Below are 225053 nucleotides of genomic sequence, written 5' to 3'. Positions count from 1 at the left end.
TCTGGTCTGGCGCTGCAACCTGGTCACGGTCACGGACCTGGGGCTTTCCGGCACGATGCGCGACTATTCCGCCGGACACATCACCAGCGAGGCCGCGCTGCCGCTCCTGCGCGACCTCCAGGACCACCTGGGCGACGAGACCTTCACCTTCCACCCGGGTGTACAGTACCGCCATCTGCTCGTGCAGAAAGGCGGGGCCTTGGAGGACGAGGCCACGCTCGCCATCCGGCCGCCTCACGACATCACGGACAAGCCGGTCAAGCCGGACCTGATGACCTTCTCACATTCCCCGCGCCTCTGGGATCTCCTGCATGGAGCCGCCGAACGGCTGGCCCACAAGAACAACACAACCAAGGCCAACTCCATCTGGCCCTGGGGCCAGGGACGACCGCTGCATCTGCCCGGCTTCCGCCAGGCCTTCGGGCTCTCGGGCGCGGTCATCTCGGCGGTGGACCTGGTCCGGGGCCTGGGCCGTGCCGCCGGCATGGAGGTCATCGAAGTTCCCGGGGCCACAGGTCTGCTGGACACGAACTATCAGGGCAAGGTGGACGCGGCGCTCAAGTTTCTGGAGACCGGGGATTTCGTCTTCGTGCATCTGGAGGGGCCGGACGAGTGCGGCCACGCGGGCAACGCCGCCGACAAGACCGAGGCCATCGCCCGTTTCGACGCACGCATCGTGGGCCCGCTGCGCCAGGCCCTGGGCGACGACGCGGCCTGGCTCATCGCCTGCGACCACTACACGCCGATCCAGGAACGGACCCATACCTCCGACCCGGTGCCCTTCCTTTTCCTGGCCCCGGGCATCACGGGCCAGAGCGCGGCAGCCTTCGACGAAAACACCGCCGACGCAGCCGGACTCGTTCTGGAGCAGGGGCACACGCTGTTGAACTGGTGCCTGGAACGAATAAAACGATGAACAAAAACAGCGGCTTCCCAAGCGCCGACTCCTGGCTGGCGCATCGTGTGTCCTACGGCGAGACCGACGCCATGGGCGTGGTCTACTACGCGGAATATTTTCACTTCTTCGAACGTTCGCGCAGCCTGTTCATCCGCGACCGGGGCATGAGCTACGCCGAGGTGGAGGAACGCGGCATCTATCTGCCTGTACGCGAAGCCTCCTGCCGCTACCGGACTCCGGCCCGTTTCGACGACGAACTATGGGTCCGTTGCGGAGTGAGCGAATGGCGGCGGGCTTCGATGCTTTTCGCCTACGAGGTCTACACGGCGGATCGCTCGGGAATCATCGCCACGGGCATGACCGAACACGCCTGCGTCAACGCGGAAGGTCGCCCGGTGCGTGTGCCGGACTGGCTCAAGGGGCTGTTCAGCTAATCTTTCCCGCTCCTGCGGTTCACGGCCCAGATTCCCCAGGCCATCACGGCCGCGGCGATCCCGCCGAGAATTCCCGCCGGGACGATGAATCCATATTCGTAGAGGCCCATGGCCGCGAGCGTAAGCAACATCATGATCACGGCCTGAAGCAGGCACCCATATCGCATTGTCATTCCCTCACGCCGCCATGTCAGGACGCTTTCTTCTCATCCTGGGGTGACGGCTTTGTTTCAATTTTTTCAGTCTCTTCTCCTGCCGTACGGAAGGCACGGATGGCCTTGCCCATGCTCGCGCCGATCTCAGGCAGCTTGTTGGAGCCAAAGACCAAAACGGCGATGACCAGAATGACCAGCAATTCCGTGGAACCAACTCCGAACATGGCGACCTCCGCCCGCTGGGCAAGCTCTTTCAACTGAACAGCATACCCTATTCAATGGGAAAAGAACCTCTCCACAACATTACGATTTGTTCATGCCGATTTTTAGTGTGGGCGCTCACGTCTTGCGACCTCCGCCCAGCTCGGTTAGCCATGTCCCCGTCAATGAGTTCCAAGGAATACGCATATGCGCATCGACGTTCACACCCACGCCTTCCACCCCAAGATCGCCCAGAAAGTTCTGGACCAGCTCTCGGACCACTATGGCATCACGCCAGTGGGCGACGGCACCGTGGACGACCTTCTGGCCCGCGCGGCCCACGCCGACCTGGAAAAGGTCATGCTGCACACGGCCGCCACGGACCCCTCGCAAGTGGTCCCGGCCAACAACTGGGCCATCGAGCTGACCCGCAAGCATCCCGAAGTGGTGGCCTTCGGCTCCCTGCACCCGGACTACCAGGACAACGAGCGCGAGATCGAACGCCTGACCAAGGCGGGCATCACGGGTCTCAAGTTTCACCCCGACTTTCAAGGATTCTTTCTGGACTCCCCGGCCTTCTATCAGCTCATGGAAATGGTTCCGAAGCGCTTCACGCTCATGATTCACGTGGGCGACGACCTGCCTCCGGAAAAGAACCCTTCCTGCCCCATGAAGCTGGCGGCCCTGCTGCGAGCCTTCCCCGGACGCAGGGTCATCGCCGCTCACATGGGCGGCTATCTGCACTGGAAGTGGGCCCTGGAACACCTCGTGGGTCGGGACGTCTTCATGGACACCTCCAGCACCATGGCCTTCATCCCGGATGAGACGCTCCGGGCCATCTGGAACGGCCACCCCCGCGAACGCATCCTCTTCGGCTCGGACTATCCACTCTTCGACCCCGGGGCCGAAATGCACATGCTCCAACGCCGCCTAGCGCTCACCGACGAGGCCCTGGACTCGCTGCTCCTGAACGGAGCCGCCCTCCTGCCCTGATCCTCCGTTCGCCGTTCACCGGCCCATTCGTCCACTGACCGGATTTTTGCGGCATCGCCGCGAACGCCGGGCTACATCTGCGCGACATTTTCTTTCATGCAACCACGCCACCAAGGAGGCATGGCATGGCCAAGAAGTCCCTGTGCGCCTGGCAGGAGCTGGCTCTCGGAGCGGCCGTTCTGGAGCCGGGCAGCGCCGCCGGGCTGAAGACCGGCGACTGGCGCACCCTCATCCCGCGTCTGGACGAGGAGAAGTGCATCAAGTGCGGCATGTGCGAACTCTACTGTCCGGAGTTCTGCATCAGCGAGCGCGACGACGGCTTCTTCCGGCCGGACTATGACTACTGCAAGGGCTGCGGCATCTGCGCCAACGAGTGCCCCAAAGAGGCCATCGCCATGGTCATGGAGGAGAAGTGATGCTCAAGAAGCGCGTCGGCATCGAAGTCTCCCTGGCCGTGGCCGAGGCCGTGAAACTGGCCCGAGCCCAGGTCGTCTCGGCCTACCCCATCACCCCCCAGACCCACATCGTGGAGGAACTGTCCACCTACGTGGCCAACGGCGAGCTGGACGCGGAGTTCATCCCCGTGGAATCCGAGCACTCGGCCATGAGCGCGGCCGTGGGAGCCTCGGCCGCCGGGGCCCGCGTGTACACGGCAACCTCCTCCCAGGGCCTGGCCCTGATGCACGAAATCCTGTTCATCGCCTCGGCCCAGCGGCTGCCCATCGTCATGACCGTGGCCAACCGCTCCCTGTCCGGGCCCATCTCCATCTGGAACGACCACTCGGACATCATGTCCGAACGCGACATCGGCTGGGTCCAGCTCTTCGTCGAGGACGGCCAGGAGGCTACCGAGCTGACCATCGCGGCCTTCAAGATCGCCGAGGATCATCGCGTGCTCCTGCCCGTGGCCGTGAACATGGACGGTTTCATCCTCACCCACATGATCGAGCCCGTGGTCTTCCCGGAGCAGGCCGCGGTGGACGCCTTCCTGCCGCCCTACTCCCCGGCCATGCGCCTCGACCCGGCCAAGCCCGTGACCATGGGCCCGGTGGGCGTGCCCGAGGTCTATATGGAGGCCAAGAAGCAGTGCGAACAGGCCCTGCTGGACTCCAAGGCCGTGGTCAAGGAAGTGCTCGGCGAGGTGAACACGGCCTTCGGCCGCAAGTACGACCTCGTGGAGACCAACGGCAGGAAGAAGGCCAAGACCCTCTTCGTGACCATGGGGTCGCTCGGCGAGAGCGTCTGGAGCGCCGTGGACGGACTCAACGAGGACGGCGAGGACGTGGGCCAGGTGCGCATCCGCCTCTGGCGGCCGTTCCCGATGAAGGAGTTCAAGAAGGCCTGCAAGGGGGCCAAGCGACTCATCGTCATCGACCGGGCCATGAGCCCCGGCTCCATATGCGGCCCGGTGGCCCAGGAGCTGAAGAACATCTACTACGGCGACAAGGACGCGCCCGAGATCGTCGACGTGGTCGCCGGGCTGGGCGGACGGGACGTGCCCGTGGCCGATTTCCGCGAAATGTACCGGCTGGCAAAGAAGGGCAAGCTGGACAAGACCTACACGCTCTGGGGGGTGGACAGCAATGCTGACTGACATCGCCATCGACTACGAGAAGATCACGGCCAAGAATCTGCCCAAGGAGTGCATGATCTCCTCCGGCCACCGCGCCTGCCAGGGCTGCGGGGAGATCCTGGCCATGGGCATGGTGACCAAGGCCGCGGGCAGGGACATCGTGGTGGCCAACGCCACGGGCTGCATGGAGATCGTCACCTCGCCCTATCCCCAGACCGCCTGGAAGCTGCCCTGGATGCACGTGGCCTTTGAGAACACGGCCGCCGTGGGCTCGGGCATCGAGGCCGGACTCAAGGTTCTGCACCGCCAGGGCAAGATCAAGAAGAAGCCGCACGTGATCTGTTTCGCGGGTGACGGAGCCACGGCCGACATCGGCCTCCAGGCCCTGTCCGGAGCCCTGGAGCGCGGTCACGACATGCTCTACGTCTGCCTCGACAACGAAGCCTACATGAACACGGGCATCCAGCGCTCCAGCTCCACGCCCTGGGGCGCCACGACCACCACCTCTCCGGCCGGACGCCAAAGCAAGGGCCAGCACACCCAAAAGAAAAACCTGCCGCTCATCGCGGCGGCCCACGGCATCCCTTACGTGGCCACGGCTTCCCCGGCCTTCCACCTGGACCTGATGAACAAGGTCCGCAAGGCCCTGGCCGTGGACGGCCCGGCCTACCTGCACGTCTACGCCCCCTGCCCCACGGGCTGGGGACTGGCCGGGGCCAAGTCCGTGGAAATCGCCCGGCTGGCCGTGAACACCAAGGTCTTCCCGCTCTATGAGGTTATCGGCGGCCGCTTCGTCATCAGCCGCAAGCCCGCCAAGCCCCTGCCCGTGCTGGACTACCTCAAGCCGCAGCGCCGCTTCCGCCACCTGGGCGAAAACGACGTGGCCGCCATCCAGCGAAGCGTGGACGCGGCCTGGGATTATCTGGAGAGGTTGGCGAAAGCCACGGGAAAAGACGAAGAATAGGACAAAAAGCGAGGGGGATCTTTCTGAAGAAAGGTTCCCCTCGCGCTCCCCTCCAAAGACTTTCAGCAGAAAGACATCAAGAATCCGTCACTCCGGCCATGAACAGGCCGATCTTGTCCACCTTGTCCTTGTCCGTAACCGGGAAGGTCTCCACGATCCGGCCCCGGTACATCACCGCCACCCGGTCGGCCAATTGCAGGGCCTCGTTCAGGTCGCCGGTGACGAGCAGGATTCCGGCCATGTCCCGGGCGTCCAGGAGCCTGCGCCAGACCTCCTCGGTGGCCGCCACGTCCAGGCCCTGGGTGGGCTGCTCGGCCACGATGAGCTTGGGCTCGCGGTAGAGTTCGCGGGCCAGCACGGCCTTCTGGAGATTGCCGCCCGAGAGCTGCCAGGCCAGCACGCGCACCCGGCCGGGCTTGATGTTGAACTTGCGTACCAGCTCGCGGGTGTCGGCCACGGCTCGGGCCTTCTGCAGCAGAGGACCGGCCTTGAAACCCTTGCGGGTGGTGAGCAGCATGTTGTCCACGAGGTTCTTGTTGGGCATGGTGGCCAGGCCCAGCCGGTCCTCGGGGATGTAGGACAGGGTGTGCTTCCAGTCCGGGTCGGCGTAGTACTCGCGCCAGGGCTTGTCCAGGATGAAGACCGTGTCGCGCGGCGGCTGGATCAACCCGCAGACCGCCTCCACCAGGGCCTTCTGGCCGTTTCCGGCCACGCCCACCACGGCCAGCACCTCGCCGCGCCGCAGGTCCAGCGACACCCCCGAGAGCCCCAGGCCGGTGAGGTTCCTCACCTCCAGCACGGTCTCGCGGAGTTCGGCGGCCTCGTGGTCCACTTCCAGAAGCACGTCCTTGCCGACCATGATCCGGGCCAGGTCGGCCTTGGAGCCGATCTCCTCGGGCGTCAGCTCGGCCTCCACCCTCCCGGCCCGCAGGATGGCGATCTCGTCGGCGATGGCCAGGACCTCTTCCAGCTTGTGGCTGATGAAGACCACGGCCTTGCCCTGGCTGGTCATGGACCAGAGGGCCTCGAAGAGCCGGAAGGTCTCCTCCGGCGTGAGCACGGCCGTGGGCTCGTCGAAGATGAGCACCCGGCTCTCGCGGGCCAGGAGCTTGAGAATCTCCACCCGCTGCTTCTCGCCCATGGACAGGTCGCCCACACGCGCGGCCGGGTCGATGTCCAGGTGGTACCGGGCGGCCAGTTCGGCCACACGGCGTTCCATGTCCCGGGGACGGATGAAGAACCCTTTCTCCTGCCCCAGGAGCACGTTCTCGGTCACGGTCATGGCGTTCACCAGCATGAAGTTCTGGTAGACCATGCCGATGCCCGCCTCGATGGCCTCGCGGGCCGAAGTGAAGCGGACCTCGCGGCCGTCCACCTCGATGCGCCCGCCGTCCGGGGCCAGACGCCCGGCCAGCATGCTCATGAGCGTGCTCTTGCCCGCGCCGTTCTCGCCCAGCAGGGCCTTGATGCGCCCGGGGCGGATTTCCAGGGTGATGGCGTCGTTGGCCGTGATCTTGCCGAAGCGCTTGGTCAGCCCGCGCAGGGCCACCACGGGTTCGGCGTCCGGCAGGGCCAGACGGGGAGGGCGGGCGGGCAGTTGGTCCACGTCAGCCCTCCGGCTCGATGTTCACGCCCAGGGCAGCCGGGGCGTCTGTGCCCTGGCCGCGCCAGGCGGAAAGAACCAGCACGATCACGGTCAGGGCATAGGGCAGCATGAGCAGGAGCGACGAGGGCAAATTGGTGCCCGTGGCCTGGAGCCGCAGTTGGAAGGCCATGACCCCGCCGAAGAGATAGGCCCCGACCACCGCCCGGCCCGGCCTCCAGAAGGCGAAGATGACCAGAGCCACGGCGATCCAGCCGCGCCCGGCGGAAAGCCCGTTGGTCCAGAGATGGGTGTAGGCCAGGGAAAGATAGGCCCCGCCCAGGCCCACCAGGAAGCCGCCGCCCACCGCCGCCAGATAGCGCAGGCGCAGGGGCTTGAGCCCGGCGGCGGCCGCCGCCGCGGGCATCTCCCCGGTGGCGGTGACGGCCAGACCCAGGCTCGTGCGGCGCATGACGAACCAGAACAGGAGCGGCAGGACATAGGACAGATAGACCAGGGCGTCCTGGCGGAAAAGGATCGGCCCCAGGCCGGGCAGGTCGCCCAGGACCGGCACGGCGAACTTGGAGAAACCGGGGGCGGCCAAACCGATGTAGGGCGTGCCGAAGAAATGCGTGAGCCCCAGGCCCAGAATGGTCAGGGCCAGCCCGGAAACGACCTGATTGCCGAGAAAGCCGACGCAGACCACGCCGTGCAGCGTGGCCAGGGCGGCTCCGGCCAATCCCCCGGCCAGAAAACCCAGCCAGGGCGAACCGGTGAAGGAGGACGTGAGGAAGGCCGCCAAGGCGGCCACGCTCATCATTCCCTCCACGCCCAGGTTGAGCACCCCGCCCTTCTCGGAAAGCATCTCGCCCAGGGTGGCGAAAAGCACCGGCGTGCCCGACTGCACGGCCGCGGCCAACAGCGCGACGACGATCTCCAGCTCCACGGCCTACTCCCCGCGCCGCCATTCCAGGCGGTAGGTCTGAAAGAACTGCCCGGCCAGGACCGTGAGCAGGATGAGCCCCTCCATGATCGAACCGTAGGCCGCCGGAATCTGCATTTCCAACTGGAGATTCTCCACGCCCACGCGCAGCAGGGCCAGTAGGAAGGAGGCCAGGGCGATGGGCAGAGGCTCCAGGCGCGCCAGCCAAGCCACCACGATGGCCGTGTAGCCGTAGCCGGTCATGATGCTCGGCTGGAGCCGCCCGAGGGAGGCCGAGGTCTCCACGCACCCGGCCAAACCGGCCAGGGCCCCGGACGCGATCATGACGAAGGCCACCAGAAAGCCGTAGCGCAACCCCGCGTAGCGGGCCACGCGCGCGCCCTCGCCGCCGGCCTTGAGCTCGTAGCCCAGGATCGTGAAGCGGAAGAAGGCCCAGAACCCCACCCCGGCCACGGCGCAGACGGCCAGCCCCCAGTGCAGGCGTGTGCCGCCGATGGGCCCGAGAATGGCGTTGGGACCGAACTCCGGAGTCATGGGGAAGCCGAAGCTGGAGGGATCCTTCCAGACCCCGAAGACCAGGTAGTCCAGGAGCAGGATGGCGATGTAGTTCAGCATGAGCGTGGTGATGATCTCGTTCACCTTGAAGCGCAGCTTGAGCCAGGCCGGGATGAAGGCCCAGAAGCCGCCGGCGGCCAGGGCCGCCAGGAACATGAAGGACAGAAGCAATATCTTGGGCAGGCCGGGAAAGGTCAGGGCCGCCCAGGTGGCGGCGATGGCTCCCAGGGCGAACTGGCCTTCGGCGCCGATGTTCCAGACCTGCATGCGGAAGGCCACGGCCACGCCCAGGGAGCAGAGGAAGATGGGCACGGCCTTGCGCAGTGCGTCCTCCAGGGCGAAGAGATGGCCGAAGGTTCCCTGCCAGAGCACCTGCGCGCCCAGAAGCGGCGACTTGCCCTGGGCGGCCAGCATGAGAATGGCCGCCGCGAGGGAAAAGGCGAGGGCGCCCAGGACGATCACCAGGGCGCCCCCTTTCCAGGGCTCGTCTCGCTTGATGACGCGCAACGCGGCCATTGGTCCCCTACTCGGTGGTGCCGACGATGCCTTCAACGAACCAGGTCATGCCCAGCAGGTCGGCGTCGGGGGCCTTCTGGCCGGCCGCGATGCGCTCCTTGCCGGACTGGTCCTTGATCGGACCGACGAAGATATCGTCCTTGCCCGCCTTGAGTTCGGCGCGCTTGGCCTCGACCTTGGCCTTGACGTCCTCGGGAACCGCCGCGCCGTAGGGAGCGATGTCCACGACACCCTTGTCCATGCCTTCCCAGATGGCCTGGCCACCCTTCCAGACGCCGTTGCGCACCTCTTCCACGGTCTTCACGTAGAACGGGGCCCAGTTCCAGACGGCCGAGGTCAGATTGGCCTTGGGCGCGAAACTGCTCATGTCGGAGTTGTAGCCGATGCAGTATGCACCGCGCTGCTGGGCGGCCTCCTGCGGAGCCGGAGAGTCCTGATGCTGGGTCAGGACGTCCGCGCCCACGTCCAGCAGGCTCACGGCGGCGTCCTTCTCCAGGGCCGGGTCATACCAGGTCTTGGTCCAGACCACGCGGACCTGGGCCTGAGGGTTCACGGAACGCGCACCCAGGGTGAAGGCGTTGATGCCCCGGATGACCTCGGGAATCGGGAAAGCGGCCACATAGCCGATGATGTTCTTCTTGGTCATCAGGCCCGCGATCATGCCGGTCAGATACCGGGCCTGATACATGCGGCCGAAGTAGTTGCTCATGTTCGGGGCGGTCTTGAAGCCCGAGCAGTGCATGATCTTGACGTTCGAAAACTCCTTGGCCACCTTCAGGCTCGGGTCCATGAAGCCGAAGCTGGTGGAGAAGATCAGGTCGAAGTCCTTGCGGGCCATGTTGGTGATGACGCGCTCGGAGTCGGCGCCCTCGGCCACGGACTCCACGTAGGAGGCTTCCACGCCGGGCAGGGCGGCCACGGCCTTGTAGCCCATGTGGTGGGCGTAGGAGTAACCGGCGTCGCCGACGGGCGAGACGTAAACGAAGCCGATCTTGAGTTTCTTCTCGGCCGCCGGGGCCGGAGCCGCCTTGGTCTCGGCCGCGGGTTGGGCGGACTGCGCGGCGGGCTTCTGCTCGGGCTTCTGGTCGCAGGCGGCCAGACCGAAAATAAAAACGGCGGCCAGACAAAGGGCCAACATCCTGCACATGCGCTGCATCATCTTCCTCCAGATTCTCCATTGGTTGCGGCGGCGGGCGCTGCGCCCTGGACGCCGGTGGCGGCCTGTCGGGCCGGATCAGACGCCTTTCTTGACGATGGGTTGGACGAACTGGGATTCCGCGTCCCAGGGAAACAAAATCCAGGTATCCTGACTGACCTCGGTGATGAAGGTGTCCACCAGGGGACGGCCCTCGGGCTTGGCGTAGACCGTGGCGAAGTGGGCCTTGGGCAGCATCTCCCGGACGAGGCGCGCGGTGCGGCCGGTGTCCACCAGATCATCCACCAGAAGCCACCCCGAGCCGTCGCCGCGCACTTCCTTGAGCACGGTGGCTCCGCCCTGCCGTTGCCAATCATAGCTGGAGACGCAGACCGTGTCGATGAGCCGGATGTCCAGTTCACGGGCGATGATGGCCGCCGGAACCAAACCGCCCCGGGTCACCGCGTGAATCCCCTCGAAGGGCCCCTTGTCCATGAGCCGCCAGCACAGGGCCCGACAGTCCCGGTGCAGCTGCTCCCAGGAGATGGGGTACATCTTGCTGTAGCGATCCGAGAACGACACGGACAACTCCTTGAAAAGTCAGAAAAAAGAATAGGCGCATCCGCTGCGCCAGAAGTCCTTTACCCCAGGTCCGGGAATCCTTCAACCGGTCTGAGCTCCGCTCACCATGCCAATAGCCAGGGGCAGGCCGTGGCGCAGCACCAGGGGTCCGATCACGGCCAGCGCCAGGGCAAAGAGCAGACCAGGAGACGCCAACTCTCCGGAAACACTTGCAGCGGACAGGGCGCGGCCCACATTGGCCAGGAGCAGGATCTCCGGCGTCAGGCCCAGAAAGGTGGCCCCCAGAAAGGCGACGGGTCGCAACCGCGTGAAGGCCACGGCCACGTTGGTGAGAAAAAACGGCGCGGAGCCGGTGAGACGCAGACTGAAGAGGTACCACGCCCCCTTGCGCTCCACGCCGTAGTTGACGCGCCGCAATCCCGGGCCGAAACGCCCCCTGGCCCAGGCCGCCAGAGAACCGCGTGCCAGGGCCCGAACCGCCGCCGCACCAAGGGTCGCGCCGCAGACCGTCGCGAGGCCGCCCCAGAAAACACCGCAGGCGGCACCCGCCGCCACGGCCGCCAGGAGCCTGCCCGGGCCGGGAAGCATGGCGAGCAGCGCGGAAAAACACAGGACGCCGCCCCAAAGGAATGCGGGATGCTCCGCACCGAACAATGCCAACTGGTTCCGAATCGTCTGTATTCGTTCCAGACAGGCGAGGCCCCAAGGGCTCAGGGCGAAGAAGGCCGCCAGGGCCATGACGGCCAGAAGCGTCAATATCAGACGGTTCAGGGGAGACGAGAGCATCATGCCTCCAGGCCGGTCGCGCGTTCCAGCGCACGCTGCCCAAAGAGGGCCGCTCCGTAAAGACCGCTGTTCTCGTTGGCGTTGAGCCGCACGGGCAGGCTGCGCAGCAACTCGGCGTGCGCCGGCGAATTGATGAATTCCGCGCGGAAATGGTCGTTGTCCACCACTGTCGGATTCTTGGCCGCCAGCCCGCCGGAGACATACAGGCCGCCCGTGGCCAGCACGGTCAGGGCGTAGTTGCGGCAGGCCCGGGCGTAGAAGCGCGCGAACCAGACCAGCGTGGGCGAATCCGGCCCCAGTTCGGCGGCCACTTGGGCCGGGGCCAGATCACGGCCGGTATGGAAACGATGCAGCAGGGACAGACCAGAGCCCGTGACCACAAGGTCGCCGTAAGCGTAGGGCCTGCCCGTCTCCTTGCGCAGAAACTCCTCGTAAGCGCCCTCCTCCGGCCCCACGAAGGCGAAAGACGCGTGGCCGCCCTCCGAGGGCACGGCCGTGAAGCCCCGATCCAGCGGCAGCAGTGCGCAGTGCCCCAGCCCCGTGCCCGCGCCGATGACGGCCACGGCTCCCCGGGGATCGGCGGTCCCGGGATGGATCACCCGGGCCTCGGCCACGGCCGGAGTGCGGCAAGCATAAGCCTGGGCCAGGAAATCGTTGAGCAGCAGACAGGGCGTCGGGTCGGACCAGTCGCGCTCCAGGTCGATGTCCCAGGAAATGTTCGGCGGGCGACAGCTGCGACCGCGCACCGGCCCAGCCACGGCCAAAACGGCCGCGTCGAAGTCCTCCGGCCCCGCGCCGATTCCGGCCCAGACCCGCGCCAGGAGCGAGGTGAAGTCCGCGGCCCCGGCGCTGGGCAGCGTCAGGCCGCCCTCCCGCTCAAGTGGTCCGGGACCGGCCCGGAACACGGCGAACCGACTGTTGGTTCCGCCGATGTCGGCGGCGAGAATCCGCATGTCGCGCGCCTCCCTGAAGTATTCGTCCCTGATAGCACGGATGCGGAAGAAAAAAAAAGGAGCCCTGCGGCCCCTTCTCGTTTTCAAGCCACGGCATCTCAGGAAACGTCGGCCAACAGGCTGCCCTCTTCCTTGGCGATCTTCTGGCGGGCATACTTGCGGGTGATGCCGCGCAGAGCCTGAATCTGCTCGGCGCGCAGGCCGGGGGTCAGCAGCGCGCTCAGGCGGCGTTCCAATTTGTAGGGGTTCTGCTCACGGGACATGGCCGCCACGCCTTCCAGGACCATCTCCTGATTCAGGAGCTGGGCCCGGGTCTGTTGATGAATGTTTTCCGCCAGGGGCGCGAAGACGAGGTTGCCCAGGATCACGCCGTAGAGCGTGGAGATGAAGGCCACCGGGATGTTCTGGAGGATCACGGCGGTGTCGTTGATGCCCATGATCATGCCGATGATGCCGATGACGCTGCCCGCCAGGCCGAAGGCCGGGGCCAGCCGGGCCAGGGTCAGGAAGACCCGTTCGCTCTGCTGGCGGCGCAAGGCGAAGAAACGCATCTCCGCGCCGAGGAGATCGCGCATCTCCTCCTCCTTGTAGTTGTCCACCAGGCACTGCACGGCTCCGGCCAGGAAGGTGTCGCGGGACAGCTCCTCCAGGCGCTCCAGGGAGAGCATGCCGTCCACCCGGCAGCGCACGGAGAGGTCGAGCAGGGTCCGGGCCACCTCGTCCGGGGTGGCGGGCCGCGAACGATAGGCGTTGCGGGCCACGGCCCAGGCGTTGCGGATGGTCTCGAAGGGATAGGCGATGAGCAGCGAGGCACCCAGGCCGGAGATGACCACCAGGAGGGCGGCCAGATTCCAATACCCCGCCAGTCCCGAGGGAGTCAGTGCGAAACTGGTCACGAAGAGGATGAGGCAGACGATCAATCCCAGGATGTTCTTGCGGTTCATGCGTTCATTCCTCGTGGTTCACCTGTCGGCGAGCAGAAGAATCTCCACCCGCCGGTTGCGCTCTGGGCCGCCGGGCAGGCCGGACGGCGATTCGGGACGGTAGGCCCCATGGCCGCTGACCAGCAGCCGCCTGGGGTCCAGACCCTGGGTGTCGAGAAGATGGCGGGCCACGTTGGCTGCTCGACGGGCCGAAAGATCGAAGCCGTCGGCCGTGGCGGCCTCGCTCTCGTCCACGTAGCCCAGGACGTGGATCAATCCGCCGTGGGTACGCAGGATTCCGGCCACCTCGTCCAGGTAGGCCAGGGAACGGGGCTGCAACGCGGCGTGGCCGGGCTCGAAGAAAACATCGCCGCGCAGGGTCACGCGGATATGGCCGCCTGGCTCGCGCACCACGCTCACGCCCAGATGGTCCGAGCGGTAGAGCACCTCGCGGCCGTCGGTCACGCGCAGGAACAGGGTGCGGTCCTCCAGGCGGTCCAGGAGCCGCTCGGACATGCCGCCCATCGGATCCACAGCCTGCGAGGGATTGGGCCGGAAAAGCACAGTCACGTTCTTGTGTGTGCTGGCGTAGACGAAGAGCACCACGAAGAGGACGCAAAGCGTCATCATCAGGTCGGACCAGGGCACGGCCCAGTCCGTCAGCCCTCCGCCCGGCTGCTCGTCCCCGGAACCGCCCAGGCCATAATGGGCCAGGACGGAATCGTCTTTCTGAGGCATGAAACCGCCTTCCTTTTCCCGAAATCAAGCAAGTTCCCTGCCAAGTGCGAACATCATAAAGCCTTGGAATAAAAGGAATACCAATCTACTCCAACCGCCAAGAATTTGTCGCCGATTTGGGGCGGTCGTTTCCAGGACGAAGGGGGAGCGCCGGATGTTACCGCCCAGGCCACAACCCCGGCACGTTGACGCGGCCAGGCAAAGCGGGCAAGGACGGGCCATGCCGACACAATCCATCCACCCCGACCAGGGCGCGTTCCGCTCGGTCCTGCCGCTGGTGCTGGCCTCCGGGTCGCCCCGCCGCCGGGAACTGCTGGCTTCCCTGGGCATCGACTTTCTCATCGACTCCGGCAACGGCGACGAACCCCGCCCCGAGCCGGGCGAGTCCCCCGAGGCCTATGCCGTGCGCGCCTCCACGGCCAAGGCCCGGCAGGTGGCGAACCGCCATCCCAAGGCCGTGATCCTGGCCGCCGACACCATCGTGGTCCTGGACGGGGACATCCTGGGCAAGCCCGTGGACGACGCCGACGCCCTGGCCATGCTCACCCGGCTCTCGGGCCGTACGCACCAGGTGGTCACGGGCTGCTGCCTGCTCACCCCGGACGGCGGGGAGGAACGCTTCGCCGTGAGTTCGGACGTGACCATGCGCCGTTCCAGCCGGGAGGAACTGCTGGCCTACGCGGCCACGGGCGAGCCCCGCGACAAGGCCGGGGCCTACGCCATCCAGGGTCTGGGCGGCTTCCTGGTGCGCCGGGTGGAAGGATCCTATACCAACGTGGTGGGTCTGCCACTATCCCGAGTGCTGGAGCGGCTGCTCGTCGACGGGGTGCTCGCGCCCGCCATAGCGTCCACAACGAAAAACAGTTGAGGCTCACGGCCAAGGAAGCGGACCGGCATGTCGAAACATGATCCCATCCTCGCGATCTGGTCGCACACCGCCCGGGAAGCGCATTCCTTCCTGGTCATGCCGGACGGCTGCCGCGACTTCATCCTCCGCTGCCGTCCCGGAACCCGGCCGAGCCTGTATCTCTCCCCGCTCATGGCCACGCCGGAGCAGGTCTCCGTCATCCCGGGGGAACGCTTCATGGGCGTCAGGCTCCAACCGGGCGCGCGGATCAACCAAACCACCGTGCGCGCGTTGCGCCGCCCCGACTCCCCGGACGCGCTGGCCGATTTCGCACGGAAGGCGGCCTGCATTCCAACGGATGTAGCGGAAGCCCTCTCCTGTTTGGCGCTGGCGAAGTCGCCCGCGTCGGCGGCGCGCAACCTGGGCGTGAGCCTGCGGACCTTGCAGCGCCATACCCTCAAGGCCACGGGGCAATCGCCCGACTTCTGGCGTCGTTTGGCCCGCGCCAGAAAGGCCGCGCAAGCCATCCTCTTCGGCGTGTCCCTGATGAGAACCGCGCACGCCTGCCTGTTCGCGGATCAGGCCCACATGACGCGCGAGTTGCGGCGCTGGTTCTCCATGACGCCGGGCGAGCTTGCGGCCGGGCGGAACGACAGGAGCCATTCCGCCTGGAGCATCCGCGACATCGGCTATGACGCGCCCGCCACCGGGGAACAAATCTCGATCAGGTAGCCGTCGCCATCCAGCACGTAGGCCGTGGTCTGGCCCCACGGCTCCTCGCGAACCTCCTGCATGACCCTGGCCCCGGCCGAACGCGCCTTTTCCAGGGACGCGGCCACGTCCTCCACCTCGAAGGCGATCTCGAACACCGGCGCGGTTGGGTCCGGCCTGCCCGGCGCCTTTCCGAGCCGGGTCATGAGGCGTCGCGAGGAAAAGGACAGGGTTGTGGCGCCCGTGTCCAGTTCCGCGTAATCGCCGGACTCGTGGACCATCCGACGGACGAGCCCGAAGGCCCGCTCGAAGAAGGCAATGCTCGCGGCCACATCATCGACGTACAGGATCGCATACTTGAAGCGCACGGCGAACCTCCAGTGCCATAGGTTTTCCAGCATCAATGGCATTTCTCCCGGATTTTAGTCTTGAACTATCGCGACACTCTTGCATACCATACCGCCATGAACGTGACCGTGACCACGGCCCAGCCCGACGAATTCCAGGAAATCACCGATCTCTGGGAGGCGTCCGTCCGGGCGACGCATCATTTCATCAGCGAGGACGACATCGGCTTCTTCAAACCGCTCGTCCGGGACACGTATCTGGCGGCCGTGGAACTCCGCTGCGCCAGAAACGGGGCGGGCGACATCCTCGGATTCGTCGGCGTCGCGGAGGCGAAGATCGAAATGCTCTTCGTCTCTCCGACGCATTTCGGCCAGGGAATCGGTACGCGGTTGCTGCGCCAGGCGATCGACAGCCTGGGGGCGACGCTGGTGGACGTCAACGAGCAGAACCCCCGGGGCATCGGCTTCTACGAACATCACGGCTTCGAAAGGATCGGCCGCTCTCCCCTGGACGGAACGGGCAGGCCGTACCCCCTGCTGCACATGCGGTTGCGCTCCGGCGCGGAGACACCAGCATGAGGCGAATCATATTGAGACGTCGCATGTGCCGCATGGTGGCGTTCATTCCCCTGCTGGCGGTCCTGCTCCTCGCCCTGCCCGCCCGGGCCGGGGTGATCGTGGACAGCGACCTCACCCCCGAACAGGCCATTGAGGCGAATCAGCCACCGGATACCCCACGGGACGTCCTGCGGCAGCTCACCGTGGTGCCGGTCCAGTATTACGGCTTCGACGACATGCCGCACCAGGGGCAGGTGGTGGTCCACAAAGCCCTGGCCGAGGACATCCGCCGCGTCTTCGAGGTCATCCTGGCGACCAGCTTCCCGATCGAAAGCATCCTGCCCATCGCCCATCCGCTCATCCAGGCCAAAGGGCCCTATGGCCTGTCGTCCGACACGAACAACACCTCAGCCTACGTCTGGCGGCCCATCACGGGCGGCGGAGCCGTCTCCCTGCACGCCCTCGGTCTGGCCATCGACATCAATTCCCGATTGAACCCCTACCGCAAGGGCGACCTGATTCTCCCGCCCGGAGCGGTCTACGATCCTGCCAAGCCGGGAACCCTCACCCCGGACTGCCCGGTGGTGCTGGAATTCAAGCGCCTCGGCTGGGAATGGGGCGGCGACTGGGCGGCCAAGGGCAAGGTCGACTTCATGCACTTCCAGAAGATTCCCGCCGAACTGGCGCCTTGGGCCAAGGGCTACGGGCGATAGCAACCACTTTCAGCTCTCGTCGCGCTGGGCGACGTGCCCCCCTGTGTTCCAGCCGCCAACCGCCTCACGCCGCCCTTTGGATATTTCGACGAATCGGATTATGTTCGGGGCGAATCCGATGTCGAAGCACGCACCCGCGCGGACGCGGGAAAAGGAGACGGTCATGGAGGACGACACTCGCCGCTTTGGGGACATCCAACCCATCTTGCGCGGACTGCGGGACAGCCCAGCGATCCTCGCGGAATTCGTCCGGGAGATTCCCGAGGACATGCTGCACCGCAAGCGCGGCGAAGGGTTCTGGTCCATCGCCGAACACGTGATCCACCTGGCCGCCGTCCAGCCCATGCTCGCCGAACGCCTACGCCGCATCCTGACCGAGGACATGCCGGAGTTCGTCCCCTTCATCCCCAAGGACGAGGACGAGAGGCAAAAGCCTTCGACGCCCAACATGGAAGAGGCCCTGGCGGACTTCAAGGCCGGACGGGAACGCATCGTCGAAATCCTGAACGCGGCCATGCCCGAGGACTGGGAACGCCCGGCCGCGCACCCAGAGTACGACCGCTACGGCCTGCACATCCTGGCCCGGCACATCCTCATGCATGACCACTGGCACATGTTCCGCATGGAGGAACTGTGGCTGACGCGGGACGCCTACCTGACCCGCCTCGAAGGCTGACACCGGGCAGAGACGGCGCGTCCGGCTTGAACCTCGGGTCGCGTTGCCTTATTATAAAACAATACGAGGGTTTTCCGACCGGGCACGCCCCGGCGGAGCGTTCTTCATCCCAGCCACAGGAGGTCCGCATGGCCAAGACGAACCGGGAGAATCAGAAGGCCAAGGTCATCGAGGTGCTGAACAAGGCCCGCGCCATGGAGCTGCACGCCATCAGCCAGTACATGATCCAACACTACAACCTGGACGACATGGACTACGGCGAACTGGCGGCCAACATGAAACGCATCGCCATCGACGAGATGCGCCACGCGGAGCAGTTCGCCGAGCGCATCAAGGAGCTGGGCGGTGAGCCCGTGGCTCAGAACCCGGCCAAAGTGGTCAAGGGCCAGGACGTGCGCAAGATCTACCCCTTCGACTCCGGCCTGGAGGACGAGACCATCGCCGACTACAACGCCTTCCTGGAGGTCTGCCGGGCCAATGGCGACAACATCAGCGTGAAGCTCTTCGAGGCCATCATCGACGAGGAGCAGGCCCACTACAACTACTTCGACAACACAGCCGGGCACATCAAGAACCTGGGAGACGTGTTCCTCTCCAAGATCGCCGGAACCTCCGCCTCCACCGGCCCATCCACCAAGGGCTTCATCGCCAACCAGGGCGGCGGAGCCGGCGTCTGATGCCCCGGCGTCAGCCGCTTTCCAAGGCGGTTCGCATGGGGTTCGCGGCGTGAGCCCCATCGACCGTCTGGCCCTGGGACTGGCCACCCTCGGCCCGCTGGGGCGTCTGCCCAAGGCTCCGGGCACATGGGGTTCGGCCGCCGCCGTCCTGGCCGCGCCCTGGCTCTTCCTACCCTTGCCCCTGGCAGGACGATTTCTGCTCTTGGCCTTGGTTCTGGGGCTCGGAATCTGGGCCTCGACACGGGCGGAAGCCATTCTGGAACGTACCGACCCGGGCTGCGTGGTGGTCGATGAACTCTTGGGGCAGTGGGCAGCCCTGCTGCCGCTCACGACGCCGGCGCCCCTGCCTCTGCTTCTGGGCTTCGCCCTCTTCCGACTTCTGGACATTCTCAAGCCCTGGCCCATCCGGGCCGTGGAACGAAGCCTGCCTGGCGGACTTGGGATCATGACCGACGACCTCCTGGCGGGCCTGATCGCCGGAGCACTGCTCGCCTTGACGTTGCCGATTCTCCCCTGAGCATGAAAAAAGGAGGCCACGCCCACAATGGCGCGGCCTCCTTGAATCGACAGGTCCGTTGCCTAGTAGGCGGCGCGGAACTCGTCGCGGCGGTTCTGGGCCCAGGCGGTTTCGTTCTCGCCCTTCACCAGGGGCCGCTCCTCGCCGAAGCTCACGATGGACAGGCGTTCCGGGGACACGCCCAGAAGAACCAGGAATTCGTAAGCGGCGCGGGCGCGACGCTCACCCAGGGCCAGGTTGTACTCTTCGGTGCCGCGATCGTCGCAATGTCCTTCGATGACCAGACGCACGCCGGAGGTGGACTTCATCACGTCGGCCTTCTGCTGCAGGATGCCCCGGGCTTCCTGATTCAGCTCATAGGAGTCGAAGCCGAACTGGATGCGCTGGCCCAGCTCGGACATGGCCTTCTCGCGCTGGCGGGCCAGACGCTGCTCCTCGGTGAGGCCGTCCTCGCCGTAGCCGGAACCCTTGCCGCTGGCCCAGTCATGGTCGCGCACCGCGGCGTCGGAACCCGTGGCGCCCGGAGGCATGGAGGAGGCCCGCTTCTTGGAACAGCCGGACGCGGCTCCGAGGGCCAGCACCAGGCACAGAATCACCAGAACCCAACCCTTCGTCTTCATTTCCTTTCTCTCCATATTCTCGGCATGATCGCCGGTTTTCAAAACCCTTGATGCCCCTTGATGCCCCGGCCCCGGCTATTCCCCGCCGGCGGCCGTATTCCAGGCAGGCGACGTGGCGTCTCCCGGTCCGGTGGGGACCAGGATGGGCTCATCGCCGTGCCGGGTGGTCAGGTAGATGCGGTACTGCCCGTTGCGATTGGAACTGAAGGCCACATAGTAGCCTTCCGGGCCGAAGGCCGGATCCTCGTCATTGCCCGGGCCGAAACTGATCTGGCGTTCCTGGCCGGTAGCCAGCTCGATGATGAAGATGCGGTGCCCGTTCGGCGTCTGCCGGGCGAAAACCACATAGCGGCTGTCCGGGCTCAAGGTGGGCGAGGTATTGTAGCCGCCCACGAAGGTCACCCGCTTGACCTCGCCGGTGTCGCGGTTGAGCACGAATATCTGCGGCCCGCCGAACCGGCCGGAGGTGAAGGCCATATTCCGACCTGTGGAGTCGAAAGCGGGCGAAACGTCGATGAAACCGCTGGAAGCGATGGTTCCCTTGGGCCGGAATCCCTTGTCCAGCATGTAGATGTCCGCGCTGCCGGTCTTGTTCAACGTCACGGCTATGTCGCCCTCGGGGGTGAAGGCCGGGGAGATGACCGTGTTGCCCAGGCCCTCGCGATACAGCCGGGCCTCGCCGGTCCTGCGATCCCAGACGCCAAGGGAGTGGCGTTCCTGATTCAGATGGGTGAAGACGATCTGATTGCCGTCCTTGGACCAGTCCGGTCCCAGGTTGAAGCCGCCCAGGCTGGTGATCTGGGTCAGGGCGCGGCCCTGGGGCAGAACGGTGAAGAGTTCCTTGGCCTCGCCGACGCGGCGCACGAAGGCGATGGGCGAGGTGAAGAAGCCCTTCTTGCCGGTAAGCGCCTCCATGAGCAAGGAACAGAAGCGGTCGGCCACGTCCGGCAACGCCGCGTCCGTGAGGTCGTCATAGGCCTTGCCCACCACGCGGCGGCCGCTGAATGTCTCGTAGACCCTGGCCTCCAGGCGATTGCCGTCCCAGCCCGTGGTCATGGTCAAGTCGATGCGGGCCAGTTGCAGGGGCCGGAAGTTGATGTCCTCGGCCGTGACGCCCTTGCTGGGGTCGCCGCCGGGCACCGCCGAGGCGGGCATGAGATTGAGAAAAGGCATGAACCGAAGGTCGGTCCGCACCAGTTCCTCGAAGTTCTTGGCCATGCCCGGCACGGCGGCGGCGCTCAGACCGCGCGGCGGAAGCATGACCAGATTCACCTTGCGCTGGCCGGGGCCGTGAATGTCCACGGTCAGGCCCTGGGCCGAGGCGTTCCCGGCCAGGAGCGCGACGAAGAGCAAGGCGAAGAGGACGGTCTTGATTTTCATGGCTGGGATGTCCCCCTAGCGGTTCAGTTCCTGAAGGTTGAAGTTGATCCGAAGCGTGCCCACCGCCTCCGAGGGGGGAGCCGGCAGCTCCTTGGTCTCCCGCACGGCCTTCACGGCCGAGTCGTCGAAATCAGATCGGGTAGAGGGTGTCAATACACGCACGTCGGCGATCTGCCCGTTGGCGTCGATGCGCACCTCGACCACCGCCACCAGATTGGAGTCGTTGCCGAACACCGGGTAGCGCCAATTCTTCTTGATCGCCTGCTCCACGATGGAGGCGTAGACCTGCAACAGGCCCGAACTGCCGGACCCACCGCCGCCACCGCCTCCTCCGCCGCCCGTGGAGTAGATGCTCCCCCCCACGGATTTGCGCAGGGCGGCCAACTCGTCCTTCAAAGCAGACTTGGCCTGCTGCTGGGGCGAGGGCTGAGCCGGGCCGCCGGACGACGACTTGTCCTTGCTCTGGCTGGCCTCCTTCCTCGCGTCCTGCAACGCGCTCTGCAGGATGTCCTTGTTCGATGGCTCGGGCTTGGCCGGTTCGGTCTTGCGCGGCTCGGGTTTCTTGCTTTCAGCCTTGGTCTCGCTGATGGGCTTCGCCTCGGGCTTGGGCTCGGGCTTGGCCGGTTTCGGCGGTTCCGGGGTCTTCACCGGCTCCGGCTTGGCCGGTTCCGGCTTGGGTTGCGGCTTCGGCGGCTCCGGCTTCACCGGTTCCGGTTTGGCCGGTTCCGGCTTGGGCTGCGGCTTTGGAGGCTCCGGCACGGCGGCGGCCTGTTCGGGCTTGGCCTGGGACTCCGGATTCATGGTCGGCGCGGCCGGACTCGGAGCCTGGGCCGGAATGGCCGGGCCGGGAGCCACGGGGCCCGGGGGCGGGCCGGGGGCGATGTTCACCAGATCCACAGTGTAGGCGGGGACTTCAAGATCCACCCGAACCCCGCCGAAATTCTGCCAGAGCAAGGCCATGGCGACCATGCCCACATGCAGGAGGATGGAAAAAAAGAAACTGGTCTTCTGCCGCACGGTACGCACCGCACCCTGGTTACAGCCCGTCGCCGGAAGGACCGGCGAACACGCCTTCCTAGCTCTGTTTGGCGGCCGGATTCGCCGGCGCGCTCTTTTCGGGATCGGCCACGATGCCGAGCTTGTCGATGCCGGCGGCCTTGATTTCGCCCATGACCTGAACCACCACGCCGTAGGCAACTTCCTTGTCGGCGCGCATGAAGAGCTGCTTGTGCTGGGTGATGACCAACCTCTTCAGGTGATCCTGAAGCTGCGGCAGTTCGACCTTGAATTCATCCAGAAATATCTCGCCGTTCTTCTTCACCGTGAGAACCAGGTGGTCGCTGTCCTTGGGCAGGGCCTTCACGGCCTTGGTCTGCGGCAGGTCCACGTCCAATCCCTGGGTCATCATCGGGGCGGTGACCATGAATATGATGAGCAGAACCAACATGACGTCCACGAAGGGCGTCACATTGATCTCGGCCATGAATCCGCCTCGGTTGAGCGACATTCCCATGATGGTCTCCGCCCCAGGGGGCTAGTCGTTGTCCCGGCGCTGTCCACGCGCGGACACCCAGGACACCTCGCGCTCGACGCGGTTCAGGAAGGCTCCCGCGAAGTTGACCATCTCGGTCTCCACCACGGCGAGCATTCCCAGAAAGAAGTTGTAGGCGATGCTGGCCGGGATGGCGACGCCCAGGCCGATGGCCGTGGCCACCAGGGCCTCGGAAATGCCCGGGGCCACCGTGGCCAACGCCGCGCTCTGTGCCTGGCCGAGGGAGTGGAAGGAGTGCATGATGCCCCAGACCGTGCCGAAGAGACCGATGAACGGCGCGGAACTGGCGCTGGTGGCCAGGATGGAGATGGAGCTGGACAGGCGCTTCATCTCCGCGCTCACAGCCTGACGCAGAATGCGGCGCAGGGTGTCCTTGACCAGGTAGCGCTTGCGCTCACGGTCGATCTCGGCGGTCTCCAGCTTGCGGAACTCGCGCACGGCCATGCTGCCGATGATCGCCAGGGGCGACTGCGGATCGCGGCTCACCGCGTGCAGCCCGGCCGAGAGATCCTCGGCCTGGAGAAAGGCCTCGTAGCCCTCCACCACTTGGCGCTTGGCCTTGTTGATGAGCAGAATCTTGAAGATGATGATGGACCAGCACCAGATGGACATGCTCACAAGGAAGAGCAGGACGAGCTTGACCATAAGCGTCGCCTGCATGAGCATGGAAAAGATGCCGCTTTCCGGGAGAAGCTCCATAGCCTCACGTCCTTTCTAGAAGATGTTCCCCAACCGGAGGATCGCCCCCGGGTTCGCCCCAAAAAAACAGCCGCGTCTCAAGCCCGCAGCATCTTCTGAACCAGGGCCAGGGCGTTCGCCTCGGCCTGTTCGCGTTCCTCGTCCGTGAGCCCCGCCCCAAGGGCCACCTTGCGCCGCAAATCCCGGGACACGAGATCACCCGGCTCGTGGGCGTCATTGTTGATGACCAACTTGGCCCCGCATTGCCGGGCCAGGGCCGCCACGCGTCCATTGGTCAGGCTGTGCCCCTTGCGCGTGGTGATCTCCAGGGCCACCCCGCGTTCGGCGGCCAGCCGCGCCTCGGCCTCGGTGAGCATGCCGGGATGCGCCAGGACGTCGCAGCCCGCCTCGATGGCCGCCAGGTTCGTTCCGGGAGCCACCGGCTCCACCACCGTCTCGCCGTGGACCACAACCAAGTCCGCGCCCAGTTCCCGGGCCCGGGCCACGTGATCCGCGATGAGCGCGGGCGGGACATGGGTCAGCTCCACCCCGGCGAAGAGGTTGATCTCGAAGAAGGCCGAGGACCGAGCCACAAAACGGCGCAGGTTCTCCAGAATATGGAGAATATTGCTCTCGTCGGCGTGATCCGTGAAGCAGAGGGCGCGATATCCGGCCACGGCGGCCCGCCGGGCCAATTCGGCCGGGATGAGAACCCCGTCGCTGAAAACGGTATGGGTGTGCAGATCAATCATCACGCCGCTCGTCACATCTTGTATTTGTTGCCGTTCTCCGAGAGCTTCTCCAGCTCCTCGGTCCACTTGTCGGCGTCCTCACTCTTGAGCACGGCCTCGTATGCACCGGGCGTCATGGTCCCGGCCTGTTCGAGAACCTTCTCGTGCACGAACAGCGGAACCTCGGCCCGCAGCGCCAAGGCCATGGCGTCGGAGGGCCTGCTGTCCATCCGCAGCGTCTCCTCGCCCTTGCGGATGACGATCTCGGCGAAAAATGTTCCCTCCTCCACCGAGGTCACCTCCACGCAGGACACCTGACCGCCGAGACCGCGCAGAACGTTCAGCAGCAGATCGTGGGTCATGGGACGGGGGAAGGCCACCTTGTTCAAGGCCACGGAAATGGCCATGGCCTCCATGGCGCCAATCCAGATGGGCAGGATGCGCTCCCCGTCCACGGCCTTGAGGATCAAAACCGGGGCCTGGCTTTTTTCGTCCAGGGCCAGTCCGAAGACTTCCACCCTCACCATGGAGCGCCCGCCTTCTCCCCGATCAGGGAGTGCTTCTTGGCTTCCACGAGACGCACCGAAATCATCTTTCCGCTCAGGTCCGCCTCGCCGCCGTGGGCCACGTTGACCGTGCGCCCGGCCGGATCACGGCCGCGCCAGAAGGGCTCCCCGCCGTCCTGTTTCCGGCTCGGGCCCTCGATCAAGACCACCGTCTCGCTTCCCACGCATTTTTCTAGACAATCTTTAGTAAGCGTATTTTGCAAATTCTGCAAGTGGTCCAACCGGGCCGAGGCGACCTCCTCGGACACCTTGGGCTCCATGCGCGCGGCGGCCACTCCCGGGCGGTCACTATATTTGAAGGAGAAGCTGCTCTCGAAGCCCACCAGGCCCATCATCTCCAAGGTCCGGCCGAAATCCTCGTCCGTCTCCCCTGGGAAACCCACGATGAGGTCCGTCGTCAGGGCCAGACCGGGCCTGGCCGCGCGCAATTGCTCCACCAGATCCAGGTACCGTGCCCGATCGTAGCGCCGTCCCATGCGCCGAAGCACCGCGTCGGACCCCGACTGCAGCGGCAAATGCAGGCTCGGGCAGAGGTTCTCCAACTCACCGAAGGCCCGGATGACGTCCGGGTCCAGATCCTTGGGATGGGAGGTGGTGAAACGCAGCCGCTCCAGGCCGGGGATGGCGGCCACCCGACGCAGCAGTTCCGCGAAGGAGACGCCCTCGCCGCCGGAATCCAGGCCGAAGCTGTTCACGTTCTGGCCGAGCAGGGTGATCTCGCGCGCGCCGCGTTCCACCAGGGTCCGGCACTCCTCGAGCACGGCCCCGGGCCGCCGGGACCTCTGGCGGCCTCGCACGTAGGGCACGATGCAGTAGGCGCAAAAGTTGTCGCAGCCCTGCATGATGTTCACGAAGGCCTGGGCCGGACCCATCACGCCCGGACGGGGTTCGGGCTCCGCGCGCTCGCTGAAATGGGGCAGGAAATCCAGCAGGGCCAGTCGGGTCTCCGGCTCGGCGGCCAAGCGCTCCAGGGCATCCGGGGCGAGTGCAACGGCGTCCGTGCCGACGACCAAGCGAACAAAGGGAAAGCGTTCGAAGAAACCGGCACCGATCTGCTGGGCCACGCAGCCGCCCACGGCCGCGAAGACCCCGGGGTCGCGGCGCAGATGCCTCTCCAGCCTGCCAAGTACGCTGTAGACCTTCTGTTCGGGCTTCTCGCGCACACTGCACGTGTTCAGGATGAAAACCCGGGCCGCTTCATCGTCGGCCTGCTCCCAGCCCCTGCTCTCCAGGGCCCGGGCCAGCCAATCCGAGTCGTTGGCGTTCATCTGGCAGCCGAATGTGATGATGTGAAATTTCATGAAATCAGGAGTCCCCAAAGGGCCTTCGCGGCCCGGCGCGCTTCGACGGACCCCGCTCTACCACTTTGCGTGGAAATGACAACGGGAAAAAACGGGGGGTCCGCCGCTGGTATTGAACATAGGCATCTCCAAAGGCCCGCACAAGTCGTCGTTCCTCGAAAACCGAGCCGAGCAGAAAATAGCCCCCGGCGAAAAGGGAAAAGAGGAGATGTTCCAAGCTCATGCCCGGTTCGGCGAAAAGGACCAGGAAACCCGCGAGGTACATGGGATGGCGGCAGAGCGCATAGGGACCGCTCACAGTCAGCCGCGTGGGCCGCTCACCCGACTCGTCCGGCGGCGGGCCGTGGAGGAAGAAATCGTGGACTTGGCGCAATCCCAGAAATTCGCGGCCGTCGATGACCAGGAAGGTCCAGACCAGCAGACCCAGGCCCAGGGCCTGGAGCAGACGCCCCGCCCAGGACCAGGGCGGCGACAGGACATAGACCGGTTCGGGCAGGCGGGGAGCCAGCAGGGCGGCCGAGGCGAAGGTCGCCAGGGCAAGAAGGTTGAAGCCCAGACGGTAGAAGGCGAAACCGCGTCCCAGCAGCCGCCGGAACCAAGCCTTGGCGGCCGGAGTCATGAGCAGGCTGTGCAGCGCGGCCCAGGCGATCCAGAGCGCCAGCAGGCCCAGCGCCCCCTTCACCGGCCCTCCTCCAGCCAGCGGTCCAAAAAGGCCACCGCCCGCGCCAGGGTTTCCTCCTTGGCCAGATCGGTGTTGTCGATGCGGCACTCGGCCGCGGGGTCGGCCTCGAAGGGCACGTCCACGCCGATGACCTGCCCCAGGCCGGGAGTCTGGACGCCCGTGCGCCGCCGCTCCAAAGCCTTGGCGTAAAGCCCGGCCATGACCTGCCCCTGAGGTCTGCCAGCCTCGCGGCGCATGGCCGCGTCCAGGCCGCATTGCAGATGGATTTCCGCGAAACGGGGAATCCGAGCGCGGGCCAGGTCGCGCACGGCCTTGCGGTGGGCCGTGGCGTCCAGTATCACGCCCCGGCCGCGCGCCGCGGCATCGGCGGCCTCGTCGACCAGGAGTTCATAGGCCCGGCGGCGCTCGTTCTCGTCATAGCGTGGCTTGGGAAACCACTCCTTGCGCCGTTCGTCCATGGACAACCGGGCCACGTCCAGGCCGCGCGCGGCCAGACGGGATTCCAGGCCACGCGCCAGGGCGCTCTTGCCCGAGCCCGGCAGCCCCGTGATCCACACCGCCCAGCCGTCCATGCTCACTCCATGTAGCGGTTCACATGCTCCCAGTCGAAAACCTCGTCCTCCAGGACGTTCAGCAGAAAGCGCAGCAGACCGCGCCGCACCGCCGGGGGATGGTTCGGGTACCACTCCGGCGAGGCCACCACCAGCCCTCGGAAGACGAAGAACGGAGCCATCACTTCCAGGGCCTCGTGGTCGTTGGTCAGGCTCAGGTACTCCTCGAAGTAGACCCGGTAGAGCCGTTCGAAGGCGCCGGACAGCCGGGGCTCGTTGTAGAGGCCGAAGAGCAGATAGTTCATGGCCATGGTGCAGACGTCCCCGGCGGGCTCGCCCCACTCTCCCCGGCTGCGGTCCAGAACCCGGAAGCCGCCCGCGTCGTCCACCAACACGTTCCAGGGATGGAAGTCGCCATGCACCGCGCGGAGTCGATGGGAATAGCGTTTCAGCTTCCAGCGCCAGTCTATGACGCGCTTTTCCATGTCCAAGAAGCGCTGCTCCGGGAAATCCGGATAGGGGTGGGGAAAGGCCTCGTCGATGAGGCCCATGATGCATTCGTCCGAGCCGATGAGGTTGCGCACCGCGCGGTAATAGAGATCGGGGTCGTCCTTCCCGGCCGCGTGAATGCGCGCCAGCCAACGGGCGAACTCCCGGGCCAGGGCTTCGTCCGAGGGACGAAAATCGCCGCCCCGGATGCGTTCCAAATCCTTGAAGTAGTCGTGGCCCTCGAGCTTCTCGTTGAGGATGAAGAACTCGACCGGCTCATGCAGGGGCGTCAGGCCGCCCCGGGCGTCCACGTAGCCCACGCCGAGGGGCTTGACGTGGCGTTCCAGGGCGGCCGATGTTTCATACTGGAAGAGGAGGATCGCGGCGCGATCCCAGTAGAACTGGTGGCCATACTTGTCCCCGCGCATGGTCGAGAGCACGGTCTCGCGTTCCCGCCCTCCGGCCCGGAAGCGCACCAGGAGGGGCTTGCCGTAGCCCAGGGCCTTCATGCCCTGCTCCTCCGGGCGACCGATACGGCCCACATGCAGCAGGACGGCGTCGGAGCCGAAGGCTTCCTTGAGATAAGCCTCCAGGGCCGCCGTCGCGAGATCGGTCATGACGCCTCCTTTCCGGCCGGAGGCCGGCGCGCCTCAGGACAGGGAGCCGAATATCCCCTGATAGCGGGCGCGGAACTCCTCGAAGGTGAAGGTATGCTCCTGGGTGCCCTTGCGCTCCACGGCATAGGCCGCGCAGACCGAACCCAGCCGGGCCGCCTCGGGCACGTCCTTGCCCAGGGCCAAGCCCTTGAGCAGCCCGGCGCGAAACGCGTCGCCCGCTCCCGTGGGGTCCAGGGCCGCGTCCACCGGCGCTGCGGGCACTCGGGTCTCGGCGCCGCCTCCAGCCACCAGGGAGCCCTGCTCGCCCAGAGTGGTGACCAGAAACACGGTGCGCTCTTTCAGCTCCTCGCGCTTCTGCCCCGTGGCCTTCATGACCATTTCCAGTTCGTAGTCATTGGTCACGAGCATGAACGAGCCGGTGATGGCCTCGAGCATGTCCGGCCCGGACAGGGCCGGGATCTGCTGGCCCGGGTCGAAGATATAGGGAATGCCCAGCTTGCGGAGAGCCCGGGGATACTCAATCATGTCCGTGACGTTGGTGGGAGAGATGATCGCCAGGGTATCCGACGGATTGCAGCCGGAGAAATCGAAGTTCGAGGGGTGCTTCATGGCCCCGGGGTTGAAGCCGGTGATCTGGTTGTCCGAAAGGTCGGTGGTGATGTAGGCTCCGGCGGTGTGCTCGTCCTCGATGCGCCGGATGCCCTCCCGGGACAGCCCGAGTTTCGCGAGCCAGGCGTCATACGGCCCAAAGTCCTTGCCGGCGCAGCCCACGATGACAGGCTTCTCACCCAGCAGCGCCAGGCTGTAGGCGATGTTCCCGGCGGTGCCGCCGAACTTCTCCTCCACTCCGTTGACCAGGAAGCAGACATTCAGAATGTGGATCTTGTCCGGCAGGATGTGCTCGGAAAAACGCCCGGGGAAGGGCATGATGCGGTCGAATGCCAGGGAGCCGCAGACCAGTATGCGCATGGGTCCTCCATCGTGCATGCGTTCCGGCGGCCGCGGAAAGGGCCCCGGTCCATGAATCGGTCCTATCCGGCGGACGGAGACGTCTCGTCCGCGATCCAACGCAGAAAATCAGGGTTGCCGCCCAGGATGGGCAGGGCCACCACGCAGGGAACCTCGTAGGAATGCAGGGCCTTGATCGCCTCCGTGAGAGGGTCGAGCAAGGAGTCGCGGGTCTTGGCCACGAGCACGGTCTCGTCGCCGCGCTCCAGCTTGCCCTTCCACCAATACAGGGAGCGCATACCGGGCAGGATGTTCACGCAGGCGCAGAGCCTGCGCTCCACCAAGGCAGCGCCGATGGCCTCGGCCTGCTCCGGGCTCTCACAGGTGACGTAGACGAATATCTCGGCCATGCTAGTTGCAGAAGGTCGCCTTGTCCGGCTTGAGGCCGCCGAGGTACTCGGCCACCAGATCCTGCTGCCCGGCGTCCAGGGACGCCCCGTGCCCGCGCATGCGGGCCACGATTCCGGACCATGCGGCCGAATCCAGCCGCCCCAGACGGTCGCAGACCCTGGACATGGAATGGCAGTTGGAACACGTATTGTTCACCAGATCCTTGGCCTCGTCCGCGGCCATGCCGAAGGAGGCCAGAACCAACCCGGCATAGAGGGCGATCACCAAACAGATCAGACGTTTCATCTCATTCCTCCGGAAAAAGCGCCGCGCGCTGAAGCCAAGATACAATCTTCGCGCTCCATTGCAACGGAAAAGTGCCTCGTCGAGCCTTGAGCCCCGGGCCGTGAGATGCTACCACCCCGGCATGCCGAAAAACGAACGCCCCGAACGCGCCGCCGCAGTCCTCAAGCGTCTGCGCCTGCGCTATCCCCATCCCGAGCCCGCCCTGGACCACACCGGCCCGTGGGAACTCCTGACGGCCACCGTGCTGGCGGCTCAATGCACGGACGCGCGCGTGAACAAGGTCACGCCGGAACTCTTCCGCCGTTGGCCCGGCCCGGCGGAACTGTCCCGCGCCGGGCAGGACGAGATCGAGGATGTGATCCGCTCCACGGGTTTTTTCCGCAACAAGGCCAAGAACCTCAAGGCCGCCGCAACGCTCATCATGGAGCGCTTCGGCGGCGAGGTGCCCCGGAGCATGGCCGAGCTGACCACCCTGCCCGGGGTAGCCCGCAAGACCGCCAACATCGTGCTCTCCAACTCCTTCGGCATGCATGAGGGCATCGCCGTGGACACCCACGTGACGCGTCTGGCCTTCCGCCTGGGGTTCACCGAGAGCGACAACCCGCTGGTCATCGAGAAGGATCTCATGCCGCTCTTCCCGCGCGAGGCCTGGGGCGACGTGAACCACTTCCTGGTCTACTACGGCCGCGAGGTCTGCCAGGCCCGCAAGCCGCACTGCGCGGACTGCATCCTGGCCGACATCTGCCCGAAGAACGGAGTCTCCCGATGACCCGCCCCGGCGAATTCACCATCCTGGCGCGCGACGGCCAAGCCCGGCGGGCCTCCCTGGTCACGGCCCACGGGGTGGTCCAGACCCCGGCCTTCATGCCCGTGGGCACCGTGGGCTCGGTCAAGAGCGTCTGCCCCCGCGACCTCAAGGAAGCCGGGACGCAGATTCTGCTCGGCAACACCTACCACCTCTACCTGCGGCCCGGGGACGAGTTGGTGGCCCGGCGCGGCGGCCTGCATGAATTCATGGGCTGGGACGGCCCCATCCTCACCGATTCCGGCGGCTTCCAGGTCTTCAGCCTCCAGGACATCCGGCGCATCAGCGAAGAGGGCGTGGAGTTCCGTTCGCATATCGACGGCTCCAAGCATTTCTTCTCCCCGGAAAAGGTCGTCTCCATCCAGAGGAATCTGGGTTCGGACATCATGATGGTCCTGGACGAATGCGTGGCCTTCGGCGCGGACCGCGAGTACACGGCCCGATCCCTGGAGCTGACCACGCGCTGGGCCCGACGCTGCCGCGAGGCCTACCCCAAGGGTTCCGGCGACCAGCTGCTCTTCGGCATCACCCAGGGCGGCTTCCATCTGGACTTGCGCGAAAGGAGCCTGGCCCAACTGGCCGAGATCCCCTTCGACGGCTTCGCCATAGGCGGTCTCTCGGTGGGCGAGTCCACGGCCGAAATGTACTCCATCCTGCGCCACATCGCGCCCATGCTGCCCGCCGACAAGCCGCGCTACCTCATGGGCGTGGGCACCCCCATGGACATCCTCACCGGCATCGAAGCCGGAGTGGACATGTTCGATTGCGTCCTGCCCACGCGCAACGCCCGCAACGGCACGCTCTTCACCTCTCTCGGCAAGGTGAACATCAAGCGCGCGGAATACCGCGAGGACGACGGTCCCCTGGACCCGGCCTGCCGCTGCTACGCCTGCACCCATTTCTCGCGGGCCTATCTGCGCCACCTCTACGTCTCCCGCGAACTGCTCTCCTACCGCCTGAACACCATCCACAACCTGACCTTCTTCCTGGATCTCGCGACCCAGGCCAGGCAGGCCGTGGAACAGGGGCGCTTGGCCGAACTCAAGGCCCGTTACGAGGCGGTCTACCCCGCCGGACGAGAGTGAACATGCGGCTGCTGAAGGGAATCCTGCTCGTGCTGGGGGGACTGGCCCTGTTCGTCACCCTGCTGGCGGCCGCCGTTTTTCCCTTCCTGGGACGTCTGATGGAATCCGGCGACGCGCCCAAGGCGGCGGACGCCATCGTGCTCCTGGGCGGCAACCCGGTACGCGCCATCTATGGGGCGGAACTCTACAAGCAGGGATTCTCCCCGGCGCTCTATGTGAGCCGGGTGGAATTTCTCCCGCACAAGGATCTGCCCGCCCTCGGCCTGCGCTTCACCCGCGAGGAGGACTATGTCCAGCAGGCCCTGGCCCTCAAGGGCGTACCCCGGGAGGCGGTGCATTTGTACGGCAACGGCGTGGTGAGCACGGTGGAGGAGGCCGAGGCCCTGCGCGGCGCGCTGCCCTCTCCCCCGCGCACGCTGCTCCTGGTGACCGGCCCCTTCCACTGCCGCCGGGCCAAGCTGGTCTTTTCCCGCATCTTTCCCGAAAGTGAAATCCTGGCCTGCCCCGACCCGCGCGAGGCTTTGGCCGAACGCTGGTGGAAGGACCGGCGCTCGGCCCTGCTCGTGCTTTTGGAGACGGCCAAGACCGCCCATTATCTCCTGGGGGGGGCCTTCCGCTCCAGCGATCCCCCGGGACGTCCGGGGCGCTGACCAATCGGATCAAGCCTCGGGAACGGATTCGGCGGAGGCGTCCGCGCCGCTCCCGGGATCAAGCCGGGTCGAATATTCCGACAGGGTGAGGTTGGCCGGGCTGTCCTGGGCCGCGTGGCGCAGGGCGTCGAAGGTTTCGTCCACGAAACGGAAGCGCCCGCCCGTCAGATCGAAGCGTTCCTGGAAGGGGACGCGACCCGCCATGGCGTCCAGGATCTCGAAGACGCGGATGCGCTCGGGATTGAGGGCCAGGGCCACTTCGGCCCGACTGTTCTCCCCGCCGAGGACGATGAGCCCGGCGGCGACCAGACGCGCGCAGAGATCCCCCACCAGTTCCACCGGCACGGCCAAGCGGCGGGCCAACTCACCCATGGCGGCCGGGGCCTCGCCGTCGAGAAAGCGCCGGGTGGCGACGAGCATGAGCAACAGGGCCACCTTCTGCCGTTCCTCCAGGCTGGCCCGGCCCAGGAACCGCCGGGTGGTGAAGGTGTTCAGGTTCTGCTGCGCGTGGGCCATTTCCGCCCCGAGCAGGACGATGACCCAGCTGATGTAGAGCCAGATCAGGAGCAGCGGCAACTGGGCGAAACTGCCGTAAATGGCGTTGTACTTGGTCACGCCGATCTGCCAGTTGATGTAGCCCCACTGGGCGGACTGCCAAAGCACGCCGGCGACGAAGCCCCCGACGGCCGCGGCGGAGAGGCGAACGGGGGTGTTGGGGATGAAGGCGTAGGCGAAGGTGAAGGCCAGTGAGATGAGCAGGACGGGCACGATCTGGAGCACGAGGCCTTCCAGCCCGCCGATGACCGAGACGGAAAGCAGTTCCCGGACAATGTCGCTCTTGCGCAGGCTGACGGTCAGGCTGGCCGAGACCAGAATGATCAACGGGCAGACCAGGATAACGGAGAAGAAGTCCGTGAACTTGCGCCAGGGCGTACGCCCCCGACGCACCCCCCAGATGGTGTTGAAGGCCTTCTCCACCGTGCCGACCATGGAGAAGACCGTGGCCAGGAGGGTGGCCACGCCGAGCCAGCCCAGGGTACGCACGTTGGTGTTGGCGATGTAGCTCAGAATCTTCTCCACCACCTCGGCGCGGTCGCCGGTGATGCGCAGGAGCAGCCCCCGGACGAATTCCGTGTTCTGCATGCCGAAGCCCTTGGAAATGGCGAAAGCCACGGCCAGGAACGGCACAATGGACAGGATCGTCGTGAAGGTCAGGGCCGAGGCCCGGATCAGACACTGGTTCTCGAAGAACCCGCTGGCCACGAGATAGCTCCAGCGCGAAACCGCGTTGAGCGCCCGTCCGAAGACTCCCTCGCCCGAGCCTCCCCCGGCTCCAACCCAGATATCCCGGTTGAAATGCCGCTTCAGGTTGGCCTGGACTTTGTCCAGCCCCGTTCCCGCCGAGTCTTCGGTCATGGTCCGCTCCTTGCGGCGACTCTACACCGACGCAGACGCGCGATGCAACTGTGCTTCAGAAGACAAGATCCTTGAGCAGCTTGAGAGACTTGGCGGGAACTCCGAGAAGATCCTGCACGGTGTTGTTCAGGAGCTTCACCGGCGGCAAGGCGAAGCTCGGGTCATAGAGGTCGCCGTAGACCCGGATGGGCACGTTCGGCGTGGCAACCAGGGTGGCGTTGATCGTCATCTCGATGGTTTCCTCGGCCAGACTGAACTGCCCCTTGCCCGTGGCCGAGACCAGCGATCCCCGCATGGCGAAGTCGTTGGTGGAGAAGACTCCCTGGTGGACCTTGAAGGAGGCTTCAAGGCTGTTGAAACTGGTGCGGGCGGCGCTGTCCGACGCGGTTCCCAGGCCGAAAAGCCGGTAGGATCCTTCGCCCATCTCAAGCTTCACGGAACCTCCCAGGGTACGCAGCAAGTCCGTGTCCGTGGCGCCGAAGGCGGTCAAACCCAAGGAAAGGTTCGTGGCCCCGCGCAGGTATTCCTTTTCAATGGCGTCTTGCAGAAAGGGGCCGCTCTGAAACTCCCGGGCTTCCAAATTCAGGGAAGCGGCCAGAGACTTCGGGTCGGCCTTGAGGGTCACCCCCCCATCCAGACGCCCGCCGTAAAATGCCCCGCTCAGCGGCTTGAGCCGCAGGTCGCCTCCGGCGGCCTTGAGGCCCAGCTTCACGTTCTTGAGCGTGATGTTGTAGGCCTTGAAGCTCTTGAACGCGGCCTCGCCTTCGGCGTTCACCGCCCGCAGGACATCCAACGGCAGAGGATCGGGATGCGCCCTGGCCTTGCCGGGAGTTCCGCCCCCGCCCCCCCCGGCGGGGTCGCCCTTCGCCCGCGGCGGCAAATAGCGATCCAGGTCCAGGGCTCCGGCCTGTACGGCGAACGTGACTCGCGGGGTATTGAAATTCGTCACCGCCACCCGCCCGGTGAGCGGCGTGTCGTCCATGCTCAGGTTCATGTCGGAGCAAGCCACGCCATTGGCCGTAAGCGTGAAGCCCGTGGTTCCGGTGAGTTCGTCCAGAACACCGGGGTCGGCGGTGCGTGGCTGCGGCAGATGGAACAGCTTGAGCACCCGACGCATGTTGAATTGACGGAACTCGGCCGTGCCGCTGAGGGAGTATCCGTCGCTGAAAATCTTCGTCCCGGTCAGATCGGCGGACAGGCCGAGGCCCATGCCTTGGGCCTTCAGGCTCCGTACGGCCAATGTTTCGGCGGCGCTGTCCAGGTCCGTCTGGCCGGACAGATCGACACGGACCTCCTCCCCCCGGCCGAACACGCTGGCCAGGGTCATCTTCGTCGCCGCGCCGCGCAACCGCACTCCGCCGGACTTGGGTAGAAGCACCACCCCCTGGACCTGAACCCCGGCCGTCAGACGGGGGGAGGCGCGCACCACGCGCAGACTCATATCGGTGTTGGCGGCCAAGCCATCCCCCGGCGCGGGCTGAGGCGTCGGGCCGAGGCGCACCATGGCGTCGGCGGTGCTGAAGTCGTATTTTTCCACCGGGCCCTTGCCCGCCAGGCTCAACATGCCGGCCTGGGCCGACAACGTGGCCTCGGCCTTGAGCGCCGCCATGATTTCCCGTTCCGTGGGCAGCCGCGACAGGTCCGACAGGGGTAGCTCGAGATTCGCCGTGACCGTTCCCTTGCCGCTCAAACGCCAGGAGCGGGGCTCGGGCAGGTACGGCACACGGCTCAGATCGATGTCCGCGCCGCGGAGGGTCGCGCCAAGCAGCAGATCGGAGACGCCGGAATTTTTCCGGGACTGGGCCGTAAGCGCCGCGGACACGGTCCCGCCCAGCATCTTGGCCGTCTTCAGTTCGGAACTCAGCCGACCATCGCCGGAGGCGAACTCCAGCCGGCAATCGACGGCCTGGATTCCTTGGGCGCGGAACGCCCCAAGGGCCAGACGGCCCTGGACGTGATGCTTCAGGAGCAGCAAAAACGGCGCGCCCGCCGAGGTTGCCGTCTCCGTCTTGTCGGTCTGGACGCCCTTGCGCTCCCCACCCTTCTCCTCCCAGAGTCCACTGTAGCGTTCCAGATCCAAGGTGTTGGCGTTCAGATCAAAGTCGTAGCGGGGATGGGCGAAACCCTTCTGGGTCAACGAACCCGTCACGCGGGTGTCGTCCAGAGCCAGGACCATGTCCGTGAGGGCCAGGGACGTGGCGTCACCCTTGATCTCGGCGCTGAACGAGGCGTTCTTCAGCGTGTCGCCGCGCCTGAGCTTCAGGTCCGGGAAATTGCGCTCCATGAAGGCGCGGGGGTTGAAAGGCTTGATCTCGAAGTGCCCCACCAAGGTGGGAGCGGCATACAAATCCTTTCCCGTGACGTTTCCGGCCAGTTGCAGGCCCAAGGTCTTCATCCGAAAATCGTGCAGGGAAAGACTGCCCAGACGGTAGTCGAAGTCCAGGTCGGCCAGCAGAACCGCCCTGGCCCCCTTGGGCAGCGGCCCACCCGCCACGTCCAGCTGCAAGACGGCTTCCTGGAACAAGGCTCCGCTTTCAGCCTCGAAGTCGGTGTTCATCTTGCCCGACAGTTGGGCGCGGGCGTCCAGGCCCATGCCCTCCCAGTCGAGGTCGGCCAGCAGGCTGAAGGCCACGGGCTGTCCCAGGGTGAAGGCTCCCGTGCGCAGACTCAGGCCGTTGAGAACCACGGCCTCGCCGCTCTCGCGATCCTCGAAGCGCACGGTGGCATCGGAAACCGCCAAACCACGCACCACGAAGGCGGGCAAGGAGGACAAGACCGAAGGTGTGCCCGAGGACGTCGCGGCGGAATCCTCAGCAACAGAGGCCCCCCCCCAGTCTTCCCAGTTTCCCCGGCCGCCGGGCAGACGCACGAGGTTCACGGCGACCCCGTCCAGCATCACGGTGCTCAGGTCCAACCTCCGCTCCCAGAGAGGGCGCAAACCGAGACCCACGACCAGTCTGTCGGCCGTGGCGAAGGGCACGTCTCCGAAATCCTCCGGACTGCCCAGACTGATGCGCTTGGCTTCCACCCCGAGCACGGGAAAGACCGTCACGCGCAAATCCCCGCCCAGAAGGACCGGGCGGCCGGTAAGCGCCCGCAGTTCGGCGGCGAGGCGTTCACGGAAGGCGGGGGAATCCAGATGTCGGGAAAGGAGGAAAAGCCCCCCCCCGGTCAAAACGCCGAGAAAGAGAAGACTCGCGATCAGGATGCGCAGGCCGCGCAGAAACATGGTCATGAAAACGCTCCGGTGGGCCGCCGGACCTCCATGTCAGCAGGAACCCGGGGTCTCATCCCTGGCCCCGGGAAAACCATAGACAGCGATGCCCGCCCGGTCGGCTTCGGCCAAGGCGGCCTCGCGGTCGAAAAACAGGCTCTTGCCCGCCTCCACGACGAGGCAGCTCGCGCCCCCCTGAGCCATGATCCTCAGGGTGTCCGGGCCGATGCTCGGCAGATCCACGCGGTCTTCCTGACCGGGTTTGAAGACCTTGGCCACCACGCAACCGGGTCCGCCCAGGGCGCAACCCCGGCGTACGGTTTCGTCCGTGCCCTCCAGCGCCTCAACGGCGCTGACGATGCCCTCGCGCACCACCACGCATTGGCCGATGTCCAACCGCCCCAACGCACGGGCCACCTCAATGGCGAAGCGCGCATCCGACATCTCCCGTTCATCCGGGGCGCGACGGGAAAGGACTCCTTCAGGAGTGAGCAGGTCGGGCAGAAAAACGTGGGCCGGAACCACGGTCATGCCCTCGGTCTCGAATTCACCGGCCAGGGCCCGCAGCAACGCGTCATCGCCCTTGTCCTTGCGCCTGAACACGAGCTTCAGAGCGCGCATGTCCAGATGACGGATGTCCATGGCCTTGGGCTTGTTGATGGTCCCGGCCATGATCACGCGACGTACGCCGTGCTGTTTGAAGAAATCGATGAGTTTGCCGAGCTGGCCGAGTTTCATCTCGCGAAACTCGTCGGCCAGCCCGGCGACGTCCATGTTGGAATGCCCGGTGAATCCGACCGCCACCAGGGGATGCCCGGCGGCCTTGACGCCCTGGGCCACGAGCAGAGGGTATTGACGGCCGCCGGCAATGAGGCCGATGACTGCCGGGGTCTCGGTCATGGTCCCTCCGCGATCGGTTATTCTCCGTTGCCGTTCTTGCTGGCCGACGCCGGGGCGACGCCGTTCTTGCTTTCCCGTATGAAGGCCACCAGCCGGGCGACCTCGGGGATATCGGGCAGTTCGGCTTCCACGCGCGCCAGGGCGTCCTCCTTGCCGAGACCGGAACGGAAGATGATCCGATAGGCCTTCTTCAGCTCCTGGCAGGCTTCGGCCGTGAACCCGTGGCGTTTGAGGCCGATGAGATTGGGCCCGAAAAGCTTACCACGCACACCGTGGGCCAACATGTAGGGCGGGATGTCCAGGTTGTAGCCGCTCGCGCCGCCGAGGAAGGCGTACTCGCCGATCTTGATCCATTGCTGGACAGCGGCCATGCCGCTGACCACGACGCAGTCGCCCACCTCCACGTGACCCGCCAAGTTCACGGAGTTGGCCAGGATGACCTTGTTGCCCACCACGCAGTCATGCGCGATGTGGGCATACGCCATAAGCAGGCAGTTGGATCCCAGAATGGTCTTGCCGCGGCCCTGAGCCGTACCGCGGTGGATGGTCACGCTCTCGCGGATGATGTTGTTGTCGCCGATCTCCACCAGGGTGTCTTCACCGCGAAATCCCAGATGTTGGGGCTCACCACCGATGCAGGCGTTGGAATGGATATGGTTGCCCGACCCCATGCTCACGAACCGCTTGATGTGTACGAAGGGCTCAATGCGGCAGTTCTCGCCGATGACCACGTCCGCGTCGACGACGACATACGGGCCGATGACCGTGCCCTCGCCCACCTTGGCGGACTTGTCGATGATCGCCGTGGGATGGATGTTCCTGGCCACTAAAAATTCTCCTTGTTGACCATGGCCGCGGAAAACTCTCCCGCAGCCGCCGTCTCCCCGCCCACCTTGGCTACGGCCGACATCTTCCAGAGGTTCATCTTCCGCCGGAAGTCGCTCACATGCAGGAACAGTTGGTCCCCAGGAACCACCGGGCGGCGGAATTTCACTTTGTCGGCGCTGGCGAAGAGAAAAAGTTTCCCGTTCAGATCCAGGTCGGGGTGAGACATCACGAAAAGCCCACCGGCCTGGGCCAGGGCTTCCAGGATGAGCACCCCGGGCATCACCGGCAGGCCGGGAAAATGTCCCTGGAAAAAAGGCTCATTCACGGTCACGTTCTTGTAGGCCGTGATGGTGTTGGCCTGATAATCCACCTCCGTAACCCGGTCCACCAACAGAAACGGATAACGGTGGGGCAGCATGCTCAGTATGCGCTGGATGTCGATCACACCGGCTTTGTCAGCCATCCTGGCCTCCTTCCCGGGCCGTCTTGAGCGACTTGATCTCCTTCTCCAGCCGACGCACCCGGTGCAGCAGTTCTGGGAGTTTCGGCAAAGCCAGTCCGGCGCGGAGATATGTGTTGTATTCCATCTGAGGAGAGCCGCCGACGGCGGCCTTGGCCGGGACGTCGCGGCCCACGCCGACCTGGGGAGCCAGCATGGCGCCGTCGCCGATGCTCAGGTTGTCGGCGACACCCGCCTGGCCGCCCATGACCACTCCGGCGCCCACGGTGGTGCTGCCGGCGATGCCTACTTGGCTGACGAGCAGGCAGCACGGGCCGATCTGCACGTTGTGGGCGATCTGAACCAGATTGTCGATCTTGGTGCCGCGACCGATGCGCGTGGCGTCAAGGGCGGCGCGGTCCACGGCCGAGTTGGCCCCGATCTCCACGTCGTCCTCGATCTCCACACGGCCGATCTGTGGCACCTTCACATGTCCGGCCGGCCCCTGCACGTAGCCATAGCCGTCCGCGCCGATGGACGTGCCGGGGTGGATGACGACGTTGCTGCCAAGCCGGGTGCCCGCCATGAGCACCACGTTGGGATACAGGGTGCTGCCCTCTCCAACACGGCAGTCCTCGCCGACATAACAGCCGGGAAAAACGGTCGCTCCGGCGCCGATTTCAGCCCTTGGACCGATGAAGGCGAAGGGATAGACCGTGGCGGACTCATGAATCACCGCCTCGGGATGCACATAAGCCAGTTCATGCCGACCGCGCATGGAACCCTGGGGACGGGCGAAAAGCATGACCACCCGAGCCCAATCCAGACGCACGTGGGCGCTGACCAGCGCTGATTCCACGCGCGGGCCGTGCTTCTCGTCGAGAAGCACGGCCCCGGCGTGGGTATTCTCCAGCAGATGCGCGTACTTCGGACTGGCCAAAAAGGCGATTTCGTCGGGACCGGCCTTCTCCAGGGTGTTCACACCCCGAATGGTCTTGTCCGGCCCGCGTGACTCGATGCCCAGTCGTTCGGCCAGTTCCTTCAACTGAAACGGCATGATGCTACTTGCCGCCCTTGGCCTTCCAGTTGGTGTTCAATTCCTGGATCACGGCCGCGTCCATGTCGATGGACGACTCGGAGTAGAGAACCATGAGGTCGTTCTTCTCAAGCACCAGAGTGAACTCATTCTTCTTGGCGTAATTTTGGATCACTTCATTGAGCATCTTCCAGACGGGGTCCAGGGCCTGGGCCTCGGCGGCCTTGATCTTCTGCTCGTAGCCGGCCTGGGTGTCCTGGAAGTCACGCACGCGGCGCTTGAACTGAAGATCCTTTTCCTGCTTGGCCTCCATGGACAGGACCATGCCCTGCTTCTGGAGATCCTCGCGCATCTTCTCGATGTCCTTCTTCTGGCGCTCCAGATCGGCGCGCATGCTTTCGGACTGGGCCTTGAGCTTTGCCAGGGCGGCGGCGCCCGGCTCGGACTTCTTGAGCACCGCACCGCGATCCACGACGCCCACCTTGAGCGGCCCGGCGAAGGCCGGAACCTGAAGCGCGAAGACGAGGAAAAGCATCGCCGCGAGAATCTTTTTCATCTGTGTTCTCCTTCAATGGATTGGGACCGGACAGATTGGGACGAACTCCGCTCCCCGGCGAAAGTCGTCCCGTGAAACCCGAACGCCTCTACACCGAATCCACGCACAAGGCAAAGGGCGCTTCCGGACGCTTCCGGCCTAGAACTGCTGCCCCATGCTGAATTCAAACTTGTGGTGCGAGCTTTCGTACAGGTCGTCGATACCGTAGCCGTACTCGAACCGCAGCGGTCCGAAAGGCGAAATCCAGCGAATGCCCCCGCCCACGCTCTTGTACAGGCCGAGGGGCGGCATTTCGCCGTGGACCAGGGTGGGAGTGCTCAAATAGGAATCCCCTTCCTTCCAGGAACCACCGGCGTCGAAAAACGTCACGCCATAGATGCCCATGTCCTTATTCAAAGGATGGATGAGTTCCAGGTTCGTGTACAGACTCTTGTTGCCGCCCATGCGCTCACCATCCGAATCCTGGGGGGATATCTTCCGGTAGGAATAGCCGCGCACGTTGTCCATGCCGCCCAGGTAGTAACGTTCGACCACCGGGATTTCCTCACCGTTGAAGTTCTCGCCCACGAAGCCGATGTTGAACTTCCCGTGGAAGACGAGATCCCCGAACAGAGTCTGGTAATAGCTGTTTTCAAAACCCGTTTTGATGAATTCGTCGGTGCCGCCGAGCACGCCGCCGCCGTTCTCCAGCAGGATCGTGGTCACGTTGCCCCGGGTGGGGTTGTACAGGCGGTCCGTGGTGTCCCGGATTATGGAACCGTTGATGACGCTGGCCACATGGGAACCGGCAGACTTCCTCACGTCACGGGCGGCGTTGTCCTTGACATCCGTGATGTCGTAGAAGTCCAGGCGGTAGTTGACGTAGGCCGTCGTGTATTCGCCCAGGGGATGACTCACGCCGCCGGTGCCGCCAACGGTGTTTTGGTCGAAGTCCACGAAATCGCTCTCCACCGCGTAGGCCTTGGCCATTCCGGCCCAGAGCGAGTCGTTGATCCTGGGATTGAGGAAACTCAAAGTGTAGTTGGTGGTCTTCTTGCTCACGTAACCGGAGAAGTTGGCCGCGTACCCCTTGCCGAAAAGGTTGTTCTCACCGACATTGCCGCCGAAAAACACACCATCGTAGGACGAATACCCGACGCCGCCGCCGATCTTGCCCGTGGGCTTGTCCGTGACCTTGACCTTGAGGTCCATCTCGTCGGGGTCGCCCGTGGGCACGGGCTCGATATCCACGTCGCTGAAGTAGTTCAGCTTGTTCAAACGCTCCGTGGAGCGCTGCAACTTCTCGCCGCTGAACTGATCGCCATCCGCCAGACGCATCTCGCGCAGCACGACGTTGTCCCGGGTCTTGGTGTTGCCCTCGAGCACCACGCGCCGGATATGAACCTTCTGGTGTTTGGAGATGACATAGATAACGTCCACGACCTTGTCCTCGGGATGCACGTTGGTGCGCACATCCACCTCGGCATAGGCGTAGCCGTAATTGTTGTAGTACGCACCGAGGTGTTTGATGTCCTCGCGCACCACGGAACGGTTGAAATACTGGTGGTCCACGCCCAGTTCGTCGGCCTTGGTCACATCGGCAAGGGTCGTGGGATCGGTGATGAGATCGCCTTCGAAGGTGATCTCGCCGGTCTTGAACCGCGGCCCCTCCTCCACGCGGAAGACCACCTCGATGCGGTCCTCCTTGATCTCCACCTCGGGTTTGCCGACCCGGGCCTCAATGAAGCCGTGATCGCCGTAGTAGCTCATGATGTATGAGGCGTCGCGCTCCAGCATGTCCTCCTTGAGCACGCCGCTCTTGGTGAACCAGGAGAGAAGACCTTTTTCCTTGACGGCCAGCCCATTCTTGATGTCGTCGGCGTCCAGGCTCTTGCAGCCCTCGATGCGGATGTTCTCGACGTAGAGCTTCTTGCCCTCTTCCACGACGAAATTCAGGCGCGCCTGTCCATCGCCGGATGTCTCGACCTGATGCGAGATCTTGGCGTTGTAATAGCCGTCCTTGCGGTACATCTCGCGGATCACGTTGATGTCGTCCGCCAGGACTTTCGGGTTGAGGACCGCACCCTTCTTGGTTGAAATGGCCGAGGTGATGTCATCCGCGTCGAATTTTTCCGAACCGGTGACGCCGATGGCCTGGATGCGGGGGCGCTCCTTGACCGCGACGACGATCTTCTTGCCGCCGGGCACGTCCGCCACTTTGATGCGCACGTCGTCAAAGTAGCCGAGATCATAAATGGTCTTCAGGTCGCGGTTCACTGCCTTGGGGTCGTAAGTCTCGCCCTTGCGCATGGTCAGGCGCATGAGGATCACGTCCTTGTCCAGAACCTTGGTGCCCTCCACGTCGATCTCGGCGATGGTGTCGCCGGAAAGGACGAGGTGGGAGACGTTCTGAACCACGCCGTCCAGGGCCGGAAGCAGATTGATGAGTCCCTGTTTGACCACGGTGACGGGCATCACGGGAGATTGGGCCCCGGCGTCCACGAGCTTGGCGTCCACGGAAAGTGATTCGCCCACCTGGGAGAAGCTGCCGTAGATGGCGTGTGTCGCCCCCATGGCGCGGGCCACCTCGCGGGCCTTGGCCGCGTCCATGACGCCAAGGCGGGCGGCGGCGGCCCGGGTTTCGGCGGAGTCGGTCAAGGCGTAACCGGCGGCCTTGAAGCGGTCGGAGAGGAGATCCGGCAGGCTCTGCTTGAGGTAGGCGAGATCCTCGCCCGTGTTCACCTCGAAGGGCAGGACCGCGATCTTCACGCCGGATTTTTCAGGCGCCGCCGAAACGCTGCCGGGAGCGAAGACGAGAGCGGCGAGGAGGAGAAGTGGAAGCAGGCCGAGAAGGGCTTTCCTAGTGCGCATAGAGTTCTCCCGAACGTAGCTCCAGGCGGCGTCCCATGACGCTGGCCAAATCGACATTATGCGTAACGACCACAAAAGTCATGCCCAAATCCCGATTCAGGGAAACCAGCAGATCGCCCACGGCCTGCCCCGTCTTTTCGTCCAGGTTGCCGGTGGGCTCGTCGGCCAGCACGACCTTGGGCTTGAGCAGGATGGCCCGGGCGATGGCCGCCCGCTGGCGCTCACCGCCGGACAGCGTGGTCACCCGATGTTCCATGCGATGTTCCATCCCGACCTGCCCCAGAGCCTCGCGGGCCAGTCGCAAGGAGGCCTCGCGCCCCAGGCCGCCGATGATTCCGGGCATGGCCACGTTCTCCAGGGTCGAAAACTCGGCCAAAAGGTGATGGAACTGGAAAACGAAACCGATGTCCCGGTTCCTCAACACCGAACGCTTCTGGACCGAGAGCCCCTTCAGGGATTGTCCGGCGAAGCGGACGTCTCCGTGCGTCGGCGTATCCAGGGTGCCCATGATGTGCAGGAGCGTGGTCTTGCCCGACCCCGAGGCTCCGATGATGGCCACGGATTCGCCGGCCTCGATGCGCAGATCGATCTTGCCCAGCACCCGCAGGCGCTCGGTGGGGCCGTCGTATTCCTTGCCGACCCCGGTGAGGAGATATAGCGGCTCGCTATTCATAACGCAAGGCGTCGCTCGGGTTGAGCGCCGCGGCACGCCGGGCCGGATACAGGGTGGACAGGAAGCAGAGGGCCAGAGCCGCCAGACCGATGAGCGTCATGTCCAGAGCCTCCAGGCGCACCGGGAGGTAATCCACGGGATAGACGTCGCTCGGCAGCTTGATGAACTGGTATTTTTTGAGCAGCAGGCTGGTGGGCACACCCAGGGCATAGCCCAGGATCGTCCCGATGACGCCGATGAAGGTGCCCTGGAGCATGAAGATTCGGCTGATGCTGGACGGTTCGGCGCCAAGGGACATGAGTATGGCTATGTCCTTGGTCTTCTGCATGACGAGCATGACCAGGGTGTTCACGATGCTGAACGAGCCCACCAGCACGATCATGGCCAGGATGATGAACATGGCCGTCTTTTCCAGCTTGAGGGCCGCGAAGAGGTTGGCGTTCATCTCCTGCCAGTGGCGCACGTAGACCGGGAAACCGCTCAGGCGCTGGCGCAGGGACTGACTGACCTGTTCGGCGCGATCCACGTCCTTGATCCGCACCTCCAGGCCGGAGACGAAGCCCGGCTTGTAGCCCAGAAGATCGCGGGCCGCCTCCACGGTGACGTACCCCAGGGAGGAGTCGTATTCGTACATGCCGGTGCGGAAGGTGCCTTGGACGATGAAATTGCGGATCTTGGGCTGGAAGCCGGCCGCTGTATGGCGCCCGGAGGGCGAGAGCAGACTCACCTGCATGCCCGGGGAGAGCGACAGGCGCTTGGCCAGCTCGTTGCCGATGATGATGCCGGGCCGTCCGTCGGGGTCGTCGTCGGACAGTGCGGAGAGACTGCCGTCGAGCATGTCCTTGGACAGGCTCAGCACGCTCTCGGCAGTGCGCGGGTCGATGCCGCGCAGGACCATCCCCTTGACACCCTCCGGGCTGGAAAGCATGACCTCGGAATAGATGAAGGGGGTCACGCCCATCACCTCCGGCGTCTGGGAGGCGGCCGTCTCCACAGCTTCGGCGTCGCGGACTCCACCCGCCAGGGAACTGATGATCACATGGGCGTTCACGCCCAGAATCTTGTCCCGCAAGTCCTTGGAAAAGCCGTTCATCACTCCGATGACCACGATGAGCGCGGCCACGCCCAGGGCCACGCCGCAGACCGCGCAGATCGAGATGATCGAAATGAACGACTGCTTGCGCAGGGCGAAGAGGTAGCGCAGGGCGATGAACGCTTCGAAGCGGCCGCCGCGCATCAGGCTCCGACCTCGGGCCTCAGGAGCGGAAAGAGAATGACCTCGCGAATGGAAGGGCTGTCCGTGAGCAGCATGACCAAGCGGTCGATGCCCACGCCCTCGCCCGCGGCCGGAGGCATGCCGTACTCCAGGGCGCGGACGTAGTCCTCGTCCATGAAGTGGGCCTCCTCATCTCCGGCGGCCTTCTCACGCACCTGCTCCTCGAAGCGCAATCTCTGGTCCACCGGATCGTTCAGCTCCGAGAAGGCGTTGGCCATCTCGCGACCGGCGATGAACATCTCGAAGCGATCCGTGAGATCGGGGTTGTCTTCGTTGCGTCGAGACAGGGGCGAGATGTCCGTGGGGTAATGATAGATGAAGTGCGGCTGAATGAGCTTGGGCTCGACGAAGAGGTCGAAGAGCTTGGCCTGGAGCTTGCCGAGCTTCTCGCCCTTGATGACCTTCTCGCCGCTCTTGCGCACCAGCGCCGCGCACTGATCGTAATCGGTGTATATCTCCGGGGATACGCCGCCGATGGTCTGCAGCGAATCATGGAATGTCACGCGTTTCCAGGCCCCGGGCGTGAGGTCGATGTCCTGCCCCTGGTAGGGCACCACGGAACTGCCCGTGGCTTCGCGGGCCACGTGGGCGAACATGTCCTCGGTGAGGTCCATGAGATCGCGGTAGTCGGCATAGGCCCAGTAGAACTCGAGCATGGTGAACTCGGGGTTGTGCTGGGTGGAGATGCCCTCGTTGCGGAAGTTTCTGTTGATCTCGTACACACGCTCGAACCCGCCCACCAGAAGACGTTTGAGATACAACTCCGGAGCGATGCGCATGTAAAGCTTCATGTCCAGGGCGTTGTGGTGGGTCTCGAAGGGCTTGGCCGTGGCGCCGCCCGGGATGGGCTGCATCATGGGCGTTTCGACTTCCATGAAGCCTTTGGCGTCCAGGTAGTTGCGCAGGGCGCGGACGATCAGGGTGCGCCGCCGGAAGATCTCCGACGTGCGCGGGGTCACGATGAGGTCCACGTAACGTTGGCGGTAGCGGGTCTCCACGTCCTTGAGGCCATGGTACTTCTCGGGCAGGGGGCGCATGGACTTGGACACCAGCCGCACGTCCTTGGCCCGCACGGTCAGTTCGCCGGTCTTGGTGCGGAAGAGGTCACCGATCACGCCCACGATGTCGCCGATGTCGACCTTCTTGAAGCGCTGGTAGTTCTCCGCGCCCATGTCGTCTCGGGCGGCGTACACCTGCATGCGGCCGGTGGGATCCTTGAGATGAAAGAAGGTCACCTTGCCGAAGGAGCGCAGGGAGACCACGCGTCCGGCCAGGGCGTATTCCCGCCCCAAGGCGGCGAGGGCCGCCTCGTCGAGGTCGTTGCAGTTTTCAAGGATATGGGAGAGGTCCGTATCCTTGCGGAAATCATTGGGGTAAAGCGGCGCGTTCTCATCCAGAACCGCGCAGGCCTTCTCCACCCGCGTCTTGAGGACTTCGTTCAACTCGTCCCGGGCCGCCAGGGCCTGAAGCATGGGCATGAATCGCGCCACATGGGGCGATTTGGTGGCGAGTTTGATCTTCTTTTTTTGTGCGTCGTCGGACAAGTTGCGAATCTCCGTCGCATGCAAAGTCTAGAAAAAAACAAGAGTGCCTGGAGTCGTGGTTTGAACTATGCCAAATACCGTGCGTCGTCAAGAAATACCTCCCCCGGGCCTGGGCTTAGAGCCGCGCGGCCCTGCGAAGTTTCGCAAAAAGCGCTTGACCATCTCCGGGGGATTGATTAAAGGGTTCCTCTCGTTGCGACGAGGTTTGTTCCCCGGTAGCTCAATCGGCAGAGCGGGTGGCTGTTAACCACTAGGTTCGCGGTTCAAGTCCGTGCCGGGGAGCCAGACAGCAAAACCGTACTTCGAGACGGTTCTTCTTTAAGAGAAAGCCCTGGGCATGCACTGCCTGGGGCTTTCGTCTTTTCTGCAAGCATCTTGCCATGTTGCGCCAGTAGGCTCTCCTTCAACAGGATTCTCCATCCAAGGTCGATGCGCTCGAGATGCAATTGCAACCTTCGATGATCGATTCCGAAATCCCCGCTTTCTCCCCCCTGATTCTCCAATTCTCCGTTTAGCCCGGCGAGTTGTTTAACAACCCCGCCGCCATTGGCACCCAAACCGACGTTTTTCACGCCCAGCCGGTATGTATGGGGTGAAGGCCGGAAACACTCCGGTCGGAACCATCAGACAGCGCCAGCGGCCGGAAGCCGGAGCACGTTGTGGATGTCGTCCGTATCGCCCTGCTCCAGGGTGATCAGCGATCCCGACGCGCCTCAGGGCCGTTCGCGCACTCGGTCGGCATCCACATCCTTTCGCCGCAGGCCAAGGAGAATCAGATGCCGGACGCAACCTCCCCTACCTTTCCCGCCGAGGACGCCATTTCAGAGATCGCAACGTTGCTTGCGAGGGGCTATCAACGCCTCCTGCGTGAAGAAGCCTCTCAACTCATTAAAACAAATGATGAATCTTCCGCAGATGGACTTGCTATTCAGCCGGAACAGAGCGTTCATGCTCCTGGCGGCCAGAGGCACGCCCCTCCCTCCGCCGCAGGAGAATCCAAGCAAGGAGAGGACACATGAACCCAGAGACGTACAAGGAGGTCCAAAGCCTCGAGCGAATGACCGTGGGCGAGTTGAAGGAGAAGTACCTCGATGTCTTCGGCGAGGAGACCCGCTCCAACAACAAGCCCTTCCTGAAAAAGCGCATCGCCTGGCGCATTCAGGCTCTGGCCGAGGGTAACCTGTCGGAACGGGCTCGCAAGCGGGCCAAGGAGCTGGCCCGGGACGCTGACCTCAGAATGCGCGCCCCGCGCGATCCGGTGAAGCCCGGCTCGGCCGAGGCCCGAGCGCGATCTGTCAAAAGCCGCTTGTCTTCAGCCCATGATCCCAGAGTGCCCCTCCCCGGCGTGCTCCTTCACAGGGAATACAAAGGGCGGGACATCGTGGTCCGGGTGCTGGACGATGGTTTCGAGTTCGAGGATCGCCGGTACAAGTCGCTCACGGCCATTGCCCGTGAGGTGACCGGCGGCAAATGGAACGGCTTCGTCTTTTTCGGTCTGAACAAGGCCTCCACGAACAAAAACAAAGGGCGCAAATGACCACTTCCGCCAAAATAGACTCTGGTGCAATCCGCTGCGCCATTTATACCCGCAAGTCCACCGATGAGGGATTGGAGCAGGAGTTCAACACCCTGGACGCCCAGCGGGAATCGGCCGAGGCCTATATCGCCAGCCAACGCCACGAGGGCTGGACATGCCTGCCGGATCGATACGATGACGGCGGCTTCTCCGGCGGCAATCTGGAGCGCCCCGCGCTCAAGCGCCTCATGGCGGACATCGAGGCCGGCGGCATCGATTGCGTCGTGGTCTACAAAGTGGACCGCCTCAGCCGCTCCCTGCTCGACTTCTCGCGCCTCATGGAGATCTTTGATCGCCACGGCGTGAGTTTCGTCTCGGTCACCCAGCAGTTCAACACCACCCACTCCATGGGCCGGCTGACCCTGAACATCCTGCTCTCCTTCGCCCAGTTCGAACGCGAGATCATCGCCGAGCGGACCAAAGACAAGATGTGGGCCGCGCGCAGAAAAGGCAAATGGGTCGGCGGCATGCCTGTCCTGGGTTACGACGTGGCCGAGGGCGGCGGCCGGCTGGAGGTCAACGAGGACGAAGCCGCACGAGTCAGGGCGATCTTCCAGCTCTACCTGGAACTGGAGTCGCTACTCCCCTCGGCACAGGAGCTTGAGCGCCGAGGCTGGAACAACAAGCGTTGGGTGACCCGCAAGGGCAAGGAGCGTGGCGGGAAGCCGTTCAACAAGAGCACGCTCTTCCGACTGCTGACCAATCCCATCTACACGGGCAAGGTGGTGTTCCAGGGGACCACCTACGAAGGCGAGCACGAAGCCATCGTGGACATGGAGACTTGGAAGAGGGTCCAGGCAATTCTGCGGCGCAATCGCCTCAACGGCGGCACCCTCGTCCGCAACAAGTACGGCGCGCTGCTCAAGGGGCTGATCTTCTGCACGCCCTGCGGAACAGGGATGACGCACTCCTGCGCCAATAAAAAGAACGGCAAGAGTTACCGATATTACGTCTGCCAGACTGCCCAGCAGCGAGGGTGGGCGAAATGCCCCACGAAATCCGTCAACGCCTACGACATTGAAAACGCGGTGGTGCAGCACATCAAGGGGTTGGGCACCAACCCGGCGGTCCTGTCGACCACACTCACCAAGGCCACGGAACAAGCCGAAGTCCGCCTGCATGAGCTGGAGATGGAGCGGAAAGCAGCGGAGCGGGAACTCAAACGGCTCCATGCCCAGGTCCGAAAACTCCTGGGCGGTAAATTACCGGCCGGGGCCTCGGAAATCGCGACCGACCGCCTGGCGGATTTGCAGGAGCGGATTCGCACCACCGAGCAGCGCATGACGGCCATCCAGGAGGAGATCATCGTGCTGGGCAAGACGACCGTCAAAGAGAACGATCTGACGCAGGCATTGGCGGATTTTGACGAGGTGTGGAACTCGCTGTCCTCCAAGGAGCAGGCGAAGATCATCCATATTCTCGTCGAACGAGTGGGGTTCGACGGCCGTGACCAGTCGGTGACGGTGACTTTCAGAAGCGAGGGTCTCAAGCAACTGTGCCAGAGAACAGCCGCCTGAACGAAGAGGAGGATTATTTCGAATGGATGAAACGAAGCTTGAAGTGCGCTTCACACTGGCCTCCAGGCGGGCTCCGCACGGCTCGCGCCAGGGAGCGGGCCAACAGCAGGATCAACAAACCTCACCTGGGCTGGTTCCTCGGGTCGCTCGACTGCTGGCCCTGGCCATGCGCTTCCAGGACATGGTCGACCGGGGCGAGGTACGCGATTTCGCCGACCTGGCCCGACTCGGGTACGTGACCCGCGCCCGGATCACCCAGATCATGGACCTCACCCTTCTGGCTCCCGATATTCAGGAGGAGATCCTGTTCCTGCCTCCGACGACCGCAGGTCGCGATCCCATCAAGGAAAAGGATGTCCGAGCCATCGCCGCTATTCCACACTGGCATCGGCAGCGGAAGGTCTGGAGCACTGTTCGCGAATCAGCGTCACTTCCTCTGTCCTGAAAAGGGCAAAACCCTTTCTTGTCCTCAGCTGCTCTTGTATTTGAAAGACGTTTTGGGCTATGAATGGGCCGTAGACATTCTGCCTACGAACGGCCAATGCAGTCTTCATGCAACAGCATTCTTTCCCGCTCGGCCATCGAGATCAGACCTGGAGGGCAGATCAATGGCGACACTCAACTTCAAGCGGTTCTCACATGTCAACGATCTGAAAGCCATTCATCACGACTCGCTGGTCAGATTCCTGGCTCCGCACGCGGCATACCTCGGTGCAAAAGGATTTGCTCTTCCATCGGAAGGCTCGTCCGACGGCTTCGACTACGAGGCGTTGACGAGTCTTTTTCTTTCCACTGACGACATGCCCCAGGACCTCGTCGAGGCGCTGTATCAAGTCAACGAGATGGCGACACACGAGGGAATGCAGGATATTCTGGAACGCTGCGAGGATGCGGGTGTAGACCTTGTCCTTGGAGAAGAACCAGCACCCACGGATGTTGCCGTACAAGCCTGGCTCCAGGCTCCAGAGATATTCGAAAGAGCGCACAACGAATATCAGCTGGACAGGCCTCGCAGTTTCGAAAGCTTCTTCAATCCCGACAGTAAAAGCGTTCCTGCAATTAAAGTCCCATCCGCCGTCACGCTGAAAGGCATGGAGGCCGCGCTTACAGAATGGTTTGACAGAAAAAAGTGCGGCAAAACAGTCACGATCCATCCTTTTGAACGCGATGACGGCCTCTGGTTCCTCATTCGACGGGGAGAGCCAATCAAGCGCCAAGGGGCCGTGCTCGACGGCAAATCGGGTAGCGTCGTCTACCGCCCGGAAAAACATGATGTGCTGGTATATACACCGGCCCTGGCGGAGCTTCGCATCAGTCCCGTGACCAAAAAGGAGCGCGAGCTCTATCTGGGTGTATTCGGCAAGCATCTGTTCGAGGATGACGAGTTCTTTTCCGAGCGCGGCAAGTACACCTTGGAACCCCTTCGCCGAGACGGTGAGGACTCCCTGGTCTGCTCCGACATCGAAGGGCTGGACGATATCGTGCTCCAGGAAGTACGCATCAAATGGGGTGGGCAACACAAGGAATTCGAAACCCGGCGTGCCGAGGATCTCTTCGCCGCCTATGAGGCCAGGGAAAAGGAGTTGCCGAGACACGCTCCGCTTGTTCTGGCCAAATTCAGAGTCACCTTCGCCAATACGAAAAAGACGAGGGTATTGGTCATCTATCCGCCCAACAAGATCAACATCAAGCGCCACGACGACAGCACCGTGCTGGACGCCTGGATGGCCAAACGTGGCTTCATCCTGAACCAGACATCCGAGGAGGACGTCGAGAACGATGTCAGCGTGGCGTGCTCTTGAGGATATTCCCGGCCTCGCCTTGGCCGCGATGGACTGGCGGCGAAGTTCCGCACTGATTCTGGCCGCTCTCGGCCGCTATCTCCGCCCCACCAACGATTTAGCCGGGTCCCTTGACTGCCCCGTTACACCCGGCGGCCTGCACAGGGTAGTGCGCCACGGCCCTGGAGACATCGTCGGGGAGTGCAGACACTGCCCTACCGAAAAGCTCTCCAAAGCCGACATCGTTATCCAACGCCTCGATGTACAATCCCTGTGCAAGGACATCGCGACGGCGCTCGGTCTTTCGCCCGGCTTTGAATCCCAGGCTCTCGGCCACTACTTCATCGGCGAACTCGTCCCTAATCCTGGTACACGGCATGGTGTTTACCTCTGCTGCCGGGGCGATCCGGAGTGGAGTAGCCCCTGTTTGGACCGGACACCCTGGCAGCGATAGGAGATAGGTCTAGCCCTATGTCCAGACCTAGTGCTAACGGGGAAGCAGTGGTGGAGGTGCTGACCACGGTCCACCGTCGACGGTGGACCGTGGCGGAGAAACTGGAGCTGGTCCAGGAGTCGCTGCATCCGGGCATGAACGTCTCGTACGTGGCCCGCAAGCACGGCATCTCGCCGAGTCTGCTGTTTCGGTGGAGAAAGCTCATGAGCGATGGGGGAAAAGCCGCAGTGCAGGCCGATGACCAAGTCGTCGGGGCTGCCGAGTTGCGGTTGCTCAAGAAGCGTGTCCGCGAATTGGAGCGCATGCTTGGCAGGAAGACCATGGAGGTGGAAATCCTCAAGGAGGCGTTGGAGATCGCGCGTGAAAAAAAACTGCTCTCGCGCACGCCGTTGCCCTGGGAGGACGGTTTCCGATGAAACGCGTGGCCGAGGCTCTGAGCGTTTCCCGCTCCAGACTTGCCGAGCGGGTGAAGGAGCCGCCCCGTGAACGGCCTGCGCGCTACTCCAAGGCCGAGGACGAGCGGTTGCTGCCGCTGATCCGGGACATCGTGGATCACCGCCTGACTTACGGCTATCGCCGGGTCTGCGCCCTGTTGAACAGGCAGCTCCGGCAAGATGGGCGCCCGGGCGTGAATCACAAACGCGTTTACCGGATCATGCGCCTTCATGGCCTGCTGTTGGCCAGGCACAAAGGCTACAGGCCGGAGCGCAGCCATGACGGCAAGGTCGTCACGCTCAAAAGCAACCTTCGCTGGAGTTCCGATGCCTTTGAAATCCACTGCGACAACGGCGACACCGTGCGCGTGGTCTTCGTCATCGACACCTGCGACCGCGAGGCCCTGGGCTACTTGGCGACGACAGGAGGCATCACCAGCCGCATGGTGCAGGACTTGATGCTGGAATGCGTGGAGAGGCGGTTTGGGACGCCGCGGACCGCTCACCCGGTGGAGTGGCTCTCGGACAACGGCTCCTGCTACACGGCCAAAGATACGATGAAGTTCGCAGCCATGTTGGGGCTGCGCTCGCGCTTCACGCCGGTCCGCAGCCCGGAAAGCAACGGCATGGCCGAGGCGTTTGTGAAGACCTTCAAGCGGGACTATGTCCGTATTCATGAACGTCCCGATGCGGAGGCGGTTTTGAACCAGCTCCACGCCTGGTTCGAGGACTACAACGAGAGGCACCCCCACAAGGGGCTGCGGATGAAATCCCCCAGGGAATTCATCCGCTCGTCTGCAACCGCAGGGGGTCCGGTTTAGCGGGGGCAACTCCACGGAGCAACTCGAAAGCGCCGCACTCCATCTGACAAGCACCGGCAAGCGTGGTTTCATTCTCTTGACCCCGACCAATCGCTATTGGACAGCGAGGCTACGGAGCTCCATCGAGACGGCCACATCGTACCTCATGTCCCTTGAAGAGGTGGTTGACCTTGCAGACAAGGGATTCTCGGCGTCAGCTGGCTGGCGCTCCTTTCTCGACACCCGTATTCCCAGGACCACCACCAAAGCGCCTCCCACGACATTCCCCACGCCGCATGGGGCCAAATGGAACGAGTTGACCATTCGGTTCCTCACCGGTGACACGGCATCTGTCACCATCAGAGATGCCAGACTGCGGGTGAGTTATGCGGACATGGGCATGGCCAGGAGCGACAACGCCAATCGCAGTGTCCAGTGGGAGATGCTGGAGAAGTTCGCCGAAGGAAATGGATATTATGAATCTGGATTCCAGTCTCGCAAGGAAAGTGAGAAGCAGCAGGTTTCGCGGCTTAGGCAGGCTCTGAAAGCCTATTTCCAGATCGACGGCGAGCCCATTGTTCGAGACGGTCAGGGCTGGAAGACGGCCTTTCTCATCCGGCCCGAGGGGTGGGAGGAGCCTCCTGAAGAAAATTGGTAGCAACGGCTCCTTGATCTGATCCTCCTGAACAATCACGCACAAGCAGGATGATGCCCTGATTTGTCCGGAGCTACGGCGAGTCGCAGGCCCACGGCCTTCAGCACTGCCGTCAAGGTCTTCAGCGTCGGATTCCCCGTTGGGGACAAGGCCCGGTAGAGACTCTCCCTCTTGATGCCGGCCTCTCGGGCCACCTCGGCCATGCCGAAGGCTTCGGAGACATGCCGGAGCGCAATGAGGAGCACCGCCGGCTCATCGGTGTCTTCCATGGCGGCCTGGAGATATTCCGCAGCAAAGGCGGGATCGGCGCGGAGTTCGCGCACCAGCGCCTCGTCATGGCTGACGCTTGCACGGTTGGTGTTGCTCTTCATGATCGCGACCTCCTTTTGTAATCCTTCAAGCACATCACTGCCCTTTCGATATCGGCCTCCTGGGTCCGCTTGTCGCCGCCGCAAAGGAGCAGAACTATCCTCTTACCCACCTTCCCAAAATACACTCGATACCCTGGGCCATAATCAACGCGCAACTCCGACACTCCGTCCCGGACCGCCTTGCAGTCTCCAAAATTCCCAACAGCCAAACGATCTATCCTGGCAACGATTCGTGCACGAGCCCGGATGTCCTTCAGTCCCGCCAGCCATTCGGTGATGATCTCAGAGCCATTCTCATTCCGGTACCGACGGACTTCGTTCATGGGCAATATGTAACTTTTAAGTCACACCCAGTCAAGACACGTGACGTGTCACGCCCGTGTTTTCTGGCAAAACAAACTTTCTTCACCAATTAAGCATTTGAATTAACATCATGTTTTCAGTTCCAGCCAAACTTTTTTCCGTGTCCCTGTGACATGTCGCGGGAAGGGGATAAGGCTCGGCCATTGATCCCTGAACGCCTGAAGGCATCGCCGGGCCCCGTCTTCAGGCGCAGCTCCGAAAGGAGACGCGACATGAACGCATCCTCCCTCTCCCCGGCCCGGCGACAGCTTCTGCTTCGCCTCCAGTCCATCAACTTCGGCCGTATCGAAGACCTCCGCCTCCAGAACGGCGAGCCGCTGCTCGAAACGGCCACCACCGTGCGCGAGATCAAGTTCGGCGGGGACAATGCTCCGCGCCCCGAGGCCGATCTCTCGGACTTCCAGCTCAAGGCCCAGATCATCGAGCTTTTTTCCCATTTTGACCGCATCCGCGACGGTGTGGTGCGTCTGCTCGAGGTCAAGCACGGCCTGCCCTTCAAAATGAATGTGGAAGACGCCGCCTAGCTGAGGCGGTCCAACAACACACCAGACAATCGACTGGCCGCGAAGCGGAGGTCGTTGTGGGTGTCGCCGATCCGGCGATCTCGCAACACCTCCGCATTTTCATGCGGACCGGTCCGGTCGACATCCACAGCGCTCCTCCTCGGCCTCGAGGAGAGCACAATGTCCCAGAACCGTTACCACGGCATCGACGAATACACAGTCCGTTTGATCACCTTCAAAGCCAAGCAACTGACCGCCCACCCCGGCTTCTCCGATGCGGACCGTGAGGACCTGGAGCAGGAGCTGCTCCTCGACCTGCTGCGCCGTCAGCCCAAATACGATCCCGCCCGGGCTCAAAACAACACCTTCGTCGCAAGGGTCGTGGAGCACCGCGCGGCCACCCTCATCGAAGAGCGCAAGGCCGGCCTGCGCGATTACCGGCTTCAGGAGTTCTCCCTGAACGATCTCATCGAGGATGAAGACGGCGTGCGCTGCGAACGCTCGGAAACCTTTGACCAGGACGACTACCTGCTGCGCACGGGGCGACAGAGCCGTTCATCCGATGAACTGCGGGACCTGGGCATCGACGTGCGTTCGGTCGTGGATCAGTTGCCTCCTAAGCTGAGTGACCTGTGCCAGAGGCTGATGCGCGACTCCATCACCGACGTCTCGCGCGAAACCGGCATCCCGAGATCGACCCTGTACGGCATCATCGACAAGGTCCGCGTCGCATTCAAGGACGCTGGGCTGGAAGACTACCTCTAGAGCCGACGTTTCCGGCTTCACGCCGGTACGTATCCCATAGGGCCGGATGCCGCTCCGGTGTTCGGCCCTCTTCTAGTGAACTTCCACTCACCGGAGGGAATGTCATGCTCAAATTCCATTTCGCCGAGCATGTGGACATGGCCGGCGTCGAAGACACTTTGTTTCTTGCCGCACTCGCCGCCGAGAGTATCCATGGCAGGACGGGGATTCGTCTCGATGCCTGCTTCCAGCTCAAGGGACGGGTCTGCGCCATCGAGGACGACAAGGCCGTGGGGCGGACCATCGCCCAGGTCTTCACCGGATTCCTGGCCAGGGAATTTGGCGAAGATGCTTTCAACGTCGTTCGCCTCGCAGCCGGGAACATAATCTTCGAGGCGGCCTGATGAGCGGCGGACGTGGAACCGACCTTGACTTTAAGCGCATCAACGAGGCGGCCCTGGCCAATCCGGGCTTTCTGCAAGGTAGGTTGCCTCAGGCCAAACGCCAAGGCAGGGAACTGGTAGCCGGCGACATCCATGGCAACCCTGGAAAGTCGTTCAGCTGCAACACCGAGACCGGGGTCTGGTCCGATTTTGCGACCGGCGAGAGCGGCGGTGACATCATCTCCCTGGTCGCGGCCCAAGAAGAACTCGGCCAGGCCAAGGCCGCCCGGATGATCGCCGAGGAGATCGGGCTTGCACCTGTCACGCTAAAGCCCAAGCGTAAGGACCTGCCGGAGACGCCTGTCCGGCCCGAAAATCTCGTCGCCACCTTTCGCTACGAGGATGAGGCAGGCCGGTTTCTGTTTGCCGTGGACCGCTACGAGACCCCGGGTTGCCGCAAGGCCATCCGCCAGTGGCATCTGGACGCGACCGGTAAACGCATCAACTCCGTCAAGGGCGTGCGGTTGGTGCCGTTTCGCCTTCCTGAAATGCTGCGGGCCGAGACCGTTTTCATCGTCGAGGGCGAGCAGAAGGCCCTGGAGCTCGCCGGCTGGGGGCTGGCCGCCACCTGCAACCCCATGGGCGCGGGCAAGTGGCGCGAGGAGTACAATCCGTACTTCCAGGGCAAGCAGGTGGTCATCCTGCCGGACAACGACACGCCAGGGCGCAATCACGCCCGCAGGGTGGCCAAGGCACTGTTGCCCGTGGCCGCCTCGGTCAAGATCGTGGAACTGCCCGGCCTGCCGCCCAAGGGCGACATCGTGGACTGGAAGAAGGCCGGCCACGGCCGCGAGGAACTGCTCCGTCTGGTCGAAGCCGTAGCAGCGCTCGATCCGGCAAAGCCGGATGAATCGAACGACGCCTGTCCAGCCACCCCATATCCTGCCACAGAAGACGCCATCGCGCTCCTCTTCGCCAGGGAGCACAAGGACGATCTGCGCTACTGCCACGAGACCGGAGCGTGGTTCGTCTGGACCGGCAGTCACTGGCGGGTGGAAAAGACCAGGCTGGCCTTTGCCTGGGCGAGAAAGCTCTGCCGGATGGCCGCCGCAGGCATGGACAACACGAAGGTCGCGGCCACGCTGTCCAAGGCCGCCACGGCCGGTGCGGTGGAGCGGTTCGCCCAGACCGACCGAGCCTTCGCCGTGACCAGCGAGATATGGGACGCCGACCTCCTTCTGCTGGGCACTCCGGATGGCGTGGTGGATCTGCGCACAGGGACCTTGCGTCCGGCTCGCCGCGAGGATTACATCACCAAGCTTGCCGCCGTGGCTCCGGCGCGTTCTTCCGACGCCCCGCTCTGGCGGCGGTTTCTGGATGAGGCGACCCAAGGGGATGCCATGTTGCAGCGCTTCATGCAGCAAGTGGCCGGCTACGCGTTAACCGGCGACATTTCCGAACACGCCCTGTTCTTCATATACGGCCCTGGCGGCAACGGAAAATCCGTGTTCCTCAACACCCTTACCAACATCCTGGGCGATTACGCCGCCACGGCGGCAATGGACACCTTCACGGCCAGCCAGGGCGACCGCCACCCCACCGACCTGGCCATGCTGCGCGGGGCCAGGCTGGTCAGCGTCTCCGAGACCGAAGAAGGCCGTCCATGGGCCGAGAGCCGCATCAAACAGCTCACCGGCGGCGACAAGATCAGCGCCCGCTTCATGCGTCAGGACTTCTTCACCTACACGCCCCAGTTCAAGCTCCTGATCGTCGGCAATCACAAGCCCGTGCTTCGCAACGTGGACGAGGCAGCCCGCAGACGTTTCAACATCATCCCCTTTGTCCACAAGCCCGCGAGCCCGGACAAGCGCCTGGAGGAAAAGCTGAAGGCCGAGTACCCGGCCATCCTGCGCTGGATGATCGAAGGCTGCCTGGACTGGCGGGAGAACGGTCTCCTGCGGCCGGAAAGCGTGAAGGAGGCCACGGCCGCCTATTTCGACGAGCAGGACCTCTTCGGGCAGTGGATCGAAGAATGCTGCGATGTCGGCCCCAGGCTGGTCTGCAAGACAGCCGAGCTCTTTGAGTCGTGGAAGGGATTTGCCGAGCGCAACGGAGAGCACCCGGGCAGCACAAAGGCATTCAGCGCGAACCTCTGCAAACGGGAGTTCATTCCAGGCAGGACGAAAGCATCACGACATTTCACCGGTATTTGTTTGAAAAAGCGGGAGGAGTGGCAAGATGCCTACGACAGGTAGGGTGACGGGTGACAGATGGTGACGGGAAAAAACCATTAATCGCTCACGCGCGCGTGCGCGCATGCGCATGAGCAGATAACCGGATGACCTGTCACAATCCGTCACCTGTCACCAACTTCTGCGTTACATGTCATTTCCAGGGTCCCGGGGCATTCCAGAAGAGGTCGAAATTCTCATCCGTCATAACCGCTTCTGTCGGTGGGACCAGAAAGGACTCCATATGACCAAGAACGGACCCGAAGTCGTCAGGGCAATCTTCGAGCTTCAGCTTTTTGAGAAAGGCACTCCATTGTGATTGTTTGCTTTTGTCCCGTCTGAGCGTTGTCCGGAATAGATCTGAAGCACTGTCCAATGCAGTCTTTCGCCGAGTGAACGTAGCCACGATTGCCTGCATCAAGACTTTCCCCTGGAAATCGAACATCCTGGAAAGCAGCCATACGTCATAAAAATCCTTCATGCGGCTGTTCAACTGGCTCAGCTTCACCATGGCCTGGAACTTCTCCGCGATGGAACTCTCCATGGAGTACCCAGCCAATTCCGGGGCAGGGAAATCGAGAAGAGTCGGGTAGATGACCTGCTTGCATTCAGGTACGACAATATCGCCAAACCCAATGTCCACCTGGATGGAAACCCGCGCGGTGCCAAGCCGGCCTTGGAGTCGCACCCGAACTCCATCATATTCTGCATCTTCAGTAATTCTCACCGTCCGAACGGAATCAGGGTCGAAGGACATGCCGTCCGCTTCGACAACCGCCTCACAGACATCCTTCATGATGCTTTCAATGGATTGAAGGCTGTTGTCAGTCCTGCCCAAAAAGTCGATGTCCATGGTGGGGCGAACACCTGGCCCACCCCAGGCTCGCAGCATCAGGGCTCCCTTGAGGAAAAATTTGTCCGCGTGGGGTGTCTTGCTCACCCTGTAGATAAACCTCTCAATAGCGTAATGCTGCAGGAGTTCGCCAAACGTTCTGGACGATTCCCTCGCCTTGTTCTGCAAACGATGATGAACGGATGCGGGGATGTTCTTGATTTCTCTCACAGGATCGCCTCGATGTAAGGACGCATGACCTTGGCCACCCGGCAGATGGCCGCATACCGCATCAGATCGTTCACTTTCACTTCTCTTCGTTCCCGATACAGCCTGACCGCCTCGATGGCAGTGTCCATTCCGATCTTGTTCCTGAATTTGAAGCAATCCGCCAGCGTCTTCTCCAGGCAGTAGATGCGGACGTTCATATTGTCGAGGACGTGATTTTCCACTCCCTCCGAGAAGGCCTCGCCGGTGAATCGATACGTTGCGATTGGAGGATGGTCCAGTCGCGGCTCCTCTGCCCCCCTGGGCAGTGCCAGATGAACCTCATGCGGTATCTGGGTTGTGATCCCGTGAAAGGCCAGAGCGGAGATGAGACAAATGACCCCTTGCGGGACTCGCGTAGCTACAACTACCAGATCCGGGTCGCCAAGGGCAGGAGCCTCTGCCAGCCTATACACTCCTCGGCTCACAGGCTCCACAATCCCCGAATCCCTGAGAGCGTACAACGTGCTTGGATGAATCCCTTTGCGCAGGGCTTGCCCCGTGCGAAGCATGCCGCCTTCTCGTTTGAAAACGGCGATGGCCTCGTAGAACCTGCCGCCTCGCGACGTTTCATTTTTTGGCATGATAAAATTACCTACACTTATTCACTTCTGTCGGTATTTTTATCAGAACAGAATTCTAAATCAAGCCCTTTCCGAGCTGATTCAAAAAACAGCCTCCCAACTCCGACGTTTTCCCATTCCCCCCGGTATGTATGCAAGAGAGGGGAAAACCCTCGGAGGATGCCCGGGGCGGGTCGAATCTCTGTGGGTTCGGCCCGTAGACCGGGTGGGCCCCAAGATTTTTACGCGTGCAAAATGACGGGTGGGGGTATGCCGCCAAGACCGCCGAAACCATGCCGCAAGCCGGGCTGCCGCAATCTGGCGACTGACGCCGGAGGGTATTGCCCAGAGCACAAGCACCTCGCGGATGAGGCCCTCGCTCTTCGCCGCAGCGCCCAGGACAAAGTCCGGGGTAACGCGGCCAAACGCGGCTACAGCGCGCACTGGCAGCGGGTCCGGCATCGCAAGCTCAGACGCGACCCGCTCTGCGCCATCTGCACCCGGGGGGCCGAAGTGGTTCACCATCGTGACGGCAATCCCCGCAACAATGCGAGCGGCAACCTCATGAGCCTGTGCCGCGAATGCCACGAGCGCCTGCACGGCAGACTGCGCACCCCACACCCAGGACCGAAACCATGCTGAAGACCGAATCCTGGCCCATCGAGCGGCTTGTTCCCTATGCCCGCAACCCGCGCAAGAACGACGAGCAGGTCGAGCGCATGGTCGCGGCCATCCGGGAGTTCGGCTTCCGCATCCCGGTGGTGGCCAAGTCCGACGGCACCGTGGTGGACGGGCACCTGCGGCTCAAGGCCGCCCGCAAGCTGGGCCTGACGGAAGTTCCCGTTGCATTGGCCGACGAACTGACCGACGCGCAGGTGAAGGCCTTTCGTCTGCTGGCCAACCGCTCCGCCAATTGGGCCGCCTGGGACGAGGACCTCCTGGCCCTGGAACTGGAAGAACTCCAGGCCATGGCCTTTGACGTCAGTCTCACGGGCTTTGACGCCGCCGAGATCGACTCCCTGCTGTCAAAGCCGACCACCGAGGGTCTGACCGATCCCGACGAGGTGCCCGAGACTCCTGCAGAGCCAGTAAGCAAACCGGGTGAGGTCTGGATTCTGGGCCGCCATCGGCTCATGTGCGGCGACAGCACCAGCGCGGACGACGTGGGCAGATTGCTGGCCGGCGTCCGGCCGCACCTCATGGTCACCGACCCGCCCTACGGCGTCGAATACGATCCCGCCTGGCGCAACGAGGCGCTGTCCGGCCAGAAGACCAAGCGCACCGGCATTGTCCTGAACGACGACCGCGCCGACTGGCGCGAGGCCTGGGCGCTCTTCCCCGGCGATGTGGCCTATGTCTGGCACGGGGCGCTGCACGCGGCCACGGTCGCGGAAAGCCTTGTCGTCTGCGGCTTCGGCATCCGCTCCCAGATCATCTGGGCCAAGGAACGTCTGGTTCTCTCCCGGGGGCATTACCACTGGATGCACGAGCCCTGCTGGTACGCGGTCAAGGGCAAGGCCCACTGGAGCGGAGACCGCAAGCAGGTCACGATCTGGAACATCCCGTCCAAGGGCCAGGACGCCGACACCATCCATGGCACCCAGAAGCCCGTCGAGTGCATGAAGCGGCCCATGGAGAACAACTCCAGCCCGGGCCAGGCCGTGTACGAACCTTTCTCCGGCTCCGGCACCACCATCATCGCCGCCGAAATCACCGGCCGCGCCTGTCTGGCCATGGAGCTGAACCCCGCATACGTCGATGTCGCCGTGAAGCGCTGGGAAGACTTCACGGGCGAGAAGGCAGCGCTGGAGGGGGAGGAAGATGGCCGGCCGTAAGCCTCTCCCCACCAAGCTCAAGATGCTCAAGGGCACGGCGCAGAAGTGCCGCGTCAATCCCAACGAGCCAGAGCTTGCCCCGGCGCTGCCTGAGCCGCCCGACTTTCTTGGCGAGACCGCCCGGGAGGAATGGCTCCGCAAGGCTCCGGTGCTCGCCCGCATGGGCGTGCTCACCGAGGGGGACGATGCGGCCCTGGCGGCTTACTGCCAGGCCTTTGAGCGCTTTGTCGAGGCAGAACGCAAGATTCGTCAGTCCGGGCTGCTCATCAAGACCACCGGCGGCAACGTGATCCAGAACCCGCTGGTGGGGGTGGCCAACCGGGCCATGGAGATCATGCACAAATTTCTGACTGAGTTCGGCCTGACGCCATCGAGCCGCACACGGGTCGCGGCGAATCCGGCCGGGAAGGAAAACGCTGAATGGGCGGGGTTCGGGAAAGCATGAGGGGTCGCTTACACCTCAAGATATGCGGCGATATCCCGCAGGTCGGCCAGAATCCGCCCAGCGTCTCCGGCATTGGCCCAGGTGATCTCTTCCGGCGCAACACCAAGGTGATCGTCGAACCGTTCGCCGATCTTGCGCAGCAGCTCTCTGGATTCCTGAATCTTGTTCATGAAGTCGGCAAGGGCTTGTTCCTGGTTGCTCATGGTCCTCTCCTTTCGCTGTTCGCTTGCAGACCACATGTCCATACATCCTGGCATATAGCAAGTCGTTCCAGGTAAATAGATGCCAAAGACCACCCACCCATATGCCACCGCCGCTAACCGCTACGCGCGGGACGTCGTGCGCGGAAAGATCGCGGCCTGCTCGTTCGTGCGGCAGGCCTGCGGGAGGCATCTGGACGATCTGGAACGCTCCAGATCCAAAGACTACCCCTTCCGCTGGGATCGGGAGGCGGCTGAACGCATCTGCCGCTTCGCCTCCAACATGGTGCATGTGAAAGGCCGGGAATGGGCGGGCAAGAAGATCGCCCTCGAACCCTGGCAGTGCTTCATCCTGGCCGTGGCCTTCGGCTGGGTGCGCAAGGCGGACGGACTGCGCCGTTTCCGTGAAATCTACGCTGAGATCCCCAGAAAATCCGGCAAGTCCGTGCTCGGAGCCTGCATTGGTCTGTACATGTTCGCGGCCGACAACGAGCCCGGGGCCGAGGTCTATTCCGGTGCCACCAGCGAGAAGCAGGCCTGGGAGGTCTTCGGTCCGGCCCGTCAGATGTGCCTCAAGAATCCGTCCTTCGTCAGCCACTTCGGCATCCACGTCGGGGCCAAGAACCTGCACATCCTGGACAACGCCAGCAAGTTCGAGCCGGTCATCGGCAAGCCCGGCGACGGGGCCTCGCCCCATTGCGCCATCGTGGACGAATACCACGAACACCAGACGCCCGACCTCTACGACACCATGCTCACCGGCATGGGCGCGCGCTCCCAGCCCATGCTTGCAGTGATCACCACGGCCGGCGTGGACACCTCCGGGCCCTGCTACGCCAAACGCGACGAGGCCGTGAAGGTCCTCGAGGGCACCCTGGAAAACGACCAGCTGTTCGCCATCGTGTTCACCATCGACGAAGACGACGATTGGACCGAGTGGCCGTCCTGGGAAAAGGCCAACCCGAACCTGGGCGTCTCGGTCTACCCCGATTTCCTCCAGGCCCGGCGCAAGGAGGCCCTGCAGATCGCCTCCCGCCAGAACATCCTCAAGTGCAAGCACCTGAACGTCTGGGCCAACGCCGGCTCGGCCTGGATCAACATGGTCAAGTGGAATGCCTGCCGGGCGGACGTCTCCTTGGACGACTTCGCGGGCGAGCCCTGCTGGGTCGGTGTGGACCTGGCCTCCAAGGTGGACCTCACGGCCATGGTGCTGCTCTTCAGGCGCGGGGACGAATTCTATCTCTTCGGCAGGCACTACCTGCCGGAGGAGACGGTCACCCTTCCCGAAAACGCTCACTACCAGCGCTGGGTGGCCGAGGGGCATCTGGTGGCCACGCCCGGCGCGCGCACCGATTACCACTATCTCATGGACGACCTGCTGGCCTACGCCGACCGCTTCTCCATCCGGGAACTGGCCTACGACCCGCGCGAGGCCGAGATGCTTATGCAGGAGATCCGCGAACGGGTGTCCTTTTCCTGCATCGAGATCAACCAGTCTCCGGCGTTCATCTCCGAGCCCATGAAGGAGTTCGAGGCCATCTACCTCTCGGGCAAGCTGCGTCACGACGGCGACCCGCTGCTGGCCTGGCAGGCCGCCAACGTGGTGCTGCGCTCCACCAGGACCAAGGCCTATTATCCGGGCAAGGAACGCGCCGAGAACAAGATCGACGGCATCGTGGCCGCCATCATGGCCCTTTCCCGCGCCATGCTCCACGCGGAAGAGCCGTTTGTCGGCATGGAGGTCTGGGACTGATGGGCGTCATCTCCTGGCTCAAGGGCCGCAAGTCGGCATCGGGGATGGCCCTGGAGGACCTCCTGGCCGACGGCTTCTTCACCCAGCCCGCCAAGAGCGGCGTGGCCGTGACCTGGAAGACGGCCTTGCAGGCGACTACGGCCTTGGCCTGCGCCCGGGTCATCGCCGAAGGGCTGGCCCAGGTGCCGCTCAAAGTCTTTCGCTCACAAGGCGGCGTGCGCACCCCGGCCGACGCCCACCCGCTCTACGGCCTGCTCGGGGACGCGCCCAACGACTGGCAGACCAGCTTCGAGTTCATCGAGCAGGTGGTCATGCATCTGGTGTTCTGCGGCAACGCATTTGTGTTCGTGAATCGGGGGCTGGGCCGCGTTGTGGAGCTGCTCCCCTACGAGCCGCAGCAGGTGACCGTAAAGCGCGACGGCTACGTGATCTCTTACGAGGTGACCACGGACGACGGCCGTCGCATTGGACTTTCCGCCTCCGAGATGTGGCACCTGCGTGGGCCGTCCTGGAACGGCTGGATGGGGCTCGAAGGCGTGCGCCTCGCCCGGGAGGCTATCGGCCTGTCTTTGGCCACCGAGGAACATGGCGCGCGGCTTTTCTCCAACGGAGCCGTGGTCGGCGGCGTCCTGTCCACGGATCAGGTCCTGAACGAGGAGCAGCGCCTGGCCCTGCGCAAGTCCTGGGAGGCAAGGCACGCCGGCGGCGGAAACGCCTTCAAAACCGCCGTGCTCTGGGGCGGCATGAAGTTCACTTCCATGACCGCGCCCAACGATCAGGCCCAGTTCCTGGAGACCCGCAAGTTTCAGGTCGAGGAAATCTGCCGGGCCTTCAGGGTATTGCCCATCATGGTGGGCTACTCGGATAAGACCGCCACCTACGCCAGCGCCGAGCAGATGTTTCTGGCCCACGTTGTCCACACGCTCTCGCCCTGGTGCCGCCGCATCGAAACGAGCATCGCCAAGAATCTGTTCAGCGAGGAGGAGCGCCGCCAGGGGCTCTACGCCAAGTTCATGCTCAACGGCCTCCTACGCGGCGCGGCCAAGGACCGGGCCGAGTTCTACGCCAGGATGTACGGCATCGGAGCCATGAATCCCAACGAGGTGCGCGAGTATGAGGACATGAATCCCTACGAAGGCGGCGAACGCTACCGCGTGCCCCTCAACATGACCGATCCGGCCGAGCCGGATGACGGTGACAACGCGGAGGATACCGCCGATGCAACGCCTCAACTGTAGCCTGAAGGAACTCAAGTTCGCTCCCGGCGGAACCGACGCCGAGCAGATGACCTTTTCCGGATACGGAGCCGTGTTCGGCAACGTGGACGCCTACGGCGACGTGATTCTGCCCGGGGCGTTCACGCAAAGCCTGACCGACGCCAGATCGGGCAAGGCCGCCTGGCCGGTCATGCTCCTGCAGCACGGCGGACTCGGGTTCGGTGCGCAGGACCTGACGCCCATCGGCATCTGGACGGATATCACTGAGGACGAAGTGGGTCTGCGCGTAACCGGCCGGCTGGCAGAGACTCCGCGCGGGCGCGAAGTTCACTCCCTGATGCGCATGAAACCCCGGCCGGCCATCGACGGCTTGTCCATCGGCTACGTGGCCCGGGAGTGGGATTCGGGCGGCAAGCCGGGTGAGCCCCGTCGCAGGCTCAAGCGCATCGAACTCATCGAGATCAGCCCCGTGACCTTTCCGGCCAATGCCAGGGCGCGGGTGGATCAAGTGAAGGGCGTGCCGGACATCCGGCTCGCCGAGAGGGCCCTGCGTGAGGCCGGGTTCTCCAGGACACAGGCCAAGGCCGTTCTGGCCGAAGGATTCAAGGCCCTGCCTCTGCGTGACGCCGAGGATGCCCATAACGGGGGTGCGGATGCGGTCGCCGCTTTGCTGCGGCGAAACATCGCCACCATCAAGACGTCCGCAAGGAGGTAATCCATGGACGAGATCAAACAGCTGCTGGAAGAGCAGCACAAGGCGTTCGAGGAGTTCAAGCAGGCCAACGACGATCGTCTTACGGCCATCGAGAAGAAAGGCTTCGCTCCGGCCGACCTGGAGGAAAAGGTCGCCAGGATCAACGAGGATCTGACCCGGTTGGGCAAAGACCTGGCCGAGGTCGCCAAGAAGGCCAACCGGCCGGGCGCGGGAGTGGACGGCCAGGACCCCATGATCCAGGAGCACAAACAGGCCCTGGGCAAGTACCTGCGCAAGGGCGACGACCGCGAACTGGCCGGAGTCCAGCGCAAGGCCATGGCCACCTACAGCGATCCCGACGGCGGCTATTTCCTCACCGAGGACATGGCCCAGGCCATCGAGCGCACCGTGAGCGCCATGTCCGCGCTCTCCGGCATGGCCCAGACCATCGCGGGCAACGCGGCCGTGTACAAGAAGCCCGTGCGCACCACCGGCGTATCCTACGCCTGGCGCGGCGAGGGTGAAAGTCCGTCGGCCACCTCGACACCCAAGTTCAGCCTGCTGACCTTCGAGGCCCGGGAAGTGGATGCCTTTCCCGAGGTGACCAATGAGAGCCTGGAGGACCTGGGCTTCAACGTCGAGGCTTTCCTCATGGAGGAAGTCGCCCTGGCTTTTGCCGAGGCCGAGGCCGAAGCCTTCCTGACCGGCAACGGCGTCTCCCGCCCGCGCGGATTGCTGACCTATGACGCCGTGGCCAACGATTCCTACGACTGGGGCAAGCTCGGCACCGTGCTCTCCGGCGGCAACGGCGCGTTCGCGTCCAGCAACCCCAGCGACAAACTCATCGACCTGATCCACGCGCTCAAAGCTCAGTACCGAGCGTCCGGGGCCTTTCTCCTGAACGACCTGACGCTGGCAGCCATTCGCAAGTTCAAGGACGGCCAGGGCAACTACCTCTGGCAGCCGGGGCTGCAGGCGGGCGTCGCAGGCATGCTCCTGGGCTATCCGGTGCGCACTGACGACTACATGCCCGACGTGGCTTCCGGGAGCCTGTCCATCGCCTTCGGCGACTTCAAGCGGGCCTACCTGATTTACCGCCGCCGGGGCATGCGCATCATCCGCGACAACATCACCAACAAGGGCTTCACCTCCTTCTGGGTGACCGAGCGCTTCGGCGGCGGCGTCCAGAACTTCGAGGCCGTGAAGCTCATGAAATTCTCCGCGAGCTAAAGGAGGCCCACATGCGCGATCTCTACAGCAACCTCAAGACGACCCAGGTCCTGGCCCCGGCCTTGTACGACGCTGACCAGAACTCCGACCCCGTGGACCTGCAGGGCTTCGACTCCTGCATGCTGCTGGTCAACGTGGGCGCGGCCGGCGTGACGCTATCCGAAACAGACAAGATCGAGCTCGAAGTTGAGGAAGCCGATGACAAGGTGAGCGGCCCCTGGACCGACGTGGACCCGGGCGATCTGGCAAAGTCGGTCACCGGCGCAAACGACGGCTGTTTCGCGGTCATCGACAACGCCGGCGACGACAGCGCGGTCTACGCCACGGCCTATCGCGGCCACAAACGCTACTGCCGCGTGGTAGTGAACTTCATCGGGACCCATGGGACCGGCACGCCCATCGGCGTCACGGCGCTGCTCAGCCACGCCCAAGTGGCCCCGGTGACCGAGTAACTCCGAGTAGTCCAATGGGGCGGGGCTTCGGCTCCGCCCCATTTATAGGTGAGCCCATGCACGGACGTCTACGCCTGATCACGCCTCCGGCCATGGAGCCGGTCAGCTTGGCGGAAGCCAAGCTCCACGCCAGGATCGACCACGATCTCGAGGACGGGCTGCTTGCGACATTCATCGCAGCCGCGCGCCAGCATGGGGAACAGCTGACCGGAAGGCAATTCGTGGAAGCTGCATACGAGCTCTCTCTGGACGGCTTTCCTTGCGACGATGGTCCGATCGAACTGCCCAAGCCTCCGTTGCAGGCCGTGGAGGCCGTCTCCTTTGTGGCTCCGGATGGCATAACGCAGACCATGTCCGCCACGGACTATGTCGTTGATACTTCCGGACTGCTCGGCCGCATCTATCCAGCCGATGGCGCAGCGTGGCCGGCCGCCCGCCGCCGGCGCAACGCCGTGACAATCAGTTTCCGTACCGGCTGGCCCGTCGTCACAGGAAATCCGTCTACGCCGGACGCCATCAAAAGCTGGATGCTCTGTCGTGTCACCGGCCTCTACGAGCAGCGGGAGAGCTTTGCCGGAAGATCCGTCAGCACGCTCCCCGGCGACTTCCTGGACGGCTTGTTGGACCCGTGGCGGGTTGCCGGGGTGGTGTAGATGCCAGCCGCTCCATATCGCCACCGGGTGACCATTCAGGCGGTGACGCTCATCTTCGACGGCATGGGCGGCTGGGAGGAAACCTGGGCTGACTTGGCCACGGTCTGGGCGCGGGTCGAAGCCCTCAAGGGCGAGGAGTACTTCGCCGCCGCCCAAATGCAGAACTCGGTCAGCCACCGCGTCACCATGCGCTACCGCGCCGACCTCACCCCCACCCACCGTCTGGTATTCGAGGGCCGCATCCTCGACATCGAGGCGGTCCTGCCGGACGAACGCAAATCCCGCCTCGTGATCATGTGCACCGAGCAGGTGTAATCTTTCGCTGGCCTGCTTGACTTCCTGCCCCCGCCTGCAAGGCAAAGTCGGCTTCTGCGGTTTGATGTGGCAAAGATGCAGCACAAATCGTTTGACCGATACTGGGCTCTCCTCTAATGTGCCAGACATTCCTCTCATTCTCCGGGGCTGCCCCTGGAACAGCTGCTTTCAAGGCCGGACGGCCCAAAGCGGAGAGCACATGGCATCAGAACAACACCGCTGGCTTTCAGCCGAGGAGATTGCCCAACATCTCGGGGTCAGCATCGACACCATCTACCGCTGGATAGCGGGACGCGGCATGCCCGCACACAAAGTCGGCCGCCTCTGGAAGTTCAAGACGGACGAGGTCGACGAGTGGGTGAAGGCTGGTGGCGCGTCCGCCGACTCGTCCAAGGAAGATGTAGGCAAGGATTCGAAAAAATGAAACACGGGACACAGGCTAAAATCGGAGCGACGCCAGGCCGGAAGGTCTATGCCGTCGACTTGTTCTGCGGGGCGGGTGGACTGACACATGGCCTCGTGAAGGCCGGTGTCGATGTCCGTCTGGGCGTGGACATTGATCCGGCTTGTGAACACCCCTACGTCGCCAACAACAACGCCAGGTTCCTGCTCAAATCGGTGGAGGAGCTGGAAGCCAGCGAGCTGAAGCGCCACTATAGAAAGAACGGGATCAAACTCCTCGCCGGTTGCGCTCCGTGCCAGACTTTTTCCACCTACAACCAGAAGGCAACGGAATCCGACAAACGCTGGTGGCTCCTGCTGCAGTTTTCGAGACTCGTGGACGAACTGTCACCGGATCTTGTGACCATGGAGAACGTTCCGCGACTGATCGAACAGAACGTTTTCGACGAGTTCGTGGCCAACCTCGAAGGCAATGGGTACTCGGTCGCATACCGGGTCGTCAATTGCGCAGAATACGGCGTCCCCCAACAGCGCAACCGTCTGGTGTTGCTGGCGTCCAAGCTCGGGCCGATCTCGCTTCTGACTCCCGAGCAGTTCGGCAAGAGACCGAAAACTGTCAAGGAGGCCATCGGCAACCTGCCTCCTCTAGAGGCCGGAACGAGCCACCCGAAAGACCCTCTGCACCAATGCTCCGCTCTCTCCGAAATCAATATGCGCCGCATAAAGGCATCCAGGCCCGGGGGGACATGGCGTGACTGGCCCAGGGAGTTGGTGGCCGACTGCCACAAGAAATCTTCCGGAAAGACCTACCCCAGCGTCTATGGCCGCATGACCTGGGACGATCCCGCCCCGACGATGACGACCCAATTCTTCGGGTTCGGTAACGGCCGTTTCGGCCACCCGGAGCAAGACAGAGCTATTTCACTCAGAGAAGGCGCGATCTTACAGAGCTTTCCACCAGATTACGAGTTCACTCGACCGGGAGAACAGGTCTGCCAGAAGTCCATCGGCAGGCTTATCGGCAACGCCGTTCCCGTCACCCTCGGAGAGGTCATCGGAGCCAGCTTGCTGTCGCACGTATCGGAAGCGACCAAGAAAGCGTATCAGTCGAGACGGAGGAGCCGGTCACAATGACAACGACAAACGCAAGTTCGGCGAACGGTGTCGTTCGTTTCGGTGCCGTTCCCGAGCCCGGTCAACTCGTCGAGGTCCGACGTCGTCAATGGGTGGTCACCGATGTTTCCAGTGGAGCCTTGTCACCGGCGAGCAACGGTGACCAACACCTCGTCGGCCTGTCATCCCTGGACGAAGATTCCATGGGCGAAGAGATCCAGGTCGTCTGGCAGATGGAGGCCGGAGCCCAGGTCTTGGAAAAGGCGGGCCTGCCGTCGATCACCGGCTGGGACAGCAACGACCGCCTGGAAGCCTTTCTCGACGCCGTTCGCTGGGGAGCAGTCACCAACGCGGATCGCTCTTTTCTGCAATCGCCTTTCCGGAGCGGGATAACCATCGAAGACTACCAGCTCGATCCGTTGGTTCGAGCCGTCGAGATGGCTCGCGTCAATCTCCTCATCGCGGACGATGTCGGCTTGGGTAAAACGATCGAGGCGGGGCTGGTCATCCAGGAGCTGCTCGTCCGTCATCGCGCCAGGACCGTGTTCGTCGTTTGCCCCGCCAGCCTGCAGGTCAAATGGCAGACCGAGATGCAGGAAAAATTCGGCCTCGAGTTTCGGATCGTCGACACCGAGTACGTCAAGCGCCTCCGTCGCGAACGCGGTATCCACGTGAATCCCTGGACGTCCTATCCACGTCTCGTCACCTCGATGGACTGGATGAAGAGCGGCGAGGGTTTCCGGTTGTTGAAGGACGTACTCCCTCCTCACATTACCTATCCGCGAAAATTCGACATTCTGGTCGTCGACGAGGCGCACAACGTCGCACCGGCGTCGGCATCCATGTATGCCCTGGAAAGCCAGAGAACGCGACTGATCCGGTCGCTCGCACCTCACTTCACCCATCGGCTGTTTTTGAGCGCCACACCCCACAACGGATACCAGGAGTCCTTCACCTCGTTGTTGGAGTTGCTGGACGATCAGCGGTTCGCCAGGACGGTGATGCCGGACGAGAAACAACTCCACCGCGTCATGGTTCGCCGACTGAAGAGCGACATCGTCGACGCGAACGGCAAGCCGGTGTTTCCGGTGCGCAAGCTCGAAGGTCTCGAAATCGACTACTCGGAGGAGGAGCGGCAAATCCACGCCTTGCTCGGAGAGTACACGGCCGACCGTTCGAAGAGCGTCAAGGGCACGCGCTTCGAATATGGAACCGATTTCGTTCACATGCTTCTCAAAAAGCGGCTCTTTTCCTCGCCGATGGCTTTCGCGCACACACTTGCAAAACATCGGGAAACGCTCGAACGCGGCAAGCCAAAAGGCGATCGCGACACCATGGACGATCGCATTCTGCGCAAGGCGATCCTGAAAACCGAAGAGGAGTATTCGGACGATTCGCTGGTCGAAGAAGCCCAGCACGAAGCGGTCGAGGTGGTGGGCGAGCTCGCACCACCGTTGTCACGAGAGCAGAGAGACATGCTCGACCGGCTCATCGCATGGTCGGAGAAAGCACGCAACCGCGTCGACTCGAAAGCCAGGGCCATTCTCGACTGGATCGAGAGCCATCTGAAGACCGATGGCCGCTGGAACGGAAAGCGCGTGATTCTGTTCACCGAATACCGGGCCACCCATTCGTGGCTCCATCAGATTCTCACTGCCAACGGCTTCGGCGGCGATCGCTTGATGTACCTTCATGGAAGCATGCTGCCGGACGAGCGCGAGGCCGTCAAAGCCGCGTTCCAGGCGCATCCGGACATCTCGCCGGTCCGCATCCTGCTCGCTACCGACGCGGCCTCGGAAGGTATCGATCTGCAGAACCATTGCAACTACCTCATCCATGTCGAGATTCCATGGAATCCGAATGTCATGGAACAGCGCAATGGTCGTATCGACCGCCACGGGCAGAAGGAAGACGCCGTCTTCATCTGGCATCCGGTGGGGAAAGGCTTCTCCGCGAGAGTCGCCGCCAATGAACGATCAGACTCCGTCAAACCCGGCGATGTCGCGGGCGATCACGAGTATTTGATGCGTGCCGTCCTCAAGATCGACACGATCCGGGAGGATCTCGGCAGCGTCGGGCCGGTCATCGCCCGGCAGATCGAAGAAGCCATGCTCGGGAAGCGCAGCGGCCTGGACACCGCCTCGGCGGAAGCCAAGGCGGCCAAGGCGAGGAAGTTCGTCACGGCGGAGAAGCGTCTTCAGGAGCGCATCGCCCGCCTGCACGAGAGACTCATGGAGGCGAAGAACGATTTCCATCTGTCGCCCGAGCACATTTCGCGTGCGGTCGAGGTCGCTTTGGATCTGGCGGAAAAACCGTCGCTCAAGCCCACCGGATCGCCCCAGGGCGAAAAGGAGAGCGTTTTCGAAGTGCCCGTCCTGCCCGGCTCCTGGGGCAGAGCCACCGTCGGACTGGAACATCCCCATACCGGCGTTCGTCGCCCGATCACCTTCGATCACGATGTCGCCAAAGGTAGAGACGATGTTGTCCTGGCCCATCTCAACCACCGGCTGGTGCAGATGTGTCTGCGCCTGCTTCGCGAGGAGATATGGAAACTCGACGACGTCAAGCGACTTCACCGCGTGGCGGTTCGAACCGTACCCGACAGTGAATTGCGAGTCCCGGCGGTGGCGGTCTGGTCGCGTTTGGTGATCACCGGCGGAGACCACCATCGCCTTCACGAAGAACTGACCCTCGCCGGTGGCGAACTCGAACACAAACGCTTCGCCCGCATCGCCCAGGTCGGCAAACTCGAAGCTCTGGTCGCCCAAGGGTCACCGATCGAACCCGACCAGGCGCTGTTCGATGTCCTGAAGGACAGGTTCGAGCGCCACGAAGACGCTCTCATGGCCGCCGTCGAAGCGAGATCCAGGGACCGCTTGAAGTTTCTCGAGAACACCCTCGACAGGCGCATGAAAAGCGAAATCGCCGACGTCCGAACGGTTCTGGACGAACTTGAGGCCAGCATCCGCAAGGAGCTGAAGTCGGATCGCCAAGGTGGCCAGCTCTATTTGCCCGGGTTTTCGCCCGAGGAGATGGCGCAGGTGAAGAAGGACGTCCATGCCCTCGAAGCCCGATTGGCTCGGATTCCGGAAGAGCGGGAAGAAGAAAAGGCCGCGATCGAAAAACACTACGCCAACCCGGTGGATCGAACGTTCCCGGTGGCCGTCGTGTTCTTGGTGCCCGCCTCTCAATCGAGGATAAAGCAATGAAATGGCAGGAATACCAAGAAGCTGTCGCCGTACTCTATGAACAGTTGGACGGATTCGGGACGGTTCATCGCAACGTCTACTTGCCGGATCTCGTGACGGGACAACGTAGGCAAGTCGATGTAATGATCGAGATGACCGAGCGGGGGCACTCGTTGCGTATGCTCATTGATGCGAAATTCCATTCAACGCCCCTCGACGTCAAGGATATCGAAGAAGTCGCAGCACTTTCACAGGCTGTCGGAGCACACAAAACAATCATCGTAGCGGCGAACGGATTCACTTCTCCGGCCGAGACAAAGGCTCGTTTCATTCAGTGCGATTTGATGACTCTGTCCATGGAAGAGGCTCTGGATCTCATCGTCCCTGACAAGTGGAAAATGTGCCCGGTTTGCAACGCCGACTGCATTGTCCTCGACCAGGACGGTATGACGCAATTCGATGATGGCTCGATTTTCTGGTGGCTGGCCGGGCAATGCCGTGGTTGCAATTGTGGTCGAGTACATTGCCAAGATTGCGGACAAAAAATGTACATAGAAATCGGCAAATCTCTGGTGTGTGGGTGTGGCCATGAATGGCACGCCACCGAAGAAGGAATTGCCATCGAATTTTTCAAGGAAGAGCCCCAATGGTGAGAACTCTATCGAAACACGCCGAATGGCTCTCCCTGATCGAGATATCCGGTCCTTTCCTCACCGTGTCCATGCTGGACAAGGCGTTCCCACAAGGGCTGGAAGCGGTGGAAACACCGCGACGCCAGCGACTCAGGGCCGCCTACGAGGAGTGGCGCGAGGCGGTGGACCAGGAAGACAAGCTGTTGCCGGAATTGCACCAAGAATGGGTTCGCTTGGTGCTGGCGGAACTGCTCGAATACGATCAGGAATCCCTCGTCCACGCGGACGACTGGCCGGGCGAACTCCCGAGCGTTTCGTCGCAGGAACATGTCGGGGAGTTCAAACCCGACTGGATCGTCCACACACCCGAAGACGGAAAGCCGCGCCTGTTTATCGCCGTTCTGCCGCCGGACACCGATCTCGAATCCGTCCAGCGAGGTGATGGCTGGCCCGTTTCCCTCCAGGAGCGCATGAACCTGCTCTGCCGCGCCCATGGAGTGCGCGTGGGGCTATTGACCGATGGCGAACGTTGGATGCTGGTCAACGCGCCGGTAGGTTCCACATCCAGCCAGGCGTCGTGGTATGCCCGTCTCTGGTTCCAGGAGCCGATCACGCTGAAGGCCTTCCAGTCTTTGCTCGGTGTCCGGCGCTGTTTCGGCCCGACGGAAGACACCCTCGAATCGCTTCTGGATGAATCCCTCAGGCATCATGAGGAGGTCACGGACACCCTCGGAGAGCAGGTACGTCGTGCGGTCGAGGTGCTCGTGCAGTGTCTCGACAAGGCCGACGAGGACCGCAACCGGGAACTGCTCCGTGACGTTAAGCCCGCCGAGCTATACGAGGCCGGGCTGACCGTGATGATGCGGCTGGTATTCGTCCTCTGCGCCGAGGAGCGCGGGCTGCTCCTTCTCGGTGATTCGGTCTACGACCGGTGCTACGCCGTTTCCACCCTGCGCGGACAACTGGCAGAAGAAGCCGATCGTCACGGACCGGAGGTGCTCGACCGCCGTCACGACGCCTGGGCCAGGTTGCTCGCGGTCTTCCGGGCCGTCTATGGCGGCATCGAGCATGAAAGCCTGCGGATGCCAGCCTTGGGCGGTTCCCTGTTCGATCCCGACCGTTTTCCGTTCCTTGAGGGCCGGGCCAAGGGCACCGGTTGGCGGGATACCTCGGCCGCGCCGCTGCCCATCGACAACCGCACCGTGCTGCTGCTCCTGAACTCGTTGCAGATTTTGGAGCAGTCCGGTGGTGCACTGCTGCTGTCCTACCGTGCGCTCGATGTCGAACAGATCGGGCATGTCTACGAAGGCCTCCTCGAACACACCGTGGCTCGCGTTCCCCGGGTGACCCTGGGCCTGCAGGGATCACAGAAGGCGAAGAACCCGAACGTGGCTCTCGCGGAACTGGAATCGGCGCGCCTGGACGGCGAAGCGGCGCTCGTCAAATTGGTTCTGGATGTTACAGGGAGGAGCGAATCGGCCATCAGGAACGGCCTTTCCAAGCCTGCCGACGACACGATCTTCGGTCGGGTATTGGGTGTCTGCGGTGGGGACACAGAATTGGCCGAACGTATCCGCCCCTTCACGAACCTGCTCCGCACCGACGCCTGGGACGATCCGATCGTCTATCGCGACAATTCGTTTATGGTCACCCTCGGGGCCGACCGGCGTGAGACCGGCACCCATTACACTCCGAAATCCCTCACCGAGAGCATCGTCACCACCACGCTCGAACCGGTGGTGTACGTCGGTCCGGCCGAGGGCAAGCCTCGCGAGGAATGGACACTCAGGTCGTCGCGGGAGATTCTCGACCTCAAGGTCTGCGACCCGGCCATGGGTTCGGGGGCCTTCCTCGTTCAGGCCTGCCGCTATCTCGGCGAGAAACTGGTCGAGGCCTGGCTCCACGAGGAGGCTGTCGGTAAGGCCATCACCGTCGACGGCGAGGCGCTCGACCAGCTTGGTGCGGAGGAACCCCTGCCGTCCCAGCTCGACGAACGGCTGACCATCGCTCGCCGTCTGGTGGCCGAGCGCTGCCTGTACGGCGTGGACGTCAACCCGCTGGCCGTGGAGCTGGCCAAACTCTCCATCTGGCTGGTGACCCTCGCCAAGGGCAGGCCGTTCGGATTTCTCGATCACAACCTTCGCTCCGGCGACAGTCTGCTGGGTATTCACCGACTGGAACAGCTCACCCGGTTGCGAATGGATACGGAATCCGGCCAACAGTACCAGCTCCGCATCTTCGGTCAGAACGTCGAGGCGGCGGTCAACGAGGCCATCGAACTGCGCAAACGGCTCCGAGCCACCACCATCCGAGACATAAAGGATGTCGAGGCCATGGCCCGGCTGGACCGCGAAGCGCGGCGGAAACTCGAATCCGTCGAACTGATCGCCGACGCAATGATCGGCGAAGCTCTTCGATGCGGCGGCAATACCCGGACTCTCAATGCCGCGCTTGACACACTCGCTGCCATGGCTGGTGATTTCCTGAGCGGTAACGAAAGGATGGGCGAGCAGATCGCTCGTCAGGCGATAGCGAATTTGGCTATTGATTTTCCTGCAGGCTCACTACCTCGAAAACCATTCCATTGGCCTTTGGTATTTCCGGAAGTGTTTAGAAAAGGAGGCTTCGATGGAATGGTTGGGAATCCACCATTCACTGGAGGGCGCTTGGTAGGCCGTCGATTCGGATTGGCTTACCAGGAATATCTAAAATTCATCCGTAACGGAGTTAAAGGATCTCCCGATCTCTGCGCATACTTTTTTCTGCGAGCCTTTTCCTTGCTTGGCTCGAAGGGGTGTTTTGGCCTGTTGGCAACCAAGTCGATCACAGAGACTGGCTCTCGAGTGGTCTGTTTGGATCAGATCATTGGAAAAGGCGGTATCGTCTATTGCGGTTCTTCACGAATGCCTTGGCCGGGCAATGCGGCTGTGGTCGTTTCGATCGCATGGGTTGCTCGCAATGGCTGGCAGGGCCAGAAAATTCTGGACGATAAGACGGTATCGGCCATCAACGGCGCACTGGAAGAGGATTTTCAGATAGAACGCCCGATGAAACTCAAAGCTTTAAAAGGTCAGTTTTCGCAAGGCCAGGACGTCATGGGGCGCGGCTTCGAACTCACGGCCGAAGAGCGGGTGGCAATGCTCGAAGCCGACCCGAAATGTGCGGAGGTGATCTTCCCGTTGTTCAATGGGCAAGACCTCAATACCATGCCCAAGCTTGAGCCTTACCGCTGGGTTATCTATTTCCGAGATTGGCCAGAAGAAAAGGCGCGTCAGTATAGGGCGGCATTCCGTCGAATAGAAGAACTTGTCAAGCCCTATCGAGATTCGCTCACCGGACAAATACATCAGAAATGTTTCTGGAAATTTTGGGATTTGCGCCCAAAGCTTCTTTGCGAAGCGGAAAATCATGCCCATTTTCTAGCATCACCAGTAGTTACAAAGTATGTCTCGTTCAGAAGGGTCCCGTCTCGAAACGTTTTTAATCATAAAACGAAAATCTATTTTTTATACGACTGGTCTGATTTTGCTGTGTTGCAATCCAGCATTCATCAGGAATGGGCATTCTGGACCTGTGCCACTCTTGGGGCGTCAACACTGAGTTATTCGACATCTGCGGCATTAGAGACATGGCCGATGCCTATTCAGGACGGTCGAGAAAAATTATGTGCATACGGCGAAACGTATCATGGAAATCGCGAGAAAATAATGTTGGAGGATACGATCGGCCTTACCCAACTCTACAACCGTTTCCATGATCCGTCAGACGACGATTTTCGAATTGAGCAGATGCGTAGGCTTCATCTTGAGATGGATGTCGCGGTTGCTCATGCTTATGGATGGGGTGACCTCGACCTGGAGCACGGATTCCACGAAGTGCCGTATCTGCCCACGAGCGACCGCATGCGTTTCACCATCAGCGATCGTGTGCGGCTTGAAGTGTTGCGTCGCTTGTCGGAGTTGAATCACCAACGATATGCGGAAGAAGTTGCTCAAAGGCTACATGGCAATGCTGGGGCACGAACCCCGCGACGCGCCGCCCAGACCCAGCCCTCCCTCGACTTCGAGACGGGAACTGTGAATACAAGCCATGGCGAGCCTCCAGCCACGGTAATCCTTGACTTTCTACGTACACACACAGGATGGCACGCCAAGGCTGATGTCCTCGCCACCGCTGGAATCACGGATGGTCAGTGGAACGCGGCAATCGCCGACTTGATTGCTGGAGGCAGTGTCGAACGACAAGGTGTAAGGCGAGGTGCGCGGTATCGAGCCGTGATTGAGGGGGAGAAGCAATCATGACCAGCCTATCCGCCGACCGCCCCAGCACCGATCCAAGAGAGGATCTATTCGGGCACGCGCCGTTTGCGAAGAGCTTGGCCGATAGTATCTGCCATTATCCGAGCAGTGATGGCTTGGTGCTCGCCCTCTACGGGCCGTGGGGCTCGGGCAAATCAACGGTGCTCGGCTATGTAGGCCACTATCTTGAACGCCAACCCCAAGAGAACCGACCTGTCGTCGTTATCTTCAACCCCTGGTGGTTCTCTGGGCAGGAAAATCTTGCCCGAGCATTCCTCGGCCAGCTTCGTGCCGTGTTGCCCAACAAGAGCGAGAAGTACAAGAAGCTGGGTGACCTGCTGGGTGATTTCGCGGAAGGCATCGGAGGCCTGATCGATCTGTCAGGCATGACAGGTGGTGCTGGTGGCAGGCTTGGGAAGCTCATCGGGATGGTGACCAAGCGAAAGCCGAAAGACGTACCTGCCCTCAAGTCCGAGATCAGTAAGATACTGAAGGAGGCCGGAAAGCGCATTTTGATCGTCATCGACGACATCGACCGCCTGACCCCGGAAGAGACGCGCCAGTTGTTCACGGTCATCAAGGCGCTGGCAGATTTCCCGAACGTCGTTTACCTGCTGGCCTTCGACCGTGATGTCGCCGCACAGGCCATCGAACAACAGAGCGGCCTGCCTGGCGAACGCTATCTAGAGAAGATCATTCAGGTGCCGTTCGAGTTGCCGCCGGTCGATCGCGTGGCTTTGCGGGCTGCCCTGTTCAGACGCCTTGATCAGGTGTTGGGTGACGCGTCAGATGGACTGTTCGACCAGTCCTATTGGACGAATGTATTTCACGATGGCATTGATCCACTGATCAAAGTGCCGCGTGATGTCGTTCGCTTCACCAATACGCTGTCGGTAACCTATCCTGCGGTACGCGGAGAGGTCAATCCCGTGGACTTCATCGCACTTGAGGCCATTCGGGTTTTTTTGCCCGATCTGTATGACCTCGTGCGAACGAATCAGGCACGGTTCTCCGGGCATAGTCGTGACGATGTATACGAGGGTGCCCGAAACGCCAGCCAAGCCTTTCATCAACAGTGGGTGAGCGAGATACCCGAAGCGCTACGGGAGAGCACCCGTGCCTTGCTTGAGCGTATCTTTCCGAAAATCGGCCTGGGGTACGGCACTGATTGGTTGGCCGAGTGGCGCAGGAATCTACGCGCCTGCCACCCTGATGTATTCCCGACTTATTTCCGACTCACCGTTCCCCCCGGAACCGTCCGCCGCAGTGACATGACAGCGTGGCTTAGTCTGGCCGGAGTATCTGCAGATTTCGGCAATGTTCTTGTTCGGGCCAAAGATGAAAAACGTCCCGACGGCCTATCGAAGGCGCGGGCGCTACTCGAACGACTGATGGATCATGTCGAAAAAGATATCCCGGATGGGCAGATACCATCGGTTATCCAAGCACTTCTCGACGTCAGTGATGCGTTGATAGATCCCGACGACGAACGTGGAATGTTTGATTTCGGCAATGCTTCTCGGGCGTCACGCCCGGTTTACCACCTCCTGAAGCGCGTGGAAGCAGATCAGCGCGCCGGCATATTGGAGTCAGCCCTCCGATCAGGCAACGCAGTCGCCGTGCAGTTGTGGCTCTTGCAGGCCCTGGACGAGGAGGTCACGAAGACAAAGGATTCTGGTAAGGCCACGTTGTTGACCGTTGACGGGGTCGAACGACTGAAGACAGTCTGGCTGGATCGAGTGCGGACGCTATCAGGTAAGGCGAGTTTCCTGCATCACGCAGAATTACCAAGACTTCTCGCCGCATGGCGACGGTGGGCGAGCGAAGCCGAAGTCCGAACATGGTGTGATCAAACCACGGCGTCCGACGAAGGACTGCTGAGCTTTCTTCCGAGATTTCTTCAGCACACAAGGTCCCAGGCCATGGGTGATTGGGCGGTTCGCTTCCAACCTCGTCTCAACCCAGCTTGGTTGGAAAGCTACATAGATACGGCCGCCTTCGCAGACCGACTTCGCTATTTGCAGCGAAACGATCAGATACCCTCTGACGCTCATGAGGCCGCATCTCAATACCTTCTAGAGTTTGACATGCTTCAGGCGGGAGAAAACCCGGATGGGCTCAATGCATTTGATGATTGATGGAGAGAAGGCATGACTGATAAACTGTCTATCAATACTCATAATTCCTGGCTCATCCGTCTCGGTGACGAAGCTCACAACCGGCGCTTTTCGGTGACCGTCGATCACGGCTCTTCTCTCTTCCGGGGTGTCGAGGAAGGTGACGCCGTGCTGATCGCCGGTGGCGACCCGTTGGCTGCGGTCTCGTTCGCCCGTATCTACCGCATTCGTGCCAAGCTCGACGAAACGACATTCTTCTTCGATGGCGTCCTCCCCGTGAATGGCGGAAAGACCTTGACCGACCTCGCGGTGACCGCACCCGAATCCAAGGCCGCCATGGTGCGACTGGAGTGGCCGGTATTCGAGGCGGCGCTGAAGACGGCTTGCGGCATCGCCTTCGATGCCCTGCCCGTACTGGAAGGCGATTCCGCCGAGGAACAGGACTACGTGCGGGAACTTCTCCAGTTGGCCGTCATCGACGACCTGCTCGGTCCGGCGGACGGGCCGGTCGAGGAGATCGTGGGCATGAGCGTCCGCGATCGCTACCTGGTCGGCAAGCTGGCTCCGATGGACACGGCTCCGGATGCGGCGGAGACGGACACCTTCGGCGAATCGGGACGCCCGGATGCCGAGGAGCGAGACGAGGAAGTCGACACCTCCACCCATCGATCCCTGGTTCCATCGTCCATGGGGTTCACCTTCTGCGTTGACGGCGAACTGGAAAATGTCCAACTGTTCGCCAACTGGGGGCGTTACGAACGGACGCAGAGCGAGCGGGAGAACGAAGAGACGGGCAAATCCCCTCGTTGCTGGAAGCGCATACCCTCGGGCGGCTCCGCCGTGGTCTCCCTGAAGAAGCGGACCATCGAACCGATCCGGATCGACACGGACTGCCCTTCGGTCGTGGTGCAGGGCTCGGTCAGCGCCCCGCTGGAAAACGGCGACAGGCTGGTTACGCTCTTTCTGGTCAACACCCAGACCATGCCCGAACAGAACCAGGATCAGGCCTGGATATTCCAGCCCGAACTGAGCGTGCGGGACATGGAGGGGCGTGCGGTGTTCCGGCGTCGCCCGATCCTGCGGGCCGACGAATTCGACGAGGAGCGTGAAGCACTCGAAATGATCTATCGGGACCGGGTCGAGTTCGCCGTCGGACATGGCATTTCGGTCCACGCGACCGTATCGGAGGAAGATCGCGAGCGGGCCACGGAGGTCAGGACCGCCGTTCTGCCCGAGTACGAGATCCAGGTGACCGAAACGCCCGGTCTCGAACCGGAAGACCGCCCGGCCATGCGTCGGATGATCGAGGACGGCCTGCTCGACATGGAGCGACTCGCCGAGCTCGCCACACCCGAAAAGCGCGACGAACTGGTCGCCGGGCTGAAAGTGTTGACGGACGACTACGCGGAGTGGATCGCCGAAAACCGGAATGCCATCGGCAGCGAGGTCGTGGGATACGACATCCCCGCCACCGAGGCGATGGATCGATGCAATCTGATACTGGAGAGGCTCAGGGAAGGCGTCGATGTCCTCGCGTCGGACGACCGGGCGCTGGCCGCCTTCCGGTTCGCCAACCGGGCCATGGCCTCGCAGCGCATTCACAGCATCTACGCGCTCGCCAAGCGCCGTGGAGACGAGGTGACACTCGACGCGTTGAACGTCCGCAAGAACCGCTCGTGGCGACCTTTCCAGTTGGCGTTCATGCTGCTTTCGATTCCGGCGCTCGCCGACCCGACTCACCGGGACCGCACCCAACCCTTGGAGGCTTTCGCCGACCTGCTCTGGTTCCCCACCGGCGGTGGCAAGACCGAGGCCTATCTCGGTGTCGCGGCCTTCACCATGGGTATTCGGCGATTGCAGGGAGATATGGGCGGTCTCGATGGCGGACGTGGTCTCGCCGTCATCATGCGTTATACCTTGCGCCTGTTGACCCTGCAGCAGTTTCAACGGGCTACTGCCCTGATCTGCGCCATGGAGGTGCTCCGTCGAGGTGAACCGGCGGTCTGGGGCGAGACACCTTTCACCATCGGACTCTGGGTCGGCCAGCGGGTCACTCCGAACACCACCGAAGAGAGCCATGCCGCGATAGAAAAGGAACGGGACGGCAAGTATGGCACGGGCTCGACACCGGCCCAGTTGACCAGTTGTCCGTGGTGCGGCTCCGAGATCGCCCCTGGCCGTGAAATCAGAGTCGACAGGGATCTCGGTCGAACCTTCATCTATTGCGGCGACAAGTACGGCCGCTGCGAATTCAGTCAGGCCAAATCGAAGAATCTGGGACTTCCTGTGCTGGTGGTGGACAACGAAATCTATCGTCATCCGCCCTCGATGTTGATTGCCACCGTGGACAAATTCGCCATGATGGCTTGGCGTGGTCAGGTGCGCACACTCTTCGGCAAGGCGACCAGGGAATGCCCACGCCATGGACTGCTCTGGCCCGAGGCCGATTGCAATGGCAACCACAACGCCAAGGGCAATCTTCCACGTGTGAGCGTCAAGGAGATTACGCCGATCCGCCCGCCTGACCTTATCATTCAGGACGAATTCCATCTCATCAGCGGACCGTTGGGAACCATGGTTGGCCTGTACGAAACCGCCGTGGACGAGCTGTCGACCTGGTCGATCGACGGAAAGACGATCCGCCCCAAGGTCATCGCTTCGACCGCCACCGTTCGTAAGGCCGAGGAACAGGTTAACAACGTCTTTCTCAGGAAGGTTTCGGTGTTTCCGCCCCATGGTCTCGATGTCGAGGACAACTTTTTCTCGGTTCAGCGCTCTGTGGAAGACAAGCCTGGCCGTCTCTACATGGGGATCTGCTCGCCGGGCAGTTCCCGTCCCGCCGTTCTGATCCGTGTCTACGTCGCCCTTCTGACCGCCGCCCAGTCGCTGTTCCAGCGCTTCGGCGCGGCGGCCGACCCTTACATGACCGTGGTCGGATATTTCAATTCTCTGCGCGAGCTGGGTGGTATGCGGCGACTGGCAGAGGACGACGTGCAGACCCGTGCCTATCGCGTCCAGATGAGCGACGTGAAGCGACCGGGGCTGAGCCAGCGTTCGGTACGCATCGTGGACGAGCTGACCTCGCGGGTTTCGAACAAGGAGATTCCCAAGAAGCTCGACCAACTGGAGGTTAAGTTCAAGCCCACCTGGGAAAAGGGCGAGACGCGGGCCATCGACATCGTGCTGGCCACCAACATGCTGTCGGTGGGCGTCGACGTCAACCGCATCGGGTTGATGGTCGTCAACGGCCAACCGAAGAACACGGCGGAATACATTCAGGCCACGAGCCGCGTCGGCCGTTCCTTCCCGGGGCTCGTCTGTACGGTGCTCACCTGGTCGCGGCCTCGCGATCTGTCCCATTACGAAACGTTCGAGCACTATCACGCGACGTTCTACAAGCATGTCGAGGCCCAGTCGGTCACGCCGTTCGCGGCGAGAGCGCTGGACCGTGGCCTGACCGGTGCGATGGTGAGTCTCCTCCGGCTCGAAAACGATTCCATGAACCCGAATCCCGGGGCGCAATCCCTCGACAGTTCCGGCAAGGCGGAAGCCCTGAGAGCACGGAAAGTACTGTCCGAGCGTGCCTGGAAGGTGAAGGACAAGGCGGCGAAAACCATCGCCGACGCCATGACCGCCGATCGGATCGACCGGTGGGTGAAGGAGTCCGTGAAGACCGGGCGCAGGCTGGGTTACGAAACGGTACATGGACAAGGAGACCTCGCCGCCCTCCTGAAAAAGCCCGGAGCGTTGGCATGGGATGAATTCACGGTTCCCATGTCGATGCGCGAAGTGGAACCCGGAGTTCAACTGATCATGGATGCCTCGAAGCACTCTACCGAACCTCCGTCCTGGAAACCGAAGATCAAGAAAGCGAACGGAGGTGACGCATGAGTTCCTATCTCGTCGGGCAAGTACGCCCCAGTCAATTGCTCTGGACCTATGGTCCCGGAGCCCTGATCGACCTGCCGAATCTTTCGGTCTTGACCATGGGTCTTGATCGTTGGAATCCGGACCGATGCCCGCCGATCGATGAGGCACGCCTACTCGCCGCCGTTCGCCGGGTGCTCGGCCCTCAAGTAGAACGGTTGCGGATGCCCCCCTTTCTTAGGGAGGAAAGTGTCGACCCCATGTCCGCCGAAGGCAAGATCGGTGTGCCGGTCCGCCCCTTTCCGCGTTGGTTGAGGTGCGTCAAATGCGGCTTGCTGGCCGAATACGATTCGGGCCTGTTCGACATCAAGGCCAACCCGTACCGCCCGGAGCAGACCCATTTCGTGCATTCGAACTGCGAGAAAGGCAAGAACGCCGACGCGGTTCCCGCCCGTTTTCTGCTCGCGTGCAGGAACGGTCACCTCGACGATTTTCCGTGGCATTGGTTCGTGCATGGCGGCCCCTCCGAGTGCAAAGGGACGCTACGTTTCTTCGAGCGAGGCGCATCCCTGCAGACCGAAAACCTTTGGGTGAAATGCGATACCTGCGACGCGGCACGTTCGCTGGTTCATGCCTTTGGGCGGGAGGCGCAGGAGAATCTCCCCGCCTGTCGAGGACGGCATCCCCACCTCAACAAGTACGAGGAATGTACCGAGGACCCCAGGACCATCCTTCTGGGGGCGACCAACGGATGGTTCCCGATCACGCTGTCCGTTCTCGCGATTCCTCTCGAACGAGACCAGCTCGGGCAATTGGTCCTGGATGGATGGGAGTATTTCTCGGATGCGGAGTCGACCGACGAGATCAAGGTGATAGTGAAGACCCTGGTCAAGAGCGGTAGCCTCCCGGGAATCGACAAATGGGATCATAGGGACATTTGGAAGACCGTCGAAGACCGAAAGGAAGGCCGATCGAGCACAACGGTCATTTCCGAGGGCGACATCAAGGACCCTGAGTGGGACGTCCTGACCTCGGACGATCCTCCGACGGACTGGCCGCATTTCTTGAGCAGCAAGACCGAAACACCGGATGGCTATCGAGACCGTCTGGCCAGGGTGTTGCTACTGGAACGTCTCCGTGAGGTGAACGCCCTGATCGGCTACACCCGGGTGGAGGCTCCGGAGGAATCGACCGATCCGGACGAGCGACCGCCGATGGCCGATCTCAGCCGGAACAAGCCCGATTGGATACCCGCCAGTGAGGTGCATGGTGAGGGGATATTCATCAGGTTCGACGAGAATGCCGTGGCCGAATGGGAAAAGCAAAAAGCCGTTCAGGCCCGAAGCCAAAAGCTGGAGGCGGGTCATCGGGGCTGGCGGAATGCGCGCGGGCTGGACCCCGACGAGGGATATCCGGGCATTAGATACGCCATGCTGCACACGTTCGCTCATCTTCTCATTCGTGAGCTGGCTCTAGAATGTGGCTACAACGCGGCGAGCATCCGGGAACGCATCTACGCCAAGAGCGATGAAGAATCACCCATGGCAGGCGTATTGCTCTACACGGCCGCCGCCGACTCCGATGGGACCCTGGGGGGCCTCGTGGAACTCGGGAAACCCGAAAATCTCGGCAGGCTGATCGAACAGGCTCTCGATCGGGCCACCATCTGTTCATCTGACCCGCTTTGCTCCGAACACAATCCGGGTGTCGACAGATCCCTTCATGCAGCGGCATGTCACGCCTGTACTTTCGTCGCCGAAACATCCTGCGAACGAGGGAACCGCTATCTCGACAGAGCTCTGCTCGTTAGGACATTCGAGGCCGTAGACGTCGCCTTCTTTGCCGGAAACGGAGGCGAGAATGGATGATCTGTTGGCAGTGATCGCCGAACTCGGTTTGGAGTTGCATCCCGACAGAGTCTCCACCGTGGCGGCAAAGATCGAAACGCTCGGATCGGTCGAGCAATTCGCCTTGACCAAGTCGAGCTTCGGTCCCAACGCGGACAAAGAGTTGGTTGGGCGATTGGATCGTGCCTGGAAGAACAGCAAAGACACCGCTCCAAGCGATGTGGCGTCCGCTCTCCGGGGAGCTTCGGCGGCGGCAGTCTTGCGCGAGAATCGCGGAGCTGTGGAGTTGGTATGGACAGGCCCATCTACCGGACAGGTGCCGGTAAGGCATACGGAACAGGTGCTCTGTGAAGTTATCGAAGCTGCGAAAAGACGTCTTTTCCTTGTCAGCTTCGTCGCCTATGAAGTGGATTCGATAATCAGGGCGCTCCGTGGTGCCATTGGTCGCCAGGTTCAGATCGACGTGTTGCTGGAGTCGTCGGACAAGCATGGCGGGCGGGTGACATACGATTCCGTCAAGGCCATGAAAAGCATTCTCCCCTCGATCGACGTTTACGTCTGGTCCTCGGAAACGAAGTCGAAATCGGGTCATTTTTCGGGAGCCGTTCACGCCAAATGCGCCGTGGCGGATGGTGAACTGTCCTTTATCACAAGTGCGAATCTCACCTCCGCCGCGATGGAGCGCAACATGGAACTCGGTGTCCTGGTCAAGGGCGGAGAGCTGCCCTTCGAGCTTCACCGGCATTTGGAAGCGCTGATTTCCACGAAGGTCATCGAAAAAGTGGACGAGGATAATTGCCGGCATGTCGGGTAATGAACTGTGCCTGTCGAGGATGAGCAGCGGTGGATACCGTCGATAAATCGACACGTTCGAGAATCATGTCCAGGGTTGGTCAAAAAGACACTGGTCCGGAGATGAAGCTTCGAAGGTCGCTACACAAAATAGGACTGCGATATCGGCTTCACGACAAGAGATTGCCGGGATCTCCGGATATCGTCTTCCCCAGGTTCAAGGCGGCTTTGTTCGTCCATGGCTGTTTCTGGCACCGCCACGGCTGCAAGGCTACTACGACGCCCGGAACCAACGTGGATTTCTGGCGCAAGAAGTTCGACGAAAACATCGCCAGAGATAGACGGGACATCGAAGCCCTCCAGGATTCGGGGTGGAGGGTGGCGGTGGTCTGGGAGTGTTCGTTAAAAGGCAAAAATGCCGACCCCGATGAGGTTGCGAGGCTTGTGCGCGAATGGTTGCTCACGAGCGAGAAGCACCAGGTAATCCCTAAAGATGCTCAAACCGTAAGTTCTCGGCGCTAAATTTCGCCTTGATTGGCAGATCCGTTTTCACCGTGATCCTGACCGATGACCGAGGCAAAGAGTGGCGTGTTGACCATGCTGAGGAGAGGATGCTGATTCAATCTTAGCGCGGCAGGTCTGTCCGGATCGATGCACGGCTTAGCGACAGTCAACCCACAAGCATGATTGCATATACGGTTCACATCGGGGAGCCAGAACAAACGGCGGGTTGGATGAAATCATCCGGCCCGCTTTTCTTTTCCCCGCTCTCGCCGTCCAATGCTGGATTGTTGGCCTGAAACGCTTTACATTGCCAGGGTGTTTCCCTGAAACAGCCGACCGGCGCGAAGCGCGAAACAGGCGGACCCATGCCCCTCCTCCAATGGAATCAGAGTCTGACCCTCGGCCATGCCGAGATCGACGAGCAGCACCGTCTGCTCGTGGAGGCGATCAACGAGTTGCACGACCGCATCCAGGAAGGCGCAGAGCATCAGGGCCTCCTGGACGCAGTCCAAGGACTCGCGGCATACGCCGACTATCATTTTTCCGATGAGGAGCGGCTCATGCTCCGGCACGGCTTTCCCGAGTTGGAAGATCACCGGCTGGCCCACATGGAGTTCCGGGAACGCATGGACGCCTGCTCCGCCACGATCCACCACTCCGACTCCCACCCGACGGCCGTGGAGATGCTGTCCTTTCTCACGCGCTGGCTCGCCCGGCACATTCAGCGCGACGACAGGGCCTTCATCGACTTCGTGAACCGCCACTGAAACCGAAAATGGACGGCGGCCCCTCTCTGCTCTTCACCCTGACGGCCCTGCTCTCGGGATTCTGCGCGGGCGGCTGGCTGGCCTGGAAGATCAACCAGGCGCACATCGACCGCGCGCCGGGCGACGGCTATCGGGAAAAACTGCGCGCCAGCCGCACACGCCGCCTGATCGGAGCGGCCGGAGCCCTCGCCGTGCTCGGCGTCTCCCTGCTCTTCCCGGTGCAAAGCCTGGTCATCACTTCAGCCTGCATCGGATATGCCCTGACCACGCTGCTGCACCCGCGTCCCAACGGAGAACACCCCGGCCCCGGCCGGGACGGAGGCGCTTGATCTCTCTTCCGATTTTCGTAATAGGTGTTCCTGCGCCACATGGCGCAAGGAAGGAGACGGCATGATCCCGGCTGAAGTGTGGGCCGGACTGGCCCTGTTTTTCGGTGCGATCTGGGTTCTCGTCCGGGTGGTGGACAGCCGGAGGACGGCCGCGAAGGTCAGGGTCACGGCCGACACTGTGCCCACGGCTTACCGCCTGACCAAAACCTTCCTGGGCCTGGTTCCCGCACACTCCGACACCTTGGGAGACGCTGCCCGCCTGCCTCGCTCCAAGGCCGAAATCGGACGCGCGCTGAAGACCATGATCGCCTATCATGCCGCCCGCGGCGAACATGGCCAGGCCGCGCGGCTCAAGGCCGCCTATGTCGCCCTCGCCAGCTTCCAGAACGCCGACCTGGACCCGCGCAAGGCTGAAACCCTGGCCAGCGCCGAACGCCGCCGCTTGAGCCAGGACATCGAGCATTTCCTGGCCAACAGCAGCATCTAATTCCGCCCTGGAATCGGCGCCCGTGTCTCCTCCATGACGATGGAGGTTTCCGGGACATGGCGGGCGGACGACAATTCCTCCATGACCATGACCACGATGAAGGTGGTCAGCACCAACGCCAACAGCATACGCATGAACGCCTCCCCGGGAAAAATTCTCCCGACGGAAGCGACAGCAACATCCGTTCCAGGCTCCCCCCCTAAAGTTTTTAAAAGAAATGCCGATGAACTCGGATAAGGCGTTATCTTCGGCCGCCTCGCGGCAAGGAGGGGAAAGCATGAGCGACTTCGGCATCAGCGGCATCGGCAACAACGCATGGAGCAGCCAGGAATTCGGGGCCCGCACGGTCTCCGGCACCCTGGACGCCATGAACGGTTCCGGCCCCATGAACGCGGCCCCCGTGGATCGTCAGACCTTCGGGGCGGCCGTAGTGAGCAAGACCCTGGATTACATGAACACCGATCGCAGCGGCGCGGGCTCCTTCGGCGCCGACTACGACTTTCAGAAGAGCGTCCTCGGGGCCTGGGCCTCGGGAGCCATTCTGAACAATATCGTCTGAGGGGCGGGCCGGATCAAGATAACGCCGCTTCGCGGCCCCGTCCCGCTTCCCGGCGGGGCGGGGCGCCCCTCCCGCAAAAAAAGTCCCCCCGACGTTCTGCCGGGGGACTTTTCGTCCAGTGACGCTCGCGACCGAGCACTCAGGAATCGCCTCCCAGGGAAAAAATATTCTCCAGATCGTACTGTGAAATGACCCGGTAGGAAATGAGCGTCTCCGAACCGCGGATGCCCTGGACCTTGAGCATGCGCTCGGTGACGATCTGGGCCAGGCCCTCGTTGTCCTTGGCGCGGATGATAGCCACCAGGTCGAACCGACCGCCCACGGAATGCACCTCGCCCACTCCGGGAATCTGGACAAGCTTCTGGGCCACGGCGTTGATGAGGTCGGGCTGAACCGTCAGCAGAACGATGGCGTTGACCATGTCTGAATCCTCCTGTTTTCTCATAGCCTCGATCGCCGCCGGGGTCAAAAGAATCAATCCTGGAAACGCCGCTGGATCGTTACTATCGCATCGAAATTTTTAATAAAAAGATCGTATATGGCCGGATCGAAGTGTTTTCCCCGCCCCATGTTCATGATCCCCAACGCCTCGGCGTTGGTCATGGCATCTTTGTAGGGTCGACGGCTGGTCAAGGCGTCGAAGACGTCGGCCACGGCACAGATGCGCCCATAGAGCGGGATGTCCTCTCCGCTCAGTCCATGGGGATAGCCCGAACCGTCCCACTTCTCATGGTGGCTCTCGGCGATGATCCGGCCGGTCTCCAACAGCTGCGAGGAAGCGGATTCGAGGATGCGCGCACCGATGACGGTATGGGTTTTCATGGCCTCCCACTCCCCGGCATTCAACTTGTCCGGCTTGAGCAGAACGGAATCGGGCACTCCGATCTTGCCGATGTCGTGCATGGGGCTCCCGTGCAGAACCATCTCCACCTCGCTCGGGGGCAGTCCCAGCCGAGAGGCCAGCAAGGCCGAATAACGGCTCATGCGGACAATGTGTTGGCCGGTGTTCTGGTCCTTGAACTCGGCCGCGGCGGCCAGCTTGTGCAGAGTTTCGCGGTGGGCCCGCACGGCGGCCTGCTGGGTGTCGTTGAGGTTCTCCACGGCCAGACGCAGGGCCCGGGTCTGCTCGTCGACCATCTGTTCCAGCCGCGCCTGGTAGACCTTGACCTCGTCGAGGTAGGACTTCAGGCGCAGCAGAGAAGTCATGCGGATGCGCAATTCCGTGGCGTCGATGGGTTTGGAGATGAAATCCGTGCACCCGGCCTCCACCGCGCGGAGCCGGTCCTCCTTGGCCGCCAGGGCCGTGACCATGACCAGGGGAATGTCGGCGTGTCGGGGATCGGCGCGAATGACGCGGACCAATTCGTAACCGTCCATGAACGGCATCATGGCGTCGAGCAGAACAATATCCACACCTTCACGGAGCATCTCCAACGCCGTGAGTCCGGAGTCCGCGACCAGCGGCTCATGACCAAAGGACCGCAACAGACCGGACATGACGTCGCGGTTGACCGCTTCGTCGTCCACCACGAGGATTTTCTTGCGCTGTTCCACTCTTCCTTCCCCAATGGCGCGAGGTGTCGTTTTCCTCTCGACCAGAACCCCTCCGAAGTCAACGATTATCCGATGAACACTCGTTTTCCGACGAACGATCCGAAGAGTCTTTGCCTTTCGGCCGGGCCCGTCCTATACTGCAAATGTTGGAGGATTCGCATGTCCAGACAAACGAAAAAACTGTTCCCCACGGTGACGGTCATCCTGGCTGTGGCTCTGGCGGTCGGAACCTTGCTTCTGCTCCGAGGCGGCGAGGAGCCCGCTCCCTCTTCGGAATCGAGCTTCACCGGCCAAGCCCAGGGCGCTCCGGCCGCCAACGCCACCACGGCGGAAACCCCAGAGGACATTCCCCTTTGGAACAAGTCGGCCCGTCCCCAGGAGGACTCGGTGGTCACCCTGGCCTTCGTGGACGCGTTGACCGATTTCCTGGTCCAGCGCTACCACCCGGCCGAAGGCTCGACGCACAGCGCGTCCACAGCCACCTTCAAGGCCCTCAACCAACACTTCGGCCGGGGTCTCGACGGTCTCGGCCGCCAAAGCCCGGAGGAAGGCGCGGCCCGAGCCGAAATCCTGAATTACGTGCTGGCCTCGGACATGGCCCGCAAGCTCTACGATCTCTATGCCGACTGGTTCCTGGAGGCGCTGATTCTGCGCAGTCTGGAGACCCCCACGGACCTGACTTTGGCCGGCGGCCGGCAGGAACGCCGGGCCCTGACCCGTGACGAGACCGCAGACATGCTCCGTCTCAACGCCCCGCGCATCGAGGCCCTGGCCGGAACCTTCCGGGCCGTGGGCACGCACCCGGAACTGGTCAAGGATCTGGAGCGTTACCTGGACACCTCGCGCAAGGTCGCCGCCGCCAACGACCGCTTTCAGGAAATCGTCTCCAGGGAGACGCCCCCGGAGAAGGAGCTGCGCAAGGCCGGAGACCGGCTCAAGAAGGTCATCGCCGCGCGGGAACAAGTCCGCGCGGACATCATGGACCGGCTGCGCCGGTTTTGTCAGGGCCACTGCGAAGAGGACGGCGAATCGCTCTATGCCGTGCAGTGGTGCGCACGGCGTCTCGCCGGACACCCGGAACGGGTGGCGGTGCTGGCGGCCATGGCCGACGCCCTGGACAACTTGGCGGCGCGGTTTCGCGCCAAGGCCGGGGAATTGGAAGCGGCGGCCCCTTCGGCCTCCTGATTTCCCAGGCCACCGCATTGCATCGGCGGCGGGTGATGGTACAATGACTCCTTATGGCGACATCACCCATCAACAGGAGTCCTTATGTATTTCCAACAGATAGCGACACCCGGCCTAGGCTGTCTGTCCTATGCCGTTGGCTGTCCGGCCGCCAAGGTCATGGCCGTCGTTGATCCCCGCCGCGACGTGCAGGTCTACCTCGACATCGCCCGCGAGGAGGGCATGCGCATCACGCATGTGGTGGACACGCATCTCCACGCCGACCACGTCAGCGGAGCCCATGAACTGGCCTCTCGCACCGGTGCGGAAATCCTCATGGGCGAAGGTTCGCCCGTGTCCTTCGCCTTCCGGCCCCTGCGCCACGGCGACGTGCTCACCTTCGGAGCGGCCAGGCTCACCGTACTCTCCACACCGGGGCACACGCCCCACGCCATCTCCCTGTTGCTGACGGATACCGCGCGCAGCGAGGAGCCCTGGATGCTCCTCTCCGGCGATCTGCTCTTCGTGGGCGACGTCGGGCGGCCGGACCTGGCCGGGGGCGAACTCCTGGAGGAACAAGTGCGCAACCTCTGGCGCAGCCTGCGCGAAACCCTGGGAAACTGCCCGGATCACCTGGAGGTCTTCCCCTCCCACGGCATGGGCTCACTCTGCGGCCGGGGCCTCAGTTCCAAGCCGAGCACGACCCTGGGTTTCGAGCGCCTCGGCAACCCCATGCTCCGACACGAAACCCTGGAATCCTTCCGCGAGGCCCTTCTCGCCAATCTGCCCGTCCGGCCCAAAAGCTTCACCCACATCATCGCCACCAACGCCAAGGGGGCTCCGCTCCTGGACCGCTGCCCAGTGGACCGGGCCATGAGCCCGGACCAGTTCGAGGCCTACATGAAGAGCGGCACCGTGGTCATCGACTGCCGCGACGCGGCGGCCTTCGGCGGCATGCACATCCCCGGTTCGCTGAACATCGGCCTGGAACGGCAACTGGCCAACTGGGTGGGCATGGTGGTGGCCCCGGAGAGCGACATTCTGCTGGTGACCCCGGATGACGCGGCCTACGAGACCATGACCACGGAGTTGCACCGCATCGGCTACGACAACATTTACGGATACCTGTCCGGGAGCATCGGCTCCTGGGTCTATTCCGGACGCCCGGTGGACACGCTGGCGCTGACGCCCGCGCAACGGCTCAAGGCCCGCCTCGACGCCGATGGAGCCCCGCTCGTCCTGGACGTGCGCACTCCCGCCGAGTGGGGCCAGGGGGTCATTCCGGGAGCCCGGCGCGCGCCGCTCTCGGACCTTCTGGAAGGCAGACTGCCCCATCCCGAGGGTGAAGCCGTGATCTACTGCGCCTCGGGCTACCGCTCGAACATCGCGGCCTCCTTTCTGCGCCGGACGGGCGCGGCCGACGTGAGCGTCCTGGCGGGCGGCATGTTGGCCTGGACCCGGGCGGGCTTCCCCGTGGAGTCGTGAGGGACGTGAAGAAAGAAGGGGCGTCAGCGGGACACAGGCACATTCGGCGCGTCGGCTGCACGGCAGAGGAGCGGGGCGGCCGGTTCGGCATCGTCGCGGAAGCAGTGACAAGACGTGCTCAGGGTTCTGTCGCAGCAGACCACGCGTCCGCCTCGGCAACCGCAAACCCCGCCGTTGAAACTGCAGCAGCCGGGACCATCCGCCGCCAGCGACTCCGCAGACGTTTCCGCCGTCCCGGCCACACCCCGTTCCAGGGCCCAGGCAGGGGAAACGGTGGCAAGCACCGCCAACAGCAGCATGACCATGCGCATGATGGACCTCCCGATGTCTTCCCCATAGCAGCAAACACGGCGCGTCGCCAGCGCCCAGCTCGGCGGTCGGCGAGGTCCCCGGCGTGACCGGAGGGCCGGGCATCCCTCCCCCGGCCTTCGCGGGGCGGAGCAAAAACACCTGGGGTTTCGGTCTCTCGGCCGCCCTGCTGGCCCTCGGCCTGCACGCCCTGGCCCTGGCGCTGCTTCTGGCCATGCCCTCGGGACTCGACGAATCCGGAGACGTCCCCACCTATGAGATGGACCTGACGGCTTTCGGCCGGAACACGGATGGTGGTGACGGCGGATACTCGGCAACCACACCCGATCCCGCCAGGCCACCCGTTTCAGGGAAACCCGCCGAAACAGCGTCCCGAACCGCGAAGCCGTTGCAGCCGGAATCCGCACCGCCATCAGTCCCCGAGAAGGGCCAGCTCCCCTCGAAAAACAGCGAATCCGCCTCCGCGCCCAGCACCGCGCCGGACACGTCCCGGTCGACGGAAGGACGAATCCATGGTCATGGCGCGGGCAACGGCCAGGACACCTACGGCCCTGGCCAGGTGGAACGCCCGCCGCGCCTGCTGCGTAGAGTCGACCCGGACTATCCCCAGGCGGCCCGCAGACAGGGAGTCAGCGGCAAGGTGGTGGTGAGGTTTCTCGTCGGGTCCGACGGCCGCGTCCGCGACATCGAAGTGGTCGAAGCCGAGCCTTCGGGATATTTCGAACAGGCGGCCGTCAATGCGGTTTCGCGCTGGGAGTTCAGCCCGGGCATGCTGCGGGGGCGGGCCGTGGCGGTCTGGATGCTCGTGCCCGTCAGTTTCAGCCTGCGTTGAACCGGGCCGGGCCGCATTCCGTTCCGCCGCCTCCGCGCTGGACGAGCCCGCCCGGTTGGGGGTAAAAACCCTTCGAACACCGATGTCGGCGCACTGAGCGCGGCATGACCCCAACGTCCAGGCCCTCGGCCGGACCTTCTGTTCGGAATGACGATGCACAAACGGTTTTCCGCCACGTTCGAAAAGCAGAAAAGCCGGCGGGTTTTTCAACCTGCCGGCTTTTCGTGTTTTCCTGGTGGGTCACCAAGGAATCGAACCTTGAACCTCCGGATTAAGAGTCCGCTGCTCTGCCAATTGAGCTAGTGACCCGAAGCGCCGCACTCACGTGCAACGGGAAAGAGTAACTAGCCGCAGACCGTGTTTTTGTCAACAATCGGGACAGCATTTTTCGCGAAACGGGAACATTTCATGCGCAAAATTTTTATTATCCTGTTTTTGTTGATATTTTTTCAAAACTTTTTGGAGCCAGTCCAAGCGAGCGACCTGCCCTTGTCCACGGACTGGAGCTTCCTGACACCTCCGCGGCAGGACAAGCACCCCGGCGGCGGGGCCCTGGCCGTGCTTCAACTCACGCCTCACAAAGGCTGGTACGTCTATTCCGATCGGGCCTCGGTGGTCGGCCTGCCGACTCGTCTGGCGGTGGAACTGGAGGGCTACGGCCCGCTGCCGGTCTTCTTCCCCCCGGGCACGATGAAACGCGACAAGGCCGACCGCTCAATCCAGGTGGAGACGTATCCGACCCCCACGCCGCTCTTCGTGCCGCTTCCAGCCGAAGCCAAGCCGCCATACCGCCTCAAGGCGTCCCTGAGCCTGCTGCTCTGCTCGGACAATCAGTGTCTCCCGGTGAACCAGGACGTATCCGCCGATTCCGGCGGGGAATCACCGGCTCCCGGCGGAAAGGAAAGCTGGTGGCCGTTGTTCGCCAAGGCCCTGGAGCGAGGCCCGGTGCTCACTCCGCTCCCAGCCTCGACCCCGGCCGAGGGCAGCGCCCGCCAATGGGACTTCTCGCCCAGTTACCTGCAACCCGAACGCGAGGTATCGGCACTGCTTCCGGCGATCCTCTTCGGGCTCCTGGCCGGTTTCCTGCTCAACTTCATGCCCTGCGTCCTGCCCGTGGTCAGCCTCAAGCTCACGGCCCTGCTGCACGGCGCATCCAGAGGCGCACACCTGCCCCGCCAGGAGCAATTCCGGGAGCACAACCTCTTCTTCGCCCTGGGCGTGCTCTGCTACTTCCTCTTCCTGAGCCTGCTCCTGGGCGGCACCGGCCTGGCCTGGGGCCAGATGTTCCAGCGGCCGGGCACGGTCCTGGCCCTGACCGCAATCCTCTTTGCCCTGTCCCTATCCCTTTTCGGCCTCTACACCCTGCCCATCGTGGACATGAAATTCGGCCAGGCCACCCGGCCGAGAACCCAGGCGTTCCTCACCGGCGTCCTGGCCACGCTCCTGGCCACCCCATGCAGCGGGCCCTTCCTGGGCGGCGTCCTGGGCTGGGCCCTGCTCCAGCCGCCGCTGGTCATCAGCACGGTCTTCCTCTCCATCGGCCTGGGCATGGCCGCGCCCTACCTGGTCATGGTGGCGAGTCCCGGACTGGTGCGTATTCTGCCCAAACCCGGCCCCTGGGTCGGACACATCGAGAAGGCCGTGGCCTTCTTCCTCATGGGCACCTGCATCTATCTCCTGAACATCCTGCCGGAGAACCAGATCATCCCAGCCCTGACCCTGCTCTGGTTCACGGTTCCGGCGGCTTGGCTCGTGGGACGGGCCGCCCGGGTTTCCGGCCGTCTCAATGCCCTGATTCTGCGAGGGGTGGCCCTGGCCGTGGTGCTGATTGCCTTCGTCTGGGCCGTTCAGCCCCGCCAGGAAACCGACTGGATCGACTTCGAAGCCGAGAGCTTCGCCGACGACCTGGGCAAGAACACCTTGTTCGTGGAATTCACCGCCGACTGGTGCCCCTCCTGCAAAGTCTTGAACCAGGCCGTACTGACCCCGGACAACCTGGCGTCCTGGCGGGAACGCTACGACCTGACCCTGGTTCGCGTGGACCTGAGCGAAAGCAATCCCGACGGCGAGGCCCTGTTGCGCGCCATCGGCGGCAAGAGCATTCCGGTCCTGGCGGTCTTCCCGGCCCGAAACCCGGACAAGCCCCTGGTTCTGCGCGACTTCTACACCACCCGCGACATCCGCGAGGCCCTGGACGCATCCTTGAGCCGCTGACCTCCCAAACCAGAAGGAGATTCTCATGCCTTTGTTCCAGTTTTTCCTGCCCACGCGCCTGCTCTTCGGCCCCGGCTCCCTTGAGAGCCTGGGCGACACCCCCCACCTGCCCAAGGGCCGCAAGGCGCTCATCGTCACCAGTTCCGGCGGCTCCATGATCCGCCACGGCTTCCTCGGGCGGGTCCAGGCCCTCCTGGCTGCGCGCGGGGTAGCCAGCATGGTCTACGACCGGGTGCGGCCCAATCCCGAATCGGATCAGGTGGACGAGGCGGCGGCCCTGGCCCGCGAGGCAGGGGCGGACTTCATTCTCGGTCTGGGCGGAGGCAGCCCCCTGGACGTGGCCAAAGCGGCGGCGGTCATGGCCCGCAACCCCGGCTCGGTCTGGGACTACGTGCAGGGCGGCAGCGGCGGCGGCAGACAGCCGGAAAACGCCCCCCTGCCCCTGGTCTGCGTGCCGAGCACCGCGGGCACGGGCTCGGAGATGAACTACCGCTCGGTCATCACCCGCACCGGCAGCCCGGAGAAACTGGCCTGGGGCGTGGAGGCCGGGGCCCCGGTCCTGTCCGTGGTGGACCCGGACCTGACCTTGACCATGCCCCCGCGCCTGACCGCGCTCACGGGCATGGACGCCCTGTTCCACGCCGTGGAGGGCTTTCTCTCCCTGCGCCGTCAGCCGCTCACCGACCTGGTCGCCCTGGAGGCCGTGCATCTGGTGGCCAACCACCTGCCCCGGGCCGTGGCCGACGGAAGCGACCGCGAATTCCGCACCGTGCTTTCCTGGGCCTCCTGCTCCGGCGGCATCTGCTTGGCCCTGTCCTCGACCACCATCCTGCACGGCCTGGAGCACGCGCTCTCGGCGCTCAAGCCGGACCTGCCCCACGGCGAGGGTCTGGTCATGCTCGCCCCGGCCTGCCTCCGCCATCTGGCGGCCAAGGCTCCGGAACGCTTCGACGAACTCTCCCTGGCCCTGGGCTGCGGCGAGGATCAGGCCGGTCCCGAAGGCTTCTTGAAGGCCCTGGCCCGGCTCATGGAGGAATCCGGACTCGGCGTTCCGCGACTGGCCGACTGCGGCCTGACCCGCGAGGACATCCCGGCCCTGGCCAAGAACGCCCTGGAGACCAACAGCCGCCTGCTGGCTGCCACCCCCGGCGACATGGGTCAGGAAGACATGGAACGCATCCTGGAAGACGCCCTGTCGGCATAGGAGGCGAAAATGGATCGTCTGGAGGAACTCACCCGCACCCGCAAGAAGGCCCACACTCGTCTGTTGCGGCTCAAGTCCCGGACCTACGCGGCCTTCCTGGAACTGGAGAAGGCCGCCTATTCCGACGGGGCCCTGCCGCGCAAGGCCAAGGAGCTCATCGCCGTGGGCATCTCCGTAGTCATCGACTGCGAGTCGTGCATGCAGTGGCACATCGAACAGGCCGTAGCCCGCGGAGCCACGCGGGAGGAGGTGTTGGAGGCCGTGGAGGTGGGCATGGAGATGGGCGGAGGACCGGCCACGGTCTCGGCCCGCTTCGCCCTGGAAGTCATGGACCGGGCCTTCGGGGAGGAGGATCAATGAGCACCCGCTTCGCCGACACCACGCCGGAGCTGGCGGAACTGATCGCCGGGGCCGACCACGTGGACGTGAAGCGGGTGCGGGCGCGGACGTCGTTGCGCGGCTTCCTGGCCGCCTTCATCTCCTACCACCCACGTTGGCTCGACTGGCTCTATGTCGTTCGCGCCGGGCTCGTGCGCCTGCTCGGCATGCGCCAGGAACACATGGACACGGCTCCGTTGGAGGAGCAGGACGTGGACCTGACGCCCGGCGGGAAACTGCGCTTCTTCACCACCGAGCTGTCCCGCGAGGATCGGCTCTGGGTCGGGATCGCCGAGGACAAGCACCTCGCGGCCAGGGTCGTGGTGGAGCGCCGCTCGGGGGACCACGGCGCGGCCGTCTTCCTGGTCTTCACCGTGGTCCATTACAAGCACTGGACCGGGCCGGTCTATTTCAACCTCATCCGACCCTTCCACCATCTCGTGGTCCTCGGCATGTGCCGGTCGGTGGAGCGGGCCTTCCCCTAAGCGATGCAGAGCATGCGGCAGTCGTCGCCGGTGATGCAGACCCCGCCCGAGGGCGTGACCTCGAAGGTGTTCTCCACCCCGACCATGCCCAGGCCGGGAACGCCGATCTTGGGCTCCAGGGCGAAGACCATGCCCGCCTCGATGGGCCGGTCGAAACCCTTGGCGATGGCCGGATAGCAGTCGATGGCCAAGCCGATGCCGTGCCCGAGGAAAGGCACCTTGTTTTCGTCCAGACCCATGAAGCCCTCGGCGAACCCGGCCTTGGCGGCCCAATCCCGGCAATGCAGCCAGATGTGTTCGGGGGTGTTGCCGGGCCGCAGATTCTCGGCGGCCCAGGCCTGCACGTCCATGGCGAAGGCGTGGGCCGAACGGGCGGCCTCGGGAATCTCGCCCTCCTCCCCGGCCCAGTAGAGCTGGGTCTTGTCCGTGCAGTAGCCCTCCAGGGCGAAGCCGATGTCCAGGGCCAGGGGTTCGCCCCGATTCCAGAGCTTGCCCGCGTAGCCCATGTAGGGCGCGGCCGGATGTTCGCCGCGCACGCCGAGGGGGCCGTTGAACACGCTGGGATAGTTGCCGGAATCCCCGGCCGAGACGTGGCCGAGGAATATCTCCTCGCCGAAGGCGCTCATGCGCATGAGCCCCTGGTGCCCCAAAGTGAAGAAGACCTGCCAAGCCAGATGGGAAATTTCCCGTTCGCTCATGCCCGGCCGAATGACCTCCGGCAGAATGTCGTGCAGGGCCTGATGGTGGCGCTCCCCGGCCAGACGCAGGATGTTCAGTTCCCATTCGGACTTGAGGCTTTGGGCCAAGTTCAAGGCCAGGTCGCCGGAGACGAAACGCCGGTCGGAGAGGCGCGAGGCCAGCATCTGGCCCAACTGCCAGGACAGGCCGGTGGTCTCGGCCGCGATCACCTCGCTGAACGGGCTGCCCGCCTCGGCGGCCAGCGCGGGAAGATCCTTGTAGGATTTGAATGCGGCGATCCGAGTCAGGGCGCTTTCCAGCAACGCCCGCTCCCGGCCCTTGCGCAGCAGGAGCACCGGCTCACCCTCCAGGGGAAGCCAGCAACAGCCCGCGCCCAGGACGCCGGACAGGTAGTAGACGTTGAGGCGCGAAAAGGCCAGGACGCCGCCCGCATCGGGCGCTGTTTCGGCCAGGAAGCGGCGGACCTTGGCCCAACGGGCCTCCAGTTCCGCGCGGGGCACGACGGAGAGTGCTTCGAACATGAGTTGGGTCCTCCTGGGAACGGGCTAGGCAACGGCCCGGGTTTGCGCTACGTACTGGCCTTCGGAGAGAGGTCTCGGAATGCCGATCAGCGATTCAGAGCTAGCCGCCATGCTCCGCGAGGTCAAGACCATCGCGGTGGTGGGCGCCAACGACAGGCCGGGACGGCCGGTGGACCGCGTCGGGCGTTACCTCATCGACGCGGGCTACAGGGTCATCCCGGTGCATCCGGCCCGGAACGCGGTCTGGGGTCTGCCCGCGCGCAAGAGCCTGCTGGACATCGAAGAGCCTGTGGATCTGGTGAACCTGTTCCGCGCGCCCGAGCACTGCCCGGCCCACGCCGCCGAAGTTCTGCGCCTGCCCACCAGGCCCCGCTGTTTCTGGATGCAACTGGGCATCGCGAGCGCCGAGGCCCGCGCCCTGCTCGAACATTCGCTGATCGTGGTGGAGGATCGTTGCCTCATGGTCGAACACGCGCGCCTGCTGGGAAACGCCCATGGCTGACGAAGCCTTCTCCTGCCGTATGTGCGGCCACTGCTGCCGGGGGCAGGGCGGCATTCTCCTGACCGACAAGGATCTGAGCCGCCTGGCGGAGCACTTGGGGCTGAAACCGGCGGAGGTTCTGGAACGCTACACCGAAACCCGGAACGGCAAGGTCGGGATCACATGCGGCCCCGACGGCTTCTGCGTCTTCTACAATGAAGGCTGCGGCGTACACCCCGGCCGCCCCGACGTCTGCCGGGCCTGGCCGTTCTTCCGGGGCAACCTGGTGGACGAGACGAGCTGGCGGCTCATCCAGGACTATTGCCCGGGCGTGAACCCGGATGTGCCCTTTCCCGACTTCGTGAGCCAGGGCCGCCGCTACCTGAAGGAACACGACCTGGAACGCGAGGACCAGGGCAGCGCACCCAACGCCCTGCTCAAGATCGACGACGGTGACGAGTCATGAGCAGCCTGACCCCGGCCCAGTGTTTCCGCATCCTGCAACTGGCCCCCGGGGCCACGCTGGCCGAGGTCAAGACCGCCTTCCGCAAGCTGGCCTTCCAGTTCCACCCGGATCTCAACCCCGCACCGGACGCGGCCGGTCGTTTTCGTGAAATAAACGAAGCCTATGTGCTGCTCAGCCGGACGCTCCAGGAATCGCCCGGAGACGCGACAGGTTTCGGTCCCGAGGCCGAACCCCGCACGGGGCCGGCCCAGGGCGCGCAGGCCTACGAACGCCAACAACGCCGCTCCCATACCGAGACCCGTTCGCGGGCCCGTCGGGACTCAGGAGCCGAGCGTCAGGCCGCATGGTCGCGCAGCTACACCTTCCGCGACGAGGAGGTGCTCCGCGACCTGCTCAAGGACCCCTTCGCCCGCCAGGTCTTCGACGACCTCTACAGCCAGATCCGCAAGGACCGCCCAGGCTATCGCCCACCGAAAGAGTTCCGGCGCAGCAGGCTTCGGCTCAACTGGCGCGACCGGGCGATGGACCTGGATCTGTCCAAGGGCTTCTGGCGCGGCCTGAAGACATGGTTCCGAAGCCAGATGGACGACGAGCGGACCGTGTACTTTCCGCTCCAGCATCTCCTGCCCGGCCGTACGCTGCGACTCTCGGTGCGCCAATTCTCGGGAGAGGACAAGACCGTGGAAGTGACCCTGCCCGCCGACTTCGTGGTGGGTCGCCCCATCCGGCTCAAGGGGCTGGGGCGCAAACTCGGTCCGCTGACGGGCGACCTCTACCTGCGCGTCCTGGCCAAGTGAAGAAGTCGACCGGATTCACTCCGTCCCCCCGCTCCAGACGCAGGAAAACAAGCGCCGCTCCGACTTCCCAGACGAACAGTCCCAGGCAGATCGCAATGACGTCCCAGCCCATGACGGCCTCCTTTTTTTCGCGCATCGTGCGGCGTTGTTCCGGATCATCGAAAACCAGCCGCGAAAATTCCCTCTACCCTTGGTTGAAGCGGCTTTCATGTCTCCGGGAAAACGTTTTCGCGTCTTTTTGGAATCCATCCGCCCGGCTTCGCTCAGGGACGATCTCGACGGGGACGACTTCCCACCCTTGAACTCAAGGACGATTTCTACTACTGGCCGTTTCTGTAAGCGAAGGAGACGCCATGCTCGCCATCCTCAAGTACAAGGCCGGCAACCAGACCAGCGTGCGCAGGGCTCTGGACTCCCTGGGCATCGAAAACACGATCACAGCCGATCCCGCCGAACTGGAGCAAGCCCAGGGGGTCATCTTCCCCGGCGTGGGCGCGGCCGGAACGGCGATGGATGAATTGGTGGGCGAGGGCTTGGACGCGGTCCTCAAGTCGCTCATCTGGCAGGAAAAACCTCTGCTCGGCATTTGCGTGGGCTGTCAGATTCTCCTGGACTACTCGGAGGAGAACGACACCAAGGCCCTCTCCGTGATCCCAGGCGAGTGCCGCCTGTTCAACCCGTCCTGGACCGAGGACGCCGAGGGCCGCATCCCCATCAAGGTACCGCACATGGGCTGGAACTCCGTGCAGTTGCGCGTCGACTGCGAACTGTTCCGGGGCATCGACCCGCGCAGCGAATTCTACTTCGTGCACAGCTATTTTCCGGCTCCCGCCGAGGAATACGTCATCGGCCAGACCGTCTACGGCCGCCCCTTCTGCTCAGTCCACGGACGACGCGGGCTCTGGGCCGTCCAGTTCCACCCCGAAAAAAGCGGCTGGCCCGGGCTCCAACTGCTCTCCAATTTCGCAGACTACTGCCGGGAGGCCGCCGATGCTCAGTAAGAGGATCATCCCCTGCCTGGACGTGCGCGACGGCAAGCTGACCAAGGGCGTCAAATTCCAGGGTAACGTGGACATAGGCGACCCGGTGGAAAGCGCCCGCCACTACTACGAGCAGGGCGCCGACGAGATCGTCTTCTACGACATCACGGCCTCGGCCGAAGGCCGGGGCATCTTCCTGGACGTGGTGGAAAAGGTCGCCTCGCGGATCTTCATCCCCTTCTCCGTGGGCGGCGGCATCAACACCCTGGAGGACATGCGCGCCGTGCTCCTGGCCGGGGCCGAAAAGGTCTCCGTGAACTCCGGCGCGGTGAAGAACCCGGACGTGATCAGCCAGGGCGCGGCGGCCTTCGGTTCCCAGTGCGTGGTGCTGGGCATGGACGTGAAGCGCGTGCCGAAGAGCGAGACCATCCCCTCGGGCTTCGAGGTGGTCATCCACGGCGGGCGCAAACCCACCGGGCTGGACGCTCTGGAATGGGCCCGATCCGGAGAAGCCTTGGGCGCGGGCGAGATCTGCCTGAACTCCATTGATGCCGACGGCACCAAGGAGGGCTACGACCTGGAATTGACCCGGCTCATGGTCCGAAGCGTGGGCATCCCGGTCATCGCCTCCGGCGGCGCGGGCTCGCCCGAGCACATGGCCGACGCCTTCACCCAGGCCGGAGCCTCGGCGGCGCTCATCGCCTCCATCGTGCATTACGGCGAGTACACCATTCCACAGATCAAGCAGCACATCGCAACCAAGGGCGTGAAGATGCGCATGGTCTGGTGATGATCCGAACCTTCGTCACCCTGCTCCTGGTCTTCCTGTTGGCCGCGCCCTTTCCGGCCTCGGCGGCGGGCTTCGACGCCGACCAGACCTTCATGGACTGGGTGGAGAACTACGGCCGGCACCCCGAGCCGGGCCGTCTGGCAGACGGCATCAGCTATTTCGCGGGCTCCGGCCTGTTCAAGGCGCAGCAGCTGCGCCGCCCGCTGGCCTACTTTTTCGGCACGGCCCTGTTCCGATCCTCGTCCCAACAACGCGAACAGGCCGTGACGGCCCTGGAGGCCGACCCCAACCCCACGGCCCGGGTGATCTTCCTGAACGCCGTCTGGTACGCCGGTGTGCCCGAGTCGCGCGCCCTGCTGGCGCGTCTTCGTCCCACCTGGACCGCGCCGCACCTGGCAGCGCTCCTGCAGGGCATGCTGGCCGAGGGCCCCCGCCCGCTGCTGGCAGTCACCTCGCCCCGCGATGAGGAAGAATTGCGACAGACGGCCCAAGACCTGGACTGCCTCTGGATGCGCTATCTGGCCTCGGACGACCCGACCTTCGTGGAGGACATCGTCCGCGCGGCCTGTCTCTCCGTGTCCGCCGACGACGAGGGCGCCAAGCTCCTGGGATTCACCGCGCGCTGGTCCCTGCGCTCCAACCTGAAGGTTCCGCGCGTCCGGGCTCTGCTGGAACAGCGCTTCGCCACCGCCACAGGCGACGAATGGCTCGTGCTGGACGACGTGCTCCACGGACGGCAGACCGGCAACACACCGCCGACGCAATGAAAAAGGCCGCCGCGCCCACATGCGCGACGGCCTTCGACTGCAGCCTTCCGAGCAAGCTATTCGGCCTTGAACTCCCCGCTCTTGCCGCCGGATTTGTAAACCAACCGGCAATCGCCGATGACCATGTCCTTCTGCACCGCCTTGCACATGTCGTAGATGGTGGCGCAAGCCACCTGGGCGGCCAGCAGGGCCTCCATCTCCACCCCGGTCTGGGCCCGAGTGCGGGCCTCGGCCTCCACCTCCACCCTATTCGCCTCGCGGTTCACGCCGAAACGCACGTCCACGAAGCTCAGAGGCAGAGGGTGGCAGAGCGGGATGAGGTCGGCGGTCTTCTTGGCCGCCAGGATGCCCGCCACGCGGGCGGTGTTCAGGGCGTCGCCCTTGGGCAGGGCCCGACGATCCAGAAGATCCAGGGTGGCGGGGGACATGGCCACATGCGCCCGGACGATGGCCACCCGGACGGTTTCGCGCTTGTCCGAAACATCGACCATGCGGGCCGACCCATCGGCGGCGATATGGGTGAAGTCCTCTCCCACTCTACTCTCCCATGACCTTGTCCATGGTCTTCTTGAAAAGCTTTTGGACCTTGTTCACGGCCTTGCCGGACTCGATCTCCGCGAACTCACGCAGGATCTCCTCCTGGCGCTTGTTCAAACGGCTGGGAATGCGCACGCGCACCTCAACCAGCAGATCGCCCTTCTGGGTGCTGCCCACGTGCGGCAGCCCCAGTCCACGCAGGCGGAAGACCTCGCCGTGCTGGGTGCCCTTGGGCACGTCCACGGTCACGGTCTCGTCCAGGGTGGGCACCTCGACCTTGGCCCCGAGCGCCGCCTGGACCATGTCGATCTCGCAGGAAGCCACGAGATTCTGGCCCTGACGGCGCAACGTCTTATCCGGCTCCACGGTGATGACCACGTAGAGGTCGCCGTGGGGGCCGCCGTGGCGGCCGGCCTCGCCCTCGCCGCGCAGGCGCAGTCTGGCCCCGGTGTCCACACCGGCGGGAATGCGCACGTGCAATTGCTTGGTCTCGGTCACTTGGCCGTGTCCCCGGCAGTCCGGGCAATAACGGGTGATGACGCGCCCCTGGCCGTGGCACACCGGACAGGGCACGGAAATGCGGAAGAAGCCCTGGGACTGCTGCACGTGGCCGCTGCCGCCGCACTGGCGGCAGACCTCCGGCGAGGTGCCCGGCTCGGCGCCCGTGCCCTTGCACGTGGAGCAGACCGTGTCCATGGGGATCTCCAGTTCGACCTCCGTTCCCCGGGCCGCCTCGCGGAAGGAAATGGTCAGGTCGTACCGCAGGTCGGACCCGGCGCGAGGGCGGGGCCCGCGGGAGGCCGAGGCGAAGCCGAAGACCTCGCCGAAGATGTCGCTGAAGGCCCCGAAGATGTCCTCGGCGCTGTTGAAGCCGGAGAAGCCGTTGCCCAAGCCCTCGTGGCCGAACTGGTCGAAACGCTTGCGCTTCTCCGGATCGCGCAGGACTTCATAGGCCTCGGCGGCCTCCTTGAACTTGGTTTCCGCCTCCGGGTCATCCTGGTTGCGATCCGGATGGAATTCGAACGCCAGCTTGCGGTAAGCCTTCTTGATCTCGTCCTCGGAGGCGGTTCGGGACACGCCGAGGATTTCGTAGTAGTCCCGCTTGGCCATGGATTATTCCGCCTCGGCCTCGATCATCAGCCCCGCCTCGGGGATGGACGCGCCGGGCAGAACCTTGCCCTCGGCGATCTCGCGCAGCGCGGTGACCACTTCCTTGTTCTTGGTCTCCACCAGGGGTTCGTAGCCCTCGCGGTACTGCTTGACCCGCTTGATGGCCATCTGGACGATGAGGAAGCGGTTGCTGACCTTTTCCAGACAATCTTCGACCGTGATTCTCGCCATGTCGACTCCTTGCGGCGGACTCGAAAGCCCGGCCGTCTTATTTCTTCAAGGGAAAAAGCCCTTGAAGATCCTTGAACAATTGTGCCGAAACCGGATAACAGAGCGGACTTCCCTCGACCCGAAGCCAACAGAGCCCGGGGCTCAGTCCGATGTCCGTGTAAAAACGCAGCAAAACCAGCGAAGCTCCGGACTTGTCCCGGGCTTCACAGGTCATGGCCTCATCCGCCGAAGGCGGCAGGGCGGGCACGGCCGCCGCCTCGAACTTCACATCACTAAGACGCCACAACGCCATGTCAATGCCCCGCAAGGCCTTGCCCGTGGCGGAGTCCATCCAACCGTCCTGGGTCTTCTCCATGTTCAGGAGCTGCCCGCCGAGGACGATGCGGAAAAACTGGACCTTTCCCGTGTCCAGGCTGAGCACCTTGCGGCCCTCAAGATCGAATCCGCTCTTGGCCAGTTGGTCCAGCACATCGCGGTCCAGGGCCACCGGGCCGGGCTGCCAGGAAGACCGGGCCAAAATCATTCCCGGAAGGGGTTCCTGGCCGAAAATCTCCAGAAACTCCGGCACCGCGCCGCCACTCCACAACTCGTACCGAAGCCAGGGTTCTCCGACGGTCCGCGTCCCGTCGGGAAGCAATCGGGCCCGTAGACCGGTAAGATTGTGGATCAGCAGTTTGACCTCGGATTCGGCCACGGGCTTGTCCTTGGCCGCTTCCGGCAGGAGAAAGACGAAGCCTCCGTCCTTGCGGGCGACCTCCCAGTCCGGCCCAGCGGCCCCCAGGGAACGCAGACGGGATATCTTGTCCTCCGGCGCGGAAAAAATCCGGGTGTCGCAGAAGTATTCACTCTGGTGATCCAACTGCCGTTCCCAGGCCTTCGCCAGGAGAAAAACGGTGCCCGGGTTCATGGAGTTGACCGCGTAGAGCCCCTCGCCCGAAGGAACGGCCCGTCCCAGTGACAGCTCTACCACGGAGAGGGCCTGATCCTTGCTCTCCAGGGTCACGGAAATCCGGATGCGCGGCCGATCCAGTCCCAGGGCCGCGTCGTCGCGGCGCTCGGCGGACGGCAGCGCCCGGATGGGCTTGTTCAGGGACAGGAGGTCAAGCAGGGCCGCCACCTTGAATGGATCGGCCTTGGCCTTGGCAGGCAGGGAGGCTTCACCGGGACGGACGTACCAGACCTTGTCCTCGCGCGTCAAAACGTACCGACCAGCGGGCGCGGCGATCGAAATCTCACGCACCGAATCGACGGTCACGCTCGGCCAGACGGGCTCCACCGTTTGGCGGCTCTTGTCCAGGGGAGTCCGGGACAAGAACAAGGCCACGCCGATGGCGGCCACCGCCAGACCAAGGGCCAGGGCAAACCAGCGTTTCAAGAATCCGGCGCCTCCGGATAAGCGTCAGGTTGGCGGTCGGGGACGAAACACCGGCTCCATCCCCCACAGGCAGGCGACCCCCCGCCCGGGCAAAGGCAAGAAACATATACGGCGGAACCTTGCGAGTCAAGACAAGATGCACTATCACTCCCCAAAGGGGCCAAGGCCGCAACAGCCATGTCGAAATTCGGAAAACTCACTTACGCCCAAAAAAAGTGCGTCGCGCTGGTGGGACTATGCATGCAGCGCACGGGCATGCTGCGCCCGGGCGACCGGATCGGCGTGGCCGTATCCGGCGGGGTGGACAGCTTCGTCCTGCTCAAGACCCTGCTCATCCGCCAAGCCATCGTACCCTTTCCTTTCGAAATCATGGCCCTGCACGTGAACCCGGGGTTCTCCCCGGACAGCCACCAGGCCTTGACGGACTGGTGCGCGACGGAAGGCGTGGCTCTGCATGCGGAACTCACGGACTTCGGCCCCCGCGCCCACTCCCCGGAGAACCGCAAGAATTCCCCCTGCTTTTATTGCGCCATGCTGCGCCGCAAACGTCTGTTCCGCCTCTGCCAGGACTACGGCATGACCCACCTGGCCTTCGGGCACAACGCCGACGATCTGGTGGTGACCACCTTCATGAATCTGCTGCAGAACGGCCGATCCGACGGCCTGTCCATCCGCGAGGATTTCTTCGAGGGCCGCCTCCAGGTCGTCCGTCCGGCGCTCCTTGTGGAGAAAGGTTTCATCCGGGCCGCCGCCCGGCAGTGGGGTCTGCCGATCTGGGCCAACGACTGTCCCTCCAACGGCAACACCCGGCGCGACGAGATGCGCACTTGGCTCCAGGAGCTCTGGGCCCATGACAAGGCGTTCCGCGTCAACACCTTCAACGGGCTGACCCGCAAACAGCTCGACTTGACCTCGACCTGACACTCGTTTATAGGGGTCCGAACATGATGCAGATGAGTTGAGGCGGTTTCCCCAACCTGCAACACAAGCCGCGGAAACCTATGCTTTTCAAGAAATACCACATCGTCGTTTTCAAGGACAAACGAGGTAGTTGCAGCAAGCTTCAGCTCCGGGGGTGGACGCTCTTCACCCTCATCCTCATCCTGGCGGGCCTCACCGCCGGGAACGTCTTCCTTCTCCGCTACTATTACAGCCACGAACGCCTTCAGCGCGACCTTGAGCTATCCGAAAGAACCCTCCAGGAGCAGAAAACACAGCTTCTGAGCCTTTCCCAAAAAATCACCAGCCTTCAGAAGAATCTCACTCGAATCCGCGATTTCGACTCCAAGCTCCGGGTCATGATCAACCTGGACCAGGACAACGCCCAGGCCATGACCGCCAAGGGCGGCTCCGTGACCACCGACTTCTCCAAGGGCTATCTCCCGCTGCATCGCCACGAGCTCCTGGCCCGCAAGATGCATGGCTTCCTGGAACAGTTGAACGTGGACGCCAAGCTGGAGGAGGTCCGCCAGCAGGACGTCCTGCTCAAGATCGAATCCAACTCCGGCATCCTGCTCTCCACGCCTTCGGTCTGGCCCACGGACGGCTGGGTCACCTCCAGTTTCGGCAACCGCAAGTCGCCCTTCACCGGTCAGGAAGAATTCCACCGGGGCCTGGACATCTCCGCGGCCCGCGGCACACCGGTCTATGCGCCGGCCTCGGGCCGGGTGGTGGCGGCCGACAAGGACGGCTCCAACGGCCTGACCATGGTGCTGGCCCATTCGCCCAGCTTGACCACCCGCTACGCACACCTTCAGCGGTTCGCCGTAAAGGCGGGAGACGTGGTCAAACGCGGCGACCTGATCGCCTACGTCGGCGACACCGGACGCAGCACCGGCCCGCATCTGCACTACGAGGTGCTCCTGGCGGGGGTACCCCAGAACCCGTTGCACTACATCTTGAACTAGCCTTGTTTTCCCTCCGGCCGCCCGCCCTCCTGGAAGCCCAGCTCTCCCGGAGGGCTTTTTCACGAATACACCGCTCCATCCTTGGCCCATTCCTTGCAAATCCTCGTCCCGAGGAATGGCCATGAATCTCTTCGCCTACGATCCGTCGACCCTGTTGAGCTTTCTGCTCACCCTCTTCCGCATCAGCGTGGTGCTTTTCCTCATGCCCTTTTTCGGAGGCCAGGGACTGCCGAACACGGTCAAGGCGGCCCTGCTCATCGTCCTGACCCTGGCCGTCTGGCCCAGCCTCGCCTTTCCCGGGAACCTCTTCCCCATGGATTACTGGAACCTCGCGGTCATGCTCCTGGGGGAACTTCTGCTGGGCCTGACCCTGGGGCTCGTGATCCGCTTCCTCTTCGCGGCGGTCCAGACCGGAGGGCAGATCATCGGCTTCCAGATGGGCTTCGCCATGGTCAACGTCGTGGACCCCGACACCGGAGTCTCCGAGGCGGTCACCTCGCACTTCCTGTACATGTGCAGCATGCTCGTGTTCCTGGCCCTGGACGGACACCTCTACCTCATCAAGGGCTTGGCCTCCACCTTCCGCATGGTTCCTCCGGGCCAGCTCTTCCTCTCGCCGACGCTGACGCGGCAGATTTTCGACTTCTCCGGCCAGATGTTCTTCCTGGCCGTGAAGATCGCGGCCCCGATCATCGCCTCGCTGTTTCTCGTGGACCTGTCGTTGGCTCTCATCTCCAAGTCCGCTCCCCAAATGCACGTGCTGGTGCTGGGCTTCCCGATCAAGCTGGCCGTCGGGTTCCTTTTTCTGACGCTGCTCTTCCAGATCCTCTCGATGGTCATCACGGACTACGTGCAGGGACTGGACGCCGTGTTCATGAACATGCTCCAGGCCATGCGGCCGCCGTCGCCCTGAGGCCGTCATGGCGCAACAAGATCCGAGCAAGACAGAAAAAGCCACGCCGAAGAGGCGCAGGAAAGTCCGCGATGAGGGCAACGTCCCCAAGGGCGCGGAGATGGGCAAGACCATGACCCTGCTCGCCGGGGTCATCGCCCTGCGCTATCTCGTGGAATTTTATTACAAGGAGCTGTCCTCCATCTTCCGTTGGTTCCTGACGGGCGGCATGTTCCAGGAACTGACCCAGTCGTCCGCCTACGAGCTGTTTCTCTGGAGCATCCAACGGATGGCCCTGCTCATGCTCCCGCTCATGCTCATCCTGGCCTTCGTGGCCTGGCTCACCTTGCGCCTGCAGGTCGGCAAGCTCTGGAGCCCCAAGGTCTTCAAACCGAAATTTGGTAAAATATTTAATATATTCGCCGGTATAAAACGTCTCATGTTCAGTCCCCAAGCCCTGGTCCGCTTCGCCCGCAGCATGCTCCAGGCCGCAGTGGTCGCCATCGCCCCGTACATCGTCATCCGGCAGGAGTTTCCCAACTTCCTGCCGTTGTTCTATGCCGCTCCCGAGGGTCTCGCCGCCTACATCCTGGGCTCGGCCTACAAGATGGTCTGTTACGCCCTGGTTCCGATGATGCTCATCGCCATCGCCGACCTCTGGTACACGCGCTGGAACTACGAAGAACAGATCAAGATGACCAAGAACGAGATCAAGGACGAGCGCCGCCAAGCCGAGGGCGATCCCCAGGTCAAGGCCGAACAACGCCAGAAGATGATGAACATGATGGCCAAGCGCATGCTGGCCGACGTGCCCAAGGCCGACGTGGTGGTGACCAACCCCACGCACATCGCCGTGGCCCTGAGCTACAACGTCATGGAGGCTCCCGCCCCCCGGGTTCTGGCCAAGGGTCTGGATCACTTGGCCGAGAAGATCAAGGAAGTCGCCCGCGAGCACGACATCCCCATCCGCGAGAACAAGCCCTTGGCACAGGCTTTGTATAAGCAGGTGGAAATCGGGGAGATGATCCCCGAGGAGCTGTACCAGGCCGTGGCCGCCCTGCTCGCCCGCCTGGACCGTTTCAAGAAAAGCAAGCGCTGACGGGGGTTCAAAACACCCCGTCGATGACCGGAACCAACGTCGAGGGGTGTCAAAAACATGTCCCAGGCCAACGCCAAAACCGCGATTCTCGACCTCGACTACGGCAAGTTCGCAAAACAGGGCGACGTCCTCTTGGCGGGCGGAGTGGTCACGATCCTCTTCGTGATGCTCGTGCCGCTGCCCACGCCCTTCCTCGATTTCATGCTCAGCGTGAGCATCTCCCTGGGGTTGGTGGTTCTGGTCACGTCCATGTTCATGACCTCGCCCCTGGAGTTCTCCATCTTCCCGTCCCTGCTGCTGGTGACCACCCTGCTCCGTCTGGCCCTGAACGTGGCCTCCACGCGCCTCATCCTGCTCCACGGCGACGAGGGCACCAGCGCGGCGGGTACGGTCATCCAAAGCTTCGGCGAGTTCGTGGTCGGCGGCAACTACGCCATCGGCATCGTCATCTTCTTCATCCTCTTCACCCTGAACAAGGTCGTCATCGTCTCGGGCACCACCCGCATCGCCGAAGTGGCGGCCCGCTTCACCCTGGACGCCATGCCGGGCAAACAGATGGCCATCGAGGCCGACCTCAACGCCGGGCTCATCGACGAAAAGGAAGCCACCAAGCGCCGCCACATGATCCGCAAGGAAGCCGACTTCTACGGAGCCATGGACGGCGCGGGCAAGTTCGTATCCGGAGACGTGAAGGCGACGATGATCATCACCGCCATCAACATCGTCGGCGGCTTCTTCATCGGCGTCCTGCAGAAGGGCATGAATTGGGCCGACGCGGCAGAAACCTACACCCTGCTGACCATCGGCGACGGACTGGTGTCCATCATCCCCTCGCTCATCACCTCCACCGCAGCGGGCATCATCGTCTCCCGCGCGGCGGCCGAAGCCAAGATGGGCGAGGAATTCCTGGGCCAGTTGACCTTCCACCACCGCGCCCTGCGCCTGGTCTCCGGCATGCTCGGCCTTTTCTCCCTGGTGCCCGGCATGCCCTTCCTGCCCTTCATCACGCTGGCCGGGCTGGTCTTCTTCGTGAGCAAGCTTTCGGCGAAGTTCTTCGGCGATACCCAGAAGGAGGAGGCCGACAAGGGACTTCAGTCCAAGACCCTGGACACCCCGGAGGAGGTGCAGACCCTCCTGCCCCTGGACCAGTTGGAGCTGGAGGTGGGTTACGGCCTGATCCCCCTGGTGGACGAGGAACAGAACGGCAACCTCCTGGCCCGCATCCGCTCAATCCGGCGCCAGTTCGCTCTGGACATGGGCGTGATCATCCCCTCCCTGCACCTGCGGGACAACCTCCAGCTCAAGCCCGGAGAATACCGCGTACTGGTCAAGGGCAACCCCATCGCCAGCTCGGAGATCCTCATCGACCACTTCCTGGCCATGGATCCCGGCGACGCCAAACACCGCATCCAGGGCGTGGAGACCGTGGAGCCCGCCTTCAACCTGCCCGCCATCTGGATCCCCGAAGCCCAGAAGGAAGAGGCCATGCTCGCCGGATACACCGTGGTGGACCCCTCCACCGTGGTGGCCACGCATCTCACCGAAGTCTTCCGGCGCAACCTGCATGAATTCCTGGGCCGCCAGGAAGTCCAGAACCTGCTGGACAACCTCTCCAAGCGCGCGCCCAAGGCCGTGGAGAGCCTGGTTCCCGCCGTCCTCTCCCTGGGCGTCGTGCAGAAGGTTCTCCAGAACCTGGTCATGGAAGGCGTGTCCATCCGCGACCTCCTGACCATAGTGGAAACCCTGGCCGACTACGGCCCCGCCAGCCAGGATCCCACGCAACTGACGGAATACGTCCGCGCCCGCATGGGACGGACCATCATCAAGCCTTACCTGGGCACGGACAACGGCCTGCGTTTCTTCACCCTGAACCAGACCATCGACGAAAGCCTCAACGGGGCCCTGCGTCAGGCCGAGCACGGCGCCTACCTGGCCATGGAACCGGGATTGGCCCAACGCATCATCCGGTCCATCAGCAAGACCATGGACTCGGTCCTGGCGCCGGACGGCCAGCCCGTGCTGCTGACCAACCCACAGCTCCGCCCGCATTTGGCTCAATTGCTCCTGCGTTTTCTCCCCAATCTGCCGGTGATCTCCCAGGCCGAGATCCCCGCCGACGTGAAGATTCAATCCCTGGCCGTCGTGGAGTTGAGCTAAACCATGCACGTGAAGACCTACAGAGGCCGCAGCGCCAAGGAAGCCTTGGACCAGGTCAAGGCCGACCTGGGAGACGAGGCCGTGATCCTTTCCAACAAGACCGTCGCGGACAACGGAACCCGTGTCTGCGAAATCACGGCGGCCGTGGAACGGCCGATCCTCCCGCACCCCTCCCGCACCCGCGAGGAGGTGCTGGGCGAAGCCCTGGCCGCTTCGGAGTGGTCGCGCGAGTGGCGCCAGCTCAAGGACCAATTTCTGGCCCTCATGCGGCCCCAGATGGACCTCGCCGCGCTCACGCCGCGCCAGCGCCTGAGCCTGGAATACCTGGAGCGCGAGGGGGTGGAGCAGGACGTGCTCCTGGCCGTGTACCTGCGCCTGCGCGAGGATCCCGGCCTGTCCATCCTGCCCGTGCTGGAAAGCCTCACCGGCGTGCGACCCTTCGAGTCAAAAAAATGGCCCCAAAAATTTCATGTCATGGCCGGCCCCCACGGCGCGGGCAAGACCACCTCGCTCATCCGTCTGGCCCTGCGCGAAAAGAAGCGCAACCCCAAGGCCCGCATCTGCCTCGCCTCAGCCGACCAGTGCCAGGGCAAGGGGCGGGTCGTACTCCGGCACTACGCCGAACTCTCCGGCTTGGCCTTCCGGGAGGTGGCCGGCCGCGAGGACTTCGCCTGCCTGGTGGCCGACGCCCGCAACTTCGACCGGGTCTTCGTGGACCTGCCCGGGCTTCCCGCCGGTACAGACCTGGAATCCTGGCTGGGATCACGCGGCATGCTCCATTTCGAGGACATGGCCGTGCATCTCGTGCTCAATCCCTACTACAGTCCGGCCCAGTTCCGGGCCTTCCGCGAAAAATACGCGAGCCCGGCCCTGAAAAGCCTCATCTGGACGAAACTCGATGAAGCCTGTACCTTCGGGGCACTGATCAACGTCCCGCACGAGAGTGGACTGCCCGTATCGGCCCTCTCCTTCGCGCCGGGGCTTTCGGGCAGCCTGGTGCCGGCTCGGGGCGAAATGATCTGGAGACTTCTGTTCAAGCACCAGCTGCCGGCTGAAGGCGCCGCCGCCTGAGCCCCGGCATAGGCAAGGAGATCCGATGACCTCTCGTTTTCCCATGGTCTTCTCCGTGACCTCCGGCAAGGGCGGCGTGGGCAAGACCAATATCTCGGTCAACCTGGCCCTCTGCCTGTCCCGCATGGGCAAGCGGGTGGTCCTGCTGGACGCCGACCTGGGCCTGGCCAACGTGGACGTGATCCTGGGCCTCGCGCCCAAGCTGAACATCTTTCATCTCTTCCACGAAGACGTGACTCTGGACCAGATCCTGCTGGACACGCCGTATGGATTCCGCATCCTGCCCGCATCCTCGGGCGTCTCCGAGATGGTCAACCTGGACACCGGCCAGAAGCTCGAGCTCCTGGAATCCATGGACTCCCTGGAGAACGACATCGACTATCTCATCGTGGACACCGGCGCGGGCATCAACGAAAACGTGCTCTACTTCAATCTGGCCGCCCAGGAACGGCTCCTGGTGCTGACCCCCGAGCCGACCTCGCTCACCGACGCCTACGCCCTGATCAAGGTGCTCAAGAACCGGCACGGCGTGGAGCGTTTCCGCGTCCTGGTGAACATGGTCAAGGATCCGAAGCAGGCCAAGGAGACTTACGCCCGTCTCGTGGGCGCTTGCGATCATTTCCTCTCCGGCGTTTCGCTGGATCTGGTGGGGGCCATCCCCCAGGATCCGGCGATGAAGAAGGCCGTGATCAACCAGATCCCGGTCTGTGCGCACGCTCCCGATGCAGCGGCCAGTCAGGCGATCGGCGCGGCCGCGCGCGCAATCGGCTCCTGGAAAACGGCGGCGAAAACGGATGGAAACATCAAGTTCTTCTGGAAAAAGCTCCTCTTCCACGAACCCTCCGTGGCTTGAGTTGGAGCAAGGGCTGAAGCCCTGGGACGCCTTCTCCCCCAAGGAACGGGAGCAGGTGGTCCGTCACTACGGCCCCAAGATCCGTATTCTGGCCTTGCGCCTCAAGGCCAAGCTCCCGCAAAGCGTGGAGCTGAACGAGCTGCTCAGCGCCGGAAGCCTGGGCCTGTTGGACGCCCTGAGCAAGTTCCGCCCCGAGTTCGGCATCAAGTTCGACACCTACTCCGAAAACAGGATCAAGGGCGCCATGCTCGACGAGCTGCGCCGCATGGACTGGTTTTCCCGAGGCCTGCGCCACAAGGTCAAGGTCATCGAGGACGCCATGCGCCAGATCGAGCATGAGACCGGCGTCTCGGCCAACACCAAGCAGATCGAGGAACGTACCGGACTTTCCCCCCGGGAAGTCCAGCAAGGGCTGGAAGCGCTGCAAAACAACCTTTGCGTGAGCATCGACTCCCTGCACGAATCCCTGATGGGCAACAGGGAACTCCTTACCGAGAACGAGCCTTTCCAATCAGCGGCCTTCCAGGAAATGGTGAACAAGGTCGCCGGGCTCATCGAGGAATTGACGCCACGTGAGAAGCTGGTAATTTCGCTCTATTACAGTGAAGAATTGAACATGAAAGAGACGGCCGAGGTCATGGACATCACGGAAGGCCGTGTCTCCCAACTGCACTCCCAGGCCCTGCTCAAACTCCGGGAGAACTTCCGGGCCAAGTTCGAAAACGAGGGCGAATAGGAAGCGGAGGGAACGCGATGGCGGCCGATCTCAACATGCGCATCCTCGTGGTGGACGACTTCTCCACCATGCGCAAGATCATCAAGAACATCCTGCGCCAACTGGGCTTCACCAACGTGATCGAGGCCGACGACGGCTCCACCGGCTGGGAGGCCCTGAACCGCGAGAATGTCGACTTCATCATCTCGGACTGGAACATGCCCAAGATGAGCGGCATCGAATTCCTGCGCAAGGTACGGGCCAGCGAGGAGTATGCAGAGCTGCCCTTCCTCATGGTCACCGCCGAGGCCCAGCAGGAGAACATCATCGAGGCCGTGCAGGCCAAGGTCTCCAACTACATCGTCAAACCGTTCACACCCGAAACGCTGAACCAGAAGATCCAGAAGATCTTCGGTAAATAACACCGGCGGGGAATCCGACTCATGCTCTTCATCGTCCCCGACGACAGCGACGAAACACGCGAAGCTCCGGAGGCTGCGGGCCAGATCAAGGCTCAGCTCGACGAAGGCGAGAGCGCGGGCCGCGAGACCAAGAAGGTCGAACTGGACCTGGACGACGCACCCTTCCTGGAAGAGGAGGAAGAGGAGGAGGTCGTCGAGGAAGCGATTCCGCAACCTCAGTTGGAGGAGGAAAAACCGCCTCGGCAGGCGCCGGCATGGCTCAAGAACAAATTTCTCTGGATCGGACTGGCCGTGGCCCTGGTGCTCATTTCAGTGGTGGTCAAATTCCTGTTCTTCAACAAACCCGCGCCGGTGCCGCCACCGTCGGTGGAGGAGCAAAAGGCTGAACCGGCGCCGCCACCGCCGGTGGAGGAGGCCAAGCCCAAGGATGAAGGCGAAACCATTCTGCGTCTGGATCCCTTCTGGGTGGAGCAGAAGGACAAGAACGGCGACATCCGGTTCCTGGTGGTGCGCATCGTCTTCAGCACCAAGGACCAGAACTTGGCCAAGAACCTGACCCAGGAAACCATCACGGTGCGCAACGCCGTGTACTACTACCTGAAGAATAAAGATCTGCAATTTCTGGCCGATGAGAAGAATGCGGAACGACTCAAAAAAGAGCTGCTCACCGTGGTCAACCAGTACATGGGGGCCGGGCAGTTCGAAAACCTCCTCTTTGAGGAGTATGTGGTGAAGTGACATGACGCCCTCGCCCTTGGATCTGCCCATCCTCATCTCCCAGCTGCCGTATGTGCAGAAGGTGGTGCATGCCGAGCAGGTCAAGCCCGAGGCGCACCAGAGCCTGTTCGCCCCGCTCCTGCACCGGAAGATGCGCGAGGAAAAGGAAACCGTGCAGCAGGTGGAACAGTCGGAAGCCGCCGATCCGGTGGACCGGGACGGCGGAGGACAGAGCCGCGGACAGCCTCAGGAACAGTATCGCGAACGCTCTCCGGCTTCCGAACAGGAAGCCCTGGCCTCCAACGCCTCGCCTTGGACCGGCAACATCATCAACGTCAAGATTTAGCTTCCCCTCCCCACGGCAGATTTCTTGCACACCCATCTCGCGATACGCCGCGCGCACCGGATTTTTGACACCCGCGGCGGTGACGCAACCCGAGGTATGCATGAACGCTTCCGCCCTGCTTCTGGTCCTGGTTTCCCTGGCCGAACTGGCCCTGCTCTCCGTGGTCATCGTCTTCTTCCTGCGGCTGCGAAAATCCGAAGCCCTGGTGCATGGCCTCCAGTCCCGCCAGGGCGAACTCCTGCGCAAGCTCCAGGTCAACGCCCAGTTGGAGAGGGAGCTGGTGGACAGCTTTCGCGGCCGCCAGGAGGAGCTGGCCCGCCTGGACCAGCTCCTGGAGGAACGCACCAGACAACTGAGCGACCTGGTCAAGCAGGCCGAGGGCTTCACCCGCTCTCCCCGCTTCCTGCGGCAGGTCATCCTCGCGGGGCACGGCGAGGGCAAGCCGACCCCGAGCCTGGCCAGGGCCACAGGTCTCAGCGTGGAGGAAGTGGAACTCATCATCAGCCAGGCCGGAAACTAAGCCGGATACGAGGCCATGCACGACCCTTGGGAAGCCCTGGCCCGGCAAGCCGCCTTCCGCTCCCGTCACAAGGTGGGACAGAAGGTGCGGGCGCGTTTCCTCCGCGAGGAAGGTGGGCTGGCCTGGGTCTCCGTGGACGGCCAGGAGCTGTTGGCCCGCGTGGCCCAAATGCCCGCGCCCGGCGCCGTCTTGTTGTTCCTGGTCAAGAGCCTGGAGCCGGACATCCAGCTTCAGGACGTGACCCCGGCTTACAGTCCTGCCACCCCCCTGGCCATCATGGCCGCGGATTTCCTGACCGTTCGCTCCCACTTCGACGGCCTTTTGCGGCACACTCCTGAATACCCGGCCGAGGCGAACCCGGCGGCCTACCGGTCCTGGCTCATGAGCGACACCGCCCGGGCCGAGGCCTTTCTGCGTTGCGCCGGCGTCGTCGGAACCCTGAACCGGGCGCTGGCTCCCCATGGCCGGCGCCTGTATTGGCTGCCCTGGCTCCCCATGGGAGCCGAGGCCCATGAGCTGGTGGTGCGGAACACTGGGCGCGGGCTGCTGGACGCCGAACTCGGATTCATCGCTCCGCCCAGGGGCATGACGCGTCTGCGGGTGCTCTTCAAACCTCCCAGGGCCGCCTGGCGGCTGCTGCTGGAACGTCCGGAAGCCTGGAACGCAGGATTGAAGGCGTTCACAGCATCCGATGCGCGTGCGGAATTCCTGGGATTGGAACGCCTGCCTCCCGGCGGTCGGGGCGGCGTCTTGGCCGAGGCTCTGCGCGGGCTTCGGATCTGAAAACGAAACGACCCGCCTCACGGCGGGTCGTTTCGTTTTCAAGGAAAAGCGAACCGAAATCAGGCCACGGCCTGGACAGGGCGGGCGATTTTTCCGGCCATGGATTCAGGGGCCTGAACGGGAGCGGCGACGGGCAACTCGATCTCCTCGAGATAATCCGCGCGGTGGGCGTCCAGATAGCGCAGGAAGGCGTTGTTCAGGGCGTGCCCCGAGGCGAAGACCTCGAAACTGCCGTGAAGCGGCATGCCCATGACGGCCATGTCGCCCACGAAGTCCAGCAGCTTGTGGCGCACGAACTCGTCCTTGTAGCGCAGACCGTCGGCGTTGAGCACATTGTACTCGTCCAGGACGATGGCGTTGTCCAGAGAACCGCCCAGAGCCAAGCCATTGGCGTGCAGATAGTCCACTTCCTTGAGGAAGCCGAACGTGCGGGCCTTGGCCAGATCGGCGGCGAAGGCGCGCGGGGAGCCTTCCCAGGCGAGGTGCTGGCGGCCGATGAGCGGATGGGCGAACTCGATGGTGTAGTCCACGCGGAAGCCGTTGAAAGGCTCGGCCTTGATGAAGCGGCCCTGGTTCTCGAAGTTGATCGGGGCCTTGAGGGCCAGGACGCGCCGCGGCTTGGCCAGGGCGCGGACGCCCGCCTGGTTCAGCAGGTAGACGAAGGAACCGGCGCTGCCGTCCATGATCGGAACTTCCCGGCCCTGGACCTCGACGTGGATGTTGTCGATGGACAGGCCCCGGATGGCGGCCAGCAAATGCTCCACCGTGGCCACGCTCTCCTGTCCGTTTCCCAGTGTGGTGGCCAAACCCGTGTCCACGACCAGCGACGGGTTGGGAGCCAGGAAGGCGGAGCCGGAGCCGTTGCGGACGGAAAACAGTATACCGGTATCTTCAGGGGCCGGGCGCAGGGTCAGTTCGACCTGCTTGCCGCTATGCAGCCCGATTCCTTTGCAGCGAACGGTCTTGCGGATGGTGGTCTGTAGCATACTCCCTCCGGCTTCCCACCAAGCAAGAATCGCGCCATGGAGTCTAGAGAATTTTACATCCAACTGTTTCAATGAGTTACAAAAAAATTCCCACTGCCCACCCACGGTACGGGCAGCCGTTTTTCGTAGGGTTTTCCCCACAGCTTTCCGGGAGTTGTGTGCTTTTCACCACAGCCTGATCAACGGCGGCGGGCCAAAAGCACACGGTCCAGACCGGCCAAGTCGCGCAGAACCGCCACTTCGCCGAAGGCGTCCAGTCCCTCGAACAAGGCCCGGACGGCAGCGCCCTGGCCGCAGCCGATCTCCATCAAGACCACGCCGCCGGGGCGCAGGATGCGGGCCATTTCCGGAGCCTGGGCCCGAATCTGATCCAGGCCGTCCGGCCCGCCGCGCAGGGCCAGCGGCGGTTCGAAATCGCGCACCTCATGGGAAAGCTCGGCGTACTCGACGTCACTGATGTAGGGCGGGTTGGCCACCACGAGATCGGCGCAGTCGTCGGCCAGGGGGCAGGCCCCGGCGTCGGCCCGGGTCAGGGTGACCCGCTCCGCCACGCCATGCCGCCGGACATTCTCACGGGCCACGGCGAGCGCGGCCGGGCTCAGGTCCACGGCCGCCACCCGGGCGGTTGAAAACTGCAGGGCCAGAATCACGGCCAAGCAGCCCGAACCCGTGCCCAGGTCCACGATGGTCAGGGCCGCGTCCCGAGGAAAGAGGCTCCCGGCCTCCTCCACGATGCATTCCGTCTCGGGCCGGGGCACGAGCACGTCGCCGCAGACCGTGAATTCCAGCCCCCAGAACTCCTTGCGGCCCAAAATCAGGGCGGCGGGTTCGCCCCGGCCGCGACGGGTCACCAGCGCGCGGGCCCGGGCCAGTTCCTCACCCGCCAGGGGCCGGTCCATGTTCAGGAACAAATGCAGACGGTCCGTTCCCAAGACCTCGGCCAGCAGCAGTTCGGCCGACAGACGCGGAGAGTCCACGCCGCGCGCGGCGAGGTACTCCTGGGACTTTCCGAGAATTTCCCGGACGGTGGGTCCGGTCATGGGCGTGCTACTGGGCTCCGGCCTGACGAGTCAGGGCCTCGGTCTGGTAGTGGCTGACAAGTCCCTGGACCAGCTCGTCCAGATCTCCTTCCAGAACGGCGGCGAGCTTGTAGAGGGTCAGGTTGATGCGGTGGTCCGTGACCCGTCCCTGCGGAAAGTTGTAGGTGCGGATGCGCTCCGAGCGGTCGCCCGATCCCACCTGACTGCGCCGGGCCTCGTTGTATTCGGCGTTCTTGCGGTCCTGCTCCAGTTGGAGCAACCGCGAACGCAGCACCTTGAGCGCCTTGGCCTTGTTCTTGTGCTGGGACTTCTCGTCCTGGCAGGAGACCACCAGGCCGGTGGGCAGGTGCGTCACGCGGATGGCCGAATCCGTGGTGTTCACGCTCTGGCCGCCGGGGCCGGAGGAACGAAACACGTCCACCCGGACCTCGTCCGGCTTGATCTCCACGTCCACCTCCTCGGCCTCGGGCAGCACCGCCACGGTCACGGCCGAGGTATGGATGCGCCCCTGGGCCTCGGTGGCCGGGACGCGCTGCACCCGGTGGGTCCCGGACTCGTACTTGAGCTTGGAGTAGACCTTGTTGCCGGAGATGGCCGCGATCACTTCCTTGAATCCGCCGGAACCGGTGTCATGGCTGGACATTTCCTCGACCTTCCAGCCCTGGGCCTCGGCGTAGCGGGCGTACATGCGGTAGAGGTCCGCCGCGAACAGCGCGGCTTCCTCGCCACCGGTGCCCGCGCGGATTTCCACGATGATGTTCTTGTCGTCCATGGGATCCTTGGGCAGGAGCAGAATCTTCAACTCCTCCTCCAAGGCGGGCAGGCGTTCCTCGATGGACGCGATCTCGGCATGGGCCATCTCCCGAATCTCGGGGTCGGCGTCCCGGACCAGCTCCTTGTTGTCGGCCAGTTCCTGGGTCAGGCGCTTGTAGTCACGAAAGACCTTGACGATCTCGCCCATGTCAGAATGGCTCTTGGTCAGCTTGCGGTAGCGCTCCTGGTCGCCGAAGACCTCGGGTTGCGACAGCTCCTTTTCCAGGTCGATGAAGGTGCGCTCGATCTGTTCCAGCTTGGCGAACATCAGCAGGCACTCCTTTCGCCCACCGCACCCTTGAGAGCAGCGATGGCCACCTCGATCTGGCGGTCGTCGGGCTCCTTGGTGGTCAATATCTGCATGGCCAGCCCAGGCCAGCAGAGAATCTTGCACAAACCGTTGTCGCGATAGCGCCCGGCGAACTTGATCATCTCATAGGCCAGACAGCTCACCGGGATCATCAGGAAGAGCTTGAGGGTCACGATGTAGAGGTGCTTCACCAGGAAGACTGACGGGGCGTAGAAGGTCAACAGCCAGGGGACGAGAAATGTGTAGAGCACGATGCTCACGGCCAGGACGAAGAGCAGAAAGGCCGTGCCGCAACGAGGGTGCAGGCGGCTGAAGGGCCGGGTGGACTCCGGCGTGAGCAGGCCGCCGCTCTCGAAGGTCCAGATGACCTTGTGCTCGGCCCCATGGTACTGGAAGACCCGCCGGATGTCCGGCACGTAGGAGATGGCCAGGATGTAGCCCACGAACAGGAGCAGTTTGAACAGGCCGTCCCAGATGTGGAAGCTCAGGGCGTCCACGTCGCCGGACAGGCCGAGCCATTCCATGGCCAAGGAAAAGAAGTGCGGCAGGACGACGAAGAGTCCGAGGGCCGCGCCGATGGCCACGACCATGGTCAAAGCCAAGTGGAACCCGGTGATCTCGCCGTCGGTCTCCTCGTCCACGGCCTGGGTGGCCGAGAAGTTCAGGGCCTTGATGCCGTTGACCAGGGTTTCCAGCAGCACGGGGAAGCCGCGCACGAAGGGTTTGCGCAGAAGAGGGGCCTTCGTCAGGGAAAACCAGGGCCGGACCTCCACGTGGATCTCGCCTCCCGGGCGACGCACGGCTATGGCCAGGCGATCCTTGGCGCGCATCATGACGCCCTCGATCACGGCTTGGCCTCCCACGGTCTCCTGGGCGGCGTGCAGAAGCAGATTCCGAAGTCTCACCCTGGCGGTTCCTTCCCGGTTTCCCGGCGCGACGGCGACGTCGGTCGAACCCGGCCTTTCGGCAAACAAGAAAGCCCCCGGGAGAAAGTGTCCGGGAAGGACACCATCCCCCGGAGGCACATTCCCCGGACGCGCCCCAGGGGGCTATTTCCCGGCTTCGCCGGGCTCCTGGAACTTGGCGTACTTCTTGCGGAAGCGGTCGATACGACCGGCGGTGTCCACGAAACGCTGCTTGCCCGTGAAGAACGGGTGGCAATGGGAGCAGATTTCCACGTCCACGACCTGCCCCTTGGTGGACTTGGCCTCGATTTCGAAGCCGCAGTGGCAGCGGATCTTGGCTGCGTGGAGCTTGGGATGAATTTTCTCTTTCATGGCGATCTCCTGGTTCTGGATGCGCGAAGCAGATTCATATACGCATGGAACCCCGATTTGGCAAGAGGGAAAAGCCCCCTCCCCGCAGCGCCCGCCGGAAAAGAAAAACGGGGGCCGGAGCCCCCGTTTTCGGATGCACGCTCAGCGAGAAAAATCAGACGCAGCCCGTGGGCTTGGGCAGGCCGGCCATCTTGCAGGCTCCCTTGCCGGGACCGGACGGGAACAGCTCGTAAATTTCCTTGAGCTTGAAGCCCGTCACCTTGGACAGAATGCGGACCATGGGGGCGATTCCGTTCTTCTTGTAGTAGTCCTGCAGGAACTCGATGACCTTCTTGTGGTTGTCGGTCAGCTCCTTGATGCCCTCGGACTCCTTGACGTACTCCACCCACTCGGGGTTCCAGTCGTCGAAGCGCTGCAGGAAGCCGTCCTCGTCCACCTCGAATTTCTTGCCCTTGAATTCCACAACAGCCATGTGTTTTCCTCCTATAACGCGTTGGAACAGGTCTTTTTCCTCTCTCCGGGACAAAAGACCGCCCCGGAATCTACCCTATCCATCAAGCGGCAAGCCGCCGCCATTTGCCGGAAAACTTTTGCGCAGTAATTTTTTGACTGATACTCGCTTGAACAGCTTTTTGTCAACAGAACCTCACATTCAAGCGGACTTTGCGCTTTTTTTCCCAACCGGCCTTCCGAGTTCAGCCGCGCAACAATTCCTCATAATGCTTGCGCGCCCAGTCCAGGGAAGGGTCCAGTTCCAATGCGGTCCCCAGATAGTCCAGGGCCTCTTCGGCGTGCCCCAGGAACTTGTGGCACAAGCCCAGGTTGGCCAAGTCCGGGGCGGAACCGCTGTCCAGGGCCAGAGCTTCCTGGAAGTCCGTCATGGCCTCCTGGTAGCGCTTCAGTTTGAACCGCGCCACCCCGCGCAGGTTGAAGAACTCCTTGACCTCCGAATCCTGGAGTGCGGCCCGGTCCAGATGCGGGATGCTCTCCTCCCACAATCCGGCCTGAGTCATGGCGTAGGCCTGATAGAAGGCCGCCAGGGCGCGTTCCCCGGCGGCGGGCTGGATCGGCTCGGCCTCGGCGAAGCTCGCAGCCGCCTCCTGATTGCGGCCCTGGCGCAGGCGCAGCAGGCCCATGAAGAACGGCAGATAGGATGCACCCGGGCAGGTCCGGCCGAGCACGGCCAGCCCGCGTTCGGCGGCGTCGGGCGGGGCCTCCTCGGCCAGGATGCGCCCCACGAACAGACCCAGACTCCGATTCGGCGTGCGTTCCCGGAATTCGAAGCCGGGCACGAAATTGTAGTTCGTGGTCACGCCCAGGTCCGGGTGGCTCGTATCCACGCTGTAGAGGCGGTATCCCTGGTGGTCGAGCCCCCGGGCCAGGGCCTCCAGTTCCCGCAAAATGTTGCGGTTCTCCACACAGGGCAGCGAATCCAGGGGAACCAGAGGGCCCTGCTCCAGCCAGCGAATCTGTCCCAGATCGGTGAACTTGGGCAGACCCGAGGCCTCGTAGACCCGACCGGTCTGGAAATCGCCCGCCAGTTGGGCCACCTCGGTGACGGCCCGGATGGCGGCCTTGGCCGGAGAGGCGGCCGTCCCGGCGGTGAAGACGATCTCGCTCATGGCCGGAAAAGAGGCCGGGTCGTAGGCCAGGGCCGCGACGGTGGGCACGGGCATGCCCAAGGTGATGTCCTTGAGCAGGAGCACGATGCCGTTGTCCGAGAAAGCCCGGCAGAGGCGCACAAGCACCTCGTCATGAAAACTCGCCGGGTCCAGGGTGGGCAGCACGGGACGGCTGCGGTCCACCAGGGCCGAGACGTGTCGTTCCACCAGTTCGCAGGCCCCCTGGAGTATCGACTCCTCGAAGCTGTTTCCGGCGGACGACCCGTTGAACTCGTTGAGCTTCTTGAACCAGTCCAAGGGCACGGCGACCTCGTTTCCGGAGGACACATCCAGGGCCGGGTGGAAACGCCAGCGCACGATATCCATGACCGTCTCGGCCTGCTCCTGCGGCATATCCTCGCCCACGGACTGAAGAATTCTGGAAATGTCCATGAGCCCGGCCCCAAAACGGCGTTTGGCCTCGGACCAGCGCAAGGACTGAAAATGCTCGGGATCGGCCCAAAAGCTGAAATAACTGAAGCGCTCCACCAGTTCCATGAGCGCCGAGGCTTCGGCCTGCTCCGGCGAGGCGCCCTTGCCCATCTGCTTGCGCGTGGGCATGACGTCGCGCGCGGCCGCGCCGCAGACACTCAGGAACACGGGAATGCCCAGCCGGCCCGTGTCCACGCGCCGAGTCTCCTCCAGGACGCCCCGGCAACGGGCCTCCAGCAGGCCGCGCACCCGGGCCACGGTCTCGGCGGGCGAGGCGGCCTTGTCCTGGTCCTCGGTGTAAGCCTTGAAGCAATCGGTGAGCCGGATCATGACCCCGTGACCCCCAAACGATACAGAACGGTCGTGGCGGTGCCTTCCTGTCCGGCGCAGGGAACCTCCTTGCGCAAAAGGCGGTATTTCTCCCGGGCCCGCTCGAAAAAAACCCGCCCCTGGCGCGCGCCGTCCTGGGCCAGGACGACCTCGGAACCGGCCTCGCGCAGGATGTGCGCGTCCAGGAAATCCAGCAGCGGAGCGTAGACCGCGTCCTCGTACAGCACCTCGCAGCCGATGATGCTGTGGAAGCGACGGCCCAGACGATCCCGGGTGAAGTCGGCGGGGCACACCTCCACTCGGTCGGCCAGCCCGTTCTTCAGGGCGTTGATGCGGCTGAACAGGAGCGCGGCGGGCTCCTTGTCCGAGAGGGTCACGTTCGCCCCCCCCGCCGCCGCGGCCAAGCCGCACAGGCCGCAGCCGGAGCCGATCTCCAGTATTTCCGATCCGTTGGGCAGCGGATAGCGCCGCAGCATCGTGCCCAGGATCAGGGCCGAGGTCCAAATCTTGGCCCAAAGCGGCAACCGCACGGGCTCACCGGGACGTGCGCGGTTCACCAGGGTGTCCAGGTAGCGCGGCATGTCCTCGATCTGGAGAATATGCAGCCGGGCGTCGCCCAGTTGCACGTCCTCGAAACGCACCGGCCCGAACTCGGCCCGGGCGATGTCCAGCAATTCCTCCAGGGAGGCTGTACGCGGGAAGTCCTTCAGCAAGAGATCCTCCGGAACGAAACGGAATGGCCCGTGTCACGGGCGGGGGGATAATAGCCTCACTCCTCGACGGCCTCAAGGGTCCAGTGCGAGGACGGATCATCGACACGGCGGGAAAAACGCCAGAGGGCGGAGACATCATGAGGCGCGGAACGTCCCGCCCCCTCGCGCATGAGAGACTTGTAGCGCACACGCACACGCTCCAGGCCGCCGCTTGTCTCGCGCTCCACAACCTCGGCCTCCAGCAGGACGATCTCCGGCGGACCGGGCGACGGATTCACCATCCGCTTGGCGAACCACTCCACGGCTTCGGGCGTGGCGAAACCGGAAAGGTCGGCCAGATCGCCCTTGCCGAAGGAACCCTGGATGCGAACGAAGGCGGCCTTGGCTCCGGCCAGGAATTCCCGCTCCTCGGAACCGGCCGAGGCCGGGGTTGAAACCGGATTTCCTCCAGCTCCCGCCGGGGCGCTCCCGCCGGACAGGCGGGCCCAGGCCTCGCGGGCTCGGGCATGGCGCGCCTCCAGATTCTCCTCGTCCCGGAGTTGTTCGGCTTCCGGCCCTTCCGCGCGGCCTTCAGGAGGCTCTCCACCGCGCCGGAATCCGCCGTTGCGCAGAACCCGCACGAGCACCACGGCCACAAGGACCAGGACGATGATGTCCAGGATGTCCAGGCCTCCGAAGTCGCCCTGCCCGAGGAGATACGAACGGATGAAGCCCACCCCGGACAGCGCCGTTTCGGCGGCTTGGGCCGCACGCGGAAACAGGACGGCGAAAGGAATGAAAAACCGTGCGCGCATCAGAGGATGAGTCCCATGTCGCGGATCAGGTCGAGAAATTCCCGGACATTGATCGGTTTGGTCAGGTAGGCGGCCGCGCCGCCGCGGTAGTAGGCCGAAACCACGTTCTTGGGATCGTCGAGGGCCGTTATCATGATGATCTTGGCCTCATCGGCGGGCTTCACGCCCGAGGCGCTCTCCAGTTGCCTGATGGTCCGCACCGCCTGCTGCCCGTCCATGGCGGGCATCATGATGTCCATGCAGACCAGGTCGAAGGGTCTACCCTCCGCCAAGCCCTCGGCGAAGGCCGCCACGGCCTCCTCGCCGTTGGTCACGGACATTCCCTCCGCATAGGGAGCGAGAATGTTTTCCAAAAGCCTGCGGCTGGTGAACTCGTCCTCGACGATGAGCGCTCTCATGCCTGTCTCCCGCGTCTTTCATCATTTCTACCTCATTCCGGCCCGGGACTCAACACGCCCGCCCCTTGCCAGAAACCCCGCGCCTCCTTACTATGCCGCCACAACGAATCAGCCCACGGAGCGACACATGTCCATGCATCTTCCCCTGGCCTCTCTCGGCCAAGGCCCATTCTGGGACACTTGGCCCTTCACGCCCGGCTATGGGGACTTCTCCTCCACCCTGGCCAAATTCGCCCTGGTGGCCGTGATCCTGGGCCTGATCCTGCTCTTCCTGCGCCTGCTCTACGGGCCCAAGGGAATCTTCCGGGACAAGGAACTGGACCGCGAGGCCGAGGAACTCCGCCGCAAGGAACTGGAGGAGATCGAGAGGGCCCGCGCCGCCGGTGAAATCTCGGAACTGGATTACATCTATCGCAAAAAGAGGCTGCGGTGAGCAACGGTCCGGACGTCGAAGCCCTGATCGAACGCTTCCTGAACTACGCCGCCGGGTTCAAAAACGGCGACGCCGACCACGACTACCACATTCGTCTCAAGGCCGAGCATTCCCTGCGCGTCTTGGAACTGGCCCGGACCATCGCCCGCGAAGAGCGACTGGAGTCCGGGACGGCCCGCCTGCTGGAGATCGCCGCCCTGTTCCACGACGCGGGCCGCTTCGAGCAGTTCGCCCGCCACCACACCTTCAACGACCGCCAGTCATGCAACCACGCCCGCATGGGCATCACGGTCCTGCTTCGCGACGGACTGCTGGGCGGCCTGGACCCGGCCACGCGCCGGGTGGCCCTCGGCGCGGTCTTCCTGCACAACGTCCGGGCCCTGCCGCCGCGCCTGCCCGAGCCCCTGGGGGCCGTGACCCGGGGGGTGCGTGACGCCGACAAGCTGGACATCTATCCGGTCATGCTCTCCCACCTGGACGGCGACAAGCCCCTGGACCCTGTGGTCTGCCTGGGGGTGGCGCGCGACCCCGACCGCTATTCGGAAGCCATCATCGGCCAACTGGAGCGCGGCAGGCTGGCCAACTACGCCGACATGCGCTTCTCCAACGACTTCCGCCTCCTGCTCCTGGGTTGGGTCTTCGACCTGAACTACGCGACCGCGCGGCGTATTCTGGACCAAAGCGGCCACCTGTCGCGGATTTTCGGGGAGCTGCCCCGGGACGAGCGCATGCTGACGCTCAGGAAACGGATCGAAGAGCAGGTGCGCCGTCCCTGACCCCCCCTTGCCAGACGCGGCATCCCGCCTATTATTGAAGGCAGCATGCAAAGGAGGCGTCATGCCCGATCATCCGCTGTACGACGTGGTCATCCTGGGTTGCGGCCCGGCCGGTCTGCAGGCCGCCATCCACGCGGCCCGCAAAAAGGCGTCCGTGCTCCTGCTGGGGCGCATGGACAAAAGCAGCCTGTACTGGGCCCACGTGGAAAATCTCTGTTGCCAGTTCAAGGTCACGGGCGAGGAGATGTTGCGCGTGGGCCGTGAACAGGCCCTGGGCTTCGGAGCCGAAATCGTGGGCGAGGACGCCCTGCGTATCGAACAGAAGGGGCGCTTTTTCGAGCTGGCCACCGAGGGCGGCCGGAACGTTGTCGCCCGCACGCTGGTCATCGCCACCGGCACCACCCGCAACAAGCTCGGCGTCCCCGGCGAGAAGGAACTCCTGGGCCGGGGCGTGAGTTATTGCGTGGAATGTGACGGCGGCTTCTTCAGGGGCGAGGACGTGGCCGTCATCGGCGGCCAGAGCGCGGCGGCCGGAGGGGCGCTGACTCTCACGCACATGGCCAAAAGCGTCCACCTGGTCTGCGAGAAGCTGGACGTGGCCGAGGCCCTGCGCGCCCAGATCCTGGAACGCGGCGTGATCCTGCACGAGGGCGTCAAACCGCTGGAGATCGTGGGAACGAACGCGGTGGAGGCCTTGACGCTTTCCGACGGCTCCCGCCTGGCCGTGGCCGGGGTGTTCATCGAGCTGGGAGCCAAGGGCGTGCTTGAGCTGGCCGCCACCCTGGGCCTGAACCTGGACGAGAGCATGAAATACGTGGACACGGACAAGCGCATGCGCACCAACGTGCCCGGCGTATTCGCGGCCGGTGACATCGCCGGGCCGCCGCTGCAGATCGCCAAGGCCATCGGCGAGGGCTGCGTGGCCGGTCTGGAGGCCGCGACCTACGCCAAGAAGATCAAGGAAGCCCAGGAACCCGGCGACGAGGAAGAGGACGAACTGTAGCCCGCCTCCCGCGCGACGAAAAACAGGCCCCGGCGAAGACTCACCGGGGCCTGTTTTTTTCATGCCGGGCGCGACCGATGGTTTCAGATTTTCTGCTCCACGGCCTCGAAACAGGAGATGCAGAGAGTCTGGCCGTCGAAACGCCGCGTCCGCGACTCCATGGTCATCTCGCCGCAGGAGTCGCAGGCCAGGCTGCGCAGCACCCGAGCCGGGCGCGGCGGCCGCTCGGGCAACGGCGTGATCGTGAACATCTCCTCCAACTCCAAATCCAGAAAGCGTCGCCGCAGTTCCTCGCGCAAGACGCGGGCCCGGACCTCCTCCTCGGGCGTGGCCGCGCCGTCGCTCTGCTTGCGGAAAAGCGCCCCCATCTCCTCGTCCATGCCGCCACGCGCCTCGGGACGCAGCACGGCCCGGAAGCCGCCCGCGCCCCGCCGATAAAAGGAAAAGGCCATCTTGCCCAGGTCGCGATGGATGAGATTGCCCTTGCCGTAGGTGCAGCCGGTGAGCACCTGGATGGCGTCCACGCCGCACATGTCCGTCTCGGACACGGCGACCAGGTCCGGGCCGGGGCCGCCCAGCTCGCGCAAGGCCAGCTCGGCCGCGCGGATGCCGATGGTCAGTCCGGGGCACTCGTGGCCGTGAAACACCGCGACCTTCCGCAACAATTCCAGGGAAAAGGCGCAAGGCATGATCAGACCTCGCTTCTGGGCAGCACCAGGGGGTGGTCGTCGACACGATGCACGGTCACGGGCAGGCCGTAGACCTCCCGCACCGTGTCGGCCTCGATCTCGCCGGGGCTGCAAGCGGCGAAGACCCGACCGTCCTTGAGGAACAGCAGCTTGTGGGCGAAACGCAGGGCCGTGTTCAGGTCGTGCATGGTCATGACCACGGCCATGCCGTGCTCCACCGCCACGTGCCGGATGAGGCGCAGGATGTCCTCCTGGTTGCGCATGTCCAGGGCGCTGGTGGGCTCGTCGAAGAGCAGCAGGCGGGGTTCCTGGACCAGGGCCCGGGCGATGGCCACCTTCTGCAATTCTCCGCCGGAGAGCTGGTCCAGGTGGCGCAGTTGCAGATGCCCGAGGCGCAGATGGCGGATGGCCGACTCCACGATGCGCAGATCCTTGTCCGCGGCGCGCCAACGGATATGCGGCCGACGTCCCAGAAGCACGGCGTCGAACACGGTCAAGCGCGGGGCCTCGCCGCGCTGGGGCACGTAGCCCACGGCCCGGGCCACGGCGTCCGGCGACAGGCGCAACACGTCCTCGCCCTCCACCAGCACCGCCCCCCGGCTGGGCCGGTGGATGGCGTTGATGCATTTGAGCAGCGTGGTCTTGCCCACGCCGTTGGGCCCGAGCACGGCCAGAACCTCGCCCGGACCAACGCCGAGGCGCACGTCCCGCAACACGGGGCGGCCGTTGTAGGAAAAACTCACTCCGGCCACATCCAGAATCACGACCGCCTCCTCAGAATGAGCAGGAAAAAGACCGGCGCGCCGAGAAAGGCCGTGAGCACGGACACGGGCAGCACGTGCGGGGCCAGGATCAGACGCGCTGCGGTGTCCGCGGCCAGCAGAAGCAGGGCTCCGGCCGCCGCCGAGGCGGGCAGCAGGAAGCGGTGGTCCGAGCCGATGACCCGGCGGACCATGTGCGGCGTGACCAGCCCCACGAAGCCGATGACGCCCAGGAAGGCGATGATCACCGCCGTCACCAGGGTGGCGGCCAGCATGCCCCAGAGGCGCACGCGTCCGACGCGCACTCCGAGGCTCCGGGCCGTCTCGTCGCCCGCGTCCACGGCGTTGTAGTTCCAGGCGTTGGCGGTGAAATAGATCAGCGCGAACAGCGCGGCCACAGCCAGCACTCCCACCTGGGTCCAGTCGGCCCGGGCCGTGTCGCCGAAGGTCCAGAAGACCATGGCCGCCAACTGCACATCGTCGGCGAAATATTGCAGAAACATGGTTCCGGCCGTGAACAGCGCGCCCAGGGCCACGCCGCCGAGGATCATGACCTCGGGCGTGGAGCCGCGCCGCCGCGCCAGGGCCACCACAACCAGGGCGGCGGACAGGCTGCACAGGAAGGCCGAGGCCACGATGACGCCGGGCCGACTCAGGGCCACGGCCCCGCCCGTGACGGCGGTCAGCCGCCCGTCTCCCAGAAACAGTACGGCCAGGGCCGCGCCGAAGGCCGCCGCGTGGGAGATGCCCAGGGTGAACGGCGACCCCAGGGGGTTGCGCAGGATGGACTGCATGGCCGCCCCGCTCAGGGCCAAGCCGGCCCCGGCGGCCAGGGAGGCCAGGGCCTGGGGCAGACGAATGTTCCAGAGGATGACCCGGGCCCGCTCGGAATCGGCCGCGCCAGCCAGGGTTCTGAGCACCGCCGCCAGGGAAAGGTCCGCCGCCCCGAGCCCCAGTGACAGGGCCAGAGCGCAGGCGGTCGCCAAGGTCAGGGCGAGAATGAGCAGCGCCTTGCGCCCCACATAGCGGGCGTAATCGCCGGGGATTTGCCCGTCCGCGAAGTGCATGATCAGCGCAGGGGAACCGGCTTGAAGGCCATTCCGCCGAAGCGGCGGTTCATCTCCTCGAACACGGGCTTGCCCACGAGGAAGGAATAGATCGCGTCAGCCTCGACCGCCGGGTCCACGTCCTGGAAGCGCTCGGGCTGGAGCACCTTGCCCACGTAGTAGGCGTCGGCCAGGATGGAGCCGTAGTTCTGGGAATACCAGTTGTAGGGCAGCAGGCCGTAGACCCTGCCGGTCTTCACAGCGTCCAGGGTCTGGTAGGCCGGGTCAGTCTTCAACTCGTGCAGACCGCCCGCGTCCTCGCCCAGTTGCAGGGTGGCCAAGTCGAGGAAGAGCGCGTCGGGATTCCACTCCACGATCTTCTCCTTGGCCACCACGGTCTGCCCCGGCGTCAACGCGCCCTCGGCGGCGACGTTGCGCGCGTTCAGGAAGAGGAACGGCGGGTAGCCCGGCTCGGTGGAATGAAATCCCTGCGGCCCCTTGTAGGCCACGCCGCCGACATAGACCCGGGGCTTCGCGGAATCCGGCATTCCGGCCACCCTCCGGCCCAGTTCCTCGATGCGCGCATCGAAGAAATGGATCACGGCCTCGGCCCGTTCCGCACGATCCGTCACCTGGGCCACGAGCCGCAGGGCGGCATAGAATTCCGGCCGTTTCCGGCCCAGGTCGCCATAGCGCAACACAACCACCGGGATGCCGGTCTTGCGCTCCAGATCCACGGGGTTCGTGCCCATCTCCGGGTTGACCTTGAGAATCACCTGGGGTTGCACCGCCAGGGAGAGGATGCGCTCGGGGTTGTCCTCGCCCCGGAACTGCCCGAACACCGGCAGGTCGCGGAAACCGGGATTGGCGATGGCATAGGGCCGGGCATCGAACTGGTTGCGCTTGCCCTCGATGTCGTCCACGGCCACGGCCAGGTTCTGGGCCTGGAGATAGGTCAGCAGCCGAAGGCAGCCGGAACCTGAACAAATGACCCGCTCCACCTTGGCCGGGATGGTCACCTGGCGGCCCAGGGCGTCGGTGACCACGCGGGTCTCCCCGGCCAGGGCCGGAACCGCGCCGAGCAGGACGGCGGAGCACAAAAGAAACAGGCGGCGAATCATGGCGGCCTCCAGACTGCGCATCATGTTTCAAAAATTGTCTGACGAGATGATGATCAATCTATTTTCAGTAACACGGCATAGGTACATATTCCACTTCGGCGCGTCAACAGGATTCGGCCGTCGACGCGGCTTCCCATCCGCGCGGCGAAAAAAAAGACCCCGCCGGGGCGGGGTCTCAGATGCGGAACTGAGGGGTTCTACTTGCGCACGAAGCGCACGAGCTTCTTCTCCTGCCCCGGCCGCAGGTCCAGGGTGTGGGTGGAGCACGAAATGCAGGGATCGTAGGCCCGCACGAGCATGGACAGGATGAGCTCGATCTCGGCCTCGGACTTGTCGGCCAGGGTCGGGACCAGGGCCTCCATGTCCTTCTGGATGTTGGCGTGGTTCTGGTTCGTGGGGATGACGCAATCGGCCTGGAAGACGCGGCCGTTGGCGTCGTACTCGTAGGCGTGGAAGAGGATGCCCCGGGGCACCTCCACCGCGCCCGCGCCCTTGCCCGCCTTGACCCGGATGGGCGGCAGGGCCTCCTCGCGCGGGCCGCGCGCCAGGAGCTTGTCGATGAGGGCCACGGAGTCCTCCACCGAATGAACACACTCCACTAGCTGGGCCACGGTGTTCATGAACGGGTTGGCGCAGCCCTGCTTGAGCCCGAGCTTGGCGGCGGCGGCCGTCGCGCCGGGGGTGAGCTTCGCGGCGTTCAGGTTGAAGCGCGCCAGGGCCCCGACCATGTAGGATTCGTCCACGTTCTTGCTCCACTTGGCCGTGGACTGCGGCACACAGTATTCCCGAGTCACGCTCTTGTAGTCGCGCACGGGGTGGCGCTCATCCTGACTGGAACCGACTTCGCCCCAGTACAGGGCGTAGTCCGTGGGCGAAACCAGCGCGATGTACTCGGTCTTGCGCTCGAAGGCCGGAATCTTGTCCGCCAACGAGGCCACCAGGTCCACGGCGAAGTCCAGGTTGGGCAGGCTCTCCACCAGAAGGGTGCGCAGGGTCATCAAATCCTGAACCGTGGGGATCTTCATCCAGCCGCCCGGGGTCATGCGCTGGGGATGGGTGGTGCGGCCGCAGATGATCCGGCAGAACTCATTGGACATGCGCCGGGCGGCCACCAGCTTGAGCAACGCGTCCTTGTGCGTCTCGGCCAGGGGGATCACGGAATCCACGCCGAGCAGGTCCGGCAAGACCAGATAGGCGATGTGCAGCAGATGGCTCTGGAGGTTCTCGCCATGCACGGCCAGGCGGCGCAGCAGAAGCGTCTGCTCCGAAACCCGGATGTCCAGGGCGTCCTCGGTGGCCTGGAGCGAGGCCAGCTGGTGCCCGATGGAGCAGATGCCGCAGATGCGCGAGGTGATGTGATGCACGTCGCGGTAGTCCCGGCCGATGAGCATGGCCTCGAAGAATCGCGGGGCCTCGGGCACCTCCCAGCGGCAGGCCGACACGCGGCCGTCCGCCTCGATCTCGACCACGATGTTGCCGTGGCCCTCGACGCGGGTCAGATAGTGAACATCCACCCGCTTTCCGGCCCCGCCCGGAGCCGCCGACTGCTGCGTCTTTTTCGCCATGACGTCCTCGCAAGCCGCCTAGAGCGTGGCGGCGGTGTCTCCCAGGTAGAAACGGAGCAGATCCTGCACGGCCCGGCGGTCCTGCCCGGCGCGGTCCAGGACGATGCGGGCCGAGTCCAGGTTGGCCCCGGGCACCAGCCCGCGGCAGCCCCAGCAATGGGCCCCTTCGGTGACGCAGCAGGCCCCGCAGCCCGCCCGGGTGATGATGCCCAGGCACATGCGGCCCATCTCGAAGCGGCAGATGTTCCCGGCCTCCTTGCACTCCACGCAGACCGGCCAGTCCGGCAGCCAGGGCGTCTTGCCCAGAAGCACTTCCTTGACCACCCGGGCGAACTCGGCCGGGTCCACGGGACAACCGGGAATTTCCGCGTCCACCTTGACCACGGACTTGAGCGGCCGGGCCGGGGCGGTCGGATACCAACGGGCGGAGGGTCCGTAGACCTCCTCGCGGTAGACGTTCTCGGCCATGAAGTTCTTCAGGCAGTTGATGCCGCCGATGCAGGCGCAGGCCCCCAGGGCCACGAGCACGCCCGCATTGGCGCGGATGCTCTTGATGCGCTCGATGTCCTCGGGCCGGGTGATGGAGCCCTCGACGAAGGCCACGTCGTAGGTCTCGGCCGAGCGCGTGGCGACCTCGCGGAAGCTGACAACCTCCACGTGGCCGAGGATGTCCAGCAGACGTTCCTCCAGGTTGGCCACCTGGAGCTGGTCGCCCTCGCAGCCCGCGAAGTCGAAGAAGGCTATTCTCGGTTTCGCCGTCATGGCCGCCTCCGGGTTAGATGGCTTCCTGGTACGCCTCGATGTCCGTGTAGCGGAACACCGGGCCGTCGATGCAGGCGTTCAGGTCGTTGATCTGGCAGTGCCCGCACTTGCCCAGGCCGCACTTCATCTTGCGTTCCAGGGAGACGTATATCTGCTCCGCCGGGATGCCGATCTTGCGGCAGTCGGCGATGACGAAGCGGTACATGATCGGCGGTCCGACCATGGCCACGAAGGTGCCCGCCGCGTCGATCTGGACCTTGGGCAGAAGCGTCGTGATCAGGCCCACGTTGCCCTGCCAGGTCTCGTCGCCCCGGTCCACGGTCTCCAGGACCTCCACGTCCCCCCGTTCGCCCAGACGCTTGATCTGCTCGGTGAAGATGCGCTCCTTGGGGTCGCGGGTGCCGATGAGCACGATGATCCGGCCGAACTCCTCACGGTGCCGGAGCTGGTAGCGCAGCAGCGAACGCAACGGGATGTAGCCCAGGCCGCCGGCCACGAAGAGCGTGTCCTTGCCCACGAACTGCTGCACGGGGAAGAAGCTCCCGTAGGGGCCGCGGATGCCGATCTTGGCCCCCGGCTCCAGGGCGTGCAGGGCCTGGGTCACGGTGCCGATCTTGCGCACGGCCAGCTCGAAGACGTTCTTCTGCTCCGGCGGGGAGCTGATGGAGAACGGCGCCTCGCCCACCCCGTAGATGGACAGGTTCACGAACTGCCCGGGCTTGTGGGCCAGGGGCTTGCCGTTGTCCTGCTCGAAGGTGAACAGGGTCACGAAGTCCGAGAGCTTCTGTTTGGCCACGAGGGTCGCCGGACGCGGCACATAGGGAGAGAAGTTCTTAATACTCATTGCCCGACTCCTCCCAAAGCTCGTTGAACACGGCCAGAGGGTTGGCGATCCCGGCCGTGCAGGCGCGGACGCAACGGCCGCAGCCCACGCAGCCCAGTTCCCCGAACTTGTCGTAGATGTATTTCCCCTTGCGGAAATAGCGGTGACGGTAACGGTCCAGGGCCTTGGGCCGGAAATTGTGGTTGCCCGCCACCCGGGCGAAGGACTCCAGCATGCAGCCGTCCCAGGCCCGGAAGCGCTCGCCCTTCTCCAGCCGGTCGTCGGCCTCTTCGCGGATGTCGAAGCAGTAGCAGGTGGGGCAGACCAGGTTGCAGGAGCCGCAGGCCAAGCACATCACCGCGTACTTGCGCCAGATGGGCGAATCCCAGCTGCGGCCCAGGATGCGCGGGGTCTCCTCCCAGTTGTACTTGAGAGAGTTGGCCCGCGTCAGCGACAACGCGCGGAGCTTGGCCCGGCGCGCGGCCTCGCGGTCGGCGGCCGTGGCCTTCATGGGCTCCCCGGCGCGGCGCAGGAGTTCCTCGCCGCGCGCCGACCCCACCTGGACCAGGAAGGAAGCCGGGCCGATCTTGGTCCAGTACAGATCGTAGCCGTGGTTCACCTTGTCCGCGCCGATGCTGCCCCAGAAGGCCGTGGGCGAGACGGTCAGCGGGTCCAGGGCCATGATCAGGGTGGCCTCCCGGCGGCGCATGTAGTTCTGGTCCGGGCTGCCGCCCTCCATGATCTGATCCAGCTGGTTCAGGGCCTTCAGATCATAAGGATGAACCCCGAAGAGAATCTGCGCCGGAGCCTCGAAGACCGGCTCCGCGGTGTACGCCGCGAGGTCGTAACGGATGAGCGTTTCGCGCGGCGGAAGGAGGTAGCGCTTGGGGGAGTTGTAGGCGACGTCATACTCCCACGCCACTTCGAGATCCTCATGCCAGGGGCGGAAATCATAAAACCCCTCGGCGGCCCGGGCCGGCACGTGGAGCGCGTACTCACGGCTCCACTGGCGGAACAACTCTGGAAGCTGCTCCTGGAAGACGGTGTAGGTCGTGGTCATGGACCCCCCTGGGCGGAATCAAACGAATAAGGAAGTACCCGCTCTTATGGGTCAACTCACGATCTTTGACAAGCCATGTTCCAAAAAGAACTTGACCCCGGCAAAAAAAGTCGACGCGTCGAAAAAAGTCCTTGCCAGCCGCCGGGAGTCTGGTTATAGAGACGTTCCCTCGTGGGCGATTAACTCAGCGGTTAGAGTGCCATCTTCACACGGTGGAAGTCCCGTGTTCAAATCACGGATCGCCCACCACGAGACCACAGCCCCGGCAAGACCGGGGCTTTTTCTTTCCCGGAGCCGCCATGCGTCTGGTCCTGTTCAACCCGGAAATTCCCCCGAACACGGGCAACGTGGCCCGACTCTGCGCAGCCATGCGGGTGCCCCTGCACCTCATCGAACCCCTGGGCTTCTCCCTGGCCGACCGCTACCTCAAGCGCGCGGGGCTGGACTACTGGCCGCACGTGGATCTGCACGTCCACCCGGATCTGGACCACTTCCTACGCGAGACGGCTCCCGCCCGCCTGGTGCTTTCCAGCGCCCGCGGCGGCGCCCCGGCCCACCGTTTCGCCTTCGAGCCCGGAGACGCCATCGTGCTCGGCCCGGAGACCACTGGCCTGCCCGGCGAGGTTCTGGCCCTGTCCGAGCATCTCGTGCGCATTCCCATCAAGGGGCAGGTGCGCAGCCTGAACATGTCCACCGCGGCGGGCATCCTGCTGCACGAAGCCCTGCGCCGAACCGGGGAGCTGGACGACTGACGGCGCGCCTTGCGCCGGGAGCGCTTTGCCGCTATTTTGCCCCATCAACAAAGGACACGACATGCGGCTTCTCGTCACCGGCGGCTGTGGCTTCATCGGCACCAACTTCATTCAGGGCGTGCTCTCCGCGCACCCGGACTGGGTCGTGGTCAACCTGGACCGATTGACCTACGCCGGAAACCGCCACAACCTCCTGGCCCTGGAGCGGGAGCAGGCCGGGCGGGCCGATCCGAACTACGTCTTCATCCACGGCGACATCGGGGACCGGGCGCTGGTTCTCTCCCTGCTGGAGGAGCATCGCCTGGAGGCGGTGGTCAACTTCGCCGCCGAATCCCACGTGGACCGCTCCATCAACGATCCAGCGCCGTTTCTGAGCACCAACGTCATGGGCGCGCAGAATCTCCTGGAATGCGCCCGGCTGCGGGGCGTCAAACGCTTCGTGCAGATCTCCACCGACGAGGTCTACGGCAGCCTCGGCGCTTACGGAACCTTCAACGAATCCACGCCGCTCTCGCCCAACTCCCCCTACTCCGCCTCCAAGGCCTCGGCCGACCTTGTCTGCCGGGCCTACCGCGAGACCTACGGCCTGCCCGTCATCATCACCCGCTGCTCGAACAATTACGGTCCCTACCAGTTCCCGGAAAAGCTCATCCCACTCATGTTCCTCAAGGCCAAGAACGGCGACCCCCTGCCGGTGTACGGCCAGGGGACCAATGTGCGCGACTGGATCTGGGTCGGGGACCACTGCAAGGGGGTGGAGCTGGCCCTGACGCGCGGCGCGCCGGGCCAAGTCTACAACTTCGGCGGCGCGGCCGAACGCGCCAACCTGGATGTGGTCCGGGCCATCCTCAAGGCTCTCGGCAAGCCGGAATCGCTCATCACCTTCGTCAAGGACCGCCCCGGCCACGACCAGCGCTACGCCATGGATTTCTCCAAGGCCGCCCGTGAACTGGGCTTCGCTCCCTCCCTGGACTTCGAAACCGGTCTGGCCCAAACTCTGGACTGGTACCGGGACAATGCCGCCTGGCTGGAATCCGTGCAGAGCGGGGCCTACCGCCGCTTCATGGACGAATGGTACGGAGAACGCGCGTGACCGCCCTGGCCGGGGCCAAGGTCGCCGTGTTCGGCGGCCGTCGGGGCATGTTGGGACAGGCACTGACGCGGGCCCTGGAGCGTTCCAAGGCCGTGGCCCTGCCCCTCTCCTCACAGGATTTCGATCCCCTGGACGCCCGGGCCCTGGAAAGCTTTCTCGACCGCCAGAAGCCGGATATGGCCTTCAACGCCGCAGCTTACACCGCAGTGGATCAGGCCGAGGACGAACCCCAGGCCGCCTACCGTCTGAACCGCGACCTGCCCGCCCTGCTCGGGCGGCTGTGCGCCGAGCGCGGCGTCCGTCTTCTGCACTTCAGCACGGACTTCGTCTTCGACGGCCGGGGTCATGAGCCGTTGCGCCCCGGCGATCCCACCGGTCCCCTCTCGGTCTACGGGGCCAGCAAGCTGGCCGGAGAGGAGGCCCTGCGCGGCCTGCCCGGCGTGACCGTGGCCCGCACGGCATGGCTCTATGGACCCGGACGGACCAACTTCGTGACCAAGATTCTCGAATTGGCCAAGACCCGTGAATCGCTCAACGTGGTCCACGACCAGGAAGGCTCGCCGACCTACACCCCGGACCTGGCCGCACTGGCCCTGGCCCTGGCGGCGTCGAAGGTCGACGGCGTCCTGCATCTGGCCAACTCCGGCCGGGCCACCTGGTGCGAACTGGCGGCCGAGGCCGTCCATCTGGCGGGCCTGCCTTGCCGAGTCCAACCCATTCCTTCCTCGGCCTGGCCCTCCAAGGCGGCGCGCCCGGCCTTTTCGGTGCTCGACACGAGCGCCTTCACCGAGGCCACGGGCGTCACGCCCCGCCCCTGGAACCAGGCCTTGCGGGATTACGTCTTCGGGGATCTGGGGCTGGGCGTCTGAGGCTCAGCGGCGCGAGAGGTCGCGCAGCTTGCGGTTGGCGTCGGAAAGATGATCGGCCAGGAGTGTGACCACGAAGCGATGCACGGCTGAGGCTAGGCGCGGCGCGCGCTCCTGAAGCGCCCGGAAGCTCTCCGTCGAAAGGCGATGCAGGACGCATGTGCGGGTGGCCACCACCGAAGCCGAGCGAGGGGCCGTGGTGTACAGGCCCATCTCGCCGAAGACCGTGCCCGGACCAAGCTTCTTCAGCCGCAGAATGCGCCCGCCCTCCAGCTCCAGTTCGACGTTCACCATGCCGGACTCGATGAAGTAGAGCGAATCGGAAAGATCGCCCTGTCGGAACACGTGTTGCCCCTTGCGGACTTCGACCCGCTTCAGCACACGCAACAGCTGCGGCACCACCTCCGGGTCCGGGAAGACCGGCCGCAGAAGATCGGCCAGGGACATCTCCGGGCCGCCGAGGGCGCCCTCCGCCTCCAGGATGCGATTCTCGCACCATTCCAGGGCATAATCCAGGTTCATGAACGCCTGAACCGGCGCGTCCTCGTCGCCGGGCCTGAGCAGACCGGCCCGTTCCAGGTGCTGGGAGACCTCCAGGGACAACTGGGCCAGCACCAGCCGGAAGCCTTGGGCGTCGGCCAAGCGGGTGAGCATGGAAAAGCCCATGTTCACCGAGGAGCCCAGGCCGGTGACCGCGCCGAAATCCAGGACCACGTAGCGCAAGGGCTCGGCGTCGCGGTCGGCCAGGCGTTGATGCACGCAACGCAGCACCCCCTGCAGCGAGCCCAGGAAGAGGAACCCGCGCAGTTCCAGGATGAGCGTCCGGCCGCCCTTTTCGCGCAGGATCGTGAGTTGGGTCTTGGCCCGATCCACGTTGCTGCGGTGGCTGTCACCGGACAGAACCCGGCCCACGGACGCGCCGCGCCCATAGCGGCTCACGGTTACGAGCATGGCCAGGACCAGTCCCACTGCCATGCCCAGGAGCAGCCCCAGCACCACGGTCACGACGAAGGTCAGCCAGAGCAGGGCGTAGTCGTCCTTGCGGGTGAACTCGCCCCGGGTGTCCAGGAGCCAGTCCTTGAGCAGGCTCAGGCCGAGATAGACGAGAAAACCGCCGGGCACGAAGCGGGCCACCAGTCCGAGCCAGGGGCCCAGGTGCAGGAACGCGGCCAGGCAGACCAAGGCGGCCACGATGCCCGCCAGGGGACCGGCGGCTCCGGCGGCCCGGTTTCCCAGGCTCCTGCCCAGGGACACCGCTCCGGGCAGACCGCCGCACACCCCGGCGGCGAGATTGCCCAGGCCCAGGATACGGAACTCCCGATCCAGATCCAGTTCACGGCCCAATGAGATTTCCAGGGCCGTGATGCGCGACATGTCGCTCATCACCAGCAAGGCCACCAGGGCCAACGCCGACGGGGCCTGGTCGAAAACAACGGTCCAGGACACGCCCGGGAGCCAATCGGAAATGAGCAGGGACATGGGCGGGATGGCCCCGGCCGGAAGAAAGCCCGAGACGTCGGCCAACCGGGCCAGGGCCGAACCCGGCCACCAGTTTCCGGCCAGACCAGCTGCCACCCCCAGACCAAGCAGAAGCAGCAGGAACAGGGAATGCCGCAAGCGGAAAAGGAGGACGAAGAGCAGACCGCCGAAAAGCATGGCCGCCGTCCAGGGCTGGCTCAGGGCGTCCGGCAGGAAGCGGGACAATCCCTCCAGGGACAATCCCCCGAGCAGTTCGGCCAGGGAAAACGGTTTGCCGGTGACGAATCCGTGGGCCCCCGCCAGGAGGAAAACGCCCACCGCCGCCAACACGCCGCCGATGATCTGCGTGGGGATGAAGCGCACCAACGCGCCGAGCCGCAGGCGACCGGCCAGCCAGCTCATGCCTCCAGCCACACAGGCGCTCAGGGCCACCGCGACGGCCGCCGTGGCGAAGACCGTTTCGGGAGGGCTTCCGGGCATGGCCCGGACCACGTCGCCCGCCATCAGGGCCAACAGGGCGCAGGCCATGGACTCGGGTCCGGCGATCGCGAAGGGTACACAACTCCGCGTGGCGTAGACCGTGCCCATGACGGCGGCCGAAATCAGGGCCATCCCCAGGGCCGACGGATAGAACGGAGCCAGGGCGGCCTGGGGGAAGACCAACCCGGCCAGGGCGAGGCAGAAAAAGACGCCGAGCAGACCGGAAACGATTCCGGCGAAAAGGTTCTTCAGCGGATTGCCCTGGAACAGTCGCGGAGCTTCCGAGGGCGGGGGCGCATCCGGGGCCAGGGTCGGGAGCGGTTGCGAGGGATCGCCGCGCGGGGTCGGCGGAGGCGGCGCATCCTGAACCAGATCGTCCAGGGAGATGGAGTCCACTTCCAGGTCCGCGGGTTTGGGCGGCGCGGCGGTGATCGTGCCGATACCGCCGCAGGAGGGGCATTTGGCGCTCCGCCCCACGAGACGCGCGGGCACCTCGGTCCTCCGGCCGCAGGAGGGGCAGGCGAAGAAGGCCGGAATCGCCGACGCCGGCGCCTTTCCCTCGGTCGTTCCGGCCACTGCACCCGGAATCCCGCATTGCGGGCACTTGGTCCTGCGCCCGGCGAGACGGGCGGGAACCTCCCGGGAGAAGCCGCACGAAGCGCACTGGAATGTGGCCACGATCACTCCTTGTCTTGCGGCGCGGGCACAACCGATCCTTTTTTTCTATCGCAGAATCCAACGGTTCCCGCAAGATCGAAGGTCTGGCGCATGATCTCCGCCAGCCGCCGCAGCCGGTGCGCGTAGGTGTGTTCGGCCAGGACGCGGGCCCGAGCCCGCCGAGCCAGTTCCGCCCGGCCGAGGGGATCGGCCAGCCAACGCCGCGCGACCTCCTCCACGTCCTCCGGCCGGTCGTAGACCGCCGTTTCCGCTCCGGGATCGAACAGCCGCTCCAATTGCGGCCCGGCGTCCGTGAGCAGAAAACCGCCGCAGGCGGGCACGTCGAAAACCCGCTGGTTCACCGCGCCCTTCATCTGGCGGCTCGTGCAGTTGAAATTGACCTGGGCCGCCGCATAGAAACACGGCAGATCCCGGGCGTAGTCCAGGGACGGATGCCAACGCCAGTTCCCCGGCCCAAGGGCCGCGCGCCAGCCCTCGTCCCCGGCCACCAGCGGCTTGAGCGGCAACAGGCCGCGCACACATTCCAGGCGATACTGCCGGGTGGCCTCCCAGGTCAGCAGGGATTCGAAGGCCAAACGGCTCTCCTCGTCCGGCAGGGTCTGGTGCAGCCGCCATGTCTCCGGAGCCGCCTCGGCCAGAAAGGCCGCCGCCGTGCTGTCGGGCCACGCTCCGAATTCTCGGGCCAGCCCTTCGTATCCCTTGACGAGTTCCGGGAACCGCACCAGTGAGGCGAGGCAGCCGTCCACGGCCCGGCGCATGGAATTGCCCACGAAGGACACGTCCGCGCGCCATGCCGAGGGCGCCTGCCCGGCGTCGGGTCGAAAGCGTTCCGGGTCCGTGGCCAGGGGCAGGTAGTGAACCTCCGGGTAGCCGTCGGCCTTGAGCGGCTCCACTCCGGCCTCGTCCCAGGTGAAAAGCACTGTCCCCGGTCGGTTCAGCCCGACATAACGCGAGAGAATGAGCCGGGGATTGTCCACGAACCAGGAGGCAAGGGGCAATCCCAGACGTTCCAGCAGTTCGGCCACCCTGCCCTCGCGGTCCAGGCCGAAGTGGTTCACCGTGAGCACGAAGTCGGGCCGGAATGCAACGGCCGCCGTAAGCAGATCCTCCACGAACCCGGGGCGCACGGTCGCCCCCATGCCGACCTCCACGGCGCGCCACGGCAGCTCCAAAGCGTCCAGTGCCGAGGCGATCTCGTCGGTGAGGAAATAGGGGCGATGCAGAACGAGTACGCGGGGCACGGCCTGGCGGAAGCGCGGCCGCCGAACGCGGGACCAGAAATCCCCGTTCGGCGCGGGCCGCAGGGCCGAGAGCAGGCTCCCATAGTATTCCGGGACCAGCCGTTGCCAGAGGGGTACGGCCAAAGGCCTCAGGGGCCGACCGTCGTGTTCCGCCCGCCACTGTTCCAGGGCGCGCACAACCTGATCGGGGTCCGGGTCGTCCAGCCAGAGCACGCGCGGATCGTCGCCGAAACGCCTCCGCACGCCGCTCACCTCGATCAACGGAGTTTCGCGATCCACCACGGCCACGGGCCCGCCACGTTCGAGCAGGGCCTCCAGAGCCAGTCCCAGGCCCGTGCCCAGCAACACGGGCAGGCCCTCGGGAAGACCCTCCAACAGGGCCAGCTCGGCCGCGCCGCCGCGCCGTCCCCAGAGAGTCCAGGTCCGACCACCGCGCAGCACGCGCAAGTCCGTCAGATCCCCATCGATGATCACGGGCCGCACTTCGTAGTCAAAGGTCCGGGTCATGATTCCTTCCCGCCGCGCGATTCTTCAATACCGTCTCAGTGTTATCTCATTTTCAAACTATTTCCAGGAGATTCGTGCGCCCGCGCCCTAAAGAATCCGGCCGAACCGCCGATATGTTCATCGATGGGCGTTCATGCGCACAGGGAAGGTGCGCGGCCCGGAGCATCCCAAGGAAGGGTTTCATGCGCGAGCGTCCCTCCATATCCGTGATTCTTGTCGCGGACGGGCGACAAACCTCGTTCCAGCCGCTCATGCGCTCCCTGGCGCGGCAGGCTTCTCTGCTCCGCGAGGTCCAGGTGGTGGTCGCGCGCGGGGAGGGCGATCCCGGCTTCCCGCCGAGTCTGCTCCGTTGGGGGGCCATCCTGCCCTGCCGCGATTTCGTCTTCCTGGAAACCGGCGACAGCGGGCAGTCCTCCGTGGCCAACGCCGCCGTCCGGCGCGCCGAAGGCGAGGCACTGCTCCTTGTCGACTCCCGGCATCGACTTCTGCCCGGACACCTGGAAACCTGCCTCGACGCCCTGAAGCAGGGCGCGCACGCGGCTTATACCGACCGGGTGCTCATGGATGGCAACCTCCTGCGCTACCGTCGCCTGCCGGACTTCCATCCTGACGTGCTGCGCGTCGGCAATCCCCTGGGGCGAGCCGTGCTCCTGCGCCGGGAGCTGTGGGAGGAGAATGGAGGCCTGAGCGGACGCACCCGCCTGGGCCACTGGGAAATGTGGATCCGCGCGACGCTGCGGGGCAAGACCCTGATCCGCGTTCCGCGCCCCCTGCTCTGCCGCGCCGCGCCGCCCGTCGTGACGCCCGGCGTGACGCCCGTCGAGGACGGTCGACACGAAGCCCTGCTGGTGATCCGCAATCCGGCATTCTTCCCGGACACCGTGGTTCGTTGGGCCCTGGCCCTGCTGCGTGGAGAACCCTGGGCCCTGCCCGCCGGGCCGGGCCGAGCGCCCAACGAACGCCAGACCAGGCTCATGCTGGAGAACGCCCCGGTCCAACGCACCCGCCCCCCGGCCGCCGACGCGCCCGATGCCTCCGAGCTGACCTGGGACCGCTTCCTGCCCGATCGCACCCTTTCGGCCTGAACTTCGGAACAAAAAAACGGCCACCGGTTTCCCGGTGGCCGTCTGTCTTTCTTCTCGAACCTAGAACGGTATCCCGTTCTCCACGAGATCGGCGCGCAGCAGTTCGCGCAGCCGCTTGCTCACCGGCCCGGGCCGGGCGTCATGCACGGGCTTGTCGTTGAAACGCACCACGGACAGGGCGTCGATGGTCGTGCCCACGAGGATGATCTCCCGGGCCTCCAGCAGTTCTCCCTCGGAGATGCCCCGGAAGACCACGTCCATCTCACGCTTGAGCAGATCCACGCCGCGCATGAGCGTGGTCCCCGCCAGGGCGTTGGTGAACTCCGGGATGGACAGGCGGCCCCGGGCGTCCACGATGCAGACGTTCTCCGTGGCGCCCTCCGCCAGGAATCCGTTTTCGTCGAAGCAGAGGGCGTAGTCGTAGCCCTTCCGCACCGCCTCGCGCTTCATGAGCACGTTGGGCAGATAGTTGGTGGTCTTGAGCGTCGCCAACCAGGACTGCTTGGCCGGGATGGAGGCCTTAAAGGCGCTGACGCCCCGCTCGTACACGTCCTCGGACTTGAGGTGGATGTCGTAGGCCACCACGTAGAGGCTCGGCACCGGGCACTCGTAGGGGTCGATGCCGAAACCGCCGGGGCCCCGGCCGAGCAGGACGCGGACCAGTCCCTGGGATGTGTCCGCCGCAGTGGCCACCTGCAGGACGATCTCCCGGACTTCCTCCCAGGAGCACGGCGGCTCCAGGTGGATGCCCTGACAGGAGGAGCGCATGCGCTTGAGGTGTGCGTCCAACTGGTAGATCTTGCGCCCGACGAACTTGGCGGTCTCGAACACGCCGTCGCCCCGGTGGGCGAGGTGGTCGTCCCAGGGCATCAGCATGAGCCGGGGATCCGTGCCGATGAGGCCCACGCGGTGGTCGTAGAAGGCCAGCACGTGTTCGGCCCCCGGCCGGATGGCCTCCAGCAGGGCGTCCAGGTAATCGTCGGAACCGGCGACGCGCAGCATCACGGCACCCGCACGAGATCCCGGCGCAGGAGCTCCTCGGCGATCTGCACGGCGTTCAGGGCCGCGCCCTTGCGGATGTTGTCCGCCACGATCCAAAGGTTCAGCCCCTTGTCGATGCTCTCGTCCTCGCGGATGCGGCCGACAAAGACGTCATCCTCGCCCGCGGCGTGCACGGCCATGGGGTAGGCCTTCTTCTCCGGGTAGTCCACGACGGTCACGCCCGGAGCCTTGGCCAGCAGCAGGCGGCAGTCCTCGGCCGTGAGCTTCTCCTCGGTCTCGATGTTCACCGCCTCGGAGTGGCCGTAGAAAACCGGCACGCGCACCGTGGTGGCCGTGACCCGGATGGAGTCGTCGCCCATGATCTTGATGGTCTCGTTGACCATCTTCATCTCTTCCTTGGTGTAGCCGTTGTCCAGGAAGACGTCGATCTGGGGCAGGCAGTTGAAGGCGATCTGGTGCGGGTAGACGTCCGGGATCACGTCCTGGCCGTTGAACAGCCGCCGCACCTGGGTCTCCAGTTCCATGATGGCCTTGTGTCCGGTACCGGACACGGCCTGGTAGGTGGAGACCACGATGCGCTTGATCTTCGCCTCGTCGTGAATCGGCTTGAGGGTCACCACCATCTGGATGGTGGAGCAGTTGGGATTGGCGATGATGCCCTTGTGCCGCTCAAGATGCTCGGGGTTGACCTCGGGCACCACCAGCGGCACTTCGGGGTCCATGCGCCAAGCGCTGGAATTGTCCACCACCACGCAGCCGGCCTTGGCCGCCAGGGGGGCGAACTTCAGCGACGTGCCGCCGCCGGCCGAAAAGAGGGCCAGATCGAAGCCCTGGAAGGAGTCTTCCTTGAGTTCCCGCACGGTCAGTTCCGCGTCCTTGAACGGCACGGTGGAACCGGCCGAGCGGCTGGAGGCGAAAGGCACTACCTCGGTGGCCGGAAAATCCCGTTCCTCCAGAACCTTGAGCATCTCGCGACCCACGGCCCCCGTGGCTCCGCACACGGCAACGCGCAACGACTTCTTGCTCATCTCGCCAAACCCCCTAGAACTTCAGTTTGTCCGCGATCTCAAGGCATGCCTCGGCGCGGTTGAGCGTATAGAGATGCACTCCGGGCGCGCCCCTGTCAATAAGGTCCTGCGCCTGCTTCGTCGCGTGGGCCAGGCCCAGCGCCCGGACCGCCTCGTCGCCGCCCTCGGCGTGGGTGCGCTCCAGCACCTCGTAGAACCCCCCGAAGACCTCCCGGCCGTTGAGTCCGGCGATGAACTGGGCGGATTTCATGCTCATCACCGGCAGGATGCCCGGGATCACCGGAGCCTCGACCCCGAGAGCGCGCAGCTTGCCGACATAGCCGAAGTAGTGCTCGTTGTCGTAGAACAGCTGCGTGACCACGAAATCGCCGCCCGCGTCCAGCTTGAACTTGAGCCACTTGAGGTCGATCTCCACGCTGGCCGACTCCGGGTGCTTGGTGGGGATGCCCGCGACGCCCACGCCCAGGCCCGGGTAGTGACGGCGGATGAAGGTCACGAGGTCCGAGGCATGGCGGAACTCCTGGCCCTCAAAGCGGAAGTCCGGGCGGTCCTTGGGCGGGTCGCCGCGCAGGGCCAGGACGTTCTCGATGCCGACGTCCTTCAGGGCACCCAGAAAGCCGTGCAGGGCCTCGGAGGACGCGCCCACGCAGGTGAGGTGGGCCATGGGCTCAAGGCCCATATCCCGTTTGAGGTGCGTGACCACGTCCAGGGTGTTGTCCTGGGTGCCGCCGCCCGCGCCATAGGTCACGGAGACGAACAATGGATCGAGGGCCTTGAGTTTCTCCACCTCGGCGTAAAACGCGGGCCAGGTGGTGCGATCCTTGGGCGGGAAGAATTCCAGGGAGAGGAAAGGACCGCGGCGACGGATGAGGTCGACGATGCGCACGATGTTCTCCTTGCGTTGCGGCGCCCCGGGTCAGCCCTGACCCCGGGGTCCGGTGTAGCGCTTGAGGGCCTCCAGGATCTCCACGTCCGCCGGCAGAAAGGCCAGCTCGACCGGTTCCTCGGGCCGGACCCAGGCCAGGGCCTGGCCCTCGGCCGGAAAGGGATCGCCCATGAAGGCATGAACGTGAAAAAAGGTCAAATGGACGCTGAACTCCTCATAGTCGTGACGCTTCTCGCGCCAGACGGCGAAGGAAGTGGCCGTGATGCGCAGTTCCTCGCGCAGTTCGCGCACGAGAGCCTCCTCGGCGCTCTCGCCGGGTCGGATCTTGCCCCCCGGGAATTCCCACAGGTGGGCGAAATCCTTGCCCTCGGGCCGGTCCACCGCCAGGAACTCCCGACCGCGCCAGATGATTCCGGCCACCACCCAGATCTCGCGGCGGCTCATTCGGCCAGCATCTCCTGCTTGAGGCCGTTCAGCCGTTCCATCTCCAGTTCCAGACGCCCCATGCGCTCGATGAGGCCTTCGGCCCACTCGGAGGTTTCGCGGTAGCGCGCATTCAGCTCCAGGGCCTTGCCGGAATCGGCGTAGGTGGCCGGGTCGTTGAGCCTTGCCTCCAGCTCGGCCTGCTCGGTCAGGGCCTTGTCCAACTCGCCCTCCAGCTTCGCGTATTCGTCCTTGAGGGGCTTCATCTCCCGCGATATCCGGTTGCGGATCTCGGCGGCCCGGCGTTTGTCCTCCTTGTCCATGCGGGACTTGGCCGGGGCGGTTTCGGCCGCCTTCTCGGCGGCCTGCTCGGCCCGGCGGTGGGCGTCGTACTCCGCGAAGCCCCCGGAGAAGACCACGATGCCATCCTGGGACAGGCTCCATATCTCGTCGGCCACCTCGCTCATGAGGTAGCGGTCGTGCGCCACGAACAGCAAGGTGCCCTCGTAGTCGCGCAGGGCCTGGACCAATCCTTCGCGGCTCTCCAGGTCGAGGTGGTTGGTGGGCTCGTCCAGGAGCAGGAAATTCGGCCGGGCCAGGAACAGGGTGGCCAGCAGCAGACGGCTCTTCTCGCCGCCGGAGAGCGCGGCCACCGGGCGCTCGAAATAGGGCTCGCCGAGGAGGAACAGGCCGAGCACGCCCATGAGCTGTTCCTCGGTGTTGCGCGGGTCGGAAAGGCGGCGGATTTCCGAAAGCACACTGCCCGTGGGCCGCAGTATCTCGGTCTGGTGCTGGCTGAAATAGGCCATGTCCGTGTTCGGCCCGATCTTCACATGCCCGTGCGTCGGCTTGAGGCTGCCCGCGATGAGCTTGAGCAGCGTGGACTTGCCCGCGCCGTTGGGCGCGGCCAGGGCGATCTTGCGGCCCCGGAAGACCTGGAAGTCCAGCTTGTGCCAGACCTTGTGGTCACCCTGATAGGCGAACTCCAGATCCACGGCGCTCACGGCCACCTTGTCCCCGCGCCGGGGCTCGGGCAGGGCGAAGGCCAGGCTGCGGCCCGGCCGGGAACCGCGCGTGTCGTCCTGGACCTTGGACAGCTCGGCCTGGAGCTTCTCCACTTTCTTGAGTTTGCTCTGCGCCTGCGCCGCCTTGCGGGCCTTGACCCGGAAACGGCGGATGTAGGACTGCTCGTGCTCGATGCGGGCCGAGAGCTTGGCCGCCTCGCGTTCGCGCTGTTGGGCGGCCTCGGCCTCCCACTCCAGGAACTCCGCGAAGGAGCCTTTGCGCAGCATGGGCCGGGCTCCGCCCAGGAAGAGCACGTGCGAGCCCACCCGGTCCAGGAAGACGCGATCGTGGGCCACGAAGGCCACCGCCCCCCGGAAGTTCAAAAGATAGTTCTCCAGCCACTCCACGGCCTCAAGGTCGAGGTGGTTGGTGGGCTCGTCCAGGAGCAGGACGTCCGCGCCCTGCAGAAGCACCCGGGCCAGCTTGGCCCGTTCGCGCCAGCCGCCGGACAGTTCGCCGATGCGGCGCAGGTGCTTGTCCTCGGAAAAACCCAGGCCGGTGAGAATGGCCCGGGCGCGGTGCTCGGGATTGTAGCCCATGCCCGCCTCCAGTTCATGCTGGCGCTCGGACAGGGCCCGGATGCGGGCTTCGTCGCCGGAGGCCACGGCCTGCTCCCATTCCCGCCAGAACGAGCCCCAGGACGGCAGGGCCGCCAGAACCCACGGCAGCAACGCCTGCTCCAGATCCTCGTCACCCAGTTCCTGGGCCACGTAGCCGAGACGGGCGCCCTTCTCCATGGCCACCTGGCCGCCGTCGGGCTCGACCTCCCCGGCCAGGATGCGCAGCAGCGTGCTCTTGCCGCAGCCGTTGGGACCGGCCACGGCCAGACGCATTCCCGGGGCGATCTCGAAAGACAGGCCGTCGAAGAGATCCTCTCCGCCGTAAGCCTTGACCAGATTCGTGACAGTGATGCGCGACATGCGGACTACCTGACATAGTGGGCTGTAAAAGGATTACGTTCATATATGCAGGGGCCCGGCTTGGCAAGAGCGGCCTTGCCAGGAGCCACGCCCTGGCATAGAGCCTGAAGAGGGCCGCTCTCCGGCCCGGGAGGATCGCCCATGCCCGCCGGAACCGGCTGGTTCGTCTACTTGATGCGCTGCGCCGACGGCAGCCTTTACTGCGGCGTGACCACGGACCTCGCCCGCCGTCTGGCCGAACACAACGCGGGCACGGGCGCACGCTACACCCGCGCGCGGCGTCCGGTGGCCCTGGCCGCCAGTGCGCCCTGCGCGGACAAAAGCGCGGCGCTCAAGGCCGAGGCCGCCGTGCGTCGCCGCAAGGCTGGGGAAAAACTGGCCTTCGTCCGGGAACTGGCGCACACCGAGGAGCAGCCATGAGCGATCTGGCCTTCATCCTGGCCGTCCTGGCCATCGGGGTCGGTTATTTCATCATCTTCGAGCGCATGAAGCGCAACTGGCGGGACCGCCATCCCGGCGAGAAGGGCAACCCCATCCAGCGCTGGCTCACGGGCCGGGATGACGAGGACAAGGATTGAACGGGGCCGGAGGGAACCTCCGGCCCCGCGTCGTCATCAGAGGTTGGCGAGCACCGCCGCGCCCATCTCGCTGCCCTTCACCCGGGCCTTGCCCGGCTCCATGATGTCGCCGGTGCGCAGACCCTGGTCCAGGGTGCGCCGCACGGCGTCCTCCACGCTGCGGGCCTCCTCCTCCATTCCGAGGGAATAACGCAGGAGCATGGCCACGGAGAGGATGGTGGCCAACGGGTTGGCCAGATCCTGACCCGCGATGTCCGGGGCCGAACCGTGGATCGGCTCGTACAGGCCGGGCCCGCCCTCGCCCAGGGAGGCCGAGGGGAGCATGCCGATGGAGCCGGTGATCACGGCGGCCTCGTCCGAGAGGATGTCGCCGAAGAGGTTGCCGGTGACGAGCACGTCGAACTGGGACGGGTCGCGCACGAGCTGCATGGCCGCGTTGTCCACGTACATGTGCGAGAGCTCAACGTCCGGGTACTCGGCGGCCGTCTCGATCACCACCTCGCGCCAGACGCGGGAGACGTCCAGGACGTTGGCCTTGTCCACGGAGCAGACCTTGCGGCGGCGCTTGCGGGCGGCCTCGAAAGCCACCTTGGCGATGCGCCGCACCTCGCTCTCGCGGTAGATCATGGTGTTGAAGCCCGTGCGCTCGCCGTCGCGGACCTCCACGCCCCTGGGCTCCCCGAAGTAGATCCCGCCGGTCAGTTCGCGGATCACCAACAGGTCCACCCCGCGGTCCACGATGTCCGGGCGCAGGAGGCAGGCCGAGCGCAGCTGGGGAAAGAGCGCTGCGGGCCGTAGATTGGCGAACAGGCCCAGGGCCTTGCGGATGCCCAGGAGTCCTTTTTCGGGCCGGATGGCGGGGTCGAGGTTGTCCCATTTGGGACCACCCACCGCGCCCAGGAGCACGGCGTCGGCCCCCTTGCAGGCCTCCACGGTCTCCTCGGGCAGGGGAACGCCGGTGGCGTCGATGGCCGAGCCGCCGATACGCTGCTCGTCCAGCTCCACCGCATGGCCGAACTTCTCGGCCACGGCGAGCAGAACCTTCAAGGCCTGGTCCGTGATCTCCGGGCCGATGCCGTCGCCAGGCAACACGCAAATCTTCATTTCTTCCTCGCTTAGATCAATCAGAATTGAATTATAACAATGGAATACGGTTATGCTTTTTTAATGGCCACCTTGGTCAGGCGGTGCTTCACATAGGCCACCAGCCCGCCCGCGTCCACCAGTTCCTGCATGGACGGCGGCACCGGGGCGCAACGTACGCTCTCGCCCGTGGTCAGGTTGCGGATGACTCCGGACTTGGTGTCCACCTCCAGTTGGTCGCCGTCGCGGAGCTTATCGGCATCCTCGCCGACCTCCAACAGGGTCAGGCCCATGTTGAAGCCGTTGCGATAGAAGATGCGCGCGAAGCTCTTGGCCACCACCACGGGGATGCCCGCGCCGAGAACGGCCAGGGGAGCGTGTTCGCGGGAGGAGCCGCAGCCGAAGTTCTCCCCGGCGACGAGGACGTCGTTCTTGGACACCCGGGCGTTCCAGTCCGCAGAGATGCCCTCCATGAAATGACTGCCCAGTTCAGCGGTGTCCGTGGTGACCAGATAGCGCGCCGGAATGATGGCGTCGGTGTCGATGTGATCCCCGACCTTGTGGGCCTTGCCTGTGACGATCATGTCTGCCTCCTAGAGCGCCGCCGGATGGATGATCTCGCCGGCCACGGCGCTGGCCGCGGCCACCGAGGGATTGGACAGGTAGACCTCGGATTCGAGGCTGCCCATGCGGCCCTTGAAGTTGCGGTTGGTGGTGGCCACGGCCCGCTCGCCCTTGGCCAGGATGCCCATGTGCCCGCCGAGACAGGGGCCACAGGTGGCCGGGCCCACGATGCAGCCCGCCTCCATGAAGGTCTCGATGAGTCCCTCGCGCAGGGCCTGACGCCAGATATTCGGGGTGGCGGGAAGGACGACGCAGCGGAGGTTCTTCTTCACCTTGCGGCCCTTGAGCACGGCGGCGGCCTCGCGCAGGTCCGAGATGCGGCCGTTGGTGCAGGAGCCGATGACCGCCTGATCCACGCGCAAATCCTTGAGTTCACTCACGGGCCGCACGTTTTCCGGCAGGTGCGGACAGGCCACCTGGGGCTCCATGCCCGTGGCGTCGATCCGCAGCACACGCTCGTAGGCGGCCCCGGAATCGGCGTCCAGCAAGGTGTCGCCCGTGCGCCCGGCCGTCCGGCAGAAGGCCAGGGTCTTGTCGTCCACGGGGAACAGCCCGACCTTGCCGCCCGCCTCGATGGCCATGTTGGCCATGGTCATGCGGGCCTCGACGGAGAGTTCGGAGGTCAGCGGGCCGCCGAACTCCAGGGCCTTGTACAACGCCCCGGAGACGCCGATCCGGCCGATGACCGTCAGGATGAGATCCTTGCCGCCCACGAAGGGGGCCAGGCTACCACTCATTTCCACCCGGATGGTCGGCGGCACCTTGAACCAGGTTTCACCCAGGGCCATGGCCGCGGCGATGTCCGTGGAGCCCATGCCGGTGGCGAAGGCTCCCAGGCCGCCGTAGGTGCAGGTGTGGCTGTCCGCACCGATGACCACGTCGCCCGGGCCCACCAGACCCAGTTCCGGCAACAGCGCGTGCTCCACGCCCACGTCGCCGCCCTCGAAGTAGTGCGTGATCTTCTTTTCCAGGGCGAATTCGCGTACCGTGCGGACCTGCTCCGCCGACTCGATGTCCTTGTTGGGCGTGAAGTGGTCGCAGACCAGGGCCACGCGGTCGCGATCGAAGACCTCTTGGGCACCCATGGCCCGAAAGGACTTGATGGCCAGGGGGGCGGTGATGTCGTTGGCCAATACGAGGTCGACGCGGCAGCGGACGATGCGCCCGGGTTCCGAGGCGTCGTCGGCCGTGTGGGCCTGCAGGATTTTTTCCGCTAAAGTGTGGGGCATTCCCGTTTCTCCTCCTTGGTCTTCTCCAAACGATTCAGGGCCGTGATGAAGGCCTGGGCGCTGGCCACCAGCACGTCCTCGCTGGTGCCGCGCCCCACGGCCTTGAAGCCGTTGTCCGCTATGCGCACGGTGACCGCGCCCTGGGCGTCCGTGCCGCCCGTGACCGCGTTCACCTGATAGCGTTCCAAGGTGGGCGTCATGCCCACCATTCGGCCGATGCACTTGAAGATGGCGTCCACCGGGCCCTCGCCGAAGGCCGAGCCGCGCCGCGTCTCCACTCCGTCAGGGGTGACGAACTCCATGACCACGGCGGCGTGCGGGGGAACCCCGCCGGTGGCCGAAAACACGCTCATGTCCTTGAGGCGGTATTTGTCGCGGCGGCGGTAGACCTTCTCCAGGACCAGAGCCTCCACGTCCTCGTCGAAGACCTGCTCCTTCTTGTCCGCCAGCTCCTTGACCGCGCCGAAGACCACGGCCAGCTGCTGCTCGTCCAGGGAGTAGCCCAACTCCTCGATCTTGCGCTTGATGGCATGGGAGCCGGAGTGCTTGCCGATGACCATCTCCGTGCCGGAACGGCCCACGGACTGCGGGGTCATGATCTCGTAGGTCAGCCGGTTTTTCAACACGCCGTCCTGGTGGATGCCGGACTCGTGGGCGAAGGCGTTGGGCCCCACGATGGCCTTGTACGGCGGGATGGGCTGGCCGATGATCTGCGACAGCCGGCGGCAGGCCGGATAAATCTGCTCGGTCTTGATGTTCGTCTCATAAGGATAGACGTCCGGCCGGGTATGCATGGCCATGACCACTTCCTCGATGGCCACGTTGCCCGCGCGCTCGCCGATGCCCAGCACCGTGCCCTCGATCTGCCGGGCTCCGGCCCGCACGGCGGCCAGGGTGTTGGCCACGGCCAAGCCCAGGTCGTTGTGGCAATGCACGCTGAAGACGACCTTGTCCGCACCCTCAACGTTCTTGAGCAGAAAGGCGATCAGTTCGGCGTACTCGTGGGGCTGGATGTAGCCCACGGTGTCCGGAATGTTCAGGGTCGTGGCCCCGGCCTTGACTGCCACGGAGCAGACCTTGGCCAGGAAGCCCCAATCCGAACGCGAGGCGTCCTCGGCAGAGAACTCCACATTGGCGGTGTGCCGCATCGCGTGGCGCACGGCAGCGTCGGCCATTTCCAGAACCTGCTCCGGGGTCTTGCGGAGCTTGTGCTTCATGTGGATGTCGGAGGTGGCCAGGAAGGTATGAATGCGGGGATACGCGGCCTCCTTGATGGCTTCCCAGCCTCGGTCGATGTCCGCGGGCATGGCCCGGCAGAGCCCGGCCACCTGGGCCGAGCCCACGGCGGCGGCGATGGCCCGCACGGCTTCAAAGTCTCCCTGGCTGGCGGCCGGGAACCCGGCCTCGATGATGTCCACGCCGAGCGTCTCCAGCTGGCGGGCCATGCTCACCTTTTCCTGGATGTTCATGGTCGCGCCCGGGGACTGTTCGCCGTCGCGCAAGGTGGTGTCGAAGACAAAGATGCGCTCAGCCATGTTCTTTCCTCCACTGACGCCCATCGTCCGATGGGTTTACTCTTGTCGATGCATTAGGGCAACACGCCGCGACCGGGCCCTGGCCCGGTTCCGCGGCGACTGGGGACACGGTCGCTGGAACGGAAGTCAGGCTAGGATAGCTTGGGGGTCTCCCGTAGGAGCTTGGAGCCCCTGCGGGAAAGATAAAAGAGGGTGTAGAGAATGCCGGAGGCGATGTAGCCGAGGAAAAGCAGGAAGCCCAAGGCGCGCGGCCGGGAGGCCACGAGCACGAACAGCAGGATGGCGGTGACCATCGAGCTGAAGGGGTGTGCCTTGAGGAAACCATACTCCTTGAAGGAGGCGAAGCGGATGGTGCTGACCATGAGGAAGGACAGCGCATAGGTCATGGTCAGGACCGTCAGGGCGAGCGGCCTGCCGCTCCATGCCTCGGGGATGTACGGGGTGAAGAGAACCAGGGTGGCCAGGGTGCAGGCCTGGGCCGGGATGGGCAGGCCGATGAAGAACTTCTTGGAGATCACCTTGGTCTGGACGTTGAAGCGGGCCAGCCGGAGCGCGCCGCAGGCCACGATCAGGAAGGCGGCCATGAGTCCGAGGCGGCCGAATTGCTGGAGCTTCCAGAAGTAGACGAGCATGGCCGGGGTCACTCCGAAGGCCACGAGGTCGGCCAGGGAGTCGTACTGCACCCCGAACTCGCTGCTGGTGCCAGTGAGCCGGGCCACCTTGCCGTCCAGTCCGTCCAGGATTCCGCTGCCCAGGATTGCCAGCGCGCACACCTCGAAGCGGCCCTGCACGGCCCAGAGAATGCCCAGGAACCCCACGAACAGGCTGGCCGTGGTGAACATGTTGGGCAGGATGTACACGCCCTTGTGGCGCGGCAGCGGTCTTTCGCTCATTCTCTCGTCGCAGGCCCCGGGAAGGTCAACGCTTCACGGCGACCACGGTCTGGCCGGCGAACACCTGATCGCCGACGTACACGGTGCAATCGTAACCATCGGGCAGGTAAAGGTCAACTCGCGACCCGAACTTGATCAGACCGAACCGCTCCGCGCGCTTGAGCTTGTCGCCCTTCTCCGCCCAGCAGACGATACGCCGGGCGACGAGCCCGGCGATCTGGACCACGGTGAAGCGCTGATTGCCCTTGCCCACGATCTCCACCACATTGCGCTCGTTGTCCTTGCTGGCCTTGTCCAGGGAGGCGTTGAAGAACTTGCCGGGGTGGTAGTGCAGGGCCTGGATGGTGCCGGAGACGGGCATGCGGTTCACATGCACGTCGAAGATGTTCATGAATACGCAGATGACCTGACGGGCCTCACCGGACACGGGGTCGGTCTCACGCCCGATCTTGACGATCTTGCCGTCGGCTGGGGAGACCACGGCCTCGGCGTCCTCGGGCTGGATCCGCTCGGGATCACGGAAGAAATTCAGGGCCAGCGCGGTCAGGACGAGCATGAGAACGGTCGGGAACCACCACTCGAGGACGGCGAAGACCACGGTGCAAAAAGCCGCGAAAAAAATGTGGGGCAGTCCTTCCAGGCTGACGCCCGCCGATGGTTTGAGCATTGCCGCCTCCGCGCGATCGTTTCCGCTTCCCTAACCGCGCCGGGCCGCGAGGTCAACAACCCCTTTCAACGCCGCCGATTCTCAGGTATCCGTTGCATATGGATCCAGTAACCCACGCCGCCACGGGCCTGCTCGCGTCCCAGGCCGTCCGGCGCTTCCTGCCCGGAACCCGCCTGCTGCTGCCCGCCTGCCTCGCGGCGGCCCTGTTCCCGGACCTGGACAACTTCACCGGCGGCGACCCGGAAAAATATCTCATCCAGCACCGGGCCCTGTCCCACGCCCTGACGGCCGCGCCCGTCCTGGCCGCGCTCCTCGCCGGGACCTGGAAACTCCTGGTCCGGGACGTCCCGCTCCGAAAGGCCTGGCTCCTGATGCTCGGCCTAGTGCTCGGACATCTCTGGCTGGACTACGTGACCTCCTACGGTACGCAGCTCCTGGCCCCGTTCAGCAACACCCGCTTCACGTTGGAGTCCGTGTTCATCGTGGACCCGGTGTTCACGGCGGGCCTGCTCCTGGCGGCCCTGGCGGCCTGGCGTCTGCCCGGGCGGCGCACCTCACTGGCCCTGGCCGGGCTGGTCTGGCTCCTGGCCTATCCCCTGGCCAGCTGGTCCTGCCGTCTGGTTCTTGAATCCCGCCTGGAAACGGCCCTGCGCCACGAAGGGCGGCAATTCCTCTCCCTGCGCCTCAGCCCCGAGGCGTTCACTCCCTGGTATTGGAAAGGAGTGCTCGACCTGGGGGAAACCTACGAACTGTCCCTGATCCGCTTCCAGGATGCGGACAAAACTCCGTCCGGCACGATCTACACCAAGGCCGACAAGGGGTTGCTGGACGGTTTGGGTCGCGAGGCGGATGTATTCAAAACCTACGAGTGGTTCAGCCGCTACCCGGCCGTGATCCGCACCCTGGAGGGCGACCACGAGACGCTCATTTTCCAGGATCTCCGCTTCGTCAGCCTGCATCCTCTGGTCCGGGCCGTGACCGGCGACGGCCGCGAACCGTTCTTCACGCTCACGGCGGTGCTTGATCCCCGCGACGGCCGCCTGCTGGAATACCGCCTGCGCCAGGGCGGGGTCACGTTCCGCTCGAACCCGTCTACCAGCGCCGGGAGATGAGCGAACGCCCCAGGGGCGTGAGATAGGGCAGGAACTCCTCGCCCAGTTGGTGCAGCGGCACCACCCGGCCCTCGATGAACAGCCCCTGGGGATAGAAGTCCAGGGTTTCATACTCGGGCACTCCCTGGAATCCATTGATCCGCGAAAGCATGACCGAGACGTTCATCTCCTTGTTGTAGACGATGAGGCCCTCGGGGAAGAAGGCCGTGTGCTCAAGCCCGCCCCGGCACGCGCCGAACAGGGCCCGGAATATCTTCGCGAAATGCTCCCGCCGCAGGCGTTGGTGCGTGGCTGAGACGGTTTCGTTGGAGACGAAGCTCAGTTCCTTGTCCGCGAACGGGGAATAGGCGGACACGTCGCGGGCGTCGGCGAAGACCACCTCGCCCCCCCCCAGGCTCCGCACCAGGACGCTGGAGCGTTCGACCACCGGGCGGTCATACTCCAGACCCCATATTTCCGGCTTGTCGAAACCGTTGCGCCGGGCCTGAACCTCGGCGGCCAGCATGAGGATGCCCGAACCCGTGCCGATGTCCAGGCCCACGTAAGGCTGTTCCAGGATCTTCGGCGACAGGCGGCGCAAGGCCACGGAACGCAGGATGTGCGCGGTCTTGGGCAGGTCGGCCAGCATGCGCAGGGCGAAGGACCATTGGCGCAGGCTGTTCATGACCTCCACGTCGTCGCCGTCCTCGTTGAGGCTTTGATGGCGGCTGAACTGTTCGAACAACTTCGTGATCTCCGGCAGGGGCACCACCGCGTCGTGCGCCCCCTCGTAGACGTAGGCGAAGAAGTATTTCGCGACCAGATTGACGAAAAGCGCGTCCTCGGGCGGTCGGCGCGGGTCGCGAAGGCGTTCCAGGTCGGCCGTCAGCGGGGTACGCAGATAGTGTTCGGGCAGAAGGACAGAGACGACGCCGGCATCCCGTTCCGGGATGACCCGTTTCGCATTGGCGGCGGCGAACAGCGGCATGAAGGACGGCTCCCTCGATTCGGTTGATGGGGCGGGGGTATTTTTTTCCCCTCCGCGCCACCTTGCAGGGACCGTACCGCTCAAGGCGGATGCGCCGCGGCGAGACGCACTGAACAGCTCAGGCGGCTTGTTCCGCCGCCTCGCGCTCCTTGAGCAGCTTCTCGTACTGCCCGCCCCAGCGGCACAGCTCCTTGAGCACCGGCATGACGCTCAAGCCCAGCTCGGTCAGGGAATATTCCACCTTCGGCGGCACCTGGGCATGCACCTCGCGGTGCACCATGCCGTCGGCCTCCAGTTCGCGCAGCTGCTGAGTGAGCATCTTCTGGGTGATGCTCGGCATGGACTTGCGGACTTGCCCGAAACGCAGGGTGCCCCGGCGGCCCAGATGATAGAGGATCACGGGTTTCCACTTGCCGCCGATGACCTGGAGCGTCAACTCCACTGAGCAGCAGTATTCCTTGCCGCACAACCGCTTCACCGCGCAACTCTTGGATTCCTGTTCCGCGTTGTCTTTCTTCATTGGTTTCCTTCCGGATACTATATGACTTTCAGGTGCCTGCTTGCTTTTTTGTGTATACTGCATGAAACAGTGGGCAGTGTAAACCGGAAACCAAAGGAGCCGTCATGGAACTCTTCGAAGCCATCCATACCCGGCGCAGCATCCGCAAGTTCGAGGACGCGCCGGTGTCCGACGAACTGGTCCGGGATATCCTGGAAGCAGCCATGAGCGCGCCCAGCGCGGGCAACGCCCAGCCATGGCATTTCATCGTGATCCGCGACAAGGCCCTGCGCGAGGCCATCCCCGCCTTCAGTCCCTACGCGGGCATGATCGTCCACGCGCCCCTGGGCATCCTGGTCTGCGCCGAGCTGACTCTGGAGAAGTATCCCGGCTACTGGGTGCAGGACTGTTCGGCGGCCATGCAGAACCTTCTTCTGGCGGCCCACGGCAAGGGCTTGGGCGCGGTCTGGACCGGGGTCCATCCCATGGCCGACCGCGAAGAGGGCTTCCGCAAGCTCCTCGCCCTGCCCGAAACCGTCAAGCCGCTCGGCTTCGCGGTCCTGGGCCGTCCCGCCCAGGAATCCGGACGCCGCGACCGCTTCAAGCCGGAACGCATCCACGCGGACCGCTGGTGAACGAACGCGACGTCGCGAAACCCCTCCCGGTCCGGTGGAAACCGATTTCCGGAGGGTCGCCGCGACCCGCAGAAACAACACGTCGTCAAAAGGAAACATGATGAACGGAACCGTCCGCCTGGACGTGGATTTCAATCTTTGCGCGCGTGACGGGCTCTGCGCCCGCGAATGCCCCTTCGGGCTCATCGAGGTGGACGCCGAGGGCTTGCCCTCGCTACGCCGCGCCGCGGAAAAAATGTGCATCGGCTGCGGCCATTGCGTGGCCATCTGCCCCCGCGCCGCGCTCAGCCTGAACGGGATTTCGGCCAGCTCGCTCCCGGCCGTGGAACGCCACGCCCTTCCGGAACCGGAAAGCGTCACGCTGCTTCTCAAGTCGCGGCGCTCCATCCGGGCCTATAAGCCCGAGCCCCTGGACCGTCGGGAGATCGAAGCCCTGCTGAACGTTGCCCGTTTCGCGCCCTCGGCGGTGAACTCCCAGCCCGTGCATTGGGCCGCGAGCCTCGAGCCGGCGCGGACCCGGGAGCTGGCCGGAATGACCGTGGACTGGATGCGCAGTGTGCCGGACATGCCCTACAAGGGCTGGATAACGGCCTGGGACCAGGGACAGGACAGAATCCTGCACGGCGCGCCGCACCTCGTCCTGGCTCATGCCCCGGAAAGCGCCCGATGGGGCCAGGTGGACTGCGCCACGGCCGTGGCCTGGATGGAAATCCTGGCCGCCGCCAACGGCTTCGGCGCCTGCTGGGCCGGGATATTCACCCGCGCCGCCCAACACTGGGCCCCTCTCAAGGCCGCACTGAACCTGCCCGAGGGGCATGTGGTCCAAGGCGGGCTCATGCTCGGCCGTCCGGCCGTGCGCTACGCCCGGGTGCCGGAACGGCATCCTCTGCGGCTGCACTGGCTCTGACGGATCGGGCAATGTAAAAAGGCCGGTCCTTCCGGACCGGCCTTTCGTTTTCTGGAGCGGGAAACGGGATTTGAACCCGCGACTTCAACCTTGGCAAGGTTGCACTCTACCACTGAGTTATTCCCGCGTGGAGGCGGCATCCGGATTTGAACCGGAGAATGGAGGTTTTGCAGACCTCTGCCTTACCACTTGGCTATGCCGCCCTTTGAGCTGGAGCGGGAAACGGGATTTGAACCCGCGACTTCAACCTTGGCAAGGTTGCACTCTACCACTGAGTTATTCCCGCTCTCAAAGGGAAGCTCGTCTTACCCGCGAACCCCCGAAGCTGTCAAGATTTGATGTCGGCCTTTTTTTCCTTTTCTTCCCTGAATCTTGAAATACGCTTGCAGGTCAAGGCTTTCATACCGAACGCCGACAAAGAGGCGGAGCGCCCACCCGCTCAGAGGAAGCGCCATGCTCTATATTCACGATGGATATCAATATATTGGCTTCGATCTCCAGAGCGGGGGTCAGGGCTTTACTTTGACAGGCGTTTTAGATTAAAGACTTCATTTCACTTTCCACCGCGATACCGCCGTCGGACTTCCGGCGGCGGACTTCGTTCCCAAACGAGGTGCTATTGATGGATGCCAAGGATCTTGAGTACTTCCGCGAGGTACTGACCAACACGCTCAATGACATCCTGCAGAACAGCCAGGCCACCATCGAGGACATGACCGAGTCCGTGGAGGTCTACGCCGATCCGGCCGACCGCGCCACCGCCGAGTCCGACCGGGCCTTCACCCTGCGGCTGCGCGACCGTGAACGCAAACTGATCAAGAAAATCCAGCAGGCCCTGCAGCGCATCGAGGACGGCGAGTTCGGCATCTGCCAGGAATGCGGCGAGGAAATCGGCGTGGCCCGTCTCAAGGCCCGGCCCATGACCACGCTCTGCATCGCCTGCAAGAGCAAGCAGGAAGCCGACGAGCACATCCGGGGCGATTAGCCCCGCCGAGACCCGCCCAGGGAGGGGCGCAGCCGCACATGGAGGCGAGCTTTTTCCGCCATCTCGCCGCCGAGTTGGCCGCTTTGCTGCCTGGACGCCGCGTGGGCAAGATATTCGCCCCGGCCGACGGCGCCCTGACCCTGGAAGTCCCGGCCCCAAGAGACCGCAGACATCTTCTGTTCCGGCCCGCCAAGCAGGCGGGCCTTCTTTTCCTCTCCGCCGTCAAACCGACCAACCCGGCCAGCCCCCCGGCCCGGGTCATGTGGCTGCGCAAGCGTCTCTCCGGCCGCCGACTCCTGGAAGCCGCGGTGGACTGGCCCAACCTGCGTCTGGCCTTCTCCCTCTCGCCCGGCGAGGGTCGCCACCTGCTCTTCGACCTGCGCCAGGATTTGCGTCTGGTCGATGACCTGCCCGAGGATTTCGGCCGTGAGCCGGAATGGCCTGAGCTGGACGCCGTGCTCAGCAATCCCGAGGTCTGGCGCCGCCACCCCCAAATCTCTCCCCCGTTGCGCCGCTTTCTGGGTGGTCTGGGCGCGGAAGCCTCACAGGCGTATGAGGCCGTCCGCCAGGGCTTGGCCCCGGCATTTTTCCTCAACGACACCGAGCCTCCCCTGGCCTGGGATCCCGGAGGAGAACGCCGCGGGTTCGCCACGGCCCTGGAGGCCGCCACGGCTCACGGGGAACGTCTGCTCTTCCCGCATCTGGAGCGTCTGGCCGACAGCGAGGAACGCGACCGGCTCAAGGCCGCTCGCAAGCGTCTGACCCGCAACCTGGCCAAGCTGGACCAGGAGGAGAAGCGTCTGCGCGACATGCTCGGGCGCAAGGGGGATGCCGAGGCGCTACGGGCCAATCTCTGGCGCATCAAGGACGAGGAAGGCCTGACGGAAGCCGAGTTGGACCGTCCGGGCGAGGACGCCCTGCTCCTGTCCCTGGACCCGCGCCTCTCCCCGGCGGAGAACATGGCCCGTCTGTTCAAGCTGGCGGGCAAGGCCGAGCGCGGGCTCGAACATCTGGAACGCCGCCGGGTCCAGTTGCGGGCCGAGCTGGACGAACTGGGACGGCTCCCAGCTCCCGGAACCGCGACAATGGCCGGGAACGCGGCCCCGGCCCGGACAGCCCCCCTGCCCCGGCGCTGCCGGGACATCGCCGCACAGGCCTTCCGCTCCTCGGACGGTTTTTGGCTTTTGCGCGGTAAAAACAAGACCGCCAACCACGCCCTGGTGACCAAGGCGGCCAGCCCCTTCGACCTCTGGTTCCACGTCCAGGGCGGTCCTGGTTCGCATGTGCTCCTCAAACGCGACTTCCCGAACCAGGAGGTTCCACGCCGCAGCCTCATCGAGGCGGCGGTCCTGGCCGCGCTCAAAAGCTGGCGCTCCGAGGACATGCGGGCCGACGTGATCTGCGCTTTGGCCAAGGACGTTCGCCCGGTGAAAGGCGCGCCGCCCGGACAGGTGCAGGTGGACTCCCTCCAGGAGACCCTGCGCGTGGACCTGGACCGCGACCTGGAACGCCGCCTGGTCGAAACATCTCCGGGGGAATGAAAAAGGGCGCCGCGGCGCCCTTCTCCCCCCCGCTCTCCGAAAGACGTCAGACGATCTTGCGCACCTGGGCGCTGTCGAGCATGGCCAGGGCCAACCCCCGTTCCTCGCGCAAACGGTTGCGCACACTCTTGCGAACCGCCTCTGTGGAAGAAGAGAACTGCTTTTGCCGGTCGGAGTAGATCCCGTCGATGATGTGCCGTCCCGCCGCCTCTCCGCCGTTCTTATCCAACACGTCGGAAATGACCCGGCTGAAGATGCGCGCCGCGCCGCCGGCTCCATGCTGCACCGAGGTGCTCCAAAGAACCTCGCGTAGCGCCGCCGGTCCGGCGTCGATGTCCACGCCCGTGGTCTCCAGAATCCGTTCCCGCGCAGGCAGATAGTGCTCGTTGCGCACGAAATCGTGCTGCAACTGCTCGAAACGCGTGGGATTCTCCTGGGCGATCTGCCGCCAGGCCCGGGGCATGGCTCCCTGGGGCGCACCGGTGTCGGCCGGACCGGCCTGGCTCAGGCGCGCGGCCCACTGGGGCTCCTTGTCGCGCAGAAAATCGATGAAGCGCCCCATGGTTCCGGCCTTGGAGGAAAGCTGGTATTTGCCGTAGGACGTGCCGCCCACCCGGTCGTAGCCGATGGCCGCCACGCCCTCGGCGCCGGACTCGAAACGGGCCGAGAGCCCGCCGAGACCGTTGCCCGCGATGGGGCCGCGTTTCCCCCTCCCGGCCGAGAGTCCGGCATCACGGCTCAGGTCGTTCGCGGACTCGCGCGTCAGCCGGGCGATGGTGCGCAGGGCATCGAGCATGAGCGAATCGTTGAGCACGCCGGGGTCCACGCTGAACCGCCGCTCGGACTCATCGGCCCCGGGCTCGTCCGCGACCTGCCGCACTGCGGCCAGTTGGGTCTGGAACGCCATCCGGCGCGCCTCGGACAAGGCCGGGGCTTCGGCGCTCCGGCCCCGCCCTCCGCCGTTGAGCATCTTCTCCGCCTCGTTCAGGGCGCGTACCCCGCCAAGGGAGTTCGTGTCGTAAGCCATGCGCGACTCCTCTGCCTGTCAAGATTCCGAGTATCCCGACAGGGGGTGAGCAAAAAACATGCCCAGAGCGGGAATCGTCAGGAACGGGCCAGGTATTCAGCCAAGCGGGGATCTTCGAGGATAAAGGCGATGACCCGACGGTGGCCCGCCGGAAAGGCGTAGCCGGACAACTCCTCGGGAGTCACGAAGCGGCCGTCCACGGCCTCGTTCAGACGCGGCTCGGCCGCCATGCCCTCCGTGTCGGCGCAGTAGAAGGCGTGCATGGTCACACGGTAGCGGGTGTAGCTGTAGCGTACCTGGACCACCGGAGCCAGGGGCCGCACGTTCAGCTCGACCTCCTCGCGGAACTCCCGGGCCAGGGCCTGCTCGGGGCTCTCGCCCTCCTCCAGCACGCCGCCGGGAAACTCCCACAGCCCGGGCCAGACGTCATCCGGGCGGCGCTTCTGGATATAGAGGCGGCCACGGCGCAGAAGCAGTCCCGAGGCCATCTGGAGCCGCACGACCTCCTTGGGCGGCCCGGCCAGGGGGCGATTCTCGGCCACGCCCAGACTCCTGGCCACGCAGAAGAAAACCAGCGGGCACTCCCTGCAACGCGGCGTCCGGGGCAGACAGACCAAGGCCCCCAATTCCATGAGAGCCTGGTTGAAATCCCGGGCCCGCCCCTCGGGGATCAGACCCCGCGCGGTCTCGCGCAGGAACTCCTTGGCTCTCGGATCGCGCGCGGGCAATTCCAGGTTGGTCAGCCGCGCCAAGACCCGCTCCACATTGGCGTCCACCGCCGGTTCCGGCAGATTGAAGGCCACGCTGCGCACGGCCCCGGCGGTATAGGGGCCGACGCCGGGCAGGGCCAGCAAGGCATCGCGGTCGTTCGGCACCGCACCGCCGTGCTCCCGCACCAAAACCCCGGCCGCCGCCAGCAGGGCCCGCCCCCGGCTGTAATAACCCAGACCTTCCCAGAGACGCAGGACCTCGTCCTCCGAGGCCCGGGACAGGCTCTCCAGGTCCGGGAAACGCTCCACCCAGCGTTGGAAATACGGCACCACCCGCTCCATCTGGGTCTGCTGGAGCATGACCTCGGAGACGAGCACGTGATAGGGATCGTAGGTGCGCCGCCAGGGCAGGTCACGACCGGCGGAGGCGAACCAGCCCAACAGGGCCCGCGCCAGGGCCGGGCGGTCCATGCCCGTCATGTCGGGCACATGGCGCGAGGCGTCGGTCCTGCTCACGCCTTGCCCTGGGCCGCCACGGCCTTGGCCGCCCGCTCCACGGCCTCGGGATCGCCGAGGTAGAATCTCCGGAGCGCGCGCAGTCCATCATCCAGCTCGTAGACCAGGGGGACTCCGGTGGGGATGTTCAGAGCCGTCACGGCCGCCTCGTCCATGCCGTCCAGGTACTTCACCAGCCCGCGCAGGGAATTGCCGTGGGCCACCACCAAGAGCCTGCGGCCCTGGCTGATCTGCGGGGCCAGAACGTCGTGCCAGTAGGGCATGGTCCGGGCGATGGTGTCCTTGAGGCTCTCGCACAGCGGCAATTCGAAGGCCGCCAGATCGGCGTAGCGCGGGTCGCGGCCGGGATGACGCGGGTCGTCCGGCTCCAGGGCCGGAGGGGGCGTGTCGAAACTCCGCCGCCAGATGAAGACCTGCTCCTCGCCGTACTTCGCGGCGGTTTCGGACTTGTTCAGCCCCTGCAGCGCACCGTAGTGTCGTTCATTGAGCCGCCAAGTCTTGAACACCGGCAGCCACATGGAGTCCATCTCCTCCTGCACGATCCAGAGCGTGCGGATGGCGCGCTTGAGCAGCGAGGTGTGGCAGACGTCAAAACCGAAGCCGCCCTCGCGCAGCAGGCGGGCGGCTTCGCGGGCCTCGCCCACGCCCTGGGACGTGAGGTCCACGTCGGTCCAGCCAGTGAAACGGTTTTCCAGGTTCCAGGCGCTCTGGCCGTGGCGGATGAGCACGAGGGTATGCATGACGTTTCTCTCCTTAGGGGCCGCGCCCCTGGCGCATCGTCACCAGGGGGCGCCGCCCGCGTCCATTATTTTCCCTTGGCTCCGGGCTTGGCCGGAGGCTTGGCGGGACTCTTGACCAAAGGCTTGGCCGGAGTCCTGGTCTGCGCCTTTCCGGTCCCCGGAGCCCCACCCTTCATGGCCGCCCTGCGGGCCTGGACGCGGTCCTGGAACTCCTGTTCCTTGCGCTCGAAGAGCTGGCGCTTGCGCTTCTCGAAGGAGAAGGCGGTCTTGACCGCGGCCAAGGCGAGGGCCAAAACGGAGAGAATGATCACGAGTCCCTTCTGAAACTCCCACTTCTGCTCCAGGATGAGCGTCACCAGCCAATTCCCGGGAGCCTGCCTGGTCATGTAGATGAGCAGCGGGATGGTCACCAGGGCCAAGCCCAGGCCGATGATCTCCAGCCAGATGAAGGTGCGCCCAAGGAGCAGGACGAAGAGCGTGCTGTCGCGCACGATGCGCAACGTCACCAGCCGTTTCTGGAGCCTGCCGATGCGGTCCTCGATCTCACCCAGAAAACGCAGGGTCTTGCGGAAGTTCTCGGCCACCTTGAGGTGCTGGTCCCGCATCCAGTTCATCTTCTCGACGCAGAAATTGAAGTCCTTATTGAACTCCAGAAGCAACTTGGGAAAGGGAAACCAGGCTGCCTCGCGCTGGATCTCGCGCAGGCGATCGTAATAGTGGTCGGCCCGGGCCCGAATGCGCTTGATGTCGGTCTCCACCTGGGTGTTCATCTCGGCCGCGAACTCGTCCACACCGCTCACAAGGGTGCGGAAAGCCACGAAGTTGCGCCGCTCGGTGAGCCGGCGCATACGCTCCAGGCGCTCCTGGGCCGGTTCGAAGAAGGCGTGGCCATCCTCGAAGCGCTGGGCCACCTCGGAAGACAGCGTGGCCACCAGGGCCTTCTCCTCTTCGCACTTGGTTTCGGCCACGCGCCAGAGGCTGAAGAGCGCGCCCATGATCTGCATCCGCCCGCGGTCCAGCTCCATGTCGAGCAGGATGCGGTTGAATATGTTCGGATCACGCTCGATGAGCCGCTCAAGGATATCCATGCCCTGCCCGGTGAAGCCCATCTTCACGAGGCAGACGGCCTCGCGATAGGTCGGATCCAGCCAGTCCGGCGAAACCGAGGCGGCGCGCTTGAACAGCGACGAGGCTTCCTTGAACTCGCCCTGAATCTCAAGAACACGCCCCTGAAGGTAGAGGAAATACCCCTGCTGCAACGGCGTGTAGCTCAGGCGTTCAGCCTCCTGCCAATAGAACCCGGCCTGATGCGCATCGCCTTTCTCCAGGGCCACGAAACCCAGCAGCGAGGGCGGCTGGTAGCTGCGCATGTACTTCAGACTGGCCTGTTTGAGCATGGATTCGGCCCGGTCCAGATCACCGCCGCGCACGGCCTCCAGCGAGGCCCAGGCATAGGGGGCGTCCTCCGGAGCCAGCTGGCTCAGGCCCGTGGACCACTCCTTGCCCCTGCTGCGCCAGACCAGTTGCAGTATGCGCAGTTGACTCGGCGCGTTGATTTCGAACACGGCGCGGGCCAGCAGGTTTTCCAGCTTGTCCCCGCCACCGGCGAGATGCTCCAGGGAGGCTGCCACCCGGGACGGCTCCAGGGACTTTTCCAGGGTCTGGAGCCCGGCCACCAGGGCGTCCATGTTGACCGTGGCCAGCTTGTTCCAAACCTCCGGGGCGATGCGGGTCAGGCCCCTGGTGGGGCATGTGGCCGGTCCGTGGTCCTTGAGCCCGCAATAGAAACAGCCCTGGCCCTCGCCGACGGTCAGCTTGCGCGGCAGGGGAACCTCCAGGCTGCCTTCGCCGCCGCGCCCCTCCCCGGCCTTCAGGCTCAGGTTGCACCAGGTTTCCAGACCCTCCTGATCGACCCCGTGGCGGATCTCGTTGATCTTGAACCATTCCGCCAGGGGAAAGGCGTCGCGGTATTGCAGATGCGGGTAGTCCGGGGCCAAACGCTCCCAGTCCAGTCCGACCTTCTTGGGCAGTTCGGCGCTGAAGGTCAGCCCCTTCTGCGGGACCGCGGCCATGACGCAGGGCCAATACTCCCGCCCGCCCTCCTTCACCGAAGCGGTCAGGTTGAGCATCTCCTGGCACCAGGCGCGCAAAAGACGGACGCTGCCCAGCGGAAAGATGACGTAGCCGTCGCGCACGTCGGAGATGTATTTCAGGTCCAGACGCTGGAGCGCCGTCTGAATTTCGGAGAAGAAACCCCGCCAGACCAGGATGCTCTCCTTGTCGCCGAGCTTGCCCAGGGGCTTGATGACGAAAAACCAGCCCAGGCTGGTTTCGTAGTCCAGGCCCTGGTCGGCATGAAACTGAAGCCACTGCACCGAGGAGGCGAACCCCGTGACCCCGGGGCCGGGCTTGAGGTCCAGGCCGGGGATGCTCTCCACCGCCTCCTTGAGCTTGGGGTGAATCCAGACGGCGAAGTCCTGGCCCGGGTTGGCCTGCTGGTCGGTCAGCTCCGGCGACAGGGAGAGCGAGAGCGCGAAGTCGTAGCCTACCAGGAACGTGGCCGGGACCACCTGGCAGAGCATGGGCATGGCGTTGAGCCGGGACCATATCTGGAGCCGGGCCACGGCCCGGAAGACTTCCATCCCGGGGAAGAACCACAGGGCTTGGCCCGTATCCTGGGCCATGAGCACCCCGCCGTAGTCCTTCAGCGTGTGGGCCATGGACGTGTTGGGCGCGCCGGACCAGGAGAGCCAGGCCGCATAGCCCGAGCCGACCAAGCGCGATTGCTGGATATGCGGGAGGCTTTGCAAGAGGACGGAGAGATTGTACATTGTCACTCCCGATCAATCAGTGCCCAAGGAGCCCGAAAATGGACATATCAGCAGCCATCGCAAAACTCAAAACCGAACCCGGCTTCACCGAAAATGTCGGCATGATCCTGGTCCACAACGGCGTGGTCCGCGGCTGGTCGCGCGCCAACAGGGAAAACGTCGTGGCCGTGGACATCACCCACGACGAGGAGCGGATGAACGCCATCTGCGACGAAATCCAGAACCGCCCGGGCATCTTCCGCGTCCTGGCCGAGTGCCGCTCCGGCCTGCTCAAACCCGGCGACGACGTACTCTTCCTGGTCGTGGCCGGAGACATCCGTGAGAACGTGAAGCCCGCCCTCGCCGACCTCCTGGACCGCATCAAATCCGAGGCCGTGGCCAAGCGCGAAATCATGGGCTAGGCTTCCTCCCGTCATTTCGGCCTGTCCCGTGTTTCCCTATATGGGGCGGCGCGGAAAAAAACCATCGCCGCGCACGGTTGCGGCCGAAGCCTCGCGCTGTCATAATCCCTGGCCGGGGCCAGGCCCCGGGGAGAAGCATGAACGTCGTCCAGGTCATCAACGTCCGTTGGTACAACGCCACCGCGTGGTACGCCCTGTATTTGGGCCGCCTGCTTCGGGATGCCGGGCACGGCGTGCTCATGGTGGTCCAGCCCGACACCGAGCCGGAACGCAAGGCCCATGAGTTCGGCCTGCCGGTGCTGTCCCTGGACCTGAACAGCAACAACCCCTTGACGCTGCTGCGTTCCGCGCGCCAGGCCGCCCGGATGCTCCGGGAATTCCGGCCGCAAATCGTCAACTGCCATCGGGGCGAAGGCTTCTTCCTCTGGGCCCTGCTCAAACGCTTCGGCCACGACTTCAAGCTCGTGCGCACCCGGGGCGATCAACGCCCCCCGCGCCATGACGCCCTGAACCGCTGGCTGCACGCCGAGGCGGCCGACGCCGTGGTCGTGACGAACAAGGCCATGGCCCGGCACTTCCTGACCAGGATGAAGACGCCGGAACGCGCGCTCTGGATCATCCCAGGCGGCGTGGACACCGAGGCCTTCCGCTTCGATCCCGAAGGCCGGGATCGGGTGCGACGCGAATTCGGCTTCGCCCCCTCGGACGTGGTCCTGGGCCTGGTGGGCCGTTTCGACCGGGTCAAGGGCCAGAAGGAGTGCATCGAGGCGGTCTCCCTGCTGCGCGGCGAGATGGGGCTGTCCCAGGCGCGGCTGTTCCTGATCGGCTTCGACTCGGCCACCCGGACCCGCGAGGTGACGGACTGGCTCGACCGATACGGGGTCGCGGACAGCACCCGGATCAGCGGCCGACGCGAGGACATCTCGGCCTGCCTCTCGGCCCTGGACCTGGGCGTGGTGGCCTCCCTCTGGTCCGAAACCATCGCCCGGGCCGCCCTGGAAATCATGGTCTCCGGCCGTCCGCTCGTCTCCACGGACGTGGGCGTGATGCCCGATCTGGTCAGCCGTCGCGCCCTGGTTTCCCCGGGCGACCCGCGGGCCCTGGCCCTCAAGCTGCGCGAGGCGGTGGAAAGCCCGACCTTTCGGGAATCCCTGGCCGCCGAGCAACGTCTGGTCATCTCCCAGCTCTCGGGGCGGGACTTCCTGACCCGCACACTGAGCCTCTACCAGGGCCTGATCTCGGCCTGAGTCAACCGGCGCCGAAGGTCCGGCCGATGCGGGTCAGGCTGTCGGCCACCGCCAGCACGGTGCGGGCGTAGCTCGCGGAATGGTTGTAGCGGTAGATGACGCGGAAGCGCCCCTGTTCGTCGAGTCCATCCTTCCAGCCGTGCTCCTTGAGGAAGCGGGCCATGCTGGCCAGGGCGTCCTCCTTGGCGAAGAGATCCACGCGGCCGTCGCCGTCGCCGTCCTCGCCATAGGCCAGGGCGTTGGTGGGCATGAACTGACACTGTCCTATGGCCCCGTAAGCCGAACCGGGAATGTCCAGAGGATCGCGCCCCAAAGCCTCGGCATAGCGCAGCAGCGCTTCCAGTTCCTCATAGGCCCAGTCCGATTTCTGGCGGGTGCGCTCGTCGAGCCAGACGCGGATCTCCGGGTCCAGGTCCGAGCGCGAAAGATAGGGCTCGATGTCCGAAAGGTTCCGGGCCAGGGCCATGTTGGCCAGCGCCCAGGCGGCCTTGGCCGTGCCGGTGTTCAGCCCGAGCTTGGTCTCCACCAGCAGCAGGGCCACCAGCACCTCTTCGGGAACCCCATAGCGGTCGCGCAGCCTCCGCAGCAGATCCTTGTTCTCCCGCAGATAGCCGTAGGCTCCGGCCAGCAGGATGGGGTTGAGATAACGCGCGTCAACCTCGGGCTCGGCGGCCTTCGGCTCGGGCGGCGCCAGCTTGGCATCCAACAGGGGGCTCATCTTGCGGGCCATGACCTGGGGGTCATAGACCATGACGGGATCGGAAAACAGCCGTCGCAGGTCGCCAGGGGCGAAGCCGTCGGCCACGAGCCGCTCGACCAGGGGCGTCCAGACCTCATACCCCGAACGTTGATCGCCCGAGGCCCGGACATCCGCGGCCAGCAGACAGAAAAAAAGGGCCAGGGCCGCCAGGCCCCGGCCCATGCGAGGCGCGCGCCCCGAACAATCAGAGTCGGTCCAGAGGAACAAGGGCTACTTCCTCCTCAAAAGCATCATCCAAAAAAGCGGCGAACCGGCGTACCGGGTATTTCGCGCCGCAGTCAGCGCAGACCAGCGCGACTTCGCGGCAGCCGCGCACGGGATGGAGGCGTCCCCGGCAGGCGGGGCAGGCCAGGGACGACCGCCCTTGCGTGTCCATGCGCTACTCGATGGCCAAACCGGGATTCTTCTGGCCCATGGACACGTAGAGGTTGGACAAGGCCTTGGCGTAGTCGGCCAGGGCGCCGTTCAGTTCGGCTTCGCTCTTGCTCACGTCCGACTGGGCGTTGAGCAGGTCGGTGTTGGTTCCCACCTGGGCCTGATACCGGGCCAGGGCCATGCGGTAGGACTCACGGGCGGCCTCCACGGACTTGCGGGCCACGCCGATGCGGTCCGCGGCCTCCCGCATGCTCAGCATCCCGCTCTTGACCTCGAAGCCGGCGTTGAGCCGGGTCTTGTCCAGCTCGGACCGGATCTGCTTCACGGTCTCCTGGCTCTGGTCATGGGCGTAGTAGGTGCTGCCCCACTGCCACATCTTCCATTGGAGATTGAGGCCCACGTTCCAGTTTTCCTGGTTGGAATTGCTCAGATGCTTGCTTTCCCCGGTCAGCGGGTCGTCCCCCGCCTTGTTGTAGTTGTAGTCGGCGGATACCTGGGGGTAGTACGCGCTGGCCGTGATGGTGGAGTCCTTCTCGGCCATCTGCACACTCTTCTCGCCGATGCGCAGGTCCGGGCGTTCCTTGTAGGCCTGGGTCAGACATTGTTCCAGGGTCCGCGTGAAGGGGGCGTAGTCCAGCTCACCGACATAGTTCACGCCCGCCTCGAGCGGCAGATCCAAGAGGGTGTTCAGCTGGGCAGTCTGCGTGTCCACGGCGTTCTGGGCCTTGAGCAGTTCCTGCTGGGCCGTGGCCAACTGAACCTCGGCCTGGAGCACGTCCAGGCGGGGTTTCAGTCCGACCTCGTAAAACGCCTGGGTGACCTGCAACTGGGACTTGAGGCGCTCCACGGAGTCCTGGGCGCTCTTCACGTCCATGCGGCCCTGCAGCAGACTCAAAAAGGCCGTCTGGATGCTCTGGATCAGGCTCAGTTCGGCCTGATAGAGTTTGTCCTCGTTCTGCTCCTTGGCCAATCGCGCCTTCTGGTAGGTGGACAGGAGACGGAAGCCGGTGAACAGGGGCTGATTCAGGTTGAACTGGTAGGCCCAGGAATCCTGGTCGCCGACGCGGACGCCGGCCTGCCGGGGTACGCGGTCGTCATGGGTCCAGCCGTAACTGGAGCTGGCCGTAGGGAAAAAGTCGGCCAAGGCGGACTTGCGCCCGGACTCGGACCCCAGCAGGGCGTGCCGAGCCGCGACGATGGCCGGGTTGGCGTCCAGACCGCGCTGCACCGCCGCGCGCATGTCCAGCTTGGCTCCCGCCGGAATGGGCGGGATTTTGGCGGGCTCGGCCGCCGCGTCCGGGGCGTCCTGGGTCCAGGCGGGGACGGCCAGCAAGAGGAAAAATAGCGGCATCGCCCACAGAAAAAATTTAGATTTCAGTGTCATGCAGGACTCCGTGACTGGCTCGCGTCCGGATTAAACAAACATTTAATTCGCAGGACAGACTTTGCCCAAGTACCAAGTTTCTTTACAGGATGCAAGACGTAGCGCGCAACGCCGGGGCCATCAGGCCGGACCGCCACACTCGGCCGGGTCGCCCTGAAGCTTGTCCAGCGTATGGGCCAAGGCTGGCAGCAACGGCTCCAGGCATTCACGCACGGCTTTGGGGCTGCCGGGAAGGTTGAGCACGAGGCTTTGTCCCAGGGTTCCGGCCACGGCCCGGGAAACCGCCCCGAACGGCGTCTTGGTCAGGCTGGCGGCGGTCATGGCCCGCTCGAAACCAGGCAGACGCTTCTCGATCACGGCCAGGGTCGCCTCCGGGGTCACGTCGCGCGGGGCCACCCCGGTGCCACCCGTGGTCAGAATCAGGTCGTAGCCTTGGACCAGAGCCAGATCCGCGATGAGCGCCCGCAGGGCCCGTTCGTCGTCGGGCAGCACGAATCCGCGCGCCAGCCCGAGGGGCAGGATCGCCCGCACCATCTCCTCGATAAGCGGCCCGGAGGCGTCGGCCCGAAGGCCGGCGGCACCCTTGTCGCTCAAGGTGATCCAGGCCAGGGTCCGCCCCCGGCGCTCATGCTCGAGGGCCACTTCGCCAGGCTCCAGCCGGGCCAAAGCCTCCAGGATCCAGACACGCCGTGAGGGATTCCCCGTCCACCAGGACGCGGACTCCACGCGCGCGAACGGTTCCCCGCCGCGCGTCAGCACGTCGCCGACGCGCAGGGGCGGAATGTTCCGCCCCGCCAGCACGGGCCAACGCGCCGCGGTCACTTCGCCGTCGGCGAGCACGAAGCGCTGCCCGGCAAGGAACTCTCCGTCGATGCGCGCGGTCAATTCCTTCATACCTCTCCTCCCCGCCGCCGATGGCGGCGGCGCACGGCCTTAAAAAAGTCCGCCCAGCGGGAATGGTCGGCCAGCACACGCTCGTCGGCCACCGGAATCCAGGGAAAACGCTCCCGGAAAGCCCGGGCGAACAATCCCAGGGATCGCCCGCGCGTCCGGCCGAGGTCGTCGAACACGGAAACCATCTCCACGGCCGCGCAACTCGGCGACCCGCTCTTGAAGACGTAGCCGGAGAGCGGCGTACGCGCCAGTTCTTCCAGCCGGGCCATGATCCGGCCCATGAGCCGGAAGGTGTGGTCCTCCAGGCTGCGGTTGCCGACAAAACGCGGTTCGAGAGGTGAGCCGCCCACGTGAGCGGGCTCGCGCGGGACGGGCATACCCGCCTCCACCTCCGGGCAGAACGGCACAAGGAGGCAGTACCCGGCCAGGGCGGCCACCCGGGGCGCGAACTTGTCGCGTCCGTCGTAACGTACGCGCTGGCCCAGCAGACAGCGGCTCACGCCCACCAAGGGAAGTGCTGCGTGGTTCATGAAAGCAGCACCGAGAGAATTCCCGCCAGAAAGACGCCGCCGAAGGTGCCCGCTCCGCCCACGGAAAGGATGGGCGCGTCCAGGCGACCCATGGAACGTGGGTCAAGATAATGAAGCACGTTGCCGCCGAGCAACGCGCCCAGAGTACCGGCGGCGTAGGCCACGCCGGGGGCCAGGTTCACGGGCGCGAACATGGCCGCCGTGACCACCGTGGCCACGGGGGGAACCCAAAAGGGCAGGCGCAGACCGAAATGCGGCACCACCCGCGCGGCAGCGAAGGAGGCTGCGGCCACCAGCCCCAGGCACAGCCAGAACCAGGGAGAGGCCGCCAGGATTCCGCCGTCCCGCAGCAGCAGGTAGCCGGACACGAACATCGGGATGAGGCAGCCGCCCACGTTCACGGCCACGGTCTGCTCCCGCAGTTCGGCCAGCAGGGCCTCGGGCCGATTCGGACGGTTGAGGGGAGAGACGCATAAAAACGGGCCCAGCATGGTCACGCCGAAATGACGCACCAGCCGCCCCGTGCGGAACAACGGAATGTCGGTGGTCCGGCCCAGGAGGGTCAGGACGAACACGAGCAGCCCCTGAAGCGGAGTCAGGCCGAGCTTGGCGAAGGCCCCGGCCGCCAAACTCACGGGAAGAAAGACGAACAGAAAGAACAGGCCGGCCAGGAAGGCCAGCATCAGCACGACGGCCCAGAGACCAGGGAAGACGGGTGATCCGAACATGCGCACGCTCGAGGCGGCGCGGCGGCGGCCGCGCCGGTTGCCATCGGAGGCTCGGGAAGATACTCTCGCCTCCGTCTGACCCTGGCTGATAGCGTAGCTCCCAGCGAATGTAAAACACAACACCGGGCCGCATCGCCCGGGCGAGACGAGGGGCCCATGAAAGGCATCATTCTGGCGGGTGGCTCGGGCACCCGGCTGCATCCCCTGACCCGCGTGGTGAGCAAGCAGCTCCTGCCCGTCTTCGACAAGCCCATGATCTATTACCCCATGTCCGTACTCATGCTGGCGGGCATCCGGGAGATCCTCATCATCTCCACGCCCGAGGATCTGCCGCGCTTCCAGGCCATGCTCGGAGACGGCTCCCGCCTGGGGCTCTCGCTCTCCTATGCCGAACAGCCCACGCCCGGCGGTCTGGCCCAGGCCTTTCTCATCGGCGCGGAATTCATCGGCCGGGATTCGGTCTGCCTCGTGCTCGGGGACAACCTCTACTACGGCCAGGGGCTCAGCACGCTGCTCCAGGAGTGCTCCAAGCTCGAGCATGGCGGCGTGGTCCTGGCTTACCCGGTCAAGGATCCGGAACGCTACGGCGTGGTCCAGTTCGACGCCTCGGGACAAGCCGTCTGCATCGAAGAGAAGCCCAAGGAGCCCAAGTCCAAGTATGCCGTCACCGGGCTCTACTTCTACGACAACCGCGTGGTGGAGATCGCCCGGGGCCTCAAGCCTTCCGCCAGGGGGGAACTGGAAATCACGGACGTGAACAACGTCTACCTCGAACGGGGCGAACTCCGCGTGGAAGTCATGGGACGGGGTTTCGCCTGGCTGGACATGGGCACCCACGAATCGCTCCTACGGGCGGCGAACTTCGTGAGCGCCATCCAAGAGCGCCAGGGATTCATCGTGGCCTGTCTGGAGGAGATCGCCTTCCGCATGGGCCTCATCGACGCGGATCGGCTGGAAGCCCTCGGCATGGAGATGAAGCAGAACGATTACGGACGCTATCTCATTGAACTCGCTAAAGAATCAAGGAGTTGACCTCGCCCTGAAAAAAAAGCGGATGCCGCCCTTTTTGAGGAGACGGCATCCGCTTTTCGCTTCCGCAATCCACTCCGCACGGAACGTGTCCGGCGGCGGGAAAAATTCTAGTGATGCTCTTCCTTCTTGCCCTGCTGGATGCGGATGAAGGCCACGGAAACGATCCAGGCCAAGTAGATGAAGATGAGGGAAACGCCGATCATGCCCTGGGTGGTGCTGTGGGCCATGTCCGTGATGAGTTCGCCGATCATGTCGAAGCCTCCTTGTGGATCGCTTGCCTTCCGCTCGGAAGGGCTTTTCTTCTCTGTCCCGGAAGACGAAAAAAGTCAAGGGGCATGACGCTCACGGACGACTCCTCGAAATCGGCTCACGCAGGCCGTCCGAGCTTGATTTTTTGATCTTGAGCGCTTAGGGCGGAATCATCGCACCTTGAATCCGGGGGTTTGCCGTGTTCAAGCGCCTGTTCGCGCCCCTGTGGGACGCCCTGCTCAACTGTCTGCGGCGGAAGCCGAAATCCACCGCCGCCCCGAAAAAATCCGCGCCGAAGCTCAAGAAGCCCACCAGGAAGAAAGACGCCACGGCCACGCCCGTTCCTTTCGCCTTCAGCTACAAACCCGATCCCGCCAAGGCCAAGACCGCCACGGCCAAGGTTCCCCCTCAGACGCAACCCGACGCCGAGGCTCAGGGGCCTGGCGATCTGCCCCTTGACATCAAGGAACCCGAGGTAAAAAACGAAAAGAGGCGAGCCTTCCGTGTCACCGTCCGTGGCCTCGACGTGGCCTGCCCCGAGTTGGGCGGCGTCTACCATACCACGGACATATCGGCCACGGGCCTCGGCTTCCGTTTCCAGGGTCCGCGCGTCAAGGGCGGCACGGTCCTCACCCTGACCTTGCGGGGAGGAGGCAAAGTCCTGGCTCAGGGGCTCCCGGCCAAGGCCATGCGCCACGACTCCGGCGTGGTGGGCTGCGCCTTTCTGGAGTTGACTCGGCCCCAGGAAGACGCGGTGTACAAGATCGTGCTGACGGCCCAACGTTCCTCCCAGCCCCAGCAGGCCAAACCCGGAACCACGTCCGCCGCCGCGACCCCAGGCAAAGCCCCGATCAAGGGTCCGGTGAAAGTCCCGGCCAAAACACCGACGACGGTTTCGGCCCGCACGACCGCGCCGACGACCAGACCAGGAACTCCCAAAGCCACGCCTAAGCCCGGCGGCGCACCTCGTCGATGAAGTTCTCCAGGTCGTTCTTGGCTCCGTCCACGTAGTCCTCCGGGTAAAGCAGCGCGGACATGTAGAACACGCTCTTCACCCGCAGGGAGTTGGCCGCGCTGCGGGAAAACGCCTCCAGCCGGGAGGCCAGGGCATCGGCCGTCTCGTCGTCCACGTCCTCCAGCAAGGGGGCGGCGTCCTCGGCCAGGGCGGCCAGAAGCGCAGCCTTCTCCCGCATCTTCTCCTCATATCCCTTCTGGTCGTTGCCGCCGTGCAGCAGGCCGAACGCCTCCGACTCCAGGGCCCGTACCAGGGCGGCCCGCTCTTCCAGAAACGCCCCCAGCAGTTCCAGGGAGTTCTCGTTCACGTACTCCTCCTCATTTTCAAAGCCCGCCGCAAGAATAGGACAAGAGGACGACGCGCTCAAGCCCACCACCCGGGCTGGACAACCGGCGGTTTTGTCTTTACCCAGGTGGGCAACCGGCCACCCCGGCCGTCCAGGAGGTCTTCGTGAGCTTTCTTTCATCCAGCGTCGGCCTGACCCGCTACCGCATCGTGGAGGACGTGCCGGACACGCTGTTCCAGGCCGTCCCGGATCGGCTCAAGGAGTGGGCCTTCCGCGACATCGACGCCACGGCCGACGAGCGTTCCTTCGGATGGGCCAACATCGACGACATGCTCGACGTGCGCTGGGCCGCCTCGCCGCCGGAGAAGGCGCACTACCTGGCCTTCTCCCTGCGCCTGGAGACCCGCCGGGTGCAGCCCGCCGTGTTCAAAAAACACTATCAGCTGGCCCTCAACGCCGAGCTGGCCAAGGCCAAGGAGCAGGGCAAGAACTTCCTCTCCCGCGACCGCAAACGCGAGCTCAAGGAGCAGGTCCACCTCAAGCTCATGGCCCGCTCCCTGCCCATTCCGGCGGTCTTCGGCGCGCTCTGGAACACCCAGACCAACCAGGTCTGGCTGGACACCACCAACAGCAAGGTCCGGGCCCTGTTCGAAGACCACTTCGCCATGACCTTCGAGTTGCACCTCGAGCCCCTCTCGCCCTTTTTCCTGGCCCTGGAAATGCTCGGCGAGGACGCGGCCGCCTCTCTGGAACACCTCGAACCCACCCTCTTCGTCTAGGAGCCCGGCATGGATCTCACTCTGGTACAACGCGAAAACTCCATCCTGGGACAGGATTTCCTCACCTGGCTTTGGTACGCCTCGGAAAAGCGCGACGGCATGTTCAGCAGCAAGACCGGCCAGTCCTTCGCCCTGCATGTGGAGCAGAAGGTTTCGGTGCAGGGCGGCGAGGGCGAGAGCCTGGAAACCGCCACGGTGAGCAGCCCGCGCGGCGAGCTGGCCGAGGCCAAGACGGGTCTGCGCACCGGCAAGAAGGTCAACAAGGCCCAGTTGCGCCTGGAGATCGACCAGGATGCCTGGCAGGTCACGCTCAAGGCCGACGACTTCGGGATTTCGGGGCTGAAGACCCCCAAGGTGGACCTGCGCGACCAGGAGGACGAAGACCCGGACTCCAAATTCCTGGAGAAGATCTACCTTCTGGAGAAGTGCGTGGAGCTTCTGGACTCCGTGTTCGCCGAATTCCTCAAGCTCCGCCTCTCGGCCGAATGGCCCAAGGCGGCCAAGGCCGTGGGCGCCTGGATGAACCAGGAGTGAGCCCGTGGCGCTGCAACGCCTGGCTTGTTTCGGAGACAGCCTCTTCGCCGGGTACGGCCTGCCCGCCGCCCGAGCCCTGCCCGCCCGCCTGGAGGCGCTCCTGCGCGCGGACGGCCGCGAACTCCGCGCACTGAACCTAGGGATTTCCGGTGAGACCTCGGCCGACGGATTGCGTCGGCTGGACGACGTCCTGGCCAACTCTCCCCGCGCCACGCTGCTGGAATTCGGGGCCAACGACTGCCACCAGTTGGTTCCTCCCGAGGAGACCGAAGGCAATCTGGCGGCCATGGCCACCGGTCTGCGACGAGCGGGCTCGGCCGTGCTCCTGGTCGGCGTGCGCGCCCTGCCTTGGGTGGACGAAACCTACGGCCGGGAATTCCAGGCGCTCTTCCCGCGCCTCTCCGCCCGACTCGGCCTGCCGCTTTACCCGGACATCCTGGAACCCTATTTCGGCGACCCGGCGCTGACTCTGCCGGACGGTCTGCACCCCAACGCCCTGGGGGTGGAAGCCATGACCGCGAGTCTGCTGCCCTGGGTCGAGGCCCTGCTCGACGGTCCGGCCTGAACCCGCAGGCTCGTTGACGCGGCCCGCGCAGCCATTTATAGCTCGGCCATTCAGCGCAGGGAGCCGCTCGTGGACCTCCGGGACCGCCTTTTCCTCCGCTTCGCCGCCAGCCCCGGCCTCAAGACCCTGGCCTACGCCCTGTGCCTGGCCGGGGGACTGCTCCTGTTCCAGGGCCCGGGCGCATTCCTGGTTCTGGTTCCGCTCCTGGCCGACATGCATGGGGCCAGGCTCATCCGCGGCCTCTACGACGGATTCCGCGAAGACCTGCTGGAATTGCTGGAGGACGAGGCCCGTCGGGAATGCGGCCTGGCTCCGGGCGAACCGGCCTTTCCCGTCCTGGAGTACGGCGGCTGCCTGAACCACTGGCTGGTCAAAAGCCTGCCGGACCACGTGCTCCTGACCCTCATGGCGCCGCGCCAGGACTTTCTGGTGGTGGCCCGCAAGGAGGGCCGCATCTTTCCGCCGCTTTCCTACCTGCCCCTGGCGTATGAGATGCGCGACGCCGGAACCCTGGACGTCTACTACCGCGACATCACCCACGTGGAGGTCAACGGCAAGGCTGTGGCCCTGCACACCTCCGGCGGAGCGGTCATCGAATACGAGGACCATTCCGGGGAAGCGGGTCTGGCGGTGCGTGAGCTGCGCGAACGCCTGCGCGAGCACAAGGCGCGAGGTTAGACCATGGACGACGATCGCGCCTCCCGCCTGATCTTCCAGACCCAGCACATCCAGGGACTGTTGCGGCTCTGCGGCTGGGGCCTGCTCCTGACGCCGACCCTGGTGGCCGTGGCGGCGCTGGTGGCCGTGGGCGAGGGGTTGTCCTGGGTCTGGGCCCTGCTGCTCATCCTTTCAGGCCTGGCCCTGGCCCTGTTGGCGGCCCTGTTTCTGGCCCGCCTCCTGGCGCGGCGCATCATCGATCCCCTGGGGCGCCTGCTGCGCGCGGCCCAGGACATCCACGAAGGCCGCTACGGAACCACGGTGGATATGGAGACATTCCGCGACTCGCCGCTGGAATTCCGACTCCTGGGCCAAAGTTTCAACCGCATGTCCGAAACCACCCAGGAGCACATCGAGGCTCTCGAACAGGCCACGATCACGGACCAACTCACCGGAATCCACAACCGCCGTTTCCTGGTCACGGAAGGCCCCCGCCTGTTGCAGGTCGCGTTGCGCTCCGGGGCCTCCTTCTCCTGCCTGATGATCGACATCGACCATTTCAAGCGGGTCAACGACCAGCACGGGCACCTCGTCGGCGACCGCTTCCTGGTGCATCTGACCCGGGTGGTGGCGGCCAACATCCGGACCTCGGACCTCCTGGCCCGGGCCGGAGGCGAGGAGTTCGTGGTTCTGGCCCCCGGCTCCAACACCGAGGAAGCACGTCTCCTGGCCGACCGTATCCGTCTGGCTGTGGTCCGTACCCCCTGCGAGGAAGGCGGCGCGCGCCTCGACAACACCGTGAGCATCGGCGTAGCCGAACATTCCCGGACGCCGCTCTTCGGCTCCAACGTCTTCGAAGACATGCTCGAGCGCGCCGACCAGGCGCTCTACCGGGCCAAGGGACAAGGCCGCAACCGAGTGGTCGCCTGGGGCGACGAGGAGCCGACTCAGGATCTCTGATCCCGCCCCCCGTCGGACTTGAATCCCCCGCACGCTTGGCCTATCGTTCCCGGCGGGCGCTCCGCCCGCCGAACCGACAACGAGGAACGCGAATGCGCTACGAACTGCGGCTGATGGACAACGTCGCCGGAGTGGGCTGCTTCATGGCCCATCCAGCCCAGAACCTGAGCTTCAACGACATGCTGGAGTATCTGCGGGAGCATCCCCTGGACGACTTCATGCATCAGTTCCTGCTTCAGGGCATGAGCGGACACCGCACACGCAAGCTGGAAAAACTCATCGACGAGGTGACCACGGGGGAGCGCCGAGGCGACCTCGTGCTGGCCGCGCTGCTGCGCGAGACATGTCTGGCCCACGAGAGATTCGCCCATCTCCTGCCCCGCCTGGACGGACTTGATCCCCGGGAGCTGTCTGAAAACACCCCGCTCATTCACATCCGGTCAAGCCTCATGCCGGACCAGGATCTGCACCGCCAGTGGATCCGGTTGTTCCAGGCCAACCTCACGGCCCATGCCCCCCTGCCCGCGCCAGACGAGACGGGACTGGCCATACCCTTCGCGCCCGAGGATCTGCCCGACGGACCGGCCGTAACCGCCACCGTCACGCGCGACCGCCTGCGCGACGAAGGCCGCCTGCCCGCCCCCCGTGAACGCCGCCCGCTGGAAGAGACTATCGCCCTGGCCACGGAACGACTGCAAAAGGTCGGCTGCATCCTGACCCGGGAGATGGCCCACAAGGCGGCCCTGAGTCCATTTTCCCTGCTGCGTTCCTGGCTGGCGCGCTTCCGCGCGGACAGCGGCCGCCAGGACGTCCAGTTCCAGGGCATGCAGACCGCCTACGGCCGCGGGTTGAGCCTGGAGGCCGCCCGAGCCTCCTATCTCATGGAGATGTGCGAACGCTATTCCTCCTACGCGAGCTGCGATGCGAACGGCATCCGGGGCTATTCCAGGGACTATCCCCTGGTCCACGGCAGCCACGCCGAGGTTTCCGCCACAGCCGAAGCCCTGGACCCCAACCACCTGCGTCTGGAGGCCCCCTACACCGGGCAGAAGCTCTGGTGGATGGAGGCCGAGATGGCGGACGCCAAGGGCCGCCGCCCGATCCTCATCCCGGCCCAATTGGTCTTCCTCTTCTGCAACCTGGACGAGCCCGCCCTGTTCAGCGCCCTGGGCTCCACCGGGCTGGCCTCGGGCAACACCCCGGAGGAGGCGCGACTGGCCGGACTCTGCGAGGTTCTGGAGCGCGACGCCGAAGCCGTGCGCCCCTTCGATCCGGCGCGCTGCTTCCGCCTGAAGACAAACGACCCCCTCGTGGGCAAGCTTCTGGAAGACTATGCCGCCTGCGGCATCGCCCCCTGGTTCCTGGACGTCACCCCGGAGTTCGGGGTGCCCTGCTGGAAGTCCATCGTCCTGGGCCGCCGGGGCGACGTGAACAAGGGCATGGGCTGCAACCTCTCCGGCCGCCGGGCCCTGGTCTCGGGCATGACCGAGACGCCCTACCCCTTTCCGGGCCCTGCCGGGTCGCCCGCGCCCGAGGGACTGGCCGTGCGACGCCTGGAGGATCTGCCGGACTTCGGCACGGGCAGCCCGGAAGGCGACCTGCTCGTGCTGGAGGAGACCCTCATCGCCAACGGCTACCCGGTGATCTACGCGGACCTGACCCGCAAGGATCTGGGCATCCCGGTGGCCCGGGCCATCGTGCCGGGACTGGAGATCGTGGCCGACTTCGACCAGTTCTCTCGCCTGAGCCCGAGGCTCTTCGCCAATTATCTCGAGATGTTCAGAGGAGAATGACCACCGGCCGGAAGGCCAGCGCGTCAGGGGAAGAAGAGTTCCGTGTTCAGATGGTAGTCCTTGGGGTTGAGCCCCAGTTCCACCACCCTCGCCCCACCGTTGCCCTGGGCCGTGTCCACGGTCACCGGACGCATGGGACGCAGCCGCTTGTCGAAGACCACCTTGACCCGGGGCGCGTCGGGCTTGTCTTCGTGAAAGTCCGTGACCAAGCCGTAGCAGCCGTCGGCCAGCCGTACGAAGCTGCCCACCGGGTAGATCCCAATGAAGCGGATGAACGCCAACAGGTGCGGTGAGCTGAAGCGCGTCTCGCGATTGGCGTAAAGGAACTTGAGGGCCTGGAAGGGTGTCAGGGCCCTACGGTAGGTGCGGTAGCTGATGAGGGCGTCGTAGACGTCCAGGATGCTCAGGTAGTGGGCGAAGGGATTGATCTCCTCACCGGCCTTGCCCCCGGGGTAGCCGGTGCCGTCACGCGACTCATGGTGATCCCGAACCGCGTCCAGCACATCGCGGGAGAAGAGGTGCTGGGCCGCCAACAGATCATGGCCGTCCTGAGGATGGCGCTTGACCAGGGCATATTCCTTGGCTGTAAGCTTGCCGGGCTTGTGCAGTACGGCGTCAGGCAGCAGGGCCTTGCCCACGTCGTGCAGAAGAGCCGCCAGAGTCAGCGTATGCAGATGGGACTCGGGCAACGACAGCCGCACACCCAGGGCGGCCGCCAGGAAAGCCACGTTGACACTGTGATTGGTCACATAGCCGTGGCTTCGGGTGATGGACAGGCTGCTGGCGGCCTTATGGTTGCGGGCCGCGCTGGCGCCGATCTCACCGGCAACCTGCTCGGCCTCCCCCACGCTGGTCGCGCGGCCCAGCTTCACGTCGCGCAGAAAGCGACTCATGAAGTCCAGGGACTTGTTGTAGACCGCACGCGCCACGCGCAGTTCTTCGGCCAGGGAAATCATGGGTTCCGGCCCCAGCGTGCCGCTGGGCAGGAATGGTGGGATGGAGGAAAGCCCTTCGCTCTCAGGAGGGGCAGGCTCCGGACTGATGCGGCTCAAGGCCATGTCCACCATGGCTTCCTTGCTCTCTCGCCGCACGGCCTCCACGTCGGCCAGGGACTCCAGTTGCCGGTCCAGGCGCACACGGGGGCAATCGAAAGAACCGTCGCCATACTCCACGACGAACATCCCTACCCTCAGGTTCTGGGACGATATTCGCTTGAGCATTCGGGCTCCGGTCTACAGTTTTTCTAAAGCTGAAAATTCCTATCGTCTCATGCAGCAAAAGGCAAGCCCCCCCAGGATGATCCGTCCCGAAGAGGACAGACGCGGGGAACTTCCTCCATTCACTCTGAGCATGTGGATTTCCGGTTTCCTTGAAATGCTCTCGAGGCATCGCTGAAAAATAGCGCGAGACACAGTAAGACAAGGTGCGCAGGGGTGAAATCCTTTGTGACGGCCTCTCGATGCCTTGCTCGAAGAAGCGGGCAATCACATCTAGAAATTTCCCCGATAAGCCCACATGTTGGCTGGAGTTGGGAGAAAGAAACACCATTGCCCTTCCCTCTTCGCGTGTATCAACCGCGAGGAATCGCGCAACATTTGCGGCAAACACGTGGCAAGATCAGTCTGAATTTCGCGCAAAATTTTCATGACCGGCTTGCGATAAGCGGCATAATACATTAATATGATTAACTTATGCGCGAATTCGCTCTCGCCATTTTTTCTTGGTACAAGTATTGCTAAAGGGCCTGATTGCTGAATCAGCCCCTGCCCGAGTGTTTGCGTAAAGGAATATGGGGCCACAACGTCGGACCAAGGCAAGGCACTATGAGCAAAAGGTATTATCCCATCGCCGCCATTACGGCGGTTCTGTGCTTGGTGGCCGTATTCGGCTATCTGCACATCGCCCCGGCCCAGGGCACCCCCCCGCGCATCGTCTTGGACAACGCCGGAGGCCGAGTCCTCTTCAGCCACGGGCACCATGCCGACGACCTCGGTCTGGCCTGTGGCGACTGCCACCACGACGGGGCGGATCCAATGAATCCCGAGGCCTGCGGCTCATGTCACCCCGCGGCTTTCGATGCGACGTTCAAGGCGACCCACCGTACCGCCTTCAAAAGCATCAACGCCTGCACGCGTTGCCACGCCGCACCGCCGAAGGCCGACCAGACCGCGACAGACCAGCCCGACGTCTCCGGCATTCCCCTGCGCACCGACGCTCTCCATGCCCAATGCATGAACTGCCATGAAAGCATGGGCGCGGGGCCGTTCGGGAAAGAGAGCTGCAACGCCTGCCATCTGCAAAGGAAATGAGCATGCGCAAGCCAACGTTTTCACTGCAAAGTCCCCTGTCCTCCGAGATCATCGACGTCCCAGCCCCGGACTGGCTGAACCTCTATGTCTGCGGCTACGACATCCAGGTGCAGCGAGGCCAAAAGCTGGCCGCCGGCGCGGAATTGGCCAGGCATCCCAAGCCCCTGGGCGGCGTGGTGCATGCGCCCATGAGCGCCGTGGTGGACAAGGCCGACTTCGCCTATGTCACCATGAAGGCTTCGGCCGCCTTGGATCCCCTACCGCCCATGGATATTCCCGAGGATACCGAGGGCTTGCGCGAGGCTCTGCGGACGCTCGGCGTGCGCATGGATCGCTTCATGCTGAACAGAGAGATTCTGGTCATAAACGGGGTCAACCCCGAACCCACCGTATCCGTCGCCGAGCAGCTCATGCGCGATGCCCAGCCCACCCTTCTGCGCGGCCTTGAGGCGGTGCGCAAGCTCATCGCCCCCCAGCGCATGGTCCTTGTCACCGCGACCCTGGACCAGAATCTGCCCGGCTGCGAAACGGTACGGGTCAAACCGGAGTACCCCAACTCCCTGTCCGACCTCGCGGTTCTCGCCGCCACGGGGCGGGAGAAGCCGGAAAACACCATCGCGGTCAGCGTCATGAAGCTTTGGTTCATCGGCCGGATCATGGAGACCGGACGTCCGGTGACGGACACCGTCTTCACCCTCGCGGGCAAGAACTATCGAGCCGTCCTCGGCACCCCGTTGTCCTACATTCTCGAATTCGCCGGGGTGCCCATCAACGCGGGCGACCGCCTCGTGATCGGCGGCCCCATGCGCGGCTACACGGTCTACGACGTGGACCACGGCCTGGAGAAAGGCGCCTATGCAGTGACCGTGGTTCCCAAGGACGCCTTCCCCCCCATGGTCGGCGATCCCTGCATCAATTGCAGCGAATGCGTCCTGCACTGCCCGGCGCGCATCCGGCCGGACATGATCGGCCGCTACGCGGAATATGGCCAGTTCGAAAAAACCCTGGCCTACGGCTTGGCCTCCTGCATGGAGTGCGGCCAGTGCTCTTACTGGTGCACGGCCCGCCGCCCCCTGCTGCACTACATCCGCTTCGCCCGCAAGGAGCTGGCCGACGCGGCCAACCCCTGGCCCATGGACGGAGTGGTCCATTGAACGCCCAACGGATGAATGAGGAGTTCGCATGGCCGCCCTTGTCGTAAAACCACACGCCATCACCCAGGTCCGTCTCACCGTCGGCCCGCCCTCGCACTGGCGCTGCGGTCGGACCCTGGGTTCGCTCATGGCCCTTTCCTGCCTGGCCCTGCTCCCGGCCCTCGGTATGGGCACATGGCGGTACGGACTGGACGCCGCCCGCGTGGTGGCCTTGGCCGGCGCCATGGCGGTGATCAGCGAGATCCTGCTGGAGATGCTGGCCGGACGCGAGGTGGACGTGGACAACGGCACGGCCCTGTTCCATGGCCTGCTCCTGGCCATGCTTCTGCCCGCGACGGCCCCCTGGTGGCTTGTGGCGGCAGGCAGCTTCTGCACCATCGCGCTGGGTCGGACGGTCTTCGGGGGCTTCGGGTCCAACCCCTTCTGTCCCCCGCTCATCGGCTGGGCCGTCTGTGAGGTCTCCTGGCCCAAGTACATGGACCTGGATCTCATGCTCGCCCACTGGCCAACCCCGGACCCGTTGGCGCAGCTCAAATATCTGGGGACAGGAGCCATCGACCACCTCCCCCTGGCCGACCTCTTCCTGGGCAACCAGCTGGGCGCCATCGGCGCCTCCCAGGGCATCGCGCTGTTGGCGGGAGGCCTGTTCCTGATCGCCTCCCGCCGCCTGCGGCCGCACATCCCCCTGGCCTTCCTGGCCGGAGTTGCGGCCATGGCCGCGCTGTTCCATTGGCTGGACCCGCTGACCCAGGCGGGCCCCCTGTTCCATCTCTGCACCGGTTCAGTGCTGCTGGGCGCCTTCTTCCTGGCCCCGGACCCCGGCTCCTCGCCCTCCGGGCACCGGGCCATGATTCTCTACGGCTTCCTGGCCGGAGTTCTGGTTCTGGTCATCCGCCAGTGGGGCATCTACCCCGATGGCGTCCCCTTCGCCATTCTCCTGGCCAACCTCCTGGCCCCGCTGTTGGACCGCGTCCGGCCCAAGTTCTTCGGAGGCAGACGCCATGCGTGAAATCATCAAGATGATCGTGGTCCTCTCGCTCATCGGCACGGCCTCGGGCTTCACCCTGGCCTCGCTCAAGGAGGCCACCCGGACCCGAATCGAGGAGCAGGTGTTGACCTTCGTGCAGGGCCCGGCCCTGGCCGCGGTGCTCCCCGAGCATGAAAACAACCCGATCGCCGACCGCCGCAAGATGGCCCTGGCCGACGGGGCGGAAATCACGGTCTATCCGGCTCTCTCCGCCGGCAAACTCGTGGCGCTGGCCATAGAGGGTCATGGCCCAGGCTACGGCGGCAACGTGGGCGTGATGGTCGCCTTCGATCCCGGCAAGGATGTGGTCCAGGCCATTGGCGTGACCACCCATTCCGAAACGCCGGGCCTTGGAACGCGCGTGTTCCAGCCCGCAGTGACCTCACGATACAAGGACCACCCGCTGACCGGCCTCGACCTCAAGAACAAGGGCGGCGACATCGACGCCGTGTCCGGGGCCACCTACTCCTCCACGGGCATGGTCACTGCCGTACGCAAGGCCGCGGAGGCCTACACCGCAATCAAGCCGGGCGCCCTGGCCGCCTGGCCTCGCTGACAGGGAGGTCCGCATGGGACGCGCCGTCAAGGAATTCACCAAGGGACTCTGGCGGGAACTGCCGCCGTTCCGCATCGTTCTCGGCCTCTGCCCGACCCTGGCCGTGACCACCAGCGCCAAAAACGGCCTGGGCATGGGATGCGCGGTGATCTTCGTGCTCGTGGTCTCCAACTTCCTGGTGGCCCTGCTGCGCAAGATCATCCCCTCCAAGGTCCGCATCGCCTGCTTCATTCTCATCGCGGCCACAGTGGTGGTGGCGGTGGAGCTGCTCATGCAGGCCTACACCTATCCGCTGTACCTGGAACTGGGCATCTTCGTGCCGCTCATCGTGGTCAACTGCATCATTCTAGGCCGCGCCGAGGCCTTCGCCTCGCGCAACCCCGTCTTTCTCTCGGTTCTGGACGGGCTGGGTATGGGTATGGGCTTCACCATGTCCCTGACCTTCCTGGGCGGCCTGCGTGAGCTCATCGGCGCGGGTACGCTTTTCGGCAAGGTCGTGACCTGGTCGAGCTTCGAGCCCGTGAGCATCCTGGTCAAGGCCCCCGGAGCGTTCATCTGCCTGGGCCTGATCCTGGCCGGCATGAACGCGCTCAACCGCTGGAACGCCAAGCGCCACGAAAACGAGCCTCCGCGAGCCCTGGAGGCCATCAGCTCGTGTTCGACCTGCGGCAGCTGCAAGTTGTGCTCCCGGGATTAGCGGGCGCGAAGGAAAGGAACCATGGAATACTTCCTGCTCATCATCTCGGCGGTGTTCATCAACAACATCGTCCTGGTGCAATACCTCGGCACCTGCCCCTTCCTGGGCACTTCCAAGTCCACGGACGTGGCCCTTGGCATGGGCGGAGCGGTGATCTTCGTCATCGGCATGTCGGTGGCCCTGACCTGGCCGATTCAGAAGATGCTCCTGGAACCGTATGGACTGGACTATCTCCGCACCATCGTCTTCATCCTGGTCATCGCCTCCCTGGTGCAGTTCGTGGAGATGTTCCTGAAGAAGATGATCCCGCCCCTGTACCGGGCCCTCGGCCTCTACCTTCCGCTCATCACCACCAACTGCGCTGTGCTCGGCTCGGCCATCCTGGTGCAGAAGAACTCTTACGGCTTCACCAAGTCGGTGGTCTTCGGCCTGGCCACCGGAGTGGGCTTCACCCTGGCCCTGGTCATCATCTCGTCCATCCGCGAACGGTTCGACATTTCCCCCATCCCCCATGTCTTCCGGGGAGTGCCCATCGCGCTGATCACGGCGGGTCTCATGTCGCTCGCCTTCCTGGCCTTCACCGGCATGGCTTCGTAAGGGAGTAACCATGGTCACCACTTCGGTTCTGGTCGTATTCGGTCTCAGTCTGGCGGCCGCCCTGCTCCTGGCTGCGGCCTCCAAGGTGTTTTCAGTCAAGGAAGATCCGCGCGTGGCCGAGGTCGAAGGAGTGATGCCCGGCGCCAACTGCGGCGGCTGCGGCTTCCCCGGCTGTTCGGCGGCGGCCGCCGCCGTGGTGGCGGGAGAGGCTCCGCCCGAGGTCTGTGTGGCCGGCGGCATGGACGTGGCCGAAGCCATAGCCAAGGTCATGGGCCTCAGCGTGGCCTACAAGGAGCCCAAGGTCGCCTCGCTGATCTGCTCCGGTGGCGACCGGGCCCGCCAAATGTTCGCTTATGAAGGCGTACGCGACTGCCGCGCCGAGGCCATGCTCTACGGCGGCGAAAAGACCTGCGGCATGGGCTGCATCGGAATGGGCTCCTGCGTCCGGGCCTGTCCCTTCGGGGCCGTGCGCCTGGGGGCCGAGGGCCTGCCCATCGTGAACAAGGCCCTCTGTCGTTCCTGCGGCAAGTGCGCCGAGGTCTGCCCCACCGGGGCCATCCGCATCACCAGCTTCTCCGCCAGCCTTCTGCACGTGAACAAACTCGACGACTGTCTGGCCCCCTGCATGCAGAAGTGCCCGGTGCAGTTGGACGTGCGCACCTTCATCCAGCAGGTCAAGAGCGGCGACTACCGAAGCGCGTTGCTGACGCTCAAGAACCGCAACCCGCTGCCCGCCATCGTGGGCCGCGTCTGCCCCCACCCCTGCGAGGACATCTGCCGCCGCAAGTTGGTGGACGAAGGCGTGGCCATCAACACCCTGGAGCGCTTCGTGGCCGACTGGGAGATGCACTCCGGCCAGCGCGTGCCCATCCATTGCGGCCCGGACACCGGAATCAAGATCGCCATCGTGGGCGGCGGCCCATCGGGGCTCTCCTGCGCCTACTTCCTGCGCCGCCTGGGACATCACCCGGTGATCTTCGAATCCCGGGCCGAGGCGGGAGGCCTGCTGCGCTACGCCGTGCCGGAATTCCGCCTGCCCCGCCACGTGGTGGACTGGGAAGTCCAGGGCATCCTGGACCTGGGCGTGGAGCTGCGCACTTACATGACACTGGGCCGCGAGTTCGGGCTCAAGGATCTGGAGGCGGAAGGTTTCAAGGCCGTGTTCCTGGCCACTGGCGCCTGGACCACGCCGCTCCTGGACATCCCCGGCTCGGACGCCCGCAACCTCCAGGGCGGAGTGGAATTCCTCACCGGTCTCGGCTCGCTCTGGTCCTCGCTGCGCAACCAGACGGTGGTCATCATCGGCGACACGAACACGGCCCTGGACTGCGCGCGGGCCGTGGCCCGCATGGGCGCCCGCCGCACCGTGGTTCTTTCTCCGAACATTCAGCGCAAGATGCCCGCCAACAAGGAAGAGGTCGAGCGCGCCAAGGAAATCGGGGCCGAAGTGCTCTTCCAGACCCTGCCCGTATCCATCGTCACCGACGCCTCGGGGCGCGGCACCAAGGTCTGGTTCCAACAGTGCCGCTACAAGGACCAAGAAAAGGCCACCGGCGAGATCATCCCCCTCCCGGACACCGACGAGATCATCGAGGACGTGGACCTGATCATCGCGGCCACGGACCGCAAGCCCGATCTCACGCCCTTCAACGAAGCCAGCGGTCTGGCGGGCCTGAAGCGGAGCCGCCGGGACACCCTGGACGGCGACGACACGACCATGCAGACCAACCTGCCGAACGTCTTCGTGGGCGGCGAGGTCCGCCGCGGTCGCGCCATCGTCATGGAGGCCGTGACCGACGGCCGCAAGGCCGCGCGCTCCATCCACCTCTTCGTGACCAGCGGCGAGGTGGCGCAACCCGTCGAACCCCAGGTCCGGGTCATCCCTGAAAGCATCCTCAAGGACATGCGCGTGAAGTACACCATCCCCCGCGTCATCGCCCCGGAAATCCCCGTGGACATGCGACGGCAGCATTTCACCATGGAAGTGCGCCGGGGCATTCAGGAGCGCGAGGCGATCAAGGAATCCAGCCGCTGCCTGCGCTGCGGCCTGACCTGTTACGACGCCGATGCCGGATTCGAATTCGCCGGAGACCGAGACGTGAAGCCCCACCCCGGTTCCCGCAAGGAGCAAGGCAATGCCTGACGCCATCCTCACCCGCCGTCAATTCCTCCGCGCCGGAGGCATCCTGGGCCTGGGCCTGTCCCTGGCCCCGTCCCTGGCCGCGGCCGAAGCCGCCGCCCCCGAGCGCCTGCGCCTGGAGCGGACCCGTTTCCTCATGGGCACCTTCGTGACCATGACCGCCATGCACCCCTCGCAGGACCGGGCCGAAGAGGCCATTGAGGCGGCTTTCGCCGAGATGGAACGTCTCTGCGGCATCCTGGATCGCCACCGCGACGATACCCCCCTGTCCCACCTGAACCGGCACGGAACGCTTCGGAACGCCCCCCCGGAGCTGTCGTTCGTGGTGGATCGGGCGTTGCGGACGCGCGATGTCGCCGGCGGAGCATTCGACCCTACGGTGCTTCCGCTGGTGACCCTGCTCAAGGATCGGGCTGGCCGAGCCCCCGGCGATCCCGGTCCTTCCCGCGCCGAGATCCGCGAGGTTCTCGACCTCGTGGACGCCGGGGCGGTCGGTCTCGACTCCGGGACCGTTCGCCTCGGCCGGCAGGGCATGGCACTGACCCTGGACGGCATCGCCAAGGGCTACATCGTGGATCGCGCCTCGGACACCCTTCGGAGCTTCGGCGTGAACGACCATCTCATCAACGCCGGAGGCGACATCCGCGCCGCTGGCGGCCCCGCGCCCGGACGGGCCTGGAGCGTGGCGGTGGAGGATCCCGAACGCCGGGGCCGCTACCCCTCGATTCTCCGCCTGCGCGACGGCGCGGTGGCCACCTCCGGCAGCTATGAAGCCCCCCTGGACGCATCCGGCCGCCTGCACCACATCGTGGATCCGCGCACCGGCGGCTGCCCCCGACAGATCACCAGCGTCTCCGTGGCCGCGCCCTCGGCCATGGAGGCCGACGCCCTGGCCACGGCCCTGTTCGTCCTGCCTCCGGGACAGGCGCTGGCCACGGCGGACGCCCTCCCCGGGCGGGCCTGCCTCCTGATCTCCTCCTCGGGAGCCCAGGCCCGTTCACGGGATTGGCCTGTTTTCGAAAAGGCCTGACGGTGGACTGAAAACTCCTCCGGCAGCAGCCGGACCATGCCCCTCGCGAGGCCGGACCCGCTGCGACGCACCCCGTCGCCGGGATCGGCCTCGCCGTTTTGATCGCCAAGCAGACGCTCCGGCCCCGATTCGTCCGGGGGCCGCGTTGACACCTCCCTCCCTTTGCGCCTAATTCCAGTGTGTCATGGCCCAACTCTTCAGGACGAAGCGGCTTTTCAAGTCGCCCTACTTTCCGGGCATCCTCCGGGCCGTCTCCGTGGCCCTGCTGGGGCTTGGCGTCTATTTCCTTCTGGCCGGTTCCCAGAACCCCACGGACAACCCGAGCAACGTGCTCATGTGGCTGTTCTGGTGGCCCCTGTTCATCGTCCAATACCTCCTCCTGGGCCGGTTCTGGTGCGCGGTCTGCCCCTTCGGCTGCCTGGGCGACGGTCTGCGCGCGGTTTGCGGCCTGAACCTGCCCGTGCCCAACTGGGTCAAGAAATTCGGCCCGCTGGTCATCGGCTTCTTCCTGGTGCTCATCGTCTGGGCCGAGGAAGCGTTCGTCATTCCCTCCCACCCCAAAGCCACGGCCATCCTGCTCCTGGTGGTGGTGGGCTGCGTGCTGGCGGCCTCGGCGGTGTTCGAACGCCGGGCATGGTGCCGCTACATGTGCCCTCTGGGCGGCATGGGTGTGGCCTACGCCCGGGTCGGCATGCTCCAGATCCGCGGCAACCCGGACAAGTGCCGCACGTGCAACGCGGCAATCTGCTATTACGGCAACAGCCACGTGGCGGGCTGCCCGATGAACGAATTCCCGCGCATCAAGGAGACCAACGCCTACTGCATCTTTTGCGGCAACTGCGTGAAATCCTGCCCCAAGGACTCGGCCAAAGTGGAGTTCCGCTTGCCCTCAAGGGAACTCTGGCTGTTGCGCAAGCCCGGACTCATGGAGGCGATCCTCTCCGTGCTCCTGGGTGGGGTCATCTCGGCGACCCAGTTCCAGCATGCCTTCCCCGAGGTGCTCGACCTACTCTCCCGGCACTTCGGCTACCGAACCGGCTTCACCTTCTTCTTCCTGGCCTGGCAGGGGCTCTTCCTTCTGGGCCTGACCCTGGCGAGCCAGGCGGCCACGCTGTTCAACGGCGTCTCCGTGAAGATGAACTTCTCGGTCTTCAGCTACGCCATCATCCCGCTCATCCTGGGCGCTCATCTGGCCCAGGGACTGCACCTCTTCGCCCGCGGCAGCACGGTGCTGCAATGGATGGCGGAACAGCGCTACGGCTTGGACCTGCCCTTGGGCATGTCCCCCGACGCCACACTCGTGCATGCCGTTCAGTTCCTTTCCCTAGGCGTCGGCTTCCTGCTCGCCATGGCCGCCGTGCGTTACGCGGCCGGGACGTTCTTCAGTCGTCAGCGCAAGATATGGGCCTCCATCACGCCCTTCGCGGCCACCTTCACGATCCTTTGCGGCCTGTTCGTCTGGATTCTCACGCGCACCCCCCGGGAGAACCTCGCGCCACTCCCGCAAAACGCCGACATCGGTACGCCCGGCCTGGAACCGCTCTGGTGGTTCCTGGGCTTCGTGGCCGCAGTGATCATCGCGGCAAAGCTTTGCGACCCGCTGATCCGCCGCCGACAAGCCAAGCACATGGACCAGGCCGAGCCTGCCCGAACCCTGCATCTGGTGGTCAAGAACGAAGCCAGCGAAATCGTCACGGCCGAACGCGCCCTGACCCGCCTGGCCCAGGCGGCCGGGATCGGGGTCAAGCCCATCTTCGACGCCTGCACGGCCCTGGAGGAACTGATGACATACGCCCTGCTGCGTTACCTGGAATACGAAAACCAACGCGCGGGGGCCGTCGAGTCCTACGGCACACGCGCCCTGGCCCGCATGCTCGACGGCCGCCGCCCGGATCTGGAACTGGTCTTCACGGTGCTGCCCCAGGCCATCATCATCGAGATGGCCGAGGACGGCCCCCCGGACGACCCCCTGGCGGCCCTGGGCCCCGACACCGATGAAGGCCTGGCCTCCGGTTCCCGCGCGGATCGTCAGATCTACCGCCTCCGCAAGTACATGTCCTCCTTGAGCTACGACCGGCGGAACGGCAAAAACGTGCTCACCGTGGTCTGCAACTTCGAGACCGGCGACGACCTCAAAAACCTTTCCCGCCTCCGCTGACGGCCTTCCATTTCCGCACATGATCCTCGAACGCGGCCGATCAACCGACCGGACCGTTTTAATAGCTGTTATGTTCACTTTAACATATTGATTCAACAGGACGAATCACTCTTTTGATTTGACTCTTATGTCACGACTGGCGTAAGAAAAACTCACGGAATATCCGCTGTCCGTGTCGCCTCCCCACTTCGGCCGGATTGCCGGAACATCCTGGAGGAGTGAGCATCATGCGCTCCACAAAGGGCATGAAGACAATCCCGGTCCAGGAAGCCGTCGGCACCGTTTTGGGCCACGACCTCACCCGTATCGTCCCGGGCCGCAGCAAGGGCCCGGCCTTCCGCAGAGGCCACGTCATCCGCCCAGAGGACATCCCCGGGCTGCTCCAGATCGGCAAAGACAACATCTACGTCTTCGACCTCCAACAGGGTTTCGTTCACGAGGATGAAGCCGCCCGCCGCATCGCCGTCGCGGCCGCCGGCCCCGGGCTGAACCTGTCCGAACCATCTGAAGGCAAGATCACCCTCACTGCCGCCCACGATGGTCTGCTCTCGGTGGACGTGGACGCCCTGCGCGAGCTGAACTCCGTGGACGACATGGTCTTCGCCACCCTGCACGGCAACCAGCGGGTGCGCGCGGGCCAGGCCGTGGCCGGAACCCGCGTGGTGCCCCTGGTCATCGAAGAGGAAAAGCTCAAACGCGCCGAGTCGGTCTGCGCCCGGGGCTCGATCATCCGGGTGAAGGCATTCCGCTGCCTGCGCGTGGGCATGGTGACCACGGGCAGCGAGGTCTACCACGGCCGCATCCAGGACGGTTTCGGCCCGGTGGTGCGCGAAAAATTCCATGACCTCGGCAGCGAGGTCTTCCGCCAAATTCTGGTCTCGGACGACGAATCCATGACCGCCGGGGCCATCCGGGAGTTGCTCGACGCGGGCGCGGAGATGATCGTGGCCACCGGCGGCATGTCCGTGGACCCCGACGACCGCACCCCCTCGGCCATCCGTTCCGCAGGGGCCCGGGTCGTCACCTACGGAGCGCCGGTCCTGCCCGGAGCCATGTTTCTGCTGGCCTTCATCGGCGAGGTGCCGGTGCTCGGGCTGCCGGGCTGCGTCATGTACCACAAGGCCAGCATCTTCGATCTCATCGTGCCCCGGCTGCTGGCCGGGGACACCGTGACAAAGAAGGACATCGTGGACCTGGGTCACGGCGGCTTCTGCTCCGGCTGCGCGCAGTGCCGTTTCCCCATTTGCCCCTTCGGCAAGGGGCGTTGACCGCCGACGAGGCGGAACGCTCCGCGTCGCGAGCGAAACAAGACACTGAAGACCCTCAAACGGCAAGGAGGCAGGGAATGATCAAGTTGAACCTGACCGTCAACGGGGTTCCGAGAACCCTGGTTGTCGATCCCGAGGAGAGCCTCGCGGACGTGCTCCGCAAGCAGCTTCTGCTCACCGGGGTCAAGGTCGGCTGCGGCCAGGGCCAGTGCGGCGCATGCAGCGTGATCCTGGACGGCAAGCTCGTGCGATCGTGCGTGACCAAGATGAAGCGCGTGGCCGACGGCGCCGGCGTGACCACAGTGGAGGGCATCGGCACGCCCGACAACCTCCATCCCATCCAGGAGGCCTGGATGGCTCACGGCGGAGCGCAATGCGGCTTCTGCACCCCGGGCTTCATCGTCTCGGCCAAGGCCCTGCTGGACGAAAACTCCCGGCCCAGCCGCGAGGACGTCCGCGACTGGTTCCAGAAGCATCGCAACGCCTGCCGCTGCACCGGCTACAAGCAGCTCACCGACGCGGTCATGGACGCGGCCAAGATACTGCGCGGCGAGATGCGCGCGGCCGACGTGCGCTACAAGCTGCCCGCCGACGGCCGTGTCTGGGGCACGAACCTGCCCCGCCCCAGCGCCGTGGCCAAGGTCACCGGCACCTGGGACTTCGGCGCGGACCTCGGCCTGAAGATGCCCGAGGGCACCCTGCACCTGGCCCTGGTCCAGGCCACGGTCTCCCACGCCAACATCAAGGGCATCGATACCTCCGAGGCCGAGAAGATGCCCGGCGTGTACAAGGTCGTGACCCACAAGAACGTCAAGGGCAAGAACCGGATCACCGGCCTGATCACCTTCCCCACCAACAAGGGCGACGGCTGGGACCGGCCCATCCTCTGTGACGAGAAGGTCTTCCAGTACGGCGACGCCATCGCCATCGTCTGCGCCGAGACCGAGAAGCAGGCCAAGGCGGCCGCCGAGAAGGTCAAGGTGGACCTGGAGCAACTGCCCGAATACATGAGCGCGCCCGCGGCCATGGCCGAGGACGCCATCGAAATCCACCCCGGCACGCCCAACGTCTACTACATCCAGAAGATCGCCAAGGGGCCGGAGACCAAGCCCCTGTTCGACAAGGCTCCCGTGGTGGTGGAGGGCGACTTCTACACCTCCCGTCAGCCGCACCTGCCCATCGAACCGGACGTCGGGTGCGCCTACATGAACGAGCAGGGCCAGTTGGTCATCCATTCCAAGTCCATCGGCCTGCACCTGCACCTGTATATGATCGCTCCCGGCATCGGGCTGGAGGCGGACAAGATCGTCATGGTCCAGAACCCCACGGGCGGCACCTTCGGCTACAAGTTCAGCCCGACCATGGAGGCCCTGCTGGGCGTGGCCGCCATGGCCACCGGACGCCCGGTGTACCTGAACTACACCTATCACCAGCAGCAGACCTACACCGGCAAGCGTTCGCCCCAGTTCACCACCGTGCGCTTCGCCGCCGAGAAGGACGGCAAGCTCCTGGCCATGGAGACCGACTGGACCGTGGACCACGGCCCCTACTCCGAGTTCGGCGACCTGCTGACCCTGCGCGGAGCCCAGTTCATCGGCGCGGGCTACGACATCCCGAGCATCCGGGGCGAGGGCCGCACGGTCTGCACGAACCACGCCTGGGGCGCGGCCTTCCGCGGCTACGGCGGGCCGGAGAGCGAGTTCGGCTCCGAGTTGCTCATGGACGAACTGGCCGAGAAGCTCGGCATGGATCCCCTGGAGCTGCGCTACAAGAACGTCTACCGCAAGGGCTCGACCACGCCCACGGGCCAGGACCCCGAGGTCTACAGCCTGCCCGAGATGATCGACATCCTGCGGCCCAAGTACCAGGAGGCCCTCAAGCGGGCCAAGGCGAACTCCACGGCCGAGGTCAAGCGCGGCGTGGGCGTCTGCGTGGGCGTGTACGGCGCGGGCCTGGACGGCCCGGACTCCTCCGAGGTCTTCGTGGAACTGAACGAGGACAACGGGGTCACCGTGTACTCCTGCTGGGAGGACCACGGCCAGGGCGCGGACGCCGGTTCCCTGGGCACGGCCCACGAGGCCCTGCGTCCCCTGGGCCTGTCCCCGGACAAGATCCGCCTGGTCATGAACGACACGAGCAAGGCCCCCAACTCCGGCCCGGCCGGCGGCAGCCGCTCCCAGGTCATGACCGGCAACGCCATCAAGGCCGGCTGTGAACTCCTGCTGGCCTCCATGCGCAAGGCCGACAAGAGCTACCGGACCCATGCCGAGATGGTGGCCGAGAAGATCCCCACCAAAATCAGCGGCAAGTGGACCGCCCCGGCCACCAACTGCGACGAGAACGGCCAGGGCAAGCCCTTCTGCTGCTACATGTACGGCCTGTTCATGTCCGAGGTGGCCGTGGAGTTGGCCACGGGCAAGACCACCATGGAGAAGATCACCATGGTGGCCGACATCGGCAAGGTGAACAACCGCCTCGTGGTGGACGGCCAGATGTACGGCGGCCTGGCCCAGGGCATCGGCCTGGCCCTGACCGAAGACTATGAGGACATCAAGAAGCACTCCACCCTGGCGGGCGCCGGTTTCCCGTACATCAAGCAGATCCCGGACAACATGGAGGTCATCTACGTGGAGTCCGAGCGCCCGGACGGCCCCTTCGGGGCCTCCGGCGCGGGCGAGATCCCGCTGACCTGCCCGCACGCCTCGGTGATCAACGCCATCTACAACGCCTGCGGCGTGCGCATCACCAAGCTCCCGGCCCTGCCCGAGAAGGTCCTGGCCGGGCTCAAGACGAAGTAGACGTCTGACGGCCTCTTGACGCCATCGGGGCGGGCGCGGAAAGTGTCCGCGTCCGCCCCTTTCTTTCCCGCGAGGTGAGAACATGGAGCAACAGGAACTGAGGGCCTGGGAACAGCGCTGCATCCAGGAAGAGCTGCCCTGGTGCCAGGCGGCCTGCCCGCTGCGCGTGGACGTGCGCGCCTTTCTCGAACGCATGGCCAAGGGCGACCCGGCCGGGGCCCGCAAGGTGTTGGAGCGGAGCATGCCCCTGTCCGGCGTCCTGGGCAGGCTCTGCGAGCATCCTTGCGAAACGGTCTGCAAGCGCGCCGAGGCGGGCGACGCCCTGGCCGTCGGCGACCTGGAGCGAGCCTGCGTGGGCTCCGCTCCCGCCGGGGCCAAACCCACGGTCCTGCCCTCCCGGAGCAAGCGCGCCGCAGTACTCGGCGGCGGCCTCGCCGCCCTGGTCTGCGCCTGGGACCTGTTGCGCAAGGGCTACGGCGTGACCTTCCTCGTCGCCGACGACGCCCTCGGCGGCCGTCTGCGCGACCTGCCCGAATCCCGGCTCCCCAAGGCCGCCATGGAGGAGGAACTCGCCCGCGTCCTGGCCCTCAAGCCCGAGGTCCGCGCCGGCCAATCCCTGGACGCGGTCTTGCTGGACCAAGCCCTGTCCGAATTCGCGGCCGTGTTCGCGGACCTCTCCGAGGTTCCCGGCCTGGCCCGTGACGACCGCGCGGCCGTGGATCCCGTGACCCTGGCCGGGGATCGTTCCGGCTTCTTTCTGGGCGGGTTTTCCGCGCCCAGCGGCGTGTCTTTCATCGACCAGGCCGCCGACGGCCGCCGCGCCGCCTCGTCCATGGACCGGCACATGAGCGGCGTCTCGCTCACCGCCGCCCGCGAGAAAGAAGGCCCCTGCGAGACGCGCCTATTCACGAACCTCGCCGGGATCGCGCCCCTGTCCCGGGTTGCCCCGGCGGCTCCCGATAACGGCTACGCCCCGGAGGAGGCCACCCAGGAGGCCGCGCGTTGCCTGAACTGCCAGTGCATGGAGTGCGTGCGGGTCTGCGCCTATCTCGAACGCCACAAAGGCTACCCCAAGAAATACGCCCGCCAGGTCTACAACAACGCGGCCATCGTCAAGGGCCTGCACGAGGCCAACCGCCTGATCAATTCCTGCAGCCTCTGCGGCCTGTGCGCGGAGGTCTGCCCCGAGGGCTTCGCCATGGCCGACCTCTGTCTGGAGGCCCGGCGCGACATGGTGGCCCGGGGCAAGATGCCGCCCTCGGCCCACGAATTCGCCCTAGAGGACATGGCCTTCAACAACGGCCCGGACTTCGCCCTGACCCTGCCCGGGCCGGACGGCGCGTGCGCCCACGTCTTCTTTCCCGGCTGCCAGCTGGCGGCCTCGCACCCGCACCACGTGCGCTCGGTCTTCGAACACCTTCGCGCCGCACTCTCCGGCGGCGTGGGGCTCATGCTGCGCTGCTGCGGCATCCCGGCCCACTGGGCCGGGCGCGAGGACCTCTTCACCGAGGCCCAGGTCGCGTTCCGGGCCCAGTGGGAAGGCCTGGGGCGGCCGCGCATCGTGGCGGCCTGCTCCTCCTGCCTGGACATCCTCCGTCGCCGCTCGCCGGACCTGCCCGCGGTTTCGCTCTGGGAGATCCTGGCCGAAACCGGCCTGTCAGAAACGCCGGGCGCGCCCGCGCCGAACGCGCCTCTGGCCGTGCACGACCCCTGCACAACGCGCCACGACGAGACCGCCCGCGCGGCCGTGCGCGGCCTGCTGGACCGTTGCGGCGTGGCCCGCGAGGAACTGCCCCTGTCCGGCCGCCTCACCGAATGCTGCGGCTACGGCGGGCTCATGTCCAACGTGGACCCGGACCTGGCCCACGAGGTGGCCGCCCGGCGCGCGGCCGCGAGCCCCTTGGATTACGTGGCCTCCTGCGCCATGTGCCGTGACCGGCTGGCCGCCGAGGGCAAGCGGGCTTACCACGTCCTGGATTTCATCTTCCCCGGCGGACCGGATGACCCGGCGGCCGCACCCGCCCCGGGGTTCTCGGCCCGCCACGCGGCACGCGCCGGGCTGCGGCGAGAACTGGCCCGGGAATACCTCGGCCAAGCCGGGGAGGCGGAACCCGGCCCGGAACTGCGCATCGCGCCCGAGGTCCTGGCCCGCATGGAGGAGCGGCACATCCTGGTGGAGGACGTCCGCCGCGCGCTGGCCCACGCCGAGGCCTCGGGACGCGTGTTCCGCGAGACCGGGGGCGAACGCCTCCTCGCGCCCCACCGGCCGCGCAACGTGACCTACTGGCTGGAATACGCCCGCGAGGGCGAGGCGTTCCGCGTCCTGGGAGCCTGGCGCCACCGCATGGAGGTGCGGCCGGGCGCGGGTGCGGCCGGGCTCAAGGTGGACCAGACCTACACCCCGGACTCGGGTCGATGGTCCTGCGGCCACGACGCCCTGGAGCCCCGGCCGGTGGAGGCGACCTATCTCGGCAGTTCCTTCAACATCTCGCTCCTGGCCTGCCCGGAGTGCGGACTCTGCCTCGTGCCCGAATCCCTGGCCCTGGGCCGCATGGCCGAGGTGGAGCGCCTGCTGGAGGACAAGTGAGCGAGGTCGTCCGGCCCCTGTACGAACACCCGGCCTTCCAGGAGGCCAGCGGCCCGGCCCTGCGTCCCGGAGGCGCGGAACTCACCGCGCGCGGCCTGGATTTGTGCGGCTTCGGCCCCGGGGACCGGGTGACGGACCTGGGCTGCGGCCCGGGCGCGACCCTCGGCCTGCTCACCGGCCGGGGCCTGCGCGCCCTGGGCCTGGACGCCTCGGCGGAATTCCTCGCCAGGGCCCGCGCCGAACAGCCCGGAACGCCCCTGCTGCGGGCGCGGGTGGAGGCCCTGCCCCTGGCCGACGGCGGCCTGGACGGCCTGTGCTGCGAATGCGTGCTCTCGACCCTGGCCGACCCCGGCCCGGTCCTGGCCGAGATGGCCCGGACGCTGCGCTCCGGCGGCCGCCTGCTTCTCAGCGACCTCTACGTCCGCCGCCCCGGCGCGGCGGGCGGCATCGCGGGCTGCGCCGCCGGAGCCCGCCCCCTGGAGGACATGGAAGGCCTCCTGCGGCGGCACGGCCTGCGGCCGCTCCACGTGGAGGACCACAGCCGGGCCCTGAGCGAACTGGCCGGACGGCTCATCTTCCAACACGGCTCCCTGGACGCCCTGCGGAACCTGACCGGAGGCGGCGGATGCGGCCGCCGCGATCCCCGTGACCTGGGCTACTGCCTCATCATCGCCGCAAAGGAGGCCTCATGAGCGACATCCTTCTCGACATCCTGCCCCTGGCGGGCAAAGGATACTGCTGCAGCCAAATTCTCGGCCTCCTGGCCCTGCGCGCCCAGGGCCGCGAAAACCCGGACCTCATCCGCTCCCTGAGCGGCCTGTGCCACGGCATGGGCCAGAGCGGCGGCGCCTGCGGCATCCTCAGCGGCGGCTGCTGCGTGCTTGGACTCTACCTGGGCAAGGGATCGGACGACGAAGCGCCCCTGGAGCAGGCCGAACTGGCGGTCGCCACCTTCGTGGACTGGTTCACCGAGCGCGCCGTGCCGCAATACGGCGGCATCACCTGCGCGGCCATCCTGGGCGACGATGGCGGCAAGCCGGACGTCTCCCGCTGCGGCCAACTCCTGGCCGACGCCTGGGCCCGCATCCTCCTGCTTCTGACCGAACAGGGCCTGGACCCGGCCGTGCCCAGGGAGGAATGATGGCCGAAATCCTCGGCCGCACGGAAAGCCTCTGTCCGGTCTGCCTGAAGCGCCTGCCCGCCGTGCGCATCCTGGAGGACGGCACGGTGTTCCTCGCCCGGACCTGCCCGGATCACGGCGAATTCAAGGTCGCGGTCTGGCGCGGCAAGCCGGACCTGGAGCGCTGGCGCCGGCCCAAGACGCCCTCCCGGCCGGAACGCCCGCAGACGCCCGCGAACCAAGGCTGCCCCCTGGATTGCGGACTCTGCCCGGAACACGGCCAGCACACCTGCACGGCCCTGGTGGAAATCACCCAGGCCTGCGACCTGGGCTGCCCGGTCTGCTTCGCGTCCTCGGGCGCGGCGAACGCGCCGGAGCCCACGCTGGAGGCCCTGGCCGCCCGGCTGACGGCCCTGCGCCGGGTGGCCGGGCGTTGCAATGTCCAGATTTCCGGCGGCGAACCCGCCACCCGCGACGACCTGCCCGCCATCGTGGCCGCCGCCCGGAGCGCGGACTTCGCCCTGGTCCAGATCAACAGCAACGGCCTGCGCCTGGCCCGGGAGCCGGAATTCGCCCGCGCCCTGGCCGACGCCGGGCTGGACTCGGTCTTCCTCCAGTTCGACGGTTCCGACAGCGCCTGCGCCGCCCTGCGCGGCCGTCCGTTGCTGGCGGAAAAGCTCCAGGCCATCGATGCCTGCGCCGAGGCCGGGCTGGGCGTGATCCTGGTGCCCACCTTGGTCCCGGGAATCAACGACGCGGAGTTGGGGCACATCCTAGACCTGGGACTGTCCAACAGCCCAACGGTGCGGGGCGTGCACTTCCAGCCCGCCGCCAGCTTCGGCCGCTTCCCCTGGACCCCGGAACGGCCGCGCCTGACCCTGCCCGAGGTGCTCACGGCCCTGGTGGCCCAGTCCCACGGTCTGCTCCGGGCCGAGGACTTCCACCCGCCCTGCTGCGAACACGAGATGTGTTCTTTCAGCGCCCAGTTCCGGTTGAAAGGTGGGCGGCTCATCCCTTTGTCCCAGGGCGGCTCCTGCTGCTCCCCGGGCCAGCCCCTGGAAGCCCGCGAAGGCGCGATGCAGTCTCGCTCGATCACGGCCCGCCAGTGGGCCGCGCCGGACCAGCCCCGCGCACCCCGGACCGGGGCCGACGACTTCGAACGCTTCCTGGCCGGATTCTCCACCCGCGACCGCTTCAGCGTCTCCTGCATGGCCTTCCAGGACGCCTGGACCGTGGATCTGGAGCGGGTGCGCGGCTGCTGCATCCACGTGGCCGAGGCCGACGGGCGGCGCATCCCCTTCTGCCTCTACAACCTCACCTCGGCCGAGGGCCGGACGCTCTACCGGGGGCGCTGCTGATGCGGCGCACGCCTTTGGACGCCTGGATCGCCGCCCGCCTGGGCCTCCCGGACCTCGCCCCCGATGCCGTGGAGGCCCGGCAATTGGAAGCCTTGCGGCGAACGCTGGCCCACGCCGCGCGCCACAGCCCCTTTCACCGGCAACGGCTGGCCGACCTGCCGCCCGGGTTCCCGGCCCGGCGCGCGGACATGGCCGCCCTGCCCCTGACCACGGCGGAGGACCTGGCCGCGCGCGGCGAGGCCATGCTCTGCGTCTCCGGCGGCGAAATCGCCCGGGTGGTCACGCTGGAAACCTCAGGCACCAGCGGCCCGCCCAAGCGCCTCTTCTTCACCCCGGAGGACATCGAGGCCACGCTGGATTTCTTCGCCGTGGGCATGTCCACCCTCGCCGGAGCCGGGGACGCGGTCCTCGTGCTCCTGCCGGGCCGCCGCCCGGACGGGGTGGCCGACCTGCTGGCCCGCGCCCTGCCGCGCATCGCGGCCCGGGCCGTGCTTCCGCCGGAGTCCTGGACCGCCGGGGATCTGGTCCGGCTCATGAAACGCGAGGGCGTGACGCGCATGGTGGCCGCGCCCAGCCAACTGCGGGGACTCCTCGATGACGCCGAATTCTCCCGGGCCGCCCGGGCGCGGCTCGCGGCCCTGCTCTCCAGCGCCGAACCCCTGGACGCGGGTCTGCGCGCGGACCTGGAACGCGCCTGGGGCTGCGAGGTCTTCGACCACTGGGGCATGACCGAGACGGGCTGGGGTGGAGGGGTGGAATGCGCGGCCCATGCGGGCTATCATCCGCGCATGGCCGACCTCTTCCTGGAAGTGATCGATCCGCTCACGGCCGCGCCCCTGCCGCTTGGCGAACCGGGCGAGCTGGTGCTGAGCACCCTGAACCGGCGCGGCATGCCGCTCATCCGCTACCGCACCGGCGACGCGGCGCGGCTGCTGCCCGGGCCCTGTCCCTGCGGCTGCCCCCTGCCCCGGCTGGAGACCGTGCCGGGGCGCATCGAACCGCATGGCGCCGGGTGGCGCACGGTCCACCCGCGCAAAGGAAAAAGATGCATATGCAACGACTTTTGAGTATTCTGAACCAGCGGCTCGCGGCCGGAGAACCCGTGGTTTCGGCCACCATCGCCACGCATGAGGGGTCCACGCCCCGTTCGGCGGGCTCCAAGATGCTCCGCTTCGCGGACGGCGGCATGGCCGGAACCGTGGGCGGCGGGCTGGTGGAGGCCCAGGTCCTGGAGGCCATGCGCGAGGTCACGACCGGCGGTGCGCCCGCGCTGCTCTCCTTCGAGCTCACCGGCGAGATGGCCGCCGGGGCGGACATGGTCTGCGGCGGCAGGCTGCGGGTCTTCCTGGAACGCATCGCGCCGGAGGACGCCCCGCTGTTCACGGAACTGGAGGCGCATCTGGCGCGGGGCGAACGCTGCCTGCTGCTCACCGCCGACAACGGCGGCGCGCGCAGCCTGCTCCTCCCGGACGGGACGCGGGGCGCGGCCCTGCCCGAAGACGCCGCGCGCCAAGCCCGCGAGCGCGGGTCGGGCATCCTGGCCCCGGTGCTGCTGGAATGCGGGGACGCGGCCTGGTTCCTGGAACCCTGGGCCGCGCCCTCCGTCCTGCTCATCGTCGGCGCGGGACACGTCTCCCGGCCAACGGCCCAGGTGGCGGCCCTGGCGGGCTTCCAGGTCACGGTCCTGGACGACCGGCCGGAGTTCGCCAACCGCGAACGCTTTCCCTGGGCCAGGGAGATCGCCGTGCTGGACGGCTTCGAGAACTGCTTCACGGGCCGCGCGCCCGGGCCGGACGCCTCGGTGGTCATCGTCACGCGCGGACACCTCTTCGACAAGACCGCGCTCGGACAGGCCCTGCGCACCCCGGCGGGCTACATCGGCATGATCGGCTCGCGCCGCAAGCGCCGGGCCGTGTACGACCAGCTCCTGTCCGAGGGCTTCACCCTCGCCGACCTGGAGCGTGTGCACTGCCCCATCGGCCTGTCCATCGAGGCCGAGACCCCGGAGGAGATCGCCGTGAGCATCGTGGCCGAGCTCATCCAGGCCCGGGCCGCGCGGAGGGAGGCCTGATGCGCCTGGCCGCCCTGGTCCTGGCCGCCGGGCTGTCCTCGCGCATGGGCCGCCTCAAGCCCTTGCTGCCCCTGGGGGACGCGAGCCTCCTGGGCCGCGCGGCCCGGCTCTTCCACGCCGCCGGAATCGCGGACATTCTGGCCGTGACCGGGCACCGCGCCGACGAGGTGCGCGGGGAGGCCGGACGCCTGGGACTGCGGAGCGTGCATAACCCGGATTTCGAGACCGGCATGTTCTCCTCGGTCCAGACGGGCCTGGAGGCCCTGCCGCCGGGCCTGGACGGAGTGTTCGTCCTGCCGGTGGACATTCCCCTGGTCCGGCCCGCCACGGTGCGCCGCCTCATTAAACGGCTGCCGGAGTCCCCGGCCCAGGTGCTGGTCCCCGCCTTCGACGGCGAGCCAGGGCACCCGCCCCTGCTCCGCCCGGCGGCCGTGGACGCGGCCCTGGCCTGGACCGGCGCGGGCGGCCTTCGCGGGGCCCTGGCCACCCTGGATGTGGAGCCGCTGGAGGTGGCCGACGCGGGCGTGCTCTTCGACCTGGACACGCCCGAGGCCTATGCCGAGGCGCTGCGCCGCTGGGAACGGCGGGACGTGCCCACCCGGGCCGAAGCCCTGGCCCTGCTCCGGCTGCATCGGGCCGGGGAACGCGGCCTGGCCCATGCCCAGGGCGTGGCCCGCGCGGCCCTGGCCTTGGGCCGGGCGCTCGCGGCGGCCGGGCTGTCCCTGGACCTCGAACTGCTGGAGGTGGCGGCCCTGCTTCACGACATCGCCAAGGGCTCGCAGGAGCACGAGAAGGAGGGCGGCATGCTTCTGGCCGACCTCGGCTACGCGCCCGTGGCCGAAATCGTGGCCGCGCACCGAGACATCGACCCCGCCGGGATGGAACGGCCCGGGGAGCGCGAACTCGTCTACCTGGCCGACAAGCTCGTACGCGGCCAGGAGCGCGTGAACGTGGAGCAGCGCTTCCAGGAAAAGCTGGACCGCTTCGCCGGGAACCCCGAGGCCGTGACAGCCATCACACGGCGGCGGGAACACGCCCTGGCCATGCGGGCCCTGGTGGAGCGCGTCGCGGGCCGGAGCCTGGACGCCATCCTGGACGGAGAGGGACCGTGGGACTGACCGTTCACCTCCTGCGCCACGGCGCGGTGGAGCCGGAAACGCCCTGGCGCTTCCTGGGCCGCCGCGAAGTTCCCCTCTCGGCCAAAGGCCGGGCCCAGGCCCGGTTCTGGCGCGAGGCCCTGGCGGACGTTCCCTTCCAGGCGGCCTGGTGCTCGGACCTGGGCCGCTGCCGCGAAACCGCGTCGATCATCCTCGCGGGCCGAAAAGTCACTATCGAGCCCCTGCCGGGCCTGGGTGAGATCGACCTGGGCCAGTGGGACGGCCTGAGCCGCGAGGAGGTGCGGCAGCGCTTCCCGGGCCAGTACGAAGCCCGGGGCCGCGACCTGGCCGCTTTCCGGCCGCCCGGAGGCGAGAGCTTCCAGAACCTCCAGGACAGGGCCTGGGCCGCGCTGGTTCCGCGGCTGGAACGGGCCGAGGGCCACGCGCTCGTGGTCGCCCACGCCGGAACCAACCGGGCGCTGCTCTGCCGGATTCTCGACATGCCCCTAGGACACGTTTTCCGCCTGGGCCAGGATTCCGGCTGCCGCAACGTGCTCGATTGGCGATCGGACGGCCCGCGCCTCCTGCTCCTCAACCAGCAGCCCACGCCCGTTCCGGCCTGATCCGCCGCATCGGGCGTAATCATCGCGCGCCGTTCTTGAGAAAACCGACCGCTGCGGGTAGAGAGGGGACGTGCGACTCTGGAAGGGCATCCACCACATGGCGGCCTTGGGCGCGGACACGCTGCTGGACAAGCTGCCCTTCGCCACGGCCGTGATCACCCCGGGACGCCGCGTCCTCTTCCTCAACCGCGCCATGGAGGCTCTCACGGGCTTCTCCCGCGACGAGGCCCTGGGCCTGCGCTGCGACTGCGTGTTGCGCTGCAGCGTCTGCCTGGACGACTGCCCCCTGGCCGCGGCCGGCAATCAGGACAAGCCCCTGTCTCTGGAAGGCGACGTGATCAACCGCGACCGAAGACGGCTGCCGGTGCGCCTGAGTCTGTCCGCCGTGCCCGACGACACCGGCGCGCCCGCCTTCTACCTTGAAACCCTGGAGGAGCGACCCGGCGGCATCCGCCCGGCCCTGGAAGGCGGGCCCATGAGCTTTTCACGCATCATCGGCCGTTCCCCGGCCATGGAGCGCCTGTTCGAAACCCTGCCCGCCGTGGCCCAGACCGACTCCTCCCTGCTCATCACCGGCGAGACCGGCACGGGCAAGGACGTGCTGGCCGAGGCCATCCACCAGGCCTCGCCCCGCTCCAAGGGCCCGTTCATCAAGGTGAATTGCGGAGCCCTGCCGGAATCCCTGCTGGAGAGCGAACTTTTCGGTCATCGCAAAGGAGCCTTCACCGGCGCGGTGAAGGACAAGCCGGGCCGCATCCAGCTGGCCGAGGGCGGCACGCTCTTCCTCACCGAGGTGGGCGACCTGCCCCTGCCGCTGCAGGTGAAGCTCCTGAGTTTCCTGGACGACCGCGTGGTCTACCCCCTGGGCGGCACGTCGGGCGTGGTGACCAACGTGCGGCTCATCGCGGCCACGCATCACGACCTGGAGGCCGCCGTGGCCGCCGGACGCTTCCGCCAGGATCTCATGTTCCGGCTCAATGTCATCCGCCTCCACCTGCCGCCGCTGCGCGACCGGGGCGTGGACGTGCGCCTGCTGCTGGACCACTTCCTCAACGTCTGCTCGGCTCAATTGGGCAAAAACGTGCTGGGGCTGGACGAACGGGCCCTGGCCACGCTCATGGGTCACCCCTATCCGGGCAATGTGCGCGAGCTGCGCAACATCGTGGAGTACGCCTGCACCATGTGCCGGGGCGAACAGATCACGGCCTCGGACCTGCCGGCCTACCTGAAGCCCCAGGCGCCCGCCCCGGATGAGGCCCGCGCCGCCGAGCCGGAGCAGCCCCAACACGGCGCGCCCCAGGCCGACTACGCCGAATTGGAGCGCGGCCGGATGCTCAAGGCCCTGCTGGAGGCCGGGGGCCGCAAGGGCAAGGCGGCCCAAGCCCTGGGCCTTTCGCGCACGACCTTCTGGCGCAAGCTGAAGAGCCACGGCTTCGCCGGGGAGAAGAAGCCGTGAAGCCCAAATTCCTGATCGCCATCCGCGACAACGACGTCGCGGCCCGCCTGGACCAGTGTCTGGAAGTGCTCATCGTGCAGCTCGACGACAAGGGTCGCCCGCTCTCGCGCAAGAACCTCGTGCTGGCCAAGCCCTCGGACAAGGAAATCTGCCGCATCGCCCAGGCCGAAGGAGTCGGCGCGGTGATCTGCGGAGCGGTGGACGAGGAAATATCCCTCTACCTGACCTGGAAATCCGTGCAGGTCATCGACGACGTCATCGGGCCGGTGGAGGGCGTGTTGCGGCTCCACGCCCAAGGCCGCCTGACGCGCTCGACCATCATCCCGGACGAAACCGCCAAGCGAATGGTTCAAAATGTTTCAAATGAAACATTTTGAACCATATTTTTGTTTCGTTTTGTTTCTCTCCGCGAACCTCATCCCAACCATCTTCCACCATCCACGATGAATAAATAGATTTTTCATTCTGGCCCAGTCCTTGCTTTCTTCCGACTGATTGTTCCATCCGGCACAAGAACATGTTTCACACGCCGGGGGCGACCGACACCAAGCCGTTGTCGGCCGGAAGGCCGCGAAATCGAATCACGAGGAGCGAGGACCATGAGCACCGCAGAAGCCGTCGAACCGCAGAAGCTCGATCTCAAGAGAATCTTCTTCATCCTCCTGGGAGTGGCGTTGTTCGTCACCGTCTACTTCTCCCCGTCCTGGCCCGACGCCGTGGACCCCCTGGGCAAGCACTTCGCCCTGTCCCGCGAGGGCAAAGGCGCGCTGGCAGTGTTCCTCCTGGCGGGCGTCTGGTGGGTCTTCGAGGTGGTCCCCATCGGCGTAACCTCGCTCATGATCGGCATCCTGCAGGCCCTCTTCTTCATCCGCAAGCCGGACGTGGCCTTCAAGGACTTCATGGACCCCTCGGTGCTCTTCATCTTCGGCTCCATCGTCATCGGCCTGGTCTTCACCAAGACCGGACTGACCAAGCGCATGGCCTACAAGATGCTCATGATCGTAGGCGAGAAGACGAGCATGATCATGCTCGGATGCTTCCTCGTCACCGTGTTCCTGACTCATCTCATGGCCCACACCGCCGTGGCGGCGACCATGTTCCCCCTGTTCATGACCATCTACTCCCTCTACGACGAGGAGATGAAGCCCTCGAAGTTCGGCAAGGCCATGTTCATCGGCCTAGCCTACGTCTGCGGCGCGGGCTCGATCATCACCCTGCTCGGCGCGGCGCGCGGCATCGTGGCCCTGGGCTTCTACAAGGAGCTGGCGGGCAAGGAAGTGAGCTTCTTCGAGTTCACCTACTACTTCGCGCCGATCGGCTGGGTCATGACCTTCCTGCTCTGGGGCTTCTTCATGGTCCTCTTCAAGCCCGAAAAGCCGGTGATCCACGGCCTGCGCGAAAAGGCCGCCACCCTGTACAAGGCCCTGGGCCCGGTCAGCGCCAAGGAGATCACCGCCGCCCTGCTCATCGGCGGAGTCATCGTCTTCATGTCCCTGCAGTCCTTCATCCCGGCCATCAAGCCCCTGAACAAGTCGGCGATCATGCTCGTCTGCACGGTGCTCTTCTTCGTCTTCAACATCCTGGACATCAAGGACCTGGAAGACATTCCCTGGAACATCATCCTGCTTTTCAGCGGCGCCATGAGCATCGGCTTCTGCCTCTGGGAGACCGAGGCCGCCAAGTGGCTGGCCGTGAACTGGCTGGCCATGTTCAAGGAGGCCAACTGGTTCATCTTCGTCATGGGTGTGGCCTTCTTCGTTCTGGTTATGACCAACTTCATCATGAACGTGGCGGCCATCGCCATCTCCCTGCCCGTGGCCCTGGTGCTCTGCCCCTACCTTGGAGTGGCCCCGGAGGTCATCCTCTACGCCTCCCTGGTCTGCGCGGGCATGCCCTTCCTGCTCCTGGTGGGCGCGGCGCCCAACGCCATCGCCTACAACTCCAGACTCTTCACCAGCGGTGAGTTCTTCCGTTACGGCCTCATCGCCAGCGTCCTGCTCCTGGCGGTCCTGGCCCTGTTCATCACCGTGATCTGGCCCATCATGGGCATGCCCGTAACCCTGGCCGGCTAGGCGGCAGCAACGATGGACACCACCGCCACGGCGGATCGCGCCTCGACCTTCAGGAATCCGGATTTCCGGAGTTCCCGGGGCGCGCCCGCCGCGGCGGGCGTCTCCGGGGGACGAGGGCGGACACGCTCCAGCGCCCGCCTCCTCCGGCAGGACAAGCCGGGACCGTTTTTGACCGTGCTTCCGCCCATGGTGTACACCTGGGACAGACGCCACGCGTTGCACACCTGACTCTTCACGAGGCCCGGAAACGGAGGTCGTCATGGCGAAATGCAGTGTGATCCAGGGAGAAGCGCAACGGCAACAGGCCGACAAGCGCCTGGAATACGCCAAATTCCGCCGGGCCATGACCCTGGTGGTCACGGCCGTGTCCATGACCCCTCTCCTCCTTCTGAGCGCCGTGCTCTACTTCAGTTATCACGCGGTCTACGAGGGCAAGGTCTTCGATCACTTGGAGGCGGTGGTGGAGCGTCACGCCCTGGCCATCGACGAGTTCCTCTTCGAGCGTCGCCAGAACGTGCGCATGCAGGTGGATTCCTACACCTACGAACAGTTGCGCGACGAGTCCCTGCTCAACGACCGCCTGCGCAAGATGCAGAGCAACTACTCCAACGACTACGTGGACCTCGGCCTGGTGGACGAGAAGGGCCTGCAGCCGGCCTACGCCGGGCCCTTCCGCCTGCTCCAGGCGGACTACGGCGCGGCCCCCTGGTTCCGGCAGGCCATCGCCGAGGACCGCTTCATCAGCGACGTATTCTCGGGAATCCGGGGCACCCCGCACTTCATCGTCACGGCCCGGGGTCGCAAGACTGGCGGAGAGGCGTTCATTCTCAGGGCGACCATCGATTTCGCCCACTTCAACGAGCGCGTGCGCCAAATCCGCATGGGAACCACCGGCCTGGCCTTCCTGGTCAACCGCCAGGGCGAGTTCCAGACGAACCTGCGGCCCGACGAAACCGTGGACCACGCCGCCCTGGCCGAGTTGGCCGCCCGCGACTTCTCCAAGAGCCTGCCCGCGCATCTGGAGAAGGCCAACCCCCAGAACCAGACCATGATCTACGTGGCCTACCCCCTGAAGATGAAGGACTGGATCCTGGTCTTCCAGCAGGAGAAACACGAGGCGTTCTCGCACCTCTACAACGCCCAGCTCATCTCGGTCAGCGTCCTGCTCCTGGGCGGCTTGGCCATTGTCGGCACGGCCCTGGCGCTGATCCGGCGCATGGTCCAGCGCATCTCCGCCGCCGAGCAGGACCAGGAAGTGCTCCAGAAACAGGTGGTGGAGACCGGCAAGTTGGCGGCCATCGGCGAGCTGGCCGCCGGCATCGCCCACGAGATCAACAACCCGCTGGCCATCATGGTCGAGCACGCGGGCTGGATCGACGACCTGATGAAGGGCGAGAACACCTCCGGAATGAAGAACTTCCAGGAGATGCAGAACTCGCTCAAGGAGATCGAAATCCAGGGCCGCCGCTGCAAGGAGATCACCCACAAGCTGTTGAGCTTCGCCCGGCGCACCGACTCCCGGGTGCAGGAGACCCAGCTCAACGACCTCATGCAGGAGGTGGCCGGGGTCTCAGCCCAGAAGGCCCGCTATGGCAACACCCTCATCCGCCTGGACCTGGACCCGGACCTGCCCACGGTGCACATCTCGCCCACGGAGATGCAGCAGGTGCTCCTCAACCTGGTGAACAACGCCATCGACGCCATGAACAAGCCCGAGGGCGTCATCGTCATGCGCTCGCACCGGGACGGCCCCTGGGTCGTGCTGGAGGTCGAGGACAACGGCCAGGGCATCCCCCAGGCCAACATGCCCCGCATCTTCGAGCCCTTCTTCACCACCAAGCCGGTGGGCAAGGGCACGGGGCTCGGATTGTCCATCTGTTACGGCATCATCGACAAGAGCGGCGGGACCATCTCCGTGGACAGCACCCCGGGACAGGGCACCGCATTCACGGTGCGGCTGCCCGCGACCCTGCCCGGCTCCACCGCCGAAACCCAGCAACCGGAATCGATCCCGAACAAAGGAGACGACATATGACCATGGCCAAGGTTCTGCTCATCGACGACGAGTCCGGCTTCCTCGAGGTGCTCTCCAAGCGCCTGGAAACGCGCAATCTGTCCATAGTCACGGCCCTGAGCGGCGAGGCGGGGCTCAAGGCTCTGGGCAAGGACCACGCCCTGGACGTGGTCATCCTGGACGTGAAGATGCCCGGCCTGGACGGCATTCAGACCCTGCAAATGATCAAGAAGGACTTCCCCCTGGCCGAGGTGATCATGCTCACCGGCCACGCCACGGTGGAGACCGCCATCGAGGGCATGAAGCTCGGAGCCTTCGACTACCTCATGAAGCCCTGCGACATCGACCTGCTCGTGCAGAAGGTCCAGGAGGCCAAGGAAAAGAAGGCCAAGCATGAGGAAAAGATCGTGCAGGCCCAGTTGAAGGAGATCACGAGCCGCATGGCCTAGGATGGATCGCGAAATGAACCGGACGGCTCCCGTCAGCGTCATCCTCGTGGACGATGAGGTCTCCTTCGTCACCGTGTTGGCGAAACGTCTGGCCCTGCGCGGTCTCGACTCCCTCGCAACCACCAGCGGCCCGCAGGCCATCCAGGCGTTGCGCAGCCGCGACTTCGACGTGGCCGTGCTGGACCTGAAGATGGACCGCATGGACGGCATGGAGGTGCTGCGTCTCTTCCGACAGATGCTGCCCTCCATGCGAGTCATCATGCTCACCGGCCACGGCGGCGAGACCGAGGCCCGCCAGGCGATCATGGCCGGAGCCTACGACTACATCATCAAACCCTGCGAATTCGAGGATCTTCTGGCCAAGATCGAAAAGGCGGCCGACGCGGCCCGCCGGAGCCGAGACGAAAACACGTCCTGAGCGCCCGACGCGCCGAGGAGCCGCAGCATGCTGCAACTTCAGCGACTGACCGAAAGCATCATCGCCCGCATCAACGTCAACCTGCGCAAGCACGGCTTCGACGCGGGCAAGTCCCTGCGGGAGCAGATCCGCATGGACCAGTTCACCAACTTCTACGCCTTCTACGGACTGACCTCCGAGCACCCGCTCCTGTTCCGCTTCGAGCGTTCCAGCCTCTCGGGCAGCTACCTGCTGGGCAAATGCGTGGTGCTCGACTCCATCGTCTACAAGAGCGACGTGCGCGGCGACGAACTCAAACGCCGAACCGGCCGTTTCGACGTGGAGGGCATGCCCGTGCCCATGCACACCGACGAGAGCATCCACATCCGCGACAGTTACCTCATCAAGACCCTGGTGCATAATTTCTCCCACGATCCCATGTACCCGGAGAGTTTCCCGATCCACAACACGGCCTCGATGTTCTACGCCAACATTCACGGTTCCCCCTCCGAAGGCTGCTTCATGGGGGCCTTCTCCACCGTGGATCTGACCACGGTACGCAACTGCGTCATCGGGGACTTCGCTTACGTGCAGACCGGCGAACTGTTCGGCGAGAGAGTCGAACCCGGGCACATCTGGATCCGCTCCGAGGGGAATTTCGACTTCAGCTACAAACACCCGAAAAGCGTGCTCAAGCGCTATGTGGGCTCCGAGCCGGGCAAGCGCCCGGACGGGGTGTTCATGAAGTTCCTGGACCAACGCAAGCCGGACTACGAGCGGGTCTTCGGCTACCTCTACGCCACCGAGCCCGAGCACACGGCCAAGGGCAGCTTCGTCAGCCGCTACAGCGTGGTCAAGGGCAAGAGCCACATCGGCGAGAACGCCCTGGTGGCGCAACGGGCCTACGTCGAGGAATCCTGGCTGGGCAAGGGCGCAAACGCCCAGGAGAACTGCTACATCCTGCACTCCCGACTCGACGGTCTGGACGTGACCGCCCACGGCGGCAAGGTCATCCACACCCGCCTGGGCCGCAAGGTCTTCGTGGGCTTCAACGCCTTCCTGCGCGGCACTCCGGAGTTCAAGCTCAAGATCGGCGAGGGAGGCATCGTCATGCCCCACACCATCATCGACCTGCGCGAACCCCTGGAGATTCCGCCCGCCACCATCGTCTGGGGCTACGTGCGCTGCGCCGAGGATCTCAAGCGCAACAGTATTTCCATCGAAGAACTGAGCAAGGTGCGCGGCAGGATCAAGGTGGGCGGGATGACCTTCGAGGGTGACGGCGGGACCTTCGTCACCGGCTTCGCCGGGCGCATCGAGCATATCCTGGAAGCCAACGGGGCCTTCTACGACGGCTTCGACAACGCGGGGCACGCCCAGATGACCAAGAACATCAAGTACAACATCATCCAGCCCTATTCCGACACGGACCTCATGGGCATTTACCCGAGCATGCGCATCTACCCCATGGAATACCAGTCCTGATTTGCGCCCCCAGTCCAACGGGAGGTTGGCTCTAGAGAAACCCGCCAAGGGGCGCCCTGGAAGCCGTTGCGTGCGAAGCTTCAACCCGCTATGGTCGCGACGGCGTGCCCGGGTGGCGAAACTGGTAGACGCAAGGGACTTAAAATCCCTAACTCCGCGAGGGGTGTGCGGGTTCGACTCCCGCCCCGGGTACCAAGTAAAATCAAATAATTAAGATGTAAGTTTCAATCCTCACGCCAACCCAATCTCTCCCCAGAAAAACTGATTTGTCCCCCTATTGTCCCCCGTCTGTGGAAATATCATTGGCCTCCCCAAAAGGGCGCTACTCCATTAACCAAGTGATCGGCGAAAGGCATACGACAGCGACAGGCCAGCCTAGCGTTTGCGGGAGGCATGAGGCTCCAAGATAATCACGGCGCACCGGGGCGGACGAAAACGCCCCAAGTTCCAGGACGGGAGACCCTTGCGCCGCTTCAGGCATCGCTAGGAGATTGAACACCTTTTAGCTTGGATGCAGAACATTATGCGCGTGATCGCATACTACGAGCGACACGTTGAAAACTTATGTAAAAATGATCAAAATTTGATGCATTGTCATCAAACTATGTTTTTTTGATAGTCGTTTACTTCGAATAATAAGATGAGATTCCATCTTGTGTAGCCCTAGTCACTTGCATATTCATCATCAATTTCAATACCTTCTTCAATCTGTAGTTGAATATTTTTATCAGCATCCCTCAAGATAGCATTGTACAGATCATACGCATTGTGCGCCTTGCTTATAGATTCTAGTACTTTCTTTGCTTTTTCCTTCATCTCGATGTCTGCTGGAAATGGCTCTCCAAGCGTACCTGAACGCATGCTTCCGCATGCCGCAGCGAGCAGGGAATTAAAAACATCATTATGCACAGACTTCCCTTAATATAATGTCAAAGTCTCCAGGAATAATGGCATCTGAAGCTTGAGAGTAAGCCGGGAAACAAACAATAAAAAACACCATAACTGCAAAAAGAATGGTCATTTTGCTCATTTAAAATTCCTCATTTCCTGGGTTGAATTATTCAAGCCCACCAAAGCGCCTCTCTTGATGACTCGATAAAGCGTCTGGCGGCTGATCCCGTACTCCCGAGCCAGGGCAGACTTATCCGCCCCGCCTACGGCCCTGTCGCGGATCACCCGTTCCATGTCCGGGGCCAGCTTCCTCTCCCTGCCCAGGTGCTTGCCCTGGGCCTTGGCTTTGGCAATGCCCTCCCGCTGCCGTTCCTTGATGAGCGCCCGCTCGAACTCGGCTACCGCACCTATAATCTGGAAATGAAGCTTCTGGAACGGGTTGTCCTGGCCGGTGAAGGTCAGGCTCTCCTTGTGGAACTGGACGGCCACGCCCTTGCCTGTGAAGGTCTGGAGCAGGGCCAGGAGGTCTTGAAGGTTCCGGGCCAGTCGGTCAATGGAATGGACGTGCAGGGTGTCCCCTTCCCGGACGTACTCCATGCAGGCTTGAAGCTGGGGCCTAGCCGTGTCCGCCGCACTGGCCTTCTCCTCAAACACCTTGTCCAGCTTCACACCGTCAAGCTGCCTGTCCGTCTTCTGATCCGTGGTGCTCACCCGAACATATCCAACTTCGGACACGTCTACCTCCTGGGTTCATGCAACGGAAGGCTTACCTTTTGGAACGCCCCCCAGGTGTCCGGGAAACGGCTTTTTGCCGTGTTTCAAAAGGTTCATTTTGATTATTGTGACATGCATTCTCAAAAAGTCAAGAACTTTTAAAACAAGAAAGCCCCCTCCCGGGGGCCTCCAATTGGGAATGGGAATGGGTGTTTACACCATCTGCCTTCGAATTTTTTTTGCCACCTCCCGGGCCAAATGGCCAATTGGGCCGTCGTCCTCGAACGCAATCACTCGCATGGCCCGCCAACGGCCTCTTATATTTTTACTCTGCCACTCTTGAAATGCGGCTTCCCTCATTTCATCCAACCCCTTGGTCTCGTTGATGGCTTCAGAAAGGTTTGTAAAATCCGGCCCGTTTGCCAGCAGGCAAAGGGTATACGGCTCCATCTGATCAAAGATTTGCCGTTTAACGTCAATATCGAGTTCATTCTTCTGGTGTTCGCGTTCCATCTTCTCATCCTCAGACTCTGGCGGACTTCTCCCACCGCCACCTCCACTTCCTGTTTTTGCAGCACAAGAGACCAGTTACAATGAAAGACAACCAAAGCGCGGCCCCAAGAGTTTCTGTAAAATTGGCAATGGTGCCACAATTGAGCAAAAAAGAAAGGCTGAAGCAAATCGCCATGCTGCTGGCCAAAATACAAATGTACACACATCCTTCCTTAAAAAAATCCTTCATCTTCAGACTCCTTTATTTGATGTTTTTATATCAAACCCTTATTCCTGACGAACCCTTGTAATTTTGATCTCATTTCCGTATATTCCATTATTGTCTGCATGTTTTGTTGAAATTCAGTTTGCACAAAATTTGTTTGATGATAAATTTGTTGTTTAAACTGATTTATATTGTCTGAAATTACGGCAAAACCTTGCTCAAATGAGTCATGTGACCCCATTTGGGCTACTCTGGCATTTTGAAGTCCTTGTTTGTTTTTAGTAATTAATTGATATGCCTTATTTACAGTAGCGTTCATAATGAATAGCGCATGGCCGAGCGCAGCCATTGATGTTAATGTTTGCCGCTCAGCACTAGATGCGAATTGCCCAGTATCTCTCATTCTAAATGCATACGTGTTAATGATTTGATAAATTGGCAATGAACTTTGTCCAATTACAGTTTTTGCAGGCTCACTTAAATCCCCAGATGGATTAGTCGCCATAAGGTTAAAAAGTTCATCCATACCAATTTTTGCCTTTTGTCCAACTCGAAGATTGACAGGCAAAGCTTCTTGAACACATTCTCCAGTCTGATAGCGAAATCCGACCTTAATGTGTGGCGTATCTGATTGTTCAAGCATCGCGTTAATATACTGAATCGGCTCTGTTTCACATGAAGTAACAAAGTTGACTGTTCCAGTTGATTTAGATGAATCAGCCCCATCTCCTTTTCCAGGAGGAACGAAAATAATGTCTCCAAACATCCCGCGTACCATGGCAATGAATTCATCACTCAACCAAACAGGATTGGTCTGAGCTTCTTTTTCTTTTACTTTTTCCCACAGACTGCCTTCAAGTGTGAGGTATTCCTTGCATTTATTCAGATCATCATGGTTGGTGATGCCATAGCAATATTCATATTCCAAAACCTTATCGACTTTTTGTCTCAATGCGTCAGCAGTTTCGGTCAACATGCCCAGGGATTGGGAAAGCCAAGAATTTTCTTTATTCTCTCCGCGGGGATTCTCCGCGCCCAACATGGAAGCGATGGAGTCGCCGCCCAAATTAGTGAGGGCCTGGGACGCCTTGCATTCGTCCATCGCCAGGCTGTTCAAAGAGTTTGCCAGGGAGTTCAAGGAACTCATGGCATCGTCGCACTGCGTGCAGAGAGAGGAAAGCGCGAGCTTGAAAGCAAAAGCCGGGGCTGCCTGGAGGATATTCTGAAACATCTTCACCAGGTACTCCGGGTTCAGGAAAGAAAAGCCACCCCAAAAGGAGTCGATGCCGCCGCAACCGATCTGCATTTTGGGCGGCGTGATGGAAAAAATAGGTTCGCGGTTGGTCCGAGTGCGGTAAGATATTCCGCCGGCTGCGAAGTACCCGCGCTGCTGTGATTCCCAGGAACCTGAGTCATGGATCAACAAATCGTCGCCAAATTGATCAAACCATGTTTCAGCCGCGGCTCCCGAGGGAATCAGAAGAGTGAAGACCAGCACCCAAACAAGGATGGCCCGCATGGCTCCTCCTTTTTTTATTGTGACATAATTCAGCTTTCAGCTCATTTTTTTTGCATTTTTCTTTTATTTATGTCTACAAAAAATAGATTTCTGATCTTCTATTTTTGATACACCATATTTTTGGACGATCCACAACAATAGATTTTCTGTTCTATAAACAACTTTTCTTCCGATTCGTACCGCACCTGCAGGGCCTTCGCCCCTGGAGTCGGCATTCCTCAAGGTTTTTTGGTCAATGATGAATCCCAGTAAATGGCTTACCCTCTCTCTTGCGATCATTCTTGGAAGCGATGGAAGAAAAAGATCAATTATTTCTTGCTGTTCTTCAGTTAAGATGGGAATTCTGGGGGTGCTCACTGGGCACCCCCGGCCTTGGCCAGCTCCTCGGTCAGGGCCGCCCGATCGGCTCTTCTTTTTTCGCGCAACACCATAAAATCATTGTTTATCTTCGGGACATCAGCAATTTTTTTGCCCTTCATGTTTGTTTCCAAAACTGCCTGAGCCCGGCGAGCCCCAGCGGCCGCCGCAGCTCGGCACGCCTCAGCGGCCTTGGCCCGCCGGGCCTCAGCGGCCCGGCCCTGCTCCTGCGCCAGGGCGGCCTGGCCCCGGCCCTGCTCCAGGGCCCGGTCAACCCACGCAAGCGGTCGTAAAATATAGTTATTTTCATCCGATCGTGACGCCTGGTGCGCCACGGCAACGGCCTGATCCAAAATCCCTTGACGATCCCAGAATGATAGACGGGCCGCCAATTCCTCAGGGTCCAGGCGGGCCGCCAGCTGCGGCCCCAGGGCCTGCAAAAAGGCGGCCTCGGCCTGGGGCCGGAGCTGGCGCTGTGCCCCACCCATTAAATTTAAATCGACCTGGAGGAGCACTGCCAGCCCTCCCCCGGGCAGGGGCCGCAGGACCGCAACCCCTAGGACTTCAAGGACTTTCAAACCATGTCGCCGGGCATCGCGGGTCAGGCCCAGGGCCTTGTGGCCGGGGGCCAAGCGCTCCCCGAGCCGCAGCGCCCGGGGGCCAGGAGCTTCCCAGCAGCACGGCCGAGAATTGGCCATGGCCTCAAATATAATTAATGGAGCTGAAGACTTACGCTGCCTTAAAATTTCCAAAACTTGATCCTCGCGCGGAAGCAGACGTTGTTTTTCTTTTAGCGACCTGATACTCATTTTTTTGTCCTTCCCTCCCCCTTGGGGGAGGCACCTGGAAGGGACCGACGAGGCCGGCAGGGTGGTGGAACACCCTGCCGGCCGCACATTTTTTATCCCTGTCTCTCATTAAGCCAGCGATAAAATTGCTTTTTCTCAAACAAAAATCGCCTGCCGACCCGAAGAGCGGGCGGCAAATCCTTCACCCGCCCCAAGCGAAGTAAATTCTTCAACGAATTAGGAGTCTTATACCTCAAAATGGCGGCCATCTCCTCGGCGGTAAAAAAATCTATTTTTTCCAACGTGTTATCAATATTTTTGTGCATCTCGACCTTTCCTCTTCTTTAAGTTCAATTTTTAACAAAAAATACCATTTTCAAAGCAAATGTCAACTAACCAATTAAAATAATTGAATTAATTAGTTTTTTTAGGTCAAAAAAATGAACATAACATATTTAAATAACTAGCTTTTTAAAAAATTGGCGGCACTTTTCTTGAATATATGTAACAATTTAAAATTAAATGATAATTTTTTAGACCCGAGGCAGGGGACGCCCTATATTTTTCCCGTGAGGCCGGGTCTGAAACATGAAAACTTGACTCCCGAACATTTTTTTGGAGAGGCAAGGCAGGAAGGGACAAGCCATAAGGTCTACAAAACTCCCTGGGAAGGCGACCCGCGAGTCAACATTCAGGAAAAAAACGGAAAAGGAAAAGGCTACCAAGTTAAGCAAGTGCTTGCCGCAATAAAAAAATTGCAAGGAGGTGCGAAGTGAACGTACAGCACTACTCCTATCGTGTTATTTGGTCCGAAGAAGATCAAGAATTTGTGGGGCTTTGCGCTGAATTTCCCAGCCTTTCCTGGCTTGATGAAAGCCAGCTCGCCGCCTTGGAGGGAATTGTTCACCTTGTGGGCGAGGTGATCACTGACATGGCAAAAAACAATGAACAGCCCCCCGCGCCCATAAGTCAGCGAAAATTCTCGGGCCATATCTCTTTGCGGACTACCCCGGACGTGCACCGTGATCTTGCGCTTTCAGCAGCCGAACGTGGAGTGAGCATCAACAGGTACATCAATTCGCTTGTGACCAGCCGGGGGGCGTCTGCTTAAGAGTTCAGGCCCGGCCTTGTGCCGGGTCTGAACTCTACCCTATCAGGGCGCGGTTCCTGGCCTCCGGCGACCCGCCTGCCGTCGCCAAGCGCCCGGGGCGCTCCGCATGTCCAGGCCTCCCGACGATGAGGGAGGGGGGGCCAGTGCCCCAGGAAATGCCCCTCTCGCGCGCCCGGGGGGGGCTAGGATGTAGCCTAGCCTCCACGACTAAGGGAAGGGAGGGGGGGACAACTCCAGCTTCATCAAATCTTGAGCTGAAACTTGCCTCGAATCTGAGGCAAAAAGTGACGTTTGTCTTAGATACATGCCGATTTGCGTGGACGCGTTTTTTGGAGCCCCCACCGCTCGTCGCCTTTCCCCTCTCCCCGGCTGCCTTTCATGCCCGGCCCCGCGCCGGGCCTCTTACTCTTTTTAACTCTAAGATATTATATAAGAAAAAAACCGGTCGGCTTTTTCTTTACCGGGTTTTAATATACTTCTTTAAGTTAATATATACCTAATCTGAGCGATTCTCCTGCCTGACACAACATCAAAGCTGGCCTATCGCCTTGTTTTTGTTTACAATCACATCCAACAACAAATCATGATTATTTCACCCATCAGGTGGAGGGCTGGATGTCAAAACTCAAGAATACCAAAGCAAAATTTATCGACGATGTCCAGGTCACGAGCGATTGCCTGACAGGCCGAGCCGGGCTCAACCTCTTTACTCGCTATCTTCGCGGCATTGACTTTTTCCCCCACATCAACCGTCTCTTCGGCTCCATGCGCAAGAACCCCAAGGGCACGCCCATCGATGAACTTTTCAAGCAGGTGCTCTGCTTCCTCTTTGACG

The 225053-nt window shown here is 64.4% G+C and carries 229 protein-coding genes, 7 tRNA genes and 1 pseudogene (1 of these 237 running past the window's edge); 131 read left to right on the top strand and 106 right to left on the bottom strand.

Annotated features, from left to right (window positions below; genetic code table 11):
- Positions 1-916, top strand: partial view of a cofactor-independent phosphoglycerate mutase gene (locus H587_RS0101195; protein ID WP_027174695.1) — the 3' portion only. Its footprint begins 272 nt before the window's first position; the window shows 916 of its 1188 coding nt (coding positions 273-1188); the start codon falls outside the window, past its left edge; its stop codon occupies positions 914-916.
- On the top strand, positions 913-1332 hold the full coding sequence (locus H587_RS0101190; protein ID WP_027174694.1) for an acyl-CoA thioesterase: 420 nt from the start codon (positions 913-915) through the stop codon (positions 1330-1332). Before H587_RS0101195 ends, H587_RS0101190 begins: the two co-directional genes overlap by 4 nt.
- Here the strand turns inward: H587_RS0101190 and H587_RS20440 are convergent.
- Together H587_RS20440 and H587_RS0101180 are read right to left on the bottom strand one after the other, a co-directional pair.
- Complete coding sequence (locus H587_RS20440; RefSeq protein WP_156904410.1) at positions 1329-1499, bottom strand: hypothetical protein; 171 nt, start codon at positions 1497-1499, stop codon at positions 1329-1331. The genes H587_RS0101190 and H587_RS20440 overlap by 4 nt on opposite strands.
- Positions 1500-1522: 23 nt before the next feature.
- The gene (locus tag H587_RS0101180; RefSeq protein ID WP_027174693.1) at positions 1523-1711 is read right to left on the bottom strand and encodes a twin-arginine translocase TatA/TatE family subunit; all 189 of its coding nucleotides are present in this window, start codon (positions 1709-1711) and stop codon (positions 1523-1525) included.
- Between the two features lie 184 nt (positions 1712-1895).
- On the opposite strand from H587_RS0101180, the gene H587_RS0101175 reads away from it, so the two are divergent.
- The 4 genes from H587_RS0101175 (at position 1896) to porB (ending at position 5218) form a co-directional block, all read left to right on the top strand.
- Positions 1896-2681, top strand: a complete 786-nt coding sequence (locus tag H587_RS0101175) for an amidohydrolase family protein (RefSeq protein WP_027174692.1) — start codon at positions 1896-1898, stop codon at positions 2679-2681.
- 125 nt (positions 2682-2806) lie between these two features.
- Positions 2807-3097, top strand: coding sequence for a pyruvate synthase subunit PorD (gene porD / locus H587_RS0101170; RefSeq protein ID WP_027174691.1), 291 nt, complete (start codon positions 2807-2809; stop codon positions 3095-3097).
- Positions 3097-4275: a pyruvate ferredoxin oxidoreductase gene (gene porA, locus H587_RS0101165; protein WP_034608388.1), complete on the top strand. Its 1179-nt coding sequence runs from the start codon at positions 3097-3099 to the stop codon at positions 4273-4275. Before porD ends, porA begins: the two co-directional genes overlap by 1 nt.
- A complete protein-coding gene (gene porB, locus H587_RS0101160) occupies positions 4265-5218 on the top strand; it encodes a pyruvate synthase subunit PorB (RefSeq protein ID WP_027174689.1) in 954 nt (317 codons plus the stop codon). Before porA ends, porB begins: the two co-directional genes overlap by 11 nt.
- 76 nt (positions 5219-5294) lie before the next feature.
- On the opposite strand, the gene H587_RS0101155 is transcribed toward porB, so the two are convergent.
- From H587_RS0101155 to H587_RS0101115, 9 genes are all read right to left on the bottom strand, one after another.
- Complete coding sequence (locus H587_RS0101155; RefSeq protein ID WP_027174688.1) at positions 5295-6824, bottom strand: ABC transporter ATP-binding protein; 1530 nt, start codon at positions 6822-6824, stop codon at positions 5295-5297.
- Position 6825: 1 nt separating this feature from the next.
- Positions 6826-7746, bottom strand: a complete 921-nt coding sequence (locus H587_RS0101150) for an ABC transporter permease (protein ID WP_027174687.1) — start codon at positions 7744-7746, stop codon at positions 6826-6828.
- A gap of 3 nt (positions 7747-7749) precedes the next feature.
- Complete coding sequence (locus tag H587_RS0101145; protein WP_027174686.1) at positions 7750-8814, bottom strand: ABC transporter permease; 1065 nt, start codon at positions 8812-8814, stop codon at positions 7750-7752.
- 7 nt (positions 8815-8821) lie between these two features.
- Positions 8822-9970, bottom strand: a complete 1149-nt coding sequence (locus H587_RS0101140; RefSeq protein ID WP_027174685.1) for a BMP family ABC transporter substrate-binding protein — start codon at positions 9968-9970, stop codon at positions 8822-8824.
- A 78-nt stretch (positions 9971-10048) separates the two neighbouring features.
- On the bottom strand, positions 10049-10504 hold the full coding sequence (gene gpt, locus H587_RS0101135; protein WP_084630337.1) for a xanthine phosphoribosyltransferase: 456 nt from the start codon (positions 10502-10504) through the stop codon (positions 10049-10051).
- Between the two features lie 108 nt (positions 10505-10612).
- Positions 10613-11317, bottom strand: coding sequence for a TVP38/TMEM64 family protein (locus H587_RS0101130; protein ID WP_027174683.1), 705 nt, complete (start codon positions 11315-11317; stop codon positions 10613-10615).
- Complete coding sequence (locus H587_RS0101125) at positions 11317-12270, bottom strand: glucokinase (RefSeq protein ID WP_027174682.1); 954 nt, start codon at positions 12268-12270, stop codon at positions 11317-11319. The genes H587_RS0101130 and H587_RS0101125 overlap by 1 nt, the downstream gene beginning before the upstream one ends.
- Positions 12271-12368: 98 nt before the next feature.
- Positions 12369-13214: a motility protein A gene (locus H587_RS16840; RefSeq protein ID WP_034608387.1), complete on the bottom strand. Its 846-nt coding sequence runs from the start codon at positions 13212-13214 to the stop codon at positions 12369-12371.
- A gap of 18 nt (positions 13215-13232) precedes the next feature.
- Entirely contained in the window at positions 13233-13931 is a 699-nt protein-coding gene (locus tag H587_RS0101115; protein WP_027174681.1) for an OmpA/MotB family protein, read from the bottom strand.
- A 220-nt stretch (positions 13932-14151) separates the two neighbouring features.
- Between H587_RS0101115 and H587_RS0101110 the strand changes: the two genes are divergently transcribed.
- Complete coding sequence (locus H587_RS0101110) at positions 14152-14799, top strand: Maf family protein (RefSeq protein WP_034608386.1); 648 nt, start codon at positions 14152-14154, stop codon at positions 14797-14799.
- 27 nt (positions 14800-14826) lie between these two features.
- On the top strand, positions 14827-15510 hold the full coding sequence (locus H587_RS16835; protein ID WP_051202355.1) for a helix-turn-helix domain-containing protein: 684 nt from the start codon (positions 14827-14829) through the stop codon (positions 15508-15510).
- On the opposite strand, the gene H587_RS0101100 is transcribed toward H587_RS16835, so the two are convergent.
- Complete coding sequence (locus tag H587_RS0101100; RefSeq protein ID WP_245560797.1) at positions 15468-15890, bottom strand: VOC family protein; 423 nt, start codon at positions 15888-15890, stop codon at positions 15468-15470. The two genes, H587_RS16835 and H587_RS0101100, sit on opposite strands and share 43 nt — an antisense overlap.
- 27 nt (positions 15891-15917) lie before the next feature.
- Here H587_RS0101100 and H587_RS0101095 point away from each other — a divergent pair, with 27 nt between their 5' ends.
- The 5 genes from H587_RS0101095 to H587_RS0101075 all read left to right on the top strand — a co-directional run bounded on the left by H587_RS0101095 (position 15918) and on the right by H587_RS0101075 (position 18977).
- Positions 15918-16415 (top strand): GNAT family N-acetyltransferase, encoded by a 498-nt coding sequence (locus H587_RS0101095; RefSeq protein ID WP_342662356.1) that lies wholly within the window; start codon positions 15918-15920, stop codon positions 16413-16415.
- Positions 16412-17107 (top strand): M15 family metallopeptidase, encoded by a 696-nt coding sequence (locus tag H587_RS0101090; protein WP_245560796.1) that lies wholly within the window; start codon positions 16412-16414, stop codon positions 17105-17107. The genes H587_RS0101095 and H587_RS0101090 overlap by 4 nt, the downstream gene beginning before the upstream one ends.
- Positions 17108-17270: 163 nt before the next feature.
- Entirely contained in the window at positions 17271-17783 is a 513-nt protein-coding gene (locus tag H587_RS0101085; protein WP_027174676.1) for a DinB family protein, read from the top strand.
- A 128-nt stretch (positions 17784-17911) separates the two neighbouring features.
- Complete coding sequence (locus H587_RS0101080) at positions 17912-18460, top strand: bacterioferritin (protein ID WP_027174675.1); 549 nt, start codon at positions 17912-17914, stop codon at positions 18458-18460.
- Between the two features lie 49 nt (positions 18461-18509).
- Complete coding sequence (locus H587_RS0101075; RefSeq protein WP_027174674.1) at positions 18510-18977, top strand: phosphatidylglycerophosphatase A family protein; 468 nt, start codon at positions 18510-18512, stop codon at positions 18975-18977.
- A 62-nt stretch (positions 18978-19039) separates the two neighbouring features.
- On the opposite strand, the gene pal is transcribed toward H587_RS0101075, so the two are convergent.
- The 14 genes from pal to H587_RS16825 all read right to left on the bottom strand — a co-directional run bounded on the left by pal (position 19040) and on the right by H587_RS16825 (position 29788).
- The gene (gene pal / locus H587_RS0101070; protein WP_027174673.1) at positions 19040-19597 is read right to left on the bottom strand and encodes a peptidoglycan-associated lipoprotein Pal; all 558 of its coding nucleotides are present in this window, start codon (positions 19595-19597) and stop codon (positions 19040-19042) included.
- Positions 19598-19672: 75 nt separating this feature from the next.
- Complete coding sequence (locus tag H587_RS0101065; RefSeq protein ID WP_027174672.1) at positions 19673-20977, bottom strand: PD40 domain-containing protein; 1305 nt, start codon at positions 20975-20977, stop codon at positions 19673-19675.
- Positions 20978-20992: 15 nt separating this feature from the next.
- Positions 20993-21994, bottom strand: a complete 1002-nt coding sequence (gene tolA / locus H587_RS0101060) for a cell envelope integrity protein TolA (protein ID WP_027174671.1) — start codon at positions 21992-21994, stop codon at positions 20993-20995.
- Positions 21995-22052: 58 nt separating this feature from the next.
- Entirely contained in the window at positions 22053-22490 is a 438-nt protein-coding gene (gene tolR / locus H587_RS0101055) for a protein TolR (protein WP_027174670.1), read from the bottom strand.
- A 21-nt stretch (positions 22491-22511) separates the two neighbouring features.
- On the bottom strand, positions 22512-23228 hold the full coding sequence (locus H587_RS16830) for a MotA/TolQ/ExbB proton channel family protein (protein WP_034608385.1): 717 nt from the start codon (positions 23226-23228) through the stop codon (positions 22512-22514).
- Positions 23229-23305: 77 nt separating this feature from the next.
- Complete coding sequence (locus H587_RS0101045; RefSeq protein WP_027174669.1) at positions 23306-23959, bottom strand: histidinol phosphate phosphatase domain-containing protein; 654 nt, start codon at positions 23957-23959, stop codon at positions 23306-23308.
- An 11-nt stretch (positions 23960-23970) separates the two neighbouring features.
- On the bottom strand, positions 23971-24465 hold the full coding sequence (locus H587_RS0101040; RefSeq protein ID WP_027174668.1) for a bifunctional nuclease family protein: 495 nt from the start codon (positions 24463-24465) through the stop codon (positions 23971-23973).
- The gene (gene miaB, locus H587_RS0101035; protein WP_027174667.1) at positions 24459-25805 is read right to left on the bottom strand and encodes a tRNA (N6-isopentenyl adenosine(37)-C2)-methylthiotransferase MiaB; all 1347 of its coding nucleotides are present in this window, start codon (positions 25803-25805) and stop codon (positions 24459-24461) included. Before miaB ends, H587_RS0101040 begins: the two co-directional genes overlap by 7 nt.
- Positions 25806-25809: 4 nt before the next feature.
- Positions 25810-26487 (bottom strand): methyltransferase family protein, encoded by a 678-nt coding sequence (locus tag H587_RS0101030; RefSeq protein ID WP_027174666.1) that lies wholly within the window; start codon positions 26485-26487, stop codon positions 25810-25812.
- Positions 26484-27059 (bottom strand): adenylyl-sulfate kinase, encoded by a 576-nt coding sequence (locus H587_RS0101025; protein ID WP_027174665.1) that lies wholly within the window; start codon positions 27057-27059, stop codon positions 26484-26486. Before H587_RS0101025 ends, H587_RS0101030 begins: the two co-directional genes overlap by 4 nt.
- 2 nt (positions 27060-27061) lie before the next feature.
- Entirely contained in the window at positions 27062-28144 is a 1083-nt protein-coding gene (locus tag H587_RS0101020; RefSeq protein WP_027174664.1) for an aminoglycoside phosphotransferase family protein, read from the bottom strand.
- Positions 28145-28177: 33 nt separating this feature from the next.
- Complete coding sequence (locus H587_RS0101015; protein WP_027174663.1) at positions 28178-29113, bottom strand: carbohydrate kinase family protein; 936 nt, start codon at positions 29111-29113, stop codon at positions 28178-28180.
- A 62-nt stretch (positions 29114-29175) separates the two neighbouring features.
- A complete protein-coding gene (gene cutA / locus H587_RS0101010; protein WP_027174662.1) occupies positions 29176-29502 on the bottom strand; it encodes a divalent-cation tolerance protein CutA in 327 nt (108 codons plus the stop codon).
- A 1-nt stretch (position 29503) separates the two neighbouring features.
- Entirely contained in the window at positions 29504-29788 is a 285-nt protein-coding gene (locus H587_RS16825) for a hypothetical protein (RefSeq protein WP_051202354.1), read from the bottom strand.
- A gap of 121 nt (positions 29789-29909) precedes the next feature.
- Here H587_RS16825 and nth point away from each other — a divergent pair, with 121 nt between their 5' ends.
- From nth to H587_RS16820, 3 genes are read left to right on the top strand one after another with little or no spacing between them, the layout of a single operon-like run.
- On the top strand, positions 29910-30557 hold the full coding sequence (nth, locus tag H587_RS0101000; RefSeq protein WP_027174661.1) for an endonuclease III: 648 nt from the start codon (positions 29910-29912) through the stop codon (positions 30555-30557).
- Positions 30554-31678, top strand: coding sequence for a tRNA guanosine(34) transglycosylase Tgt (gene tgt, locus H587_RS0100995; protein ID WP_027174660.1), 1125 nt, complete (start codon positions 30554-30556; stop codon positions 31676-31678). Before nth ends, tgt begins: the two co-directional genes overlap by 4 nt.
- Before the next feature lie 2 nt (positions 31679-31680).
- Positions 31681-32328: a YdcF family protein gene (locus tag H587_RS16820; protein ID WP_051202353.1), complete on the top strand. Its 648-nt coding sequence runs from the start codon at positions 31681-31683 to the stop codon at positions 32326-32328.
- 9 nt (positions 32329-32337) lie between these two features.
- Here H587_RS16820 and H587_RS16815 read toward each other — a convergent pair whose 3' ends face one another.
- The 11 genes from H587_RS16815 to lysS form a co-directional block, all read right to left on the bottom strand.
- Positions 32338-33744, bottom strand: coding sequence for a YihY/virulence factor BrkB family protein (locus H587_RS16815; RefSeq protein WP_034608384.1), 1407 nt, complete (start codon positions 33742-33744; stop codon positions 32338-32340).
- Positions 33745-33799: 55 nt separating this feature from the next.
- Entirely contained in the window at positions 33800-36979 is a 3180-nt protein-coding gene (locus H587_RS0100980; RefSeq protein WP_027174659.1) for an AsmA family protein, read from the bottom strand.
- 33 nt (positions 36980-37012) lie between these two features.
- Entirely contained in the window at positions 37013-37858 is an 846-nt protein-coding gene (locus H587_RS0100975) for an LpxI family protein (protein WP_027174658.1), read from the bottom strand.
- 17 nt (positions 37859-37875) lie between these two features.
- A complete protein-coding gene (lpxA, locus tag H587_RS0100970) occupies positions 37876-38685 on the bottom strand; it encodes an acyl-ACP--UDP-N-acetylglucosamine O-acyltransferase (RefSeq protein WP_027174657.1) in 810 nt (269 codons plus the stop codon).
- On the bottom strand, positions 38685-39149 hold the full coding sequence (gene fabZ / locus H587_RS0100965; RefSeq protein ID WP_027174656.1) for a 3-hydroxyacyl-ACP dehydratase FabZ: 465 nt from the start codon (positions 39147-39149) through the stop codon (positions 38685-38687). Before fabZ ends, lpxA begins: the two co-directional genes overlap by 1 nt.
- Complete coding sequence (gene lpxD / locus H587_RS0100960; RefSeq protein ID WP_027174655.1) at positions 39142-40182, bottom strand: UDP-3-O-(3-hydroxymyristoyl)glucosamine N-acyltransferase; 1041 nt, start codon at positions 40180-40182, stop codon at positions 39142-39144. Before lpxD ends, fabZ begins: the two co-directional genes overlap by 8 nt.
- 4 nt (positions 40183-40186) lie before the next feature.
- Entirely contained in the window at positions 40187-40717 is a 531-nt protein-coding gene (locus H587_RS0100955) for an OmpH/Skp family outer membrane protein (RefSeq protein WP_027174654.1), read from the bottom strand.
- Between the two features lie 138 nt (positions 40718-40855).
- Positions 40856-43567 (bottom strand): outer membrane protein assembly factor BamA, encoded by a 2712-nt coding sequence (gene bamA, locus H587_RS0100950; RefSeq protein ID WP_027174653.1) that lies wholly within the window; start codon positions 43565-43567, stop codon positions 40856-40858.
- A complete protein-coding gene (locus tag H587_RS0100945; RefSeq protein ID WP_027174652.1) occupies positions 43557-44240 on the bottom strand; it encodes an ABC transporter ATP-binding protein in 684 nt (227 codons plus the stop codon). Before H587_RS0100945 ends, bamA begins: the two co-directional genes overlap by 11 nt.
- The gene (locus H587_RS0100940; protein WP_034608383.1) at positions 44233-45477 is read right to left on the bottom strand and encodes a lipoprotein-releasing ABC transporter permease subunit; all 1245 of its coding nucleotides are present in this window, start codon (positions 45475-45477) and stop codon (positions 44233-44235) included. The genes H587_RS0100945 and H587_RS0100940 overlap by 8 nt, the downstream gene beginning before the upstream one ends.
- Positions 45477-46988, bottom strand: coding sequence for a lysine--tRNA ligase (lysS, locus tag H587_RS0100935; protein WP_084630335.1), 1512 nt, complete (start codon positions 46986-46988; stop codon positions 45477-45479). The genes H587_RS0100940 and lysS overlap by 1 nt, the downstream gene beginning before the upstream one ends.
- Before the next feature lie 281 nt (positions 46989-47269).
- On the opposite strand from lysS, the gene H587_RS0100930 reads away from it, so the two are divergent.
- The 8 genes from H587_RS0100930 to H587_RS16810 all read left to right on the top strand — a co-directional run bounded on the left by H587_RS0100930 (position 47270) and on the right by H587_RS16810 (position 54280).
- Positions 47270-47345: transfer RNA gene (locus H587_RS0100930), tRNA-Asn, on the top strand.
- 374 nt (positions 47346-47719) lie between these two features.
- Positions 47720-48079, top strand: coding sequence for a hypothetical protein (locus H587_RS20435; protein WP_156904409.1), 360 nt, complete (start codon positions 47720-47722; stop codon positions 48077-48079).
- Positions 48076-48597, top strand: coding sequence for a DUF2924 domain-containing protein (locus tag H587_RS0100925; protein ID WP_027174649.1), 522 nt, complete (start codon positions 48076-48078; stop codon positions 48595-48597). Before H587_RS20435 ends, H587_RS0100925 begins: the two co-directional genes overlap by 4 nt.
- Positions 48594-50153, top strand: coding sequence for a recombinase family protein (locus H587_RS0100920; RefSeq protein ID WP_027174648.1), 1560 nt, complete (start codon positions 48594-48596; stop codon positions 50151-50153). Before H587_RS0100925 ends, H587_RS0100920 begins: the two co-directional genes overlap by 4 nt.
- A gap of 22 nt (positions 50154-50175) precedes the next feature.
- A complete protein-coding gene (locus tag H587_RS0100915; protein WP_027174647.1) occupies positions 50176-50598 on the top strand; it encodes a hypothetical protein in 423 nt (140 codons plus the stop codon).
- Positions 50599-50761: 163 nt separating this feature from the next.
- On the top strand, positions 50762-51955 hold the full coding sequence (locus H587_RS0100910; protein ID WP_027174646.1) for a hypothetical protein: 1194 nt from the start codon (positions 50762-50764) through the stop codon (positions 51953-51955).
- Between the two features lie 450 nt (positions 51956-52405).
- Positions 52406-53643, top strand: a protein-coding gene (locus H587_RS0100895; RefSeq protein ID WP_156904408.1) for an IS3 family transposase whose coding sequence is annotated in 2 segments (ribosomal slippage) — positions 52406-52763 and positions 52763-53643 — 1239 coding nt in all. Because the reading frame shifts where the segments join, the coding sequence is not laid out codon by codon here.
- Between the two features lie 145 nt (positions 53644-53788).
- Entirely contained in the window at positions 53789-54280 is a 492-nt protein-coding gene (locus H587_RS16810) for a hypothetical protein (protein WP_211219479.1), read from the top strand.
- Between the two features lie 32 nt (positions 54281-54312).
- Here the strand turns inward: H587_RS16810 and H587_RS0100885 are convergent, their stop codons facing one another.
- Both H587_RS0100885 and H587_RS20085 read right to left on the bottom strand, forming a co-directional pair.
- On the bottom strand, positions 54313-54648 hold the full coding sequence (locus H587_RS0100885) for an addiction module antidote protein (protein ID WP_027174642.1): 336 nt from the start codon (positions 54646-54648) through the stop codon (positions 54313-54315).
- Positions 54645-54971, bottom strand: a complete 327-nt coding sequence (locus H587_RS20085) for a type II toxin-antitoxin system RelE/ParE family toxin (RefSeq protein WP_034608382.1) — start codon at positions 54969-54971, stop codon at positions 54645-54647. The genes H587_RS0100885 and H587_RS20085 overlap by 4 nt, the downstream gene beginning before the upstream one ends.
- Positions 54972-55223: 252 nt before the next feature.
- On the opposite strand from H587_RS20085, the gene H587_RS0100880 reads away from it, so the two are divergent.
- The 4 genes from H587_RS0100880 to H587_RS20080 all read left to right on the top strand — a co-directional run bounded on the left by H587_RS0100880 (position 55224) and on the right by H587_RS20080 (position 58896).
- On the top strand, positions 55224-55535 hold the full coding sequence (locus H587_RS0100880) for a hypothetical protein (protein WP_027174641.1): 312 nt from the start codon (positions 55224-55226) through the stop codon (positions 55533-55535).
- A 159-nt stretch (positions 55536-55694) separates the two neighbouring features.
- A complete protein-coding gene (locus tag H587_RS0100870; RefSeq protein ID WP_027174640.1) occupies positions 55695-56279 on the top strand; it encodes a sigma factor in 585 nt (194 codons plus the stop codon).
- A gap of 104 nt (positions 56280-56383) precedes the next feature.
- Positions 56384-56662, top strand: coding sequence for a hypothetical protein (locus tag H587_RS16800; RefSeq protein ID WP_051202352.1), 279 nt, complete (start codon positions 56384-56386; stop codon positions 56660-56662).
- Positions 56662-58896, top strand: coding sequence for a phage/plasmid primase, P4 family (locus H587_RS20080; protein ID WP_027174639.1), 2235 nt, complete (start codon positions 56662-56664; stop codon positions 58894-58896). Before H587_RS16800 ends, H587_RS20080 begins: the two co-directional genes overlap by 1 nt.
- Positions 58897-59026: 130 nt before the next feature.
- On the opposite strand, the gene H587_RS16795 is transcribed toward H587_RS20080, so the two are convergent.
- Positions 59027-59935 (bottom strand): nucleotidyl transferase AbiEii/AbiGii toxin family protein, encoded by a 909-nt coding sequence (locus H587_RS16795; protein WP_034608381.1) that lies wholly within the window; start codon positions 59933-59935, stop codon positions 59027-59029.
- Positions 59932-60555: a type IV toxin-antitoxin system AbiEi family antitoxin domain-containing protein gene (locus tag H587_RS16790; protein ID WP_051202351.1), complete on the bottom strand. Its 624-nt coding sequence runs from the start codon at positions 60553-60555 to the stop codon at positions 59932-59934. The genes H587_RS16795 and H587_RS16790 overlap by 4 nt, the downstream gene beginning before the upstream one ends.
- A 614-nt stretch (positions 60556-61169) precedes the next feature.
- Between H587_RS16790 and H587_RS0100845 the strand changes: the two genes are divergently transcribed.
- Both H587_RS0100845 and H587_RS0100840 read left to right on the top strand, forming a co-directional pair.
- Positions 61170-62369 (top strand): DNA modification methylase, encoded by a 1200-nt coding sequence (locus tag H587_RS0100845; protein WP_027174637.1) that lies wholly within the window; start codon positions 61170-61172, stop codon positions 62367-62369.
- A complete protein-coding gene (locus H587_RS0100840; protein WP_027174636.1) occupies positions 62356-62814 on the top strand; it encodes a phage terminase small subunit P27 family in 459 nt (152 codons plus the stop codon). Before H587_RS0100845 ends, H587_RS0100840 begins: the two co-directional genes overlap by 14 nt.
- Before the next feature lie 8 nt (positions 62815-62822).
- On the opposite strand, the gene H587_RS0100835 is transcribed toward H587_RS0100840, so the two are convergent.
- Positions 62823-63017: a hypothetical protein gene (locus H587_RS0100835; protein ID WP_027174635.1), complete on the bottom strand. Its 195-nt coding sequence runs from the start codon at positions 63015-63017 to the stop codon at positions 62823-62825.
- A gap of 79 nt (positions 63018-63096) precedes the next feature.
- Here H587_RS0100835 and H587_RS0100830 point away from each other — a divergent pair, with 79 nt between their 5' ends.
- The 20 genes from H587_RS0100830 to H587_RS0100730 all read left to right on the top strand — a co-directional run bounded on the left by H587_RS0100830 (position 63097) and on the right by H587_RS0100730 (position 89671).
- Positions 63097-64767, top strand: a complete 1671-nt coding sequence (locus H587_RS0100830) for a terminase large subunit (protein WP_027174634.1) — start codon at positions 63097-63099, stop codon at positions 64765-64767.
- Positions 64767-66005, top strand: coding sequence for a phage portal protein (locus H587_RS0100825; protein ID WP_051202350.1), 1239 nt, complete (start codon positions 64767-64769; stop codon positions 66003-66005). The genes H587_RS0100830 and H587_RS0100825 overlap by 1 nt, the downstream gene beginning before the upstream one ends.
- Positions 65986-66699 (top strand): HK97 family phage prohead protease, encoded by a 714-nt coding sequence (locus H587_RS0100820; RefSeq protein WP_027174633.1) that lies wholly within the window; start codon positions 65986-65988, stop codon positions 66697-66699. The genes H587_RS0100825 and H587_RS0100820 overlap by 20 nt, the downstream gene beginning before the upstream one ends.
- 3 nt (positions 66700-66702) lie before the next feature.
- The gene (locus H587_RS16785; protein ID WP_051202349.1) at positions 66703-67908 is read left to right on the top strand and encodes a phage major capsid protein; all 1206 of its coding nucleotides are present in this window, start codon (positions 66703-66705) and stop codon (positions 67906-67908) included.
- Positions 67909-67919: 11 nt separating this feature from the next.
- Complete coding sequence (locus H587_RS0100810; RefSeq protein ID WP_027174632.1) at positions 67920-68360, top strand: hypothetical protein; 441 nt, start codon at positions 67920-67922, stop codon at positions 68358-68360.
- Positions 68361-68416: 56 nt separating this feature from the next.
- Positions 68417-69013 carry a head-tail connector protein gene (locus H587_RS19455; protein ID WP_169432735.1) on the top strand — a complete coding sequence of 199 codons (597 nt, stop codon included), beginning with the start codon at positions 68417-68419 and terminating at the stop codon, positions 69011-69013.
- The gene (locus H587_RS0100800; protein ID WP_027174630.1) at positions 69014-69328 is read left to right on the top strand and encodes a phage head closure protein; all 315 of its coding nucleotides are present in this window, start codon (positions 69014-69016) and stop codon (positions 69326-69328) included.
- A gap of 199 nt (positions 69329-69527) precedes the next feature.
- Positions 69528-69752 (top strand): helix-turn-helix domain-containing protein, encoded by a 225-nt coding sequence (locus tag H587_RS0100795; RefSeq protein WP_027174629.1) that lies wholly within the window; start codon positions 69528-69530, stop codon positions 69750-69752.
- Positions 69749-70864: a DNA cytosine methyltransferase gene (locus H587_RS0100790; RefSeq protein ID WP_027174628.1), complete on the top strand. Its 1116-nt coding sequence runs from the start codon at positions 69749-69751 to the stop codon at positions 70862-70864. Before H587_RS0100795 ends, H587_RS0100790 begins: the two co-directional genes overlap by 4 nt.
- Positions 70861-74052 carry a DISARM system SNF2-like helicase DrmD gene (gene drmD / locus H587_RS0100785; protein ID WP_027174627.1) on the top strand — a complete coding sequence of 1064 codons (3192 nt, stop codon included), beginning with the start codon at positions 70861-70863 and terminating at the stop codon, positions 74050-74052. Before H587_RS0100790 ends, drmD begins: the two co-directional genes overlap by 4 nt.
- Positions 74049-74684, top strand: coding sequence for a restriction endonuclease (locus H587_RS0100780; RefSeq protein WP_027174626.1), 636 nt, complete (start codon positions 74049-74051; stop codon positions 74682-74684). Before drmD ends, H587_RS0100780 begins: the two co-directional genes overlap by 4 nt.
- A complete protein-coding gene (locus H587_RS0100775; protein ID WP_034608380.1) occupies positions 74678-78964 on the top strand; it encodes an Eco57I restriction-modification methylase domain-containing protein in 4287 nt (1428 codons plus the stop codon). Before H587_RS0100780 ends, H587_RS0100775 begins: the two co-directional genes overlap by 7 nt.
- Positions 78961-81099: a KAP family P-loop NTPase fold protein gene (locus tag H587_RS0100770; protein WP_027174624.1), complete on the top strand. Its 2139-nt coding sequence runs from the start codon at positions 78961-78963 to the stop codon at positions 81097-81099. Before H587_RS0100775 ends, H587_RS0100770 begins: the two co-directional genes overlap by 4 nt.
- Before the next feature lie 12 nt (positions 81100-81111).
- Complete coding sequence (gene drmA, locus H587_RS0100765; protein WP_027174623.1) at positions 81112-84969, top strand: DISARM system helicase DrmA; 3858 nt, start codon at positions 81112-81114, stop codon at positions 84967-84969.
- Positions 84966-86813, top strand: a complete 1848-nt coding sequence (gene drmB / locus H587_RS0100760) for a DUF1998 domain-containing protein (RefSeq protein ID WP_027174622.1) — start codon at positions 84966-84968, stop codon at positions 86811-86813. Before drmA ends, drmB begins: the two co-directional genes overlap by 4 nt.
- On the top strand, positions 86806-87606 hold the full coding sequence (drmC, locus tag H587_RS0100755; protein WP_027174621.1) for a DISARM system phospholipase D-like protein DrmC: 801 nt from the start codon (positions 86806-86808) through the stop codon (positions 87604-87606). Before drmB ends, drmC begins: the two co-directional genes overlap by 8 nt.
- Before the next feature lie 29 nt (positions 87607-87635).
- On the top strand, positions 87636-88106 hold the full coding sequence (locus H587_RS0100750) for a very short patch repair endonuclease (RefSeq protein WP_027174620.1): 471 nt from the start codon (positions 87636-87638) through the stop codon (positions 88104-88106).
- Between the two features lie 347 nt (positions 88107-88453).
- On the top strand, positions 88454-88855 hold the full coding sequence (locus H587_RS20070; protein WP_084630303.1) for a bacteriohemerythrin: 402 nt from the start codon (positions 88454-88456) through the stop codon (positions 88853-88855).
- A gap of 8 nt (positions 88856-88863) precedes the next feature.
- On the top strand, positions 88864-89184 hold the full coding sequence (locus H587_RS0100735) for a hypothetical protein (protein ID WP_027174617.1): 321 nt from the start codon (positions 88864-88866) through the stop codon (positions 89182-89184).
- Positions 89185-89245: 61 nt separating this feature from the next.
- Positions 89246-89671: a hypothetical protein gene (locus H587_RS0100730; RefSeq protein ID WP_027174616.1), complete on the top strand. Its 426-nt coding sequence runs from the start codon at positions 89246-89248 to the stop codon at positions 89669-89671.
- Here the strand turns inward: H587_RS0100730 and H587_RS20430 are convergent.
- The gene (locus tag H587_RS20430; RefSeq protein WP_156904407.1) at positions 89668-89805 is read right to left on the bottom strand and encodes a hypothetical protein; all 138 of its coding nucleotides are present in this window, start codon (positions 89803-89805) and stop codon (positions 89668-89670) included. The genes H587_RS0100730 and H587_RS20430 overlap by 4 nt on opposite strands.
- 143 nt (positions 89806-89948) lie before the next feature.
- Here H587_RS20430 and H587_RS0100720 point away from each other — a divergent pair, with 143 nt between their 5' ends.
- Positions 89949-90230 carry a hypothetical protein gene (locus tag H587_RS0100720; protein ID WP_051202348.1) on the top strand — a complete coding sequence of 94 codons (282 nt, stop codon included), beginning with the start codon at positions 89949-89951 and terminating at the stop codon, positions 90228-90230.
- Positions 90231-90369: 139 nt separating this feature from the next.
- Here H587_RS0100720 and H587_RS0100715 read toward each other — a convergent pair whose 3' ends face one another.
- On the bottom strand, positions 90370-90651 hold the full coding sequence (locus tag H587_RS0100715) for an Lrp/AsnC family transcriptional regulator (protein WP_027174614.1): 282 nt from the start codon (positions 90649-90651) through the stop codon (positions 90370-90372).
- Between the two features lie 53 nt (positions 90652-90704).
- Positions 90705-91784 carry an HD domain-containing phosphohydrolase gene (locus H587_RS0100710; protein WP_034608379.1) on the bottom strand — a complete coding sequence of 360 codons (1080 nt, stop codon included), beginning with the start codon at positions 91782-91784 and terminating at the stop codon, positions 90705-90707.
- A gap of 159 nt (positions 91785-91943) precedes the next feature.
- Between H587_RS0100710 and H587_RS0100705 the strand changes: the two genes are divergently transcribed.
- From H587_RS0100705 to H587_RS19450, 3 genes are all read left to right on the top strand, one after another.
- On the top strand, positions 91944-92969 hold the full coding sequence (locus H587_RS0100705; RefSeq protein ID WP_027174612.1) for a hypothetical protein: 1026 nt from the start codon (positions 91944-91946) through the stop codon (positions 92967-92969).
- Positions 92970-93053: 84 nt separating this feature from the next.
- Positions 93054-94433 carry an MBL fold metallo-hydrolase gene (locus H587_RS0100700; protein ID WP_027174611.1) on the top strand — a complete coding sequence of 460 codons (1380 nt, stop codon included), beginning with the start codon at positions 93054-93056 and terminating at the stop codon, positions 94431-94433.
- Between the two features lie 394 nt (positions 94434-94827).
- Positions 94828-95574, top strand: coding sequence for an energy transducer TonB (locus H587_RS19450; RefSeq protein WP_051202347.1), 747 nt, complete (start codon positions 94828-94830; stop codon positions 95572-95574).
- Between the two features lie 233 nt (positions 95575-95807).
- Here H587_RS19450 and H587_RS0100690 read toward each other — a convergent pair.
- A tRNA-Lys gene (locus tag H587_RS0100690) sits at positions 95808-95883 on the bottom strand.
- A 180-nt stretch (positions 95884-96063) separates the two neighbouring features.
- Here H587_RS0100690 and H587_RS16770 point away from each other — a divergent pair.
- Genes H587_RS16770 through H587_RS0100670 form a run of 4 tightly spaced genes read left to right on the top strand, consistent with a single transcriptional unit; the run spans position 96064 to position 99855 of the window.
- Positions 96064-97788, top strand: a complete 1725-nt coding sequence (locus H587_RS16770) for a protein-disulfide reductase DsbD family protein (RefSeq protein ID WP_169432734.1) — start codon at positions 96064-96066, stop codon at positions 97786-97788.
- 25 nt (positions 97789-97813) lie between these two features.
- Positions 97814-98992 carry an iron-containing alcohol dehydrogenase gene (locus H587_RS0100680; RefSeq protein WP_027174610.1) on the top strand — a complete coding sequence of 393 codons (1179 nt, stop codon included), beginning with the start codon at positions 97814-97816 and terminating at the stop codon, positions 98990-98992.
- A 9-nt stretch (positions 98993-99001) separates the two neighbouring features.
- Positions 99002-99352, top strand: coding sequence for a carboxymuconolactone decarboxylase family protein (locus H587_RS0100675; RefSeq protein WP_027174609.1), 351 nt, complete (start codon positions 99002-99004; stop codon positions 99350-99352).
- Complete coding sequence (locus H587_RS0100670; protein WP_027174608.1) at positions 99349-99855, top strand: DUF2867 domain-containing protein; 507 nt, start codon at positions 99349-99351, stop codon at positions 99853-99855. The genes H587_RS0100675 and H587_RS0100670 overlap by 4 nt, the downstream gene beginning before the upstream one ends.
- On the opposite strand, the gene H587_RS0100665 is transcribed toward H587_RS0100670, so the two are convergent.
- Positions 99852-101075, bottom strand: coding sequence for a M24 family metallopeptidase (locus H587_RS0100665; RefSeq protein WP_027174607.1), 1224 nt, complete (start codon positions 101073-101075; stop codon positions 99852-99854). The two genes, H587_RS0100670 and H587_RS0100665, sit on opposite strands and share 4 nt — an antisense overlap.
- A 79-nt stretch (positions 101076-101154) precedes the next feature.
- Between H587_RS0100665 and H587_RS0100660 the strand changes: the two genes are divergently transcribed.
- The 6 genes from H587_RS0100660 to H587_RS0100635 all read left to right on the top strand — a co-directional run bounded on the left by H587_RS0100660 (position 101155) and on the right by H587_RS0100635 (position 105356).
- Positions 101155-101577 (top strand): CoA-binding protein, encoded by a 423-nt coding sequence (locus H587_RS0100660; protein WP_027174606.1) that lies wholly within the window; start codon positions 101155-101157, stop codon positions 101575-101577.
- Entirely contained in the window at positions 101570-102022 is a 453-nt protein-coding gene (locus tag H587_RS0100655) for a YkgJ family cysteine cluster protein (protein WP_027174605.1), read from the top strand. Before H587_RS0100660 ends, H587_RS0100655 begins: the two co-directional genes overlap by 8 nt.
- A complete protein-coding gene (locus H587_RS0100650; RefSeq protein ID WP_324348599.1) occupies positions 102019-102819 on the top strand; it encodes a J domain-containing protein in 801 nt (266 codons plus the stop codon). The genes H587_RS0100655 and H587_RS0100650 overlap by 4 nt, the downstream gene beginning before the upstream one ends.
- A gap of 353 nt (positions 102820-103172) precedes the next feature.
- Positions 103173-103820, top strand: a complete 648-nt coding sequence (hisH, locus tag H587_RS0100645; RefSeq protein ID WP_027174603.1) for an imidazole glycerol phosphate synthase subunit HisH — start codon at positions 103173-103175, stop codon at positions 103818-103820.
- Entirely contained in the window at positions 103810-104589 is a 780-nt protein-coding gene (gene hisF, locus H587_RS0100640) for an imidazole glycerol phosphate synthase subunit HisF (protein ID WP_027174602.1), read from the top strand. The genes hisH and hisF overlap by 11 nt, the downstream gene beginning before the upstream one ends.
- Positions 104589-105356, top strand: coding sequence for a hypothetical protein (locus tag H587_RS0100635; protein ID WP_027174601.1), 768 nt, complete (start codon positions 104589-104591; stop codon positions 105354-105356). The genes hisF and H587_RS0100635 overlap by 1 nt, the downstream gene beginning before the upstream one ends.
- Before the next feature lie 56 nt (positions 105357-105412).
- Here the strand turns inward: H587_RS0100635 and moaC are convergent, their stop codons facing one another.
- Genes moaC through H587_RS0100615 form a run of 4 tightly spaced genes read right to left on the bottom strand, consistent with a single transcriptional unit; the run spans position 105413 to position 108609 of the window.
- Positions 105413-105892, bottom strand: a complete 480-nt coding sequence (gene moaC / locus H587_RS0100630) for a cyclic pyranopterin monophosphate synthase MoaC (RefSeq protein WP_027174600.1) — start codon at positions 105890-105892, stop codon at positions 105413-105415.
- A gap of 1 nt (position 105893) precedes the next feature.
- Positions 105894-107003, bottom strand: coding sequence for a molecular chaperone DnaJ (gene dnaJ, locus H587_RS0100625; protein ID WP_027174599.1), 1110 nt, complete (start codon positions 107001-107003; stop codon positions 105894-105896).
- Between the two features lie 3 nt (positions 107004-107006).
- Positions 107007-107234, bottom strand: a complete 228-nt coding sequence (gene rpoZ / locus H587_RS0100620; RefSeq protein WP_027174598.1) for a DNA-directed RNA polymerase subunit omega — start codon at positions 107232-107234, stop codon at positions 107007-107009.
- Between the two features lie 37 nt (positions 107235-107271).
- The gene (locus tag H587_RS0100615) at positions 107272-108609 is read right to left on the bottom strand and encodes a DUF4340 domain-containing protein (protein WP_027174597.1); all 1338 of its coding nucleotides are present in this window, start codon (positions 108607-108609) and stop codon (positions 107272-107274) included.
- A gap of 177 nt (positions 108610-108786) precedes the next feature.
- On the opposite strand from H587_RS0100615, the gene H587_RS0100610 reads away from it, so the two are divergent.
- The 13 genes from H587_RS0100610 to H587_RS19445 all read left to right on the top strand — a co-directional run bounded on the left by H587_RS0100610 (position 108787) and on the right by H587_RS19445 (position 120091).
- Entirely contained in the window at positions 108787-109530 is a 744-nt protein-coding gene (locus tag H587_RS0100610) for a tRNA lysidine(34) synthetase (protein ID WP_027174596.1), read from the top strand.
- A gap of 80 nt (positions 109531-109610) precedes the next feature.
- Entirely contained in the window at positions 109611-110516 is a 906-nt protein-coding gene (locus tag H587_RS0100605) for a M23 family metallopeptidase (protein ID WP_027174595.1), read from the top strand.
- A 121-nt stretch (positions 110517-110637) separates the two neighbouring features.
- The gene (gene fliR, locus H587_RS0100600) at positions 110638-111429 is read left to right on the top strand and encodes a flagellar biosynthetic protein FliR (RefSeq protein ID WP_027174594.1); all 792 of its coding nucleotides are present in this window, start codon (positions 110638-110640) and stop codon (positions 111427-111429) included.
- Between the two features lie 7 nt (positions 111430-111436).
- Positions 111437-112507, top strand: a complete 1071-nt coding sequence (gene flhB, locus H587_RS0100595; RefSeq protein ID WP_027174593.1) for a flagellar biosynthesis protein FlhB — start codon at positions 111437-111439, stop codon at positions 112505-112507.
- Positions 112508-112564: 57 nt separating this feature from the next.
- Positions 112565-114664, top strand: coding sequence for a flagellar biosynthesis protein FlhA (flhA, locus tag H587_RS0100590; protein WP_027174592.1), 2100 nt, complete (start codon positions 112565-112567; stop codon positions 114662-114664).
- 3 nt (positions 114665-114667) lie between these two features.
- Positions 114668-115735 carry a flagellar biosynthesis protein FlhF gene (locus tag H587_RS0100585; protein WP_027174591.1) on the top strand — a complete coding sequence of 356 codons (1068 nt, stop codon included), beginning with the start codon at positions 114668-114670 and terminating at the stop codon, positions 115733-115735.
- Between the two features lie 25 nt (positions 115736-115760).
- Positions 115761-116588 carry a MinD/ParA family protein gene (locus tag H587_RS0100580; protein WP_027174590.1) on the top strand — a complete coding sequence of 276 codons (828 nt, stop codon included), beginning with the start codon at positions 115761-115763 and terminating at the stop codon, positions 116586-116588.
- On the top strand, positions 116530-117324 hold the full coding sequence (locus H587_RS0100575; protein WP_027174589.1) for a FliA/WhiG family RNA polymerase sigma factor: 795 nt from the start codon (positions 116530-116532) through the stop codon (positions 117322-117324). The genes H587_RS0100580 and H587_RS0100575 overlap by 59 nt, the downstream gene beginning before the upstream one ends.
- A 17-nt stretch (positions 117325-117341) precedes the next feature.
- Complete coding sequence (locus tag H587_RS0100570) at positions 117342-117725, top strand: chemotaxis response regulator CheY (RefSeq protein WP_027174588.1); 384 nt, start codon at positions 117342-117344, stop codon at positions 117723-117725.
- A 21-nt stretch (positions 117726-117746) separates the two neighbouring features.
- Positions 117747-118463, top strand: coding sequence for a flagellar basal body-associated FliL family protein (locus tag H587_RS0100565; protein WP_027174587.1), 717 nt, complete (start codon positions 117747-117749; stop codon positions 118461-118463).
- 1 nt (position 118464) lies between these two features.
- On the top strand, positions 118465-118788 hold the full coding sequence (locus H587_RS0100560; protein ID WP_027174586.1) for a hypothetical protein: 324 nt from the start codon (positions 118465-118467) through the stop codon (positions 118786-118788).
- A gap of 100 nt (positions 118789-118888) precedes the next feature.
- On the top strand, positions 118889-119308 hold the full coding sequence (locus tag H587_RS0100555; protein WP_027174585.1) for a hypothetical protein: 420 nt from the start codon (positions 118889-118891) through the stop codon (positions 119306-119308).
- Positions 119309-119323: 15 nt separating this feature from the next.
- Entirely contained in the window at positions 119324-120091 is a 768-nt protein-coding gene (locus tag H587_RS19445) for a hypothetical protein (protein WP_027174584.1), read from the top strand.
- A 59-nt stretch (positions 120092-120150) separates the two neighbouring features.
- On the opposite strand, the gene lpxC is transcribed toward H587_RS19445, so the two are convergent.
- The 10 genes from lpxC to H587_RS0100500 all read right to left on the bottom strand — a co-directional run bounded on the left by lpxC (position 120151) and on the right by H587_RS0100500 (position 128845).
- Positions 120151-121077 (bottom strand): UDP-3-O-acyl-N-acetylglucosamine deacetylase, encoded by a 927-nt coding sequence (gene lpxC / locus H587_RS0100545; protein WP_027174583.1) that lies wholly within the window; start codon positions 121075-121077, stop codon positions 120151-120153.
- A gap of 179 nt (positions 121078-121256) precedes the next feature.
- Positions 121257-122117 (bottom strand): peptide chain release factor N(5)-glutamine methyltransferase, encoded by an 861-nt coding sequence (gene prmC / locus H587_RS0100540; RefSeq protein ID WP_027174582.1) that lies wholly within the window; start codon positions 122115-122117, stop codon positions 121257-121259.
- Between the two features lie 7 nt (positions 122118-122124).
- Positions 122125-123198, bottom strand: a complete 1074-nt coding sequence (gene prfA, locus H587_RS0100535; protein ID WP_027174581.1) for a peptide chain release factor 1 — start codon at positions 123196-123198, stop codon at positions 122125-122127.
- Positions 123198-124145, bottom strand: coding sequence for a DUF1385 domain-containing protein (locus tag H587_RS0100530; protein ID WP_027174580.1), 948 nt, complete (start codon positions 124143-124145; stop codon positions 123198-123200). Before H587_RS0100530 ends, prfA begins: the two co-directional genes overlap by 1 nt.
- A 144-nt stretch (positions 124146-124289) precedes the next feature.
- A complete protein-coding gene (rpmE, locus tag H587_RS0100525) occupies positions 124290-124517 on the bottom strand; it encodes a 50S ribosomal protein L31 (RefSeq protein ID WP_027174579.1) in 228 nt (75 codons plus the stop codon).
- A gap of 154 nt (positions 124518-124671) precedes the next feature.
- Positions 124672-124989 carry a TusE/DsrC/DsvC family sulfur relay protein gene (locus tag H587_RS0100520; protein ID WP_027174578.1) on the bottom strand — a complete coding sequence of 106 codons (318 nt, stop codon included), beginning with the start codon at positions 124987-124989 and terminating at the stop codon, positions 124672-124674.
- 223 nt (positions 124990-125212) lie between these two features.
- Positions 125213-126940 carry a YcaO-like family protein gene (locus H587_RS0100515; protein WP_027174577.1) on the bottom strand — a complete coding sequence of 576 codons (1728 nt, stop codon included), beginning with the start codon at positions 126938-126940 and terminating at the stop codon, positions 125213-125215.
- Entirely contained in the window at positions 126937-127653 is a 717-nt protein-coding gene (locus H587_RS0100510) for a class I SAM-dependent methyltransferase (protein WP_027174576.1), read from the bottom strand. The genes H587_RS0100515 and H587_RS0100510 overlap by 4 nt, the downstream gene beginning before the upstream one ends.
- A 56-nt stretch (positions 127654-127709) precedes the next feature.
- The gene (locus H587_RS0100505; protein WP_027174575.1) at positions 127710-128447 is read right to left on the bottom strand and encodes a hypothetical protein; all 738 of its coding nucleotides are present in this window, start codon (positions 128445-128447) and stop codon (positions 127710-127712) included.
- Entirely contained in the window at positions 128447-128845 is a 399-nt protein-coding gene (locus H587_RS0100500) for a response regulator (protein ID WP_027174574.1), read from the bottom strand. Before H587_RS0100500 ends, H587_RS0100505 begins: the two co-directional genes overlap by 1 nt.
- A gap of 127 nt (positions 128846-128972) precedes the next feature.
- Between H587_RS0100500 and H587_RS0100495 the strand changes: the two genes are divergently transcribed.
- From H587_RS0100495 to H587_RS16760, 3 genes are all read left to right on the top strand, one after another.
- On the top strand, positions 128973-129278 hold the full coding sequence (locus tag H587_RS0100495) for a hypothetical protein (RefSeq protein ID WP_051202346.1): 306 nt from the start codon (positions 128973-128975) through the stop codon (positions 129276-129278).
- Complete coding sequence (locus H587_RS0100490) at positions 129275-130054, top strand: HD domain-containing protein (RefSeq protein WP_051202345.1); 780 nt, start codon at positions 129275-129277, stop codon at positions 130052-130054. The genes H587_RS0100495 and H587_RS0100490 overlap by 4 nt, the downstream gene beginning before the upstream one ends.
- A gap of 61 nt (positions 130055-130115) precedes the next feature.
- On the top strand, positions 130116-131057 hold the full coding sequence (locus H587_RS16760; protein ID WP_051202344.1) for an NAD(P)/FAD-dependent oxidoreductase: 942 nt from the start codon (positions 130116-130118) through the stop codon (positions 131055-131057).
- Between the two features lie 83 nt (positions 131058-131140).
- Here the strand turns inward: H587_RS16760 and H587_RS0100480 are convergent, their stop codons facing one another.
- The 8 genes from H587_RS0100480 to H587_RS16745 all read right to left on the bottom strand — a co-directional run bounded on the left by H587_RS0100480 (position 131141) and on the right by H587_RS16745 (position 138884).
- A complete protein-coding gene (locus H587_RS0100480; protein ID WP_027174571.1) occupies positions 131141-131746 on the bottom strand; it encodes an FmdE family protein in 606 nt (201 codons plus the stop codon).
- Between the two features lie 2 nt (positions 131747-131748).
- The gene (locus tag H587_RS0100475; RefSeq protein ID WP_027174570.1) at positions 131749-132510 is read right to left on the bottom strand and encodes an ABC transporter ATP-binding protein; all 762 of its coding nucleotides are present in this window, start codon (positions 132508-132510) and stop codon (positions 131749-131751) included.
- Complete coding sequence (locus H587_RS0100470; RefSeq protein WP_027174569.1) at positions 132507-133574, bottom strand: FecCD family ABC transporter permease; 1068 nt, start codon at positions 133572-133574, stop codon at positions 132507-132509. The genes H587_RS0100475 and H587_RS0100470 overlap by 4 nt, the downstream gene beginning before the upstream one ends.
- A 2-nt stretch (positions 133575-133576) precedes the next feature.
- Entirely contained in the window at positions 133577-134674 is a 1098-nt protein-coding gene (locus tag H587_RS0100465) for an iron ABC transporter substrate-binding protein (RefSeq protein WP_027174568.1), read from the bottom strand.
- Positions 134675-134871: 197 nt separating this feature from the next.
- Complete coding sequence (locus H587_RS16755; protein WP_051202343.1) at positions 134872-136239, bottom strand: Ni/Fe hydrogenase subunit alpha; 1368 nt, start codon at positions 136237-136239, stop codon at positions 134872-134874.
- Positions 136240-136257: 18 nt separating this feature from the next.
- Positions 136258-137001, bottom strand: a complete 744-nt coding sequence (locus H587_RS16750) for an NADH-quinone oxidoreductase subunit B family protein (protein WP_034608377.1) — start codon at positions 136999-137001, stop codon at positions 136258-136260.
- A 13-nt stretch (positions 137002-137014) separates the two neighbouring features.
- On the bottom strand, positions 137015-137845 hold the full coding sequence (locus H587_RS0100450; protein ID WP_027174567.1) for an FAD/NAD(P)-binding protein: 831 nt from the start codon (positions 137843-137845) through the stop codon (positions 137015-137017).
- Positions 137835-138884 carry a 4Fe-4S dicluster domain-containing protein gene (locus H587_RS16745; RefSeq protein WP_051202342.1) on the bottom strand — a complete coding sequence of 350 codons (1050 nt, stop codon included), beginning with the start codon at positions 138882-138884 and terminating at the stop codon, positions 137835-137837. The genes H587_RS0100450 and H587_RS16745 overlap by 11 nt, the downstream gene beginning before the upstream one ends.
- 173 nt (positions 138885-139057) lie before the next feature.
- Here H587_RS16745 and H587_RS0100440 point away from each other — a divergent pair.
- The 4 genes from H587_RS0100440 to rfbD all read left to right on the top strand — a co-directional run bounded on the left by H587_RS0100440 (position 139058) and on the right by rfbD (position 141598).
- Positions 139058-139133 (top strand) — tRNA-Val (locus H587_RS0100440).
- Positions 139134-139183: 50 nt separating this feature from the next.
- On the top strand, positions 139184-139636 hold the full coding sequence (locus H587_RS0100435; RefSeq protein WP_027174566.1) for a tRNA (cytidine(34)-2'-O)-methyltransferase: 453 nt from the start codon (positions 139184-139186) through the stop codon (positions 139634-139636).
- Positions 139637-139697: 61 nt separating this feature from the next.
- The gene (gene rfbB / locus H587_RS0100430; protein WP_027174565.1) at positions 139698-140729 is read left to right on the top strand and encodes a dTDP-glucose 4,6-dehydratase; all 1032 of its coding nucleotides are present in this window, start codon (positions 139698-139700) and stop codon (positions 140727-140729) included.
- A gap of 5 nt (positions 140730-140734) precedes the next feature.
- Positions 140735-141598, top strand: coding sequence for a dTDP-4-dehydrorhamnose reductase (rfbD, locus tag H587_RS0100425; protein WP_034608417.1), 864 nt, complete (start codon positions 140735-140737; stop codon positions 141596-141598).
- Between the two features lie 3 nt (positions 141599-141601).
- Here rfbD and H587_RS16740 read toward each other — a convergent pair whose 3' ends face one another.
- Together H587_RS16740 and H587_RS16735 are read right to left on the bottom strand one after the other, a co-directional pair.
- Positions 141602-144046 (bottom strand): SulP family inorganic anion transporter, encoded by a 2445-nt coding sequence (locus tag H587_RS16740; RefSeq protein WP_156904406.1) that lies wholly within the window; start codon positions 144044-144046, stop codon positions 141602-141604.
- Positions 144047-144234: 188 nt separating this feature from the next.
- Positions 144235-145980: a CgeB family protein gene (locus H587_RS16735; RefSeq protein ID WP_084630299.1), complete on the bottom strand. Its 1746-nt coding sequence runs from the start codon at positions 145978-145980 to the stop codon at positions 144235-144237.
- Between the two features lie 182 nt (positions 145981-146162).
- Between H587_RS16735 and H587_RS19440 the strand changes: the two genes are divergently transcribed.
- Entirely contained in the window at positions 146163-147065 is a 903-nt protein-coding gene (locus H587_RS19440) for a glycosyltransferase family 2 protein (RefSeq protein ID WP_027174563.1), read from the top strand.
- 60 nt (positions 147066-147125) lie between these two features.
- Here H587_RS19440 and H587_RS0100405 read toward each other — a convergent pair whose 3' ends face one another.
- From H587_RS0100405 to H587_RS0100385, 5 genes are read right to left on the bottom strand one after another with little or no spacing between them, the layout of a single operon-like run.
- Complete coding sequence (locus H587_RS0100405) at positions 147126-148067, bottom strand: aminotransferase class IV (protein ID WP_027174562.1); 942 nt, start codon at positions 148065-148067, stop codon at positions 147126-147128.
- The gene (locus tag H587_RS0100400) at positions 148067-149095 is read right to left on the bottom strand and encodes an aspartate-semialdehyde dehydrogenase (RefSeq protein ID WP_027174561.1); all 1029 of its coding nucleotides are present in this window, start codon (positions 149093-149095) and stop codon (positions 148067-148069) included. Before H587_RS0100400 ends, H587_RS0100405 begins: the two co-directional genes overlap by 1 nt.
- A 13-nt stretch (positions 149096-149108) precedes the next feature.
- Entirely contained in the window at positions 149109-149981 is an 873-nt protein-coding gene (locus H587_RS0100395) for a methylenetetrahydrofolate reductase (RefSeq protein WP_027174560.1), read from the bottom strand.
- A gap of 30 nt (positions 149982-150011) precedes the next feature.
- Positions 150012-150425 carry a (deoxy)nucleoside triphosphate pyrophosphohydrolase gene (locus H587_RS0100390; RefSeq protein ID WP_027174559.1) on the bottom strand — a complete coding sequence of 138 codons (414 nt, stop codon included), beginning with the start codon at positions 150423-150425 and terminating at the stop codon, positions 150012-150014.
- A complete protein-coding gene (locus H587_RS0100385) occupies positions 150422-152389 on the bottom strand; it encodes an ABC-F family ATP-binding cassette domain-containing protein (RefSeq protein ID WP_027174558.1) in 1968 nt (655 codons plus the stop codon). The genes H587_RS0100390 and H587_RS0100385 overlap by 4 nt, the downstream gene beginning before the upstream one ends.
- Before the next feature lie 141 nt (positions 152390-152530).
- Here H587_RS0100385 and H587_RS0100380 point away from each other — a divergent pair, with 141 nt between their 5' ends.
- Positions 152531-152809: a GIY-YIG nuclease family protein gene (locus H587_RS0100380; RefSeq protein WP_027174557.1), complete on the top strand. Its 279-nt coding sequence runs from the start codon at positions 152531-152533 to the stop codon at positions 152807-152809.
- Positions 152806-152967 carry a hypothetical protein gene (locus H587_RS20770; RefSeq protein ID WP_169432732.1) on the top strand — a complete coding sequence of 54 codons (162 nt, stop codon included), beginning with the start codon at positions 152806-152808 and terminating at the stop codon, positions 152965-152967. The genes H587_RS0100380 and H587_RS20770 overlap by 4 nt, the downstream gene beginning before the upstream one ends.
- 36 nt (positions 152968-153003) lie before the next feature.
- Here the strand turns inward: H587_RS20770 and leuB are convergent, their stop codons facing one another.
- The 6 genes from leuB to H587_RS0100345 all read right to left on the bottom strand — a co-directional run bounded on the left by leuB (position 153004) and on the right by H587_RS0100345 (position 158998).
- Positions 153004-154071, bottom strand: a complete 1068-nt coding sequence (gene leuB, locus H587_RS0100370) for a 3-isopropylmalate dehydrogenase (RefSeq protein WP_027174556.1) — start codon at positions 154069-154071, stop codon at positions 153004-153006.
- 50 nt (positions 154072-154121) lie between these two features.
- Entirely contained in the window at positions 154122-154634 is a 513-nt protein-coding gene (locus tag H587_RS0100365) for a 3-isopropylmalate dehydratase small subunit (RefSeq protein WP_027174555.1), read from the bottom strand.
- A gap of 9 nt (positions 154635-154643) precedes the next feature.
- The gene (leuC, locus tag H587_RS0100360; protein WP_027174554.1) at positions 154644-155903 is read right to left on the bottom strand and encodes a 3-isopropylmalate dehydratase large subunit; all 1260 of its coding nucleotides are present in this window, start codon (positions 155901-155903) and stop codon (positions 154644-154646) included.
- The gene (locus H587_RS0100355) at positions 155888-157438 is read right to left on the bottom strand and encodes a 2-isopropylmalate synthase (RefSeq protein ID WP_027174553.1); all 1551 of its coding nucleotides are present in this window, start codon (positions 157436-157438) and stop codon (positions 155888-155890) included. The genes leuC and H587_RS0100355 overlap by 16 nt, the downstream gene beginning before the upstream one ends.
- Positions 157439-157569: 131 nt before the next feature.
- Complete coding sequence (gene pssA / locus H587_RS0100350; RefSeq protein WP_027174552.1) at positions 157570-158331, bottom strand: CDP-diacylglycerol--serine O-phosphatidyltransferase; 762 nt, start codon at positions 158329-158331, stop codon at positions 157570-157572.
- 25 nt (positions 158332-158356) lie between these two features.
- On the bottom strand, positions 158357-158998 hold the full coding sequence (locus H587_RS0100345; RefSeq protein WP_027174551.1) for a phosphatidylserine decarboxylase family protein: 642 nt from the start codon (positions 158996-158998) through the stop codon (positions 158357-158359).
- 98 nt (positions 158999-159096) lie between these two features.
- Here H587_RS0100345 and H587_RS0100340 point away from each other — a divergent pair, with 98 nt between their 5' ends.
- The gene (locus H587_RS0100340) at positions 159097-160110 is read left to right on the top strand and encodes a metal-dependent hydrolase (RefSeq protein WP_027174550.1); all 1014 of its coding nucleotides are present in this window, start codon (positions 159097-159099) and stop codon (positions 160108-160110) included.
- Here the strand turns inward: H587_RS0100340 and H587_RS0100335 are convergent.
- Both H587_RS0100335 and H587_RS0100330 read right to left on the bottom strand, forming a co-directional pair.
- Positions 160091-161077, bottom strand: coding sequence for a class I SAM-dependent methyltransferase (locus tag H587_RS0100335; RefSeq protein ID WP_027174549.1), 987 nt, complete (start codon positions 161075-161077; stop codon positions 160091-160093). The two genes, H587_RS0100340 and H587_RS0100335, sit on opposite strands and share 20 nt — an antisense overlap.
- 118 nt (positions 161078-161195) lie before the next feature.
- On the bottom strand, positions 161196-161597 hold the full coding sequence (locus tag H587_RS0100330; protein ID WP_027174548.1) for a winged helix-turn-helix transcriptional regulator: 402 nt from the start codon (positions 161595-161597) through the stop codon (positions 161196-161198).
- 104 nt (positions 161598-161701) lie between these two features.
- Between H587_RS0100330 and H587_RS0100325 the strand changes: the two genes are divergently transcribed.
- Together H587_RS0100325 and H587_RS0100320 are read left to right on the top strand one after the other, a co-directional pair.
- Positions 161702-162211, top strand: a complete 510-nt coding sequence (locus tag H587_RS0100325) for a nitroreductase family protein (RefSeq protein ID WP_027174547.1) — start codon at positions 161702-161704, stop codon at positions 162209-162211.
- A 100-nt stretch (positions 162212-162311) separates the two neighbouring features.
- Positions 162312-163118, top strand: a complete 807-nt coding sequence (locus H587_RS0100320; RefSeq protein ID WP_027174546.1) for a nitroreductase family protein — start codon at positions 162312-162314, stop codon at positions 163116-163118.
- Positions 163119-163170: 52 nt separating this feature from the next.
- Here H587_RS0100320 and H587_RS0100315 read toward each other — a convergent pair.
- From H587_RS0100315 to H587_RS0100305, 3 genes are all read right to left on the bottom strand, one after another.
- A tRNA-Gly gene (locus tag H587_RS0100315) sits at positions 163171-163245 on the bottom strand.
- 1 nt (position 163246) lies between these two features.
- Positions 163247-163321 (bottom strand) — tRNA-Cys (locus H587_RS0100310).
- 8 nt (positions 163322-163329) lie between these two features.
- Positions 163330-163404, bottom strand: a tRNA-Gly gene (locus tag H587_RS0100305).
- 336 nt (positions 163405-163740) lie between these two features.
- Here H587_RS0100305 and dksA point away from each other — a divergent pair.
- The gene (gene dksA / locus H587_RS0100295) at positions 163741-164103 is read left to right on the top strand and encodes an RNA polymerase-binding protein DksA (RefSeq protein WP_027174545.1); all 363 of its coding nucleotides are present in this window, start codon (positions 163741-163743) and stop codon (positions 164101-164103) included.
- Positions 164104-164141: 38 nt separating this feature from the next.
- Positions 164142-165644, top strand: coding sequence for an NFACT RNA binding domain-containing protein (locus H587_RS0100290; protein WP_027174544.1), 1503 nt, complete (start codon positions 164142-164144; stop codon positions 165642-165644).
- Positions 165645-165690: 46 nt separating this feature from the next.
- Here the strand turns inward: H587_RS0100290 and H587_RS16725 are convergent, their stop codons facing one another.
- The 4 genes from H587_RS16725 to H587_RS16720 form a co-directional block, all read right to left on the bottom strand.
- Positions 165691-166671, bottom strand: coding sequence for a VgrG-related protein (locus tag H587_RS16725; RefSeq protein WP_051202339.1), 981 nt, complete (start codon positions 166669-166671; stop codon positions 165691-165693).
- Between the two features lie 77 nt (positions 166672-166748).
- Positions 166749-167897: an A/G-specific adenine glycosylase gene (locus H587_RS0100280; protein WP_342662354.1), complete on the bottom strand. Its 1149-nt coding sequence runs from the start codon at positions 167895-167897 to the stop codon at positions 166749-166751.
- Entirely contained in the window at positions 167894-168637 is a 744-nt protein-coding gene (gene gpmA / locus H587_RS0100275; RefSeq protein ID WP_027174542.1) for a 2,3-diphosphoglycerate-dependent phosphoglycerate mutase, read from the bottom strand. The genes H587_RS0100280 and gpmA overlap by 4 nt, the downstream gene beginning before the upstream one ends.
- Positions 168638-168702: 65 nt before the next feature.
- The gene (locus H587_RS16720; RefSeq protein WP_211219477.1) at positions 168703-171468 is read right to left on the bottom strand and encodes a tetratricopeptide repeat protein; all 2766 of its coding nucleotides are present in this window, start codon (positions 171466-171468) and stop codon (positions 168703-168705) included.
- 38 nt (positions 171469-171506) lie between these two features.
- Here H587_RS16720 and H587_RS0100265 point away from each other — a divergent pair, with 38 nt between their 5' ends.
- Together H587_RS0100265 and H587_RS0100260 are read left to right on the top strand one after the other, a co-directional pair.
- Positions 171507-171869, top strand: coding sequence for a molybdenum cofactor biosynthesis protein MoaE (locus H587_RS0100265; protein ID WP_027174541.1), 363 nt, complete (start codon positions 171507-171509; stop codon positions 171867-171869).
- A 137-nt stretch (positions 171870-172006) separates the two neighbouring features.
- On the top strand, positions 172007-173116 hold the full coding sequence (locus tag H587_RS0100260) for a glycosyltransferase (protein ID WP_027174540.1): 1110 nt from the start codon (positions 172007-172009) through the stop codon (positions 173114-173116).
- A 1-nt stretch (position 173117) separates the two neighbouring features.
- Here the strand turns inward: H587_RS0100260 and H587_RS0100255 are convergent, their stop codons facing one another.
- The 6 genes from H587_RS0100255 to H587_RS0100235 form a co-directional block, all read right to left on the bottom strand.
- Complete coding sequence (locus tag H587_RS0100255) at positions 173118-174083, bottom strand: lytic murein transglycosylase (protein WP_027174539.1); 966 nt, start codon at positions 174081-174083, stop codon at positions 173118-173120.
- On the bottom strand, positions 174061-174252 hold the full coding sequence (locus H587_RS21215; protein ID WP_281167606.1) for a dual CXXC motif small (seleno)protein: 192 nt from the start codon (positions 174250-174252) through the stop codon (positions 174061-174063). The genes H587_RS0100255 and H587_RS21215 overlap by 23 nt, the downstream gene beginning before the upstream one ends.
- Before the next feature lie 3 nt (positions 174253-174255).
- Complete coding sequence (locus H587_RS0100250; protein WP_027174538.1) at positions 174256-175602, bottom strand: TolC family protein; 1347 nt, start codon at positions 175600-175602, stop codon at positions 174256-174258.
- A 153-nt stretch (positions 175603-175755) separates the two neighbouring features.
- The gene (locus tag H587_RS20065) at positions 175756-176529 is read right to left on the bottom strand and encodes a MogA/MoaB family molybdenum cofactor biosynthesis protein (protein ID WP_084630295.1); all 774 of its coding nucleotides are present in this window, start codon (positions 176527-176529) and stop codon (positions 175756-175758) included.
- Entirely contained in the window at positions 176526-177059 is a 534-nt protein-coding gene (locus H587_RS16710; RefSeq protein ID WP_051202338.1) for a 2-thiouracil desulfurase family protein, read from the bottom strand. The genes H587_RS20065 and H587_RS16710 overlap by 4 nt, the downstream gene beginning before the upstream one ends.
- On the bottom strand, positions 177056-177787 hold the full coding sequence (locus H587_RS0100235) for a DUF1614 domain-containing protein (RefSeq protein WP_027174537.1): 732 nt from the start codon (positions 177785-177787) through the stop codon (positions 177056-177058). Before H587_RS0100235 ends, H587_RS16710 begins: the two co-directional genes overlap by 4 nt.
- Before the next feature lie 156 nt (positions 177788-177943).
- On the opposite strand from H587_RS0100235, the gene rfbA reads away from it, so the two are divergent.
- Positions 177944-178819, top strand: a complete 876-nt coding sequence (rfbA, locus tag H587_RS0100230; protein ID WP_027174536.1) for a glucose-1-phosphate thymidylyltransferase RfbA — start codon at positions 177944-177946, stop codon at positions 178817-178819.
- A gap of 107 nt (positions 178820-178926) precedes the next feature.
- Here rfbA and H587_RS20765 read toward each other — a convergent pair whose 3' ends face one another.
- The gene (locus H587_RS20765; RefSeq protein WP_169432731.1) at positions 178927-179070 is read right to left on the bottom strand and encodes a hypothetical protein; all 144 of its coding nucleotides are present in this window, start codon (positions 179068-179070) and stop codon (positions 178927-178929) included.
- 197 nt (positions 179071-179267) lie between these two features.
- Here H587_RS20765 and H587_RS0100220 point away from each other — a divergent pair, with 197 nt between their 5' ends.
- Positions 179268-180044 (top strand): PilZ domain-containing protein, encoded by a 777-nt coding sequence (locus H587_RS0100220; protein ID WP_027174535.1) that lies wholly within the window; start codon positions 179268-179270, stop codon positions 180042-180044.
- Here H587_RS0100220 and H587_RS0100215 read toward each other — a convergent pair.
- On the bottom strand, positions 180016-180390 hold the full coding sequence (locus H587_RS0100215) for a hypothetical protein (RefSeq protein WP_027174534.1): 375 nt from the start codon (positions 180388-180390) through the stop codon (positions 180016-180018). The genes H587_RS0100220 and H587_RS0100215 overlap by 29 nt on opposite strands.
- A 143-nt stretch (positions 180391-180533) precedes the next feature.
- Here H587_RS0100215 and rdgC point away from each other — a divergent pair, with 143 nt between their 5' ends.
- The 6 genes from rdgC to H587_RS0100185 all read left to right on the top strand — a co-directional run bounded on the left by rdgC (position 180534) and on the right by H587_RS0100185 (position 185657).
- Entirely contained in the window at positions 180534-181148 is a 615-nt protein-coding gene (gene rdgC / locus H587_RS0100210; protein WP_027174533.1) for a recombination-associated protein RdgC, read from the top strand.
- A gap of 9 nt (positions 181149-181157) precedes the next feature.
- A complete protein-coding gene (locus H587_RS0100205) occupies positions 181158-181682 on the top strand; it encodes a hypothetical protein (RefSeq protein WP_034608373.1) in 525 nt (174 codons plus the stop codon).
- Positions 181683-181686: 4 nt separating this feature from the next.
- The gene (locus tag H587_RS0100200) at positions 181687-182247 is read left to right on the top strand and encodes an arylesterase (protein ID WP_034608372.1); all 561 of its coding nucleotides are present in this window, start codon (positions 181687-181689) and stop codon (positions 182245-182247) included.
- A gap of 69 nt (positions 182248-182316) precedes the next feature.
- On the top strand, positions 182317-182925 hold the full coding sequence (locus tag H587_RS0100195) for a hypothetical protein (RefSeq protein ID WP_027174530.1): 609 nt from the start codon (positions 182317-182319) through the stop codon (positions 182923-182925).
- Between the two features lie 3 nt (positions 182926-182928).
- The gene (locus H587_RS16705; protein ID WP_051202337.1) at positions 182929-183864 is read left to right on the top strand and encodes a GGDEF domain-containing protein; all 936 of its coding nucleotides are present in this window, start codon (positions 182929-182931) and stop codon (positions 183862-183864) included.
- A 92-nt stretch (positions 183865-183956) separates the two neighbouring features.
- On the top strand, positions 183957-185657 hold the full coding sequence (locus tag H587_RS0100185; protein ID WP_027174529.1) for a YcaO-like family protein: 1701 nt from the start codon (positions 183957-183959) through the stop codon (positions 185655-185657).
- A gap of 23 nt (positions 185658-185680) precedes the next feature.
- On the opposite strand, the gene H587_RS0100180 is transcribed toward H587_RS0100185, so the two are convergent.
- The gene (locus H587_RS0100180; protein ID WP_084630289.1) at positions 185681-186877 is read right to left on the bottom strand and encodes an HD-GYP domain-containing protein; all 1197 of its coding nucleotides are present in this window, start codon (positions 186875-186877) and stop codon (positions 185681-185683) included.
- Between the two features lie 603 nt (positions 186878-187480).
- Here H587_RS0100180 and H587_RS0100175 point away from each other — a divergent pair.
- The 27 genes from H587_RS0100175 to H587_RS0100045 all read left to right on the top strand — a co-directional run bounded on the left by H587_RS0100175 (position 187481) and on the right by H587_RS0100045 (position 218315).
- On the top strand, positions 187481-187966 hold the full coding sequence (locus H587_RS0100175) for a cytochrome c3 family protein (protein ID WP_027174527.1): 486 nt from the start codon (positions 187481-187483) through the stop codon (positions 187964-187966).
- Positions 187967-187968: 2 nt separating this feature from the next.
- Entirely contained in the window at positions 187969-189120 is a 1152-nt protein-coding gene (locus tag H587_RS0100170; protein ID WP_027174526.1) for a 4Fe-4S dicluster domain-containing protein, read from the top strand.
- A 28-nt stretch (positions 189121-189148) separates the two neighbouring features.
- Positions 189149-190129: an RnfABCDGE type electron transport complex subunit D gene (locus H587_RS0100165; protein ID WP_027174525.1), complete on the top strand. Its 981-nt coding sequence runs from the start codon at positions 189149-189151 to the stop codon at positions 190127-190129.
- Entirely contained in the window at positions 190122-190703 is a 582-nt protein-coding gene (gene rnfG, locus H587_RS0100160) for an RnfABCDGE type electron transport complex subunit G (protein WP_027174524.1), read from the top strand. Before H587_RS0100165 ends, rnfG begins: the two co-directional genes overlap by 8 nt.
- A gap of 13 nt (positions 190704-190716) precedes the next feature.
- Positions 190717-191400, top strand: coding sequence for an electron transport complex subunit RsxE (gene rsxE, locus H587_RS0100155; RefSeq protein ID WP_027174523.1), 684 nt, complete (start codon positions 190717-190719; stop codon positions 191398-191400).
- 21 nt (positions 191401-191421) lie between these two features.
- Complete coding sequence (locus H587_RS0100150; protein ID WP_027174522.1) at positions 191422-191997, top strand: electron transport complex protein RnfA; 576 nt, start codon at positions 191422-191424, stop codon at positions 191995-191997.
- A gap of 10 nt (positions 191998-192007) precedes the next feature.
- Positions 192008-194140 carry an RnfABCDGE type electron transport complex subunit B gene (locus H587_RS0100145; RefSeq protein ID WP_027174521.1) on the top strand — a complete coding sequence of 711 codons (2133 nt, stop codon included), beginning with the start codon at positions 192008-192010 and terminating at the stop codon, positions 194138-194140.
- Positions 194133-195167, top strand: coding sequence for an FAD:protein FMN transferase (locus tag H587_RS0100140; protein WP_027174520.1), 1035 nt, complete (start codon positions 194133-194135; stop codon positions 195165-195167). The genes H587_RS0100145 and H587_RS0100140 overlap by 8 nt, the downstream gene beginning before the upstream one ends.
- Before the next feature lie 184 nt (positions 195168-195351).
- Positions 195352-197325, top strand: coding sequence for a 4Fe-4S binding protein (locus H587_RS19435; RefSeq protein ID WP_051202336.1), 1974 nt, complete (start codon positions 195352-195354; stop codon positions 197323-197325).
- A gap of 245 nt (positions 197326-197570) precedes the next feature.
- A complete protein-coding gene (locus H587_RS0100130) occupies positions 197571-198593 on the top strand; it encodes a molybdopterin-binding protein (RefSeq protein ID WP_027174519.1) in 1023 nt (340 codons plus the stop codon).
- A gap of 77 nt (positions 198594-198670) precedes the next feature.
- Positions 198671-201391: a molybdopterin-dependent aldehyde oxidoreductase gene (locus H587_RS0100125; protein WP_027174518.1), complete on the top strand. Its 2721-nt coding sequence runs from the start codon at positions 198671-198673 to the stop codon at positions 201389-201391.
- An 82-nt stretch (positions 201392-201473) separates the two neighbouring features.
- Positions 201474-203978 (top strand): pyridine nucleotide-disulfide oxidoreductase/dicluster-binding protein, encoded by a 2505-nt coding sequence (locus H587_RS16695; RefSeq protein WP_034608371.1) that lies wholly within the window; start codon positions 201474-201476, stop codon positions 203976-203978.
- Complete coding sequence (gene trsM, locus H587_RS0100115; protein WP_027174517.1) at positions 203975-204670, top strand: DVU_1556 family methyltransferase; 696 nt, start codon at positions 203975-203977, stop codon at positions 204668-204670. Before H587_RS16695 ends, trsM begins: the two co-directional genes overlap by 4 nt.
- Entirely contained in the window at positions 204667-205119 is a 453-nt protein-coding gene (locus tag H587_RS0100110) for a DVU_1555 family C-GCAxxG-C-C protein (RefSeq protein WP_027174516.1), read from the top strand. The genes trsM and H587_RS0100110 overlap by 4 nt, the downstream gene beginning before the upstream one ends.
- A complete protein-coding gene (trsS, locus tag H587_RS0100105) occupies positions 205119-206456 on the top strand; it encodes a radical SAM (seleno)protein TrsS (protein ID WP_425387173.1) in 1338 nt (445 codons plus the stop codon). Before H587_RS0100110 ends, trsS begins: the two co-directional genes overlap by 1 nt.
- Positions 206456-207523: a DVU_1553 family AMP-dependent CoA ligase gene (locus tag H587_RS0100100; RefSeq protein WP_027174514.1), complete on the top strand. Its 1068-nt coding sequence runs from the start codon at positions 206456-206458 to the stop codon at positions 207521-207523. The genes trsS and H587_RS0100100 overlap by 1 nt, the downstream gene beginning before the upstream one ends.
- On the top strand, positions 207508-208527 hold the full coding sequence (locus tag H587_RS0100095) for an XdhC family aldehyde oxidoreductase maturation factor (RefSeq protein ID WP_027174513.1): 1020 nt from the start codon (positions 207508-207510) through the stop codon (positions 208525-208527). Before H587_RS0100100 ends, H587_RS0100095 begins: the two co-directional genes overlap by 16 nt.
- Positions 208527-209645 carry a DVU_1551 family NTP transferase gene (locus tag H587_RS0100090; protein WP_034608370.1) on the top strand — a complete coding sequence of 373 codons (1119 nt, stop codon included), beginning with the start codon at positions 208527-208529 and terminating at the stop codon, positions 209643-209645. The genes H587_RS0100095 and H587_RS0100090 overlap by 1 nt, the downstream gene beginning before the upstream one ends.
- Positions 209636-210247, top strand: a complete 612-nt coding sequence (locus tag H587_RS0100085) for a histidine phosphatase family protein (protein ID WP_027174512.1) — start codon at positions 209636-209638, stop codon at positions 210245-210247. The genes H587_RS0100090 and H587_RS0100085 overlap by 10 nt, the downstream gene beginning before the upstream one ends.
- 70 nt (positions 210248-210317) lie before the next feature.
- Positions 210318-211703, top strand: coding sequence for a sigma-54 interaction domain-containing protein (locus H587_RS16690; RefSeq protein ID WP_034608369.1), 1386 nt, complete (start codon positions 210318-210320; stop codon positions 211701-211703).
- A complete protein-coding gene (locus H587_RS16685; protein WP_211219476.1) occupies positions 211700-212080 on the top strand; it encodes a dinitrogenase iron-molybdenum cofactor biosynthesis protein in 381 nt (126 codons plus the stop codon). The genes H587_RS16690 and H587_RS16685 overlap by 4 nt, the downstream gene beginning before the upstream one ends.
- Positions 212081-212302: 222 nt before the next feature.
- Positions 212303-213775, top strand: a complete 1473-nt coding sequence (locus tag H587_RS0100070) for an SLC13 family permease (RefSeq protein WP_027174511.1) — start codon at positions 212303-212305, stop codon at positions 213773-213775.
- Positions 213776-214034: 259 nt separating this feature from the next.
- Positions 214035-215810 (top strand): sensor histidine kinase, encoded by a 1776-nt coding sequence (locus tag H587_RS16680; protein WP_084630287.1) that lies wholly within the window; start codon positions 214035-214037, stop codon positions 215808-215810.
- Positions 215807-216238 (top strand): response regulator, encoded by a 432-nt coding sequence (locus tag H587_RS0100060; protein WP_027174510.1) that lies wholly within the window; start codon positions 215807-215809, stop codon positions 216236-216238. Before H587_RS16680 ends, H587_RS0100060 begins: the two co-directional genes overlap by 4 nt.
- A 13-nt stretch (positions 216239-216251) precedes the next feature.
- The gene (locus H587_RS16675; protein ID WP_169432730.1) at positions 216252-216656 is read left to right on the top strand and encodes a response regulator; all 405 of its coding nucleotides are present in this window, start codon (positions 216252-216254) and stop codon (positions 216654-216656) included.
- Between the two features lie 27 nt (positions 216657-216683).
- Positions 216684-218120 carry a transferase gene (locus tag H587_RS0100050; protein ID WP_027174509.1) on the top strand — a complete coding sequence of 479 codons (1437 nt, stop codon included), beginning with the start codon at positions 216684-216686 and terminating at the stop codon, positions 218118-218120.
- 106 nt (positions 218121-218226) lie between these two features.
- Positions 218227-218315 (top strand) — tRNA-Leu (locus H587_RS0100045).
- Between the two features lie 468 nt (positions 218316-218783).
- Here H587_RS0100045 and H587_RS20425 read toward each other — a convergent pair.
- The 6 genes from H587_RS20425 to H587_RS0100020 all read right to left on the bottom strand — a co-directional run bounded on the left by H587_RS20425 (position 218784) and on the right by H587_RS0100020 (position 223128).
- Positions 218784-218981 carry a hypothetical protein gene (locus tag H587_RS20425; RefSeq protein WP_156904404.1) on the bottom strand — a complete coding sequence of 66 codons (198 nt, stop codon included), beginning with the start codon at positions 218979-218981 and terminating at the stop codon, positions 218784-218786.
- 165 nt (positions 218982-219146) lie between these two features.
- Entirely contained in the window at positions 219147-219746 is a 600-nt protein-coding gene (locus tag H587_RS16670; protein ID WP_051202335.1) for a recombinase family protein, read from the bottom strand.
- 192 nt (positions 219747-219938) lie between these two features.
- Positions 219939-220238: a hypothetical protein gene (locus H587_RS0100035; RefSeq protein ID WP_027174508.1), complete on the bottom strand. Its 300-nt coding sequence runs from the start codon at positions 220236-220238 to the stop codon at positions 219939-219941.
- Positions 220239-220492: 254 nt separating this feature from the next.
- Entirely contained in the window at positions 220493-221962 is a 1470-nt protein-coding gene (locus H587_RS20060) for a conjugal transfer protein TraH (protein ID WP_084630285.1), read from the bottom strand.
- Between the two features lie 63 nt (positions 221963-222025).
- Positions 222026-222319: a hypothetical protein gene (locus H587_RS20760; protein WP_169432729.1), complete on the bottom strand. Its 294-nt coding sequence runs from the start codon at positions 222317-222319 to the stop codon at positions 222026-222028.
- Positions 222316-223128, bottom strand: a complete 813-nt coding sequence (locus tag H587_RS0100020) for a hypothetical protein (RefSeq protein WP_156904403.1) — start codon at positions 223126-223128, stop codon at positions 222316-222318. The genes H587_RS20760 and H587_RS0100020 overlap by 4 nt, the downstream gene beginning before the upstream one ends.
- A 751-nt stretch (positions 223129-223879) precedes the next feature.
- On the opposite strand from H587_RS0100020, the gene H587_RS0100010 reads away from it, so the two are divergent.
- Together H587_RS0100010 and H587_RS21340 are read left to right on the top strand one after the other, a co-directional pair.
- A complete protein-coding gene (locus tag H587_RS0100010; protein ID WP_027174504.1) occupies positions 223880-224218 on the top strand; it encodes a type II toxin-antitoxin system HicB family antitoxin in 339 nt (112 codons plus the stop codon).
- 615 nt (positions 224219-224833) lie between these two features.
- Positions 224834-225053 (top strand): annotated as a pseudogene (locus H587_RS21340) (IS1380 family transposase); the annotation flags it as partial.

Source organism: Desulfovibrio aminophilus DSM 12254, from assembly GCF_000422565.1.
In the GTDB taxonomy this organism is placed as follows: domain Bacteria; phylum Desulfobacterota; class Desulfovibrionia; order Desulfovibrionales; family Desulfovibrionaceae; genus Aminidesulfovibrio; species Aminidesulfovibrio aminophilus.
Note: the sequence above shows the minus strand (reverse complement) of the source record. Positions and strands in the feature narration are given on the sequence as shown.

Bases quoted from the DNA above. Each gene is read 5' to 3' on its own strand.
- H587_RS0101190 (WP_027174694.1), top strand. From the start codon at position 913: ATGAACAAAAACAGCGGCTTCCCAAGCGCCGACTCCTGGCTGGCGCAT.
- H587_RS20440 (WP_156904410.1), bottom strand. From the start codon at position 1,499: ATGCGATATGGGTGCCTGCTTCAGGCCGTGATCATGATGTTGCTTACG.
- H587_RS0101180 (WP_027174693.1), bottom strand. From the start codon at position 1,711: ATGTTCGGAGTTGGTTCCACGGAATTGCTGGTCATTCTGGTCATCGCC.
- H587_RS0101175 (WP_027174692.1), top strand. From the start codon at position 1,896: ATGCGCATCGACGTTCACACCCACGCCTTCCACCCCAAGATCGCCCAG.
- porD (WP_027174691.1), top strand. From the start codon at position 2,807: ATGGCCAAGAAGTCCCTGTGCGCCTGGCAGGAGCTGGCTCTCGGAGCG.
- porA (WP_034608388.1), top strand. From the start codon at position 3,097: ATGCTCAAGAAGCGCGTCGGCATCGAAGTCTCCCTGGCCGTGGCCGAG.
- porB (WP_027174689.1), top strand. From the start codon at position 4,265: ATGCTGACTGACATCGCCATCGACTACGAGAAGATCACGGCCAAGAAT.
- H587_RS0101145 (WP_027174686.1), bottom strand. From the start codon at position 8,814: ATGGCCGCGTTGCGCGTCATCAAGCGAGACGAGCCCTGGAAAGGGGGC.
- H587_RS0101140 (WP_027174685.1), bottom strand. From the start codon at position 9,970: ATGCAGCGCATGTGCAGGATGTTGGCCCTTTGTCTGGCCGCCGTTTTT.
- gpt (WP_084630337.1), bottom strand. From the start codon at position 10,504: ATGTACCCCATCTCCTGGGAGCAGCTGCACCGGGACTGTCGGGCCCTG.
- H587_RS0101130 (WP_027174683.1), bottom strand. From the start codon at position 11,317: ATGCTCTCGTCTCCCCTGAACCGTCTGATATTGACGCTTCTGGCCGTC.
- H587_RS0101125 (WP_027174682.1), bottom strand. From the start codon at position 12,270: ATGCGGATTCTCGCCGCCGACATCGGCGGAACCAACAGTCGGTTCGCC.
- H587_RS16840 (WP_034608387.1), bottom strand. From the start codon at position 13,214: ATGAACCGCAAGAACATCCTGGGATTGATCGTCTGCCTCATCCTCTTC.
- H587_RS0101115 (WP_027174681.1), bottom strand. From the start codon at position 13,931: ATGCCTCAGAAAGACGATTCCGTCCTGGCCCATTATGGCCTGGGCGGT.
- H587_RS0101110 (WP_034608386.1), top strand. From the start codon at position 14,152: ATGCCGACACAATCCATCCACCCCGACCAGGGCGCGTTCCGCTCGGTC.
- H587_RS16835 (WP_051202355.1), top strand. From the start codon at position 14,827: ATGTCGAAACATGATCCCATCCTCGCGATCTGGTCGCACACCGCCCGG.
- H587_RS0101100 (WP_245560797.1), bottom strand. From the start codon at position 15,890: ATGCTGGAAAACCTATGGCACTGGAGGTTCGCCGTGCGCTTCAAGTAT.
- H587_RS0101090 (WP_245560796.1), top strand. From the start codon at position 16,412: ATGAGGCGAATCATATTGAGACGTCGCATGTGCCGCATGGTGGCGTTC.
- H587_RS0101085 (WP_027174676.1), top strand. From the start codon at position 17,271: ATGGAGGACGACACTCGCCGCTTTGGGGACATCCAACCCATCTTGCGC.
- H587_RS0101080 (WP_027174675.1), top strand. From the start codon at position 17,912: ATGGCCAAGACGAACCGGGAGAATCAGAAGGCCAAGGTCATCGAGGTG.
- pal (WP_027174673.1), bottom strand. From the start codon at position 19,597: ATGAAGACGAAGGGTTGGGTTCTGGTGATTCTGTGCCTGGTGCTGGCC.
- H587_RS0101065 (WP_027174672.1), bottom strand. From the start codon at position 20,977: ATGAAAATCAAGACCGTCCTCTTCGCCTTGCTCTTCGTCGCGCTCCTG.
- tolR (WP_027174670.1), bottom strand. From the start codon at position 22,490: ATGGGAATGTCGCTCAACCGAGGCGGATTCATGGCCGAGATCAATGTG.
- H587_RS16830 (WP_034608385.1), bottom strand. From the start codon at position 23,228: ATGGAGCTTCTCCCGGAAAGCGGCATCTTTTCCATGCTCATGCAGGCG.
- H587_RS0101045 (WP_027174669.1), bottom strand. From the start codon at position 23,959: ATGATTGATCTGCACACCCATACCGTTTTCAGCGACGGGGTTCTCATC.
- H587_RS0101040 (WP_027174668.1), bottom strand. From the start codon at position 24,465: ATGGTGAGGGTGGAAGTCTTCGGACTGGCCCTGGACGAAAAAAGCCAG.
- miaB (WP_027174667.1), bottom strand. From the start codon at position 25,805: ATGAAATTTCACATCATCACATTCGGCTGCCAGATGAACGCCAACGAC.
- H587_RS0101025 (WP_027174665.1), bottom strand. From the start codon at position 27,059: ATGGACGGCTGGGCGGTGTGGATCACGGGGCTGCCGGGCTCGGGCAAG.
- H587_RS0101020 (WP_027174664.1), bottom strand. From the start codon at position 28,144: ATGACCGATCTCGCGACGGCGGCCCTGGAGGCTTATCTCAAGGAAGCC.
- H587_RS0101015 (WP_027174663.1), bottom strand. From the start codon at position 29,113: ATGCGCATACTGGTCTGCGGCTCCCTGGCATTCGACCGCATCATGCCC.
- cutA (WP_027174662.1), bottom strand. From the start codon at position 29,502: ATGGCCGAGATATTCGTCTACGTCACCTGTGAGAGCCCGGAGCAGGCC.
- H587_RS16825 (WP_051202354.1), bottom strand. From the start codon at position 29,788: ATGAAACGTCTGATCTGTTTGGTGATCGCCCTCTATGCCGGGTTGGTT.
- nth (WP_027174661.1), top strand. From the start codon at position 29,910: ATGCCGAAAAACGAACGCCCCGAACGCGCCGCCGCAGTCCTCAAGCGT.
- tgt (WP_027174660.1), top strand. From the start codon at position 30,554: ATGACCCGCCCCGGCGAATTCACCATCCTGGCGCGCGACGGCCAAGCC.
- H587_RS16820 (WP_051202353.1), top strand. From the start codon at position 31,681: ATGCGGCTGCTGAAGGGAATCCTGCTCGTGCTGGGGGGACTGGCCCTG.
- H587_RS16815 (WP_034608384.1), bottom strand. From the start codon at position 33,744: ATGACCGAAGACTCGGCGGGAACGGGGCTGGACAAAGTCCAGGCCAAC.
- H587_RS0100980 (WP_027174659.1), bottom strand. From the start codon at position 36,979: ATGACCATGTTTCTGCGCGGCCTGCGCATCCTGATCGCGAGTCTTCTC.
- H587_RS0100975 (WP_027174658.1), bottom strand. From the start codon at position 37,858: ATGACCGAGACCCCGGCAGTCATCGGCCTCATTGCCGGCGGCCGTCAA.
- fabZ (WP_027174656.1), bottom strand. From the start codon at position 39,149: ATGGCTGACAAAGCCGGTGTGATCGACATCCAGCGCATACTGAGCATG.
- lpxD (WP_027174655.1), bottom strand. From the start codon at position 40,182: ATGCCGTTTCAGTTGAAGGAACTGGCCGAACGACTGGGCATCGAGTCA.
- H587_RS0100955 (WP_027174654.1), bottom strand. From the start codon at position 40,717: ATGAAAAAGATTCTCGCGGCGATGCTTTTCCTCGTCTTCGCGCTTCAG.
- bamA (WP_027174653.1), bottom strand. From the start codon at position 43,567: ATGCGCACTAGGAAAGCCCTTCTCGGCCTGCTTCCACTTCTCCTCCTC.
- H587_RS0100945 (WP_027174652.1), bottom strand. From the start codon at position 44,240: ATGAATAGCGAGCCGCTATATCTCCTCACCGGGGTCGGCAAGGAATAC.
- H587_RS0100940 (WP_034608383.1), bottom strand. From the start codon at position 45,477: ATGCGCGGCGGCCGCTTCGAAGCGTTCATCGCCCTGCGCTACCTCTTC.
- lysS (WP_084630335.1), bottom strand. From the start codon at position 46,988: ATGCTTCAGGCCCTGGCGGCCCGGGACGAGTTGAACGAAGTCCTCAAG.
- H587_RS0100925 (WP_027174649.1), top strand. From the start codon at position 48,076: ATGAACCCAGAGACGTACAAGGAGGTCCAAAGCCTCGAGCGAATGACC.
- H587_RS0100920 (WP_027174648.1), top strand. From the start codon at position 48,594: ATGACCACTTCCGCCAAAATAGACTCTGGTGCAATCCGCTGCGCCATT.
- H587_RS0100915 (WP_027174647.1), top strand. From the start codon at position 50,176: ATGGATGAAACGAAGCTTGAAGTGCGCTTCACACTGGCCTCCAGGCGG.
- H587_RS0100910 (WP_027174646.1), top strand. From the start codon at position 50,762: ATGGCGACACTCAACTTCAAGCGGTTCTCACATGTCAACGATCTGAAA.
- H587_RS16810 (WP_211219479.1), top strand. From the start codon at position 53,789: ATGTCCCTTGAAGAGGTGGTTGACCTTGCAGACAAGGGATTCTCGGCG.
- H587_RS0100885 (WP_027174642.1), bottom strand. From the start codon at position 54,648: ATGAAGAGCAACACCAACCGTGCAAGCGTCAGCCATGACGAGGCGCTG.
- H587_RS20085 (WP_034608382.1), bottom strand. From the start codon at position 54,971: ATGAACGAAGTCCGTCGGTACCGGAATGAGAATGGCTCTGAGATCATC.
- H587_RS0100880 (WP_027174641.1), top strand. From the start codon at position 55,224: ATGAACGCATCCTCCCTCTCCCCGGCCCGGCGACAGCTTCTGCTTCGC.
- H587_RS0100870 (WP_027174640.1), top strand. From the start codon at position 55,695: ATGTCCCAGAACCGTTACCACGGCATCGACGAATACACAGTCCGTTTG.
- H587_RS16800 (WP_051202352.1), top strand. From the start codon at position 56,384: ATGCTCAAATTCCATTTCGCCGAGCATGTGGACATGGCCGGCGTCGAA.
- H587_RS20080 (WP_027174639.1), top strand. From the start codon at position 56,662: ATGAGCGGCGGACGTGGAACCGACCTTGACTTTAAGCGCATCAACGAG.
- H587_RS16790 (WP_051202351.1), bottom strand. From the start codon at position 60,555: ATGCCAAAAAATGAAACGTCGCGAGGCGGCAGGTTCTACGAGGCCATC.
- H587_RS0100845 (WP_027174637.1), top strand. From the start codon at position 61,170: ATGCTGAAGACCGAATCCTGGCCCATCGAGCGGCTTGTTCCCTATGCC.
- H587_RS0100840 (WP_027174636.1), top strand. From the start codon at position 62,356: ATGGCCGGCCGTAAGCCTCTCCCCACCAAGCTCAAGATGCTCAAGGGC.
- H587_RS0100835 (WP_027174635.1), bottom strand. From the start codon at position 63,017: ATGAGCAACCAGGAACAAGCCCTTGCCGACTTCATGAACAAGATTCAG.
- H587_RS0100830 (WP_027174634.1), top strand. From the start codon at position 63,097: ATGCCAAAGACCACCCACCCATATGCCACCGCCGCTAACCGCTACGCG.
- H587_RS0100825 (WP_051202350.1), top strand. From the start codon at position 64,767: ATGGGCGTCATCTCCTGGCTCAAGGGCCGCAAGTCGGCATCGGGGATG.
- H587_RS0100820 (WP_027174633.1), top strand. From the start codon at position 65,986: ATGCAACGCCTCAACTGTAGCCTGAAGGAACTCAAGTTCGCTCCCGGC.
- H587_RS16785 (WP_051202349.1), top strand. From the start codon at position 66,703: ATGGACGAGATCAAACAGCTGCTGGAAGAGCAGCACAAGGCGTTCGAG.
- H587_RS0100810 (WP_027174632.1), top strand. From the start codon at position 67,920: ATGCGCGATCTCTACAGCAACCTCAAGACGACCCAGGTCCTGGCCCCG.
- H587_RS19455 (WP_169432735.1), top strand. From the start codon at position 68,417: ATGCACGGACGTCTACGCCTGATCACGCCTCCGGCCATGGAGCCGGTC.
- H587_RS0100800 (WP_027174630.1), top strand. From the start codon at position 69,014: ATGCCAGCCGCTCCATATCGCCACCGGGTGACCATTCAGGCGGTGACG.
- H587_RS0100795 (WP_027174629.1), top strand. From the start codon at position 69,528: ATGGCATCAGAACAACACCGCTGGCTTTCAGCCGAGGAGATTGCCCAA.
- H587_RS0100790 (WP_027174628.1), top strand. From the start codon at position 69,749: ATGAAACACGGGACACAGGCTAAAATCGGAGCGACGCCAGGCCGGAAG.
- drmD (WP_027174627.1), top strand. From the start codon at position 70,861: ATGACAACGACAAACGCAAGTTCGGCGAACGGTGTCGTTCGTTTCGGT.
- H587_RS0100780 (WP_027174626.1), top strand. From the start codon at position 74,049: ATGAAATGGCAGGAATACCAAGAAGCTGTCGCCGTACTCTATGAACAG.
- H587_RS0100775 (WP_034608380.1), top strand. From the start codon at position 74,678: ATGGTGAGAACTCTATCGAAACACGCCGAATGGCTCTCCCTGATCGAG.
- H587_RS0100770 (WP_027174624.1), top strand. From the start codon at position 78,961: ATGACCAGCCTATCCGCCGACCGCCCCAGCACCGATCCAAGAGAGGAT.
- drmA (WP_027174623.1), top strand. From the start codon at position 81,112: ATGACTGATAAACTGTCTATCAATACTCATAATTCCTGGCTCATCCGT.
- drmB (WP_027174622.1), top strand. From the start codon at position 84,966: ATGAGTTCCTATCTCGTCGGGCAAGTACGCCCCAGTCAATTGCTCTGG.
- drmC (WP_027174621.1), top strand. From the start codon at position 86,806: ATGGATGATCTGTTGGCAGTGATCGCCGAACTCGGTTTGGAGTTGCAT.
- H587_RS20070 (WP_084630303.1), top strand. From the start codon at position 88,454: ATGCCCCTCCTCCAATGGAATCAGAGTCTGACCCTCGGCCATGCCGAG.
- H587_RS0100735 (WP_027174617.1), top strand. From the start codon at position 88,864: ATGGACGGCGGCCCCTCTCTGCTCTTCACCCTGACGGCCCTGCTCTCG.
- H587_RS0100730 (WP_027174616.1), top strand. From the start codon at position 89,246: ATGATCCCGGCTGAAGTGTGGGCCGGACTGGCCCTGTTTTTCGGTGCG.
- H587_RS20430 (WP_156904407.1), bottom strand. From the start codon at position 89,805: ATGCGTATGCTGTTGGCGTTGGTGCTGACCACCTTCATCGTGGTCATG.
- H587_RS0100720 (WP_051202348.1), top strand. From the start codon at position 89,949: ATGAGCGACTTCGGCATCAGCGGCATCGGCAACAACGCATGGAGCAGC.
- H587_RS0100715 (WP_027174614.1), bottom strand. From the start codon at position 90,651: ATGGTCAACGCCATCGTTCTGCTGACGGTTCAGCCCGACCTCATCAAC.
- H587_RS0100705 (WP_027174612.1), top strand. From the start codon at position 91,944: ATGTCCAGACAAACGAAAAAACTGTTCCCCACGGTGACGGTCATCCTG.
- H587_RS0100700 (WP_027174611.1), top strand. From the start codon at position 93,054: ATGTATTTCCAACAGATAGCGACACCCGGCCTAGGCTGTCTGTCCTAT.
- H587_RS0100680 (WP_027174610.1), top strand. From the start codon at position 97,814: ATGCCTTTGTTCCAGTTTTTCCTGCCCACGCGCCTGCTCTTCGGCCCC.
- H587_RS0100675 (WP_027174609.1), top strand. From the start codon at position 99,002: ATGGATCGTCTGGAGGAACTCACCCGCACCCGCAAGAAGGCCCACACT.
- H587_RS0100670 (WP_027174608.1), top strand. From the start codon at position 99,349: ATGAGCACCCGCTTCGCCGACACCACGCCGGAGCTGGCGGAACTGATC.
- H587_RS0100665 (WP_027174607.1), bottom strand. From the start codon at position 101,075: ATGTTCGAAGCACTCTCCGTCGTGCCCCGCGCGGAACTGGAGGCCCGT.
- H587_RS0100660 (WP_027174606.1), top strand. From the start codon at position 101,155: ATGCCGATCAGCGATTCAGAGCTAGCCGCCATGCTCCGCGAGGTCAAG.
- H587_RS0100655 (WP_027174605.1), top strand. From the start codon at position 101,570: ATGGCTGACGAAGCCTTCTCCTGCCGTATGTGCGGCCACTGCTGCCGG.
- H587_RS0100650 (WP_324348599.1), top strand. From the start codon at position 102,019: ATGAGCAGCCTGACCCCGGCCCAGTGTTTCCGCATCCTGCAACTGGCC.
- hisH (WP_027174603.1), top strand. From the start codon at position 103,173: ATGCTCGCCATCCTCAAGTACAAGGCCGGCAACCAGACCAGCGTGCGC.
- hisF (WP_027174602.1), top strand. From the start codon at position 103,810: ATGCTCAGTAAGAGGATCATCCCCTGCCTGGACGTGCGCGACGGCAAG.
- H587_RS0100635 (WP_027174601.1), top strand. From the start codon at position 104,589: ATGATCCGAACCTTCGTCACCCTGCTCCTGGTCTTCCTGTTGGCCGCG.
- dnaJ (WP_027174599.1), bottom strand. From the start codon at position 107,003: ATGGCCAAGCGGGACTACTACGAAATCCTCGGCGTGTCCCGAACCGCC.
- rpoZ (WP_027174598.1), bottom strand. From the start codon at position 107,234: ATGGCGAGAATCACGGTCGAAGATTGTCTGGAAAAGGTCAGCAACCGC.
- H587_RS0100610 (WP_027174596.1), top strand. From the start codon at position 108,787: ATGTCGAAATTCGGAAAACTCACTTACGCCCAAAAAAAGTGCGTCGCG.
- H587_RS0100605 (WP_027174595.1), top strand. From the start codon at position 109,611: ATGCTTTTCAAGAAATACCACATCGTCGTTTTCAAGGACAAACGAGGT.
- fliR (WP_027174594.1), top strand. From the start codon at position 110,638: ATGAATCTCTTCGCCTACGATCCGTCGACCCTGTTGAGCTTTCTGCTC.
- flhB (WP_027174593.1), top strand. From the start codon at position 111,437: ATGGCGCAACAAGATCCGAGCAAGACAGAAAAAGCCACGCCGAAGAGG.
- flhA (WP_027174592.1), top strand. From the start codon at position 112,565: ATGTCCCAGGCCAACGCCAAAACCGCGATTCTCGACCTCGACTACGGC.
- H587_RS0100585 (WP_027174591.1), top strand. From the start codon at position 114,668: ATGCACGTGAAGACCTACAGAGGCCGCAGCGCCAAGGAAGCCTTGGAC.
- H587_RS0100580 (WP_027174590.1), top strand. From the start codon at position 115,761: ATGACCTCTCGTTTTCCCATGGTCTTCTCCGTGACCTCCGGCAAGGGC.
- H587_RS0100575 (WP_027174589.1), top strand. From the start codon at position 116,530: ATGGAAACATCAAGTTCTTCTGGAAAAAGCTCCTCTTCCACGAACCCT.
- H587_RS0100570 (WP_027174588.1), top strand. From the start codon at position 117,342: ATGGCGGCCGATCTCAACATGCGCATCCTCGTGGTGGACGACTTCTCC.
- H587_RS0100565 (WP_027174587.1), top strand. From the start codon at position 117,747: ATGCTCTTCATCGTCCCCGACGACAGCGACGAAACACGCGAAGCTCCG.
- H587_RS0100560 (WP_027174586.1), top strand. From the start codon at position 118,465: ATGACGCCCTCGCCCTTGGATCTGCCCATCCTCATCTCCCAGCTGCCG.
- H587_RS0100555 (WP_027174585.1), top strand. From the start codon at position 118,889: ATGAACGCTTCCGCCCTGCTTCTGGTCCTGGTTTCCCTGGCCGAACTG.
- H587_RS19445 (WP_027174584.1), top strand. From the start codon at position 119,324: ATGCACGACCCTTGGGAAGCCCTGGCCCGGCAAGCCGCCTTCCGCTCC.
- lpxC (WP_027174583.1), bottom strand. From the start codon at position 121,077: ATGCTACAGACCACCATCCGCAAGACCGTTCGCTGCAAAGGAATCGGG.
- prmC (WP_027174582.1), bottom strand. From the start codon at position 122,117: ATGACCGGACCCACCGTCCGGGAAATTCTCGGAAAGTCCCAGGAGTAC.
- prfA (WP_027174581.1), bottom strand. From the start codon at position 123,198: ATGTTCGCCAAGCTGGAACAGATCGAGCGCACCTTCATCGACCTGGAA.
- rpmE (WP_027174579.1), bottom strand. From the start codon at position 124,517: ATGAAAGAGAAAATTCATCCCAAGCTCCACGCAGCCAAGATCCGCTGC.
- H587_RS0100520 (WP_027174578.1), bottom strand. From the start codon at position 124,989: ATGGCTGTTGTGGAATTCAAGGGCAAGAAATTCGAGGTGGACGAGGAC.
- H587_RS0100515 (WP_027174577.1), bottom strand. From the start codon at position 126,940: ATGATCCGGCTCACCGATTGCTTCAAGGCTTACACCGAGGACCAGGAC.
- H587_RS0100505 (WP_027174575.1), bottom strand. From the start codon at position 128,447: ATGCGCGCACGGTTTTTCATTCCTTTCGCCGTCCTGTTTCCGCGTGCG.
- H587_RS0100500 (WP_027174574.1), bottom strand. From the start codon at position 128,845: ATGAGAGCGCTCATCGTCGAGGACGAGTTCACCAGCCGCAGGCTTTTG.
- H587_RS0100495 (WP_051202346.1), top strand. From the start codon at position 128,973: ATGTCCATGCATCTTCCCCTGGCCTCTCTCGGCCAAGGCCCATTCTGG.
- H587_RS16760 (WP_051202344.1), top strand. From the start codon at position 130,116: ATGCCCGATCATCCGCTGTACGACGTGGTCATCCTGGGTTGCGGCCCG.
- H587_RS0100480 (WP_027174571.1), bottom strand. From the start codon at position 131,746: ATGCCTTGCGCCTTTTCCCTGGAATTGTTGCGGAAGGTCGCGGTGTTT.
- H587_RS0100470 (WP_027174569.1), bottom strand. From the start codon at position 133,574: ATGCACTTCGCGGACGGGCAAATCCCCGGCGATTACGCCCGCTATGTG.
- H587_RS0100465 (WP_027174568.1), bottom strand. From the start codon at position 134,674: ATGATTCGCCGCCTGTTTCTTTTGTGCTCCGCCGTCCTGCTCGGCGCG.
- H587_RS16755 (WP_051202343.1), bottom strand. From the start codon at position 136,239: ATGGCGAAAAAGACGCAGCAGTCGGCGGCTCCGGGCGGGGCCGGAAAG.
- H587_RS16750 (WP_034608377.1), bottom strand. From the start codon at position 137,001: ATGACGGCGAAACCGAGAATAGCCTTCTTCGACTTCGCGGGCTGCGAG.
- H587_RS0100450 (WP_027174567.1), bottom strand. From the start codon at position 137,845: ATGAGTATTAAGAACTTCTCTCCCTATGTGCCGCGTCCGGCGACCCTC.
- H587_RS16745 (WP_051202342.1), bottom strand. From the start codon at position 138,884: ATGACCACGACCTACACCGTCTTCCAGGAGCAGCTTCCAGAGTTGTTC.
- H587_RS0100435 (WP_027174566.1), top strand. From the start codon at position 139,184: ATGCGTCTGGTCCTGTTCAACCCGGAAATTCCCCCGAACACGGGCAAC.
- rfbB (WP_027174565.1), top strand. From the start codon at position 139,698: ATGCGGCTTCTCGTCACCGGCGGCTGTGGCTTCATCGGCACCAACTTC.
- H587_RS16735 (WP_084630299.1), bottom strand. From the start codon at position 145,980: ATGACCCGGACCTTTGACTACGAAGTGCGGCCCGTGATCATCGATGGG.
- H587_RS19440 (WP_027174563.1), top strand. From the start codon at position 146,163: ATGCGCGAGCGTCCCTCCATATCCGTGATTCTTGTCGCGGACGGGCGA.
- H587_RS0100405 (WP_027174562.1), bottom strand. From the start codon at position 148,067: ATGCTGCGCGTCGCCGGTTCCGACGATTACCTGGACGCCCTGCTGGAG.
- H587_RS0100400 (WP_027174561.1), bottom strand. From the start codon at position 149,095: ATGAGCAAGAAGTCGTTGCGCGTTGCCGTGTGCGGAGCCACGGGGGCC.
- H587_RS0100390 (WP_027174559.1), bottom strand. From the start codon at position 150,425: ATGAGCCGCCGCGAGATCTGGGTGGTGGCCGGAATCATCTGGCGCGGT.
- H587_RS0100385 (WP_027174558.1), bottom strand. From the start codon at position 152,389: ATGTCGCGCATCACTGTCACGAATCTGGTCAAGGCTTACGGCGGAGAG.
- H587_RS0100380 (WP_027174557.1), top strand. From the start codon at position 152,531: ATGCCCGCCGGAACCGGCTGGTTCGTCTACTTGATGCGCTGCGCCGAC.
- H587_RS20770 (WP_169432732.1), top strand. From the start codon at position 152,806: ATGAGCGATCTGGCCTTCATCCTGGCCGTCCTGGCCATCGGGGTCGGT.
- leuB (WP_027174556.1), bottom strand. From the start codon at position 154,071: ATGAAGATTTGCGTGTTGCCTGGCGACGGCATCGGCCCGGAGATCACG.
- H587_RS0100365 (WP_027174555.1), bottom strand. From the start codon at position 154,634: ATGATCGTCACAGGCAAGGCCCACAAGGTCGGGGATCACATCGACACC.
- leuC (WP_027174554.1), bottom strand. From the start codon at position 155,903: ATGCCCCACACTTTAGCGGAAAAAATCCTGCAGGCCCACACGGCCGAC.
- H587_RS0100355 (WP_027174553.1), bottom strand. From the start codon at position 157,438: ATGGCTGAGCGCATCTTTGTCTTCGACACCACCTTGCGCGACGGCGAA.
- pssA (WP_027174552.1), bottom strand. From the start codon at position 158,331: ATGAGCGAAAGACCGCTGCCGCGCCACAAGGGCGTGTACATCCTGCCC.
- H587_RS0100345 (WP_027174551.1), bottom strand. From the start codon at position 158,998: ATGCTCAAACCATCGGCGGGCGTCAGCCTGGAAGGACTGCCCCACATT.
- H587_RS0100340 (WP_027174550.1), top strand. From the start codon at position 159,097: ATGGATCCAGTAACCCACGCCGCCACGGGCCTGCTCGCGTCCCAGGCC.
- H587_RS0100335 (WP_027174549.1), bottom strand. From the start codon at position 161,077: ATGCCGCTGTTCGCCGCCGCCAATGCGAAACGGGTCATCCCGGAACGG.
- H587_RS0100330 (WP_027174548.1), bottom strand. From the start codon at position 161,597: ATGAAGAAAGACAACGCGGAACAGGAATCCAAGAGTTGCGCGGTGAAG.
- H587_RS0100325 (WP_027174547.1), top strand. From the start codon at position 161,702: ATGGAACTCTTCGAAGCCATCCATACCCGGCGCAGCATCCGCAAGTTC.
- H587_RS0100320 (WP_027174546.1), top strand. From the start codon at position 162,312: ATGAACGGAACCGTCCGCCTGGACGTGGATTTCAATCTTTGCGCGCGT.
- dksA (WP_027174545.1), top strand. From the start codon at position 163,741: ATGGATGCCAAGGATCTTGAGTACTTCCGCGAGGTACTGACCAACACG.
- H587_RS0100290 (WP_027174544.1), top strand. From the start codon at position 164,142: ATGGAGGCGAGCTTTTTCCGCCATCTCGCCGCCGAGTTGGCCGCTTTG.
- H587_RS16725 (WP_051202339.1), bottom strand. From the start codon at position 166,671: ATGGCTTACGACACGAACTCCCTTGGCGGGGTACGCGCCCTGAACGAG.
- gpmA (WP_027174542.1), bottom strand. From the start codon at position 168,637: ATGCATACCCTCGTGCTCATCCGCCACGGCCAGAGCGCCTGGAACCTG.
- H587_RS16720 (WP_211219477.1), bottom strand. From the start codon at position 171,468: ATGTACAATCTCTCCGTCCTCTTGCAAAGCCTCCCGCATATCCAGCAA.
- H587_RS0100265 (WP_027174541.1), top strand. From the start codon at position 171,507: ATGGACATATCAGCAGCCATCGCAAAACTCAAAACCGAACCCGGCTTC.
- H587_RS0100260 (WP_027174540.1), top strand. From the start codon at position 172,007: ATGAACGTCGTCCAGGTCATCAACGTCCGTTGGTACAACGCCACCGCG.
- H587_RS21215 (WP_281167606.1), bottom strand. From the start codon at position 174,252: ATGGACACGCAAGGGCGGTCGTCCCTGGCCTGCCCCGCCTGCCGGGGA.
- H587_RS0100250 (WP_027174538.1), bottom strand. From the start codon at position 175,602: ATGCCGCTATTTTTCCTCTTGCTGGCCGTCCCCGCCTGGACCCAGGAC.
- H587_RS20065 (WP_084630295.1), bottom strand. From the start codon at position 176,529: ATGAAGGAATTGACCGCGCGCATCGACGGAGAGTTCCTTGCCGGGCAG.
- H587_RS16710 (WP_051202338.1), bottom strand. From the start codon at position 177,059: ATGAACCACGCAGCACTTCCCTTGGTGGGCGTGAGCCGCTGTCTGCTG.
- H587_RS0100235 (WP_027174537.1), bottom strand. From the start codon at position 177,787: ATGTTCGGATCACCCGTCTTCCCTGGTCTCTGGGCCGTCGTGCTGATG.
- rfbA (WP_027174536.1), top strand. From the start codon at position 177,944: ATGAAAGGCATCATTCTGGCGGGTGGCTCGGGCACCCGGCTGCATCCC.
- H587_RS20765 (WP_169432731.1), bottom strand. From the start codon at position 179,070: ATGATCGGCGAACTCATCACGGACATGGCCCACAGCACCACCCAGGGC.
- H587_RS0100205 (WP_034608373.1), top strand. From the start codon at position 181,158: ATGGATCTCACTCTGGTACAACGCGAAAACTCCATCCTGGGACAGGAT.
- H587_RS16705 (WP_051202337.1), top strand. From the start codon at position 182,929: ATGGACGACGATCGCGCCTCCCGCCTGATCTTCCAGACCCAGCACATC.
- H587_RS0100185 (WP_027174529.1), top strand. From the start codon at position 183,957: ATGCGCTACGAACTGCGGCTGATGGACAACGTCGCCGGAGTGGGCTGC.
- H587_RS0100180 (WP_084630289.1), bottom strand. From the start codon at position 186,877: ATGCTCAAGCGAATATCGTCCCAGAACCTGAGGGTAGGGATGTTCGTC.
- H587_RS0100175 (WP_027174527.1), top strand. From the start codon at position 187,481: ATGAGCAAAAGGTATTATCCCATCGCCGCCATTACGGCGGTTCTGTGC.
- H587_RS0100170 (WP_027174526.1), top strand. From the start codon at position 187,969: ATGCGCAAGCCAACGTTTTCACTGCAAAGTCCCCTGTCCTCCGAGATC.
- H587_RS0100165 (WP_027174525.1), top strand. From the start codon at position 189,149: ATGGCCGCCCTTGTCGTAAAACCACACGCCATCACCCAGGTCCGTCTC.
- rnfG (WP_027174524.1), top strand. From the start codon at position 190,122: ATGCGTGAAATCATCAAGATGATCGTGGTCCTCTCGCTCATCGGCACG.
- rsxE (WP_027174523.1), top strand. From the start codon at position 190,717: ATGGGACGCGCCGTCAAGGAATTCACCAAGGGACTCTGGCGGGAACTG.
- H587_RS0100150 (WP_027174522.1), top strand. From the start codon at position 191,422: ATGGAATACTTCCTGCTCATCATCTCGGCGGTGTTCATCAACAACATC.
- H587_RS0100145 (WP_027174521.1), top strand. From the start codon at position 192,008: ATGGTCACCACTTCGGTTCTGGTCGTATTCGGTCTCAGTCTGGCGGCC.
- H587_RS0100140 (WP_027174520.1), top strand. From the start codon at position 194,133: ATGCCTGACGCCATCCTCACCCGCCGTCAATTCCTCCGCGCCGGAGGC.
- H587_RS19435 (WP_051202336.1), top strand. From the start codon at position 195,352: ATGGCCCAACTCTTCAGGACGAAGCGGCTTTTCAAGTCGCCCTACTTT.
- H587_RS0100130 (WP_027174519.1), top strand. From the start codon at position 197,571: ATGAAGACAATCCCGGTCCAGGAAGCCGTCGGCACCGTTTTGGGCCAC.
- H587_RS0100125 (WP_027174518.1), top strand. From the start codon at position 198,671: ATGATCAAGTTGAACCTGACCGTCAACGGGGTTCCGAGAACCCTGGTT.
- H587_RS16695 (WP_034608371.1), top strand. From the start codon at position 201,474: ATGGAGCAACAGGAACTGAGGGCCTGGGAACAGCGCTGCATCCAGGAA.
- H587_RS0100110 (WP_027174516.1), top strand. From the start codon at position 204,667: ATGAGCGACATCCTTCTCGACATCCTGCCCCTGGCGGGCAAAGGATAC.
- trsS (WP_425387173.1), top strand. From the start codon at position 205,119: ATGGCCGAAATCCTCGGCCGCACGGAAAGCCTCTGTCCGGTCTGCCTG.
- H587_RS0100100 (WP_027174514.1), top strand. From the start codon at position 206,456: ATGCGGCGCACGCCTTTGGACGCCTGGATCGCCGCCCGCCTGGGCCTC.
- H587_RS0100095 (WP_027174513.1), top strand. From the start codon at position 207,508: ATGCAACGACTTTTGAGTATTCTGAACCAGCGGCTCGCGGCCGGAGAA.
- H587_RS0100090 (WP_034608370.1), top strand. From the start codon at position 208,527: ATGCGCCTGGCCGCCCTGGTCCTGGCCGCCGGGCTGTCCTCGCGCATG.
- H587_RS0100070 (WP_027174511.1), top strand. From the start codon at position 212,303: ATGAGCACCGCAGAAGCCGTCGAACCGCAGAAGCTCGATCTCAAGAGA.
- H587_RS16680 (WP_084630287.1), top strand. From the start codon at position 214,035: ATGGCGAAATGCAGTGTGATCCAGGGAGAAGCGCAACGGCAACAGGCC.
- H587_RS0100060 (WP_027174510.1), top strand. From the start codon at position 215,807: ATGACCATGGCCAAGGTTCTGCTCATCGACGACGAGTCCGGCTTCCTC.
- H587_RS16675 (WP_169432730.1), top strand. From the start codon at position 216,252: ATGAACCGGACGGCTCCCGTCAGCGTCATCCTCGTGGACGATGAGGTC.
- H587_RS0100050 (WP_027174509.1), top strand. From the start codon at position 216,684: ATGCTGCAACTTCAGCGACTGACCGAAAGCATCATCGCCCGCATCAAC.
- H587_RS20425 (WP_156904404.1), bottom strand. From the start codon at position 218,981: ATGCGTTCAGGTACGCTTGGAGAGCCATTTCCAGCAGACATCGAGATG.
- H587_RS0100035 (WP_027174508.1), bottom strand. From the start codon at position 220,238: ATGGAACGCGAACACCAGAAGAATGAACTCGATATTGACGTTAAACGG.
- H587_RS20060 (WP_084630285.1), bottom strand. From the start codon at position 221,962: ATGCGGGCCATCCTTGTTTGGGTGCTGGTCTTCACTCTTCTGATTCCC.
- H587_RS0100020 (WP_156904403.1), bottom strand. From the start codon at position 223,128: ATGAGTATCAGGTCGCTAAAAGAAAAACAACGTCTGCTTCCGCGCGAG.